193 protein-coding genes, 4 tRNA genes and 3 pseudogenes (2 of these 200 cut by a window edge) are annotated in these 230686 nt (G+C 67.6%); 112 read left to right on the top strand and 88 right to left on the bottom strand.

Annotation, left to right across the window (positions count from 1 at the left end):
* A protein-coding gene (pepN, locus tag CAM01S_RS02040) for an aminopeptidase N (RefSeq protein ID WP_066515506.1) crosses the window boundary here: on the bottom strand, positions 1 to 119 show its start. The gene continues 2464 nt to the left of window position 1, outside the view; only the first 119 of its 2583 coding nucleotides appear in the window; it begins with the start codon at positions 117 to 119; the stop codon falls past the left edge of the window.
* A 109-nt stretch (positions 120 to 228) separates the two neighbouring features.
* Between pepN and CAM01S_RS02045 the strand changes: the two genes are divergently transcribed.
* Genes CAM01S_RS02045 through CAM01S_RS02060 form a run of 4 tightly spaced genes read left to right on the top strand, consistent with a single transcriptional unit; the run spans position 229 to position 3259 of the window.
* Complete coding sequence (locus CAM01S_RS02045) at positions 229 to 867, top strand: mycothiol-dependent nitroreductase Rv2466c family protein (RefSeq protein WP_066515516.1); 639 nt, start codon at positions 229 to 231, stop codon at positions 865 to 867.
* Positions 868 to 893: 26 nt separating this feature from the next.
* Positions 894 to 1382 (top strand): ribose-5-phosphate isomerase, encoded by a 489-nt coding sequence (locus CAM01S_RS02050; RefSeq protein WP_066515519.1) that lies wholly within the window; start codon positions 894 to 896, stop codon positions 1380 to 1382.
* Positions 1383 to 1412: 30 nt separating this feature from the next.
* On the top strand, positions 1413 to 2390 hold the full coding sequence (locus tag CAM01S_RS02055) for an Fpg/Nei family DNA glycosylase (RefSeq protein ID WP_066515523.1): 978 nt from the start codon (positions 1413 to 1415) through the stop codon (positions 2388 to 2390).
* Entirely contained in the window at positions 2369 to 3259 is an 891-nt protein-coding gene (locus CAM01S_RS02060) for an EamA family transporter (protein WP_217999704.1), read from the top strand. The genes CAM01S_RS02055 and CAM01S_RS02060 overlap by 22 nt, the downstream gene beginning before the upstream one ends.
* 34 nt (positions 3260 to 3293) lie before the next feature.
* On the opposite strand, the gene CAM01S_RS14505 is transcribed toward CAM01S_RS02060, so the two are convergent.
* From CAM01S_RS14505 to CAM01S_RS02070, 3 genes are all read right to left on the bottom strand, one after another.
* A complete protein-coding gene (locus CAM01S_RS14505; protein WP_157071351.1) occupies positions 3294 to 3449 on the bottom strand; it encodes a hypothetical protein in 156 nt (51 codons plus the stop codon).
* 97 nt (positions 3450 to 3546) lie between these two features.
* Positions 3547 to 3909 carry a hypothetical protein gene (locus tag CAM01S_RS02065; RefSeq protein ID WP_066515529.1) on the bottom strand — a complete coding sequence of 121 codons (363 nt, stop codon included), beginning with the start codon at positions 3907 to 3909 and terminating at the stop codon, positions 3547 to 3549.
* A 193-nt stretch (positions 3910 to 4102) separates the two neighbouring features.
* Positions 4103 to 4173 (bottom strand) — tRNA-Gly (locus CAM01S_RS02070).
* 165 nt (positions 4174 to 4338) lie between these two features.
* Between CAM01S_RS02070 and CAM01S_RS02075 the strand changes: the two genes are divergently transcribed.
* The 5 genes from CAM01S_RS02075 (at position 4339) to clpX (ending at position 8709) form a co-directional block, all read left to right on the top strand.
* Positions 4339 to 4415, top strand: a tRNA-Pro gene (locus CAM01S_RS02075).
* Positions 4416 to 4449: 34 nt separating this feature from the next.
* Positions 4450 to 5793: a trigger factor gene (gene tig, locus CAM01S_RS02080; protein ID WP_066515531.1), complete on the top strand. Its 1344-nt coding sequence runs from the start codon at positions 4450 to 4452 to the stop codon at positions 5791 to 5793.
* Between the two features lie 178 nt (positions 5794 to 5971).
* Positions 5972 to 6562: an ATP-dependent Clp protease proteolytic subunit gene (locus tag CAM01S_RS02085; protein ID WP_066515533.1), complete on the top strand. Its 591-nt coding sequence runs from the start codon at positions 5972 to 5974 to the stop codon at positions 6560 to 6562.
* 27 nt (positions 6563 to 6589) lie between these two features.
* On the top strand, positions 6590 to 7252 hold the full coding sequence (locus tag CAM01S_RS02090) for an ATP-dependent Clp protease proteolytic subunit (RefSeq protein WP_066515542.1): 663 nt from the start codon (positions 6590 to 6592) through the stop codon (positions 7250 to 7252).
* A gap of 176 nt (positions 7253 to 7428) precedes the next feature.
* Positions 7429 to 8709 (top strand): ATP-dependent Clp protease ATP-binding subunit ClpX, encoded by a 1281-nt coding sequence (clpX, locus tag CAM01S_RS02095; RefSeq protein WP_066515551.1) that lies wholly within the window; start codon positions 7429 to 7431, stop codon positions 8707 to 8709.
* Positions 8710 to 8878: 169 nt separating this feature from the next.
* Here the strand turns inward: clpX and CAM01S_RS02100 are convergent, their stop codons facing one another.
* The 5 genes from CAM01S_RS02100 to valS all read right to left on the bottom strand — a co-directional run bounded on the left by CAM01S_RS02100 (position 8879) and on the right by valS (position 16657).
* Positions 8879 to 10915 carry a M3 family metallopeptidase gene (locus CAM01S_RS02100; RefSeq protein WP_066515557.1) on the bottom strand — a complete coding sequence of 679 codons (2037 nt, stop codon included), beginning with the start codon at positions 10913 to 10915 and terminating at the stop codon, positions 8879 to 8881.
* Between the two features lie 36 nt (positions 10916 to 10951).
* Positions 10952 to 11650, bottom strand: coding sequence for a lytic polysaccharide monooxygenase (locus tag CAM01S_RS02105; RefSeq protein ID WP_066515560.1), 699 nt, complete (start codon positions 11648 to 11650; stop codon positions 10952 to 10954).
* A gap of 30 nt (positions 11651 to 11680) precedes the next feature.
* Positions 11681 to 13726, bottom strand: coding sequence for a fibronectin type III domain-containing protein (locus tag CAM01S_RS02110; protein ID WP_083527647.1), 2046 nt, complete (start codon positions 13724 to 13726; stop codon positions 11681 to 11683).
* Between the two features lie 72 nt (positions 13727 to 13798).
* Positions 13799 to 14038 carry a hypothetical protein gene (locus CAM01S_RS02115; protein WP_066515571.1) on the bottom strand — a complete coding sequence of 80 codons (240 nt, stop codon included), beginning with the start codon at positions 14036 to 14038 and terminating at the stop codon, positions 13799 to 13801.
* 12 nt (positions 14039 to 14050) lie between these two features.
* Positions 14051 to 16657 carry a valine--tRNA ligase gene (valS, locus tag CAM01S_RS02120; RefSeq protein ID WP_066515578.1) on the bottom strand — a complete coding sequence of 869 codons (2607 nt, stop codon included), beginning with the start codon at positions 16655 to 16657 and terminating at the stop codon, positions 14051 to 14053.
* Between the two features lie 308 nt (positions 16658 to 16965).
* Here valS and CAM01S_RS02125 point away from each other — a divergent pair, with 308 nt between their 5' ends.
* Positions 16966 to 18558 carry an MFS transporter gene (locus tag CAM01S_RS02125; RefSeq protein ID WP_083527648.1) on the top strand — a complete coding sequence of 531 codons (1593 nt, stop codon included), beginning with the start codon at positions 16966 to 16968 and terminating at the stop codon, positions 18556 to 18558.
* Here the strand turns inward: CAM01S_RS02125 and CAM01S_RS02130 are convergent.
* The 4 genes from CAM01S_RS02130 to CAM01S_RS02145 are packed head-to-tail and all read right to left on the bottom strand — an operon-like array spanning position 18555 to position 23664.
* On the bottom strand, positions 18555 to 20213 hold the full coding sequence (locus CAM01S_RS02130; RefSeq protein ID WP_066515586.1) for an ABC transporter ATP-binding protein: 1659 nt from the start codon (positions 20211 to 20213) through the stop codon (positions 18555 to 18557). The genes CAM01S_RS02125 and CAM01S_RS02130 overlap by 4 nt on opposite strands.
* A complete protein-coding gene (locus CAM01S_RS02135) occupies positions 20210 to 21061 on the bottom strand; it encodes an ABC transporter permease (protein ID WP_245631504.1) in 852 nt (283 codons plus the stop codon). Before CAM01S_RS02135 ends, CAM01S_RS02130 begins: the two co-directional genes overlap by 4 nt.
* Positions 21058 to 21990: an ABC transporter permease gene (locus CAM01S_RS02140; RefSeq protein WP_066515592.1), complete on the bottom strand. Its 933-nt coding sequence runs from the start codon at positions 21988 to 21990 to the stop codon at positions 21058 to 21060. Before CAM01S_RS02140 ends, CAM01S_RS02135 begins: the two co-directional genes overlap by 4 nt.
* A gap of 3 nt (positions 21991 to 21993) precedes the next feature.
* Positions 21994 to 23664, bottom strand: a complete 1671-nt coding sequence (locus CAM01S_RS02145) for an ABC transporter substrate-binding protein (protein ID WP_066515596.1) — start codon at positions 23662 to 23664, stop codon at positions 21994 to 21996.
* Between the two features lie 31 nt (positions 23665 to 23695).
* Here CAM01S_RS02145 and CAM01S_RS02150 point away from each other — a divergent pair, with 31 nt between their 5' ends.
* Positions 23696 to 24313 carry a TetR/AcrR family transcriptional regulator gene (locus CAM01S_RS02150; RefSeq protein ID WP_066515598.1) on the top strand — a complete coding sequence of 206 codons (618 nt, stop codon included), beginning with the start codon at positions 23696 to 23698 and terminating at the stop codon, positions 24311 to 24313.
* Here CAM01S_RS02150 and CAM01S_RS02155 read toward each other — a convergent pair.
* Positions 24279 to 25283 carry a cation diffusion facilitator family transporter gene (locus CAM01S_RS02155; RefSeq protein ID WP_066515601.1) on the bottom strand — a complete coding sequence of 335 codons (1005 nt, stop codon included), beginning with the start codon at positions 25281 to 25283 and terminating at the stop codon, positions 24279 to 24281. The two genes, CAM01S_RS02150 and CAM01S_RS02155, sit on opposite strands and share 35 nt — an antisense overlap.
* Positions 25284 to 25554: 271 nt before the next feature.
* On the opposite strand from CAM01S_RS02155, the gene ileS reads away from it, so the two are divergent.
* The 4 genes from ileS to ndk are packed head-to-tail and all read left to right on the top strand — an operon-like array spanning position 25555 to position 31108.
* Positions 25555 to 28830 carry an isoleucine--tRNA ligase gene (ileS, locus tag CAM01S_RS02160; protein ID WP_066515604.1) on the top strand — a complete coding sequence of 1092 codons (3276 nt, stop codon included), beginning with the start codon at positions 25555 to 25557 and terminating at the stop codon, positions 28828 to 28830.
* Positions 28827 to 30242, top strand: a complete 1416-nt coding sequence (locus tag CAM01S_RS02165; RefSeq protein WP_066515608.1) for a bifunctional folylpolyglutamate synthase/dihydrofolate synthase — start codon at positions 28827 to 28829, stop codon at positions 30240 to 30242. Before ileS ends, CAM01S_RS02165 begins: the two co-directional genes overlap by 4 nt.
* Entirely contained in the window at positions 30239 to 30649 is a 411-nt protein-coding gene (locus tag CAM01S_RS02170; protein WP_066515613.1) for a DUF4233 domain-containing protein, read from the top strand. Before CAM01S_RS02165 ends, CAM01S_RS02170 begins: the two co-directional genes overlap by 4 nt.
* Before the next feature lie 42 nt (positions 30650 to 30691).
* Positions 30692 to 31108 carry a nucleoside-diphosphate kinase gene (gene ndk, locus CAM01S_RS02175; protein WP_066515616.1) on the top strand — a complete coding sequence of 139 codons (417 nt, stop codon included), beginning with the start codon at positions 30692 to 30694 and terminating at the stop codon, positions 31106 to 31108.
* Between the two features lie 156 nt (positions 31109 to 31264).
* Here ndk and CAM01S_RS02180 read toward each other — a convergent pair whose 3' ends face one another.
* On the bottom strand, positions 31265 to 32227 hold the full coding sequence (locus CAM01S_RS02180) for a DsbA family protein (protein ID WP_066515619.1): 963 nt from the start codon (positions 32225 to 32227) through the stop codon (positions 31265 to 31267).
* Positions 32228 to 32304: 77 nt separating this feature from the next.
* Entirely contained in the window at positions 32305 to 32916 is a 612-nt protein-coding gene (locus CAM01S_RS02185) for a vitamin K epoxide reductase family protein (protein ID WP_245631505.1), read from the bottom strand.
* Positions 32917 to 33247: 331 nt separating this feature from the next.
* Between CAM01S_RS02185 and CAM01S_RS02190 the strand changes: the two genes are divergently transcribed.
* The gene (locus CAM01S_RS02190; RefSeq protein WP_444542289.1) at positions 33248 to 35980 is read left to right on the top strand and encodes an Rne/Rng family ribonuclease; all 2733 of its coding nucleotides are present in this window, start codon (positions 33248 to 33250) and stop codon (positions 35978 to 35980) included.
* Positions 35981 to 36042: 62 nt separating this feature from the next.
* Entirely contained in the window at positions 36043 to 36858 is an 816-nt protein-coding gene (locus tag CAM01S_RS02195) for a hypothetical protein (RefSeq protein WP_157071352.1), read from the top strand.
* Here CAM01S_RS02195 and CAM01S_RS02200 read toward each other — a convergent pair.
* Positions 36855 to 37145, bottom strand: a complete 291-nt coding sequence (locus CAM01S_RS02200; RefSeq protein ID WP_066516726.1) for a DUF4031 domain-containing protein — start codon at positions 37143 to 37145, stop codon at positions 36855 to 36857. The two genes, CAM01S_RS02195 and CAM01S_RS02200, sit on opposite strands and share 4 nt — an antisense overlap.
* A 246-nt stretch (positions 37146 to 37391) precedes the next feature.
* Between CAM01S_RS02200 and rplU the strand changes: the two genes are divergently transcribed.
* The 16 genes from rplU (at position 37392) to CAM01S_RS02280 (ending at position 54041) form a co-directional block, all read left to right on the top strand.
* Entirely contained in the window at positions 37392 to 37700 is a 309-nt protein-coding gene (gene rplU / locus CAM01S_RS02205; protein WP_066515629.1) for a 50S ribosomal protein L21, read from the top strand.
* A 15-nt stretch (positions 37701 to 37715) separates the two neighbouring features.
* Positions 37716 to 37967, top strand: a complete 252-nt coding sequence (rpmA, locus tag CAM01S_RS02210; RefSeq protein WP_066515638.1) for a 50S ribosomal protein L27 — start codon at positions 37716 to 37718, stop codon at positions 37965 to 37967.
* A gap of 95 nt (positions 37968 to 38062) precedes the next feature.
* Complete coding sequence (gene obgE, locus CAM01S_RS02215; RefSeq protein WP_066515645.1) at positions 38063 to 39598, top strand: GTPase ObgE; 1536 nt, start codon at positions 38063 to 38065, stop codon at positions 39596 to 39598.
* 39 nt (positions 39599 to 39637) lie between these two features.
* On the top strand, positions 39638 to 40462 hold the full coding sequence (gene proB / locus CAM01S_RS02220; protein ID WP_066516727.1) for a glutamate 5-kinase: 825 nt from the start codon (positions 39638 to 39640) through the stop codon (positions 40460 to 40462).
* Positions 40463 to 40513: 51 nt separating this feature from the next.
* Positions 40514 to 41776, top strand: a complete 1263-nt coding sequence (locus CAM01S_RS02225) for a glutamate-5-semialdehyde dehydrogenase (RefSeq protein WP_066515646.1) — start codon at positions 40514 to 40516, stop codon at positions 41774 to 41776.
* Positions 41777 to 41885: 109 nt separating this feature from the next.
* Positions 41886 to 42083, top strand: a complete 198-nt coding sequence (locus tag CAM01S_RS02230) for a hypothetical protein (RefSeq protein ID WP_083527650.1) — start codon at positions 41886 to 41888, stop codon at positions 42081 to 42083.
* Positions 42084 to 42094: 11 nt separating this feature from the next.
* Positions 42095 to 42694, top strand: coding sequence for a nicotinate-nucleotide adenylyltransferase (nadD, locus tag CAM01S_RS02235; protein WP_066515652.1), 600 nt, complete (start codon positions 42095 to 42097; stop codon positions 42692 to 42694).
* A complete protein-coding gene (locus CAM01S_RS02240; RefSeq protein WP_066515655.1) occupies positions 42691 to 44226 on the top strand; it encodes a hypothetical protein in 1536 nt (511 codons plus the stop codon). Before nadD ends, CAM01S_RS02240 begins: the two co-directional genes overlap by 4 nt.
* Before the next feature lie 128 nt (positions 44227 to 44354).
* Positions 44355 to 44723, top strand: a complete 369-nt coding sequence (rsfS, locus tag CAM01S_RS02245; RefSeq protein ID WP_066515659.1) for a ribosome silencing factor — start codon at positions 44355 to 44357, stop codon at positions 44721 to 44723.
* A 123-nt stretch (positions 44724 to 44846) separates the two neighbouring features.
* A tRNA-Ala gene (locus tag CAM01S_RS02250) sits at positions 44847 to 44919 on the top strand.
* 173 nt (positions 44920 to 45092) lie between these two features.
* Entirely contained in the window at positions 45093 to 46034 is a 942-nt protein-coding gene (locus CAM01S_RS02255) for an aldose 1-epimerase family protein (RefSeq protein ID WP_066515661.1), read from the top strand.
* Positions 46035 to 46072: 38 nt separating this feature from the next.
* The gene (locus tag CAM01S_RS02260; RefSeq protein WP_157071353.1) at positions 46073 to 47752 is read left to right on the top strand and encodes an anthranilate synthase component I family protein; all 1680 of its coding nucleotides are present in this window, start codon (positions 46073 to 46075) and stop codon (positions 47750 to 47752) included.
* 87 nt (positions 47753 to 47839) lie between these two features.
* Positions 47840 to 48115, top strand: a complete 276-nt coding sequence (locus CAM01S_RS02265) for a hypothetical protein (RefSeq protein WP_157071354.1) — start codon at positions 47840 to 47842, stop codon at positions 48113 to 48115.
* Between the two features lie 75 nt (positions 48116 to 48190).
* Complete coding sequence (imuA', locus tag CAM01S_RS02270) at positions 48191 to 49018, top strand: DnaE2-dependent mutagenesis accessory factor ImuA' (RefSeq protein ID WP_157071355.1); 828 nt, start codon at positions 48191 to 48193, stop codon at positions 49016 to 49018.
* Positions 49015 to 50592 (top strand): DNA polymerase Y family protein, encoded by a 1578-nt coding sequence (locus CAM01S_RS02275; RefSeq protein WP_066515673.1) that lies wholly within the window; start codon positions 49015 to 49017, stop codon positions 50590 to 50592. Before imuA' ends, CAM01S_RS02275 begins: the two co-directional genes overlap by 4 nt.
* Positions 50592 to 54041 (top strand): error-prone DNA polymerase, encoded by a 3450-nt coding sequence (locus tag CAM01S_RS02280; protein WP_066516729.1) that lies wholly within the window; start codon positions 50592 to 50594, stop codon positions 54039 to 54041. The genes CAM01S_RS02275 and CAM01S_RS02280 overlap by 1 nt, the downstream gene beginning before the upstream one ends.
* A gap of 25 nt (positions 54042 to 54066) precedes the next feature.
* On the opposite strand, the gene CAM01S_RS02285 is transcribed toward CAM01S_RS02280, so the two are convergent.
* Positions 54067 to 55551, bottom strand: a complete 1485-nt coding sequence (locus CAM01S_RS02285) for a sensor histidine kinase (RefSeq protein WP_083527652.1) — start codon at positions 55549 to 55551, stop codon at positions 54067 to 54069.
* A 21-nt stretch (positions 55552 to 55572) separates the two neighbouring features.
* A complete protein-coding gene (locus CAM01S_RS02290; RefSeq protein ID WP_066515683.1) occupies positions 55573 to 56250 on the bottom strand; it encodes a response regulator transcription factor in 678 nt (225 codons plus the stop codon).
* Between the two features lie 275 nt (positions 56251 to 56525).
* On the opposite strand from CAM01S_RS02290, the gene CAM01S_RS02295 reads away from it, so the two are divergent.
* Positions 56526 to 57131 (top strand): hypothetical protein, encoded by a 606-nt coding sequence (locus CAM01S_RS02295; protein WP_066515686.1) that lies wholly within the window; start codon positions 56526 to 56528, stop codon positions 57129 to 57131.
* Here CAM01S_RS02295 and CAM01S_RS02300 read toward each other — a convergent pair.
* Positions 57075 to 58235, bottom strand: coding sequence for an FUSC family protein (locus tag CAM01S_RS02300; protein WP_066515689.1), 1161 nt, complete (start codon positions 58233 to 58235; stop codon positions 57075 to 57077). The two genes, CAM01S_RS02295 and CAM01S_RS02300, sit on opposite strands and share 57 nt — an antisense overlap.
* A 155-nt stretch (positions 58236 to 58390) precedes the next feature.
* Between CAM01S_RS02300 and CAM01S_RS02305 the strand changes: the two genes are divergently transcribed.
* The 3 genes from CAM01S_RS02305 to CAM01S_RS02315 all read left to right on the top strand — a co-directional run bounded on the left by CAM01S_RS02305 (position 58391) and on the right by CAM01S_RS02315 (position 63717).
* The gene (locus CAM01S_RS02305; protein ID WP_169795809.1) at positions 58391 to 59638 is read left to right on the top strand and encodes a phosphotransferase enzyme family protein; all 1248 of its coding nucleotides are present in this window, start codon (positions 58391 to 58393) and stop codon (positions 59636 to 59638) included.
* 393 nt (positions 59639 to 60031) lie between these two features.
* On the top strand, positions 60032 to 62167 hold the full coding sequence (locus CAM01S_RS02310) for a DEAD/DEAH box helicase (RefSeq protein WP_066515699.1): 2136 nt from the start codon (positions 60032 to 60034) through the stop codon (positions 62165 to 62167).
* 35 nt (positions 62168 to 62202) lie between these two features.
* Complete coding sequence (locus tag CAM01S_RS02315; RefSeq protein ID WP_066515700.1) at positions 62203 to 63717, top strand: CYTH domain-containing protein; 1515 nt, start codon at positions 62203 to 62205, stop codon at positions 63715 to 63717.
* Between the two features lie 72 nt (positions 63718 to 63789).
* Here CAM01S_RS02315 and CAM01S_RS02320 read toward each other — a convergent pair whose 3' ends face one another.
* A complete protein-coding gene (locus CAM01S_RS02320) occupies positions 63790 to 65925 on the bottom strand; it encodes a S9 family peptidase (protein ID WP_066515702.1) in 2136 nt (711 codons plus the stop codon).
* Between the two features lie 73 nt (positions 65926 to 65998).
* Between CAM01S_RS02320 and CAM01S_RS02325 the strand changes: the two genes are divergently transcribed.
* Entirely contained in the window at positions 65999 to 67204 is a 1206-nt protein-coding gene (locus CAM01S_RS02325) for an amidohydrolase (protein ID WP_066515704.1), read from the top strand.
* A 75-nt stretch (positions 67205 to 67279) separates the two neighbouring features.
* Here CAM01S_RS02325 and CAM01S_RS02330 read toward each other — a convergent pair whose 3' ends face one another.
* Both CAM01S_RS02330 and CAM01S_RS02335 read right to left on the bottom strand, forming a co-directional pair.
* Positions 67280 to 68170: an aminodeoxychorismate lyase gene (locus tag CAM01S_RS02330; RefSeq protein ID WP_066515707.1), complete on the bottom strand. Its 891-nt coding sequence runs from the start codon at positions 68168 to 68170 to the stop codon at positions 67280 to 67282.
* A gap of 39 nt (positions 68171 to 68209) precedes the next feature.
* Positions 68210 to 68560: a tryptophan synthase subunit alpha gene (locus CAM01S_RS02335; RefSeq protein WP_066515717.1), complete on the bottom strand. Its 351-nt coding sequence runs from the start codon at positions 68558 to 68560 to the stop codon at positions 68210 to 68212.
* Between the two features lie 64 nt (positions 68561 to 68624).
* Between CAM01S_RS02335 and CAM01S_RS02340 the strand changes: the two genes are divergently transcribed.
* A complete protein-coding gene (locus CAM01S_RS02340; RefSeq protein WP_217999705.1) occupies positions 68625 to 69143 on the top strand; it encodes an 8-oxo-dGTP diphosphatase in 519 nt (172 codons plus the stop codon).
* Positions 69144 to 69167: 24 nt separating this feature from the next.
* Here CAM01S_RS02340 and CAM01S_RS02345 read toward each other — a convergent pair whose 3' ends face one another.
* Entirely contained in the window at positions 69168 to 70850 is a 1683-nt protein-coding gene (locus CAM01S_RS02345; protein ID WP_066515724.1) for a cation:proton antiporter, read from the bottom strand.
* Between the two features lie 140 nt (positions 70851 to 70990).
* Between CAM01S_RS02345 and CAM01S_RS02350 the strand changes: the two genes are divergently transcribed.
* The 4 genes from CAM01S_RS02350 to CAM01S_RS02365 all read left to right on the top strand — a co-directional run bounded on the left by CAM01S_RS02350 (position 70991) and on the right by CAM01S_RS02365 (position 74178).
* Positions 70991 to 72247, top strand: coding sequence for an inorganic phosphate transporter (locus CAM01S_RS02350; protein ID WP_066515726.1), 1257 nt, complete (start codon positions 70991 to 70993; stop codon positions 72245 to 72247).
* Positions 72244 to 72537, top strand: coding sequence for a hypothetical protein (locus tag CAM01S_RS02355; protein ID WP_066515731.1), 294 nt, complete (start codon positions 72244 to 72246; stop codon positions 72535 to 72537). The genes CAM01S_RS02350 and CAM01S_RS02355 overlap by 4 nt, the downstream gene beginning before the upstream one ends.
* Before the next feature lie 71 nt (positions 72538 to 72608).
* Complete coding sequence (locus CAM01S_RS02360) at positions 72609 to 73721, top strand: adenosine deaminase (RefSeq protein ID WP_066515734.1); 1113 nt, start codon at positions 72609 to 72611, stop codon at positions 73719 to 73721.
* 7 nt (positions 73722 to 73728) lie between these two features.
* Complete coding sequence (locus CAM01S_RS02365; protein WP_066515737.1) at positions 73729 to 74178, top strand: PTS sugar transporter subunit IIA; 450 nt, start codon at positions 73729 to 73731, stop codon at positions 74176 to 74178.
* A 66-nt stretch (positions 74179 to 74244) separates the two neighbouring features.
* Here CAM01S_RS02365 and CAM01S_RS02370 read toward each other — a convergent pair whose 3' ends face one another.
* Positions 74245 to 74517, bottom strand: coding sequence for a PTS sugar transporter subunit IIB (locus tag CAM01S_RS02370; protein ID WP_066515739.1), 273 nt, complete (start codon positions 74515 to 74517; stop codon positions 74245 to 74247).
* 83 nt (positions 74518 to 74600) lie between these two features.
* Between CAM01S_RS02370 and CAM01S_RS02375 the strand changes: the two genes are divergently transcribed.
* Complete coding sequence (locus CAM01S_RS02375) at positions 74601 to 75443, top strand: purine-nucleoside phosphorylase (protein ID WP_066515741.1); 843 nt, start codon at positions 74601 to 74603, stop codon at positions 75441 to 75443.
* The gene (locus tag CAM01S_RS02380) at positions 75440 to 77143 is read left to right on the top strand and encodes a phospho-sugar mutase (protein ID WP_066515743.1); all 1704 of its coding nucleotides are present in this window, start codon (positions 75440 to 75442) and stop codon (positions 77141 to 77143) included. The genes CAM01S_RS02375 and CAM01S_RS02380 overlap by 4 nt, the downstream gene beginning before the upstream one ends.
* A 10-nt stretch (positions 77144 to 77153) precedes the next feature.
* On the opposite strand, the gene CAM01S_RS02385 is transcribed toward CAM01S_RS02380, so the two are convergent.
* A complete protein-coding gene (locus CAM01S_RS02385; RefSeq protein WP_066515745.1) occupies positions 77154 to 78920 on the bottom strand; it encodes an acetyl/propionyl/methylcrotonyl-CoA carboxylase subunit alpha in 1767 nt (588 codons plus the stop codon).
* Between the two features lie 79 nt (positions 78921 to 78999).
* Positions 79000 to 79755, bottom strand: a complete 756-nt coding sequence (locus CAM01S_RS02390) for a Maf family protein (RefSeq protein WP_066515752.1) — start codon at positions 79753 to 79755, stop codon at positions 79000 to 79002.
* 14 nt (positions 79756 to 79769) lie between these two features.
* Here CAM01S_RS02390 and CAM01S_RS02395 point away from each other — a divergent pair, with 14 nt between their 5' ends.
* The 4 genes from CAM01S_RS02395 to CAM01S_RS02410 all read left to right on the top strand — a co-directional run bounded on the left by CAM01S_RS02395 (position 79770) and on the right by CAM01S_RS02410 (position 84327).
* Positions 79770 to 81065 (top strand): class I SAM-dependent RNA methyltransferase, encoded by a 1296-nt coding sequence (locus CAM01S_RS02395; protein WP_066515754.1) that lies wholly within the window; start codon positions 79770 to 79772, stop codon positions 81063 to 81065.
* Positions 81066 to 81303: 238 nt separating this feature from the next.
* On the top strand, positions 81304 to 82008 hold the full coding sequence (locus CAM01S_RS02400) for a response regulator transcription factor (protein WP_066515757.1): 705 nt from the start codon (positions 81304 to 81306) through the stop codon (positions 82006 to 82008).
* On the top strand, positions 81998 to 83269 hold the full coding sequence (locus CAM01S_RS02405; protein WP_066515759.1) for a sensor histidine kinase: 1272 nt from the start codon (positions 81998 to 82000) through the stop codon (positions 83267 to 83269). The genes CAM01S_RS02400 and CAM01S_RS02405 overlap by 11 nt, the downstream gene beginning before the upstream one ends.
* Entirely contained in the window at positions 83266 to 84327 is a 1062-nt protein-coding gene (locus tag CAM01S_RS02410; protein WP_066515774.1) for a DUF8320 family protein, read from the top strand. The genes CAM01S_RS02405 and CAM01S_RS02410 overlap by 4 nt, the downstream gene beginning before the upstream one ends.
* Before the next feature lie 416 nt (positions 84328 to 84743).
* On the opposite strand, the gene CAM01S_RS02415 is transcribed toward CAM01S_RS02410, so the two are convergent.
* Both CAM01S_RS02415 and CAM01S_RS02420 read right to left on the bottom strand, forming a co-directional pair.
* Complete coding sequence (locus CAM01S_RS02415; protein ID WP_066515777.1) at positions 84744 to 84995, bottom strand: acyl-CoA carboxylase subunit epsilon; 252 nt, start codon at positions 84993 to 84995, stop codon at positions 84744 to 84746.
* Entirely contained in the window at positions 84992 to 86587 is a 1596-nt protein-coding gene (locus tag CAM01S_RS02420; RefSeq protein ID WP_066515781.1) for an acyl-CoA carboxylase subunit beta, read from the bottom strand. The genes CAM01S_RS02415 and CAM01S_RS02420 overlap by 4 nt, the downstream gene beginning before the upstream one ends.
* Before the next feature lie 74 nt (positions 86588 to 86661).
* On the opposite strand from CAM01S_RS02420, the gene CAM01S_RS02425 reads away from it, so the two are divergent.
* The 3 genes from CAM01S_RS02425 to CAM01S_RS02435 all read left to right on the top strand — a co-directional run bounded on the left by CAM01S_RS02425 (position 86662) and on the right by CAM01S_RS02435 (position 89459).
* A complete protein-coding gene (locus CAM01S_RS02425; protein WP_066515784.1) occupies positions 86662 to 87519 on the top strand; it encodes a biotin--[acetyl-CoA-carboxylase] ligase in 858 nt (285 codons plus the stop codon).
* Positions 87520 to 87523: 4 nt separating this feature from the next.
* A complete protein-coding gene (locus CAM01S_RS02430) occupies positions 87524 to 88057 on the top strand; it encodes a PH domain-containing protein (protein WP_169795811.1) in 534 nt (177 codons plus the stop codon).
* Positions 88058 to 88157: 100 nt separating this feature from the next.
* Complete coding sequence (locus tag CAM01S_RS02435) at positions 88158 to 89459, top strand: UDP-glucose dehydrogenase family protein (protein WP_066515793.1); 1302 nt, start codon at positions 88158 to 88160, stop codon at positions 89457 to 89459.
* Positions 89460 to 89472: 13 nt separating this feature from the next.
* Here the strand turns inward: CAM01S_RS02435 and CAM01S_RS02440 are convergent, their stop codons facing one another.
* Together CAM01S_RS02440 and CAM01S_RS02445 are read right to left on the bottom strand one after the other, a co-directional pair.
* Positions 89473 to 90141 carry a hypothetical protein gene (locus tag CAM01S_RS02440; protein ID WP_066515795.1) on the bottom strand — a complete coding sequence of 223 codons (669 nt, stop codon included), beginning with the start codon at positions 90139 to 90141 and terminating at the stop codon, positions 89473 to 89475.
* A gap of 127 nt (positions 90142 to 90268) precedes the next feature.
* Complete coding sequence (locus CAM01S_RS02445) at positions 90269 to 90754, bottom strand: GtrA family protein (protein WP_083527655.1); 486 nt, start codon at positions 90752 to 90754, stop codon at positions 90269 to 90271.
* Between the two features lie 147 nt (positions 90755 to 90901).
* Here CAM01S_RS02445 and CAM01S_RS02450 point away from each other — a divergent pair, with 147 nt between their 5' ends.
* Both CAM01S_RS02450 and purE read left to right on the top strand, forming a co-directional pair.
* The gene (locus CAM01S_RS02450) at positions 90902 to 92032 is read left to right on the top strand and encodes a 5-(carboxyamino)imidazole ribonucleotide synthase (RefSeq protein ID WP_066515799.1); all 1131 of its coding nucleotides are present in this window, start codon (positions 90902 to 90904) and stop codon (positions 92030 to 92032) included.
* A 21-nt stretch (positions 92033 to 92053) separates the two neighbouring features.
* A complete protein-coding gene (gene purE, locus CAM01S_RS02455; RefSeq protein WP_066515804.1) occupies positions 92054 to 92590 on the top strand; it encodes a 5-(carboxyamino)imidazole ribonucleotide mutase in 537 nt (178 codons plus the stop codon).
* Here purE and CAM01S_RS02460 read toward each other — a convergent pair.
* The 4 genes from CAM01S_RS02460 to rfbB all read right to left on the bottom strand — a co-directional run bounded on the left by CAM01S_RS02460 (position 92580) and on the right by rfbB (position 99709).
* The gene (locus CAM01S_RS02460) at positions 92580 to 96395 is read right to left on the bottom strand and encodes a GH25 family lysozyme (protein WP_066515807.1); all 3816 of its coding nucleotides are present in this window, start codon (positions 96393 to 96395) and stop codon (positions 92580 to 92582) included. The genes purE and CAM01S_RS02460 overlap by 11 nt on opposite strands.
* Positions 96396 to 96617: 222 nt before the next feature.
* Positions 96618 to 97763, bottom strand: a complete 1146-nt coding sequence (locus tag CAM01S_RS02465; RefSeq protein ID WP_066515811.1) for a glycosyltransferase family 4 protein — start codon at positions 97761 to 97763, stop codon at positions 96618 to 96620.
* 102 nt (positions 97764 to 97865) lie between these two features.
* Entirely contained in the window at positions 97866 to 98717 is an 852-nt protein-coding gene (gene rfbD / locus CAM01S_RS02470) for a dTDP-4-dehydrorhamnose reductase (protein WP_066515824.1), read from the bottom strand.
* 5 nt (positions 98718 to 98722) lie between these two features.
* A complete protein-coding gene (rfbB, locus tag CAM01S_RS02475; protein WP_066515826.1) occupies positions 98723 to 99709 on the bottom strand; it encodes a dTDP-glucose 4,6-dehydratase in 987 nt (328 codons plus the stop codon).
* Positions 99710 to 99856: 147 nt separating this feature from the next.
* Here rfbB and CAM01S_RS14785 point away from each other — a divergent pair, with 147 nt between their 5' ends.
* From CAM01S_RS14785 to CAM01S_RS02500, 5 genes are read left to right on the top strand one after another with little or no spacing between them, the layout of a single operon-like run.
* Entirely contained in the window at positions 99857 to 101002 is a 1146-nt protein-coding gene (locus tag CAM01S_RS14785) for a glycosyltransferase family protein (RefSeq protein WP_066515834.1), read from the top strand.
* Positions 101003 to 101031: 29 nt separating this feature from the next.
* Positions 101032 to 102729, top strand: coding sequence for a DUF2142 domain-containing protein (locus CAM01S_RS02485; RefSeq protein ID WP_066515837.1), 1698 nt, complete (start codon positions 101032 to 101034; stop codon positions 102727 to 102729).
* Between the two features lie 9 nt (positions 102730 to 102738).
* Positions 102739 to 103353 carry a dTDP-4-dehydrorhamnose 3,5-epimerase family protein gene (locus CAM01S_RS02490; RefSeq protein ID WP_066515840.1) on the top strand — a complete coding sequence of 205 codons (615 nt, stop codon included), beginning with the start codon at positions 102739 to 102741 and terminating at the stop codon, positions 103351 to 103353.
* On the top strand, positions 103350 to 104213 hold the full coding sequence (gene rfbA / locus CAM01S_RS02495) for a glucose-1-phosphate thymidylyltransferase RfbA (protein WP_066515844.1): 864 nt from the start codon (positions 103350 to 103352) through the stop codon (positions 104211 to 104213). The genes CAM01S_RS02490 and rfbA overlap by 4 nt, the downstream gene beginning before the upstream one ends.
* A 2-nt stretch (positions 104214 to 104215) precedes the next feature.
* Complete coding sequence (locus CAM01S_RS02500) at positions 104216 to 106111, top strand: glycosyltransferase family protein (RefSeq protein WP_066515849.1); 1896 nt, start codon at positions 104216 to 104218, stop codon at positions 106109 to 106111.
* A 30-nt stretch (positions 106112 to 106141) separates the two neighbouring features.
* Here the strand turns inward: CAM01S_RS02500 and CAM01S_RS02505 are convergent, their stop codons facing one another.
* From CAM01S_RS02505 to CAM01S_RS02530, 6 genes are all read right to left on the bottom strand, one after another.
* The gene (locus CAM01S_RS02505) at positions 106142 to 107275 is read right to left on the bottom strand and encodes a glycosyltransferase family 2 protein (protein ID WP_066515851.1); all 1134 of its coding nucleotides are present in this window, start codon (positions 107273 to 107275) and stop codon (positions 106142 to 106144) included.
* 52 nt (positions 107276 to 107327) lie between these two features.
* Positions 107328 to 108191: a glycosyltransferase family 2 protein gene (locus CAM01S_RS02510; RefSeq protein WP_066515852.1), complete on the bottom strand. Its 864-nt coding sequence runs from the start codon at positions 108189 to 108191 to the stop codon at positions 107328 to 107330.
* Positions 108188 to 109315: a glycosyltransferase family 4 protein gene (locus tag CAM01S_RS02515; protein WP_217999706.1), complete on the bottom strand. Its 1128-nt coding sequence runs from the start codon at positions 109313 to 109315 to the stop codon at positions 108188 to 108190. Before CAM01S_RS02515 ends, CAM01S_RS02510 begins: the two co-directional genes overlap by 4 nt.
* Positions 109316 to 110563 (bottom strand): ABC transporter ATP-binding protein, encoded by a 1248-nt coding sequence (locus tag CAM01S_RS02520; protein ID WP_083527658.1) that lies wholly within the window; start codon positions 110561 to 110563, stop codon positions 109316 to 109318.
* A 2-nt stretch (positions 110564 to 110565) separates the two neighbouring features.
* Positions 110566 to 111459 (bottom strand): ABC transporter permease, encoded by an 894-nt coding sequence (locus tag CAM01S_RS02525; RefSeq protein ID WP_066515854.1) that lies wholly within the window; start codon positions 111457 to 111459, stop codon positions 110566 to 110568.
* Between the two features lie 97 nt (positions 111460 to 111556).
* Positions 111557 to 114100, bottom strand: coding sequence for a glycosyltransferase (locus CAM01S_RS02530; protein WP_245631506.1), 2544 nt, complete (start codon positions 114098 to 114100; stop codon positions 111557 to 111559).
* A gap of 126 nt (positions 114101 to 114226) precedes the next feature.
* Here CAM01S_RS02530 and CAM01S_RS02535 point away from each other — a divergent pair, with 126 nt between their 5' ends.
* Positions 114227 to 115378: a glycosyltransferase gene (locus tag CAM01S_RS02535; protein ID WP_066515864.1), complete on the top strand. Its 1152-nt coding sequence runs from the start codon at positions 114227 to 114229 to the stop codon at positions 115376 to 115378.
* A gap of 45 nt (positions 115379 to 115423) precedes the next feature.
* Here CAM01S_RS02535 and CAM01S_RS02540 read toward each other — a convergent pair whose 3' ends face one another.
* Positions 115424 to 116410 carry a glycoside hydrolase family 25 domain-containing protein gene (locus tag CAM01S_RS02540; RefSeq protein ID WP_066515868.1) on the bottom strand — a complete coding sequence of 329 codons (987 nt, stop codon included), beginning with the start codon at positions 116408 to 116410 and terminating at the stop codon, positions 115424 to 115426.
* A 165-nt stretch (positions 116411 to 116575) separates the two neighbouring features.
* Between CAM01S_RS02540 and CAM01S_RS02545 the strand changes: the two genes are divergently transcribed.
* Complete coding sequence (locus CAM01S_RS02545; RefSeq protein ID WP_066515873.1) at positions 116576 to 117925, top strand: hypothetical protein; 1350 nt, start codon at positions 116576 to 116578, stop codon at positions 117923 to 117925.
* 27 nt (positions 117926 to 117952) lie between these two features.
* Complete coding sequence (locus CAM01S_RS02550) at positions 117953 to 118720, top strand: polyprenol monophosphomannose synthase (protein ID WP_169795812.1); 768 nt, start codon at positions 117953 to 117955, stop codon at positions 118718 to 118720.
* Positions 118721 to 118790: 70 nt separating this feature from the next.
* Here the strand turns inward: CAM01S_RS02550 and CAM01S_RS02555 are convergent, their stop codons facing one another.
* Complete coding sequence (locus CAM01S_RS02555) at positions 118791 to 120095, bottom strand: exopolysaccharide production protein (protein ID WP_157071357.1); 1305 nt, start codon at positions 120093 to 120095, stop codon at positions 118791 to 118793.
* A 45-nt stretch (positions 120096 to 120140) separates the two neighbouring features.
* Positions 120141 to 121556: an O-antigen ligase family protein gene (locus tag CAM01S_RS02560; protein WP_157071358.1), complete on the bottom strand. Its 1416-nt coding sequence runs from the start codon at positions 121554 to 121556 to the stop codon at positions 120141 to 120143.
* Between the two features lie 62 nt (positions 121557 to 121618).
* On the opposite strand from CAM01S_RS02560, the gene manA reads away from it, so the two are divergent.
* The 5 genes from manA (at position 121619) to CAM01S_RS02585 (ending at position 128699) form a co-directional block, all read left to right on the top strand.
* On the top strand, positions 121619 to 122854 hold the full coding sequence (gene manA, locus CAM01S_RS02565) for a mannose-6-phosphate isomerase, class I (protein WP_083527659.1): 1236 nt from the start codon (positions 121619 to 121621) through the stop codon (positions 122852 to 122854).
* 30 nt (positions 122855 to 122884) lie between these two features.
* Positions 122885 to 123844, top strand: coding sequence for a UDP-glucose 4-epimerase GalE (gene galE, locus CAM01S_RS02570; protein ID WP_066515894.1), 960 nt, complete (start codon positions 122885 to 122887; stop codon positions 123842 to 123844).
* Between the two features lie 120 nt (positions 123845 to 123964).
* On the top strand, positions 123965 to 124324 hold the full coding sequence (locus CAM01S_RS02575) for a WhiB family transcriptional regulator (protein WP_083527660.1): 360 nt from the start codon (positions 123965 to 123967) through the stop codon (positions 124322 to 124324).
* A gap of 89 nt (positions 124325 to 124413) precedes the next feature.
* Complete coding sequence (locus tag CAM01S_RS02580) at positions 124414 to 127263, top strand: glycosyltransferase family 2 protein (protein ID WP_066515898.1); 2850 nt, start codon at positions 124414 to 124416, stop codon at positions 127261 to 127263.
* A complete protein-coding gene (locus CAM01S_RS02585) occupies positions 127260 to 128699 on the top strand; it encodes a DUF5719 family protein (RefSeq protein ID WP_066515901.1) in 1440 nt (479 codons plus the stop codon). Before CAM01S_RS02580 ends, CAM01S_RS02585 begins: the two co-directional genes overlap by 4 nt.
* 123 nt (positions 128700 to 128822) lie before the next feature.
* Here the strand turns inward: CAM01S_RS02585 and CAM01S_RS02590 are convergent, their stop codons facing one another.
* Positions 128823 to 129263 carry a metallopeptidase family protein gene (locus CAM01S_RS02590; protein WP_066515904.1) on the bottom strand — a complete coding sequence of 147 codons (441 nt, stop codon included), beginning with the start codon at positions 129261 to 129263 and terminating at the stop codon, positions 128823 to 128825.
* A 260-nt stretch (positions 129264 to 129523) separates the two neighbouring features.
* Between CAM01S_RS02590 and CAM01S_RS02595 the strand changes: the two genes are divergently transcribed.
* The 8 genes from CAM01S_RS02595 to secA all read left to right on the top strand — a co-directional run bounded on the left by CAM01S_RS02595 (position 129524) and on the right by secA (position 140776).
* Entirely contained in the window at positions 129524 to 129739 is a 216-nt protein-coding gene (locus CAM01S_RS02595; protein WP_066516740.1) for a DUF3499 family protein, read from the top strand.
* A 574-nt stretch (positions 129740 to 130313) separates the two neighbouring features.
* Positions 130314 to 131789 carry an adenosylhomocysteinase gene (gene ahcY, locus CAM01S_RS02600; RefSeq protein ID WP_066515911.1) on the top strand — a complete coding sequence of 492 codons (1476 nt, stop codon included), beginning with the start codon at positions 130314 to 130316 and terminating at the stop codon, positions 131787 to 131789.
* Between the two features lie 138 nt (positions 131790 to 131927).
* Positions 131928 to 132605 carry an MtrAB system response regulator MtrA gene (gene mtrA / locus CAM01S_RS02605; protein WP_066515919.1) on the top strand — a complete coding sequence of 226 codons (678 nt, stop codon included), beginning with the start codon at positions 131928 to 131930 and terminating at the stop codon, positions 132603 to 132605.
* Between the two features lie 2 nt (positions 132606 to 132607).
* Positions 132608 to 134299, top strand: a complete 1692-nt coding sequence (gene mtrB, locus CAM01S_RS02610; RefSeq protein ID WP_083527661.1) for an MtrAB system histidine kinase MtrB — start codon at positions 132608 to 132610, stop codon at positions 134297 to 134299.
* Positions 134296 to 135984, top strand: coding sequence for an LpqB family beta-propeller domain-containing protein (locus CAM01S_RS02615; RefSeq protein ID WP_083527662.1), 1689 nt, complete (start codon positions 134296 to 134298; stop codon positions 135982 to 135984). The genes mtrB and CAM01S_RS02615 overlap by 4 nt, the downstream gene beginning before the upstream one ends.
* Positions 135985 to 136096: 112 nt before the next feature.
* On the top strand, positions 136097 to 136810 hold the full coding sequence (locus CAM01S_RS02620; protein ID WP_169795813.1) for a phosphoribosyltransferase family protein: 714 nt from the start codon (positions 136097 to 136099) through the stop codon (positions 136808 to 136810).
* Between the two features lie 166 nt (positions 136811 to 136976).
* Positions 136977 to 137702: a ribosome hibernation-promoting factor, HPF/YfiA family gene (gene hpf / locus CAM01S_RS02625; protein ID WP_066516749.1), complete on the top strand. Its 726-nt coding sequence runs from the start codon at positions 136977 to 136979 to the stop codon at positions 137700 to 137702.
* 281 nt (positions 137703 to 137983) lie between these two features.
* Complete coding sequence (secA, locus tag CAM01S_RS02630) at positions 137984 to 140776, top strand: preprotein translocase subunit SecA (RefSeq protein ID WP_066515929.1); 2793 nt, start codon at positions 137984 to 137986, stop codon at positions 140774 to 140776.
* A 229-nt stretch (positions 140777 to 141005) separates the two neighbouring features.
* Here the strand turns inward: secA and CAM01S_RS02635 are convergent, their stop codons facing one another.
* The gene (locus tag CAM01S_RS02635) at positions 141006 to 141365 is read right to left on the bottom strand and encodes an Rv3235 family protein (protein ID WP_066515936.1); all 360 of its coding nucleotides are present in this window, start codon (positions 141363 to 141365) and stop codon (positions 141006 to 141008) included.
* A gap of 207 nt (positions 141366 to 141572) precedes the next feature.
* On the opposite strand from CAM01S_RS02635, the gene CAM01S_RS02640 reads away from it, so the two are divergent.
* Positions 141573 to 143069 (top strand): sensor histidine kinase, encoded by a 1497-nt coding sequence (locus CAM01S_RS02640; RefSeq protein ID WP_066515938.1) that lies wholly within the window; start codon positions 141573 to 141575, stop codon positions 143067 to 143069.
* Positions 143070 to 143209: 140 nt separating this feature from the next.
* On the opposite strand, the gene CAM01S_RS02645 is transcribed toward CAM01S_RS02640, so the two are convergent.
* The gene (locus CAM01S_RS02645) at positions 143210 to 143458 is read right to left on the bottom strand and encodes a WhiB family transcriptional regulator (protein ID WP_066515941.1); all 249 of its coding nucleotides are present in this window, start codon (positions 143456 to 143458) and stop codon (positions 143210 to 143212) included.
* Between the two features lie 292 nt (positions 143459 to 143750).
* On the opposite strand from CAM01S_RS02645, the gene CAM01S_RS02650 reads away from it, so the two are divergent.
* Positions 143751 to 144203: a hypothetical protein gene (locus CAM01S_RS02650; RefSeq protein ID WP_066515943.1), complete on the top strand. Its 453-nt coding sequence runs from the start codon at positions 143751 to 143753 to the stop codon at positions 144201 to 144203.
* A 6-nt stretch (positions 144204 to 144209) separates the two neighbouring features.
* Here CAM01S_RS02650 and bcp read toward each other — a convergent pair whose 3' ends face one another.
* A complete protein-coding gene (gene bcp / locus CAM01S_RS02655) occupies positions 144210 to 144680 on the bottom strand; it encodes a thioredoxin-dependent thiol peroxidase (RefSeq protein ID WP_066515945.1) in 471 nt (156 codons plus the stop codon).
* A gap of 124 nt (positions 144681 to 144804) precedes the next feature.
* On the opposite strand from bcp, the gene CAM01S_RS02660 reads away from it, so the two are divergent.
* Positions 144805 to 144877 (top strand) — tRNA-Lys (locus tag CAM01S_RS02660).
* A gap of 245 nt (positions 144878 to 145122) precedes the next feature.
* On the opposite strand, the gene CAM01S_RS02665 is transcribed toward CAM01S_RS02660, so the two are convergent.
* Entirely contained in the window at positions 145123 to 146946 is a 1824-nt protein-coding gene (locus tag CAM01S_RS02665) for a hypothetical protein (RefSeq protein WP_066515952.1), read from the bottom strand.
* Positions 146947 to 147451: 505 nt separating this feature from the next.
* Between CAM01S_RS02665 and CAM01S_RS02670 the strand changes: the two genes are divergently transcribed.
* Positions 147452 to 148021 (top strand): helicase associated domain-containing protein, encoded by a 570-nt coding sequence (locus tag CAM01S_RS02670; protein WP_066515954.1) that lies wholly within the window; start codon positions 147452 to 147454, stop codon positions 148019 to 148021.
* Here the strand turns inward: CAM01S_RS02670 and CAM01S_RS02675 are convergent.
* Positions 148018 to 148974 (bottom strand): hypothetical protein, encoded by a 957-nt coding sequence (locus CAM01S_RS02675; protein ID WP_157071359.1) that lies wholly within the window; start codon positions 148972 to 148974, stop codon positions 148018 to 148020. The genes CAM01S_RS02670 and CAM01S_RS02675 overlap by 4 nt on opposite strands.
* Before the next feature lie 362 nt (positions 148975 to 149336).
* Between CAM01S_RS02675 and CAM01S_RS02680 the strand changes: the two genes are divergently transcribed.
* From CAM01S_RS02680 to CAM01S_RS02700, 5 genes are all read left to right on the top strand, one after another.
* A complete protein-coding gene (locus tag CAM01S_RS02680; protein WP_066515965.1) occupies positions 149337 to 149579 on the top strand; it encodes a Mu transposase domain-containing protein in 243 nt (80 codons plus the stop codon).
* Positions 149580 to 149766: 187 nt separating this feature from the next.
* The gene (locus tag CAM01S_RS02685; protein WP_066515967.1) at positions 149767 to 150789 is read left to right on the top strand and encodes an IS481 family transposase; all 1023 of its coding nucleotides are present in this window, start codon (positions 149767 to 149769) and stop codon (positions 150787 to 150789) included.
* A 73-nt stretch (positions 150790 to 150862) separates the two neighbouring features.
* Positions 150863 to 151891 (top strand): nucleoid-associated protein, encoded by a 1029-nt coding sequence (locus tag CAM01S_RS02690; protein WP_066515969.1) that lies wholly within the window; start codon positions 150863 to 150865, stop codon positions 151889 to 151891.
* The gene (locus CAM01S_RS02695) at positions 151888 to 152829 is read left to right on the top strand and encodes a GTP pyrophosphokinase (RefSeq protein WP_066515971.1); all 942 of its coding nucleotides are present in this window, start codon (positions 151888 to 151890) and stop codon (positions 152827 to 152829) included. The genes CAM01S_RS02690 and CAM01S_RS02695 overlap by 4 nt, the downstream gene beginning before the upstream one ends.
* A complete protein-coding gene (locus CAM01S_RS02700; protein WP_157071360.1) occupies positions 152822 to 153469 on the top strand; it encodes a hypothetical protein in 648 nt (215 codons plus the stop codon). The genes CAM01S_RS02695 and CAM01S_RS02700 overlap by 8 nt, the downstream gene beginning before the upstream one ends.
* A 45-nt stretch (positions 153470 to 153514) precedes the next feature.
* On the opposite strand, the gene CAM01S_RS14510 is transcribed toward CAM01S_RS02700, so the two are convergent.
* On the bottom strand, positions 153515 to 153679 hold the full coding sequence (locus CAM01S_RS14510) for a hypothetical protein (RefSeq protein WP_157071361.1): 165 nt from the start codon (positions 153677 to 153679) through the stop codon (positions 153515 to 153517).
* Between the two features lie 177 nt (positions 153680 to 153856).
* Between CAM01S_RS14510 and CAM01S_RS14515 the strand changes: the two genes are divergently transcribed.
* Together CAM01S_RS14515 and CAM01S_RS02715 are read left to right on the top strand one after the other, a co-directional pair.
* Positions 153857 to 154027 (top strand): hypothetical protein, encoded by a 171-nt coding sequence (locus CAM01S_RS14515; protein ID WP_157071362.1) that lies wholly within the window; start codon positions 153857 to 153859, stop codon positions 154025 to 154027.
* A gap of 676 nt (positions 154028 to 154703) precedes the next feature.
* Entirely contained in the window at positions 154704 to 156053 is a 1350-nt protein-coding gene (locus CAM01S_RS02715; protein WP_066515993.1) for a RelA/SpoT-related domain-containing protein, read from the top strand.
* Between the two features lie 83 nt (positions 156054 to 156136).
* Here CAM01S_RS02715 and CAM01S_RS02720 read toward each other — a convergent pair whose 3' ends face one another.
* Positions 156137 to 159706 (bottom strand): SIR2 family protein, encoded by a 3570-nt coding sequence (locus tag CAM01S_RS02720; protein ID WP_066515996.1) that lies wholly within the window; start codon positions 159704 to 159706, stop codon positions 156137 to 156139.
* Between the two features lie 278 nt (positions 159707 to 159984).
* Between CAM01S_RS02720 and CAM01S_RS14930 the strand changes: the two genes are divergently transcribed.
* The 3 genes and pseudogenes from CAM01S_RS14930 to CAM01S_RS02735 form a co-directional block, all read left to right on the top strand.
* The gene (locus tag CAM01S_RS14930) at positions 159985 to 160293 is read left to right on the top strand and encodes an IS3 family transposase (protein WP_066516750.1); all 309 of its coding nucleotides are present in this window, start codon (positions 159985 to 159987) and stop codon (positions 160291 to 160293) included.
* Complete coding sequence (locus CAM01S_RS14790; RefSeq protein ID WP_169795814.1) at positions 160290 to 161021, top strand: DDE-type integrase/transposase/recombinase; 732 nt, start codon at positions 160290 to 160292, stop codon at positions 161019 to 161021. The genes CAM01S_RS14930 and CAM01S_RS14790 overlap by 4 nt, the downstream gene beginning before the upstream one ends.
* Positions 160936 to 161841 (top strand): annotated as a pseudogene (locus CAM01S_RS02735) (transposase); the annotation flags it as partial. The gene CAM01S_RS14790 and the pseudogene CAM01S_RS02735, both read left to right, overlap by 86 nt.
* On the opposite strand, the gene CAM01S_RS02740 reads toward CAM01S_RS02735, so the two are convergent.
* Complete coding sequence (locus CAM01S_RS02740) at positions 161823 to 163037, bottom strand: IS110 family RNA-guided transposase (protein WP_066515997.1); 1215 nt, start codon at positions 163035 to 163037, stop codon at positions 161823 to 161825. The pseudogene CAM01S_RS02735 and the gene CAM01S_RS02740 sit on opposite strands and share 19 nt — an antisense overlap.
* A 237-nt stretch (positions 163038 to 163274) precedes the next feature.
* Here CAM01S_RS02740 and CAM01S_RS02745 point away from each other — a divergent pair.
* From CAM01S_RS02745 to CAM01S_RS02760, 4 genes and pseudogenes are all read left to right on the top strand, one after another.
* Positions 163275 to 163802, top strand: a pseudogene (locus CAM01S_RS02745) (IS30 family transposase); the annotation flags it as partial.
* A 109-nt stretch (positions 163803 to 163911) separates the two neighbouring features.
* Positions 163912 to 164040, top strand: a pseudogene (locus tag CAM01S_RS15025) (IS3 family transposase); the annotation flags it as partial.
* Positions 164007 to 165104: an IS3 family transposase gene (locus CAM01S_RS02755; RefSeq protein ID WP_245631524.1), complete on the top strand. Its 1098-nt coding sequence runs from the start codon at positions 164007 to 164009 to the stop codon at positions 165102 to 165104. The pseudogene CAM01S_RS15025 and the gene CAM01S_RS02755, both read left to right, overlap by 34 nt.
* 388 nt (positions 165105 to 165492) lie before the next feature.
* Positions 165493 to 165822 carry a hypothetical protein gene (locus CAM01S_RS02760; RefSeq protein ID WP_066516006.1) on the top strand — a complete coding sequence of 110 codons (330 nt, stop codon included), beginning with the start codon at positions 165493 to 165495 and terminating at the stop codon, positions 165820 to 165822.
* On the opposite strand, the gene CAM01S_RS14530 is transcribed toward CAM01S_RS02760, so the two are convergent.
* The 11 genes from CAM01S_RS14530 to CAM01S_RS02815 form a co-directional block, all read right to left on the bottom strand.
* Entirely contained in the window at positions 165819 to 166292 is a 474-nt protein-coding gene (locus CAM01S_RS14530) for a hypothetical protein (protein WP_157071363.1), read from the bottom strand. The genes CAM01S_RS02760 and CAM01S_RS14530 overlap by 4 nt on opposite strands.
* Positions 166293 to 166487: 195 nt before the next feature.
* Positions 166488 to 166910: a transposase family protein gene (locus CAM01S_RS15245; RefSeq protein ID WP_157071364.1), complete on the bottom strand. Its 423-nt coding sequence runs from the start codon at positions 166908 to 166910 to the stop codon at positions 166488 to 166490.
* Positions 166911 to 166957: 47 nt separating this feature from the next.
* A complete protein-coding gene (locus tag CAM01S_RS02765; protein ID WP_157071365.1) occupies positions 166958 to 167677 on the bottom strand; it encodes a hypothetical protein in 720 nt (239 codons plus the stop codon).
* A gap of 182 nt (positions 167678 to 167859) precedes the next feature.
* On the bottom strand, positions 167860 to 168264 hold the full coding sequence (locus CAM01S_RS02770; RefSeq protein ID WP_066516017.1) for a PIN-like domain-containing protein: 405 nt from the start codon (positions 168262 to 168264) through the stop codon (positions 167860 to 167862).
* 6 nt (positions 168265 to 168270) lie between these two features.
* Positions 168271 to 169143, bottom strand: a complete 873-nt coding sequence (locus tag CAM01S_RS02775) for a DUF433 domain-containing protein (protein WP_083527665.1) — start codon at positions 169141 to 169143, stop codon at positions 168271 to 168273.
* 359 nt (positions 169144 to 169502) lie between these two features.
* Positions 169503 to 170432, bottom strand: a complete 930-nt coding sequence (locus tag CAM01S_RS02780; RefSeq protein WP_066516022.1) for a site-specific integrase — start codon at positions 170430 to 170432, stop codon at positions 169503 to 169505.
* Between the two features lie 1553 nt (positions 170433 to 171985).
* The gene (locus CAM01S_RS02790) at positions 171986 to 173122 is read right to left on the bottom strand and encodes a Wadjet anti-phage system protein JetD domain-containing protein (protein ID WP_066516026.1); all 1137 of its coding nucleotides are present in this window, start codon (positions 173120 to 173122) and stop codon (positions 171986 to 171988) included.
* Positions 173119 to 176472: an ATP-binding protein gene (locus CAM01S_RS02795; RefSeq protein ID WP_083527666.1), complete on the bottom strand. Its 3354-nt coding sequence runs from the start codon at positions 176470 to 176472 to the stop codon at positions 173119 to 173121. The genes CAM01S_RS02790 and CAM01S_RS02795 overlap by 4 nt, the downstream gene beginning before the upstream one ends.
* Positions 176469 to 177017: a DUF4194 domain-containing protein gene (locus CAM01S_RS02800; protein WP_245631507.1), complete on the bottom strand. Its 549-nt coding sequence runs from the start codon at positions 177015 to 177017 to the stop codon at positions 176469 to 176471. The genes CAM01S_RS02795 and CAM01S_RS02800 overlap by 4 nt, the downstream gene beginning before the upstream one ends.
* A 107-nt stretch (positions 177018 to 177124) precedes the next feature.
* Entirely contained in the window at positions 177125 to 178576 is a 1452-nt protein-coding gene (locus CAM01S_RS02805) for a DUF3375 domain-containing protein (protein ID WP_066516040.1), read from the bottom strand.
* Positions 178577 to 179346: 770 nt separating this feature from the next.
* Positions 179347 to 180219 carry a hypothetical protein gene (locus tag CAM01S_RS02815; protein WP_157071368.1) on the bottom strand — a complete coding sequence of 291 codons (873 nt, stop codon included), beginning with the start codon at positions 180217 to 180219 and terminating at the stop codon, positions 179347 to 179349.
* A gap of 459 nt (positions 180220 to 180678) precedes the next feature.
* Between CAM01S_RS02815 and CAM01S_RS02820 the strand changes: the two genes are divergently transcribed.
* Entirely contained in the window at positions 180679 to 181596 is a 918-nt protein-coding gene (locus tag CAM01S_RS02820) for a hypothetical protein (RefSeq protein WP_157071369.1), read from the top strand.
* A 403-nt stretch (positions 181597 to 181999) separates the two neighbouring features.
* Here the strand turns inward: CAM01S_RS02820 and CAM01S_RS02825 are convergent, their stop codons facing one another.
* The 6 genes from CAM01S_RS02825 to CAM01S_RS02850 form a co-directional block, all read right to left on the bottom strand.
* Positions 182000 to 183022: a hypothetical protein gene (locus CAM01S_RS02825; RefSeq protein ID WP_066516052.1), complete on the bottom strand. Its 1023-nt coding sequence runs from the start codon at positions 183020 to 183022 to the stop codon at positions 182000 to 182002.
* On the bottom strand, positions 182941 to 184077 hold the full coding sequence (locus CAM01S_RS02830; protein WP_066516055.1) for a hypothetical protein: 1137 nt from the start codon (positions 184075 to 184077) through the stop codon (positions 182941 to 182943). The genes CAM01S_RS02825 and CAM01S_RS02830 overlap by 82 nt, the downstream gene beginning before the upstream one ends.
* A 2-nt stretch (positions 184078 to 184079) precedes the next feature.
* A complete protein-coding gene (locus tag CAM01S_RS02835; protein WP_157071370.1) occupies positions 184080 to 184613 on the bottom strand; it encodes a hypothetical protein in 534 nt (177 codons plus the stop codon).
* Positions 184610 to 185431, bottom strand: a complete 822-nt coding sequence (locus CAM01S_RS02840; RefSeq protein WP_066516059.1) for a hypothetical protein — start codon at positions 185429 to 185431, stop codon at positions 184610 to 184612. The genes CAM01S_RS02835 and CAM01S_RS02840 overlap by 4 nt, the downstream gene beginning before the upstream one ends.
* A gap of 229 nt (positions 185432 to 185660) precedes the next feature.
* The gene (locus tag CAM01S_RS02845; RefSeq protein WP_066516060.1) at positions 185661 to 186074 is read right to left on the bottom strand and encodes a hypothetical protein; all 414 of its coding nucleotides are present in this window, start codon (positions 186072 to 186074) and stop codon (positions 185661 to 185663) included.
* Between the two features lie 602 nt (positions 186075 to 186676).
* Positions 186677 to 188326, bottom strand: coding sequence for a sialidase family protein (locus CAM01S_RS02850; protein ID WP_066516062.1), 1650 nt, complete (start codon positions 188324 to 188326; stop codon positions 186677 to 186679).
* Between the two features lie 228 nt (positions 188327 to 188554).
* Here CAM01S_RS02850 and CAM01S_RS02855 point away from each other — a divergent pair, with 228 nt between their 5' ends.
* Positions 188555 to 190717: a glycoside hydrolase family 2 protein gene (locus tag CAM01S_RS02855; RefSeq protein WP_066516064.1), complete on the top strand. Its 2163-nt coding sequence runs from the start codon at positions 188555 to 188557 to the stop codon at positions 190715 to 190717.
* A gap of 49 nt (positions 190718 to 190766) precedes the next feature.
* On the opposite strand, the gene CAM01S_RS02860 is transcribed toward CAM01S_RS02855, so the two are convergent.
* From CAM01S_RS02860 to CAM01S_RS02875, 4 genes are read right to left on the bottom strand one after another with little or no spacing between them, the layout of a single operon-like run.
* Positions 190767 to 191795, bottom strand: a complete 1029-nt coding sequence (locus CAM01S_RS02860) for a LacI family DNA-binding transcriptional regulator (RefSeq protein WP_066516065.1) — start codon at positions 191793 to 191795, stop codon at positions 190767 to 190769.
* A 58-nt stretch (positions 191796 to 191853) separates the two neighbouring features.
* Complete coding sequence (locus CAM01S_RS02865) at positions 191854 to 192744, bottom strand: carbohydrate ABC transporter permease (protein WP_066516067.1); 891 nt, start codon at positions 192742 to 192744, stop codon at positions 191854 to 191856.
* The gene (locus CAM01S_RS02870; RefSeq protein WP_217999707.1) at positions 192741 to 193775 is read right to left on the bottom strand and encodes a carbohydrate ABC transporter permease; all 1035 of its coding nucleotides are present in this window, start codon (positions 193773 to 193775) and stop codon (positions 192741 to 192743) included. The genes CAM01S_RS02865 and CAM01S_RS02870 overlap by 4 nt, the downstream gene beginning before the upstream one ends.
* On the bottom strand, positions 193772 to 195184 hold the full coding sequence (locus tag CAM01S_RS02875) for an ABC transporter substrate-binding protein (protein WP_066516077.1): 1413 nt from the start codon (positions 195182 to 195184) through the stop codon (positions 193772 to 193774). The genes CAM01S_RS02870 and CAM01S_RS02875 overlap by 4 nt, the downstream gene beginning before the upstream one ends.
* A 966-nt stretch (positions 195185 to 196150) precedes the next feature.
* Between CAM01S_RS02875 and CAM01S_RS02880 the strand changes: the two genes are divergently transcribed.
* Entirely contained in the window at positions 196151 to 196714 is a 564-nt protein-coding gene (locus tag CAM01S_RS02880; protein ID WP_066516083.1) for a hypothetical protein, read from the top strand.
* A gap of 471 nt (positions 196715 to 197185) precedes the next feature.
* Here the strand turns inward: CAM01S_RS02880 and CAM01S_RS02885 are convergent, their stop codons facing one another.
* From CAM01S_RS02885 to CAM01S_RS02915, 7 genes are all read right to left on the bottom strand, one after another.
* On the bottom strand, positions 197186 to 198316 hold the full coding sequence (locus tag CAM01S_RS02885) for a Gfo/Idh/MocA family oxidoreductase (RefSeq protein ID WP_066516087.1): 1131 nt from the start codon (positions 198314 to 198316) through the stop codon (positions 197186 to 197188).
* Positions 198313 to 200307 carry a beta-galactosidase gene (locus CAM01S_RS02890; protein ID WP_066516090.1) on the bottom strand — a complete coding sequence of 665 codons (1995 nt, stop codon included), beginning with the start codon at positions 200305 to 200307 and terminating at the stop codon, positions 198313 to 198315. Before CAM01S_RS02890 ends, CAM01S_RS02885 begins: the two co-directional genes overlap by 4 nt.
* Positions 200307 to 201242 carry a carbohydrate ABC transporter permease gene (locus CAM01S_RS02895; RefSeq protein ID WP_066516093.1) on the bottom strand — a complete coding sequence of 312 codons (936 nt, stop codon included), beginning with the start codon at positions 201240 to 201242 and terminating at the stop codon, positions 200307 to 200309. Before CAM01S_RS02895 ends, CAM01S_RS02890 begins: the two co-directional genes overlap by 1 nt.
* Entirely contained in the window at positions 201239 to 202150 is a 912-nt protein-coding gene (locus CAM01S_RS02900) for a carbohydrate ABC transporter permease (protein WP_066516098.1), read from the bottom strand. The genes CAM01S_RS02895 and CAM01S_RS02900 overlap by 4 nt, the downstream gene beginning before the upstream one ends.
* A gap of 55 nt (positions 202151 to 202205) precedes the next feature.
* Positions 202206 to 203570: an ABC transporter substrate-binding protein gene (locus CAM01S_RS02905; RefSeq protein ID WP_245631508.1), complete on the bottom strand. Its 1365-nt coding sequence runs from the start codon at positions 203568 to 203570 to the stop codon at positions 202206 to 202208.
* 40 nt (positions 203571 to 203610) lie between these two features.
* Positions 203611 to 205722, bottom strand: coding sequence for a beta-galactosidase (locus tag CAM01S_RS02910; RefSeq protein ID WP_245631509.1), 2112 nt, complete (start codon positions 205720 to 205722; stop codon positions 203611 to 203613).
* 180 nt (positions 205723 to 205902) lie between these two features.
* Positions 205903 to 206901 carry a LacI family DNA-binding transcriptional regulator gene (locus CAM01S_RS02915; protein ID WP_066516108.1) on the bottom strand — a complete coding sequence of 333 codons (999 nt, stop codon included), beginning with the start codon at positions 206899 to 206901 and terminating at the stop codon, positions 205903 to 205905.
* A gap of 591 nt (positions 206902 to 207492) precedes the next feature.
* Here CAM01S_RS02915 and CAM01S_RS14550 point away from each other — a divergent pair.
* The 3 genes from CAM01S_RS14550 to CAM01S_RS02925 all read left to right on the top strand — a co-directional run bounded on the left by CAM01S_RS14550 (position 207493) and on the right by CAM01S_RS02925 (position 210051).
* Positions 207493 to 207639: a hypothetical protein gene (locus CAM01S_RS14550; protein ID WP_157071372.1), complete on the top strand. Its 147-nt coding sequence runs from the start codon at positions 207493 to 207495 to the stop codon at positions 207637 to 207639.
* A gap of 229 nt (positions 207640 to 207868) precedes the next feature.
* Complete coding sequence (locus CAM01S_RS02920) at positions 207869 to 208300, top strand: hypothetical protein (RefSeq protein WP_066516117.1); 432 nt, start codon at positions 207869 to 207871, stop codon at positions 208298 to 208300.
* 785 nt (positions 208301 to 209085) lie between these two features.
* The gene (locus CAM01S_RS02925) at positions 209086 to 210051 is read left to right on the top strand and encodes a tyrosine-type recombinase/integrase (protein WP_157071373.1); all 966 of its coding nucleotides are present in this window, start codon (positions 209086 to 209088) and stop codon (positions 210049 to 210051) included.
* A 54-nt stretch (positions 210052 to 210105) separates the two neighbouring features.
* Here the strand turns inward: CAM01S_RS02925 and CAM01S_RS02930 are convergent, their stop codons facing one another.
* Positions 210106 to 210606 carry a hypothetical protein gene (locus CAM01S_RS02930; protein ID WP_157071374.1) on the bottom strand — a complete coding sequence of 167 codons (501 nt, stop codon included), beginning with the start codon at positions 210604 to 210606 and terminating at the stop codon, positions 210106 to 210108.
* A gap of 1137 nt (positions 210607 to 211743) precedes the next feature.
* On the opposite strand from CAM01S_RS02930, the gene CAM01S_RS02945 reads away from it, so the two are divergent.
* Positions 211744 to 212859, top strand: a complete 1116-nt coding sequence (locus CAM01S_RS02945; RefSeq protein WP_157071375.1) for a hypothetical protein — start codon at positions 211744 to 211746, stop codon at positions 212857 to 212859.
* 222 nt (positions 212860 to 213081) lie between these two features.
* Positions 213082 to 214149, top strand: coding sequence for an acyltransferase family protein (locus tag CAM01S_RS02950; RefSeq protein ID WP_066516143.1), 1068 nt, complete (start codon positions 213082 to 213084; stop codon positions 214147 to 214149).
* A 232-nt stretch (positions 214150 to 214381) separates the two neighbouring features.
* Here CAM01S_RS02950 and CAM01S_RS02960 read toward each other — a convergent pair whose 3' ends face one another.
* Complete coding sequence (locus CAM01S_RS02960; RefSeq protein WP_157071376.1) at positions 214382 to 215986, bottom strand: hypothetical protein; 1605 nt, start codon at positions 215984 to 215986, stop codon at positions 214382 to 214384.
* A gap of 596 nt (positions 215987 to 216582) precedes the next feature.
* Here CAM01S_RS02960 and CAM01S_RS02970 point away from each other — a divergent pair.
* The 10 genes from CAM01S_RS02970 (at position 216583) to CAM01S_RS03015 (ending at position 225439) form a co-directional block, all read left to right on the top strand.
* The gene (locus CAM01S_RS02970; RefSeq protein ID WP_245631510.1) at positions 216583 to 217242 is read left to right on the top strand and encodes a prepilin peptidase; all 660 of its coding nucleotides are present in this window, start codon (positions 216583 to 216585) and stop codon (positions 217240 to 217242) included.
* A gap of 279 nt (positions 217243 to 217521) precedes the next feature.
* Positions 217522 to 217701, top strand: a complete 180-nt coding sequence (locus CAM01S_RS02975) for a Flp family type IVb pilin (protein WP_245631511.1) — start codon at positions 217522 to 217524, stop codon at positions 217699 to 217701.
* Between the two features lie 15 nt (positions 217702 to 217716).
* Positions 217717 to 218208: a TadE/TadG family type IV pilus assembly protein gene (locus CAM01S_RS02980; RefSeq protein WP_245631512.1), complete on the top strand. Its 492-nt coding sequence runs from the start codon at positions 217717 to 217719 to the stop codon at positions 218206 to 218208.
* 50 nt (positions 218209 to 218258) lie between these two features.
* Complete coding sequence (locus tag CAM01S_RS02985) at positions 218259 to 219182, top strand: pilus assembly protein TadG-related protein (protein WP_066516160.1); 924 nt, start codon at positions 218259 to 218261, stop codon at positions 219180 to 219182.
* Between the two features lie 55 nt (positions 219183 to 219237).
* Positions 219238 to 219993 carry a Flp pilus assembly protein CpaB gene (gene cpaB / locus CAM01S_RS02990; RefSeq protein WP_066516162.1) on the top strand — a complete coding sequence of 252 codons (756 nt, stop codon included), beginning with the start codon at positions 219238 to 219240 and terminating at the stop codon, positions 219991 to 219993.
* Entirely contained in the window at positions 219990 to 221198 is a 1209-nt protein-coding gene (locus CAM01S_RS02995; protein ID WP_066516165.1) for a CpaE/TadZ family protein, read from the top strand. Before cpaB ends, CAM01S_RS02995 begins: the two co-directional genes overlap by 4 nt.
* On the top strand, positions 221195 to 222589 hold the full coding sequence (locus CAM01S_RS03000) for a TadA family conjugal transfer-associated ATPase (protein WP_066516173.1): 1395 nt from the start codon (positions 221195 to 221197) through the stop codon (positions 222587 to 222589). The genes CAM01S_RS02995 and CAM01S_RS03000 overlap by 4 nt, the downstream gene beginning before the upstream one ends.
* Positions 222590 to 222593: 4 nt before the next feature.
* Entirely contained in the window at positions 222594 to 223523 is a 930-nt protein-coding gene (locus CAM01S_RS03005) for a type II secretion system F family protein (protein ID WP_066516179.1), read from the top strand.
* 21 nt (positions 223524 to 223544) lie between these two features.
* Positions 223545 to 224420 (top strand): type II secretion system F family protein, encoded by an 876-nt coding sequence (locus CAM01S_RS03010; RefSeq protein ID WP_373277680.1) that lies wholly within the window; start codon positions 223545 to 223547, stop codon positions 224418 to 224420.
* Entirely contained in the window at positions 224417 to 225439 is a 1023-nt protein-coding gene (locus tag CAM01S_RS03015) for a hypothetical protein (protein ID WP_066516187.1), read from the top strand. The genes CAM01S_RS03010 and CAM01S_RS03015 overlap by 4 nt, the downstream gene beginning before the upstream one ends.
* 677 nt (positions 225440 to 226116) lie before the next feature.
* Here CAM01S_RS03015 and CAM01S_RS15250 read toward each other — a convergent pair.
* The 4 genes from CAM01S_RS15250 to CAM01S_RS03040 form a co-directional block, all read right to left on the bottom strand.
* Positions 226117 to 226686, bottom strand: coding sequence for a GntR family transcriptional regulator (locus CAM01S_RS15250; RefSeq protein WP_083527671.1), 570 nt, complete (start codon positions 226684 to 226686; stop codon positions 226117 to 226119).
* Positions 226687 to 227606: 920 nt separating this feature from the next.
* On the bottom strand, positions 227607 to 228065 hold the full coding sequence (locus tag CAM01S_RS03030; protein ID WP_066516195.1) for a GNAT family N-acetyltransferase: 459 nt from the start codon (positions 228063 to 228065) through the stop codon (positions 227607 to 227609).
* 93 nt (positions 228066 to 228158) lie between these two features.
* On the bottom strand, positions 228159 to 228707 hold the full coding sequence (locus tag CAM01S_RS03035) for a hypothetical protein (protein ID WP_066516198.1): 549 nt from the start codon (positions 228705 to 228707) through the stop codon (positions 228159 to 228161).
* A 103-nt stretch (positions 228708 to 228810) separates the two neighbouring features.
* Positions 228811 to 229776 carry a DUF2332 domain-containing protein gene (locus tag CAM01S_RS03040; protein WP_066516202.1) on the bottom strand — a complete coding sequence of 322 codons (966 nt, stop codon included), beginning with the start codon at positions 229774 to 229776 and terminating at the stop codon, positions 228811 to 228813.
* A 117-nt stretch (positions 229777 to 229893) separates the two neighbouring features.
* Between CAM01S_RS03040 and CAM01S_RS03045 the strand changes: the two genes are divergently transcribed.
* Positions 229894 to 230391 (top strand): GNAT family N-acetyltransferase, encoded by a 498-nt coding sequence (locus tag CAM01S_RS03045; protein WP_157071377.1) that lies wholly within the window; start codon positions 229894 to 229896, stop codon positions 230389 to 230391.
* A gap of 96 nt (positions 230392 to 230487) precedes the next feature.
* On the opposite strand, the gene CAM01S_RS03050 is transcribed toward CAM01S_RS03045, so the two are convergent.
* Positions 230488 to 230686, bottom strand: the end of a protein-coding gene (locus tag CAM01S_RS03050; RefSeq protein WP_066516208.1) for a phosphotransferase family protein. Its footprint extends 653 nt past the window's final position; the window shows 199 of its 852 coding nt (coding positions 654-852); the start codon falls outside the window, past its right edge — the gene reads right to left on this strand; its stop codon occupies positions 230488 to 230490.

Genomic DNA, 230686 nt, shown 5'->3' on the forward strand with positions numbered 1-230686 from the left:
GTGGTGCTGCCGAAGGTGTCACCCCCGCGCGTGAGGTCGAGGCGGACGTCGTAGGAGTGCACGTCGACGACGGCTGCGCGCTCCTGGGCTTCGATTCGGGTGAGGTTCTCTCCGGGCACGGATCGCTCCTGTGGTCGCTGCGGACGCGGGCGATCCTGCCCGCGCTGACGAGGGTCGGCCGGTGTACGGCACCCGTCCACACTAGCGAGCGGGCGTACGCTCCAGACCATGACGGACACTGCTGTGGAAGCGCGAAAGACAACAACTCATGTGGACTTCTGGTTCGACCCGACCTGCCCCTGGGCGTGGATGACGAGCCGATGGGTCGGTGAGGTCAGCGCACACCGGAATCTCGATGTCAGGTGGCACGTGATGAGTCTGTTCGTCCTCAATGAGGATCAGGACATCCCGGACAAATACCGTGAGCGGCTCGCCGCGAACCAGGTATACGCGCGGCTCGTCACCGCGGCGATGCTCGCGCACGGGCAGGACATCGTGAAGCCGCTCTACGACGCACTCGGAGAACACATCCATCACCGTCAGGAGCACGACGCCGATGCGGTGGTCGCATCCGTGCTCGCCGAGCTCGACCTCGATCCCGCGCTCGAGTCTGCGGCATGGACGGCGGAGACGGACGCGGCGATGCGCGCAAGCCACAAGGACGGCATCGACCGCGTTGGCGAGGATGTCGGGACGCCGGTCATCGCCGTCGAGGGAACCGCGTTCTTCGGCCCCGTCATCTCGCCGGCGCCGAAGGGGCAGGAAGCGCTCGACCTATGGGACGGCGTGGTTGCGGCAGCGCGGTACCCGGGTTTCTTCGAGCTGAAGCGCTCGCGGACGGTCGGCCCGATCTTCGACACGGTCTGACGGAGGCGCCGAATAGGATCGTCGACATGCGCATCCACCTCGGAACGGACCACGCTGGCCTCGAATTCAGCACGACGCTCGCGGCCCATCTGACCGAGGAAGGGCACGAGGTGATCGACCACGGCCCGACCGAGTACGACCCGCTCGACGACTACCCCTCGTTCTGCATCAATGCTGCAAAGGGTGTGGTGCGGGATCAGCGCGCCGGTGTGCAGGCGCTCGGCGTGGTGTTCGGTGGATCCGGCAATGGCGAACAGATCGCCGCGAACAAGGTCGAGGGCGTTCGAGCGGCGCTCGTCTGGAATGCATCGACCGCGCTGCTGGCCCGTCAGCACAATGACGCGAACGTGATTTCGATCGGCGCGCGCCAACACACGGTGGACGAGGCGATCGCCTTCATCGACCTCTTCATCGCCGAGCCCTTCTCCGAGGAAGAGCGGCATGCGCGACGAATCGCGCAGCTGGCGGAGTTCGAGACGACCGGTCGTATCGCCGGCAAGCAGATCGACGACTGACCGTGGGACGCGACAGCAGGAAGCCGCATCATGCCTGAGGGGCATTCCGTCCATCGCATCGCGCGCCAGTTCGCGCTGCACTTCGTGGGGGAGCGCTGCGCCGTGTCGAGTCCGCAGGGCCGGTTCGCCGCGGGTGCGGCACGGCTCGACGGTCGCGTCATGATCGCGTCGCGCGCCGTGGGCAAGCAGCTCTTCCTCGAGTTCGATGGCGACCTCATTCTGCGGGTGCATCTTGGCTTATACGGCGCCTGGGACTTCGCCGGCGACATTTCCACGGACGCCACGATGCGGAGCGCAAACGGCCGGATCGGGCAGACGAATCAGCGCGGCACGGACGTCACGGACGCGGCCGGCGAGGACTCGCTCGCGAGCATCGGTGCGCCGCGGCGCGCGCGCTACCGCATGGCGGAGTCGGAGAAAGTCGAGAACCCGATCGAGTCGTTCCCGCCCGAGCCGGTCGGTCAGGTGCGCGTCCGCATTCTCACCGAGACCGCCGTCGCGGACCTCCGCGGTCCGACCGCATGCGTCGTGGAGACGCCGGACGGCGTCCAGCGAGCCATCGACAAGCTCGGCCCCGATCCCATCAACGATGACGGTCCGGAGGCTGAATCCCGCTTCGTCTCGAATGTCCGCCGCCGCAACGTGGCGATCGGGCAGCTCCTCATGGACCAGGCGGTGGTGAGCGGCATCGGCAACGTCTATCGTGCCGAGCTGCTGTTCCGGGCACGGATCAATCCGCACACTCCGGGCCGCGATCTCACCGAGGACCAGGTCCGGAGCCTGTGGCACGACTGGTCGAAGCTGCTCCATGACGGGGTCCAGATCGGCCAGATGATGACCATGGATGGCCTCGCGCCGGACGAATACGCGGCCGCTCTCCGGAGCCGCGACGATCGGCACTGGGTCTACCACCGCGCGGGACTCCCGTGCCGCGTGTGCGGCACGAACATCGCGGTCGAGGACATGGCTGGCCGGAAGCTGTACTGGTGCCCAACGGATCAGGCGTAGCTGCACCGCCACGCGGGAGCGGCGATCTCGCCGCGCGTGTGCCCGCTCCGATCCTCGCATTCGCCGCGATCGTGTCGGTGCAGATCGGCGCTGCGATCGCGCGGACGCATTTCGGCGTGATCAGCCCGACCGGCGCGGCGACGCTCCGTCTTGTGATCGGCGCGCCGATCCTGTTCGCGGTCGTTCGCCCGCGCCTCCGGTCGTGGGGTCGCGCACAGTGGGGCGCCGCGCTCGCGCTCGGGATCGCGCTCGGCGGCATGAATGTCTGCATCTACATCGCGTTCGCGACTGTGCCGATCGGCACGGCCGTCACGATCGAATTCCTCGGGCCGCTCGTGCTCGCGCTCGCGCATACGCGCCGCTGGCGTGATGTCGGTTGGGCGGTGCTCGCGCTCGTCGGCGTGGTGCTGCTCGGCGTTGGCACGGCAGGCCGAGGCACCCTCATCGGGGTGGTGTTCGCGCTGCTCGCCGCAATCTGCTGGGCGGGGTACATCGTGTTAAACCGGCACGTCGGTCAGCGGATCCCGGGGGTGGACGGGCTGGCGCTCTCGATGCTCGTCGCTCTCGTCGTGGCGATCCCGGCCGGAGGCGCGTCGGCGCTCGCGGCAGTCGTCCACCGGCCGCCGCTCCTCCTGGTGTTCGTCGCTGTGGCGGTGCTGTCGAGCGTGCTGCCGTATGCACTGGAGATGCTCGCGCTTCGGCGGATGCCGACGCGTGCGTTCGGCGTGTTCCAAAGCCTCGGGCCCGCAGTCGCGGCGTTCGCCGGGTTCGCGATCGTGGGTCAGACGATCAGCGTGGCCGATGTGGTCGCGATGACATGCGTCATCACCGCAAGTCTGGGGACCACGTTGGTCGCCGACGTACGGTGATGACGCCTGAGATGGATGAGGAAGTGCGGTCGAATCAGAGTTCGACGGTGAAGAAGTCCGCGTAGGTCGGCTCGTTCCGTTCGGTCGACAACAGGGACGGATCATTGACGCGGCGCTCGACGTACGCGGCAATGATTTCAGGGGGAGTGAGTCTGTTCTGACTCCAGAGTGAGAATTCTGTGGATTGCACGGCGCCTCCCTTCACAGGGGTATTGGGCCTGACGAGCAAACTGCTCGCTGACTGCAACGATCCTCGCGCCGGGGCCGTGAGTCAATGCCGCGCGCGCTCACTGTCCGACAGCCGCGCTTTCTGTGCTAATCGGGCCCGGCATCCGGTCGATCTTGTGGCTGAGCCGGCGGTCGTGGTCACGGAGCGCGCGGTGTTTGACCGCGGAGCGCCAGACCCACGCTTCGGAGTGCTGCCCGAACTGCGCCCATTCGACGAGCACCGCGTCGACCGTCCAGCTGCGTGCGAACCCCTTCACCCGGACGTGGAAGGTGGGGAACTGCACCCAGGCCCAGACGGGCAGCGGTGTGACGGCGTGGCAGATGTTGTCGCCACGTGCTTCCTCCGAGAGGGAGAACGGCACGGCGCGCGGTTGCTCCGGATGTTCCGGCGGTGTCCACCGGTTCTCCCGTCGCTGACCCATGGGAGTATTCGAACGGATGTTCGAATGGTGCGCAAGTGGAACGTGCGCGCGCTGTCGATCGCAGCGATCCCCGCGGACGTAACGCTGGCCGGACCGGAATAGCCAACCACCCACGACGTCGAGCTGGCACGGACAGCAAGATCCAACCATCCACGACGTCGAGCTGGCAGGGACAGCGAGACCATAAATACAGAGGGGATGACGGGAATCGAACCCGCGTAGCCAGTTTGGAAGACTGGGGCTCTACCATTGAGCTACATCCCCGAAGGGCCGTGAGGCGCTCCCATCGTAGCGGACGCGCGGGCACAGGTCGGACCACGACTTCGTGACCGGACGGGGAGTGTCGGGTTGTGGCCGCTAGACTCAACGGGGCTTTCCCGCCGTCGGTCTGATTCCGGCACGCGAGGGGGCCTCCCTGGCCCGCGAGACCGGGGCGTAGCTCAGCTTGGTAGAGCGCCCGCTTTGGGAGCGGGAGGTCGCAGGTTCAAATCCTGTCGCCCCGACCAGGAACATCCATCGTCAACCTCAGGAGATCATCCCTTGGCCACCAGCACCGTCGACAAGCTGAGCCCGACCCGCGTCAAGCTCACCGTGCACGTGACGCCGGACGAGCTCAAGCCGAGCATCGACCACGCGTACAAGCACATCGCCGACCAGATCAACATCCCGGGCTTCCGCAAGGGCAAGGTTCCGCCGGCGATCGTCGACCAGCGAGTCGGCCGGCCGGAGGTCTTGAACCACGCGGTCAGCGACGCGATCGACACGTTCTACCGCCTCGCGGTCGAGGAGAACGAGGTCCGCGTCCTCGGTCGCGCGGAAGCCGATGTCACGGAGCTTCCGAACATCAAGGACTTCTCGGGCGACCTGGTCCTGACGTTCGAGGTCGACGTGCGCCCCGAGTTCGAGCTGCCCGCCTATGAGGGGCTCGAGCTGACGGTCGACGCGGTCGAGGTGAGCGATGAGGAGATCGAAGAGGAACTCCAGAACCTGCGCACCCGGTTCGGCACGCTGGTCACCGTTGACCGTCCGGCGAAGACCGGTGATTTCGCGCAGCTCGACCTCGTCGCGACGATCGGCGAGGAGGAGGTCGACTCTGCGACGGGTGTGTCGTACGAGATCGGCTCCGGCGACCTGATCGACGGGATCGACGAGGCGCTCGATTCCCTCACTGCTGGCGAGTCCACCACGTTCGAGTCGACGCTCGTCGGCGGTGACCACGAGGGCGAGACCGCGCAGATCGCGGTGACCCTCACGGCCGTGAAGGAGCGCGAGCTCCCCGAGGCCGATGACGAGTTCGCGCAGATCGCGAGCCAGTTCGACACCATCGATGAGCTCCGCGCGGACCTGAAGGACCAGATCGCGAAGTCGAAGACGTTCGGCCAGGGCGCGGCAGCCCGCGACCAGCTCGTCGAAAAGCTGATGGACGCGGTTGAGATCCCGATCTCGCAGCAGCTCATCGACGACGAGGTCGAGCGTCACCTTGAGGCTGAGAACCGGAAAGACGACGACGAGCATCGCGCCGAGGTCTCCGAGTCGACGGCCAAGGCGTTCAAGTCGCAGCTGCTGCTCGACGCGATCGCCGAGAAGGAGCAGATCCAGGTCACCCAGGAGGAGCTCACCCAGTACCTGATCCAGGCTGCTGCGCAGTACGGCATGGAGCCGGGCGAGTTCATCAAGGTGATCGACCAGAACGGGCAGATCCCCGGCATGGTCGGCGAAGTCGCGCGCTCGAAGGCAGTCGCGACGGTTCTCGCGAAGACGACCGTGAAGGATTCGAGCGGTGCCGACGTGGACCTGTCCGCGTTCACCGCGGGTGTCGCGCAGACCGCCGGCGAGACCGACTCGTCCGACGACGAGGCCGAGTCGACGGCAGCGTCCGAGTAGGCGCAAGCATCTTCCAAACGGGAGGCGCGGTGTCAGATGGCACCGCGCCTCCCGTTCGTCGTATCCCTACCAATCGGTGCGATGCGAGCGGGCGTATTGCCGTCAGCGAACTCGGGCGAACGCCTGCGTTGCACCCGATAAGTTCGACATCAAGCGACAACTGAACGGGAGCTATTCCATGGCCGAAGCGACACTGAGCCCCAGTGTTTTTGACCGACTCCTCCGGGACCGCATCATCTGGCTCGGCTCTGAGGTCCGGGACGACAACGCGAACGAGATCGCAGCGAAACTGCTGCTCCTCGCGGCCGAGGACCCGAAGCGGGACATTTACCTGTACATCAACTCGCCGGGTGGCTCGATCACCGCCGGCATGGCCATCTACGACACGATGCAGTTCGTACCGAACGACATCGTCACGGTCGGTATCGGCATGGCCGCTTCGATGGGGCAGCTGCTCCTGACAGCGGGCACGAAGGGCAAGCGGTACATCACACCGAACGCGCGTGTCCTGCTGCACCAGCCGCACGGCGGATTCGGCGGTACCTCGTCCGATATCCAGACGCAGGCGCAGCTCATTCTGTCGATGAAGCAGCGTCTCGCGGAGATCACGGCGGCAGCCACGGGGAAAACCGTCGAGCAGGTCAACGCCGACGGCGACCGTGACCGTTGGTTCACCGCGCAGGAGGCGCTCGACTACGGGTTCGTCGACCACATTCGCGAGTCCGCGCTCGACGTGTCGGGCGGCGGCGGCACCTCCGAGGACTCCTGACCCACCGAGACCACAAGGAAAGCAATCATGAACGTACCCATGCTCGGTGGCGCACAGAACGTGCCGGCACCGTCGTCCCGTTACATCCTGCCGTCGTTCGAAGAGCGCACGGCCTACGGCTACAAGCGCCAAGACCCATATGCGAAGCTGTTCGAGGACCGCATCGTGTTCCTCGGCGTCCAGGTCGATGACGCGTCAGCCGACGACATCATGGCGCAGCTGCTCGTGCTCGAGTCGATGGACCCGGACCGCGACATCGTCATGTACATCAACTCGCCCGGTGGATCGTTCACCGCGATGACCGCGATCTACGACACGATGCAGTACATCCGCCCGCAGATCCAGACGGTCTGCCTCGGGCAGGCTGCGTCGGCTGCGTCGGTTCTGCTCGCTGCGGGCACACCCGGTAAGCGTCTCGCCCTCCCGAACGCCCGCGTTCTCATCCACCAGCCCGCGACCGGCGGTGCAGGCCAGGGCCAGGCCTCGGACATCGAGATCCAGGCGGCCGAGGTGCTCCGGATGCGCACCTGGCTCGAGGAGACGCTGTCGAAGCACTCGAACCGCACGCCCGAGCAGGTCAACCACGACATCGAGCGCGACAACATCCTGTCCGCAGATGAGGCCGTGGCGTACGGGCTCATCGACCAGGTGCTGACGAGCCGGAAGAGCCTCCCGGCGCTGGTCAAGTAAGACGCTCGGGCCGAGTCCCGGAGAACGCCCCGACGAAATCCTGTCGGGGCGTTCTCGTTTGCTCGCCACTGGCGAACAGGCCGAAGGAAACCCGTCGCGGTGCGCCGTGACTGTCCGCGGTTGCGGTTAGGCTCGGACGCACGGCGACACCGGGGCGCTGCAGGAAGGGGCCGAGCATGGCACGCATCGGAGAGAGCGGCGATCTCCTCAAGTGCTCGTTCTGTGGCAAGAGCCAGAAGCAGGTTCAGCAGCTGATCGCTGGGCCCGGCGTCTATATCTGCGACGAGTGTGTCGAGCTCTGCAATGAGATCATCGAGGAACGGCTCGCCGAGGCCGGCGATGACGCTGCGGGTGGCGAGATCGATCTGCCGAAGCCGCGCGAGATCTTCGATTTCCTGCAGGAGTACGTGATCGGCCAGGATCCCGCGAAGCGGGCGCTCGCGGTCGCTGTCTACAACCATTACAAGCGCATCCGCGCACAGGGCCAGATCACCGCTGCCGAGGATCGCGCCGACGAGGTCGAGATCGCGAAGTCGAACATTCTGCTCATCGGACCGACTGGGTGCGGCAAGACCTACCTCGCGCAGACCCTCGCAAAGCGACTCAACGTTCCCTTCGCTGTGGCTGACGCGACCGCGCTGACCGAGGCCGGATATGTCGGTGAGGACGTCGAGAACATCCTGCTGAAGCTCATTCAGGCGGCCGACTACGACGTGAAGCGCGCCGAGACGGGGATCATCTACATCGACGAGGTCGACAAGATCGCGCGGAAAGCCGAGAACCCATCGATCACGCGCGACGTGTCCGGCGAGGGCGTCCAGCAGGCGCTGCTGAAGATCCTGGAGGGCACGGTCGCGTCGGTGCCGCCGCAGGGCGGCCGCAAGCACCCGCACCAGGAGTTCATCCAGATCGACACGACGAACGTGCTCTTCATCGTTGCTGGCGCCTTCGCTGGCCTCGATGACATCATCTCCTCGCGAATCGGGAAGCGCGGAATCGGCTTCGGCGCCCCACTGCACAGTCCCCTCGATCAGACGGACGTGTACAGCGAGGTCCTGCCGGAGGACCTGCACAAGTTCGGGCTCATTCCCGAGTTCATCGGTCGCCTGCCGGTTGTCACGACGGTCGCACCGCTCGACCAATCGGCGCTGATGGCGATCCTCACGGAGCCGAAGAACGCGCTCGTGCGGCAGTACCAGCGGATGTTCGAGATCGATGGTGTCGAACTTGAGTTCGAGCAGGGTGCGCTGGAGGCGATCGCCGATCTCGCGGTCCTCCGTCAGACCGGTGCTCGAGGCTTGCGCGCAATCATGGAAGAGGTCCTCGGGCCCGTCATGTTCGATGTCCCGTCGGATGATCAGGTCGCGCGCGTCGTCATCACCCGGGAATCCGTCATCGAGAACGCTGCGCCGACGATCGTTCCGCGGCAGCGGAAGCGCGTCGAGAAGTCCGCCTGATCACGCGTGCGGGTACCTATTCGCTCGCGCAGGTAAACGTCTCGGGCGAGTAGGCGGCTATTGACTCGCGGCCAATCGCGCGTGCAGCAGCCGCGGCGTAGGCCCCACTTTCGGGTGCACTGCCGCTCACGGTCGGGTGCACTGCCGCTCGCGGTGCGCGAGCGCCCGATCAGTCGGTCGCGTCGAGAAGCCCGCGCCGCCGGAGCAGCGGCTCGACCTCCGCATCTCGGCCGCGGAATGCGCGGTACGCCTCGATCGGGTCGGCGGCGCCGCCGACGCCGAGCACCATTGAGCCGAAGCGACGGCCGTTGTCGCGCTGCAGTCCGCCGTGCTCACGGAACCACTCCACGGTGTCCGCGTCGAGCACCTCGCTCCAGATGTAGCCGTAGTATCCGGCGTCGTAGCCGCCGGCGAACGTGTGGGCGAAGTAGGTCGATGAGTATCGGGTGGGAACAGCCTCCACAGCGATCCCGGCACGCTCGAGCGCGGCGGTCTCGAATGCTTCGACGTCCTCGATCGCGGTTGCCTCTTCCGACGTGAGCCGATGCCACGCTTGGTCGAGGAGCGCGGCAGCAAGGTATTCCGTGGTTGCGAAGCCCTCGTTGAAGCCCTGCGCACTGCCGAGGCTGAGCACGAGTTCCGGGGGGAGCGCCGCTCCGGTGTCGACGTGGCGCGCGTAGTTCGCGAGGACTTCCGGCCAAGTCACCCACATTTCGTTCACCTGGCTCGGGAACTCGACGAAGTCCCGCTCGACATTCGTGCCGGAGAACCGCGGGTAGGTGGTGCGTGCGAGCAGCCCGTGGAGTGCATGCCCGAACTCGTGGAACAGCGTCTCGACCTCATCCTGCGTGAGGAGTGTCGGCGCGCCAGCGGCAGGTTTCGGGACGTTGAGGTTGTTGATGACGACTGGCAGTGTCCCTGCCAGCGCGGACTGCTCCACTACGGGGTTCATCCATGCACCGCCGCGCTTGCCGTCCCGCGTGTACAGGTCGAGGAGGTACAGGCCGCCTGGTGCGCCGTCGTCAGCGGTCACTTCGAACACGCGAACTTCGGAGTTGTAGCCCTGGAGGTCCGGCCGCTCCGTGAACGAGAGGCCGTAGAGCGCGTTCGCGGCGAAGAAGACACCGTCGCGGAGGACGCGCTCCGCCTCATAGTAGGGGCGGAGGGCAGCTGAATCCGCGGCGAACTGCTCCGACCGAAGGATCTCGGTCGCGTACGCCCAGTCCCACGCCTCGACCGAGTCGCCGAGGACCCGGCTGCGCTCGGCGTGCTCCGCTCGGGCATTCCGTGCAGCCGCGGGCACCAGTCTGCTGAGCAGTGCGTCGATGTTCTCCGGCGTCTTCGCGGTCTCATCGGCTGCGACTGCTGCGGCGTGGTTCGGGAAGCCGAGGAGCCGCGCTCGCTCCGCCCGGAGCCGAATGATCTGCAGCACGATGTCGCGGTTGTCCCACTGGTTGCCGCGACGCCCCCGCGACTGGGAGGCCCGCATGATCCGCTCACGCACGGTGCGATTGGTCAGGTTCGCGAGCCACGGGTGTCCGGTGAAGAGCGGGAGCGTGATGAGCCACCCCGGAAGACCCCGATCCGCGGCGGCCGCGCGGGCTGCGGAGCGCGCGCCGTCGTCGAGCCCGTCGAGCTCGTCCGGATCGGTGATGTGCACCGCGAGGTCGTTCGTGTCGTCGAGGAGGTTCCGCTCGAACGTCGTGCTGAGCCGGGAGAGCTGCTGGTTGAGTTCGGTCAGGCGAGCCTTGCCCGCTTCGTCCAGACCGGCGCCGGCGAGGGTCATCTCCGTGTGGACGCGTTCGACGAGTCGGCGGTCCTCGCCGGCCAGTCCGAGCGTGTCACGCGCATCGAACACTGTTTGGACGCGCTGGAACAGCGCACTGTTCAGCGTGATCGCGTCGCGGTGCTCCGCGAGGCGCGGCGACATCTCGGCATCGAGGTCGTGCAGGTCGTCGGTGGCGTCCGCCGCGACGACTGTCGAGAATGTCAGCTGAACGCGGCCGAGGAGCTCACCGGAGCGCTCAAGAGCGACGAGCGTGTTCTCGAACGTCGGGGCATCCGGGTTCGTCGCGATCGCGTCGACTTCCGCTCGGTGCGCCTCCATCCCCTGCGTGAATCCAGCGCGGTAGTCGTCGACGGTGATGTCGGCGAACGGCGGGAGCTGGTAGGGGAGCGTACTTGGGGCATCGAACGGCGTCGTCACGAGTTCAACCCTACGTGAGGGATTCGCCCGTCGGCTTCAGCCGAACGTCACGTCGGAGCAGGAGAAGAAGGCCTCCGTCGACTGGACGGAGCCGTCACGCTTGACGTTGCCCTGCCAGATCGCGTAGATGATGTGTGCGCCGGTCTTGCCGCTGGGCAGGACCGCGGGGAGGTCTGCGATGAATCCGTCGGCGGTCTCCGTGATGTCGGGGGAGTCGGCAACGAGGAAGGGTGTTGCTTCGAGGGCATCCCACGTGAGCGGCTTCGATTTGTCCCAGTCGTCTCGCGTGACGAAGAATGAGAAGGTGTAAGGCTGGTGCCGCACGGTCGGCTTGTACCGAAGAACGGTCGTCGCCCCTGCTTCCAGGTGCGTGTTCGGCCAGTCGGGGTGCACTTCGTTCAGTGCCTCGAAGCCGGGTCGGCCGGCGGAGCACAGCTGTCCGTCGGGTATCGACGCGCGGTACTGGGGCGTCGATTCGCCGCGATAGGTGTCGGCAACCACGATGCTCTGCCAGTCGCTGATCGGCGCGCCGCCGGTCGCGACGACGCTGCGGCAGGCTTCACTGTGCGGGGCCCAGCCTTCGAGCGCGCAGCCGAGTGACCGGCTGAGCGGGCGCTCTGTGGCTCCATGCGCAGATGCGTCGGCGGCGGGCGGGAGCACAGCGAGCAGTGCGAGTGTCGTCGCTGCGACGGTCAGTGTTCGTGCGCGTCGTCGGCCTGATCGAGTACGGGGCATCGGTGTGGGCTCTCTTCGTCGTCAGGAGGATCAGTCGACCGTGATCGGATCGGTGCGTGGCGACCACGTCCCGTCGGCGCGCTGCGCTCGGATAGCAACGCGATGACCGCTGGCGCTCCCTGCGACCGGGAGGAAGCGCTGTTGGGGATCGGCGGGGCGCTGCGAGTAGTCGCCCGCGTTGACCACGAGGAGCGTCTGCACGAGCCGGTCGTCGAGGAAGATCTCGTATCGGCCCGTTGCCCCGGGGTCCGGTGTCCAGGACAGTGCGATTCGTTCGTAGTGATGATCGCCGTCACGGTAGGTGTCCGCAGCAGCGGTGAACGCGCGGGGTGTGCCGTCCGCGGGCGCCCCTGGGTCACCCGGGTCCCCGGGGTCCTTGGCCAGTGTCTCGAACGAGACGGTTGTTCGCGGAGCATCGCCGAGTCCGGAGCCATGGCCGTGCTCGTCGACGGCGATCACCTCCGCAACGTAGGCGGTCGACGGTCGTAGTGCGCGAAGGACGGCAAGCGGCTCGGTCGTGGTGAGCGTCTCCGCGCCGGTTCCCACCGGATCCGACGCTGTCCGCAGCACAACCCCGTATCGAACTGCCGGGGTGGCGCCGGTGGTGACGGGCCATGTCAGGACCGTCTGCGTGGCCGTCGTGTCATGCGCGCTCAGACTGGCCGGTGGGAGCGGTGCGGGATGATCACCGAGTGTCGTGAAATAGGTCGCTGCGGCACCGACAGACAGGTTGCCGGCGCGATCGACAGCGCGGACGATGATCCCATAGGCGGAGAACTGCTCGAGGTGTTCGATCGTCAGCTCCGTGGATGGTACGACGATCACGCTGGGGGTCGATGGACGACCTGTTCCACGGGTGTCGGGTTCGACCGTGACGAGATAAGCCTCGATGCCGGATGCATCGGTCGATGCGTTCCATGCTGCATCCGCAGAGGTCGCGGACCGTTCGAGGATCCGCAGGTTTGCCGGCGCACTCGGTGGCGTTCGATCAGCCGCCGGAGTGCGCGTGGTGACCGGTGTCACGCCGGACCAGGCAGAGACGTTGCCGGCGGCGTCGATCGCGCGGACATCCGCGATGTACTCGACGCTGGATCGGAGGCCCCGGATCAGCGCCGTCGTGTTCGTGCTCGACGCCATCGCCACGACGTCGTCGGACGCACGCTCACGCAGTCGCACCTCGTATCGGGCAACCCCGACGTTGTCGGCGGACCGACGCCATCCGACCGTGATGCTGTCAACGCCGACCAGTTGCGGTTGAAGGCCACTCGGCGTCGATGGCGACTCAGTGTCTGCTGCACCCGGGAGCGTGAGCTCGACCGATCTCGACCAGTCGGAGCGGTTCCCGGCCGCGTCGTACGCGCGCACGCGATACGTGTACTGCTGACCTGGCTCGTGACCGTGCAGGTCGACCATTGTCGGGAGCTCGCCGCCGGACGGCTCGTGGTCGAGCAGGTGCTCGCCGTTCCGCTCGATCGAATATCCGCGGACACCGACGTTGTCTGATGACGGCTCCCACATGAGGTGCACGGCGTCCGCACCGGCCGAGGGGTTGGCCTGCGCGGTGAGGGCGCGTGGCGGAGTGGGCGCTTCGGTGTCGTCGCCCGGACCGGGCTCGATCGGACCGCTGCATCCGGCGACCGGAGTGTCGTCGATCGAGCACCCGGCTATTCCCACGATGTCCGCGCCAGTTCCAGCGACGCCGAAACTGATGACGTCCTGCTGCCCGGGCGAGAGCGCCCGCTTCGGTCGGAGCACCACGTGGGACCCGCTCACCGTGGCGTCGGTGCTCCACTCCGCGTTGTTCTGAAAGCCACCGCTCGTCGTGTCGAACTCCAGCCGCCAGGAGGCCGCCGCGTTCGTCGAGTTCGTCACGGTGAACTGCCCGCTGCCGTACCACGCTGTCGGCGCGTACATGGCGGCCGTCGCGGTGACTCCGCCGCGAGGGGCGCCGAGCGCGGCGATCGGCGCGGCTACAGCACAGCCAGTGAGGATGGCGAGGCCGCCGAGTGCCACGGCCGCAACTCGCTGGCCACGCCGTCCTGCGTGTGCCCGACCGGCAGACGTGCGATCTCCCATGCTGACCCTCCCGTTTGCAGCAGCAAAGCAGGATCAGCGTACAGCACATACAAATGCTAGTATTTCAGGAGTTCATTCCTGATGCGGATTCACCACCGTCGCGCGTCCGTCGGATGCGAGGCGTATCGTCGTCCCGTCGTCGAGCTCGACAATCGGACGCCGCTCAAGCCAGGTCAGCGTCCAGCGCCACAGAGCGGTGTCCACGCTCTCGCCCGCAAGCTCATCCTCGACCTCGCGGATCGCGACGAGGACGGACTCTGGCAGGTTCCCCGGCGGTTGCCCGCCGACGTTCCATCGCGTTCCCAACTGCATTCGCGCCTCCGCTCAGGCTGGCAGCTCAGCCAGCTCGATCTCCGTCACCGCAAGCTCCTCGCCGTCCCGGAAGGCGAGATTCTCGATCCGACCGACCGCTGCAAGATCGACGGCCGCCCGCTCGAGCAGCGCGCGAGTCTCGGCCGGAGCGAGCACCACAGCCCGGCGGACCGGTGTCTTCTGAGACGCCTTTGCCGCCGTCTTCCCGCCGCGAATTCCGACGAGCGCCTGTCCGACCGCTTCGAGCAGCCCCGATGGCGTCGCGTCGACCGGCAGGTCGGCTCCAGTCGGCCAGGAGGCGCGGTGCACGCTGGTCTCGTGCGTCCACCGCCAGACGGCTTCGGTTGCGAACGGGAGGAACGGCGCCAGGAGGCGCAGGAGCACGTCGATCGCGGCGCGGAGCGCGAGCACGGCGCTGGTCTGGCTCTCGAGCGTCGATTCGATCGCCGTGCCGTACGCACGCTCCTTGACGAGCTCGAGGTAGTCGTCGCAGAACGTCCAGAAGAACCGCTCGGTGACCTCCAGCGCGCGTGCGTGGTCGTACTGGACGAATGCCTCGGTGGCTTGGCGGACGACGACGCCGAGCGCTGCAAGCATGTCGATGTCGAGCGCCTCGGTGACCCCGGTCTGCGTGGGCTCGGCTGCGCCTGCCGGCAATGCAAAGCCGTAGACGAACTTCGCGGCGTTGAGCACCTTGATCGCGAGTCGACGACCCACCTTGATCTGCTTCGGATTCTGCGGGTCGAACGCGGCGTCCGTCCCGAGCTTTGACGAGGCGGCCCAGTATCGAACGGCGTCAGCGCCGTGCTGCTCGAGGATCGAGAGCGGGGTGACGACGTTCCCCTTCGACTTCGACATCTTCTTCCGGTCGGGATCCACGATGAACCCGGAGATGGAGGCGTTCCGCCATGGCACCTCGTCATGCTCGAGCTGGGAGCGGAGGACCGTCGTGAACAGCCAGGTGCGGATGATGTCCTGTCCCTGCGGGCGCACGTCATACGGAGACACCATCGCGAAGAGGTCTGGGTCGGTCTCCCACTTGCCGGCGAGCTGCGGCGTGAGCGAGGACGTGGCCCACGTGTCCATCACGTCGACCTCGCCCTGGAACCCGCCGGGCACGCCGCGCTGGTCCTCGGAGTAGCCGGGAGCTGCGTCGGATGACGGGTCGACCGGGAGGCTGTCCTCCGACGGCACGATCGGCGCGTCATACACGGGGTTGCCGTCTGCGTCCAACGGGTACCAGACCGGAAGCGGCACGCCGAAGAATCGCTGCCGGGAGACGAGCCAGTCGCCGGAGAGTCCGGCGACCCAGTTCTCGTACCGCACCCGCATGAAATCGGGGTGGAACGCGATCTCGGCGCCGCGGTCGAGCAGCCGCGCTTTCAGCTCCGCGTCGCGGGCTCCGTTCTTGATGTACCACTGGCGTGTTGAGACGATCTCGAGCGGCTTGTCGCCCTTCTCGAAGAACTTGACGGGATGCGTGATCTGCTTGATGTCGCCGACGAGTTCGCCGGACTCGGTGAGCGCGTCGACGACGACCTTCTTCGCCGAGAAGACGGTCTTTCCGGCCATCTCGGCGTACACGGCCCGGCCGCGCTCCGAGGTGATCGCTTCGGGTGCGTCGCTGACGATCCGGCCGTCGAATCCGATGATCGACCGGTTGGGCAGCTGCAGCTCGCGCCACCACACGACGTCGGTGGTGTCTCCGAACGTGCAGATCATCGCGATGCCGGCGCCCTTGTCCTGCTGTGCCAGGTGATGCGCGAGCACGGGCACTTCGACATCGAAGAGCGGCGAGCGCACGGTCGTGCCGAAGAGGTGCTGATAACGCTCATCGTCGGGGTGCGCGACGAGCGCGACGCACGCCGGCAAGAGCTCCGGGCGCGTCGTCTGGATCACGACGTCGCCCGAGCCATCGGTTCGATGGAAGGCGAGGCCGTGATAGGCGCCCGGCTGGTCTTTGTCTTCGAGCTCGGCCTGGGCAACGGCCGTGCGGAACGTGACGTCCCACAGCGTCGGTGCGTCCGCCTGGTATGCCTCGCCGCGGGCGAGGTTTCGCAGGAACGCGCGCTGTGCCGCGGCACGGGAGGTGTCATCGATGGTGCGATACGACTGGGTCCAGTCCACGGAGAGTCCGAGCGTGCGGAAGACGTGTTCGAACTCTTTCTCGTCCTCGACGGTCAGCCGTTCGCATAGCTCGATGAAGTTGCGCCGTGAGATCGGCACCTGGTCCGCAGCTTTGGTGCTCTTGTTGTCTCCACCTTCGAACGGCGGGGTGAAGTCGGGGTCGTAGGGAAGCGACGGGTCGCATCGGACGCCGAAGAAGTTCTGCACGCGGCGCTCGGTCGGGAGGCCATTGTCGTCCCACCCCATCGGGTAGAAGACGTGCTTGCCGCGCATCCGTTCGAACCGGGCCTTGAGGTCGGTGTGGGTGTACGAGAACACGTGGCCGATGTGCAGCGAGCCGGAGGCGGTCGGCGGCGGTGTGTCGACCGAGAACACGGAGGCGCGCGTTGCCTCCGAGCGATTGAACCGGTAGGTGCCCTCGGACTCCCACATCGGCGCCAAGATCTCCTCGAGCCCGTCGACGGTCGGTTTGTCGGGAATGGACGCGGTCATGGGCTGGCCTCTCGCTCGATATGGGCGGCACCGTGTCGATGGGTACCTGATGTCGCGCGCGCTGCGCGTGCAGTCAGGATAGCGCTGAACGCGGCAGGGCAGGGCAGGGCCGGGCCGGGCAGGGCAGGGCGGGCCCGCCAGGGCGGGCTCGGCCAGGGCGTATCGCCATCCAATATTTCTGGTCGCGCGCTCAGCTGGTAGGCTGTCGGGGTTTGTTCGGCGGGCCTCCAGGTCAGTCCGCACAGCGCAATGGCCGCGTCCCCCGGGCACCGAGGCATCCACCTCGGTATCGACCCAACCGGAGGACCATGAGCTCGACGAACCCGAATCGCCATTCCGATCGCACCGTGCGGCCGCCCCGCCGGCCGCCGCTCGCGCCCGCACGCCGAACGCTCACCGAGCGCGATGTCACGGTCGTCGAGGAGCCGCTGCTGAAGCGTGCGGTTGCGGCTGCGGCCCTCGGAAACGCGATGGAGTGGTTCGACTTCGGAGTGTTCGCGTACCTCGCGACGACGCTCGGTCAGGTGTTCTTCCCCTCATCCGATCACACGGCGTCGACGCTCTCCGCGCTCGCCACGTTCACCGCGGCCTTCATCGTTCGGCCGATTGGCGGAGCGTTCTTCGGGCCGCTCGGCGACCGCATCGGTCGGCAGCGGGTGCTCGCCATCACGATGATCCTGATGGCGCTCGGCACGTTCGCGATCGGTCTTCTGCCCGGGTATCGCCAGATCGGGCTGTGGGCCGCACTGCTCCTGCTCTTGGCGCGTCTTGTGCAGGGGTTCTCGACTGGTGGTGAGTACGGCGGGGCTGCCACGTTCATCGCTGAGTACGCACCGGATAAGCGCCGGGGCTTCCTCGGTTCGTTCCTCGAGTTCGGGACGCTCGCCGGATACGTCCTCGGTGCCTCGATCGTCACCGGGCTGCAATTCGGGCTGTCGCACGACGCAATGCTGCAGTGGGGCTGGCGGATCCCATTTCTCATCGCCGGCCCACTCGGTGTTGTCGGCCTGTACCTCAGGCTGAAGCTCGAAGAGACACCGGCGTTTCAGAAGCAGCAGGAAGCAGCGGCCGAGCGTGAGCGGGCGAAGACGCCTCTGCTCCGACTCTTCGCCGAGCACTGGGGCGCGCTCCTCGTCTGCATCGGTCTCGTCCTCGTGTTCAACGTCACCGACTACATGCTGCTCTCGTACGCGCCGACCTATCTCACGGCGCTCGGCGGCTCGGCGACGACGGGCCTCCTGCTCATCGTCGTGGTCATGCTGATCATGATGGCGGTGATCACCGTCGGGGGCAGGCTGTCGGACCGGTTCGGTCGCCGCCCCGTGTTGTTCGCGGGGTGTGTCGCGTTCTTCGTGCTCTCGTGGCCCGCGTTCCGGATGATGCAGTCCGATTCCGGGGTCCTCGTGTTCCTCGGGCTGCTCCTGCTCGGGCTTTCCCTCATCACCTTCACGTCGACGATGCCGTCGACGCTGCCAGCGCTCTTTCCGACCATCATTCGGTACGGAGCGCTCTCGGTCGCATTCAACGTCTCGGTATCGCTGTTCGGAGGCACGACGCCGCTGTTCACGGAGGCCTTGGTCGCCGCGGCCCACAACGCCAATCTCGCTTGGGCCAGTGACATACCGGCGTTCTACCTGATGGCCGCTGCCCTCATCGGATTCGTCGCCGTGCTGTTCACCAAAGAGACCGCATCGTCCCCCCTGATGGGCTCGGGCCCGACCGTGAGTTCCGAAGACGAGGTCGAGGCCATCTTGGCGGAATGGAAGGACCCTGACTCCGACCTTGCACGGTCCGAATGGGGCCAGGGCTTCGCCACGAGCGAACTGGAGGTCGTCGCGCTCGGCACTGACCTCGCGGACTCCTCCGAGTCCGCCGCTCCCCGCGGCTCCCGGCAGCCCTAGCCGCCGCGCACAGGCGCGCCGTCCGCGAGGAGTCGGGCATCGCGCACCAGCCCCGCGGTGACCGGGTGGGCTGGGTGCGTGAGCACCTCGGACGTGGGTCCGCGCTCAACCACGCGACCACCATCGATGACGAGCACATCGTCGGCCATACGTCGCACGACCGCCAGATCGTGCGAGACGAACACCATCGCGACGCCGGTCGTCGCGCGGAGCTGTTCGAGGAGGTCCAGCACAGCATCCTGAACGCGGGCGTCGAGCGCGGTGACCGGCTCGTCGAGGATGAGGAGGAGCGGCTCGGTCGCCAGTGCGCGAGCGATCGCGAGTCGTTGCCGTTGACCGCCCGAAAGCGTTCGGGGGGAGCGCGGGCGCATCGCCGGATCGAGGCCCACGCGGCGCAGCGCCGCGTCGACCGCGGCATCCGACGGCGGCAGGTCGGACTCCGAGCGCCGGGCGCCGGCCGCGGGTGAGCCGCGGCGGCCACGCCAGGTTCGCGCTGCAGGGTCGCTGTCGACAGCGCGCGCCCGTCGTGCTCGCCCTCCGCTCAGTGCGTCGACGATCACCCGTTCGACCGACCATCGTGGATCGAACGTGGCAGCTGGATCTTGGACGACTGCTGCGATGCGCGAGCGTCGACCTCGCCGATCCCGCTCCGGCAGCGGCAGCCACGGCTGTCCGGCCAGTTCGACGGTGCCCCTGGTCGGTTCGGTGAGTCCGAGCAGCACCCGTGTGAGCGTCGTCTTGCCGGAGCCAGACGCGCCGACCACCCCGAGGACGTGCCCTGGGCGGACCTCGAACGATACGTCGGCGAGCACAGGCCTGCCGCCGAGCTCGACCTGCAGCGATGCTGCGCGGAGCACGCATTCCGCGGCATCCGCTCGTGCCGCTGCCTGAACCGCTGCCGGGGGAGCGAGCGCGGCGGGCACGTTGACGATCCGGGTCGAGCGCGTCGCGCCGGTCGGGGGGACGAGCCTCCCGGCGCGGATCTCGAGGACACGATCCGCCCAGCCGTCGACGAGCGCGTCGTCGTGCGTGATCACGAGCAGTCCTGCGCCGCGCGACTGTGCGTCGCGAAGCTGCCGCATGACCCGGAGCGCGACCGAGGCGTCGAGGGCGGTCGTCGGCTCGTCGGCGATGATCAGTGCCGGGTCCGTGACGATCGCGGCCGCGATGAGGGCGCGCTGGCGCATTCCGCCCGAGAGCGCGCCGGGGAGTGCGCCGTTCGTCGCGAGCTCGGCATCGAGCCCGACGCTGCGCAGCGCCTCGCGCACCCGGGTGCGCCGATCGGCCGCGGAGCGCTCGGTGTGGAGCCGAAGTGCGTCCTCGATCTCGCGCCCGACGGGGCGCAGCGGGTCCAAGGCGCCCAGCGCCTCCTGACCGACGTAGCCGACGAGTCGGCCCCGCACGCGCCGCCACGCGCGCTCATCGGCGTTCCTGACGTCGGTGCCGGCGATCTGCAAGCTGTCGGCCTCGACGCGAACCGTGGGGTCCGACAGACCGAGGATCGCTCGTGCGGTCACGGTCTTGCCCGATCCGGATGGGCCGACGAGCGCGACGCATTCGCCGGCAGCGACCGTGAGGTCGATCCCCTCGACGAGTGCCTGATCGCCGACCGTCGCCCGCAACCCCGACACGATGAGCGGCGCTGTCGCACTCACGACGGTGTTCCCAGACGGCGGAGTGCGCGGCCGAGCACTGTCGCGGCCACAGCGAGAACGACGATGGCGCACCCCGGAAACGTCGACATCCACGGTGCCGTGAGGAGGTACGTGCGTCCGTCGGCGAGCATCGCACCCCATTCCGGTGCCGGTGGCGGCGTGCCCACGCCGAGGTAGCTGAGCGCGCTCGCCCACACCACCGCCTGCCCGACGCCGAGGGTTGCGACGGCGACCACCGGCCAGAGCGCGGCCGGGAGGACGTGCCGCATGACGATGGTCCGCCGACGTCGGCCCTGGAGGACCGCCGCCTCGACGACCTGTGAACGGTCCGCGCGCCGCACGAGGCCGCGAACGATGCGGGCGTATCCGGGCGTCGTGGCCAGGCCGACCGCGATCGTCGCGGGCACCGCGCCGGGGCCGGTCACGGCGATCACGACGAGCGCGACGAGGAGGATCGGCAGGGCGAACCCGACCTCCATGGTTCGGCCGATGACGGCGTCGAGCAGGCGGCCGGCGCGTCGATCGCTGGCGAGCCCTGCAGCGAGCCCGAGCGCGCACCCGATTCCGCCGCCGATGACGGTGGCGACCGCGCCGACGACGAGTGACGGCCGTGTTCCCGCGACCACGCGCGCGAGGACGTCGCGACCGGACTCGTCCGTCCCGAACGGATGCGCCGGACTGGGCGGGAGCAGGGAAGCCGCAGGGTGGACTGCCAGCGGATGCGCGCCTCCGAACGCGCCAGGAACGACCGCAGCCGCGATCGCGACCGCGAGCACCGCGCCCGCGACGAGCCCGGTCGGCCCGAGGAGTCGGACGAGCGGGAGGCCCGTCATGCGTCGGCCGCTCACGTCGCGCTCCGTAGCCGCGGATCGACCGCCCGTTCGACGAGGTCGGCAGCGGCGAGGACGACGACGTACGCCAGCGCGGAGACGAGCGCGATCCCCGTGACCAGCGGCATGTCGCGCTGTTCCACCGCGGTGACGAGCGCTCGGCCGATCCCGGGGAGCGCGAAGACCGCTTCGACCACGACGGCGCCGGATACCAGGGATCCGAACGCCCACGCGCTGAGGGCGATGCCGGGCAGTGCGCCGTGTCGAAGTGTGTGGCGGGCGAACAGGCCGAACCGCGATTCACCGCGGGCTCGGGCAGCGACCGCGAACGCGGTGGACTCGGCATCGATGATGCCGTCGCGAATGGTCTGCGCGAGGTACCCGGCGACCGGTACGGCGACCGTGATCACCGGGAGGACCCAGCCGGCCGCGGTTCCGTCGCTGACGGCCGGAAGCCACCCGAGACCGGTGGCGAACAGCACGATGAGGACGCTGCCGAGCCAGAAGTGCGGGGCGACGCTCGCCGTGATCTCGATGCCGCCGCTGATCGCGCGCGCGACGCGGCCGCGCTGGGTCGACCACCACGCTGCGATGAGCGCGAGCACCCACGCCGCCGCCAGGCCGGCGACCGCAAGCGTCAGGGTGACGGGAAGCTCCACGGCGAGGAGGCTCGCCACGCTGGTGTGGAAGGTGTAGCTGTCCCCGAGCTGGCCCGTTGCGAGGCGACCGAGAAACACCGCGTATTGCACGATGAGCGGCCGATTCAGTCCGTACTCGACGCGAACGTGCTCGACCGCGGCAGCAGAGGCCTGCGATCCGGGGCCGCCGAGGATCGCCTGGGCTGGGTCACCGGGGATGAGTCGGATCGCGATGAACACGATCGTGGCAACCGCCCACAGGACGAGGACTGCGCCGCCCGCACGTCGAACGAGCCACCGCAGGGTCATCGGTCAGCGCGAGATCCAGGCGGACCCGAACTCGGGAGTGGACACCGACGTCGTGCTGATCCCGTGCACGCTCGACCGGACGAGGAACTCGTTCCGCTGGTCGTATAAAGGCAGCACGGTGTGGCTGCTGAGGATGAGCTGTTGCGCCTGCTTGTAGAGGGCCGCGCGCGCCGTCGGATCGGCGGTCGCATCTGCTCGCTGGAGGAGGCTGTCGAGCGCCGGCTCGTCGAGCTGCGCGAGGTTGGCGAAGTAGCCGGAGGGCGCTGGCTTGATGCTCGCGCTGTCGTACAGGATCCGGAGCACGTCCGGGCCGACCTTCGTGTACGGGGCGCTGACGACGTCGTACTTGTTCGCTGCGAGCGCCGCGTACCAGCTGGACAGGTCGAGGTCCTCGATGTGCACTTGGAAGCCAACCTGCTGCTCCGATGCCTGGATCTGCTGGAAGAGACTCTGCTCCGCCGGGATCGACTGATTGGTCGACACCGGGAAGGTGACCGAGAGTGGCTGCCCGTTCTTCATCCGGACGCCGGTCCCGGAGCGCTTCCATCCGGCCGCGTCGAGCAGGGCATTGGCCGTGGCCGGGTCGTACCCGAAGAGCGACTTGTCGGCATACGCATCGGGCTCCACGCTGGAGAGCACCGAGTATGAGCGGTGCACCGTGCCGAGATAGAGCGACGCGATGCCGGGATTGATGTCGGCCGCGGCGATGAACGCCTTGCGGACGGCCGGGTCCGTGAAGACGCCGTGCCCGGAGTTGAGCTCCAGACGGTCCGATGCGCCGGGGCGTGGCGCATTGAGGACCGTGATCGGCCCGTTTGCACGCGCGGCGTGCACCTGGTCGGGTTGCGGGTTGTCGATGACGTCGACCTGGCCGGACTGCAGTGCCGCGTACCGCGACGTCGAGTCCGGGATGAACCGCCAGACGATCGACGCCAGGTGCGGGCGCGCGTCCCCGGAGCCGAGCGGGGTGTAGTGCGCGTTGCGTTCGAGCGTGATCCGGTCGCCGTGCTTCCAGCTGGTCACGATGAACGGCCCGGTGCCGACGGGCGCGGCGCAGTTCGCCGCCTGTGTCCGTGCGAGCGCCTTGGGTGACTCGATCCCGACCCAGGGCTGCGAGAGCGATTCGAGGAGCGCGCTGTCCGGTCGGCTGAGCGTGAAGGTGACCGTGTGTGCGTCTGTCGCAGTCGCCGTGGCGATTGCTCCCAGTGCGAGATACCCGGTACTGGAGGCTGTGGTCGGGTCCTGGACGTGCTGCACGTTCCGAACGACCGCTGCGGCGTCGAACGGGGTGCCGTCGCTGAACTGCACGCCGGTGCGGAGGTGGAATGTCCACGTGAGCCCGTCGGCGCTCGTCGACCAGGAGGTGGCGAGAGCCGGGTGCGCGACGCGATCGTTGCCCATGCTGACGAGCTCTTGGATGTACTGCGAGGCGAGGAGCGCTTGCGGGTAATTGCCGCCGACGTGCGGGTCGAGGCAGGTCGGCTCGGCGTCGCCGGAAGCGTAGGTGAGCGTGCCGCCGTTCGTCGGTGTCGCGGATGCTGCGCCGCTGCCGGTACCTCCAGGAGACGAGCAGCCGGCGAGTGCAAGCGCACTTGCAACGAGTCCGATGCCGATGGCGGCGAATCGAGCTCGGCGACGGGCGGGGCGGCGTTGTTGAACTCGGTCCAGAATCATGGCTGTGCGAGTCTACCGGCAAGATAGAGGCATGGATGACGGGGAGGACCAGCGTCAGGGCGCGCGCCGCGGGGGTCGGCCGCGTGCCGCGTCGGCCCAGGTGCTCGCCGACGCGGCCGCCGAACTCTTCCTCGAACAGGGGTACGGCCGGACGACCGTCGACCAGATCGCCGCCCGTGCCGGCGTGAGCCGCGCGACCTTCTTCAACTACTTCGCCGCGAAGTCCGACGTGATGTGGCTCGACCTCGACGCCGCCGTGCACGACATCCCGTCGCTCCTCGCGGACAGCACCGAGCCGTCTCCGGTGCGCGCCGTCGAGGCGGCGCTCCTCGCAGCAGCCCGCGAGCACGACCCCGGCCGCGTGCCGTGGGCGATCGGGCAGGCCGATGTCATGCACGTCGGGGAAGCGCTCGTCGAGAGCGTTGCGGCGCGGATCATGGCGCAGCACGACACGATCGCCCGATTCGTCGCCGAGCGCACGGGCGAGTGGCCGGGCGCACTCTGGCCGCAGACCGTCGCCGGGGCGATGCTCGGCGCGGCGGCGGCCGCGTTCGGAGTGTGGGTGCGCGACGGCGTTCGGCGCGGGCCGCTCGTCGAGTACGTCGGTGCGGCGCTTACGCCGGTTGCTGCCGGGCTTGACGCTCGCTGACCGCGCCGCGGGGCTCGAGGCTTTCGTCGTCTGGGAGCGACAGCGTGAGGATCGCCTCTTCCACGTACGGGTTCTCCTCGATGCGCCGCTCGGCGGTGCGGAGCAGGACGGCGACGTCCGCTTCGGGGCGGTTGCCCGCGAGGTCGACCGCCGCGACGAGGAAGACCTTGCTCGGTCCGATGAACTCGAGATGCAGGTAGGTGACGCGCTCGATCGTGTCGTGTCCGAGCAGCTCGCCGAGAACGGCGTCCCGCACCTGTGGCGATGTCGTCTCGCCGAGCAGGAACCGGCGGTTCCGGTCGATGAGCACGACCGCGACGACGCCGAGGAGCACACCGACAGCGATCGACCCGACGGCGTCGTAAACCGCTGAGCCCGTGAGCTGGTGGAGAAGGACGCCAAGGAACGCGATCGCGAGGCCGACGAGCGCTGCCGAGTCCTCAGCGAACACCGCACGCATCGTCGGATTCGACGACTGGAGCACGTGTCGCAGCAGCGGCACCTTGCGTGCGCTGGCCGCACCGTGCGCCTGCCGGTAGGCCTGCAGGAAGCTCGTGCCCTCGAGTGCCGCTGAGACGCCGAGGACGATGTAGTTGAGCAGGACGTCCGACGAGGCCTCACTCGCTCCGAGCTCGTGGATGCCGTTGTAGATCGAGACCACCGCCCCGGCGGTGAAGAGCCCGAACGCGGCGAACATCGACCAGATGTAGGTCTCGCGCCCGTATCCGAGCGGGTGCGCGGCGTCGCGCGGCTTGGCGCCCCGGCGCTCCGCGACGAGGAGGAGCACCTCGTTGCCGCTGTCCGCCCAGGAGTGGGCGGACTCGGCGATCATGGAAGCGGACCCGGACAGCAGGGCTGCGACAGTCTTCGCGATCGCGATGAGCAGGTTCGCCGAGAACGCGATCACGACCGTCAGGAGGGACTCGGACTGCGGTTCGCGCTGCTGGGGTCCGCGCTCGGGCTCGGGCATGCCGTCCAGTCTGCTCCCCACGCTAGGATCGGTGTCACGAGCATCGATCCGGCCATCACCGGGGAGCTTCCGGAAGAACGCGGCACCGCCAGCGGGGTCGTCAGTAGAACCGGACGGGTTCGGGTCCGTCACCATCCCGACGACGAGCGGCTGCTCGCGAACCCCGGACGTGCCTCCGGGCCGTGAGCAGCAAACGAGGTGGTACCGCGGAATCTCCGGATTTCGTCCTCGTGGACCTGAACCGACGAATTCGATCCACGCGAGGCTCTCGATGCGCTACCCCTTGAACTCCGACGCCGACGGCGTCGTTCCGTCGCCGCGCTTTCCCGAGGTCGAGGAGCGGATCCTCGCGTTCTGGAAGGGCGACGACACCTTCCGTGCCTCGGTGGAGCAGCGGAACGGCTGCGACGAGTGGGTCTTCTACGACGGGCCGCCCTTCGCGAACGGGCTGCCGCACTACGGGCATCTGCTGACGGGCTACGCGAAGGACGTCTTCCCGCGGTACCAGACGATGCGCGGCAAGCAGGTGCATCGCCGGTTCGGCTGGGACACGCACGGTCTGCCCGCCGAGCTTGAAGCGATGCGCCAGCTCGGGATCACCGAGAAGCGCGAGATCGACGCGATGGGCGTTGCCACGTTCAATGCGGCAGCCAAGCGGTCCGTCCTCCAGTACACGCAGGAGTGGGAGGACTACGTCACCCGGCAGGCGCGCTGGGTCGACTTCGAGAACGACTACAAAACCCTCGACGTCACATACATGGAGAGCGTGATCTGGGCGTTCAAGCAGCTGTGGGACAAGGGCCTCGCGTACGAGGGGTTCCGCGTCCTGCCGTACTGCTGGAACGACCAGACGCCGCTGTCGAACCATGAGCTGCGGATGGACGACGACGTCTACAAGCAGCGGCAGGACCAGTCGGTCACCGTCGCGTTCCCGCTGCGTGGCGACCGCGCCGCGGCGCTCGGGCTGAGCGGGGTCCGTGCGCTCGCCTGGACGACGACGCCGTGGACCCTGCCGACGAACGCGGCGCTCGCCGTCGGGCCCGCGATCGACTACGTCGTGGTGCCCACGGGGCCCGCTGGCGCGGCGGACGGAACGGAGGCCGGGGCCGGGTCGTTCCTGCTCGCTGCGGCCACGCTCGCCGCGCACGCGAAGGACCTCGGGTACGCGACGCCGGAGGACGCTGCCGCTGCAGTGCGCAGGACGATCGTGGGCGCGGACCTGCGGGATGTCGAATACGAGCGACTCTGGGACTTCTACGCCGGCTTCGACGGGATGGAGCACGCCTGGCGCGTGCTCGTCGCGGACTACGTCGAGACCGGAGAGGGCACCGGCATCGTGCATCAGGCTCCCGCGTACGGTGCCGACGACCAGGAGGTCTGTGCGGCGGCAGGCATCCCGACGATCCTGTCGCTCGACGACGGCGGAGTCTTCCTGCCGCAGGTCGACATCGTCGCGGGGCAGCTTTGGTCCGACGCGAACAAGCCACTCACGCAGGCGGTGCGCGCGATGGGCCGACTGCTCCGTGTCGCTTCCTACGACCACAGCTATCCGCACTGCTGGCGGTGCCGGAAGCCGCTTATCTACAAGGCGGTGTCGAGCTGGTTCATCCGGGTCACGGCCATCCGCGACCGCATGGGGGAACTCAACCAGCAGATCACCTGGGTGCCGGAGAACGTCAAGGACGGCCAGTTCGGCAAGTGGGTCGGCAACGCGATCGACTGGTCGATCTCGCGGAACCGCTACTTCGGGTCGCCGATCCCGGTGTGGAAGTCGGACGACCCCGCCTACCCGAGGGTGGACGTGTACGGATCGCTCGCGGAGCTCGAGCGCGACTTCGGCGCGCTCCCGCGGAACGACGACGGCGAGCCGGACCTGCACCGCCCGTTCATCGACGAGCTGACTCGCCCGAATCCGGACGATCCGAGCGGTCGTTCGACGATGCGGCGCATCACGGACGTCTTCGACGTCTGGTTCGACTCGGGATCGATGCCGTACGCACAGGTGCATTACCCGTTCGAGAACGCCGAGTGGTTCGAGTCGCACAATCCGGCCGACTTCATCGTCGAGTACATCGGCCAGACGCGCGGCTGGTTCTACGTCATGCACGTGCTTGCCACCGCGCTGTTCGACCGGCCGGCGTTCAAGAACGTGATCAGTCACGGGATCGTCCTCGGGTCCGACGGTCAGAAGATGTCGAAGAGCCTGCGCAACTACCCGGACGTGTCCGAGGTGTTCGACCGTGACGGCGCGGACGCGATGCGCTGGTTCCTCATGTCCTCGTCGGTGATCCGGGGTGGCAACCTCGTCGTGACCGAGGAGGGCATCCGCGAGGCGGTTCGCCAGTTCCTGCTGCCCCTCTGGTCCACGTACTACTTCTTCACGCTGTACGCCAACGCATCCGCACCGGAGGCCGGGGGTGCGTCCGAGACGTCCGGATACGTCGCCGAGTGGCGCACCGACTCGACCGACGTGCTCGACCGGTATCTACTCGCGAAGACCCACGACCTGGTGTCGGACGTGCAGGAGCATCTCGATGCGCTCGACACGCCGCTCGCAGCCCAGGCGGTGCGCGACTTCGGTGACGTCCTGACGAACTGGTATGTGCGCCGCTCACGCGACCGGTTCTGGGTGGGCGCGAACGCTTCGGCCGCCGCGAAGGACGCGTTCGACACGCTGTACACGGTGCTCGAGACCCTGTGCCGCGTTGCTGCACCGCTCGCACCGCTCGTCACGGAGGAGATCTGGAAGGGGCTCACGGGGGGCCGCAGCGTGCATCTCACGGACTGGCCGTCCGCCGCATCGTTCCCCGCCGACCCCGCACTCGTGGCGGCCATGGATCGCGTTCGCGACGTCGCGTCGAAGGGCCTGGCGCTCCGGAAGGCGACCGGCAACCGCGTGCGCCTGCCGCTCGCGACGCTCACGGTCGTCGTGCCGGACACGGCGTCGATCGAGCCCTTCGCGGGCATCCTCCGCGACGAGCTCAATGTGAAAGCGGTCGTCCTCGACGCACTCGCGGAGGAATCGCTCAGCGCGTACGGCATCGAGCGCAAGCTCACGGTGAACGCCCGCGCGGCCGGTCCGCGGATCGGCAAACTCGTGCAGCAGGTCATCCCCGCCGCGAAGCGCGGCGACTGGGCTGCCACGGCGGACGGCGTCCGCGTCGGCGGTGTCGATCTCGTCGCGGGAGAGTTCACGCTCGATCTGACGGTTGCCGATCCGGACAGCGCCGTTGCCTTCCTCGACGACGGGGGCTTCGTCGTCCTCGACACCGTCGTCACGGACGAACTCGCCGCGGAGGGCTTGGCGCGCGACGTGATCCGCGCCGTGCAGCAGGCGCGTCGCGACGCCGAGCTCGACGTCAGCGACCGGATCGCGGTCTCGCTCGGAGCCGATGAGGTCGCCGCTGCGGCCATCCGTGCCCACGAGACGCTCATCGCGGAGGAGACGCTCGCGCGTAGCCTTGTCGTCGGTGCGCTCGCCGCCGACACGGGCGCCGTTCGCGTCGGGGACGGCGCAGCCGTGACTGTGGAGGTGACCCGCCTGTGACGACCGAAGACCCCGAGGTGCAGCGCGTCGAGCAGGCGCTGTACGCGCGGATCGGCGAGCAGGCGCCCGAGCATCGGCTCGGCGCGACGCGGCGCGCCGTCGAGCTCCTCGGGGACCCGCATCTCTCGTATCCGGTCATCCATATCACCGGCACGAACGGCAAGACCTCTACCGCACGGATGATCGAGAGCATCGTCCGGGCGCACGGTCTTCGCACCGGCCTCATGACGAGCCCGCACCTGGTCTCCATTCGCGAACGAATCGTCATCGACGGCGAGCCCATTTCGGCGGAGCGATTTGTCGCGAACTGGGACGACATCACCCCCTATCTCGACATGACGGACCGGGAGCTCGTCGAGCGCGGCGAACTGCCGCTGACCTTCTTCGAGGCACTGACGGTTCTGGCGCTCGCGGCGTTCGCGGACGCTCCGGTCGACGTCGCCGTCGTCGAGGTCGGCATGGGCGGCGAGTGGGACTCCACGAACGTCGTGCAGGGGCAGGTCGCCGTGATCACGCCCGTCGCCATGGATCACGCGAAGCAGCTCGGTTCGACGATCGCGGAGATCGCCCGCACCAAGTCGGGGATCATCAAGCCGTCAGCGTCGGTGGTCAGCGCCGTGCAGGTTCCGGAGGCGCTGGCCGAGTTGGTACGGGCCGTGGAGCTCACCGAGTCCACGCTCGCGCTGGAGGTCGACGCGGCCGCTTCGGCGGGTGCTGACCTGCCCCCGGCCTTCGAGGACGGTCGAGCGGGCCGCCGGTTCGGTGTCCTCGCGGACACCCCTGCGGTGGGCGGCCAGCTCATCAGCGTGCAGGGCATCGCCGGGCGCTACGACGATGTCTTCGTGCCGCTGTTCGGTGCGCATCAGGCGCACAACGCGGCGGTCGCGATCGCTGCGGTCGAATCGTTCCTCGGCCGCGGCACGCAGCCCCTCGATCCGGAGGTGCTCGAGGAGGGGCTCGCGGCGGCGACGAGTCCCGGCCGTCTCCAGCCGATCGCGCGGAACCCCACCCTCGTCGTCGACGCCGCCCACAACCCGCACGGCGCGACGTCCCTCGCGGCCGCGCTGCCGATCGCATTCCCGTCGGGACATGTTGTCGGACTCATGGGCATCCTCCGGGAGAAGGACGCGCGCGGCGTCATTCGCGCACTCCGCGATGTGATCGACACCTTCGTCGTCACTGAGCCGCCCGGGCCGCGCGCGCTGAGCGCGGACGAGTTCGCGGCGATCGTCGTCGACGAGGTGGGCCAGGATCGTGTCGTGGTCGAGCCGACGCTCGCGTCCGCCGTGCAGACGGCCCGTGAGCTTGCCGATGACGCGGACGCCGACGACGCGATGGTGGTCGTCGCCGGGTCGATCGTGCTGGTCGGTGCGGTCATGGAACTCGTCGCCGATGAGGACTCGGACGCATGAGCGCACGGTCGATCAGAGCGCGGCGGCCGCGCAGCCGGCGTGAGGCTGGGGCGCGGGAGAGTCTCCTCGCGATCGTCCTCATTCTCGAGGCCGTGATGTTCTTCTTTCCGATGATGGTCGTCTTCGGGAAGCACGAATTATCTCCCGGACTGGCGTTCGGGGGAGGGATCGGAGCGATCGTCGTCCTCGCGATCGCCTCGCGGCTGGTCAGATTCCCGGCCGGTGTATGGTTCGGATGGCTGCTCCAGGCGGCGATCCTCGTGACGGGCCTTATCGAGCCGTTCATGTATGTCGTCGGCGCGGTGTTCCTCGCGCTGTGGATCTACTGCTTCGTCAAGGGCGGCCAACTCGACCGGATGAACGCCAGACGACGCGCCGCAGCGGAGGCCGAGCCTCCGTCCGCCTGATAAGTCACCGCCCACTGTCCCCACGAACCTAGGAGATCAGTCGTGTCCGAATTCGAAGAGACCCTCGTCCTCATCAAGCCAGATGGTGTTGCGCGTCAGTTGACGGGTGAGATCCTCCGCCGTATCGAGGCGAAGGGCTACGAGATCGTCGATCTCCAGATGCTGACCGCGTCGCGCGACACCCTCGACGCGCACTACGAAGAGCACCAGGGGAAGCCGTTCTTCGAGCCGCTCGTCGAGTTCATGCAGTCCGGTCCCATCGTGGCCGTGCGCGTTGCGGGCAATGGCGTGATCGCCGGGTTCCGGTCGCTCGCCGGCGCCACCGACCCGACGCACGCCGCGCCGGGGACGATCCGCGGCGACCTCGGCCGCGACTGGGGGCTGCCCGTGCAGCAGAACCTGGTGCACGGGTCGGACTCGCCGGAGTCGGCCGCCCGCGAGCTGGCGCTCTGGTTCTGAGCCGCGACCTCGCCCTCGAGTTCTGAGCGCTGCGCGCGTCCCGCGTCGCATGCCGCCCCCGCTGTGCGTCGGGGGCGCGCTCTGCTCCTGACCGACGACGTAGCCCCCCGGCGGATCACCGTCCACCGGGGGGCTACGTCGTGCCGTGCCCCCGCGTCAGGACGAGGGCGTGGCGCTTGGTGTTGCGCTCGCGCTGCTGCTCGCGCTCGGGCTTGCGGTGCTCGATGCGCTCGGGCTCGGCGTGCCCTTGGGGGCGGCGCCGACCGTCGCTTCGACGAAGGCGGCGAAGGCCGACGGGTCCGTCAACGACTGCGCTGCTGTCGTGCCGTACTGCTTCCCGTTCACGAGCACCGTCGGCGTGCCGGTGACCTTCGGCAGGTTCGAGTTCGGAATCGGGTCGTTCAGCACGCGAGTGGTCTCGGCCGCGACCCAACTTCGGAATCTGCCGCTCGTGATGCACTTCGGGATGTTGCTGTCCGTCGCGCCGGCCTTCTGAACCAGACTCACGATCTGTGCGTCCGTGAGACCTTTGGTGCCTTCCTGCGGCTGGTTCTTATAGAACGCCTGGTTCACCGCGAGGAACGCGTCGGGCTGGTAGTTGGCGACGCAGGCGGCGGCGTTGGTGGCTCGCGAGGAGTACTTGGTTCCGAGCGAGGACGCATCCAGGAGATTGAACGGATGCAACTCGAGCGTTGCGGAGCCCGACTTCACCCACTGCTTGATCTGCGTCATGTTCGCCGTCTCGAACTGGTTGCAGTACGGGCACATGTAGTCCTCGTAGATCGTGATGTGTGCGATTCCGTCCGAGTTGTTCTGCGACGTCGCAGTCGGCTTGCCGTTTGCCGGAACCGCCGGGGTGCGGACCGCGGTGATCGTCGATCCGTTGCCGTGCAGCAGGATCCCATCGCTTGCCATGTTCTTCGGGCCGGGGCCGGCCGGGCCGGACGCGTTGACGACGATCAGGGTGATCACGGTGACGATCGCAAGCGCCACGACGATGATGCTGCTGGTCAGGAACACCCGGTTCCTGCGTCGACGTGCCTTCTCTCGCTCCCGCGCGATCCGTGCACGTTCCCGTGCTGCGTCGCGTCGCGCCTTCTTGGACTGGTTGTCGCTCATCGCTGACAACCGTAATGGGTATCAATGGGGACGCTGGCTGATTTGCTGAGCGTCCTCTGCGGGATCACCCTGTGTGTTCAGAAAAGCGTCGGCAGCAGGTTCGGGAAGTGCACGACGATGACGAGCGCGATGATGAGGTAGTTCGCCAGGACGAACGCCCACCCGTACGGCCACAGCGTCTCGCCCAGGCGCCGCGCGCCCGCCCCGAACGGCAGGTGGCCGCGCCGAAGGTTCCAGAGGGTGAGGATCCAGAACATCGGGATCGTCATCGACCAGACGAGCATGCACCACGGGCAGAGCGCGCCGATCGCCCAGACGGTCTGCGTGAACAGCCAGGTGATGAACACCCAAGCCAGGAACACACCGGCGTTGAACGCGGCCCAGAACCCGCGGGCGCGGAGGATCCCGCCGGACAGCAGCATCACACCGACCGCAATCGGGGCCACGAATCCCATGACGCCGATCACGGGGTTCGGGAATCCGAACAGGTGGCCCTGCCAGCTCGCCATCACGTCGGAGCAGCTGATGAACGGGTTCACGTCGCAGTGCAGCACGGCATGCGGGTGTGCGGCCTTCGTGAACTCGTCGAGCACGAGCGAGAAGGCGCCGTAGAGCCCGACGAAGCCGGTGACGACCAGGAACACAGCCATGCCCCAGGGGCGGCGGCCGTCGAGAGTGCGTTCGGTCACGCGCCAATCATGACATGTCGGTTCGAACGGCATCCTGAGCAGGCGTGCGATAATCGAGCCGTACGGGCCGACCATTCGGTTCGCACTGAAAGCTTTCCGGGCAGAGCCCGGGTGAATATGCGTCGTGAGAGGGCGCGGACTTGCGGGGGCGTGGACGCTACCCGCCCAGAGTATTTCCCGTCGCAGCTCGTGCAGGGTGCGAGCGGCTCGACGGGGTCAAGGAGTGCACCAGTCCATGGTGGAGCAGAACAACAACAACGCCGGAAACGAAGAAACCCCTCGCCGACGAGGCCGCCTGTTCGGCGGACGTCGGGCGAGGAGCGGGGGGCCGGTGAGCGCCGCCTCCGAATCGGTCGACGCGACGCAGTCGACCCCGAGCACGACGCCTGCCGTCGGCGCAGAGCAGAGCGCGGGCGGGAGCGCCGCCGTACCGATCGGGTCGCCGGAAGCGCCGACCGCCACCGAGTCAGCGGCGCCCGCGGCGGCCCACGCATCGGCGGGCGAGGCCGTGACCGCGGCGTCGCAGGCGGACGAGGCCACGAGCAAGCCGGCAGCGGGCGCCTCGACCGATCCCGCTGCGGACGCCGTGACCGATCCGGCAGCGGACGCCGATGGCGCCGTTGCCGAGAGCACGCCGTCGGCGCCGTACGTGCCCGTCGCTACGAGCACCACCAGCCTCATCTTCCACGCGCCGGTCTTGCCGGCGCTGCCTCCGCGACCCGAGCGGTACGACACACCGGACTTCAGCGACGACGAGCAGCCGACCGGGCGGCGCCGCACGCGCAGGCGCAGCGGATCGCCCAGCCAGCAGGAGCAGGCTCCGGCGCCGCGCACGCGCCCGGAACCTGAGCGCATCAACGAGCCGCAGCGGGTGAAGGGCTCGACGCGGCTCGAGGCGAAGAAGCAGCGACGCCGCGACGGTCGAGACGCCGGTCGACGCCGCCAGGTGATCACCGAGGACGAGTTCCTCGCCCGCCGCGAAAGCGTTGATCGGGCAATGATCGTGCGATCGAGCCCCTCCCGGATCGAGATCGGCGTGCTCGAGGACAACGTTCTCGCCGAGCACTACATCACCAAGTCGCACAACGTCTCGCTCATCGGGAACGTCTACCTCGGCAAGGTGCAGAACGTGCTGCCAAGCATGGAGGCGGCGTTCGTCGACATCGGGCGCGGTCGCAACGCGGTGCTGTACTCGGGCGAGGTCGACTGGGACGCCGCGGACACCGGCAACCAACCGCGCCGGATCGAGCTCGCGCTGAAGCCCGGCGACAAGGTGCTCGTGCAGGTCACGAAGGATCCCGTCGGACACAAGGGCGCACGCCTGACGAGTCAGATCTCGCTGCCCGGTCGCTACCTCGTCTACGTGCCGAACGGCTCGATGAATGGGATCTCCCGGAAGCTTCCGGACACGGAGCGCGCCCGCCTGAAGAAGATCCTCAAAGAGATCCTCCCCGAACACGCCGGCGTCATCGTCCGGACCGCGGCGGAGGGCGCCACCGAGGAACAGCTGCAGCGCGACGTCAGCCGACTCACAAGCCAGTGGGAGGCGATCCAGAAGAAGGTGCAGAGCGGGCAGGCACCGGTACTGCTCCATTCGGAGCCCGATCTCCTGATCAAGATCGTCCGCGACGTCTTCAACGAGGACTTCTCGAAGCTGGTCATCGACGGGGAGGCCGCGCGCGCCACCATCGACGAGTATCTGTCCGCCGTCGCCCCGGATCTCAAGGACCGCGTGGCGATCTACGACGGGCCGGATTCCTTCGAGGAGTTCCGGATCAACGAGCAGGTCGAGAAGGCGCTCGATCGAAAGGTCTGGCTGCCGTCCGGGGGGTCGCTCGTCATCGACCGCACCGAGGCGATGACGGTGATCGACGTCAACACCGGGAAGTTCGTCGGCTCCGGCGGCAACCTCGAGGAGACCGTCACCAAGAACAACCTCGAGGCCGCTGAGGAGATCGTCCGGCAGCTTCGGCTCCGCGACATCGGGGGCATCATCGTCGTCGACTTCATCGACATGGTGCTCGAGACCAACCGGGATCTCGTGCTCCGCCGTCTGGTTGAGTGCCTGAGCCGCGACCGCACCAAGCACCAGGTCGCCGAGGTCACCTCGCTCGGTCTCGTGCAGATGACTCGCAAGAAGATCGGCGTCGGTCTGCAGGAGTCGATCAACGAACTCGCCGGCAAGGGTGTCGAGCAGCAGGATGCCGCCCAGCGGTCCGGTCGGAGTCGAAAGCCGCGCGGCGGCAACGGGAACGGCGGCTCTGCGAACGGTGGGGGAGCCTCCCACGCGCACCAGATCACCGACGACGTGAAGAACGCTCTCTCGCGCATTGCCGCGTCGACTGTGGTGCACCACGCCGATGCCCCGACCTCTGCCACGAGCGTGGAGCCGGGAGACGTCGACGACGTCGCCCCGCTTGCGACCCCGCCGGCAAGCGCTGACCTTGAGGCCGCCGACAACGCCGACGAGCCCACCGCAGACCGGAACGGAGCCTCGAGCGGCCGGTCCGGACGGCGGAGGAGCCGGCGCGCCTCGCGTACGACGGTGGCGCTGCCGACCGCTTCGCCCGACACGACGCCCGCGCAGACGAGCGATGTCGATGCGGGCGCACCCCGGCTGCAAACGCCTGATGACCCGAACGGGAGCGCCGCGAGCGGCGACCCGGCGCAGCCCGTGGCAGGCTTCCGGGCCGAGGCGGGCGACCGCGGACCATCCGCCGTGCAGTCAGGCGCCAGCGAGGCCGAGCACGCGCCGCACGAGGAGCGCGGAACCGCGTCGGCGAGCGCCGGTTCTCGACGGGTCTCGACGAGCGCGCCCGTGGCTGCCGAAGGACCGGTCGCGATCCTCGATCTCCCGATCGCCGCGACGAAGCGTGTGGCACCCCGCGTCAGCAGCGAGGCTGCCGAGTCGCTGCTCGACTCCGTGCTGCAGGCGCTCCCGGAGCCGAAGCAACCGGGGCAGGGGCGGAACCGCTCGCGCCGCGTCAGCTCGGGCACCGTCGTGACCCCGACGAGCCGCGATGGCGCGGGCGAGGATGGTCTCATCGTCGACGGCACCGAATAGGCGCCGCGACTCGCTAGCGTTGTGGTCGCGACGCTGTCGCGCGGAGAGTCCAGGAGGCTATCGTGTCGAACCCGATGTATGGAGCGGGGCGCGGTCTCGGACCGCAACGCCCTCCGAGCAGCGGCCACGAGGGACCCGGTCCCAGGGTGCTGCACGGGAGTCGCCCGACCGCGCTGACGTTGCTGAGTGCCGGCATCGCGGTGGTGTCCCTCATCGCCGTGATGTTCCTGTCGTCGCTCATGTACCTGCTCGGCGTCATGAGCTACCAGCCGGCGGGGCAGGCTGACTCCACCGGCGACGTCCCGCTCCGGGACTTCGTCGACGGCTGGTTGACGACGCCGTTCATGTTCTACGTCGGCGCGTTTGCGGTGTTCGTGTTCCTCGCGCCGATCGTGGCGCGGCTGTCGGTGCGGACGCTCGTGCTTCGGGCGGTGCTGGCCGGAGCGGGCGGGACGATCCTGCTCGCGGTGCTGGGCGTGTTCACCGGGTTCACCAACGATGTGCGCAACAGCGACGCGAGCTACATCTGGACCGACGTCGTGACGACGCCGCTGTGGCTCGGGACCGAGTGCACCGCGATCCTCGTCGCGGGCGCCGTCTTCGCGTGGTTGCTGCTCGGGAGGCTCGCATCCGGTCGCCCTGGCGGGTGGCCGTCCGACGCCTCCCGCGTCCCACAGCCCGCCTGGATGCCGCAGTCGCGGGCGCAGCAGCCGCCGGCGACCAACGCATGGCATCAGGGCGCCCCGGTTCCGGCCCAGTGGGAGCGCAGCCCGCGCCCCTGGCAGGACGGGAGCGCCGCGGAGTGGGAGCAGCCACAGCCTGGCGGCGAGCCGTGGCAGCCGGCCGAGCAGCGGCCGGACGAACGCTCGACGCACTAAGGCGCCGAGACACCCTTCGGGCGGCGCTTGTCGCGCTGTGGCACACGGAGGCCGCTCCGGATCAATCGCAGCACGAGATCCCGACCCGGGACCGGTGTCGCGCCGAGGGCGACGAGGTCGTCATACCGGGATACGGGCACGTCGTAGTGGTCATGGTCGAACGCGCGCCGGCTGAGGCCGGCCCTGTCCGCGAAGGCGTGCAACTCCGCGTAGGAGTGGTCGCTCACGAGGTGGGACCAGACCGTGTCGTGCGCCGGCCACGTCGGAGGGTCGATGAGCACGGTCACGCTCCGATCGTACGATGGGAAGCGGTCGACGCTCGATGCGCGCGGCTCCGCGCGCTCGACGTCGATGAAGGCGGAGGTCACGGATGTCGCTGCGTTTGACCGGACCTATGCGCATCGACTATTCTCGACCCCTGGTGTCTGCGGGCGTTTGTGCCCGCTCGCCGCAGCTCCCGGGGCAACCGTGGCGGCCGGCGAATCGAGATGCCCGAGCTTTCACCTCATTTCAGAGCATGTAAGGAACACCACGTGGTTTACGCAGTAGTGCGCGCCGGCGGCCGACAGGAGAAGGTCGAGGTCGGCTCGATCCTCACCATCGACCGCATCAAGGCGGACGACAAGGGCACCATCACGCTCGCCCCGGTGCTCCTCGTGGACGGCGACAAGGTGACCTCCGCCGCCAGCGATCTCGCCGGCGTGACCGTGACCGCCGAGGTGCTCGGTGACCTCCGCGGCCCGAAGATCGTCATCCAGAAGTTCAAGAACAAGACCGGCTACCGCAAGCGCCAGGGCCACCGCTCGGAGCTCACGCGGGTCAAGGTCACGAAGATCGCGTAAGGCAGGAGTCGACAGATGGCACACAAGAAGGGTGCGAGTTCCACTCGCAACGGTCGTGACTCGAACGCGCAGCGCCTCGGCGTCAAGCGCTTCGGCGGCGAGGTCGTGAACGCCGGCGAGATCATCGTTCGTCAGCGCGGCACGCACTTCCACCCCGGCGCCAACGTCGGCCGTGGTGGCGACGACACCCTGTTCGCGCTCGCCGCGGGCTCGGTCGAGTTCGGCACGAAGGGCGGCCGTCGCGTCGTCAACATCGTGAACGCCTGATCCACTCGGACAGCGACCAACAGCATCACATTCCGAAGGAGGGGCAGGCTTCGTGCCTGCCCCTCCTTCGCATTGCAAGGAAGAGGCACCCGCACATGGCGACCTTCGTCGACCACGTCACCCTGCATCTCACCGCGGGGAACGGTGGCAACGGCTGCGTCTCCGTGCGGCGGGAGAAGTTCAAGCCGCTCGCCGGACCGGACGGCGGCAACGGCGGGGACGGCGGCGACATCGTGCTCGTCGCGGACCCGCAGGTCACAACGCTGCTCGGGTATCACCGGTCGCCGCACCGTTCGAGCAAGAACGGCCAGCCCGGCATGGGCGATATGCGCAGCGGCATCAGCGGTGAGACCCTCGAGCTGCCCGTGCCGGTCGGCACCGTCGTCTACGGCGACGACGACAGCGTCCTTGCGGACATGACAGAGCCGGGCATGCGCGTCGTCGTCGCGCAGGGCGGCCAGGGCGGTCTGGGCAACGCGGCACTCGCAACGACGAAGCGCAAGGCTCCCGGCTTCGCGCTGCTCGGCACGCCGGGCTGGACCGGAGATGTCCGACTCGAGCTGAAGACGATGGCGGACGTTGCCTTCGTGGGGTTCCCGTCCGCCGGGAAGTCGTCCCTCATCGCCGCGATCTCCGCTGCGAAGCCGAAGATCGCGGATTACCCGTTCACGACGCTCACGCCGAATCTCGGTGTCGTCGAGTCCGGCAGCGTCCGGTTCACCGTGGCCGACGTGCCTGGTCTGATCGAAGGAGCATCTGCCGGTAAAGGGCTCGGCCTGGAGTTCCTCCGGCACGTCGAACGCTGCTCCGCACTGCTGCACGTGATCGACTGTGCGACCCTCGAGCCGGGCCGGGATCCGATCAGCGACCTCGACGTCATCCTCGGTGAGCTCGGAACCTACCCGGTGCCCGACGGTCAGCTCCCACTGCTGGAACGCCCGCAGCTCGTCGCGCTGAACAAGGTCGATGTGCCCGATGCCGCGGAGCTCGCGGCGTTCGTCACTCCGGAACTCGAAGCCCGCGGGTACCGCGTGTTCCCCATCTCGACCGCGTCGCACCAGGGGCTGCGCGAGCTGACCTTCGCGCTCGCGGACATCGTCGCGGACGCCCGTACCGTCGCGGCTGCCGAGCCGGCAGCGCCGCGCATCGTGCTCCGGCCGAAGGCGGTCGACGCCGCGCCGTTCACGGTTCGCGCCGAAGGCGGCGACGAGCACCGTTTCTACCGGATTCGCGGATCCAAGCCGGAGCGGTGGGTGCAGCAGACCGATTTCACGAACGACGAAGCCGTCGGCTATCTCGCGGACCGGCTCGCGCGCCTCGGCGTCGAAGACGAGCTGTTCCGTGCGGGTGCTGTCGCGGGTTCCACGGTCGTCATCGGCGGCGACGGGGGCATGGTGTTCGACTGGGAGCCGACCCTGACCTCCACGGCCGAGCTGATCACGAGCGCGCGGGGGACTGACTCCCGCCTCGACACCAACCGCCGCGCAACGCGCGCGGAGCGTCGTGCCGACTACTTCGAGCGGATGGACGCGAAGGCGGAGGCGCGCGCGGAGCTCGAGCGTGAACGCCTCGCGGGACTGTGGGCGGATGAGGACGACGCTGCTCCCGCCGACGAATCGAAGGAGCAGTAGCACGTGGATGCGCCCGTTCCCTCGTCGCAACTCGGCGCGGTGTCGTCCCGATCGGACCTTCCCCGCGCCCGACGCCTCGTTGTGAAGGTCGGGTCATCGTCCGTCAGCGGTGCGAACGTCGGCCAGATCGAACCCCTCACCGACGCGCTGGCCGCGGCGTGGGCGCGTGGCACCGAGGTCGTGCTCGTCTCGTCCGGCGCGATCGCGACCGGGTTCCCGGTGCTCGGACTCGCGGACCGACCGGACGATCTCGCCACCCAGCAGGCCGCGGCCGCCGCGGGCCAGAATCTCCTGATGTTCCGGTACCAGCAGAGCCTGGACCGGCACGGGATCGTGGCGGCCCAGATCCTGCTGACGGCGTCGGACATGCAGCGACCGGGCCACCGGGAGAACGCCCAGCGCGCCATCGACCGACTGCTTGAGCTCCGGGTGCTCCCGATCGTCAACGAGAACGACACCGTCGCCACGCATGAGATCCGATTCGGCGACAACGATCGGCTTGCAGCGCTCGTGGCGCGCCTCATCAGGGCCGATGCGCTCGTGCTGCTGTCCGACGTGGATGCCCTGTACACCCGCCCTCCGCACGAGCCGGGTGCGACGCGAATCGATGCCGTTCCGTTCGGCGACGCGATGGAGGGCATCACATTCGGCTCGATCGGCGCAGCCGGAGTCGGTACCGGCGGCGCAGCGACGAAGGTCGCCGCGGCGCGCGTCGCCGCTGAGGGAGGCACGTCGGTTCTCGTGACCGCCACCGGTCTCGTCGCCGACGCGCTCGCGGGTGCGGAGGTGGGCACCTGGTTTCGTGCGGCGGAAGGCGCGGCTGCCCCGAGCCTCCAGAGCGAGCGCGCAGAAGCGACGCCGTAACCGGCGGACTTCGGCGCCAGGGTTCGGACTGTCCCGACCTACAATCGGTCCATGTCGCTGACCGTCGTGCCCACGCTCGCCGACCGCCTGGTCGCCGCTCGCACCGCGTCGCTGCCGCTCGCCACCGCGACCACCCGCACGAAGGATGCGGCGTTGCGCGCGATCGCCGCCGCGCTGGTCGCCGAGACCGATGCGATCCTCGCCGCGAACGGGGCAGACCTCGAGCGGGGCGAACGTGACGCGCTGTCTGCGGGCCTCCTGGACCGGCTGCGTCTCGACCGCGCGCGTGTCGAAGCGCTCGCTGCGGCGGTCGAGCATGTGACGCAGCTCGCGGACCCGGTGGGGGAGACCGTCCGCGGATCGGTGCTGCCGAACGGACTGCACCTCACGCAGGTCCGCGTGCCGTTCGGCGTCGTCGGCGCCATTTATGAGGCGCGGCCGAACGTCACGGTCGATATCGCTGCGCTGGCGCTGAAGAGCGGAAACGCGGTGGTGCTGCGCGGCGGATCTGCCGCATCCGAGACCAACGCGGTGCTCGTCGACGTCCTCCAGACCGCGATCGAGTCGGTCGGGCTGCCCGGGGCCGCTGTGCAGACCATCGACGAGTTCGGACGTGACGGGGCGACGGAGCTCATGCGGGCCCGCGGTCTCGTCGATGTGCTGATCCCGCGGGGGAGCGCAGCGCTCATCCAGGCGGTGGTCACCGAGGCGCAGGTGCCCGTGATCGAGACCGGCGCCGGCGTCGTCCACGTCTTCCTCGATGCTTCGGCCCGACTGGAGTGGGCGCTCGACATCGTCCTCAACAGCAAGGTCCAGCGGCCGAGCGTGTGCAACGCTCTCGAGACGCTGCTCGTGCACGAATCGGCGGCGGCGCGGCTCCTCCCGCCGATTGCCGACCGACTTCGGGAGGCCGGGGCCACTATCCGAGGGGACGCCGCCACCCGCGCGCTCGTCCCGGACGCGGTCCCGGTGACCGAGGAGGACTACGCCACCGAGTCGATGGCGCTCGATCTGTCGATCCGGGTCGTGCCGGACATCGACACGGCGATCGCGCACATCGCACAATGGTCCACGCATCACACCGAGTCGATCGTGACGGACGACCTCGCCGCAGCCGAGCGATTCGTCGCCGAGGTCGACTCCGCTGTCGTCGCGGTCAACGCGTCGACGCGGTTCACGGACGGCGGCGAGTTCGGCTTCGGCGCGGAAGTCGGTATCTCGACGCAGAAGCTGCATGCGCGGGGGCCGATGGGCCTCCCGGAACTCACGAGCACGAAGTGGATCGTGCGCGGACAGGGGCATGTCCGCAGCTGATCCGCTCTCCGACCCGCCGAGCGGAGCCCGCTGTGGACTCGGCTCGCCCCGCGACGCCAGGTGACTACACTTGGGGGCTGTCCCACCCGAACCGATCGGAGTCCGCTCGATGCTCATCCTCGCCGAGACGCAAGTGCCGCTCGCCATCCCCGGGATCCTCTTCCCGATCATCGCCGGTGTGGTGTTCACGCTGCTCGGGTTCGTGACCTGGAGCTTCCGTGATGTCGCGTACCGACACAGCCAGCGCTTCGAAGCGACCCGGACGAACGAGACCGGCGTCGACGAGTTCGGGCACGTCAAGCACTGACGACCGGCCCGATGCTTGAAAGCACGGGACGACCGCGCATCGGGGTGATGGGCGGAACATTCGACCCGATCCATCACGGTCACCTGGTCGCGGCGAGCGAGGTCGCGACGTCATTCGGTCTCGACGAGGTGATCTTCGTCCCCACCGGTCAGCCCTACATGAAGTCGAGCGTGTCCGACGCCGAGCACCGGTACCTGATGACCGTCATCGCAACGGCCGCGAACCCGTCCTTCACGGTGAGCCGCGTCGACATCGATCGACCCGGTCCGACGTACACGATCGACACGCTTCGCGATCTCCGTGCGGCTCGCCCCGACGCCCAGTTCGTGTTCATCTCCGGAGCCGACGCGGTGGCGCAGATCCTCGACTGGAAGGACCACGGCGAGCTCTGGGATCTCGCGCACTTCGTCGCTGTGACTCGACCGGGACATTCCCTGTCCGTTACCGGATTGCCGGAGCGGGACGTAAGCTTGCTCGAGGTCCCTGCGCTGGCGATCTCGTCGACAGACTGCCGCGATCGGGTGCGTCGCGGATTCCCTGTCTGGTATCTGGTCCCCGATGGCGTGGTCCAGTACATCTCCAAGCATCACCTGTACCGGAGCGTTGCATGAGTTCTGACGCGCAGCCGCCATTGACGCGGCGCCAGCTGCGAGAGCGCGAGCGCGCGTCCGGAGGTCACCCCGGAACGCCCGACGAACTGCTGGCAGCACCGCCGAGTCCGGCCGCGGACGAGCCGTCCGATTTCGGTCTCCCGCGTCGCCGACCCGGCTCGCACGCGGCGGCCGTCGCGCCGCGCGATGTGGCGCCACCCGCGCAATCCGGGTCAGCTCCGCTGGCGCCGCCGAACCCCGACGTGACGAGCCCCGAGTCGCCTGCACGCCCGGCGGTCTCTCCGTCGGATGCCCTCCCCGCGTCTGCGACCGAGATCGTTCCCGGCACGGGCATGACCCGGCGTGAGTTGCGAGCGCTCCGCCAGGCGCAGGAGCAGTCGATGCAGCCCGTCCCGCTTCGCGCGCCGCAATCCTCAGAAGACGACCGCACCGTCGCGGACGTTCTCGGATCGGTCGCTGCGCTCGACGACACCCAGCCCGGTCGGCTGTCGTTTGCAGGCGCGGCGCAGGCGCAGCGCGCCTCCGGCGAGGCCGCTGGCCCGCAGCGCGCCTCCGCCGCAGCGCCGGACGTGCCGATCACGCCCGAGCTGCTGGAAGCGATCGTTCCGCTCGACGAGGAGCCCGCGCCCGACTCCGGCGCGATCCACCAGGCCGTTGCCGCTGACAGTGCGCCCGAGGCGGTCGAGACCCTGGAGCAGGCCGCCGCCGAGGCCGAGGAACCACGTCGGCACCGATCGACGTGGGCCCCACCCGCCGGCGACGAAGTGTCGTCGGGCGTCGACGCAGGAGATGCGGCGGATGCATCCGCGGACGAAGGCCTTGCGTCGGACTCGCCGGTTGTGTCGGATTCACCCGGTCCGTCAGTTGAGCCCGTCGTGAACCGTGACCTCGGCGGATTTACCGGCGCCCCTGCAGCGGGCGGTGCGCCCCGGGTCGGTTTGGCGACAGAGCCGAATGCCGGAACGCGCGCGCACGCGGAACAAGCGTTCTCGGATCCGGCCCCTTCGCGCCCGGCGACCGCACGCCCGACCCCCTCGCGCCCGGCGACGGGTTCGTCCTTCGGGGTGCGGTCTGGACACTGGAGTCTTCAGAGCGAGCAGGGCGATGCCGAGATCCACGACACCGACACCGGTGTTCGCCGCGTCGCAGAAATGCAGACCAGCGCGCTCATCCTCCCGAACACGCCGCTCAGCGACGTCACCGGGGCGCTCAATGCAACCGGTGAAGTGATCATCACCGGCTCCATCGATCTTCCGAAGTCGCTGTCGTCGACCGGGTCGCACCGCCCGATCGACGGAGCGGAAGTCGACCGGCTGCTCGAACAGCAGGACGAGATCCCGACGCCCGACGCCAGCCCGGTCCGGGCGAGCAGGGCGGTATCGAGCCACACATCGACACGCGCGGTTGTTCTCGCTGCAGCGAAGCCGAAGGAGTCGCGCGGGCCCATCATCCTCGCCGTGAGCGCTGCGACCGCCGCGGTGGCCGCGGTGGCAGCGATCGTCGTCGCCGGGTTCGCGCTCCACTTCTTCTGAGTTCCGCTCCGCGTTGCCCCTATCGTTCAAGCACGGGTTCCGGCGCTCGGGCTGTCGAACCCGGGTTCGGGCGCTTATCATTGCCTCCCACCCGGTCGAACAGAACCGGGCAGACCGAAAGGAACCGCGTGGCCGCTTCCGCTCGCGCACTCGAACTCGTCCATCTCGCAGCGACCGCTGCGGATGACAAGCAGGCAGACGACATCGTCGCGCTGGATGTCTCCGGACCGCTCCCGCTGACGGATGCGTTCCTCCTCGCGAGCGGTCGCAACGAGCGCAACGTCCTCGCTATCGCGGACGGCATCGAGGAGCGACTCCTTGAGGCTGGCGCGAAGCCATTGCGCCGGGAAGGCCGCACCGAAGGGCGCTGGGTTCTGCTCGATTTCGGTGACCTCGTCGTCCACGTGTTCCACGATGAGGACCGCCAGTACTACTCGCTTGAGCGACTCTGGTCCGACTGCCCGGCTATTCCCCTCCAGGTCGCAGTCGAGCAGTAATCACCGGCGTGACGCGCAGCGTCGAGCGGTCCCGCTCGTCTCAGGAGGCGACGCGAATGGTGTATGTTTGACGGGTGCTTCCGACGGGAGCATCCAACTCGCCGGTCTTCCGATCGGCGGTTCGGGTCTGTGGCGCAGCTGGTAGCGCACCTGCATGGCATGCAGGGGGTCAGGGGTTCGAGTCCCCTCAGATCCACACTGTTTGGACATCTGGTTCGGACGAGTCGCGAGACGTGCAGCCCTTGGCCTTCGGCCGGGGGCTTCTGCCGTTGTGGTCGAAGAAGACCTGCGTTGGTCCAGGAGGGCCTGTCTCATCGGGGTATCGGTGTCGGTGACCTCGCGAGGATTCGGTATCGATACCCTGGCTTCATGACTGATCGCGCCCGCGCTCCTCGCTCCGGAACGCAGCTCTCCATTGCCGCCGCGGGGTACACGGCCGCAATCGCCACTGTGGGCGCAACACTGCGCGCGCTCGAGCACGACGGACGAGCGCTCATCACGACGTTCGATGCCGACGAGGTGCGCCCGGTCTTCCGGGGTGCCGTCCTGGCTCCGTGGCCGAATCGGGTGGTCGATGGCCGCTACCGCTTCGACGGTGCGGAGTACGAGCTTGCACTCACGGAGCCGACGCGCGGGCACGCGCTGCATGGTCTCGTTGCGTGGCAGGACTTCGATGTCGACGTCGCCGATCCGGACCATGTGCGGCTGAGCACCACCATCGCGGCCCGCGACAGCTATCCGTTCCAAGTGCTCGTCACGGTCGATTACCGCGTCGATGCGGACGGCTTCCACACGACCATCACCGGGACGAACCTCGGTTCCGATGCGGCTCCGTGGGGCACCGGCCCGCACCCGTACGTCGTGGCGGGCGAGGGCAGCGTCGACGACTGGACGGTGCACATCCCCGCAGATCTCGTCCTCGACGTCACACCCGATCGGCTCATTCCGATCGATCTCGTCGATCCGTCGGTCGTCGCCCATGGCGAGCTCGACCTGCGCGAGCCGGCGCGCATCGGCCCCCGGTTCATCGACCACGCGTACAGCGGGCTGCGCCGAGATGACGAGGGAGACGCGACGATCACCGTTCGTGCCGACGACGGCCACGGGGTCGCCGTGCGATTCGGGCCGACATGCGAGTGGGTCCAGGTCCACACCGCCGACCACGTCAACCCCGATTACCATCGGCGCGGCCTCGCGGTCGAGCCGATGACGTGCGCACCGGACGCGTTCAACACCGGCAGCGACCGGGGTCTCGTCGTCCTGCAGCCGGGCGACGCGCACGACGCGTCCTGGACGATCGCAGCGATCTGACCGAAGCCACGGCCGACGGCCCACCGGTGGTGTTCCCCATGAACCACGCATCGCTGCGGTCGCGATGTCTCCGCGACGCGGCACCCGCTTCGGCAGAAACCGGGCTCGACGGTGTCGATCCGGCGGCGATCGTGGCGGCTGTACCGACCGAACTGGACGTCATCTGGCTGGACTCCGGCGCTGAGGACCACCAGGACCCTGCGGTGCGGAGCCGCGCACGATGGTCGATCGTGGGGTTCGCTGACGGGCCGTTCGGTGCGGCGTTGGTCCATGCGGACCGCAGAGCGGTCGTGACGGTCCAGCCGGCAGCCGAGCGGTGGTTCGGGTCGATCGGACGATCGAGCAGTGGCATCTTCGACTCCCTCGCCGCGGTTGTCGCGGCGGCGCCGCGCATCGCCGACGGCGGAGTCGATGCACAGCCGGCGATCCCGGATTGCCCGTTCGCATTGGGATGGGTCGGCTACCTCGGCTACGAGTGCGGGCGTGAGGGCGACGGGCCGGACCGTTCGGCGTCGACACCGGATCTCAGCCTCCGGTTCATTGACCGTGCGATCATCGTCGACCACCTGCGGGGGAGTGTGTGGGGGCTGACGCTCGCCGTCGATGCGGAGCCGGAGGCGACGCGTGCGAACGAGCGCTGGCTTGCGTCGCTTCCCGACCCACTCGACATTGCGCGCGTGTCGGTATCGGAGGAGGGGCGGCGCGGGGCGGTCTTGGACGGAGGACGGCACGGGGCGGTCCGTCTCGAACGTTCCGCGGCGACGGCGACGCCGATGGCGATCGGATCGGTTCGCCGCACGGAGTACGAGCGGGCGGTCGAGGTCTGCCGATCCGAGATCCGCTCCGGCTCAGCGTTCCAGGTGTGCCTGACCACGTCGTTCCATCTGGAGTCCGGGCAGGAGGCGAGCAGCGCCTCCGGTGCGAATTCGGATCCGAATCCGGATCCGAATCCGAATCCGAATGCGGATGCGGACGCGGATGCTGATCCCATCGACGCGGCGCTTGCCGACTACCTGCGGATGCGAGACGGGGCGCCGGTGCCGTTCGGTGCGTATGTCCGGCTCGGATCCGTGCGCCTCGCGAGCCGATCGCCGGAACGCTTCCTCCGAGTGGATCCGGACGGCTCGGTCATGGCTGAGCCCATCAAAGGCACGAGTGCGCGCAGCGATGATCCGCGCACCGACGCCGCTCGGCGTGCTGCGCTGGCGATGAACGCCAAGGAACGCGCCGAGAACGTGATGATCGTGGACCTGGTGCGCAATGACGTCCAGCGGTCCGCGCTGCCGGGCAGTGTCACCGTCGAGCGGTTGTGCGCGGTGGAAACCTACCCGACCGTGCATCAGCTGGTATCGACGGTCGTCGGGACGCGACTGCCGAACCTCACGTCTATCGACGTCGTTCGGAACGCGTTCCCGCCCGGGTCGATGACCGGAGCGCCGAAGCCGAGCGCCATGGCGATCATCGACCGCCTAGAGGGTGCGCCGCGGGGTCCGTACGCCGGCGCTCTCGGGTACTTCTCGCTCTCCGGCCACGTGGATCTCGCGGTTGCGATTCGCACGCTGGTCACCGTCGTGGATGCGCAGGGCGTGGTGGTCACACGGTCCCTCGGTGCTGGGGGTGCGATCACGTGGCCGTCCGACGCGGCAGCGGAGGCGGAGGAGGTCGTCGGCAAAACGGCATCCGTGCTTGGCCCGCTGGGGTATGCCGTCTCGTGGTGAGCGGTCGCGCCGCAGGTCGGTGTGGCAGCGCCGCGCGTCCTGACGTACACTCCAGGTTCGAACACACATTCGAATCTGGAGGCCGTGGTGCAGACGATCGAGCGAGTGCGGATCACGCGTTCCCCAGCGGGTATCCCCACTGCGATGCTGCTGCATGGTGAGCGGTTCCGAGTCACGGATCGCCCTACTCGCTGGTCGGGGCGTGGTGACTCGTGGGATTTCGGCCCGGTAGAACCCCGAGAATCCGGGGATCTGGCCCTGTGGCGGTTCCAAGCGACGCCAGTGTCGGGTGTCGGTGCGAGCATCGTCGTCGATGTGATCGACACACCGCATGGGTGGATGCTCCTCGGGCTCGTTCATTGAGCGGCCCGGAGGCACGGGCTCGCTCGGTCCCGAATGCACTGCTGAATGTCAGTGCCGGTTGACATGATCGAACACATGTTCGAATATGAGGGCATGGTCACTGCTCCAGCATCACGCCGCATGGAGGGCCGCCGGGGCACGTCCGATGTGCAGCGGAGCGGTGATTCGAGCGGGCCCCAGCACGACGCAGTCGGTGAGGCCCGTGCCGCGCTGGAACGCATCACGGCGCTCCGCGCCCGCATGGCGGACATGGAGGACACCCGGGTCGACACCGGCGCGTTGCCGACCATGGCGGCGGTGCAGCCGCTCCTGCCCGGCGGGGCGATCCGATCGGGGGCCGTGTACTCGGTGCAGGATTCGTTGCTCCTCGTCTCCGCGATGATGCAGGCCGTCTCCGCAGCGGGATCGTGGTGCGCGGTGGTCGGTGAGCCGTCGTTCGGCATCGAGTCGGCGCACGCCGTCGGCATCGATCTCGAGCGTCTTGTCCTCGTGCCCGATCCGGGCGAGCGGTGGCTTGCCGTGGTGTCCGCGCTGGCCGATGTCGCCACGATCGTGGTCGCCCGCCCGCAGGGGCGTATCACCCCGGGTGATGCCAACCGCATCGCCGCTCGGCTTCGACAGCGCGGTGCCGCGTTGATCGCGCTGGGCGCATGGCCGGGCTCCGAGGTGACGCTCCGTGTCACGGAACGCAACTGGGATGGCATCGGTCATGGGTTCGGTTTCATCGGGGCCTGCCGAGCCACCGTCACGGCGAGTGGCCGTGCCGGTTCGATGCGCCCGATCCGACACGAGCTCATGCTGCCCGCGGCGGATGGCAGCATTCAGCAGGCCGCCCCTGCACGACAGCACGATCGTCCCCACCATGACACTCCGTCCGTCGTATCGATCGCTGTCGCATCATGAACGCCGATCCCACGCGAACCATCGTTCTCTGGTGTCCGGACTGGCCTGTTCTGGCTGCTACACGGGCATCCGGCGCTGATCCGGAGCGCCCATTCGCGCTCACCGCGTCCGGCCTGGTGCATGCCTGCTCGCGCGCAGCCCGGGCGGACGGCGTACGCCGCGGTCTGCGCATCCGCGAGGCACAGGCACGCTGCCCGGAACTCGTCGTCGAACCATACGATCCCGCTGTCGACCATCGACAGTTCGAACCGGTGATCCGCGCGGTCGAAGCCGCGGTGCCCGGGGTGCAGCTCATCCGACCGGGCACTATCGCGGTCCGTTCCCGGGGGCCGGCCCGGTATTACGGCAGCGAACGGGCAGCGGCACTGACCCTCATCGGCATCGCGGACGATCATGGTGCACCAGCTGTCCGAGCAGGAGTCGCCGACACCCCGTTCGCGGCGGAGCTTGCCGCTCGCGCACGCAGCGCAGCCGCGGAGCCCGCCCCCGTCCGGATCGTTCCCGCAGGGGAGTCGGCAGCGTTCCTCGCACCGATGCCGCTGAGTGTTCTGGGCGATGCCGATCTCGCAACCGTGCTCGATCGCCTCGGTATCACCTCGCTGGGCGCATTCGCCGAACTGACCGATGAGCAGGTGCGCGACCGATTCGGGCCGACCGGTGTGTTCCTGCATCGACTCGCCGGCGGTCGAGATCCGCGGAGCGTGACCGCACGTGCCGTGCCACCTGATCTGACGGTACGCGCTGTGTTCGAACCCCCGCTCGACCGTGCCGATCAAATCGCGTTCTCATTTCGGCAGCACGCCGACACATTCATGGACCGGCTGCATGCCGCACGGCTCGTCGCCACCGCTATTCGTGTCAGCGTTGTCGACGATGCCGGGCATCTCCTTGAGCGCACCTGGGCGCACCCGCGGGTGTTCGATGCCGTCGACATCATCGATCGGATTCGCTGGCAGCTCGACGGGGGCGGCGACCCGACCGGCCTTCACGCACCGGTCGTCGCTGTCGCGCTCGACGCGGACGCCGTCGACGATGTCGACAACCACGAACGCGGCCTGTGGGGTGGCGGACCGGATGAGCGCGTCCACCATGCTCTTGCACGCGTCCAAGGACTCGTCGGTCATGACGGGGTCATCACCACCCGAATCGGTGGCGGGCGAATGCTCGCCGAGCGGATCATCCGGGTGCCATGGGGTGACACCCCGGTCGGCGGTGAGCGTGCGGTCGCCGTCGCGCGGGCCCGACCATGGCCCGGAAAGCTGCCTGGTCCGCCGCCATCCACCGTGCTCGATCGACCGCAGCCCGTGGATGTGGTCGATGCGCGCCAGCGCGCGATCACCGTGGACGAGCGCGGCATGCTGAGCGACACCCCGGCACGATTCCGTGCCGACGCCGATCGCGGCGGCCGGTTCCAAGAGATCACCGCCTGGGCCGGACCGTGGCCACTGGTCGTCCGATGGTGGGAGTCAGGGGGGCGCCGGCTCCACCGTCTGCAACTCGTCGATGCCGACACACGAGCGTGGTACCTCATGCTCGCCGACGGGCGATGGTGGGCCGAGGCGGTGGCGGGCTGATGGGATACAGCAACCCGCCCATCTCATGGTCTGAGTTCGAACGCGCGCTCTCCGACCGTCGCGCCCCCGGTACCGCAACTCCTGGCGATGGCGGCGACAGTCCTGCTTGGTCCCGAAAGCGGGCGCCGTACGCGGCGCAGCCCCCCGGCCGTCTCGATGTTCACGAGGACGCCCCGCACGTGCCCTACGCGGAGCTGCACGCGCACTCCACCTTCAGCTTCCTCGACGGTGCCAGTCAGCCGGAGCACCTGTTCGAAGAAGCCGCTCGACTCGGACTGCACGGACTCGCGCTCACCGACCACGACGGCCTCTACGGTGCCGCCCGCATGGCAGAAGTCGCGGAGTCCTACCCCACGATGACCACCGTGTACGGCGCTGAACTCTCCCTGGGGTTGCGCGCGCCGCAGAACGGTGAACCAGATCCAGAGGGTCAGCATCTGCTGATCCTCGCCCGCGGCCAAGACGGGTACCACCGGCTTGCCGGCGCTGTCACCAGTGCCCACCTTGCGGGCGGAGCCGAGAAGGGGCGCCCCGTCTACGACCTCGATGACCTCGCTGCTCGAGCCGACGGCCACTGGCAGATCCTCACCGGCTGCCGCAAGGGAACCGTTCGCAGCGCGCTCGCTGCGGGCGGTCCCGATGCCGCTGCCACCGCCCTCCAGGAGTTGATCGATCGGTTTGGCACCGACCGTGTCACCGTCGAGCTGTTCGACCACGGCGATCCGATGGCGAGTGCGGCGAACGACGCACTCGCGGAGCTCGCCGACCGGCATCGGCTCGGCACCGTCGCCACGGGGGTGGTCCACTACGCCACCCCGGACCGATTCCCCATCGCGACCGCGCTCGCCGCGGTCCGGGCACGCCGGGGCCTCGATGAGCTCGACGGCTGGCTTCCCGCGGCGAACACGGCGCACCTTCGCTCCGGCGCGGAGATGGCTCGACGATTCGACCGATATCCCGGTGCCGTTGCGCGCTCCGTCGCACTCGCCGACGAACTCGGGTTCCGCCTCCGCAGCGTCGCACCTGGCCTGCCCGACCTCGACGTCCCTGCACCGCATACGCCGATGTCGTGGCTGCGAGAACTCGTCTGGGTCGGGGCCCGGCGCTTCTACCCAGGATCAGCCGACGGCGTCGACCCGTCGAAGCGTGCGCGCATCGAGCGCGAACTCGCCGTGATCGAGGAGAAGAACTTCCCCGGGTACTTCCTCATCGTCCGCGACATGGTACAGTACGCCCGCAGCCGGGGCATCCTCTGCCAAGGCCGTGGCTCGGCGGCGAACTCGGCCGTCTGCTACCTGCTCGAGATCACCGCTGTCGACTCGATCCGCTACGGACTTCCGTTCGAGCGCTTCCTGTCGAGCATGCGCGACGAAGAACCCGACATCGATGTCGACTTCGACGCAGACCGACGCGAAGAGGTGATTCAGTACGTCTACGCCAAGTACGGCCGGTTCAACGCCGCACAGGTCGCCAACGTCATCACCTACCGGCCGAAGGGCGCCGTCCGCGACATGGCGAAGGCCCTCGGACACAGCCCAGGGCAACAGGACGCCTGGTCCAAGCAGGTCGAACGATGGGGGTCGGTCATCGAAAGCGATGACCACGACATCCCCGATGCCGTCGTCGCGCTCGCCCGCAATGTCCTCGGTTTCCCGCGACATCTCGGTATCCACTCGGGCGGCATGGTGCTCACCGACCGGCCCGTCGGCGAGGTCGTCCCCATCGAGCACGCCCGAATGGACGGGCGAACCGTGCTGCAGTGGGACAAGGACGACTGCGCCTACATGGGGCTCGTCAAGTTCGACATGCTCGGCCTCGGCATGCTCGCCGCGCTGCAGTACACGTTCGATCTCGCAGCGGAGCACTGCGGTGAACGCTGGGACATGCACTCCATGCCGAAAGAAGAGCAGGGCGTGTACGACCAGCTCTGCCGTGCCGACACCATCGGCGTGTTCCAGGTCGAGTCCCGCGCACAGATGGGCACGCTCCCTCGGCTGCTGCCCCGACGCTTCTACGACCTCGTGATCGAAGTCGCGCTCGTACGCCCCGGTCCCATCCAGGGCGGCGCCGTCCACCCGTACATCCGTCGTCGGACCGGCGAAGAGCCCATCACCTACCTGCACCCGTCACTCGAACCGGTCCTCGAACGCACCCTCGGCGTGCCGCTGTTCCAAGAGCAGCTCATGCAGATGGCGATGACCGTCGGAGGCTGCTCCGGCGAAGACGCCGACCAGCTCCGGCGCGCCATGGGATCGAAGCGTGGACTGGTGAAAATCGAGGCGCTCCGCGACAAGCTCTACCTTGGCATGGCGTCGAACGGCATCACCGGCGATGACGCCGACGCGATCTACGCGAAGATCCAAGCCTTCGCGAACTTCGGCTTCGCGGAGAGCCACTCCATCAGCTTCGCCCTCATCGTCTACGCCAGCGCGTGGATGCGCCTCCACTACCCGGGCGCATTCCTCGCCGCGCTCTTGCGCGCCCAACCCATGGGGTTCTATTCGCCGCAGTCGCTCATCGCCGACGCCCGCCGGCACGGCGTCACCGTGCTTCGACCGGACATTCTCGCCTCCGGCGTCGACGCGACGCTCGAACCGCTCGAACCGCTCGAGCCGCTCGACCCTGGGAACACCGCGCCTGCCGCCCGCGGACGCGACCAGTGCCTCCAGACCGAACAGCCGCCGGTCCTGCCATTCGATCGCGACGCCCCGTTCAGCACTGACGACCATCGCCGAGACGGCGCATTCGCCGTCCGACTCGGACTCGCCGCCGTCACCTCCCTCGGACGACGAAGCGCCGAACGCATCGTCGCCGAGCGCACCGCGAACGGTCCCTTCATCGACCTCGCCGACCTCGGCCGCCGTGTCGGACTCACCCGGGCGCAGATCGAAGCGCTCGCCGCGGCCGACGCGTTCGCCTCCATGGGCGTCGACCGCCGTGGCGGCATGTGGTCCGCCGCAGCCGCCGCAGCCGAGCGACCAGACCAGATCGCCGGCACCCAGGTGGTCGTGCAACCGCCGCTGTTCGGGCAGATGCGCAGCGACGACATCCTCATCGCCGACATGTGGTCCACCGGGGTCACGACCGATGACCACCCCATCCGCCACGTCCGCGCGGCACTCCAGGCCCGGCACGTCCTGCGGGTCGGTGACCTCCACACCGCCGAATCCGGGAGGCGCGTCGAAGTCGGCGGGATCGTCACCCACCGCCAACGCCCCGCCACCGCATCCGGCATCACGTTCATGAACATCGAGGACGAGACCGGGCTGCTCAACGTCATCTGCAGCGTCGGCGTCTGGACTCGATTTCGGCGAGTCGCCCGGGAAGCGCCCGCGCTCATCGTCCGCGGCATCCTCGAGCGGTCACCCGACGGCGTGCTGAACCTCGTCGCCGATCATCTGGAGCGGCTGCCGCTCGCCGTACGCACCCGATCCCGCGATTTCCATTGAGCGCAGGATCGAATCAGCGGATGGGTCAGCGCCCATCCACCTCGGGCACCGTCACCGTCACCTCGAGACCACCCGTGGGCAGATTCCGCAGCGAGGCCGACCCGCCCGCTCGCTCGGCGACAGCACGCACGATCGCCAGACCCAGACCGCTCCCGCCGAGCACAGCGCCACGATCCGCAGACGACCGCGAACGCCGCGCCTCGTCCGGGCGGGTGAACCGGTCGAAGGCAACCGGAACGAACGACTCCGGAACCCCAGGTCCGTCGTCCGTGACCCGAAGAACGCCCCGGCCCGGCTCGCTTCGCCACGTCACCAGCACCGAACCGCCGGACCCCAACGCGGTGACCGCGTTCCCCGCGATGTTCGTCACCAACTGCGACATGCCCCCCGCGTCCAGACGGTAGTGCGGCTCGACGGTGCCCCCGCCGATCCCGGGACCCGACCCGCCGACCGCGACCGGCGCCTCCAGATCGAAATCGACCGTCACGTCTTTCGTGCCCGCGATGAGCCGCACCCGGTCGACGGCGGCCATCACCTCATCGCCGAGCGTCGACCAGTTCGTCGGGCGCATCGGCTCGACGAGCTCCACATCCTCACCGGACTCCTCCATGCGCGACAGCGTCAGCAGATCGTTCGCAAGCCGCGACAGACGCGCGACGCTCTGCTTCGCGCGGTCGATGTGATCCGCCAGCGCGATCGCGTCGCCCTTGTCCAGCGCGGCGAGATCCAGCTGCGTCGTCAGAATCGCCAACGGCGTTCGGAGCTCGTGGCTGGCATCCGACACCATCTGCCGCTCACGCTCGGTAGCCTGTCGGCTCCGCGCCAAGAACGCATTCAGCGTTCGGGCCAGCGAGGACAGCTCATCCTGCGCGGGGCCGACCGGCAGCACGGCGCGGTGCGAGGCGCCGCTCAACCGTTCCGCCTCCCGCCGCATCGCCGTCACCGGACGGAGCGCCGCGGTCGCCAAGAGCCACGTCGCCAGACCGAACGCGACAAGGATCACGAGGCCGGTCACCGTCAACGTGTCCGTGAGATCGTTGACGACGATCTGTTCGGACTGCGCGTTCCGAGCGGCGATCACCGTCCACCGGCCGGCACCGTTCACCGGATGCTCCACCACCACCCGGTACTGCGAGCCGTCGACGGCGATGAACGATGCGGACGCCTGCGCCGTCGTCAACCGCGCGAGCTCGTCCTCCACCGCGTTCGGCATCGTCGACAGTTCGATGCTCCCGTTCGGCGAGACGACCGCGACCAGCTGCGCTTCTCCCGGCGGATGCAGTGTCGGCGTCGTCTCGGACTCGACGACCGAGACATAGGGGCTGACATCAGCCTCCAGCAGTGTCTTCGTCGCGTTCGCCACCACGATCACGACCTGGAGGCGCATCACGACGACCAGCAGCGCGATCACGACCGCGGCGATCGCCGTGCTCCCGATCGTCAGCCGCGACCGGAGCGACAGCATCCGCAACGGACGCAGCGCGTTCATCAGACGGGCGACGCGAAGCATCGGTGCACGACCGTCAGGCCGCTAGCGGCTGACGGTATCGAGACGATAGCCGCGACCGCGAACCGTGCTGATCGACACCGAGGCGGCGTGCGCGGTCAGTTTCTTCCGCAGATACGAGATGTACTGCTCCACGACGTTCGGGTCCACGTGCTGCGACCCGTCCCACACCTCTTCCAGGATGCGCGGGCGGTCGACAACGCTCCCCGCCGACCTCGCGAGCAGGCGCAGCAGCGCGAACTCCGTGGGGCTCATCGCAACGCGCTGACCGCCGATCGCGACGCGGCGCGCCTCCGAATCGATTGCAACGTCCGCGACCTCGATGACACGCGGCGCCCCTGCGGCCTCACGGCGGCCGAGCGCGCGGAGTCGAGCGGTGAGCTCGGCGAACGCGAAGGGCTTCGTCAGGTAGTCGTCCGCACCGGAATCGAGCCCGTACACGCGATCATCCACCGCGTCGCGTGCGGTGACGAGCAGGATCCGCATCGGATCGTCGCGCTCGCGAATGCGCCGGGACAGCTCGAATCCCGACATTCCCGGCATCATCACATCGACGACGGCCAAATCGAATGCTTGATCCGACAACGCGATCAGAGCCTCCACGCCGTTCTCGACCGCCGTGACGCGGTACCCCTCGGCAGCAAGCCCACGCTCCAAGAGCGCACGCATCTCATCGTCGTCTTCGACCACCAACAAGCGCATCGACTGACCTCCTCAGACCATCGTGGCACGCAGCCCGCTAGCCGACGGCGACCCGCGGCCGTTTCGCATGAACCTCATCACAGCCGAGAGGTTCTGCGGTCTCGCGGACGGCCACCACAGCGCGGATGTCACCAAGCGCTCTCACGGGCCTGGCGCTCCGGACGAGCGCGGCCTGCGCATGGTGGACCGTGGATCATGGCCTTTCCCGATGCGGCCGTTATGCTGCGCACGACCCGATGCACCCGACGCGTCGTGGACACCCCAGGGGGAACGAAATGACCGACGTCGGCAACGGCACCGACCCCGCTCTCCGACGACTGCGGCGCGAGTTCATCGCCGCGCGCGAAGGCGTCTTCGCCGTCGCAGCGCTGCCGTCCGCCCAGCGGGCGCGCGTGCTCGTGGCCTATCGCACCGAACTGCCCGACCTCGCGGCGCGTAGTGCGGTCGACCACGGCGTCGGGCCGGTGCTCCACACACTGCAGGCATTTCTCGCCGACGGCCCCGACGCTCCGAGCGCCGGCATCGGGGCGGCCTGGGTGACCGCCTTCTGGAACGAGATCGTGTCCGACGCGCGCATCGCTGCTCAGGCCGCGACCGGCACGGTCGACGAGCCCACCACGGTCGACGCGACCGACACGGTCGACGCGACCGACGAGCCCGACGCGACCGACGAGCCCGACGCGACCGACGAGCCCGACGCGACCGACGCTGTTGACGAGACCGAAGCCGTCGATGAGCCCGACGCGGCCGAGACGGTCGGAGGAGCGGAGCGCCGTAGCAGCCCCGTCCCCACCGACATCGCCGGGGTTCGTTCGAGCGCCGTGTCAGTCGACGTCGCCGAGCAGCTCCTCCCGGACTCGGCGGATGTCCTCCAACAGTGAGCCGATGACCACCCAGTAGTGCTCGTTCGGACGGACGACCTCGACCGGGCTGGTGAGCGCCGACTCCGCGGCGACCGGATCGACGTCCGGTGTGCCGCGAAGCGCGTCCGGTGGTGCGACCGTCGGCCGCGCAAGAGCATCGGCTGCATCGGAAGACCGTGTCAGCGCCTGGTGCCACGGAAGCGGGGCGGCCGGACGCGCCTCCGAGAGCGTCGCGGCGTCTGCACGCGCGACGAGACGGCGCACGTCCGCGGCGATCCGGGCGATCTCCGTGGTGATCCGATGCATCGCCGGATCGTCGAAGAGCGCCGGGGACGCGTTGTCGCGCACGGCTCGCGTCATACCGATCACACGCGTCACGAGCACCGCGAGATGCCGGGCAAGCGCCTCATCCCGGTCGAGCAGCGTGCGGGCGCGGCCGCCGCGAGGATTCATGGTGAGCGACTCCCGCGCAGCGCCCGTCGCGGCATCTGCGGACCGCTGCAGACCGCGCAACGCGCGTGCCGCCTCCAGATCGCGTTCCCACCCGGTCCGGTCCTGCGCCTCGGTGACGCCGATCGCGATCCGCTCGAACGCCGCCGCGGTGTCCCGGCCAAGCCGGCTCACCGCGAGATGCGCCGGGCCGAGCAGAACCGGAGGCACGATGAGCGCGTTCACGATGAGTGCGACCGCCGCTCCGATCAACGTCTCGAGGATGCGGTTCCCCGCGTACCCCGGCGTGACGACGCCGGTCGTGAGGACGAGCATCCCGCTGATGCCGACCTGCGTCGCCGAGGTCGGTGTCAGACGAAGCGTCCACGCGAGCGCGATTGCGGCGACGATCACCAACAACACCACCCAGACGGAGTCGCCCAGGGCGAGGTGCGCAAGCGTGGCGAGGAGCACCCCGAGCACCACCCCGGCACTCCGCTCGAGCCCCTTCACGAAGGACTGATTGACGCTCGGCTGGACGACCAGCAGCGCGGCGATCGCCGCGAACGTCGGGAACCCCGCAGGCACAAGCACGCGCGACAGCAGCACCGCGGCGACGACGGCGACCGCGGTCTTCACCATCTGCAGCAGCGGCGACCGCGAGGACTGCCGAAGCCGCGCCACCGGATTCACAACCCCAGAGCGTACCGATTCGAGCGCGCTCCGCTCGGGGTCTGCTGACGCCTGTGCACGGCACAAGCACAGGCGAGGCGAGCCGGACGGGACCCGGCGGCGACGCGTCGCCGCGAATCCGCGCGCCAGCCGTCCGGACACGGTTGACTGTGGACGTGTGGCCGAGCTACGAATCCGTGCTCCCAGCCGCGTTCGCCGGAACGGGAACGACGGTTGTGGCGTCGCGCGCGCACTCGGTCGAACCCTCGGGGAACGGGTACCTCTACGGCTACGAGGTCGACACGGTCGACGCTGCCGGCAAACGCGCCACCGTGCTGACGTACGTGGACACGGGCGGTACCCACGACGAGAACAGTGCGCTCGTCGTCGACCCGGCCACTGACCAGCCGGTCTCCGTCTGGGCCTACCCGAATGACCCGGGCCTCCCGGTGCTGCCGCTCGTCACCTACCGCAACGCCGCCGTGGAACTGCTCGCGTCCCTCGGAGTCACGGTCACGGCACCGACGCTCTCGGTCGCCGCGTACCGTCCCGGGAAGCGCGCGGTGATCCGACTCGACGCCGCGGAGGGCACGTATTTCCTCAAGCTCGTCCGGCCGCACCGCGTCGCGCCGATCGCCGAGACGCACGAACGATTCCTGGAGGCTGGCCTCCCGGTTCCGCCGGTCGTCGCGCGCCGCGGGGACGGACTCCTCGTTCTCGATCGCGTCCGAGGGGTCCCGGCCGGGAGCGCGATCCTCGATATCGCCGACGATCCGCGGTTCGTCGCCTCGCTCGCCGCGCTGATGGGTCGCATCGCCACGGTCTCGCTGACGCAGCCCGCTCGCGCTGACGCCATGGACCACGCCGACTGGCACCGGAAGACGTTGGCGCAGGCGCTCCCGGACGACGCAGCGGAGATCGAACGGCTGTACGACGCGATCGGACGCCGATCGATCGGGTGGCCCGCGAGCGACCGGGCAGTGGTCCACGGGGATCTGCACCTCGAGCAGATCTTCGTCGACCCCATCGAGCCGTGGCGGATCACGGGGCTGCTGGACGTCGACACGGCCGGATGGGGCTACCCGGTGCGCGATGCCGGCGCGGTCGTGGCGCATCTCGTCGTCACCGCGCTCTGGCATCGCTCCCGCAGCGATGACGCGCGCGGGGCTGCGGCGGAACGACTCGCGGACGCGATCGCCCGCGATTGGGTCGCCAGACACCCGGACGACGCGGAGCGGGTCGGGGCAGCCATCGGCGCGCAACTGCTCGCGCACGCCGGCGGGCAAGCGACGACCGGCTCGTCGATCGGTGTGGCGACGGCTCGCGCGCTGCTCGATGCGACCCGCGCGGCCGTTGTCGAGTCCGCGCTGGAGATGCCTCCGGCAGGAACGATGCGGCCGCGCTCCGTCCCCCGCTCCGGCTGACTCCGGGGCGCGCAGTTCCGTCATGCGCGTCGGATCGCCCAGGCGCCGCGCCTGCAGTACGATGGTGCTATCGCATCGAGCGGGCCGACTGGCCGCATGCACATCGATGCGAGCCAGGAACCACGCGGGGCGGCTGTTCCCCGTGGCCACCACGACGGCGACGATCGCACAGCATCTGCTGTTCGGCCGACCGCATCACCGCGCTCCGTAGCGCGAATGCGTCGGACGTCTCGCCGCTCGGATGGCGCATCGGCGCGGTCTCCGCCGAGCCGAAAGCAGCGAGCACAGCGGCAGTCCTGCGAGCTGCCGATCAGCACATGCGCCGGCAGACGCCGGAACGCTTCCGCCGCACTGGCGGTGTCCCGCAGCAGTCGCGGGACAGAAGGAGGAACGGTGGCTCGAACTGGTAGCCGACGTGCGGCAGGCGGCACGCGCACTGCGCCACGGCGGACGCGTCCGCTCGACAACGACGGTGTGATCCCCGTGCTCGCTCGCGCGGTCCGCGAGGTCGAGGCCGCCGCGCAACGCGGACCGCTCCGCACGACGAACCGATCGAAGTTCCAGGCCGTCGCGCTCCTCATGCGCGAGGAGCGCGCCCGCGTGAAAGCGAGCACGGACCTCACCGACAGTCAGCGCGCCGAGCAGTTGAAACGCCTTGACGGCGTTGCGACGATCCTCGCCAAGACCGCTGCGCGGGACACCTCCGTGATCCAGCTCCTCGCCGAAGAGGCCCCCGTGGCAGAGGCGACGCGGACGGCGAAGCGCGACATGATGCTGGCCGGTGGCATCGAGTTGCCGCCGGAGGAGCTGGTCATCGCAGCTGCGCCGACGCCGGTCGAGGACAGCCAGGAGCGTGCGGTGGTCCCTGCGTCGATCGTCGCGCGGCAACTCGCGAACCCGTTCATGGCGCCGGACTTCGCGCTCGCTGCGCGCCCCGTCGCCCACCCGCGCCGGCTCGCCAACTGGGAGCTCTTCGGCCCCCTGTTCAAATCGTTCGAATACGGGGCGGGCGGCCAGTCCGCCTCCATGGCGCTGCCGGAGCCGACGACGCTCACGACGCCGGCCGGCGCTGCGCTCATGAAGCACCAGGCGGAGCTGATCGCGTCAGCCGCAGCAGGACACCGGACGTTCCTGCTCGCTGACGAGCCCGGACTCGGGAAGACCGCGCAGTCGCTCCTCGCCGCCGACGCTGCCGGGGCATTCCCACTGCTCGTGGTCGTGCCGAACGTCGTCAAGACGAACTGGGCTCGGGAAGCAGCGCGCTGGGTCCCGAACCGCACGGCAACCGTGATCCACGGCGATGGCGACGATCTCGACGGCTTCGCGGACATCATCATCGTGAACTACGAGATCCTCGATCGGCACGTCGGCTGGCTCTCGACGCTCGGATTCCGGGGCATGGTCGTCGACGAAGCGCATTTCATCAAGAACAAGGACTCGCAGCGGTCGCGGTTCGTGCTGCAGATCGCCGAGCGTATCCGTTCGCGCACTGCTGAGCCGCTCCTGATGGCGCTCACCGGAACGCCGCTGATCAACTCCGTCGAGGATTTCCGCACGATCTGGCAGTACCTCGGCTGGATCGATGACAAGAAGCCCCGTGCTGAGCTGATGAACCGGCTTGAGGACATCGGGCTGACGCCGGCGGATCCCGGGTTCTTCCCGGAGGCCCGACGCGCGGTCATCGACATGGGGATCGTCCGTCGTCGAAAGGTCGACGTCGCCGCGGACATCCCGGCCCGCAGGATCGCGGACATTCCCGTCGAGCTCGACGACGAGGCCGGTCGCTCGATCCGGGATGCCGAGCGCGAGCTCACCGCGAAGCTCGTGCGCCGCTATTACCAGGCGCTCGAGAACCGGACCGGTCAGGCGCCCGTGGTCGGTATCGACCACCGTCTCGTGCGGCAGGTCGCGCGCTGGGAGCTCGAGGACCAGGACGCCTCGCCGACAGGCGAGAACGTGTTCTCCATGGTCCGACGCATCGGCCGTGCGAAGGCGCAGCTCGCCGCGGACTATGCGGCGCAGCTCGCATCGAACGTCGGCAAAGTGGTGTTCTTCGCCAAGCACCTCGACGTCATGGACCAGGCCGAAGAGGTTTTCGCGCGGCGCGGGTTGCGCACGGCCACCGTCCGGGGCGACCAGACGCCGACCCAGCGCACATCGCAGATCGACGCGTTCGTCAACGACCCGGACGTTGCGGTGATCGTGTGCTCGCTCATGGCGGCGGGCGTCGGGTTGAACCTGCAGGTGTCGTCCAACGTCGTGCTCGCCGAACTCTCCTGGACGTCGGCCGAGCAGACGCAGGCGATCGACCGCGTGCACCGCATCGGCCAGGAGGAGCCGGTCACCGCGTGGCGGATCATCGCCGCGCAGACGATCGACACGAAGATCGCCGACCTGATCGACAGCAAGGCGTCGCTTGCGGCTCGGGCGCTTGACGGATCGGACGAGGAGATCGCCGACTCGGGCGACATCCAACTCGACGCGATGGCGGCGATGCTCACGGAGGCGCTCGAGCACGGAGCCCGGTGATCGGAGCAGCTGTCTCGGGCTGGTAGACAGGAGGCGTGACGGCGAGCCATCTCGAGATCGAGCGCACCTATGACCTGCCCGAGGGTGTCGCACCACCGTCGCTGGACGGCGTCGCGACGATCGTCGGCAGCGAACGGCTCGATCCGTTCGAGCTCGACGCGACCTACTGGGACACCGCGAACTATGACCTCGTGGCGGCACGCGTCACCGTTCGCCGACGGACGGGAGGCCCGGATGCCGGATGGCACATCAAGCGCGCCGCCTCCGACACGCATCGCGAAGAGCAGCATTTCCCGCTGACCGACGACCCGGACTCGGTCCCTGCGGCGCTCCTGGACGCGCTGTTCATCGAGCGGCGCGGTCGAGCACTCACTCCCATCGTGCGCATCCAGACGCAGCGCACCGTCACCCGGCTGCTTGACAGCGCGGGCACGCAGATCGCTGAGATCGCCGACGATGCGGTCACTGCATCAAGACTCGACGCAGACGCACACGGACCGCGCCACTGGCGCGAGGTCGAGGTCGAGCTCACCGGGGTCGACGCGGACGACGCTTCGGCCGTGATCGGAGCGCTCGACGAGCGATTCGCTGCGATCGGCGCCGGTCCGGCGGCCGTCTCCTCCAAGCTCGCCCGCGGGTTGGCGGGCGCGAGCGTGCCGCGCCTGACGCGTGGTGAGAAGCCGGAGAAAGGAACGGCCGCACGCGTGCTTCGGAAGCGGTTGAAGCGCCTCCGTGCCGAGCTGGTCGACCAGGCGAGCCTGTTGGCGCAGCACACGGATGGGTCGGCCGCAGACATCGGACGGACCGCAGCCGCCGCCGTCCGCGTCGACGCGCTCCTCAGCGTCTACCGGCCCGCGTTCGGGGTGGACCCCACCACGGAGGCCGCAGTCGCCGCCGCCGCGCACCTCGCCGAGCGCGCGGCGCGGGCCGAGCGGAGCGAACGCCTCATGCGCGATCTGCACGTCGCCGCGGTCCCGGCGGTCGACGCGCTCGTTCCCGCGCGAGCTCGTGCGCGGGTACAGGACCGGTGTTCGGCGCTTCGCGATCGGTCCATCGCGGACCTCGCGGCGTTCGTGGCCTCGCAGGAGTTCGTCACGCTGCTCGAGGTGCTCGACGAGGTCGTCGAGCGACCGGCACCCACCGACTGGTCGCTTCGCACTCCGAAGACCGTTGCGCAGGACGTGACCGCCGATTGGAAGCGGCGGGCCCAGGAGGCGGTGCAGAATGCCTTCGGGTCCGGTGACGGCCGGGACGCGCTCACCACGACCGAGGCCGCGTGGCATGGGACGACGCGGTTGCGGCTCGGAATGGAGGCGCTCGGCGACGACGCATACCCGCACGCCCTGCTCCGCCGCGTCACCGCCGCATCGGACGTGCTCACCGTGCGCGCCCAGGCACTCTTCGCGCTCACGGAACTCCAACAGCTGGCGGCCGGTGAGGCGCGCGTGGATCCCGCGGAGGCGTTCGGACTCGGTGCGCTCGCAGCGGAGCGCGCACGGGCAGCCGACGACGCGCACGAACTGGCCATGCGCGCGCTCGGCAACGGGTGAGCCTCCGGTATCAGCGGTGACTGCTGCACCGGATGCGACCGCAGTTGCGATCCCGGGAGCGTCTCGACCTGGTCAGTCGCGCCGGACGAGTCCCAGCACATCGAGAATCCACGCGAGCTCGAACGCGCGCTCGTGCCAGCCGTCGTATCGACCGCTCACACCGCCGTGTCCGGCAGCCATCTCCGTTTTGAGGAGGACCGGAGCACCGACCTCACGGAGCCGTGCCGTCCACTTCGCCGGCTCGACGTAGAGCACTCGAGTGTCGTTGATGCTGGTGACGGCGAGGATTCGCGGATAGGCGACGTCGTCACGGACATTCTCGTAGGGGGAGTACTCGCTCATGTACCGGTAGACGTCCGGATCGTGCAGCGGGTCGCCCCACTCATCCCACTCGATGACCGTGAGCGGAAGGTCGGGGTTGAGGATGCTTGTCAGCGCATCCACGAAGGGCACCGCGGCGAGGATGCCGGCGAAACGGTCCGGGGCGATATTGGCGACCGCCCCCATCAGCAGACCACCCGCGCTGCCCCCCTCAGCGACGAGGCGCTCGGCGCTGGTTCGGCCTGATCCGATGAGATGGTCGGCGACCGCGACGAAATCAGTGAAGGTGTTCTTCTTGGTGAGGGTCTTGCCGTTCTCGTACCAATGTCGACCGAGCTCGCCGCCACCGCGAACGTGTGCCACCGCGAACACCACACCGCGGTCGAGCAGTGAGAGGCGGGGGACGCTGAAGCCCGGGTCGATCGAGTGCTCGTACGAACCGTAGCCGTAGAGGTGCAGCGGAGCAGGAGCCGCAGCCGCCGTATCGCGTCGGTACACGAGCGAGATCGGAATCCGTGTACCGTCCGGCGCGACGGCCCAGTCGCGTTCCTGCGCGTAGTCCTCGGAGCGGTACCCGCCGAGAACCGGCTGCCGCTTGAGCACGCTGAGGTCACCGGACGCGAGGTCGAGGTCGAGCACGGTCGACGGTGTCACGAACGACGTGAAGCCGAGCCGCAGCGTCGGCTGATGCCACTCCGGATTGCCGCCGAGGCCGGCGGAGTAGAGCTCTTCATCGAACGGGATCTCGTGCGCATCCCCGTAGGCGTCTCCGGTGATCGGGATGACCGCGACGCGGGGGAGCGCCTCCGACCGGTACTCGAGCGCCAGATGACCCGCGAACGCATCCACCGACTCGATGCGGCGTTCGGCGTCGTGGCGAACAACGAGCCGACGATCCGTGGTGGAGGTCGGGTCGTCCGCGGGCACGTCGATGAGCTCGAAATTCTCGGCGCCGTCATTGTGCAGGATGAGCAGCCGGTCGCTCCCGCCGACGATGGCGTGTTCGACGTCGTATTCAACGCCCTCACGGCGAGGCCAGACGACCTGGAACTCCCCAGTGGGGTCGGAGGCGTCGAGCAGGTGCACTTCCGATGTGATCTTGGACCCGAGCTCGATGACGAGGTACTGCGAGGATCGCGTCACGCCGACGCCCACCCAGTACCGCTCGTCGGGTTCGTCGAACACGACCACGTCGTCGGAGATCGGGGTGCCCACGCGGTGACGCCAGATCCGATCAGGGCGCCAGGACTCGTCGACGGTCGGATAGAAGACGAATCGACCGGACGGGTCGAACGTCGCGCCCGCCCCGGTGTTCGGGATGACGTCGGACAAGTCGGCGCCGGTGCGGAGGTCTCGGACGTGCAGCACGTACCGTTCGTCGCCCTCGACATCGATGCCGTAGAGCAGCCGGTGGCCGTCGTCGCTGACATCGAAGCTGCCGATCGCGAAGAAGTCGTGCCCGGCGGCGGCGGCGTTGCTGTCGAGGATGATCTGCTCGCCCTCGAGCGTGGCGCCGTCGTCGACGCTCGGGGGCGTCCAGTCGGCCGCGTCGGCGATCGGAGCCCGGCAATGCACGCCGTACTGGCTGCCTTCCGCCGTCCGCGTGTAGTACCACCAGTCGCCCATCCGGACGGGAACGCTGAGGTCGGTCTCCTGGACCCGTGACTTGATCTCGTTGAAGATCTCCTCGCGGAGCGGGGCGAGGTGGGCCGTCTGGTGCTCGGTGTACCGGTTCTCCGCGTCCAGGTAGGCGATGGTCTCGGGTGACTCCTTGTCACGGAGCCATTCGTAGTCGTCGACGAACTCGATGCCGTGATGTTCCCGACGAGCCGGATGTTTCGGCGCGATCGGAGGGGTGTCCTGCTGCTGGGCGTGCTCGTCGGTCACGCGGTCCAGCCTATTGCGGTCCGCTGACCGCACCGCAGCCCGCCGACGTGCGCAGCGAGGCTAGCGTGGCGTCATGACCAATTCGTTCGCCATCACCGGAGCCCATGTCGTCCCCATCAGTGCCGAGGAGGTTGACTCCGGCACGGTCGTCGTTCAGGACGGCCGGATCGTCGCGGTGGGAGCCGAGGTCTCCATTCCCGACGGCATGCCCGTGATCGATGCGCAGGGAGCGTGGGTCCTGCCCGGCTTCATCGAGGCGCACGGTCACGTCGGCATCCACGAGGAGGCCAACGGCGAAGCCGGCAACGACACGAACGAGATGACCGGCCCGAACATGGCCGCCGTGCGTGCGATCGATGCCATCGACATCGATGACGAGGGATTCCGCGACGCACTCTCGGGCGGTGTCACCGCGATCGTGGTGAAGCCCGGCTCGGGCAACCCGATCGGTGGTCAGACCGTCGCGATCAAGACGTGGGGTGGCCGAACGATCGACGAGCAGCTCATCTCGGATTCGGTGAGCGTGAAGAGCGCGCTCGGCGAGAACCCGAAACGCGTCTACGGCGGCAAGGGGCAGACGCCCTCCACGCGCCTGGGTGTCGCGAAGATCATCCGCGAAGCCTTCGTCGACGCACAGAACTATCGGGCCGCGCGCGACGCAGCGGCGAAGAAGGGCGAGCCGTTCGCGCGCGACCTCACGAAGGAGACACTCGTCCGCGTCCTCGATGGTGAACTGGCTTGGGATCAGCACACCCATCGACACGACGACATCGCGACGGCGATCCGGCTGTCCGAGGAGTTCGGCTACCGGCTCGTGATCAACCACGGCACGGAAGGGCACAAGCTCGCCGACCTGCTTGCGGAGAAGGACATTCCGGTGATCTTCGGCCCGATGTTCACGAGCCGCTCCAAGGTCGAGCTGCGCGATCGCGGGATTCCGAACCTCGCGGCGATCGCCGCGGCCGGTGTCCGGGTCGCGATCACGACGGACGCTCCCGTCGTGCCGATCAACATGCTCGTGACGCAGGCGAGCATGGCGGTGCGCGACGGCCTGCCGCGCGCGACCGCCCTCGAGGCGCTCACGGTCAACCCTGCGTCGTTCCTCGGGTTCGGCGAGCGCGTCGGCAAGCTCGCACCGGGATACGACGCGGACATCGTGCTCTGGTCGGGCGACCCGCTCGACACGGCCTCCCGTGCGCTGCGCGTCTGGATCGATGGTGCGGAGGTCTACACCTGGGACGCCGAGACGCACCGCGGCATCACGGTCCCGCGGTTCTGACTCGCCGCCCAGCGGACGCTGAACCGGAGGGGCACCCGGTGCGGGCGTTGTCCGCACCGGGGGCCCGCCGGGTCGCTACTCGGTCCGGTCGTGAAGGAATGCGTTGATCGCGTCCGACAGATCGCGGTCGATCGCGTGCGGTGCGCCGTCGAGCGTGCGGATCGGCGCGGCGCCCCGCACGCTCGAGGCCAGCCAGAGCGCGTCGGCGCTCCGGATGTCCGCGACGGTCAGCAGTTCGAACGCGGTGTCGATCCCGCGCTCCGCAGCGAATCGGAAGATGTCTGCCTGGGTCGTGCCCGGGAGGATCCCGATGTCGGTGCGCGGCGTCACGAGCCGCCCATCGATCGCGGCGATCACGTTCGCCCGGGGGGCTTCGAGGACGTAGCCATCGGTCGAGACGAAGATCGCGTCGTCCGCGCCACGCCGCTCCGCCTCACGAACGGCAGCCATGTTCAGGGCGTACGACAGCGTCTTCGCGCCTTGCAGGAGCCACGGAGACGTCCGCGCGACATCGTGACGGTAGCCGCGGTCCAGGGTGACGACGGCGATTCCCGCGGTCCGCGCCTCCGTCGAGTCGCCCGATGGAGCCGCGTAGACCCATCCGGTCGGGCGGCCGGAGCCCTCGACGCCGCGACTCAGAGTCGTCTTGGCGAACGCTTCTTCAACGGGGTCGAGTTCGGCGACGGCGGCCTCTATCGCTCGGCGCCAGGCGTCGATGTCCGGTGCGGGGAGGTCGAGCATCTGGGCGGAGCGCGCGAATCGAGCGAGATGCGCTTCGAGCGCCTGGGGGCGCCCGTCGGTCACGGTGATCGTCTCGAAGATGCCGTCGCCACGGGTGATCCCCAGGTCGGTCACGGCGATGTGCGCCTCAACCGGGCCGGCGAACTCGAACGCATCGGCGGCAGGATCGTGCGCTGGGGCGTCGAGTGACGGACGATTCAGGATGGCGAGCACGGTTTCGGTCATGCGCCCATCCTGGCCCAGGTCGGCGTCGTCGGCAGCGACTCAACGACCCCTGGGGATGGCGCCGAGCAGTTTCCACACGGCGGCGGAGAGCTCGGGGTGGAGCAGCGCGATGCGGCGGAGACGGTGGTATTCCTCGCCGAGCTCCGTGCCCTGCCCGGAGGCGGGGTGCATTGCCCACCGAGACGCGCGCTGCGACAGCGCGCCGTCCATCTCGAGCGACTCTTCGCGCAGGATCAGCACGACCTGCTCGTCGACGGTGGGGAGCATCGGCATGAACTCCCACGGGTCGTCGCCCATCCGTGACCGGTGCTCGACGAGCATGGCGATCTCTTCGGCAGCCTCGGCGCGCAGCACCTCGAGGCTGCGTCCGGGCATTCGGGACTCAGCCATGATGCCCCCGCAGCACGCCTGCCATTTTTCAAGCGTACGCCAGCCGTTGGGCGAGACTTGTCGTATGCAGACTCCCGATGGGGCGGTTGCCGGCGTGGCTGGGCGGCATCCCGACGTCGTCGTCGTGTACCTCCTGCGCCACGGCGAGGGCGGCGACGAGGTCCTGCTCGGGGAGAAGCGCCGCGGGCTCGGCACCGGCAACATCGTCGCGCCGGGCGGCAAGCGCGAGCCGGGCGAGTCGGCAGCGGCCGCCGCCTGCCGGGAGGTCCGCGAGGAAGTCGGCGTCGCCGTGCGACCCGCGGATCTCGAGCACCGCGGCACGCTCGACTACCGGTTTCCGCACCGGCCGGAGTGGACGCAGCGGTCCGACGTGTTCGTCGCGCGCCGGTGGACCGGGCCCGTCTCGCCGTCGGCCGAGCTCGACGCCGACTGGGTTCCGGTGAACGAGATCCCGTACGAACGGATGTGGTCGGATGCTCGGCACTGGCTCCCCGACGTCCTTCGCGGTGGCTTCGTGCAAGCGCGATTCGACTTCGGGGCCGACAATCGGAGTGTGGCCTGGACGAGTTCGAGCGCGGGCTGACCGCCGGCGCATCTCCCGCCCATCTCAGAGACGGGACCGCGCCGACATCGACGAGTCCATCGCCAGCTCTTCCGCATCGAGATTGAGCAGCACGCGGCGCATCACCTCTTCGTCGAGGGACCCCTGCTCGCGCTCGGCGAGCACGATCTCACGCCGACGGGCGAGCAGCGCACGTCGAATGTCCTGCACCCCCTGCAGCAGCGGCGGCGCCTGTCCGACCTCCTCCGACTCGGTCGCCAGGTCCGTCTCGAGGGTCGCGCGCTGCAGATCGAGTCGGCGGCGGAGGCGCGACAGCAGCGGGTCGACAGCCTCCGTCCCGTAGACGGAGACCCACTCGTCACGTCGCGCGTCGATGAGGGCGATCGCCGCTTCGGTGGTCTTCTCGGACAGCGCGAGCTCGCTCCGCAGATCGCGGGCGCGTTCATCCGGATCCTGCACCCGGAGGGTCCTGATAAGCCACGGCAGGGTGAGCCCCTGCAGCAGCAGCGTGCCGACCGTCACGACAAAGGCGATGAGGAAGATGGTGTCCTGCGCCGGGATCGCGACCGGCGATGCGACAACGGAGACCGCTGCCGCGAGCGTGACCACGCCGCGCATGCCCGTCCACGAGATCACGAGGTTCTCCCGCCAGCTGAGGTCCGGCTCGGTTCTGCCGCGCATCCATCGAAGCCAGCGACGACGGCGCGTGAGCCGGACGACGAGCGGGCGCAGCCAGCGGCGGTTCACGCGCCTCCGGATCGCGGACTCGAAGATGAACGCGGGCCGGACGAGAATGACGACGCCGAGGACGACGAAGGCGACGCCGACGCTCTGGCCGAGGCTTCGATGGCTCGCCGCGGCATCGCCGACCACGGCCTGGAGCTGGAGTCCGATGAGCGCGAAGACGAATCCTTCGAGGAGGACATCGATGCTCGTCCACAGTGGCCGCTCGATGAGACGCGTCCCGTAGCCGTCCTTCGGCGCGTGATAGCCGAGGTACAGCCCGGCGGTGACGACGGCGATCACGCCGGAGCCCGAGAGATGCTCCGCCACGATGTACGCGGTGAACGGCACGAGCAGTGACATCACGGACTCGACGACCGGATCGTCGACCCGGCTGCGGAGCCAATGCACCAGCACGCCGAAGATGCCGCCCACGACGAGGCCGACGCCGATCGCGAGGGCGAAGATGCCCAGGTCCTGCCAGGGTGTGAGCGCGGTGCCGGCGATGATGAGCGTCGCGACGCGCACGAGCGTCAACGACGCAGCATCGTTGATGAGGCTCTCGCCGGACAGGACGCTCATGACGCGACGCGGGAGGCCGAGCTTTCGCCCGATCGCGGCGGCGGACACGGCATCCGGGGGCGCCACGATAGCGCCGACGAGGACCGCGGCCGGCAGCGTCATATCCGGGATCAGCAGATACGCGACGAATCCGACGACGACGGCCGTGACGACGACGAGCACGATCCCGAGTCTGCGGATCTGCGGCATCGACTGGCGAAAGCTCTGCCATGACACGTCCAAGGCCGCGGAATACAGGAGCGGCGGCAGGACGATCGTCAGGATGACTTCCGAGTCGATCGAGATGTGCGGAAGGCCCGGAATGAACGACACCGCCAGAGCGACGCCGGTGACGAGCAGTGGCGCCGGCAGCGCTCGCGCCCGGGCTACCGCGGTGACGGCGAGCGAGCCGATCAGGATCGCGAGGAGTTCGACGATGTCCACGGGGCAATTGTCCCAAGCGCTTCCTCGCGGGAGCAGCCCCGAGCGCGGGGCGTTGGATCGGCCGAACGTGAACGTGCGGGAAACGAATGGTTGCGAGGCCGTGTTGCGCACCTGGAGAGCGGCTGAGAGACTTCCCCCCGGTGAATCTCACGCTCATAGTCGTCCTGGTCATCGCCCTGGCCTTGTTCTTCGATTTCACGAACGGCTTCCACGACACGGCGAACGCGATGGCAACCCCCATCGCCACGGGTGCGATGCGACCCACCGTCGCTGTCTCCGTCGCGGCGGTGCTGAATCTCGTCGGTGCCTTTCTCAGTACTGCCGTCGCGACGTCGATCTCGCACGGGCTGATCCGCGAGGGCGCGGGCGGGGTCGCGATCACGCCGGGCATGATCTTCGCCGGGCTCATCGGCGCAGTCGTCTGGAACATGATCACGTGGCTCCGGGGATTGCCGTCGTCGTCGAGCCACGCGCTCTTCGGCGGCCTGATCGGTGCGGCGATCGCCGGCGCCGGGTTCGGATCGGTGAACTACGGAGCGCTGCTCACCGTCGTCATCGTGCCCGCGATGGTGTCACCCGTCATCGCGGCGCTCGTCGCGCTGCTGTGCACGCGAATCGCCTACCGGATCACCCGCCGCCCGACGTTCCCGAACGAGCGGGGCGGCTTCCGGATCGGTCAGATCTTCACGTCGTCGATGGTGTCGCTCGCGCACGGCACCAACGACGCTCAGAAGACCATGGGCGTGATCACGCTGACGCTGATCGCCGCCGGCGCCCAGTCCGCGACCCAGGGCGTGCAGCTGTGGGTCATTATTGCGTGCGCGACGGCCATCGCGCTCGGCACCTACACCGGCGGGTGGCGCATCATCCGCACGCTGGGCTCCGGGATCATCGAGATCCGCGCGACGCAGGGCTTCTCCGCGGAAGCCTCGACCGCTGCCACGATCCTCGTGTCGAGTCACCTCGGCTTCGCGCTGTCGACGACGCAGGTGACCTCTGGCGCGATCATCGGGGCAGGGCTCGGCCGACGTGGCTCCGCGATCCAGTGGTCGACGGCGGGGAAGATCGTCGTCGCCTGGTTCATCACGCTCCCGGCGGCAGCGCTCGTCGGCGCCGTGGCGGCGCTCATCGGGCACCTCGGGGACCTCGGGCTCATCATCGACGCCGTCATCGGCGCGGTCGTCATCGGTGGCCTCTACCTCTGGTCGCGCCGTCGGCCGATCGAGCAGGCCGCCACGATCGAGGTGGACGTGGCGGCGAACACCGTTCTGACGCGACGCGAACGCCGGGATCTGCAGCGTCGCAAGCGCGCCGAGCTCGTTGCTGCCCGACGCGTCGAGCTCAGCCGGGAGAAGACACTCCGACGGATGGCGGCTCGTCGTGGAGGACGGCGATGACCGCGGCCGCGTGGGGATCGATCCTGCTGGTCGCGGTCGTGTCCATCGTCGTGGCATGCAGCGTGGTCGCGATCTACGCCTCCGGTCTCCGGCTCTGGAGCACGGCCGACACCATGGCCGGCCGATACAGCGTGGCCGCTGATGGATCGGTCGCACCCGCGGACACGTCGTCGCCCCGGCATGGAACGACGACGGGCGTCAGGCTCGTGCGCCTCGCTGCAATCGGGTGCTTCACGCTCAGCGGTGTCGTCGTCCTCTGGGGGATCTTCCTGCTCATTCCGCACGCCTGACGTGCTCCGCCCTTCGCATCGCGCTCAGCAGGTCGACAGGACCTGGACGCTCCACCCGATACGCTGAGCCCATGACCTCCGATGCGCAGCGGTACACCCTTCCGGACGGCGGACCGAGCATCGTGGACCTGCCGAAGATCTCGCTGCACGATCATCTTGACGGCGGTCTTCGGCCCGCGACCGTGATCGAGCTCGCGGATGCCGGCGGCGTCGCGGTTCCCGCCGACGAGCCGGAGGCGCTGCGTTCGTGGTTCGCAGAGCAGGCGGACTCCGGCTCCCTCGTCGAGTACCTGAAGACGTTCGACCTGACCACTGCGGTCATGCAAACGGCGCCGGCGCTGGAACGCGTGGCGCGGGAATTCGTCGAGGACCTGCTGGCTGACGGGGTCATCTACGGCGAGGTCCGTTGGGCTCCCGAGCAGCACCTCGCGGGCGGGCTCTCGCTCGATGATGCCGTCGAAGCCGTGCAACGCGGCATCGACGAGGCCGTCGATCGCGCGAATGGCGCCATCCTGGTCGGGCAGCTGGTGACCGCCATGCGGCACGCGGATCGCGGCCGTGAGATCGCCGAACTCGCTGTGCGGCATCGTGATCGCGGCGTCGTCGGGTTCGACATCGCCGGTGCCGAGGACGGATTCCTGCCTTCACGGCATCGAGCCGCCTTCGATTATCTGGCGAGCGAGTACATGCCCGTCACCGTGCACGCGGGGGAGGCCGCGGGCCTCGAGTCGATCCGTTCCGCGCTGCTCGATGGCCGGGCCCTGCGACTTGGACACGGCGTCCGCATCTTTGAAGACATTGCGTTGGAATCTGCCGCGGACGGCTCCGCCCGCGCAACGCTTGGGCCGCTCGCGACCTGGGTGCGCGACCGGGAGATCCCGCTCGAGCTCTCGCCGTCGTCGAACCTGCAGACGGGCGCGATCGCGGCGTGGGGTGACGACATCGCCGATCATCCGTTCGACGTGCTCTACCAGCTCGGCTTCCGGGTGACCGTGAACACCGACAACCGTTTGATGAGCGGAACGACCTTGTCACGCGAGCTTGCCCTTCTCGCGCAGACCTTCGGGTACGAACTCACCGATCTCGCCGAGTTCCAGATGAACGCCGCGCTCGGTGCCTTCCTGCCGCTCGACGAGCGTGAATCGCTCATCGAGACGATCGCAGCCGCGTACGCGGAGGAGTAATCGGTCGATGCCGCTGCCACCGCTGCCCGACACCGCCGTCGTGCTCCACGCCGCGGCGGTCGATTGGCGCGACGCCGTCTCGCGAACCGGGGAGGCGCTCGTCGCCTCCGGGCTGACCCTCCCGGAGTACACGGACGCGATGATCGACATGGTCCTGGAGCACGGGCCGTACATCGTGGTGTCGCCCGGCCTCGCACTCGCGCACGCGCGCCCCGGTCCCGCCGTGCTCCGCAACGGAATCGCGGTCGTCACGCTCGCGACGCCGATTCCATTCGGTCATGCGCACAACGATCCGGTTCAGGTGGTCCTCGGCCTGGCTGTGAATGCAGTCGGGGTGCACCTCGAGGCGGTGGGCGCGCTTGCGAACGTGTTCAACGATCCGTCCGTCACCATTCGGCTCGCGGCGGCACGGTCGGCGGGCGAGGTTCGGACGATCCTCGGCGTCACTGCGGAGTGAGCGGGCTCACCGCGGAGTGAGCGGGCTCACCGCGGAATGACTGGGCTCACCGCGGAGTGAGCGGGCTCAGCCGAGCGCCCGCTCCACGGCGGCGGTGATCTCCTGCTGGTCGAAGTGATTGCGGATCACGATGACTTCCGCGTAGGTGGAGCCGATCGCGTCGACGAACTCCGCGCTCGTCAGGATGACGTTGGCGTCCTCGGCAGCCTGGTGCACCGAGGCGACGTCTGCAGCGACGACCTCTGCTTCGAGCCCCAAGCTGGTGAGCGCGCGTTCCGCATTCACCTTGAGGATCCCGCTCGCGCCGATCCCGGCGCCGCAGATCGTGACGATCTTCACACGGTGATCCTATGACGGGCGCGGTATCCCCAGGCGAGATGCGGTCCCAGAAGCGCAGGACGGCTGGCGCTATCGTGAACGCCATGGCACCACCTCGCGCGACATCGTCGGACCGACTCGAGGATCCGGCGACCGACCCAGTGGCCGTCGCAGCGGACGCCGCGGCGATCATCGCCGATCGAACTGGCATCGCTGAGTATCCGATCGCTGTCACCCTCGGGAGCGGGTGGGGTCGCACCGCTGAGCAGCTCGGTGACACCGTCGCCGAGATCCCCGCGAGCGAGCTGCCCGGGTTCTCGGCGTCCGGCGTTCCGGGTCATGTCGGGTCCGTGCGCTCGGTGCGCCTCGCGGACGGCCGCGCCGTGCTCGTGCTCGGTGCGCGGACGCACCTCTACGAGAACCGCGGAGTCCGCGCCGTGGTGCACGGCGTTCGCGTCGCCGCCGCGCTCGGTGCGCGAACGATGGTTCTCACGAACGGCGCAGGTGGCATCGATCCCGAATGGGCACCCGGCACGCCCGTGCTCATCCGGGACCACATCAACCTCACCGGGACCTCTCCACTTGAAGGACCGCAGTTCGTCGACCTGACGGACCTCTACTCGGCGCGGCTGCGAGCGATCGCACGCTCCGTCCAACCCGGCCTCGACGAAGGTGTGTACGTCCAGTTCCGCGGGCCGCAGTACGAGACCTGGGCGGAGGTCGCGATGGCGCGGACCATCGGGGGCACCATCGTGGGCATGTCGACGGCACTCGAGGCAATCGCCGCACGAGCGGCCGGGCTCGATGTGCTCGGCTTCTCACTCATCACGAACCATGCCGCCGGCGTGCAATCGGAGCCGCTTGCCCACGACGACGTCCTGCAGGCGGGGCGCGCCGCCGAACCGGTCCTCGCAGCGCTCCTCGCAAAGGTGATCACAGCACTATGAACGTCGCTCCGGAGGCGCTGCTGGCGTCCGCGCAAACGTGGCTCGACCAGGATCCAGACTCCGACACCCGGGCAGAGCTGCGGCGCATGATGGACGCCGCCCAGGCAGGCGACGACGGGGCGGTCGCCGCGCTCGCCGAACGGTTCGATGGTCGACTCACCTTCGGGACGGCAGGACTCCGGGCAGAGCTCGGGGCGGGGCCGCGGCGAATGAACCGCGTTGTGGTGACGCAGGCCGCGGCCGGCATCGCGCACTACCTCCGCGCCTCGGGCCGGCTGGAGCGCGTCGTGATCGGCTACGACGGCCGAGTCAACTCGGACGTCTTCGCGCGCGACTCCGCAGAGATCTTCGCCGGCGCGGGAATCGATGTCACGCTCCTCCCGGAGCCGCTGCCCACACCCGTCCTCGCGTTTGCGGTGCGTCACCTCGGTGCGGGAGCCGGAGTGATGGTGACGGCGAGCCACAACCCGCCCCGGGACAACGGCTACAAGGTGTACCTCGGCGAGTCCGACGACGGTTCGCAGATCGTCCCGCCGGTCGACGGCGCGATCGCCGCCGCGATCGACGAGGTGGCACGGACGGACATCAGGCGGTTGCCGCGCAGCGCCGACTACCGGGTCGCCGACGACGCGGTCCTCGCCGCGTATGTGACGGCAACCGCCGCGACCGTGCCGACACCGTCACTCACGATCGATGCGCAACCTCGAGTGGTCTACACGGCGATGCACGGCGTCGGGTGGGGCACGCTCCGGCGGGTGTTCGCTGCCGCCGGCTTCGCGGAGCCGACGACCGTCTCGGCGCAGATCGAGCCGGACGGCTCATTCCCGACCGTCCCCTTCCCGAATCCGGAGGAACCGGGGGCGATGGACCTGGTGCTCGGCGCAGCGGCAATGCATCGCGCCGACATCGCGATCGCGAACGATCCGGACGCCGATCGCCTGTCCGTGGCCGTCCCAGGACGCGACGGACGCTGGCGCGTGCTGTCCGGGAACGAGGTCGGGTGGCTCCTCGGGTGGCGCGCCGCGGAGCGTGCGGCGTCGGAGGGCCTTGGGTCCGTGCTTGCCGATGCAGACGTGGCGCCGACCCTCGCGGCGAGCATCGTCAGCGCTCCGGCGCTCCGCACCGTTGCCGCGCACTACGGGCTGCGGTATCGCGACACGCTCACCGGGTTCAAGTGGGTGTCCCGCGTTCCCGGGCTGGTCTACGGGTACGAGGAAGCGCTCGGATATCTCGTCGATCCGACTGTCGTGCGCGATAAGGACGGCATCTCCGCGGCGCTCGCAGTCGTCGCGCTCGCGACAGACCTCCGTGCCAGCGGGAGCACGATGCTGGACCGCCTCGACGCCTTCGCCGAGACGTTCGGTGCGTTCGCCTCCGAGCAAGTGGCCGTGCGGGTCGACGACATTCAGCGGATCCAGGAGGCGATGCGCTCGCTCAGAGCATCGCCGCCGTCATCGGTCGCAGACCGGGCCGTCGAACAGGTCACCGACTATCTGCACGGCACCGCGGATCTGCCCGCCTCGGACATCGTGCGATGGGACCTGTCCGGGGAGGCGAGGATCATCGTGCGTCCGAGCGGCACCGAACCGAAGCTCAAGGTCTACATCGACGCACGCGCGAGCGATCTCACGACGGCTCGATCGGTCGTGGAATCGCTCGCAGCGGGCGTTCGAACGCTCCTCCCGCTCGACCCGCGCTGAAGCCGAACGCTCAGGCGATCTCGAGCAGCACGTGCCCAGACGAGATGGTCTGGCCGACCGGAGCGTTGAGCGCCGTGACCACGCCGTCCCGGTGCGCTTGAACCGGCTGCTCCATCTTCATCGCTTCGAGCACGACGAGCAGATCGCCCGCGACGACCTGCTGTCCCTCGCTCACCGCGAGCTTGACAACCGTCGCCTGCATCGGCGACGTGACACTCGAGCCGCTCGCAGCTCGGGTCCCGCCCCGGACCGCGCTGGAACGGCGCTTCGGAGGAGCCGTCGCGGCACGCCGAGGACCGGCCACGCCGACGAGCGACGGCATCGTCACTTCGACGCGCTTGCCCTCCACCTCGACGACGACGCTGGACCGCTCCGCGGGCGCGGGGAGCGCCTCCGGCTCGCCCGACCACGCCGGGATCTGGTTGTCGAAGTCGGTCTCGATCCACTGCGTGTAGATGGCGAACGGGGTGGTGTCGTCCGTCGCGAACGCCGGGTCAGCGACGACCGCACGGTGGAACGGAAGGACCGTCGGGAGGCCCGCCACATCGAATTCCGCAAGCGCACGTCGCGACCGTGCGAGCGCGTCGGCCCGCGACGAACCCGTCACGACGAGTTTCGCCAGCAGCGAGTCGAACGCGCCCGAGATCACATCACCCGAGACGACGCCCGAGTCGACGCGCACTCCGGGACCGGCCGGTGGTGCGAAGACGTGCACCGGCCCGGGGGCCGGGAAGAAGTTGCGGCCCGGGTCCTCGCCATTGATGCGGAACTCGAACGAGTGGCCTCGGGGTTCAGGGTCGGGGTAGTCCAGCAGACCGCCCTCGGCGATCCGGAACTGCTCGAGCACGAGATCGATGCCGGTCACCTCTTCGGACACGCAGTGCTCCACCTGGAGGCGCGTGTTCACCTCGAGGAAGGAGACCGTGCCGTCCGCGCCGATGAGGAACTCGCACGTTCCTGCGCCGAGGTAGCCGACCTCGCGAAGAATGGCCTTCGACGCGCTGTACAGGGAGTCGCGTTGGGCGTCGGTCAGGTACGGCGCTGGCGCTTCTTCGACGAGCTTCTGATGCCGGCGCTGCAACGAGCAGTCGCGGGTAGACACGACGACAACCGTGCCCTCGGCGTCGGCCAGGCACTGCGTCTCGACGTGCCGCGGCTTGTCCAGGTACTTCTCGACGAAGCACTCGCCACGACCGAACGCGGCGATGGCTTCGCGGGTCGCGGAGTCGAAGAGCTCCGGGATCTCCTCGCGCGTCCGCGCGACCTTGAGCCCGCGACCGCCGCCGCCGAACGCGGCCTTGATGGCGACCGGGAGCCCGACCTCGTCGGCGAATGCGATGACCTCATCGACTCCGGCGACCGGCTCCAGGGTTCCCGGCGCGAGCGGCGCACCGACCTTCTCGGCGACGTGTCGAGCGGACACCTTGTCGCCGAGTCGTTCGATCGACTCGGGCGACGGGCCGATCCACGTCAGCCCCGCGTCGATCACGGCACGGGCGAAGTCGGCGTTCTCGGCGAGAAAGCCGTATCCCGGGTGCACGGCGTCCGCCCCGGAGCGACGCGCCACCGAGATGATCTTGTCGATCACGAGGTAGGTGTCGGCGCTTGTGGTCCCGTTCAGCGCGTAAGCCTCGTCGGCGAGACGGACATGCAGCGCGTCCCGGTCCTGATCCGCGTACACCGCGACCGAGCGCTTTCCAGCGTCCCGAGCCGCCCGAATGATGCGGACGGCGATCTCGCCGCGATTGGCAATGAGCACCTTGCTGAAGCGAGCCATGGAAGACCACAGTATTCGCGCCTCCAGCCCGCGAATTGAGTGGCATCGACAAGAAAGGTGCCGGGAGGTGGGCGGATACCTACAGCGTCGACCAGAGGTCGTGCCACGTCACGTCGAAGCCGACGCGGAGCATGCGTCGGAGCATCGGCAGGGACAGCCCGACGACGGCTGACGGTGCGCCGTCGATCCGGCTGATGTATGCGGCGGCGCGCCCGTCGATGGTGAACGCGCCGGCGACCTCCAGCGGCTCGTCCGTCGCCACGTACGCGTCGATCTCGTCCGGGTCCATGTCCTCGGCAAAGGTGAGACGAGCGCTGTCGACCGCAACAACGTGGTCGCCGCGCACCTCGAGCCCATCGGCGCCGAGCAGCGGCCCGCACCGGAGCTCGCGCCCGGAACTGGACGGCGCCGCCGGTGGCACCCGGACCTCGGCACCGTTCGGCGCGACCCGGTCGCGGCGCCGATCGACCACGCAGTGACCTGACCACAGCACGCCCGAACCCGCAGCGAGCATCTCCCGCCACCGGGCTCGCGCGACAGCCGGGTCGTGCGGCTTTCCATACAGTCGTCCCGCGACCTCGAACGCTGAATCGCCGCCGAAGACAAGGCCGTCCACCGGGTGCCCGGCGACGCTCCGATCGGCGACTGCATGCGCCTTCGCCAACGCGAGCAGCGACACGAGCTCGGGACCGCTGAGCGCACGCCCCAGGGTCGCCTCCGCGTCCGCCGCGGCAGCGTCCTCGTCGACACCGGGCGCGACGAGCACCGGCTCGATGCCCGACTGCGCAAGGAGCGATCGACGTGCCGGCGAGGTGCTCGCGAGGTACAGGCGCATGCGACCATCGTTCCATGGGAGAACGAACCGGGACTGACGTCGAGCTCGAGGTCGGGGACATCGCGCATGGTGGGATCGCGGTGGCGCGGCTCGACGGTCGCGTGGTCTTCGTCGAAGACGCCATCCCGGGCGAGCGTGTGCGGGCACGCATCACCGACGACCGGAAGCGGTCGTTCTGGCGCGCGTCCGCGGTCGAGGCGATCGAGCCCAGTCCGCACCGGGTCGAACACGTCTGGTCGGCAGCGTCCATCGATCGCGACCCCGCGGACCGGGCGGGCGGTGCCGAATTCGGCCACATCGCCCTTGCGCATCAGCGGGCGCTGAAGGCACAGGTGCTCGTCGACGCGTTCGCTCGCTTCGCGCACATGGAGGTCGAGTCGCTTCCGCGCACCGATGGGCCGCTCGTGCAGGCGGCGCCGGGGGACGAGGACCGCGGGGGCCTCGCCTGGCGGACCCGGGTGCGCCTCCACGTCGACGAAACAGGCACGGCAGGGCCGTTCGCGAGCCGGAGCCACCGGGTGATCCCCGTCGCCGATCTGCCGCTCGCGACCGCCGATGTCCAAGCCGTCGCGCCGCTGCGTCCCTACGCGCTTCCCGGCGTCGCCGTCGTCGATGTCGTGGCACCGGCGCACGCCGACAACGACGAACCGGGAGGCCCGTCCACCGATTCCGGCGCACGGCTCGTGATCGACGACCAGGCGCCCACGGTGATCACGGAGCAGGTGGGGGACCGGACGTTCCACGTCGATGACACGGGCTTCTGGCAGGTGCACCGGGCGGCGCCATCGGTGCTCACGGGAGCGATCGGGCGCCTCGTCGACCGCGATCGGCTCGATGAGGACGGGCACCACCTCGATCTCTACGGCGGTGTGGGCCTGCTGGCTGCGGCGCTGGCGGAGGTGGTGGGGCCGCGTGCGCGGGTGTCAACGATCGAGTCCGCGCCCCGCGCCACCGAGCATGCGCAGGAGAATCTCGCGGAGTGGGTGGGCGCGCGAGCGGAGACGGCCCGGGTGGATCGTTGGCTCCGTCGGACGCTCGCTGGAGCGAGCCGGACCGAGCGTGAGCGCCTGACCGCCGGCACGGTCGTGCTCGACCCGCCACGGTCCGGAGCGGGTCGGGAGGTCGTCGAGAGCCTCGTCGAACTCGCGCCGGCGCAAATCGTCTACGTCGCGTGCGATCCCGTCGCGCTCGCGCGGGATGTCGGCCTCTTCGCCGAGCACGGCTACCGGCTCGACGCGCTCGAGGCACACGACCTGTTCCCGCACACGCACCATCTGGAGGCCGTGGCTCGGCTGGTCCCGGCCGCCTGAGCCGCGCTCCACCCGAGTCGGCCAGCCGCTACAACTCGGACGACCGCCGCGCGGGACGATGGTGCCGAGTGTCCTCCGAAGTGCAGAGGCGCGATCGTCGGCGACGCCGGCGCCGCGCGGGACGCTGTTGCCGCATGTCCTCCGAACTGCGGACGCGCGATCGTCGGCGACGTCGGCGCTGCTCGGTACGATGGTGAGGCGGCCGCAGCGCGTCCGCGCGTGAGCAGGAGAGGGCACCGTGGCAGCAGAGCCGAGCGGCAGCACGGACGTGACCGATCCGGACCATCGGCCGGTCCGCGTGGCGATCGTCGATGATCACGAGTCCGTGCGGCTCGGGATTCAGGCGGCGTGTCAGAACGAGGGGTTCCAGGTCGTGCTCACCGCCGCGAGCGTTCCCGACTACCTCGCGCAGCTCGCCGGACGAGAGGTCGACGTCGTCGTGCTCGACCTGTCCCTCGGCGACGGCAGCACCGTGACGGAGAACGTGAAGCGCGTGCAGGGAACCGGCGCAGCCGTCCTCGTGCATAGCATCGCGGACCGGGTCGCCAGCGTCCGGGAGGCGCTCGCCGCTGGTGCGGCGGGAGTGATTCCGAAGTCTTCCGCCACCAAGACGGTCATGGCGGCCGTCGCCACGGTCGCGCGGGGCGACGTCTTGAACAATCTCGAATGGGCCTCGGCGATCGACGCAGACCGCGACTTCGCGAAGGCGCAGCTTGGGCGTCGGGAACGCGAGATTCTGCACCTCTACGCGTCGGGCCTCCCGTTGAAGCTCGCTGCGCAGCAGCTCGGGATCGGCTACTCGACAGCGCGCGAGTATCTCGATCGCATCCGCGTGAAGTATGTCGAGGTCGGCCGCCCAGCACCGACGAAGGTCGACTTGCTCCGACGCGCGGTGGAAGACGGCATCCTTCCGGGCCTCGACACCGATGGTGATGGCCGCTGACCACCTGCCCTTCGGGCAGGATCCGGCGCGCGGCGTTCGCGCGCCGATCACACAGGCGACGATGGACCGCGCGTTCGCGATCCTGCTCGCCGTCGCGGCCATCGGCTTCAGCGCGACGACGGTGCCGCTCGTCCTCGCGCAACTCCACGCGCTCGACCCGATCGCGGGCCCCGTCAGCGCGACGATCGTCGGCGCGTCGATCATCTTCATCGCGGTCGGCGCAGTGTTCCAGCGGGTGGCGCGCATCGCGCAGGTGGTGCACGCCGTCGTGTTTCTCGCCTGCTTGATCGCGTGGCCGCTGATCGCTCCGCACGGGCTCCCCGCAGGGCAGGTGCCCTGGCCGTGGTGGCTCTGCAACGTCGCCACGATCGCGGCAGCCATGGGACTGTCGCAGTGGGGCGCAGCCGCCTATACGGTGCTCATTCCCCTCGTCTACGCGATCATCCGGGTGCTGCCGTCCGGCGGCGGCGTTGCGGGGGTGCGAGCGTCGCTCGACGCCGTCTACATCATGATCCTCGGTGGTGCCGCGCTGGTGCTCATCGTTGTGCTCAGGCGCGCAGCCTCCTCGGTCGACCGTGCGCAGGCGACAGCCGTCGCGCGGTACGCGCGCGCGATACGCGAGCACGCGACGGAGCTCGAACGCGTCCAGGTCGATGCGATCGTGCATGACAGCGTGTTGACGACGCTGCTCAGCGCGGCTCGGGCGGATACGCCCGAGGCTCAGGGGCTTGCGGCGTCCATGGCGCAGAAGGCGATCGAGCATCTCGACGCTGCGACGCGAGACGCTGACGATGATGCGCCGGTGACGGTCGAGTCGATCCGCTGTCGCATTGCTGCCGATATCGACGACCTCGCGGCGCCCTTCGCCCTCCGCGTCTCGGCGCCGGGCGCGCTGACAGTCCCGGCCCCGGTGGCCGACGCCCTCGTGTCGGCGACGGTCCAAGCCGCGGTCAACAGCGTTCAGCACGCCGGCCCGACGGCCGTCCGTCGCACCATCGCCGTTGAGCCCTGGCATGCGGACGGCATCCTCGTCGAGGTCGCCGACGACGGGATCGGGTTCGATGTGGAACAGGTGCCCGCCGCGCGTCTGGGCGTGCGACGTTCGATCGTCGAGCGGGTCGCCATGGTCGGAGGGTCGGTTCGCGTCCTGAGCGCGCCGGGCGCGGGGACCCGGGTGGTGCTGCGCTGGTCGACAGACCTTGCGGAGTCCGCCGATGCTTCCGGCACCGACACGCTGCCAACCGAGGCCGGCGTCGTATGAGGGTCTCCGTCCCGGCGAACATCGCCACCGCGCTCGCGGCGGTCTTCTCGCTCTACCACCTCGTCCTGGCGACCACGTCGCTCTCGCAGGTGCACCAAGTGGTCCCGGTCATCGCGTGCATGCTGCTCTACGCCGGCGCGACTGCCGTCGCGCTCCTCACCCCGGGGCATGTGCTCCGCGTATGGGCGGCATGCGCAGCGCTCGCGACCGCGTTCGCGATCCCGCTGGTCATTGCGCCGCAACTGCCGAAGCACATCGGCACCAACAGTTACGTCACGTGGTACATCGCGGCCATCGGTACGCTCATGGTGATCCTCGCGGTCCGACAGCGCACCGCGTTCGCGTGGGTCGGGGTGGCGTTTCTTGCGGCGCACACCGTGCTCTGGGCGGGCCCCGGCGCGCTCGGCACACTCGGTGTCATCGGGAGCGTGGCGTGGGTGGCGATCGCGACCGCGTTCGCCTATGCGGTGAACCGTGCGACGCGCATCACCCGCGACTTCGTCGCCGCGGAGCAGGAGACCGCCGACTGGCAGGCCGCGCAGGACGCGCATGTCTTCGAACGGCAGTTCCGCCTCGAGCAGACCACGCGGATGGCATTGCCAATGTTGCAGCAGATCATCGTCGAGCGGGGCGCGCTGTCCGACGACGAGCGGGCGGAGTGCCTCCGGCTCGAGCAGGCGATCCGTGACGAGATTCGCGGCAGAAGCCTGCTCTCGGACGACGTCCGGCGCCAGGTTCGCGTGCTGCGACGTGCGGGCGCGACCGTCCAACTCCACGACGACGGCGGCCTCGAAGACGTCGAACCCGACGATCTCGCACGCATTCATTCGCGCCTCGCGGCAGCCCTACAGGAGGCCGAGGGCTCGGACACGGTGATCGTGCGAACCGTGCAGGGCGGTGCGGAGGCGGCGGTCACCGTCGTGGGACTCCGTCTCGACACGGAGGCGAGCGAGTCCGCCGCGCTCGGCATCGAGGACGACGATGACGACGATGCCGGTGAGTCCGTCGTCGTCTGGCTGGAGATTCCGCGGCGGGAACAGCCGGCAGTCCAGGCCTGAACCGCCAGACCTGCACGCTGCTCCGCATCCGGAGGCCAGCAGTCCGATCGTGTTCCGCAGGCAGAAATGGAATCGGGGCCGGCTGCTTGGCAGCCGGCCCCGTCACAACCCCGAGTCAGGGCGACAACCCGAATATCGCCCTGACTCGTATCCGGATGGGAGCGTCGTACCCTAGTCAGCCACCATCCGGCGATGAACCTCAGAGTTGAGAAACACCGAACACAGATAATGATGCCGATTCGTCGAGTGCGCCGCAGTCGTCATTTAGGGGGACAAACTATCTTCGGTCCACTATTCGTTGTCCCACGTCCGAGGGGAGACCGTTCCGTCGCTCCGCGCAGAATCGGGAGATCGACGCCTGCGGACGAACTCAGTGATCCCTGAGGTGTCCTCGCAAGGGGGGACACCGGGGTACATCAGGCCGATCGGAACGAGTGCACCCAGGCGTGCGGACCGACCGGGAGCGGCCGTCGCAGCCCACGAGCCGACGCGTTCCACGCGGCGCGTGCGTCGCCATCGTCCACAGTGTGGCGTTCCGATTCCCACGCGAGCTGCGCGGCCTGGAGCACGGCGATGACCGCGGCGAGTTCATCCGGCGTCGGTGAGCCGGCCACGACGCGGAGGCCAGCATCGTGAGATTCGAGCTCGGGCAGCGGTGGAGTGCTCACAGCGGAATGTTCCCGTGCTTCTTCGGCGGCAGCGCCGCCCGCTTCCCGCGGAGGGCCCGCAGTGCCTTGATCACCGCGACGCGCGTCGCGTGCGGCTGAATGATGCCGTCGAGCTCGCCGCGCTCCGCGGCAAGGTACGGTGACGCCACGTTGTAGAGGTACTCGTTGGCGAGACGGCTGCGGACCGCCTGCACATCCTCACCGGCCTCCTCCGCACGGCGAATCTCGGAGCGGTACAGGATGTTGACCGCTCCCTGGCCACCCATCACGGCGATCTCGGCCGTCGGCCACGCCAGGTTGATGTCCGCGCCGAGCTGCTTCGACCCCATCACGATGTACGCGCCGCCATACGCCTTGCGCGTGATCACGGTGACGAGCGGCACCGTCGCCTCGGCGTAGGCGTACAGGAGCTTCGCCCCGCGGCGGATCACACCCGTCCACTCCTGGTCAGTGCCGGGCAGATAGCCGGGCACATCGACCAGCGTCAGAATCGGGATGCCGAACGCGTCGCAGAAGCGAACGAAGCGCGCCGCCTTCTCGCCGGCGTCGATATTGAGCGTTCCGGCCATCGACTTCGGCTGGTTCGCGATGATGCCGACGCTGCGGCCCTCGACGCGGCCGAAGCCGACGATGATGTTCGGCGCGAACAGTGGCTGCACCTCGAGGAAGTCCGCTTCGTCGACGAGGTGCTCGATGATCGTCATCACGTCGTACGGCTGATTCGTCGAGTCCGGGATGACCGTATCGAGGTCGCGGTCGGCGTCGGTGGTCTCGAGCTCGGGGGCGACGTCGTAGGCGGTCGTGTCCGAGAGGTTGTTGTCCGGCAGGAAGCCGACGAGTGACCGCGCGTAGTCGAGCGCATCGTTCTCGTCATCCGCCAGATAGTGCGACACACCGGACACCGCGTTGTGGGTCTGGGCGCCGCCGAGTTCCTCGAACCCGACGTCCTCGCCGGTCACCGTCTTGATGACGTCCGGGCCGGTCACGAACATGTGACTGGTCTTGTCGACCATGATCACGAAATCGGTGAGGGCCGGGGAGTAGACGGCTCCGCCCGCCGCCGGGCCCATGATGATCGAGATCTGCGGGATGACACCGGAGGCCGCGGTATTGAGACGGAAGATCTCGCCGTACTTGCCCAGGGCGACCACGCCCTCCTGGATCCGCGCGCCACCCGAGTCGAGAATGCCGATGATCGGCACCCCCGTCTTCAGCGCGTGCTGCATGATCTTCACGATCTTCTCGCCGGCGACCTCGCCGAGCGAGCCGCCGAACACCGTGAAGTCCTGCGCGTACACCGCGACCTGGCGCCCATGGATCGTGCCCACGCCGATGACGACCGCGTCCCCGTAGGGACGTTTGGCATCCATGCCGAATGCATGGGTGCGGTGGCGGACGAACTCGTCGAATTCCACGAACGAGTTCGGGTCGAGGAGGGCGTCGATGCGCTCCCGTGCCGTCATCTTGCCCTTGGCGTGCTGCTTCTCGATCGCCGCTTCGCCGGCGGCGGTGACCGCCTCGTGATAGCGGTTGCGCAGATCGGCGAGCCGACCGGCGGTGGTTGCGAGATCAGGGGTGTCCGCGGAAGTCACCCGCTCACCCTACCGGCGCGCTCCGCGGCGATCCGTTGGAGAGTTCCTCCTGTGCGCGCCGTACATTTGCGTACATGTCCTCCGAACCCGGAACCGCGGTCGATCGTCCGTCGCACGACGGCTTCGTACGCTGCGCAGCTGCCGGAATCGAGCTCCGCGTCGTCGACCGAACCGGATCGACGAACGCTGACCTGCTGGCCGTCGCGACCGAGACCGATCACCTCGCCGTTCTCGCGACGCTGGACCAGCGGGCGGGCCGGGGACGGCTCGACCGAACGTGGGTGGCGCCTCCCGGGCAGACGCTCGCGGTGAGCGTGCTCGTGCGCCAGTCGATGGCCACCGCGTCCGGTTGGCTGCCGCTCATCGCCGGCGCGGCGATGCGGGACGCCATCGTCGCCGTCGTGCATCCGACTCGTGCGGTCCAGCTGAAATGGCCGAACGACGTGCTGATCGAGGGTCGCAAGGTGAGCGGCATCCTCTGTCAGGTCGCTGCCGACGGCTCCGTCGTTGTCGGCGCTGGCGTGAACCTCACCATCCCGCGCGACGCGCTTCCCACCGATGCCTCGACCTCCCTCTCACTCGAGGGGGCTGCTCCGCGGGCCAGCGCCGGAAGCGCGGCGGGTGACGGCGACGGTGAATCCGCGCAGGAACTCGCCGACCGCGTTCTCGTGCGCTTTCACGGAGCGTTGGCCGCGATGGTCGCAGCGCTCGCCGATGGGCCGGGCGCAGCGGACGCGGTCAGGACGCGCGTTCGCGATGCCTGCGGAACCCTCGGTCAGACGGTCCGCGTCGAGCTTCCCGACGGGAGCGATCTCGTTGGACAGGCCGTCGGAATCGACGACGGCGGACGGCTCGTGGTGACGGACGCGTCGTCCGCGAGCGGGTTCACAGCCGTCTCAGCGGGAGACGTCACGCACCTCCGGTATGCATGACATCGTGACGGACGATCAACTGCCGCCGCCGGGGGAGCGGGTGATCGCCCGGCTCCGTCCGCATGCTCGCCGACTCGTCCGTCCGTCGCTGTTCGTCATCGTCGTGGTCGGAGCGGGCGGCGCCGGATTCGGGGTCTTCCAAGCCCAGCTCGCGTGGCTGAACGTGGTCATCGCCGCGCTTGTCGCCTTCTTCGTCGTCGTGGGTGGACTCATGCCGCTCCTCCGATGGCTTGGTCAGCGGTACGTCGTGACAACCCGCCGGCTCGTCGTGGTGCACGGTCTCGGGACCCGCACGCGTCAGGAGCTCCTGCATGCGCGGGGGTACGACGTGACGGTGCGCCGGCGCGGTCTGCAGGGCATCTTCCGGACCGGCGACGTCCTCGTGTTCCCCGGCGAGGATCCACCGATCGTCATGCGGGACGTGCCCTCCGCGGACCTCGTCGTGGCGGTCCTCCACGATCTCGTAGAGGCGCATGCCGCGCGCCGCGGGCCGTCCGGTCCGAGCTGGGAGCAGATCCTCCGCGGGCCGAACCGGTAGCGCCGACGCTCGTCGGCACGATGCCGTGAGCCCCGTTCGCAGGTCGGGCTGGCTCGAACCATTGCCCCGATCCGATCGTTCCGTTCGTTAGGTTGGTCGGGTGCGTATCTCCGTGATCGGGTGCGGGTACCTCGGTGCCGTGCACGCCGCGTCCATGGCCGAACTCGGACACGATGTGATCGGCGTCGATGTCGACCCCGGGAAGATCGACGCCTTGCAGTCAGGGCGGCCTCCCTTCTTCGAGCCGGATCTGGAGCGGGTGCTCCGAGCCGGGCTCGCCAGCGGCCGCCTCGCGTTCAGCACCGACATCGCCGCTGTCGAGGGTGCCGCCGTGCATTTCGTCGCGGTCGGCACACCGCAGGGGCCGACGGGAGCCGCCGACCTGCAGTACGTCGATGCGGCGGTGCAGTCCCTCGTGCCGCACCTGCACGACGGCGCGCTCGTCGTCGGGAAGAGCACCGTGCCGGTCGGCACAGCGGCTCGGCTCGCACCGCAGATCGACGAGCGTGGGGCGACGCTCGCCTGGAACCCCGAGTTCCTTCGGGAGGGGTTCGCGGTGCAGGACACCGTCGCACCCGATCGCCTCGTCTACGGGGTTCCCCATGGGCCTGCCGGTGCAGCGGCCGCCGACCTCCTCGACGCGGTGTACGCGTCGGCCCTCGCGGCGGGCACCCCGAGACTCATCGTCGACTACGCCACAGCGGAACTCGTCAAAGTCAGCGCGAACGCGTTCCTCGCGACGAAGATCTCCTTCATCAACGCGATGGCGGAGATCGCCGAGGTGACGGGAGCGGACGTCACCAAGCTCGCCGACGCGATCGGACTCGACGCGCGGATCGGCCGCCGCTTTCTGAATGCCGGTCTCGGCTTCGGTGGAGGATGCCTCCCGAAGGACATCCGGGCGTTCCAGGCGCGCGCGACGGAGCTCGGGCTCGAGCACACGCTGGACTTCCTCGCGGATGTCGATGCGGTGAATCTGCGGCGCCGCGCGCGCGTCGTCGACCTGGCTACCGAGCTGCTCGGGGGTTCCGTTGCGGGACGGCGCATCGCGGTGCTGGGCCTCGCGTTCAAACCGAACTCGGACGACGTGCGGGATTCACCCGCGCTGGAGATCGCGCGCCGCCTCGCCGACGCCGGCGCGCTGGTCAGCGCATACGATCCGGAGGCTGTGGTCACCTCACGTCGGCTAGCCCCCGATCTCGATTACGCCTCGTCGACTGTCTCGGCGATCGACGGCGCGGAGCTGCTGCTCGTGCTCACCGAGTGGCAGGAGTTCCGGGACCTCGACCCGGTCGCGGTCGGCAGTGCGATGGCCGGACGCGCTGTGATCGACGGTCGGAACTGTCTCGACCGCGCTGCCTGGCAGGATGCGGGATTCGACTACCGCGGAATGGGCCGCTGACCGGCCGGACGCATCACACCTTCGTCGCCGCGCCGGTGACACCGTCGACGGAGACCACACGGCCGTTCGTCAGGGTGACGTGCCAGCGCGGCTTCGACCCACTGCCGCCGAGCACCAGACTGCCCGCAGGCGCCCCGCCTTTCGTGGCCGCCGTCGTGGCCGCCTGCACGACGTCGATCTTGAGCGCTGCGACGAGCCCAGCGATCCGTGCGCGCTCGGACGCCGAACCCGACTTCGCGAACGGGCCGATGGTGACCCGCTCCGTGGTCTGCGCGACGACCGCCTGCGACTCAGCACCGCTCGACGTCGCAGCGACCACCGTCCAGTTCCCTGAGGAGTCGGTCATCTGGATGACGGTGCCGCCGGAACCGGCGACAACCCGATCGCCGATGCCCTGGTAGTCGGGGGTGGTCGCCGGCAGCGCCGCGGTCGGGGCCGTGCCGGCCGGAGCCGTGCCGGTCGGGGTCACAGCGGGCACCGCAGATGGCGTCGCGGCCGGCGCGCTCGTGCCGGCGTCGGACGGCGAACCCTGCGCGGCCGCGGCATCCACTGTGCTACGCGTCGAGGCTGCAGCGCGGGGCGCTGGCGATGGCGATGGCGATCCAGTGCAGCCGCTCACGGCAACGACGACGGCGACGCCGACGATCGCAGTGAACATCGGGCGGAAGAGGGAGGCGGACATGCGCCGATCCTCCCAAGCGGGGCGATGCACGCCCACTGCTGTGCGGGATGCCGTCGGAAGACTTGCGGGGTTGTCGCGATGTCGCGCGACCTCGCACCTGGCGCCGCTCCGCGGAATCGCGTGCGGCTCAGGCGACCGGTGCGCTCTCCGTGGCGCGCGCCTCGGCAACCGCCGCTGCCTCATTCGCGACGCGCTCGGGGTGGTACACCCAGACCTTGTACAGCCAGAAGCGGAACGCCGTGCCGAGCGCGAGACCGACGACGTTGCTCGAGATGTTGTCGGCGAGTGCGCTCGTGAACCCGAGCACGTAGTGCGAGATCCAGAGGCAGCCGAGCGTGATCAGCAGACCGCCGAGCGACACGATGACGAACTCGATGCCCTCGCGGGTGGCAACCGATCGGCGCTGGTGGCGGAAGGTCCAATACCGATTGCCGACCCAGTTGACCGCGATGGCACAGATCGTCGAGATGATCTTCGCGAGGATCGGGCCGGCGTGCACCTCCGACGGGGCGAGCACCGTCGCGCGGAGGAGGTTGAAGACGCCGATGTCGACGAGAAAGCCGATTCCGCCCACGACGCCGAAGCTCGCGAACTGCGCGATAAGACGTCGCACCCTGTCTCCTGAAGTCCGTAAAGTGAGATGCGTCTGGAACGAATTCCTCGGCACACCATCCTCGTCCGTCCAGCGTAGAACGAACTTCGGGATTGTACGGGAAGCGTTTGGCGGCCGTGTCCGAATTGCTGGAAGGAACTCTCAGAAATGGCGTTGCGAGTCGGAGTGATCGGTGGCGGCCAGTTGGCGCGGATGATGGTCCCGCCCGCAATCGAGCTCGGACTCGATATTCGCGTCCTCGCGGAAGATGAGGGCATGAGCGCGGGGATTGCGGCCAGCGCTGTCGGGGACTACCACGACACGCCCACAGTCCTCGGGTTCGCGCGTGACGTCGACGTCATCACCTTCGACCACGAGCACGTCCCGCAGGAGGTCCTCGGAGCGCTTGTGGACGCGGGGGTCGCTGTCCACCCCGGCCCTGCCGCGCTCGCCGTCGCGCAGGACAAGCTCGTCATGCGGGCGCGATTGTCCGAGCTCAGCCTGCCGGTTCCCGATTGGGCAGCGGTCGCGGACGCCGGAGCGCTCCAGGCGTTCCTCGACGACCACGGCGGGCGTGCGATCGTCAAAACCCCGCGCGGCGGGTACGACGGCAAAGGTGTCCGGGTGGTCCGACACCCGGACGACGTCGCTGACTGGTTGACGGATCTCCAGACGAACGGATTCGGCGCGCTGCTCGCCGAAGAGCTCGTCGCCTTCACGCGGGAACTCGCGCAGTCGGTCGCGCGCCGGCCATCCGGCGAGATCGTCGCCTGGCCCGTCGTCGAGACCGTGCAACGCGACGGCGTCTGCGCCGAGGTGATCGCGCCCGCGCCAGACTCGGCAGGCCGTATCGCCGACGCGGCCGAGGAGATCGCCGTTCGCATCGCAACCGAACTCGGCGTGACCGGCGTCCTCGCGGTCGAACTGTTCCAGACCGAGGACGATCGTCTCCTGATCAACGAACTCGCCATGCGGCCGCACAACACCGGCCACTGGTCAATCGACGCCGCAACGACCAGCCAGTTCGAGCAGCATCTCCGCGCGGTGCTCGACCTGCCGCTCGGCGCGACGGGGATGCTCGCGCCCTCCGCGGTGATGATCAATGTGCTCGGTGGCCCGGCTGATGGGGACATTGCCGCGCGCTACCCGGGTGCCCTGCACGCGTTCCCGGAGGCGAAGTTTCATTTCTACGGAAAGGCGCCCCGCCCGGGAAGGAAAGTCGGCCATGTCACCGTCGCCGGCGACGATGTGGACGACGTCACGTACCGTGCACGGGCGGCCGCAGCGCGCTTCGACTGACGGCGCACGTACGATCGACCCATGACCGATCCGCAGTCCGCACCGCTCGTCTCGATCATCATGGGGTCCGACTCGGACTGGCCAACCATGGAGCCGGCGGGAGCCATCCTCGACCGCCTTCGGATTCCGTACGAGACCGATGTGGTCTCTGCGCATCGGACGCCGGACAAGATGGTGCGCTTCGGTCGCGCGGCGGCCGATCGCGGGATCCGCGTCATCATCGCGGGGGCGGGAGGCGCGGCGCACCTGCCGGGGATGGTCGCCTCGCTCACCACGCTCCCGGTCATCGGCGTGCCGGTGCAGCTGGCCCGCCTCGACGGGCTCGACTCGCTGCTGTCAATCGTGCAGATGCCGGCGGGCATCCCGGTGGCGACGATGGCGATCAATGGTGCGGCGAACGCCGGGCTGCTCGCCGCCCGGATCATCGGAACGAGCGACGAAGCGGTCTCGGCGCGGCTGGCGGAGTACGCCGCAAGCCTGGAGACCGTGGTCGAGGAGAAGGCCGCTGCCCTGCGTCGGGCGCGGCAGGATTCGCCCGACGCCGGGATCAGCCGCTGACCGTCACCGACTTGCAGCCGAGGTTCGTTCCGGGGCCACCGCTGGTGTCGTTCGCGGTCACGCACACGGTGTGCGAACCCGGTGCTGCCGACAGCGCCGTGCTGAAGCCGTGCCAGGAACCGTAGCCCGGGTTGGCGAGCCCTGCGTCGATGCGGGTCGTGTTCGCCGGAGCCACCTGCGGGCTGCCCCCATCGACCGTCGCGGTAATCGTGATCGAGTCGATCGTGTTCGGGTCGATGGCCCAGCCTGCGACGGTGATCGCGCTGTTCGACCCGCTGACCGTGTCGAAGCTGCCGATGGGCGCCAGGTTCGCGACGGAGGCGGTCTTGCAGCCGAGCGGGCTGAGCGCCTGGGTGGTGGAGTCGACCGCCGACAGACAGATCTGGTGCGTGCCAGGTGCCGTGGTGATGGTCGCTGAGAAGCCGTGCGACGATCCGTACCCCGGGTAGGCGGCAGCGATGTCGTCCCTCCGCGTCGATGCCGTCGCGTTCTGGGTCGTCGATCCGTCCACGGTGAGGCGGATCTGGATCGAGCCGGTGGTGTTCGGGTCGAGGGCCCATCCGCCAGCCGTGATCCCAGTGCTCGTTGCGGTCAGCACGTCGAGGGACCCCACCGGTGCTGCGTTCGCGATCGTGACGTTCTTACAGCCGATTTGCGATGCACTGAGCGTCGTGGTGTCCACGCCGTATGCGCAGACCGTGTACGAGCCCGGCGTCTCCGGGTACGTTCCCGCGAATCCGTGCGCTGCCCCGAACCCGGGGAACGACCGCGCGATGTCGGTGCGCGTTCCATTCGCGAGGAGCGTGCTCGTCGATGCGTTGATCGAGACTTCGAGCGTGATCGACGACGCCGTGTTCGGATCGAGCGCCCAGCCGCCCACCGAGATGCTCGTCGGTGTGGTGCTGACCACGTCGAGGCTCCCGATCGGCGTTCCGTTGACGACGTTCACCGTCTTGCACCCGAGCGCGGTGTTGCTGCCGGCGCCGGTGTTGTTCACGGTCACGCACACCGTGTGCGCACCGGGGGAGAGCGCGACCATGTCATCGAATCCGTGCAGTGCGCCGTACGCGGGGAAGGTGCGCGCGATGTCCGATCGCGCCACGTTGGCCGTGATGGTGCGGGGCGAGCCGTCGATGGTCGCGGTCACCGCAACCGAGGCGGTCGTGTCCGGATCGATCGCCCAGCCGCCGATGTCGACCCCGGTACTGGTCGCCGTGAGCACATCGAACGAGCCAAGCGGATTCGTCCCGAGGACATCTGCGGTCTTGCAGCCGAGCGTTGTCGTCGCGCCAGACGACGTGTCACGGGCGGTGACGCAGACGCTGTGCGAGCCGGCACCAGCAGCGATCGTGGCTGTGAAGCCGTGCGCCGACCCGTACCCGGGGAAGGCTCTGCCCACGTCCTGGCGTGAACTGTCCGCGGTGACAGTATGCGATGCACCGTCGACGACGACATCGACGCTGATCGGTGCGGTTGCATTCGGGTCGAGCGCCCAGCCGCCGACGCTGATCGTGCTCGACCCGCCGTTCGCGACATCGAGGCTGCCGATCGGCGCCTGGTTTTGAATCGACGCGGGCTTGCATCCGAGGTTCGTGTCGGAACCACTGCCTGAGCTGAGTGCGACGATGCACACCGTGTGGTTCCCGACAGGCAGGCTGTCCGTGACGTCGAACCCGTGCGCCGATCCATAGCCGGGGAACGATCGACCGATGTCCGATCGATTCGCGTTCGCCGTGACGGTGCTCGATGCGCCGTCGATGGTGATCCGAACCGAGATCGACGCCGTGGTGTCGCCGTCGAGTGCCCAACCGCCGAGGTGCACGCCGAGTCCGTTGGTGTCGGCGACGTCGAACGACCCGATCGGTGATCCGCTGAGGACGGAGACCGACTTGCAGCCGAACGAGGCGTTCTGCCCCGCGTTCGCGTTCATCGCTGTGATGCAGATGGTGTGCGTGCCGGGAGCCGCGGAGACGGTCGCGGCGAATCCATGGTTGGGCCCGAACCCCGGGAAGGCGCGTCCGACGTCGGTACGGACCGTCGAGGCCACCGGCGTGCTGGCGACTGCGCCGTCGACCGTGATCTGGACGGGCGTCGCCGATGTCGCATCAGGATCGATCGCCCATCCGCCCACGGACACCCCGTTCGGCACGCCGACGGCTGCGTCGAATGAGCCGAATGGCGAGGCGTCCGGAACGGTGACGGTTCGACAGCCGAGGGAAAGCGCATGGGCGCCGGCCACGGTGAACGCCGTGGCGCACACGGTATGCGCGCCGGCCGATGCGGGGATCGTCGTCGTAAAGCCGTGCGCCGCGCCGAGCGCGGGGTACGCGGCCGCGATGTCGCCGCGGGTGGCGTTCGCGAGGACGCGGGTGGCTGTGCCATCGACGGTGACCTCGACCTCGGTGGATGCCGACGTGGACGGATCCGCTGCCCAGCCGCCGGCGGTCACTGACCCATAGGTGCTCTGCACGAAGTCGAGGCTGCCGATCGGCGGTGCAGCGCTGTTCGCGGCGAACGCCTGCAACGCGCTCACCGACCCGTTGAACACATCCTGATCGCCGGGGAACGCGCCCGCATCCGCCCATTGCCAGAGATTCCACGTCACCCAGCTGGCTCCGAGGGTCCCCGGGCTGGAGAAGTTCGTCGACGGCCAATACGCCGGCATGTACGGATCGTGGCTCAGTGCCGCGCTGTTGCCGGTGCACTGATTCCACCACGAGATGTTGGTGTACAAGGCCGGGTAGCGACCCGTGCGGGCGAAGATCTCGTTCGAGAAGTCGGTGATCCACGAGACCATCTGAGACGAGCTCAGTCCGTAGCACGTGCCTCCGGTATTGGCGTACGGGTTGTTCTCGATGTCGAGGAGCGGTGGCAGGGTGCGCCCATCCGCGGACCAGCCGCCGCCATGCGCGACGAGATAGTCCGCCGTCGCGGCTCCGCTCGCACTGTTGGGCGTTGCGAAGACGTACGCGCCGCGGACGAATCCGGCCGCGGTCGCGCTTGCCCACTGCGCAGCGAACTGCGAACTCGCGTACCCGGTGCCCTCGGTCGCTTTGATGTAGACGAACCGTGCGCCGTTCGCGGCGTTGGCTGACCAGTTGATGCCGCTATTCGGTTGCCATGCGCTGATGTCGAACCCGGCAGCGAGGCTGCTCGACGGTGACGAAGCGAGCTGGACGGACGCTGCAAGGTGGGTTGAGCCTCCCGAGGAAGCGGGACTGAAGGAGGTGGTCGCCGCGGTCGATCCAACCGCGGCACCCGACGGTGCAGTCGTCGCACTCGATCCGGCCGCGGGTGCCGGGATGACCGGCTTCGTCGGAATGGCTCCCTCTGCCGCGGAGACGGTGCCCATCACATGGTCGTGGGTCGCGTTCTGGACGGCGAGGGATGGGTTTGGCGCGCTGCCATCCACGCTTGCGGACTGGGATGGGGCGGGGACCGGCGCCGACGGTGCGGTGGGAATGGCGAGGGGGCTGGCGGATGCCGACGGAACGGGCGTGACCGGCACAGCGGGTGACGGTGCACCCGGAGCGGACGCGGCGGATCCGGATCCCGCGGGGCCAGCGGAGGGCGCGGGTGTTGAGGTCGCTGCGGCAGCTCGCCGAACGACGAGCGGTGTGAGTGTCGCCTGGGGTGCGCCGGCCTTCCGCGCGGTGTCGACCCGAGCGCTCCGCGCGCCCGGCTGCTGGGCGACTCCGGAGCCGTCCGGCACCGCGCTGGCGGCAACGCCGCTGAACAGCGCCACCGTGAGCGCAGCGCACATACCGATCGTCGTGCGCACCGATGTTCTGTTCGAACGAGCCATGAGATTCCTGCCTGATCCGGGACCCTGCCGTCCCGATCGAGGGTACGGAGATGGCAGGAGACCGCCACGCCCAGTGCGGGGGCTGGAAAATGCGGTCACTTTCGAGTACATCTTTCACACAGGCCACTCCAGTTCGCAAGAACCCGCCGCAGAATTCACGTTCCGTGCAATGTCGGCACCGCTCGTGGTCGTCGCCTGGTCCGGCACGGGCGACCGCGCAGATCAGAGGTCGGCGTGCAGCTGCCAGGTCTCGAGCGCCGAGTCTTCCCAGCTGAACATGCGTGCGCGGTCGGGCCCGGCGATAGCGAGTCGACGCTGCAGTTCGGGATCATGCACGACCTGGAACAGTGCCTGTGCCAGTCGTTCCGCGTACGAATCGCGTGGCGAGAGCGCGACGCTGACGCCTGCGTCGGCGGCGACCTCTTGCAGGGCGGGGGCGTCCGAGTGGATGACCGGTGTGCCGAGGTGCATCGCCTCGATGATCGGGAGGCCGAATCCCTCGGCGAGACTCGGCAGGACGAACACGGTGGCGCGGTCGTACGCGACAGCGAGGTCGGCGTCGGTGACGCGGCCGAGCGTCTTCACACGGCCGGGAGCGAGACCCGCCTCCTCGGCGAGCGCAAGAACGTCGACATCGCCCCAGCCGTCCGGTCCGACGATGACCAATGGGAGATCGGTCGGGGCGTCGGGGTGAGCGAGTCCCTCGATGAGGAACCGGAGGCCCTTCCGTGGTTCGAGCGTGCCGACAGCGAGGACGTATGCGGGCGGAAGTCCAAGCCGCTCGGCTCGAAGGTCGGCGTCGCTCGGCACCGAGAGACGACCGGTCGGGGCGCCCCCGATGACGCGGAGGCGGTCGTCGAACCGGTGGATCTCGTTGAGGTCCGCCGCGACCGCGTGCGTCGGGACGACGACCGCGTCGGCGTACCGGTACGCACGCTTCACCATTGCCTTGTGGAAGTGGACGCCGTGCGGCGTCATCGTCTCCGGGTGTGTCCACGGAACGATGTCATGCACGGTGGCGACCGTCTGCTGACCGGCCTCTCCCGACCGCCCATGCTTCACCAGCGGTGCGAGCACGCTCGGCGCGTGCACGAGGCCGCTTCGCACAGAGCGGGACACGATGCCACCCTGCCACGCGATCGACAGCTCACGGCGCGGAAGGTGCAGGCGCTCGATGTTCGCGAGGCCCGGGAGGAGCGTCCTCAGTCGCTCGATCTCGTCCGGTCCCACCGCGGAGACGATCGCCTCGACGGAGCACCCGGTGGGCGCTGTCGCGATGAGCTCACGGGTGAGTTCCTCGGCATACCGGCCGATGCCTCCGGCGATCGGAGCGAGCACCTGATCGACAACCACACGGAGGACGGTCATGTTTGCGATGCTCCTGTCGGACGGTGGTGTGTGATCGTACCAATCGCGCTGCGGCTCCAGCCGATGATGTCGATGCCATGCTCCAGCCGGAGATGGGGCGTGTCAGCGTCCGAGGGCGCCCGACTCGACGGCGGCGTGCAATGCCGCACGCCAGTGCCGCATCGGTGCGAGTCCGACCGCGGACCATGCCGCGTGTCCGAGCACGCTGTAGGCCGGACGGGGCGCGGGGCGCACGAACGCACTGCTGTCGGTCGGAAGCACGCGGGCCGGGTCGAGGCCCGACTCAGCGAAGATCGCCTGGGTGAACTCGAACCACGAGGCCTCACCAGCGTTCGTCGCGTGGTAGATGCCAGCGGGCACGTCATGGTCGACCATGGCAACCAGTTGCCTGGCCAGGTCGACGGTCCACGTCGGCTGACCCACCTGGTCGGTGACGACCTGCACGGTTTCGTGCGTCCGTGCGAGCCGGAGCATCGTTGCCGCGAAGTTCGGGCCGTGCTCGCCGTAGATCCACGCCGTTCGCACTACGGACGCGGTGTCGGGTGCGAGCGCGCGAATCGCAGCCTCGCCCTTCGCCTTCGATCGCCCGTACGCATTCAAGGGGTCCGTCGGCGCGTCTTCCGCGTAGGGAGCGGTGCCATTGCCGTCGAACACGTAGTCCGTCGACAGCGTGATGAGCCGGGCGCCGACTTCCGCGGTCGCCGTTGCGAGGATGCGGGGCCCCGCGGCGTTCACGGCGTCCGCAGCCGCCTCGTCGGTTTCGGCGTCATCGACCTTCGTGTAGGCGGCAGCATTGATGACGACGTCATGGCCGACCACGGCGGCGCGCACCGCGTCAAGATCCGTGATGTCCAGCTGCGAGCGGGTCAGCGCGGTGTGCGGACGATCCTGCAGGACGGCCTGGAGATCCTGACCGAGCATGCCGCCCGCACCGGTGATGAGAAAGCGGGTCATGGTGTTCAGACGAGCGCCGCGCGTTCCTTGAGCGGCTCCCACCAGGAACGGTTGTCCCGATACCACTGCACGACGTCGGCAAGCCCCTGCTCGAACGGAACCTGCGGCTCGTAGCCGAGTTCCGCTTGGATCTTCGAGATATCGACCGAGTACCGCAGGTCGTGGCCCAGGCGGTCGGCGACTCGGTCGACGAACGACCAGTCGCGCCCGGTGGCGTCGAGGAGCAGCTGGGTGAGCTCGAGATTGGTGAGCTCGGTTCCGCCGCCGATGTTGTAGATCTCGCCGGCGCGTCCGCGCGTCAGAACCATGGCGATCCCGCGCGTGTGATCGTCGACGTGCAGCCAGTCCCGGACGTTGTTCCCCTCGCCGTACAGCGGAACGTGCTTGCCGTCGATCAGGTTCGTGACGAACAGCGGAATGACCTTCTCGGGGAAGTGGTACGGGCCATAGTTGTTCGAGCACCGGGTGATCGAGACGTTCAGTCCATGCGTGCGGTGGTAGCTGCGGGCGAGCAGATCGCTCGACGCCTTCGACGCGGAGTAGGGGGAGTTCGGCTCCAAGGGGCGCTCTTCGGTCCAGGACCCCTCGGCGATCGATCCGTACACCTCGTCGGTCGACACGTGCACGAATCGCTGCGTGCCGTGGCGGAGTGCCGCGTCGAGCAGCCGCTGCGTGCCGAGCACATTCGTCTCGACGAAGATCGCGGAGTCGCGCACCGAGCGGTCGACGTGCGACTCGGCCGCGAAGTGGACGATCGCGTCGACGCTGGGAACGATCGCGTCGAGGGCGTCCGCGTCGCGGATGTCGCCGCGCACGAAGGAGTAGCGCGGCGAGTCCGCGACCGATGCAAGGTTCGCCTCGTTGCCGGAGTAGGTGAGGGCGTCATACACGACGACCTCGGCGCCCTCCAACCCCGGGTAGGCGTCCTGCAGCGTTCGGCGGACGAAATTCGAGCCGATGAATCCGGCGCCGCCGGTCACGAGGATCTTCACGAAAGCGATTCCTAACGGTCGATGAGGCGGTGCGCTCCGAAGCGAGGAGCGTGAGGCCGCCCAGGAGTCTATCGGCGGCACCGCACTCGCGCTGGCCGCCCTGCTGTGCAGCCTCCGAACCTGCCGTGAATCCGGCATGATCGCTGCATGCGGATGCGCGCCGCGGGCCTGTTGCGGAGCATCGTCGCGCGCGCTCGGCGTGCACTGCGCCCGGCGCGAGAACCGTCGCCCCAGCCCCCGCCGCTCCCGCCGCTCGTCGGCTACGTCGTGCACGGGGTCGACGGCGTGCACCCCGCCACGGCGCACATCCGCGTCACGCGACGGATCAACCGGTCCGTCCTCTCCGGGCGGATCCGGGCGCGGCGCCTCGATCCCAGAAGACTCCTTTCCGGGGCGGATGACGCACGCTACGACATCGTCCTCGTGCAGCGCGACGCAGTCGACGCCGCGCTCGAACCCGCCTTTGTGGCCGCGGTCCGCGCCGCAGGCGCGGGCCTAGTGGTCGACATCGACGACGACTTCTTCACCGAGTCGGCGCGGCGTCGGTTGCGTGCGACCGAGTTCGCCCCTGACCGTCTGGAGGCGGTCGCCGACCTGGTTCGCGCTGCCGACGCGGTGCTCGTGTCCAGTCCACGGCTCGCAGCGATCGTGCAGCAGCGGACGTCGGCGCTCGTCGCGTTCGTGCCGAACGAACTGGACCCCGAGTTCTGGGTCGACGATCCGGTGACGATGCTGCCGACGCCGGATGACGACGTCGTCCGGGTCCTCTACGCGGGTTCCACGACCCACGGCGACGACCTCGCGCTCCTCCGCGACGTGTTCGCGGAGCTTGCAACCGACGACGGGAGGCCCGTTCACCTCGAGCTCGTCGGGGTCACGCCCGCCTCGGGGCCGGACGCATGGTGGGATCGCCTCGCCATCCCCGACGGGTGGACGCACTACCCCGAGTTCACTCGCTGGATGCGCGGAAACGCCGACCGGTGGTCGGCCGCAGTCGCGCCGCTCGCCGACGACGAGTTCAACCGGTCGAAGAGCGACCTCAAGATCCTCGATTACGGGCTGCTCGGGCTTCCGGTCGTCGCGAGCGACGCCGAGGCATATCGGCACATGCGTGGCGAGGGCGTGCAGCTCGTGCCGAACACGACGCCGTCATGGCGTGCCGCGATCCTCGCCGCGATCACGGATCCTCGTGCCGGCGACGCGCTCCGGTCCCGAGTGCTCGCGGGGCGCATGATCGGGGCCGATGCCACCTGGGAGCGCGTGCTTCTGAACACGAGGCGGCGCCACCGGTAGCGCATTCGAGTGACGTTAGTGTTGCTCGGGTGACGACGACCTCATCCGCCGCTCCCGTCCGCGCTGATGCTCGCGCACCTCGGACCGGTCTTCGAATCGGATGGCTGACACCCTGGCGTGCGCTGTTCCTCGGCTGGCTCTGCGCGTTTCTGATCGGTGCAGCGTGGGCAGTGGGCAGCCCCATGTCGTCGTCTCCCGACGAGCCGGACCATATCGTCAAGGCCGAGGCGACGGTGCACGGCGAGCTCACCGGGGGGTCGCCGTCCAAGTACCCGGGGAAGACCTACGTCGAGGTTCCCGCAGACGTCTCGGTTCCCGGCGGCGATATCAGCTGCTTCGCATTCCACGCCAACGTCTCGGCCGCCTGCGTCCCCGCGCAACACGTCAGTTCGAGCAGGGCGCTCGTGCCCAAGCTAACGGGCGTCGGCGCCTATAACCCGCTCTATTACGCGATCGTCGGCGTGCCGTCACTGTTCCTCGCCGGTAACAAGGCGTGGTTCGCGATGCGGCTCGTGAGCGCGCTGCTCAACAGCTTCTTCATCGGGATTCTGTTCTTCGCCGCCGTGCAGCTCCGTCGCGCGCCGGCCTTCCTCGCGTGGACCGCTATCGCGCTGACCCCCGAAGCGATGTACCTCAGCGGCATGGTCAACCCGAACAGCACGGAGATCGTCGGCTGTGCGGCGCTCGCCGCGCTGGCATGGCTCGTCGTCTCTGATCCGACGCGCCACCGACTTGCGGAGCGCATGACACTCATCGCGATCGCCGGCGTGCTCGTGGGAAACACGCGAGCGCTCTCACCGCTGTACGTGTTCCTCATCCTGCTGGCAGTCGTCATCTCGTTCCCCTTCCGGGGCTCCGCAGACCTGCTTCGGCGTCGGTCCGTCCTCGTCGGCCTGGCCGTGGGCGTCGCGGGAATGATCGTCGCCGCGCTCTGGACGCTCTTCATCAGCGCGCCCGCTGGGTTCATCCCGACGAGCACGCCGCACGATGGCTTCGGAAAGGCGTTCATCACCACCCTGACCAACACCACGGACTTCGGCCGGATGATGGTCGGTCGCACAGGCTGGCTCGACACGTCCCTGCCGGGCGCGGTGTACATCGGATGGGCTGCGATCACCGGGTTCGTCGTCATGGCGGTCGTGATAGCGGGGTTCAAGCGCCGATCCTTCGGTGCGTTCCTGCTCATGGTCGCGGTGGTGCTCGTCCCGCCGATCGTGCAGGCGCCCTCGGTGAAGACCTTCGGCTACATCTGGCAAGGCCGCTACACGCTGCCCGTCTACGTCGCGATGATCTTGATCGCTGGGATCGCCGCGGAGCGCTATGTGCTTCGCCGTCTCGATGCGCCTCGGATCGTCGCGATCGTCACCGCTGCGACCGGCGTGGGCCAACTCACCGCGTGGGTCGTGACCTACCGGCGGTATGCGACGGGGATCACCGCTCCGTGGCGCGACCTGCTGCACGCAACGCCATGGGCGCCTCCCGGCGGTCCGATCCCGGTCACGGTGATCTTCCTCCTCGGAACCGTCGGAACGTGCGTGCTCTCGTTCTTCGTCAGCCGGTCCGTCGTGGCCGCCGGGGGGACAGGGTTCGAGCTGTCGGAGGCGGCGATCGACGAGGAGACGGGTGAGGGCACCGATGGTGCCGCAGGTGCCGTTCCAGACGACGCATCGCGCGACCTCGCGCGCGAACCCGCCGGGCCCGCGTGGGCTCCCGAGCCCGGACGCTAGGCTGTCCCGGTGCAGATCCGCGAATTGAACGTCCCCGGTGCGTGGGAGTTCACGCCCGTCCAACACGGCGATGCACGGGGCGTGTTCCTCGAGTCGTACCGCGCCGACGTCCTTGCCGAGACGGTCGGCCACGCGCTCGACCTTCGGCAGGTCAACATGTCGGTCTCCGCGCGCGGCGTCGCCCGCGGGATCCACTACGCCCTCATCCCGCCGAGCCAGGCAAAATACGTCACCGCGGTTCGCGGGTCGTTCATCGACTTCATCATCGACATCCGCGTCGGCTCGCCCACGTTCGGCCAATGGGACTCGGTCCGCATCGACGACGTCGATCGGCGCGCCGTCTACCTGTCCGAGGGGCTCGGCCACGCGATCGTGGCGCTCGAAGACGCGTCGACCGTCAGCTATCTCGTCAGCGCGCACTACGACCCGGAGCGCGAGAAGGGGATCAGCATCCTCGACCCTGCGGTGGGTCTGCAGTTTCCGGACAGCATCGCCGACCCCATCCTCAGCGAGAAGGACACGAGCGCGCCGACCCTCGAGCAGGCAGCGGACGCCGGTCTCCTGCCGAGCTACGACGAGTGCGTCGCCTACACGGAGTCCCTCAGGACCGGTGGTGCCCGATGAAGGGCATCATCCTGGCCGGAGGCTCCGGCACGCGCCTGTGGCCGATCACCAAGGGCATCTCCAAGCAGCTCATGCCCATCTACGACAAGCCGATGGTCTACTACCCGCTGTCGACCCTGATGCTCGCGGGAATCCGCGATGTGCTCGTGATCACCACGCCGGAGTACAACGAGCAGTTCCGCGCGCTCCTCGGCGACGGCGAACACCTCGGCATGCAGATCGAGTACGCCGTGCAGCCGTCGCCCGACGGGCTCGCGCAGGCGTTCATCATCGGCGAGGAGTTCATCGGTGACGACCGCGTCGCGCTCGTGCTCGGTGACAACATCTTCCACGGAGCGGGACTCGGCACCAACCTGCGCCGCAACACCGAAACCGACGGCGCCACGATCTTCGCCTACCATGTCGCCGACCCACGGGCCTATGGCGTGGTCGCCTTCGACGACGACTTCAAGGCCGTGTCGATCGAAGAGAAGCCCGCAGCACCGAAATCGAACTATGCGGTGCCAGGGCTGTACTTCTACGACAACCGGGTTGTCGAGATCGCCAAGACCATCAGCCCGAGCGCTCGGGGCGAACTCGAGATCTCGACGGTCAACGAACGCTACCTGCATGACGGCACACTCAACGTGCAGGTTCTGGATCGCGGGACCGCGTGGCTCGACACGGGCACCTTCGAGTCGATGATGCAGGCGTCTGAATACGTCAAGGTGATCGAGGATCGCCAAGGTCACAAGATCGGCTGCATCGAGGAGATCGCCTGGCGCAACGGCTGGATCGACGCCGACCGTCTCGCACTGCTCGCCGCGCCGCTCGCGAAGAGCGGCTACGGACTCTATCTGCAACGGTTGCTGCAGGAGTAGCCATGTGGGGCCGTCGGCGGCGCGCAGCGGGCACGATCCCGACGCCGCCGCCTGCGCGCCTCCCGATTGCGACGGGGATCGACCCGTCCGGACCGCCTGACTCGCCCACACAGCGCCTGTCTGTCCTGATCACCGCACCCGTCGCCGACTACCTGGCGCATCGGCATGAGGTGCTGCTCGAGCGAGCCTGGTCCGCCGGCGCGGATGTGGTCCTCGTCGTCGTCTACGACATTCACGCGGCCCCGTCGAGCACCTACGACACGGTCGACGGCAGCGACTCGGTTCGGGTCGCCAGCGCCAGAGTGTGGGCCACGTGGGGCGGGGCGCTCGCCGCAGGGCTTCCGAAGCTCACGGGGCGCATCAGCGCGGTTCTCGACACGATGATCGATATTGAGGCTCGCGCCCTCCGGGAACTCGTCGCGTCGGTCGGCGACGACGTCGCCGTTGCGCAACCCCGGGTCCTCGGGTCCGATGACGTGGTGCGGAGTGCCGGGGCCGCACTGCCGATTCCCGGCGCTCCGACAGCGTCGCTGCTTCGCGGGCATCCGCGTGACGACGGGCTCCGCGTCGGGCTCCACGAGGCCTTTGCAGCAGACGAGCCGTGCTTAGCCTTCCTGACGCAATCGGCAGCGCGCCCGATCGACACCGTCGACACGCGGAGCGCAGTCGCCCGCTGGAGCTACGACTCGGCACGGGCCGTCGGCAAGCGCGTGGTCGTGCTGCCGTTCGATCGGGTGTACCGGGCGAACGAGCTCCGTGAGCGCCGATACGACCAGCGAGCGGCGGCGTCGCTCGGTGTCTGGCGCTCGGCACCGGATGTCGCGACGGGCGCGGCGCTCGGCCGACTCGGACTCGAGGTCGCCGACGTTCGCGCAGAGCCAGCTGGCCAACCGGTCGCGCTGCGGGAACCGGTGCTTCGCGCCGGGTGGCGTCCGGATATCGCGGCAATCCGGGAACGGAAGCAACGCCTCCGGTGGTCTGTCAAGATCGCGGCGCATCCCGGGCCGCGGGGCGATGACTGGGGAGACCTCTTCTTTGCGCGTGACCTCGCGGACGCGCTGCGGTCCTTCGGTCAGGACGTCATCATCGATCATCGTGAGTCGCATCAGCGACCGCTCTCCGAGCATCTCGACGACGTCAGCCTTGTGCTCCGCGGGCTCGACGACACGCCGCTCGTGTACGGCGCGATCAACATCATCTGGGTGATCTCGCATCCTGGTCTGGTCGACGATGCCGAGCTGGCGCGGTTCGACCTGCGGTACGCGGCCGGACCGGCGTGGGCTGCTGGCGTGAGCGCGCGCACCGCGCTGCACGTCGAGCCGCTTCTCCAGGCGACCAACCCCGACCGCTTCACGCCGGACGGCCCGCGCGACCCGTCTGCCGCGGAGATCGTCTTCGTCGGGAAGACCCGCGGCGTCATGCGCCCGATCGTCAGTGACGCGATTGCGGCAGGGCTGCCGGTGACCGTGTGGGGTGCGGGGTGGCGCGGGATGCTCCCGACGGGGGTCGTTGCCGGCGAGTTCGTCGACAACGACCGACTCCCGGACCTCTACCGTGCTGCGAGGATCGTCCTGAACGACCATTGGCCGGACATGGCTGCAGGCGGCTTCATCTCGAATCGGATCTTCGACGCCACCGCGGCCGGCGCTATCGTGCTCACCGATCCGGTCGCCGGGCTCACGGAGGTGTTCCGCGGGGCGGCCCTCGCCGTGCGCGATGTCGACGAACTGCGCCGCGCTGCGCTCGCTGATAGAGGATCGGCCGCAGAGCGGCGGGAGCGTGCGTTGGCCATCGGGCAGGAGCACTCGTTCGTACGGCGGGCGCGTGTCCTGCTCGATGATGTGCTCGCCGTCCGTGCGATGCGGCGAGCGGGGTCGCCGCAGCGCGACGACGGCTGAACCGTCAGCTGGTGCCGAGCGCTGGTCGGCTCACCTGCCGCGCGCAGCTCGCCGCGCGATCCCGCCGAGCCGATCGGCCATCCGCACGATGCGACGCTGCTGCTGCGCGTGCAATTCGCGCTCCAGATCGTTCACGCGCGCGAGCAGTTCATCGGCGCGCGCACGCTCGTGGTCGGCAGTGCCCCGCCACAGGGCGGCGTCGGCGCGTGCAACGGCGGCATCGGCGACGAGCGCGTCCCGCCGGATGAGGGCTTGTCCGAACCGAACCAGCGTCGCGAGCTCGCCGCTCGGCACGAGCGACTCGGGTGAGGTTGACGGCGTCGACTCGACGGCTCGGAAGAACGCGGCGAGCGAGTCATCCCGCCGGAACGGACCCTGCTTCGCGTCGCTGTCAGTGACGAATCGAAGCGCGAAGTACGCACGAAGCACCCCTTCGTGAAGCCGCCGGTAGTCGCGCATACCGTGGTGGTTCGGGCTCGGGGTCAGGTCTGGGTTCGCCTCGTACGCGCGTCCGGCGATCTCGACGCGGTGCTCGTACTGCTGCCAGGACCGCCACGGCAGATGCAAGACCTCGAGTTCGAGCTCCTCTGGGACTGGGGATCCCGCTGCAACGCTCGCCTGGTGGTTCCCCTGGGCGACGGTCACGTCGGGGTCGCCGACGTGAATGGTGTTCGGCGACGGCTGGGCGAGCAGTCCGACTGCGGCGAGTTGTTCGGGCGATCGCTCGTCGCGCCAGTGGAGGCGTTCGATCCCGGTTCCGGTGCGCGCCATGCGGCCCACCATGTTCACGACCGGAACGGTGAAGGCCCCGACCGACTGCTCGAGCTGAGCGAACACGTCGCGGAGCGTCAGCGACCGTTGCTTCGGCATCAGGAACTCATCGGCGTCCGCGTTGATCACCCAGTCGGCGTGGTGGTGTACGGCTGCGTCCCGGGCCATCTGCGTGACGACCTGACCCTGCTGCTTGCGGTGCACCGGATCGTGCCGGAGATCGACGATCACATCGTCGCGCGTGGCGAATGCGGTCAGCAGGTCGGTGGTGCCGTCCGTCGATCCGTTGTCCGTGATGATGAAGATGTCGACGCCCTGGGCGACGTGATAGTCGAGCCACGCAGGGAGGATGTCGGCTTCGTCGCGGACCATGAGCGTGGCGGCGAGAGTCATATAAGCGCCTTCGGTGTTGTGGTGCTGGTTCGTGCTGCGGACCGGCAGCCCGTCAATGCATTCTGGCCCGAAGTGCGAGTCCAATGCGCAATACGGCTCGCAACGGCATCAACCAAGGCCCCGGATATTTGCGAGCGAGGAATCGGTACGCGCTCGCGTGATGGGCCCGTCGCATCCGCGAGGAGTGCGCCTGCGTGCTGTGCGCGCCGGTGTGCATGACCGCCGCGGCGGGCTCGAAGACGTTGCGCAGCCCGCTCGAACCGATCCGCCACCCGAGGTCGACATCCTCGAAATACATGAAGAATCGCTCGTCGAAACCGCCGAGACCGTCGAAGACGTCCCGTCGGATCAGGAGGCACGCCCCCGACAGCCAGCCGGCGTCACGCCGCTGCGAGTGGTCGCCATCGCGGTGGTAGCGACGGCTCCACGGATTGTCCGGCCAGATGTTCGCGAAGAGGGCGTGCCCGATACCGGTGCGGAGCGACGGCACGGCGCGTGCGGACGGGTACACGCTGCCGTCGGGCTCGAGGATGAGCGGACCGACCGCGCCGATGTCGCGTGCTGATTCGCCGGTTCGGAGCAGCGCGTCGAGCGAGCCCGGTTTGAGCACCACATCGGGGTTCGAGACGAGCACCCACCGCACGGACGTCGGGAGCGTCCGGACGGCGTGATTCACTGCGGCGCCGTACCCGCGATTCTCGCCGAGCTCGACGAACACGGCGCCCGCCGCCTCGGTGATGCCGCGAAGGGTGGGGGCGTCGGAGGAATCGTTATCGACGACGATCACGGGACCGGGAGCGGCGCCGGCTGCCTCCGTCGAGGCGAGGAATCCGGGCAGGACGTCGCCAGAGTTGTAGCTGACCGTGACGATCGCCGTCGTCGGGCCGTCCGGGAATGGTTCTCGCGCCGCGCTCACGAGTAGACCGCCAGGTGGGCTTCCGCGCAGCGGCGCCACGTGAACTCGGCGGCGCGCGCGTGCGCGGCTGAGCGACGGCGCGCAGTGGAGCCTGCGTCCTCGTCAAGGAGTGCGCGCATGGCCTCGGCCAGCGCGTCCGCGGACGGCTCGGCGTAGGAGACGGCATCGCCGCCGACCTCAGGGATCGCGAGGCGCCGTGTCGTGAGAACGTTGCCGCCGGTCGCCATTGCTTCGAGGACCGGAAGCCCGAAGCCTTCTGCGATGCTCGGGTAGACGACGATCGTCGCGCCGCCGAGGAACGCGGCCAGATCCTCGATCGGCAGGTATCCGACCGCGCGCACCGGGCGCCCTGGGACGTTCCCGGCCTGCTCGAGCAGGTTGCGTGCCTCCTGGTCCCAGCCCATCCCGCCTGCGACGATCAGGGGCGGCGTTGCCGAGTCGGCCTCGCCGCACGCGCGGTGCGCTGCGATGAGTGCGGGCACCTGTTTCCGCGGTTCGATGGTCCCGAGGAACGCGATCCAGCCGGCATCCGCGGTGAGTCCGAGCCGTTCGGCGAACGCAGCGCGCTCGTCCGGGGATGGCCGGTGGAACGTCTCGAGGTCGACCCCGAGATGCGCGACCACCGTCGGCACGGCGGTCGGGTTCGCTGTGCGATCGAGTTCCGCTGCGGTCGCGGCGCTCGGGGTGACGAGCGCACGTGCCGCTCGCCGCGCGAAGCGTGTCCAGAACCGGAAGAACATCACTTTGAGCCGTGAGTGCGCAGCAGGATCGCTGAAGAACGTGGCGTCATGCAGGGTGACGACGGTGCGGTCGGCGATCGCTATCGGGAACGTGTAGTGGGGACTGTGCAGCGTCGTCGCGCCGAGGCGGGCGACCAGACGAGGGAGGACGAGCTGCTCCCAGACGAAGCGGACGGGTCGCCGCCGCACTGCTTCCGGCGCCGCGAGGTAGCGGTGAGCGGGCGCCTGTGCTCGAAGCCAGGCGACATCGTCGGGCTTCGCAACGACGTCGACGAGGAAGCCGGCATCCTCGAGGCCGCGGAGCAGACCGGAGATGTAGCGCGCGACACCGCCACGTGTGGGCGGGATGCTGGTCGCGTCCAGGAGCACCGACAACCGCTGCACTCAGCCGTCGATCTCGTGCAAGGCGCCTGCGACCCGTGCGACACCGGTCTGTGTGTCGTCGTCCGCGACGACGAATCGAGCGGCTTCGCGTTGAATCGCGATGTGCTCGCCGGTCGCCTTCGCGAGGAAGACGTGAACGAAGTACGGGCCCCCGCCGAACTGCACGTTCGGCAGGGTGTACTCGATCGTGGCCCGGCCGTGCAGTGGGCTGTGCGTGATCCCGAGCTGACGGCTGTCGGTGCCGTACACGAGGTGTCCGAACTGGTTCTCGACCTTGATGCCTGAATGCCAGTGCTCGAGTGGTGTGGTGTGAGAGTAGGTGATCCGGACGGTGATGTCGTCGCCCGGCCGCACCTCGCCCGTGGGAATGCCGCCGTTGACGCGCAGCGTGACGTCTTCGACCTTCCCGGGTGTCGCGGTCTCCTCGGGGTGGGCGGCCTCGGCCTCTGCGACGCGGCGACCCTCGAGGATCTCGCGGAAATTCTTCACGGCCAGGCGAGCGGAACCCTGGTACTTGATGACGCCTTCGTGCAGCACGACCGCGGTGTCGCAGAGTTCCTGGACCTGTCCGAGCGAGTGCGACACCAGGATGATCGTGCGACCCTGCTGTTGGAACTCGCGGATCTTGTCGATGCACTTCTTCTGGAACTGCTCGTCACCGACGGCGAGGACCTCGTCGACGAGCAGAACATCGGGGTCGGTGTTGATCGCGACCGCGAATGCCAGCCGTACGTACATACCGGACGAGTAGAACTTCACCTGGGTGTCGATGAACTCACCGATCCCGGAGAACTGCATGATCGCGTCGAACTTCGACTCGGCCTCCTCGCGGGAGAGGCCTTGGATCGCAGCGTTGAGGTAGATGTTCTCGCGACCGGTGAGGTCCGGGTGCATGCCCGCACCGAGTTCGATGAGCGCGGCGAGTCGTCCACGGTGTTCGATCGACCCGGAGGTCGGCTCGAGGATGCCTCCGATCATCTTCAGCAGCGTCGACTTTCCGGATCCGTTCGGTCCGAGGAGTCCGATGGTGCTGCCTGCCTCGATCTCGAGGCTGACGTCGCGAAGCGCCCAGAAGTCTTCGCTGTGACGGCGACCGGCGCGGCCGAGGGTGACGATCCGCTCCTTCAGCGAGTTGTCCTTGCGAATCGTGAACCGCTTCGACACGTTGCGCACCGACACGACGGTGGGCGCGTCGGTGAAGGTCACTCGATCGGGAGTGCCCGCGGCGATCTCGCTCTCGATCGTCATGCTCAGATCTCCTGAGCGAAGTTGCCCTGCAGGCGCGTGAACACGCGGTGGCATACGAACATGGCGACGAGGCCGACGGCCGCGGCGATCACCATCCGGAGCAGAAGATGCGGCGGGTACTCGCTGTCCGGTCCGGCCACCCAGAAGGCACGGTGGATTCCGAGCACGGCGAGGGTGATCGGATTCGCCGTGTACAGCTGGAGGAGCCATGACGCGCCCCGCGTCGCAACGGTCTGCCAGGAGTAGACGATCGGGGAGGCCCACATGAGCAGGAGGACCAGCACCTCAACGAGGTACTGCATGTCCCGCAGGTACACATTCACGGCCGAGAGGAGCAGTGCGAGCGCGGTCGCCCAGATCAGGATCACGACGACCGACGGGAAGAAGTACAGCAGGTCGAGTCGCCAGGGGAACTGTCCGACCAGGATGGTCGCGACGAACAGGACCACGAGCTGGACGGCGAAGTTGAAGAGCGCTCCGCCGACCGTTGCGAGGGGGTAGATCTCGCGGGGGAGATACACCTTCTTGATGAGGCCCCCGTTGCCGACGATTGACGACGTGCCGCCGGCAAGGATCTCGCTGAACAGACCGTAGAGCGTGAGGCCCGAGAAGACGTAGACCGCGAACGCGGGGATTCCGCGCGACGCACCGAGGATCTGCCCGAGCACGAGGTAGTAGATCGCGAGTTGGACAAGGGGCCGAATGAGCGTCCAGAGGAAGCCGAGCGCGCTGTCCTTGTACTTCGACTTGAGGTCTCGGCGGATCAGCAGGTCGAGGAGCTGCCGCTGAGCCACGATCTCCTTTACCGCGCCGACGATTGCGCTCGACGGGCGCCCAGCCGGGACCATGGGTTCGGCGCGAAGGCGCTCGAACCGCTCGGAGACGATGTTGCTCATGATTACCTCACTCTGAAGGGGCGCAGTCGTACCGCCGGGCGACCTCCGGGCGAACAGGAAACTATACCTCCGGCACGCCACAGGATCCGCGGGCCGCTCAGCGGCCGTACTTGCTCTCGCGCATGGTGCGGAGGCGGTTCGACACCTTCGTGCGGAGCCCGCTCACGCCGCTCTCCCGCAGATAGTGTGTCGCGAGCATGACGTCTCGGCGGATGCCATGCCGACTGTTTGCGATCTGGTGGAATCGCAGCTCTCGGTCGTGACGAGCGCTGATCGGAGATTGGCGCCGTGGTACGAGTCCGGTGACCGCGGTGTGGGCAGCCTCATCGGCGCGGTCGGCGGCGACAGCGGGGTCCTTGCAGAACTCGACGAGCGGCGCGAGCGCTTTCTCCCACGTGAACTGCTCACGGACGCGGCTCACGGCTGCCCGGGCAGCAGCGATGGCCCGATCGTTGTAGAGCATTCGCTCAAGCGCCGCGGCGAGCTTGTCGACATCCCGCTCGGGGACGGCGACTCCCATGCCCTCTGCTGCGACGAGGTCGCCGAAGCTGTCGCCATTGGTGGTCACGATCGGCAGGTTCGCCCACATGTAGTCGAGGATCCGCGTGCGGAACGAGAACGTCGTCTCGATGTGCGCGTAGTGCGTTGAGACGCCGGCGTCCGCCTCCATGAGGTAGTTCTGCCGATCGTCGAGCGCGACCCACTGCTCATTGAAGAAGATGTGCTTGCCGGTGAGGCCGAGCTCGGCGCTCAGCCGACGCGTCTCGGCGACGATCGCCATCTCGGGAACGTCAGGATTCGGATGCGCGACACCCATGAAGAACAGGCGGATGTTGTCGTGCTTCTTCGCGACCTTCGCAACGGCGCGCACGAGGGTCGGCGTATCGAACCAGTTGTAGATGCCGCCACCCCAGATCACGACCTTGTCGTCATCGCCGATGCCGGGCACGACGCCGCGGATCGCCTTCCGTTCGTGCTTCGGCGGCGTCGAGTCCATGCCGAACGGAGCGATCGCGATGAGCTTGTTGAGGTTGTCATCGGCGAGGTAGTTGTCCGGGTTGACCCGCCCGACCGCGGCGAGCTGTCCGATCCAGAACAGCCGCTGACGCTCGGAGGCGCAGAGGAAGAAGTCGCCCCGCTCAAGCTGGGCATTGATGACGTTCGTCGTCGACTCGACCTGGTTCCGCCAGCCGACGTCGCCGTTGTCGCGCGCCTGCTCGAGCTGCTCGAGATGCATCGGGTCGTACAGATCGACCACCATGATCTTGTTCGACCGCTGCAGCGTCGTGAAGTGGTGCAGCGCGTAGCCCTGGAAGAAGATGACGTCGGCCCATTCCTCGTGGGCTTTCATCGCGCGCTCGTGCTGCAGCGGGACTCGCGCGACCTCGAATCGGTCGGACTTGCGGGCCGCGACGTTCCAGGTGAGCAGGCGAACGTCGTTGTGCTCGCTCAGCGCCTCCGCGATCTTCCACGCGCGCATCCCGGGGCCGGCCATCTTGTCGCCGAGTGCGTCTCCGGTGATGACGATGACGCGGGTTCGCTGCAGGGGCCGCTCGACGTCGAACGCGCGCTCGATCGCCTGGAAGCCCTCGAGGAAATACCCGTTCTCGAAGAGCGGCATGGCGGCGTCGCCGAAGAGCCGGAAGACGTCCTTGTCGGTCTTCACCCGTCGCGCCTGGATGCGGGCGCGCTCCTCCTGCAGGCGGGGGAGATCGGCGACGAACTGGTCGAGTGCGAAGAGACCCGCGACCGTGTCCTTCGACACCGCGGTCGTCGGCTCGAACTCGTCGGCCGAGCCGGTGAACTTCCGAAGGTCGAACTGGGTGGAGTCGAGACCGCTCTTGGCGACGGCACGCCGTCCGAGGAGTGCGAGCGCGGCCGGGAGGAACGTGCCGAGATTCTCGTCCGACAGGTTCTTGTACAGGAGGTGCAGGGCGTTGCGCTCGAGCAGGTACATCTCGCGGTATTCGCCGAACGACCGCATCGACCCGTGATGCTTGTGGTACACGACCGACGTCGGTGCGAAGCGCACGGTGAACCCGAGGAGGTTGAGACGCCACCCGAGGTCGACGTCGTCGTAGAACATGAACAGGCCCTCGTCGAACCCACCGACCTCGAGGAACACATGCCGCCGCACGAACAGCGCCGAACCCGTGCCGAACAACAGGTCGCGTGGTGTGTCGTAGCGGCCATCGTCGATCTCGGTGACGTGCTCCTTGTAGCCCATCCCGAACCAGGTGAGCCCGGAGCCGACGAAGTCGATGGCCTTGCCGTCCCAGTCGAGGACCTTGCTGGCGACCGCTGCGACGCGGGGGCTGGGCGCGAAGCCGGCGATGCCCTCTCGAATCCACGCGGGGTCGGGCTTGGCATCGTTGTTCAGGAACGCGACGAATTCGCCCGTCGCCTCACGTGCGCCGAGGTTCGATCCGCCGGTGAATCCGAGGTTCTCCGCCGACACGACGATCCGCACGTTCGCCTGGTTGCCGAGCTCGGCTCGGAGGCGCGCCTCGCTACCGTCGCCCGATCCGTTCTCGACGACGATGATCTCGAGCTGCTCGGCCGGCCAATCCACCTCGTTGACGCGGGCGACGCACTCGAGCGTGTCATCCGTCCCGCGGAAGTTGATGATGACGATGGACACGCGGGGTGCGGTTGCGGGCACTGGCTCTCCAGACTTGTGCGGTCGGGCCACGAAGGCCGGAAGGCGACACCACTATAACGATTGCCGATCGGCCATCGGCTGGTCGCACGCTGCGAGGATGGAAGCATGGACGCTTCCGTGATCGTCATCGACTGGCACCAGCCGGTGCTCACGCGGCGTGCGCTCGACGCGATCCTCGGGCAGCGCACCGAGTGGCGGTTCGAGGTCGTCCTCGTGGTGAACGACGCCGACGACGAAACCGTGAGCGCCTACCGCGTGGACTATCCGGCTATTCGTCTTGTGACGAGTCGAGCGAACACCGGATTCGCGGGCGGCGTCACCCTCGGGCTTGCGGCGGCGGACGGCGCGATCGCGGTGCTCGTCAACAACGATGCGGTTCCCGACCACGGCTTCCTCGAACGTGGCCGCATCATGCTGGAGGCCTCCGGACCGCGGGTCGCCGCGCTCGCCGCGACCGCGGTGCTCGAGGGCTCGTTCCGTCGCGTCCCGAGCGGGGGGACCGCCGACGCGCACGATCTGGTTGCGCCCGGCGGGGTCCGATGGCGGCGGGCCACAGCGCTGGCTGCCGCCGACGGAGGTGAGGCGAACCTCCAGGCAGACAGCGACCCAGCGGCGCTTCGGGCCGACGGAGGCGAGGCGAGCCTCCGGGGACCGAGCGTCGGCGAGTCGCTCATCAACGGAACCGGCGTCGTGCTTGATCGAACCGGGAACGGTCGCGACCGCGACTGGCTCGCACCTGTCGAAGGACCCCGCGAGACGACGCCGCTGTTTGGATTCTCGGGGGGCGCGGCGTTCCTGCGACGAGCGGCGCTCGAGGAGGTCGGCGGATTCGATCCCTGGCTGTTCATGTACTACGAGGATGTGGACGTGTCGTGGCGGCTCCGTCTCGCGGGCTACGACATTCGTTCGGTGCCGGACGCCGTCATCGTGCACCGGCACGCAGCGAGTTCCGCGAGCAGCGGCACGCTCGTGCGCTACCAGAGCATGCGCAACCGGCTCGCCGTCGTCCTGCGGAACGGCTCCGCAGGGCTCATTGTGCGCGTCCTCGCGCGAACCGTCGCGCGAGCCGCGATCGATCTCGCCAGGCCCGAATCGGCGCAGCTCGAACGGACGGCATGGCTTCGACTGCTGCGGGAGGCCCCGGGGCTCGTCCGCCACGCACGCAGCCGGCGCCAGGGCGATGGCGTCAACCGGGCTCAGCGACGCGTTGTGGAGGCGCTGCTCACCTCGTCCTCGGCGCGCATCGAGCAGCCCTAGACACCGTCTCCCTGAGCGTGCGCGTCGCGCACACGGCGCGGCGCCTCATCGGCAGAGGACGTCGATATCCGAGCCGGTGGCGACGGTGCCGCGGACGAACTGCACCATCCGGAGCGGGCCGTGCGTGAATGAGGGGGTGCTGCACGCGGTGCGGGCGGCCGTCGCCGTGGCCGGGCCGATCGCGAGCCACTCCGGAAGCCCGTTCAGCGGACTCGTCGACGGAACCGCGCCGGCGATGCTGGACCACTGGAGGCCCGTCGAATAGATCCCGATGTGGTTCGCCCCAGCCGCGTGCAGTCCGGCGACCATGCCCTCGAGCGCTGCGCGGTTGGCGGATTGGCCTGCCGAGGTCGACGGCTGCCAGCTCGCACCGGTCTCGACGTCGAGCCACCATCGGAACCCGGCGGGATGGGGGACGAGCGTTGTGTCGTGAGCAGCAAGGCCATAGCCGTACACGTACGCGCAGGCGGTGCTGTCTCCGCCGGTGCACGTGCCGTATGGGGTGCGGATCGGTCGGGAGCCGACGACGTCGGATGTCGGCCACTGCGCCGCGACGCTTGCGCCTGGCTCGGCGGTGAGCACGTAGAGCTGAATCCGATCGGTGCCGGCGCGCCCGCTCGAGCCGAGCGCCCAGTCGATATCGGTCGTGCGGAACGGGTTGGCGCCTCCCGCGTTGGGCCAGTTCACGCCCACGATGCCGAATGCCTGGTGTGCGGGGAACGGGCCGGAGCGCTGCGGGTACGAAACGTCCGCGCCCGTCGGGGTTGGCGTCGGGGCGGTGGAGGCGGGCGGTGCGGGGGGCGTGGTCGGCGGAGCGGATGCGCTCGGCGTGGCAGGCGCTGTCGGTGCGGCGCTTGCGCCCGCTGTCGGGGCGGCAGAGGCGCCCGTTGACGGCGAGGGAGAGGCGCCCGCTGTCGGCGAGGCAGAGGCGTCCGCGGCTGCGGCGTCCGCGGGTGCAGCGGCACCGAGGGTCGCGATGAGCGCGCCGACAAGCGCTGCCCGTGCGAGCGGGCGCTGTGGTGACAACGGCATGGTCAGGACTCCGAACCGGATGTTGGCGGAGCTCGACGGCGCGGTGACCGGAGCGTCGGACGTGCGATGCCGTCATGCGGCGCCGCGAGGCCACCTTACGGCTGCGCTGCTCCGGATGGTCGGCTCACTGCTGCAACGCGCACGCATGTGTGCGACGATCGCTCAATGCCGTCAGATGCCGTGGCAAGCGTCAGCGCGCCGCGCCACCAGCGTCGCGGCGGTCGCGGCACCCTGGGGCAGCTCGTCCCGATCGGGGTCATCGCCCTGCCGTCGGCGCTCGCGTGGTCGAGGCTTCCCGCCATCGCCCGCGGGACGCTCTGGGGTGAAGACGGCAAGTTCTTCCTCGCGGACAATCTGCAGCACGGCTCGCTCGGCAGCCTGTTCATCCCCTATCAGGGCTACCTGCACCTCGTGCCGAGGCTCATCGTCGATGTCGCCGTGCACATCACCCCGATCGGGGACTTCGCTCGCACGATCACGGCGATCACAGTGCTCGTCGTGGGTGGCGTCGGCGCGCTTGTGTACGTCCTCTCGCGAGACGTCATCGACGCGCCCGCCATGCGACTCGCGCTCGCCGTCGTGCCCGCGCTCGCCCCACTCAGCCCGGTCGAGATCCTCGGCAACGCCGCCAACCTCCATTCGTTCCTGCTCTACCTGACGCCGTGGCTGTTCCTCGCGCGGCCCCGAACGTGGTGGACCGCTGCCGCGCTCGGCGGTGTCGCCGTTCTCGTCGGACTGACCGAGATCCAGACGATCCTCTTCGTGCCGCTGCTCGCGCTACGCCGTCCATCGCTCCGGAGTCTTCCGGTGACGGCGGCGGCGCTCGTCGCCGCGTGCTGCCAGGTCGTCACGTCGCTGCTGTACCCGCGCACGCCACCGGCAGGCGCAACCGACAGCGTGCGCGACGTCGCCGTCGGCTACGTGTTGGAGCCCTTCGCGCAGTCGTTCGTCGGCAACTCCGCCTCGGTCGGCGCGGCCGTCGCACGATGGGGTGCTCTCGTCGTGGTGGTGCCGTTCCTTGGTGCGCTCGGGTATCTCGCCGTCGCACTCTGGCGGGGGAGCGCCCGCCATCGGCTCCTGATCGGCGCACTGCTCTGGGGCTCTGCGATCACCTGGTCCGCGTCAGTCCTCGTGAATCACATCGTCGAGTTCCGGTTCGCCGAATACACGGCTGCGCAACTGCGCGCACTCGGCACGAGCCGATATGCCGCGGTCGGTTCGCTGTTCCTGCTGGCCGCCCTCGTGGTGGCGACCGACGTCTACCTCGGCGCAGCCGAGCGGCCCCTCCGTCTCATCGGATGGGCCGCTGCCGTCGGCGTGGTCGTCGTCTTCGTCGTCAACGTCGTCCCATCGACGACCACCCGCGATCAGGGGCCGCTCTGGTCGCCGCAGATCCAGAACGCACGCGTTGCCTGCGCCGCGCACAACGCGCCTCCCGGAATACTCATACAGGAAGCGCCGCATCCGCCTTGGAGCGTCGTCATCCCATGCGCCATGATCGAGCGGGTCGGCTGACCCGCGACGCCCTCGTCGCCTTGCAGCGTGAACAGAAAGAAGACCGTGCCCCTCGAATCGACCCCGCTCGTCATCGTCCCGACCTACAACGAGGCCGAGAACATCGACGGCATCGCACGCCGCATCCTCGATACCGTTCCGGAGGCGCACCTCCTCGTCGTCGACGACGCGAGTCCTGACGGCACAGGCGACCTCGTCGAGGCGATGGCGGCATCGAACGACCGGGTGCACCTCCTGCGCCGCGCCGGCAAGCTCGGCCTCGGCAGCGCCTACGTGACCGGGTTCCGGTGGGGTCTCGAGCGCGGGTACGGATACCTCATCGAGATGGACGCCGACGGATCGCACCCGGCAGATCGGCTGCCCGCGATGATCCAGGCCGTGGCGACCGCAGCCCCGTCTGAACACGTGATGCTCGCGATCGGATCGCGCTGGGTGCGCGGCGGCAAGGTCGTCGACTGGCCGAAGCGACGCGAGTTCCTGAGCCGTGGCGCGAACACGTACGCGCGGATCATGCTCGGGCTCTCCGTGCACGACATCACCGCCGGGTTCCGGGTCTACCGGGCGGACGCGATCGCCCGCATGGACCTCGACTCGATCGACTCGAAGGGGTACTGCTTCCAAATCGACATGACCCTTCGCGTCGACGCCCTCGGGGGGCGCATCGTCGAGGTTCCGATCACGTTCCGGGACCGGATCTACGGGGTGTCCAAGATGTCCCAGTCGATCATCGTCGAGGCGATGCTCAAGGTCACGCAGTGGGGGATCGAGCGTCGCCTGCACCTGAAGCGACGCTGACCGACGGTCCCGCTCCGCCGAGCGCGTGCGACCGCAGTCGGCCGACGAGCCGGCTGGCCGGGCTGCGCACTCAGGGGCGGGGCAGGTGCCGACGCCAGGAGCGCCGCCGCGCGGCGACGACGAGCACGGTGACGAAGATCATCAGGCCCGCGCCGTGGAGCAGGTAGCTCTCCGCGGCGCTCGTCACCCCGAGGAGCACGAGCACCGCGGCCGGCCAGACATAGGCGACTCCGGGATACGTCGTCGCGGTGACCCACGCGCGGGCGAACGCGAGACCGGCGGCGATCGCCAGGATGAGCGCGCCCGCGATCCCGATCTGCATCCAGGCGTCGACGAACGCATTGAGCCCAGAGGTGAACGGGTGCCCGGCGGGGTCGATCAGCGTGTCGAACGGGTAGATCTGCTCGTGCGGCCACGTGCCGACCCAGCCCCAGCCCTGGATCGGGTACACCGTGGTGAGCACGCGCAGCTGCGCCCAGAGTGACAGCCGCGTCGCAGTGCCGTCGGCGGCGCCGATCTCCGCGAGGATGCGATGCCTCGCAGCGATCCCGACCACGATCACGACCAGGAGGACCGCGCCGAGGACCGCGTTCACGATCGGCCGCGTCGCGGGTTGCGCATGCCGGAGCGCCGCGAGGGCGAGCGCCGTGATCGCCAGCGCGATCATCGCGATGCCCGTGATCGGCGACTGCACGAGCATCAGGGCGATCAGCGCCAGCGCGGTGGACGTACAGGCCCGCCAGATCGTCACCGATCTCGTCAGGTACTCGACGACGAACGTCACCAGCGCCATGCCGGCCACGAACCCCATGAAGTTCCGCGTACCGCCGATGCCCTGGATCGGGCCTCCGACACCGATGTTGCCCTGGATTCCGAGCGCCGGGAACGAGGTGTTCAAGAGCAGGCCGACCAGGACCTCCAGACCGAGCGCGACGACGATGAGGACGCGGAAGGCGTCGCCGCTGGCGCGGATGATCTGGACGAGGTCGCGTCCGAGCGCGAGATACAGGCCGAGCGCCACGAAGCAGACCGTTGCGGCGAACCCCCGCAACGCGACCCACGAGTATTGGCTCCAGAGCACGCTCAGCGCGATGTAGCCGACGAAGGACAGCAGCGACAGCGGCAGCACACCATGCCATTCGATGCGGTACCGCTGCCCGAGCAGGCTCAGCCCCGCGAGCACGACGAGCGTGGCAAGGATCGCCCAGGTGCCGGCCGCACCGAGCAGCACGCGCACCGTGGGCTGACCGAACGCGAACAGCACGATGGCGGTCGCGAGCGCCTGGCTGAATCGGCCGCCTGCCGAGAACCCGATCCATGCGGACAGGTACCGACGTGCGAGGACGCGTCTCGTCGCCCCGCCGCTGTTCGTCACCGTTCGATTCTGGCGCACGCGCCGGTCAGGAGGCTCCTCCCGCACTCAGCGAAGACCGCTCCGCCCCGCGGTCGCCCCCGGGATCAGCGGGACCGTCGTTCGGAAGGCGCGCCGGGTCCCCGGCGTACGGGGTCCGTCGCCGAGCGACGGCGGCTCCTCGCCGACGAGCACGATGCGCGATTTGACGGCGATCACCGCGAACAGAATCCAGTTGCCCTCGTACAGGAGCCGAGACTCGGTGAGCGACTGCACGACGAGCGCCGTGGCGATGAGCAGTCCGAACAGCGAGACCGCCGAGAACGGAATCGTTTCGCGCTCCGCCGTGTAGCTGAAGCGGGTTGCGCTCGCCCACCCGCGCCCGAGCGTCGTGACGACGTACACGATGAACAGCGCCATCCCGATGACCCCGACCTGCATCCAAAGGTCGAGGTAGGCGTCGTGTGCCTGGAGGTAGGTGACGCCCTTTCGGACGACGAGGTGGTCGAGCGGCGCAACGTTCGGCCACCAGTATCCGATCCATCCCCATCCGATGACCGGATGCTGCTTCGCGAGGTCCCACACGTGCTGCCAGATTCCGGCGCGACCAGTGAGGGTCGAGCTCTTGCCGAGCAGGTGCAGGATCGGCGTTCGTCCCACCCAGGCGACCGCCGCGAGGGCGAGCGCCACGATGAGCGCGCCGAGATACGCGCGCGTGCGGCGTTCGGTCGGAATGCGGCGGATCAGCACAGCGGCGGCGAGAACGAGCGCGGTGACCACGGTCGCGACGAGCACCGTGGCGGACCGGGTCAGGGCGAGTGTCAGCGTCGCGAGCACGAGCCAGCCGATCGCCCGGTTCCGGCGGAGACGGCCGTCGGCCCACTGCACGCCGACGGCGATCGCGGCGAGCAGCGCGACCATGGCCAGCAGGTTGGAGTTGCCGGGAAGCCCCTGGATCTGACCACCCGTGAAGAGATCGGCCCGGGAGAAGTAGAACGCCTGCGGGACCTTCCGGTGGCCGTAGTCGGACCACACCGGAGCGACCGGATGCCGGACGACCGCGGCGACGACGAGTTCGAGCAGCAGTGACAGGAGCACGACCCAGCGGAGCGCCAGGCTCAGCGCGTCGAGGATTCGGCGCCACGAGAGCGTCGACGCGATCGTGAAGGCCATCAGCGCGCACAACACCTGCGCGGCGATGCTGGCGGCGGTCGCGGCACGCCAGTGCGACCACGCGAACGAGATCAGGCACCAGCCGAGGAAGATCCACAGGGCCCGAGGCGTTCGCGTGACCGGCGGTCGTGCGCGCACCAGGATCGCGATGCCCCAGAGGCCCGCAAGGCTGCAGACGACCGCCCAGCCCGTCCAACCCAGCAGGTTCGGGAAACCGTCACCCGCGAACACGATGAACAGCACGGTCGACGCGAACCAGAAGGCCTCGCCCTCCGAAACGCGGCCGCGTGCCACGGGCCAGGTGTTCGTCACGGAGCAAGGGTAGCCGGACGCCGCGGCCATCCGGGCGGAGCAGGGCCAGTAGGGTCGGACGCATGTTCCTCGGCATCACGAATACGCCGCGCGACTACGCGTGGGGATCGACGACAGCCATCCCGGAGATTCTCGGGCGCACGATCACCGGGCGTCCGCAGGCGGAGCTGTGGCTGGGCGCACACCCCGGGTCGCCGAGCGTCGTCGTCAACCCGGCCGTGGTCGACGGTGCCGACACACTCGCCGACTGGATCCGTGCCGAACCGGAGACCGCACTCGGGCCGCGCGGCAATCGGCCGACGGGCCTTCCGTTCCTGCTCAAGCTCCTCGCCGCGGCCTCGCCGCTGTCGCTCCAGGCGCACCCGACTCCCGAGCAGGCGAAGGACGGGTTCATCCGCGAGAACGATGCGGGCATCCCGCTCCACGCGAGCGACCGGAACTATAAGGATCCGTTCCCGAAGCCGGAGCTCATCGTCGCGATCAGCGAGCGATTCGACGCGCTGAGCGGGTTCCGGCCGATCGATGAAGCGCTGGCCGACATCGCGACGATCGACGCCGGATCAGGCGCCCTCACGCCGCTCCGCGGGCACGCGGAAGCCGGGCTGGAGGCCGTCGTCCGATGGTTGGAGACCGCCGACGAGCAAGCGCGCTCGCAGATCGCCGAGGTCGTCGAGCGTGCCCGGTCCGTCACCGACCCCACGCCGAACATCCGGACGGTGGTCGACCTTGCCGCGCGGTTCACAGACGACCCCGGGATCGTCGTCTCCCTGTTCATGCATCGCGTTCGGATGGCGGACGGCGAGGCGATGTACCTGCCCGCAGGGAACATCCACGCCTACCTCGAGGGTGTCGGCATCGAGCTGATGGCGCCATCGGACAACGTGCTCCGCGGAGGCCTCACGCCGAAGCACGTCGACGTTCCCGAGCTGCTCCGCGTGCTCGACTTCACGGCGCACCCGGTGCCGATGCTCGAGCCCGAGTCGCTGGCGCCCGGGATCGACCGGTTCGCCCCGGACGGCGTTGGGTTCGCACTCATTCGTGTTCGTGGCTCGGGGCGGTCCGCGGGGCTCGGCAGCGGTGGTCTGGTCGAGCTCACCGGTCCGTCGATCGCGATCTGCACGGCCGGCACGGCGACCCTCGTTGGGGCTCGCTCCGCGACGATGCTCCGCCAAGGGGAGTCGTGCTTCATCACCCCGGACGAAGGAGCGGTCACGGTCGAGGCCGATGCGATCGCGGGGGTCGTGGCAACCGTGTTCATCGCGACCGGGGCGACGGATGAGGCGGTGACCGTCCGCTGAGCGCGGATCGCACCCGATAGCGTTATCCGTATGAGTTGGTTGGTCACCGGCGCTGCCGGCTACATCGGGTCCCATGTCGTCCGCGCGCTTCGTGCGGCCGGACTCGAGACGGTGTCGTTCGATGACCTATCGAGCGGATTTCGCTCGTTCGTGCCCGATGGAGAGCCGTTCGTCGAGGGCACCGTGCTCGACCACGATCTCCTCGTGCGCACGATGCGCGAGCACCACGTCGACGGCGTCATGCACATCGCCGGCTTCAAGTACGCGGGCGTCTCCGTGCAGCGTCCCCTGCACACCTACGAGCAGAACGTCACGGGCATGGTGACGCTGCTCCGCGCGATGGCAGACGCCGACGTCCGCAACATCGTGTTCTCGTCGAGCGCCGCCGTGTTCGGCACGCCAGACGTCGACCTCGTCGTCGAGGAGACCCCGAAGGCGCCGGAGTCGCCCTACGGCGAGTCGAAGCTCATCGGCGAGTGGCTCCTCCGCGATATGGAGGCCGCGGCCGGCTTCCGCACGACGAGCCTCCGGTATTTCAACGTGGTCGGCTCCGGCGAACCGAGCTTGTACGACGCGAGTCCGCACAACCTGTTTCCGCTCGTCTTCGACGCGCTGCTCGCCGGCCGGACGCCGCGGATCAACGGCGATGACTACCCGACCCCGGACGGCACATGCGTGCGCGATTACATCCACGTCGCCGACCTTGCTGCGGCGCATGCCGTGGCGGCGCAGCGGCTGGCTGCGGGGGACACCATCGAACGGGCCTACAACCTGGGCAGCGGCGACGGCGTCAGCGTGCGGGAGATCATGGACGCGATGGCGCGCTGCACCGGGATCGCGTTCGAGCCGGAGATTGCTCCGCGCCGCCCGGGAGACCCCGCACGCATCGTCGCGACGGGAACCCTCGCCGCACGCGATCTTGGCTGGGCGATGCGGCACACTCTCGACGAGATGGTGACGAGCGCCTGGGAGGCGCGTCGCGCTGCGTGACGATCGCGACACGCCCAAACGGGGGACAAGACGCGGTTTCGTTCTCCGGTCCTTTTATGATTCGCGACTTGACCTGGGACGAATAACACCTGTGTAATTAGAGCAGCGGCGAACGCCGCGATGAAGCCACCAGCAGACGTTCGAGGGGTGATCAGGGTGAACGGTTCCGCGCAGGTGTCGGGAGTTCCCAACGACTGGCATGTCGACCCGGTTCGACTCGGTGTCCCGGGCGTCCGCCGGGCGGTCGATCCGGACGACGACAACACGCTCGCCTGGCAGGCGGACTCGCTCTGCGCGCAGACCGACCCGGAGGCGTTCTTCCCGGAGAAGGGCGGCTCCACCCGGGAGGCGAAGCGCATCTGCGGCTCGTGCGAGGTGCGGTCCGAGTGCCTCGAATACGCGCTCGAGAACGACGAGCGATTCGGCATCTGGGGTGGCCTCAGCGAGCGGGAACGTCGGAAGCTGCGGCGGCGCGCATAGCCGGCACGCGCCTCCCGTTCGACGGGAGGCAGGGCGCGCCGCACCGGCTCCGCTGATCGCGTGTCGACTCCGCTTAGAGTGACCGCGTCATGCAGCCCCGAGTCACCGCGATCCTCGTCTGCGCCAACGGCGCCGACTTCATCGACCGAACGCTGGACGCGCTCGCCGGTCAGACTCGTCCGCCCGAAAACCTCGCCGTCGTCGACGTGGGCTCGACGGACGGCTCCACCGACGGGCTCGAATTCGGAGGCTCGGCGACCGTCGTCCGCATACCCCGCGGTCGCTCCTTCGGGGACGCGATCACCCAGGGGGAGCGTGCCTCCAGTGACGTTGCACTCGGTGACGCCGATGCGGGCGTCGACGAGTGGCTGTGGCTGATCGGGCACGACAACGCACCAGCCCCCGGCGCGCTCGAGGCGCTGCTCCGCGCCGTGGAGATCGCGCCGTCCGTCGCCGTGGCCGGGCCGAAGCTGATGGCCATCGACGATCCGTTCCGGATCGCCGAGTTCGGCGAGAGCATGACGCGGCTCGGGCGCTCGGTCGCGCTCGTGCACGACGAACTCGACCAGGGGCAGCACGACAGCCACACGGATGTGCTCGCCGTCGGTGCGGCCGGCATGCTCGTGCGACGGTCGGTGTGGATCGCGCTCGGCGGCTTCGATCCGGCGCTCCCGAGTGTCGACGCGGCCCTGGACTTCTGCGTTCGCGTTCGGCTCGCCGGCCACCGGGTCACCGTGGTGCCCTCCGCGCGGGTCGCGACCGCAGGCGCCATCGAGGACTTCGGGCGCGCCTCCAGACTGAGCGACGGGCGTCGTGCGCGCATTCATCGGCAAGCCCAGTTGCACCGCCGCATGACCTATGCCCCTGCGGCGGCGCTCTGGATCCACTGGCTGTCGCTGGTGCCGCTCGCGATCGCCCGAGCGCTCGGGCACCTCGTCGGAAAGCACCCCTCGGCGGTCGGCAGCGAGCTCGGCGCGGCGTTCGCGGTCGCATTCTCTGCGCGGCCCCGACGCTCGCGCGCGGCGCTCGCGAAGACCCGCCGTGTCTCATGGACCGCGATCGAGCCGCTCCGCGTGCAATGGCGGAGCGTGCGAGAACGCCGCATCACCTCACGTGACGTCGAGATCGCGCAGGTCGAGGACGCGGCGGTCGCTCGGGCCTCGTTCTTCGGCGACGGCGGCATGTGGGTCGTCCTCGGGGCCGCGCTCGTCAGCGCGGTGGCACTCTTCGGGCTCTTCGGGTCGCCTGCGCTGACCGGAGGCGGCCTCCTCCCGCTGTCCGACGATGTCGGTCAGCTCTGGCGGAACGTCGGATACGGCTGGCATGCGGTCGGGACCGGCTTCACCGGTCCGTCGGACCCGTTCACGGCGGTGCTCGCCGTCCTCGGGTCGATCACGTTCTGGTCGCCGTCGACGGCGATCGTGCTGGTGATGCTGCTCGCCCTCCCGCTCGCTGCCACGAGCGCCTGGTTCGCGATCCGCCAGGTCACGACGCGACGCTGGGTCCCGGCGGTCGGTGCCGCGATCTACGCCATCGCGCCGACCCTCGTCGCGTCGGTCATGACCGGGCATCTCGGAGCGGTGCTCGTCCATGTCGCACTGCCGTGGTTTCTGCTGCTGCTGCGAACCGCCCACCGCTCGTGGGCATCGTCGGCGGGTGCAGCGCTGCTCTTCGCGCTGATCGTCGCCGCCTCGCCGTCCCTGGTGCCGGTCATGCTGATCATCTGGCTCGCAGCGGTCGCGTTCGGCGCCCGGCACTGGGTGCGCAGGATCGCGATCCCGGTGCCCGCGGCGGTGCTCTTTCTGCCGCTGGTCCTCGCGCAGATCGCTCGCGGCACGCCCCTTGCGATCGCCGCCGATCCTGGCGTCCCCGTCGCCGACGCGCGGCCGAACGCGCTGCAGCTCGCGATGGGCGCGCCGATCGGCGGCGCGAACGGCTGGGCCGCCGTCGTGGGCGGATCGCCCGTGATCACATCGGTGGTCACGCTCGCTGCCGGACTCGTTCTGCTTCCGATCCTGCTCACCGCGCTCGGCGCGCTCCTCGGACACCGCTGGATCGTGGCGTGCGGCTCCATCGTGCTCGCGCTCCTCGGCTACGCGACGGCGGTCGCTGCGACCCATGTCGGTGTCGCCAGCGTCGGCTCCGCATCGACCACGCTCTGGCCCGGTGGGGGACTCAGCGTCATGGCGATCGGCGTGGTGCTCGCGGCGGCGATCGGGCTCGACACCCTGCCCAGGCTCGCGCCGGGCCTTGCAATCCTCGCCTCGGTGCTGAGCTTCGCCGCGGTCGCGCCCGCGCTGGCCGGCATGTACCTCGGCACGGCTGCGCTGACACCGACCACCGGTCGTGTCATCAGCGCATACGTCAACGCGCAAGCGCAGACAGACCCCGGCATCGGGACGCTCGTGCTCCTCCCGCAACCGGACGGGTCGCTCGCTGCGACGCTCGAGCGCGGTGCCGGTCCGGCGCTCGACGACCAAGCGACCTGGACGTCGACCGCTCCGACGCTCAGCGCCTCGGCGCATCGGATCAGCGTCCTCGCGGCGAACCTCGCGAGCCGGAGCGGTTTCGATCCGCGATCCGACCTCCGGCAGCTCGGCGTGCGGTTCGTGCTGCTCCAGAACGGCGTGCAACAGCCGGGGAGCGAGACCGTTCAGGCTCGGGCCGCCGCATCGATCGGACAGAACGCGCTGTTCACGAGCGTCGGCACCACCGCGACGGGCGTGCTCTACAGCTACGGTGGCGCAATCGATCATCGGGCCGGTGCCACCGCGGCGTCACGATCGCTGCACGCACTGACCCTGCTGGTGTTCGCGGTCGTGTTCGGGGCGACGGCGCTCCTCGCGATCCCGACCGCACCGCGGCGCCGGCATCCGGTCGGCGAGCGGCTCGAGGTCGAGGAACCCGCGACCACCTTCGACGAGGAGCGGGACGAATGAGCACCACATCGCGACGTCCGGTGTCGGAACGCGTACGACGCCGGCGCCGCTGGGTCGGCCGCACGAGCGCGCTCGTCGTCGTCACCCTCATCGCTGCCGGGACCGTCTTCGCGGCGCGCGACCTGGCCGCGCCGACGGCAATCGGTCATCCGATCGGCGAGACCGTCGTTCCGGTGCCGGCGGATGCGGAGCGCGTGTGTGCCGGCTCGGTGCTGCAGCTCTCGAATGCGAGCGGTCAGAACGCCACGACGGCGACCGCACTCGGCACGGAGACGGTGAGCGCCGCCGGCTCCGACGGCACCGTCCATCGCGGAACGATCGACGCCGGGCCCAACGGCGGGAGCGGTGCCACGACCATTACCGCTCCCGCCGGTACGACCACGCCCTCAGTCGCCGGAAGCGGCATCCAGGACATCGAGCAGTCGGATCTCGCCGGACTCGCCGCTGCAGCGTGCACCGATCCGGTGTCGTCGGCGTGGCTCGTCGGCGGCTCCACCGTGACCGGTCGGACGAGCATCATCACGCTGTCGAACCCGACGGCTGTGAACGCGACCGTCGACCTGTCGATCTACGACGCCTCCGGGCCGGTGTCGGCACCGGGAACGAACGGCATCGTGGTGGCTCCGCACACGCAGAGCGTGGTGCCGCTGTCAGGATTCGTGAGTGGCGCCTCCGCGACCGTGGTCCATGTGACGACGACCGGCGGTCAGATCGTCGCGATGATGCAGGAGTCCGTGATTCGGACGCTCACCCCCGGTGGCGTCGACATCATTCAGGGCAGTGCCGCGCCGGACACGACGCAGGTGATCCCGGGCGTTGTCGTGCGGAGCGCGCAGGCCGCTCAGAGCGGCTCGGACACCGCGGACGCCGCTCCGATCGTCCGTGTCTACGTGCCGGGAGCCGTGCAGGCGAACCTGACGCTCTCGATCCAGAGCGGGGGCGGGGGCGGCACGACTGTGAACGCCACGGCGGAGCCGGGCATCGTGACCGACATCCCGTTGTCGGACTTCCCAGATGGAACCTATTCGGTCTCGATCAGCGCTGACCGTCCGGTCGTCGCCGCAGCGCGCACGAGCACGGCGACCTCGGGAGGCCGCACCGATCTGGGATGGTTCGCCTCCGCTCCGGCGCTCACGGCGTCCGTGCTGACCGATGTCGTGAACGGCCCGGGCGCCACTCTGACGCTCGTCAATCCCACACGCCACGACGCGACGGTCCGACTCACATCGGACCAGGGGTCGCAGTCGGTGCTCGTCACAGCGGGAGCAACGGTCGATACCGCAGTTCCCCTTTCAACCGCGATGCGGATCACTGGCGCGATCGGCCTTCGCGCGAGCGTGTCCTACCAGGGCGGGAGCGGCATCGCGGGGTTCCCGATCGTCCCGGCGCTGCAAGCGTCGTCGCCGCTGACGGTCTTCCCGCAGGCCGCCGGCTGAGCGCCCGTTTCCGCGGACCACCGAGTTTCCGCTGCCCAGCTCGGTTCCGCTCATCAGCTCGGTTCCGCTGATCAGCTCGTTTCCGCTGATCAGCTCGTTTCCGCTGCGCAGCGGGACGTCGCGTCAGAAGTGCCGATACCGGTCGGGCGCGAGGTCCCACGGATCTTTCCCGATGAGTTCCGCGACGGCGCGGAGCACCGACGTCTCGACGATGATCCGACGGTCGAGGTCGTCCTTCTCCGGGAGGCGCGTGACGCGTTCCACGGGAATCCGGTAGATGGTCACGCGCGGCGGCTGATGCTCCACGAGCCACCGGGGCATGACGGTCGGCTGCTCGGCGGTGGACGGCATGTCGGCGACCTGGAAGACGACGTTCGCGAGCTCGTCGGGCCATCGCTCCACGAGATAGTGCGCCGTGTCTGCGACGATCCGGTCGAAGAGTTCCGCGCGGGTGATGACCGGCGGGAGGTCGGGTCCAGTCACCGATGACCGCCCGCCTCGCCCATGCCGCGATCGCCCCCGTCCGCGAGCCACGGGCGTGACGAGGAGACGACGTCTGGCCATTCCGGAATCCTACGCGGAACCGCTCGTGCCGTCGCTCGCGCGTCGGTCGTGTGCTTGCTCGTGCCGTGGTCATGTGGTCGTTCACGGGTCGCTCGTGTCGGCGCTCGCGCGTCGGTCGTGTGCTTGCTCGTGCGTCGCTCGTGCTGTCGCTCGCGCCGTCAGTCGGGTGGTCGCTCGTGCCGAAGTCGCACTGTGCCGAGCCGCCGACGGCACTGCTCCAGTCGGGGCGCTCCGGCGCGGGTCCGATAGGTTTGCCCGCGATGGATGTTCGGATCTGCAGCAAGGTCGCGTGCGGCGCGAGCGCTGCGGCGACGCTCACCTACGACTACGCGGACTCGATGGTGGTCGTGGGTCCGCTCTCGCTCCGCGTGGAGCCGCACGGCTACGACCTGTGTGCCCGGCATGCCGCGGTTCTTCGCGTGCCGAAGGGCTGGCAGATCGTCCGACGGACGCCGATTGCACGTGACGAACGCTGACCTCCGTTCCGTCTGACGCGGAGCAACGGCCGTCGACATGCCGTGCGCGGGGCGCGGTAGAGCAGGACGTTGCGCTCAACACGCGCGCAACGGCAGGAAGTTGATCTCCGGCGAGAACTGAGCGGCGCGCGAGAGCCCCAACCCCGGAGAGGGCGATGCGGTGCGCCGTCGGCGCTCGATCTATTGACGGCCGAGTGGTGCGCCGATGGCGCGCCTCCTTTTTGCCGTTCGGCGGTGCGCCATTGGGCGCGCCGCGGTTCACGGGGTGCCGACACTCCGTGCGCGGGGCGCGGTAGAGCAGGACGTTGCGCTCAACACGCGCGCAACCGCAAGAACTTGACCTCCTGCGAAAACTGAGCGGCGCGTCCCGCGCTCGCCCCCGACGCTGAGCCGCGCCTCCCGCGCTCGCCCCCGTTGCTGAGCGGCGCGTCCCGCGCTCGCCCTCGACGCTGAGCCGCGCGTCTCGCGCTCGCCCCCGGTGTTGATCGGCGATTCCCGCGCAGCCACTCCACCGCGCGGCGCCGCGCACGGGGAGGGTCGTCCCACGTCGGTGGGGGATGCGAGACTGGTGCTCATGGCCCTGACTCAGACCGTTCCCGCCTTCCGCGTCGCCGACGTCGCGCTCGCCGACGCCGGCCGGCATCAGATCCGCCTCGCCGAGCAAGAGATGCCCGGGCTCATGGCGCTCCGGGAAGAGTTCGGGCCGACGCAACCCTTGGCGGGCGCGCGCATCGCCGGCTCGCTCCACATGACGGTCCAGACCGCCGTGCTCATCGAGACGCTCGTGGCGCTGGGCGCGAAGGTTCGCTGGGCGAGCTGCAACATCTTCTCCACCCAGGACGAGGCCGCTGCCGCGGTCGCCGTCGGACCGACCGGCACGCCGGACGCTCCAGCCGGTGTCCCGGTCTTTGCCTGGAAGGGCGAGACACTCGACGAGTACTGGTGGTGCACCTCCCGCATCTTCGACTGGTCGGCTGAGGCCGCTGCCGCCGGGGCGGACTGGGCCGGTCCGAACTTGATCCTGGACGACGGCGGCGATGCCACGTTGCTCGTCCACACCGGAGCCGACGCCGAGGCCGCGGGGTCCGTTCCCGAACCGACGGCCGATGCCACCGATGAGTGGCGGATCGTGCTCTCGACGATCACCGCCTCGCTCGAGCAGAGCCCCGACCGATGGACCCGCATCGCAGCCGATCTCCGCGGCGTGAGCGAAGAGACCACGACCGGCGTCCACCGTCTGTACGAGCTCGCGCGCAGCGGATCCCTGCGCTTCCCGGCGATCAACGTCAACGACTCCGTCACGAAGTCGAAGTTCGACAACAAGTACGGGATCCGGCACTCCCTCCCGGACGGACTCAACCGCGCCACTGATGTTCTCATCGGCGGCAAGGTCGCCTTCGTGGTGGGCTACGGCGACGTCGGCAAGGGGGCCGCGGAAGCGTTGCGGGGTCAGGGCGCCCGAGTCATCGTGAGCGAGGTCGACCCCATCTGCGCGCTTCAGGCCGCGATGGACGGCTACCAGGTCGCACGGCTGGCGGACGTCGCCGCCGAGGTCGACATCGTCGTCACCTGCACCGGCAACGTGAACGTGGTCGGCGTGGACGACATGCTCGCCCTGAAGCATCTCGCGATCGTCGCGAACGTCGGTCACTTCGACAATGAGATCGACATGGCCGGGCTCGCCGCTCTGGCCGGGGTCGAGAAGATCGAGATCAAGCCGCAGGTGCACGAGTGGCGTCTCCCGACCGGCCGCAGCATCCTCGTCCTGAGCGAAGGCCGGCTGATGAATCTCGGCAACGCGACCGGCCACCCGTCCTTCGTCATGAGCAACTCGTTCACGAACCAGGTGCTCGCCCAGATCGAGCTCTTCACGAAGCCCGACTCGTACCCGATCGGCGTGTACGTCCTGCCGAAGCACCTCGACGAGAAGGTCGCGCGTCTGCACCTCGACGCGCTCGGCGTGCACCTCACGACCCTGCGTCCGGAGCAGGCCGCCTACATCGGCGTCAGCCCGGACGGTCCGTTCAAGCCCGATCACTACCGCTACTGAACCCACCGCCAGTCGTCCGCGGCGCGCTCCTCGGCGCCGCGGACCGATCCGGCTATCGTGGTCGAGCGGGTGACCAGGTGTGACTCGCAGCACGTTCCCGCCGACAGGCGAACCGGCACGACGAAAGCCAGCAACGATATGACTCCGCGCATCCTCGTGGTCGATGACGACCAGGCGCTCGCTGAAATGATCGGCATCGTTCTCCGGAGCGAAGGCTTCGAGCCGGAATTCAGCGCGGACGGGTCGCACGCGCTCGACGCCTTCGCGAGCTTCCACCCGGATCTGGTGCTGCTCGACGTCATGCTCCCGGGGCTCGACGGCATCGAAGTCTGCCGTCGCATCCGCGCCGACTCGGGGACCCCGATCATCATGCTGACCGCGCGCGGCGACACCACCGATGTCGTCTCGGGGTTGGAGAGCGGCGCCGACGACTACGTGGTGAAGCCGTTCAACCCGAAGGAGCTCATCGCCCGCATCCGGACCCGGCTCCGCCCGGCCGCGACGGACTCCTCCGTGCTCACGGTTGGCGACCTCACGGTCGATGTCCCCGGACACGAGGTCCGGCGTGGCGACCAGACGATCGCCCTGACGCCGCTCGAGTTCGACCTGTTGCGCGCGCTCGCCGAGAAGCCAAGCCAGGTCTTCACCCGGGAGATGCTGCTCGAGCAAGTCTGGGGCTACCACTACAAGGCCGACACGCGCCTCGTCAACGTTCACGTGCAGCGCCTCCGCGCAAAGGTCGAGCACGACCCGGACAACCCGCGCATCGTGACCACGGTGCGCGGTGTCGGATACCGGGCTGGGGCGCAGGCCTGACCATGCCGCTGCCGCCCGTCGGCGCCGCCCGACCGTCATCGTCGATGACGGTGCGCGAGGTGTGGATGCGTGCGTCGCGGACAACTCGACGCGTTCTGCGGTCGATCGCATTCCTGTGGCGGCGCTCGCTCATGTTCCGCGCCGTCGCGATCACGGTGATCACCTCGGGCCTTGCGGTGTCGGTCATCGGGGTCGCGGTGATGGCGAGCATCTCGAGCAATGTGTACGGGCAGCGTCGCGATCAGATCCAATCGGAGTCCGAACGCGCGACCGTCGTCGCGCAGAACATCTTCGACGCCGCGACCGCTGCCGAGGACAACAATCAAGCCCAGCTCGAAACGCTCCAGAACGAGGCGCAGCAGGCCATCCTCTCGACGACGACGAGTCCGGGCGGCACCATGCTCGCGATCCTCCGGACACCCGGGCAGTCGACTGCTCAAACGCTGCAGAACATCGCCACGCCGAACTTTCCCGACGCGGTCATCACGCCCGCGATGCGCAGCGCTGTCGCGAAGAACAGCGGCCATCTCAGCCTCCAGCCCGTCGCGCTCGATGACAGCGGCAAACGTGAGCCGGGGCTCGCAGTCGGGTCGACCCTCCAGATACCGAGCGCTGGCCAGTACGAGCTGTATCTCGTGTACGACTTGAGCGACGCCCAGAAGACGCTCGATTTCGTCTCGCAGACGCTGACCGTCGGGGGAGTCGCCCTCATCGTGCTCATCGCGCTCGTGACCTCGCTCGTCGTGCGACTCGTGGTCGTTCCCGTCCGCGCCGCAGCCGAGACGAGCCGGAAGATCGCTGCCGGCCGACTCGAGGAGCGCATCCCCGTCCGCGGAGAGGACGATCTCGCCATCCTCGCAACGAACTTCAACGACATGGCCGACGTCATGGGTCGGCAGATCACCCAGCTCGCCGAGCTGTCGCGCCTGCAGCAGCGATTCGTGTCCGACGTGTCCCACGAGCTCCGGACGCCCTTGACCACGATCAGACTCGCCGGCGACGTCATCTACGACGCGCGCCACGCATTCGAGCCCTCGATCGCGCGCTCCGCGGAACTCCTGCACGCGCAGATCGAACGCTTCGAACTGCTGCTCGCAGACCTGCTCGAGATCTCGCGATATGACGCACGCGCCGTCGCGCTCGAAACGGAGGCTGTGGTCCCCGCCGCGCTCGCCGCGGACCTCGTGGACGAATACCGGCCCCTCGCCCAGCGTGCCGGCAGCCTGCTTGAACTTGCAACGCCTGGTGGTCACGTGGAGATGCAGCTCGACGGCCGACGGATTCGCCGGATCCTCCGCAACCTCGTCGGCAACGCGATCGAGCATGGAGAGGGGCGACCGGTGCAGGTCGTCGTCGACAGCGACCCGGACACCGTGGCGATCGCCGTGCGCGATCACGGCGTCGGCATGCCGCCCGAGGACGTCGAGCGCGTCTTCGATCGTTTCTGGCGCGCCGATCCGAGCCGGAAGCGAACGATCGGCGGCACGGGTCTCGGCCTGGCGATCAGTCTCGAGGACGCGCACCTGCACAAAGGCACCATCGGAGTGTGGTCCCGAAAAGGCGAGGGGTCGGTGTTCGTGCTGACCCTGCCGCGACACGGCGGTGTGCCCGAGACGGTTTCCGCCATTCCGCTGCCCGCGCCGGGCGAGCCGCTCGAGGGCCCGAACCTCGCGATTCTCGGGGGGCGACGATGAAGGGGGTGCGCCTCCGGCGCATGCTCGCGGCCGTGGTGGCGCTGCTCATGGTGGTCGTCGTCACCGGCTGCGCCGCCATTCCGACGGGCGGGGGCGTTCGCGTCGGCGGCAAGATTCAGGAGCAGGCGCCGCCGGGGGTCGACTATCGACCGAACGGGCCGACGGAGAACGCCGACCAAGCCACGATCCTCCGGGAGTTCATCGATGCCGCCACGGGCGACCAGGACAACTATGCGATCGCCCGGGAGTTTCTGAGCAAGCGGTTCGCGCAGCGGTGGAACCCGCGGCAGAGCGTGATGATCCGATCCGGGACGGGCACGATCGGGCGGATCGACGACAGCCACTACACCTACACGATGACGGCAAGCGCGACGGTCGATGCCAACGGGGAATACACGCCGTCCGTGCGACCCGCGTTCACGACGCTGTCGTTCCAGTTCGTGAAAGAGGGCGGGCAGTGGCGCATCAGCTACGCGCCGGACGGCATCGTGCTCTCGCCGGTGAGCTTCGCGAGTGTGTTCCAGGCGCACCCGCTGTACTTCTACGATCCGACGCACAAGTACCTGGTGCCGGATGAGCGGTGGTTCCTCGCCCGGTCGAGTACGAGCACGCGCATCGTGAGTGCGCTCCTCGACGGACCGAGCCCCTGGCTGAAGGGGGCGGTGGTGTCCGCGTTCCCCGAGGGCACGCAGCTGTCACTCAATGCGGTCACGACCGCGAACGGGACCGCCCAGGTCGACCTCACGAGTGACGCACTGAAGGCGACTGCAACCGAGAAGGCCTGGATGCGCGAGCAGCTCGCGCAGAGTCTGTCGTCGGTGGCGTCGATCTCCTCGGTCGACATCACGGTGGAAGGCACCTCTCTCGCGATCCCGCCGGCGAGCGGCGCCGCGCCACTCCGAGATCCGGACGTCGATCCGCGGCCCGTCGTCGCGGCCCGGCAGACCGTCGGATTCGCCACGCCGGGCACCGCGCAGTTGGCGACCGTGCCGAACATCGGAGCGAAGATCGCAGCCCTCGATCCGACCGCGATCGAGCTGACGCAGAACGACGGCTCGGCGGCCGTCCTCACGGCGGCCGGGGCGTACTTCGTCCGTGCGAGTACCTCGCTGCCCCTCAGGGTGGACGCGCGCCCGAATCTCATCGCGCCGTCGATCGACGAGGACGGGTACCTCTGGTCGGGGGAGTCGACGGATCCGACGTCGATCATCGCGTTCGATGCGAACGGCGGCCAGCATCCGATCGCGTCCTCGTTGCCGTCCGGGACGCTTGTCGCGTTCGCGGTGTCGCGGGACTCGAGTCGGGCGCTCGCACTCTTGAACACGTCGAATGGCGCTGCGCTCTATGTGATGGGCATCGTTCGAAACACAGCGCGACAGCCGACCGCGCTCACGACGCCCATCCGCGTCCAGGTGGCCTCCGGCACCCCGCTCGACGCGGCGTGGCAGAGCGATCTCAGCATTGCCTCCATCGGGCAGACGCAGGCGGGCGTCTCCGTCGTGTCGGCGACGATCGGTGGCGACTCCTCGACGCTACCGAAGCCGGCGGGTACGGCGACGACGGTGACTGGCGGCAGCTCCGACTCGATCCTGCTCCGGATGTCCGATGGTTCGGTGCTCGCGCAGAGCGGCGGCGGTTGGGACAGCACCGGCATCACCGCCGACGTACTGGCGACGCAGCGGTAGCTGCCAGGGCATTCGCGTCTTCCGCTCCTCCACCGCGGGGGAGGCCCGCCCCGCCTCCACAAGCGGCCCCCCGTCGTCCCCGCCCCGCCCTGGTCGGGAGCATGCTCCCGGCATGACGATGAGGATCTTGGACCGACGCAGCCCGCAGCGAGCGGCGCTGCGCAACGCAGTGCTCGACGCGCTCGCGCTGATCCTGCCGGTCGACTGTGTCGGATGCGGCGCGCCGGACCGAGCGCTGTGCGACGGCTGCCGTCGACGGCTCAGCCAGGCGCCCGGTCACGTCCGGCTCGTGGCCGGCGTTCGCTGCGACGCCCCCTTCGAATACGTCGGCCTGCCGCGGAGCATCATGCTCGCGATCAAGATCCGGAGCCAGACCGAGCTCCTGCCGCTCCTCGCCGCGCCGACCGCACAGCGCATCGAGCGTGCGCTCGCGGAGCATCCGGACGCGCGGATCGTCCGCGTGCCGGGCACTCGTGCCGGGTTCCTGCGCCGTGGCTTCGACCCGGTCGAGCTGCTGGTCCGGCGTGTGCGCTCGCCGGGGCGTTCGCCGGGGCGGTCGCGACTCGCTCGATCCGCACCGTTGCTCCGTCGGCGGCGCGGATCGGGTACTTCGCGTGGCCAGAAGTCACGATCGGCGGTCGAACGCGTCGAGGCGACGGTCGGCACGCTCCGGGCAGACCATATTCGCGGTATCGCCGGGTCGCGGGTGATTCTTGTGGACGACGTGATCACCACCGGGGTGACGCTCGCTGAGGCCGTCCGCGCGGTTCGAGCGGCGGGCGGCACCATCGTGCGATGTGTGGCGATGGCGAGCGTGGTGGAGTGATCGGGGACGCCTGCGAACCAGGCACGCTGCAGGGCGAACGCGTGTCGCACGACCGGCTCGCTCGAGAAATCTCACCCCCTTCGCGTGATTACGGGCTACGCTCGCCCGCAAGGCGTCAGGAGATCGCCGGATGGAGGCGACGCGCCGAGTCTGGATGGGAGCCGCCATGGACGTGACGATCACGGGCAGGAACGTCGGTATCACCGATCGATTCCGGAGCTACGTCGAGGAGAAATCCGCGAAGATCGACGCGCTCGCCGATCGGGCGCTCGCATTCGAAATCCGCGTCAGTCGACACCATGAGAAATCCGGTGGTAACCCGGGTGACGACCGTGTAGAACTGACGCTCGTCGGACCAGGACCGCTTGTCCGGGCGGAGTCGACCGCGTCCGACAAGTACGCCGCCTTCGACCTCGCGTTTGCCCGCATCATGGAGCGGCTGCGGCGCGCGAAGGACCGCAAGAAGGTTCACCGCGGTCGGCACCGTCCGACATCGGTCGCCGAGGCGGCCGGGCGGTCCTTCGCCGATATGGGCGTCGTTCCGGCAGACGGCGGTCTCATCGAGACGGTCGCGACCGGTGCGATCCCCGTCGTGCCAGCGGCCGAGGAGCAGGACGATGATGTCTACTGCCCGGTCGTCATCCGACGCAAGGTGTTCTCCGCGAACCCGATGACCGTCGATGACGCGCTCTACTTCATGGAGCTCGTCGGGCACGATTTCTACCTGTTCACCGACTCCGAGACCGGTCGCCCCAGCGTCGTGTATCGGCGCAAGGGTTGGGACTACGGGGTCATCGCGATCGACGAACCGGGAGCCGACGCCTCCGGGGTCGCTTCGGAGCAGGACGAGTCGAGCATCGCTCGGCCTGACGCTCTGCGGGTCTCGGCCTGAGGTTCAGAGCGTCACGGCCTGAGGTACAGCGCGTCACGGCCTGACGCTCTGCGGGCCTCGACCTGGCCCTCGGTGCTGGGATGTCCGGTCCGACCGTTCGATCGGTCGGACATCCCAGCACGACGCCACCCCCGGGATCGCTCGCAATCGCCCACCAGGCCGGATTCGCTCTCAGGCGGACCGCTTCTGCGGTTGCTAGCATTGCTCGTCGATCAGCGCGGGCGGGAATCCGACCGGATCGAAACGACGCCTCGCGCTCGACGACCGCATAAGGAGTACGCGTGACCAACGTGCTGGAGAGAGTCCTCCGCATCGGTGAGGGTCGCACCCTTCGCCGTCTGAAGGCCTATGCCGACGCGATCAACGAGCTCGAAGACGACTTCGCCAGCCTCACGGACGACGATCTCCTCAACGAGACCGCCGAACTCCGCGAGCGGTATGCGAGCGGCGAGTCGCTCGACGACCTGCTCCCCGAGGCCTTCTCGGCAGTTCGAGAAGCATCGAAGCGCACGCTCGGCATGCGCCACTTCGACGTCCAGCTCATGGGTGGCGCGGCGCTGCATCTCGGCAACATCGCCGAGATGAAGACCGGTGAGGGCAAGACCCTCGTCGCCACGACGGCGGCGTATCTCAACGCCATTCCGTCTCGCGGCGTGCACGTCATCACGGTCAACGACTTCCTCGCCTCGTACCAGTCCGAGCTGATGGGGCGTGTGTTCCGAGCGCTCGGCATGACCACCGGCTGCATTCTCGCCGGGCAGACCCCGGCCGAGCGCCGCGAGCAGTACGCGGCAGACATCACGTACGGTACGAACAACGAGTTCGGGTTCGACTACCTGCGCGACAACATGGCGCTGCACACCTCCGAGATGGTGCAGCGCGGCCACTTCTTCGCCATCGTCGACGAGGTCGACTCGATCCTCATCGACGAGGCCCGCACGCCACTCATCATCTCCGGCCCGTCCTCGGGGGAGGCGAACCGGTGGTTCATGGAATTCGCGGCCATTGCCTCCCGGCTGATCCCCGGTGAGGACTACGAGGTCGACGAGAAGAAGCGCACTGTCGGTGTGCTGGAGCCCGGGATCGCGAAGGTCGAGGACTATCTCGGCATCGACAACCTGTACGAGTCGGCGAATACCCCGCTGATCTCGTTCCTCAACAACGCCATCAAGGCGGTCTCGCTGTTCAAGCGCGATAAGGACTACGTCGTCATGAACGGCGAAGTGCTCATCGTCGACGAGCACACCGGCCGCATCCTGATGGGCCGCCGCTACAACGAGGGCATCCACCAGGCGATCGAGGCGAAAGAGGGCGTCGAGGTCAAGGCCGAGAACCAGACGCTCGCCACGATCACGCTGCAGAACTACTTCCGGCTGTACCAAAAGCTCTCCGGCATGACCGGTACCGCTGAGACCGAAGCCGCCGAGTTCATGTCGACCTACAAGCTCGGTGTCGTCGCAATTCCGACGAACAAGCCGATGCAGCGCATCGACCAGACCGACCTCGTGTACAAGAACGAGCAGGCGAAGTTCGAGCAGGTCGCGAACGATATCGAGCAGCGCCACGAGAAGGGCCAGCCCGTCCTCGTCGGTACCACCTCCGTTGAGAAGTCCGAGTACCTGTCGAAGCTGCTCGCGAAACGCGGCGTCAAGCACGAGGTCCTCAACGCCAAGAACCACGCCCGAGAGGCAGCGATCGTAGCGCAAGCGGGCCGCCTTGGCGCTGTGACCGTTGCCACGAACATGGCGGGCCGTGGAACGGACATCATGCTGGGCGGAAACGCCGAGTTCCTCGCCGTCCAGGAGATGCACGCGAAGGGGCTCTCGCCGTCCGAGACACCGGACGAGTACGAGGCCGAGTGGGACGCCGTCTTCGATCGCATGAAGGCCGAAGTCGAGCTCGAAGCGGAGAAGGTTCGCGACGCCGGCGGCCTGTACGTCCTCGGCACCGAGCGGCACGAGTCGCGGCGTATCGACAATCAGCTCCGCGGTCGTTCGGGCCGTCAGGGCGACCCGGGCGAAAGCCGGTTCTACCTGTCGCTCACCGACGACCTCATGCGACTGTTCAACTCCGGTGCCGCAGAGAGCCTCATGGGGCGGTCGAACATTCCGGACGACCTCGCCATCGAGAACAAGCTCGTCGGTCGCGCGATCCGTTCCGCGCAGGCCCAGGTCGAGGCGCGCAACGCCGAGATCCGCAAGAACGTTCTCAAATACGATGACGTCCTCAGCCGGCAGCGTGAGGCGATTTACAGCGACCGTCGGCACATCCTCGAGGGCGACGACCTGCAGGACCGCGCGCAGCAGTTCCTGGAGAGCGTCGTCGACGCGATCATCGACACTCACACGTCCGACGGCTCGCCCGACGACTGGGATCTGGACGCGATGTGGACCGAACTGCGGACGCTGTACCCGATCTCGATCACCATCGACGAGGTCATCACCGAAGCCGGCTCGCGTGGCAAGGCGTCGCGTGAGTTCCTCGGCCGCGAGATCCTCTCCGACGCACGTCTGGCGTACGAACGTCGCGAGGAGATGCTCGGCGACGAAGCCATGCGCGAGCTCGAGCGTCGCGTCGTGCTCTCCGTCATCGATCGGCGTTGGCGCGATCACCTCTACGAGATGGACTACCTGAAGGACGGCATCGGGCTGCGGGCGATGGCCCAGCGCGATCCGCTCGTCGAGTATCAGCGCGAAGGATTTGCGCTGTTCCAGAGCATGATGGGGCAGATTCGCGAAGAGTCGATCGGGTACCTCTTCAACCTCGAGGTGCAGGTTCAGACCGACGGCGAGAACGCGATCATCCAGGCCAAGGGCCTCGGCGAGGACGAACCGGGGGTCTCGGGCCTCGAGTACTCGGCTCCCTCGATCGACGGTGAGGTCGAGGTTCGGGACCAGCGCGGACGCCTCGAGCAGGCAGCGACCGCGCTCGCCCAACGGCAGCAGGCCGAGCAAGAGGAGGCGCAGGTGCCGAGCGCACCGGAACGCGGCGCAGCCTTCGGAGCCGCAGCCACAGCCTCCGGACAAGAGGCGATCGCGACGAACCGAGCGGCACGCCGCGCAGCAAAACGCTGAGGCGCAGTCTCACCGAGTCACGGCCCGTTTCCGCGCCCCGCGGACGGGCCGTGATGCTGTTTCGGCAAGACGCGGGCACGCGCCCGTCCCAGCGGAGTAGTCGGGGCGGGGAACGCCGAGCACTCCGGGCGATGCAGGGGGCGATTCGGGTCGGGTGTTTCGGGCGATGCAGCAGGCGGTTCGGGCGCTCCGGGCGATTCGGGCGTACTCCGCCGACGCTCGGCCAGGGTCAGAGGACGTGAATGGCGCTGGCGCGCCAGCGCTGGTCGCGCCCGAGTTCCATCCGAACCGCGACCGCGCGCACGCGGGGTCGCTGGTGGACGACCACTGAGACCTCGACAACCCCGGCGGCAGGCCGGCACGAGCGGACGGTGCCGACGCTGAGCATCGGCCTTGACGCGGTGCGTCGACGGACGGAGCGACCGCGCGCGGCGATGACGATGCGCCGTTCGAGATGTCGCTGCACATCGTCAGTGATCCACCGAGCGATCGTCTCGAGGTCGCGAGCGCCGCAGATGATCTCGATCGCGCAGAGCGCGAGATCGCGCGCGGTCGCGGCGGGATCGGGAGGCGCCTCCGAGCGCGGCATCGGGCGCTGTGGAGACCCCTGACCCGGTGTGGGAGCCGGCTCAGGGAGCGCGCTGGTGTGAGGCAAGATGATTCTCCGGTCCTGGTGACGGGCGCCACCGATCGCCGGTCGATGCTAGTAAAGTATGAAATGCAGGATGTTGTTTCGCACACAACCCTGTGGATGACCGGCGTCCGGGCGCCTCACGCCCCGACCTAGACTTGACAGGTGCCGACCCTCAGTGAACTTGTCATCGCCCAAGGTCGCTCCTGCGACGCAGATGTCGAATGGCTGCATCTGCTGGTGGGGGATTGGCAGTTGCTCGCCGACCTGTCGTTCGCGGACATCGTGCTGTGGGTGCCGTCGGCGGACGGTTCGTTCGTTGCCGTCGCGCACGCGCGTCCGTCGTCAGCGGCGACCCTGTTCTATCGGGACATCATCGGTCAGCATGCCCGTGAAGAGTGGCTCGACCAGATCACCCGGTGCTTCAACGACAGTGCCATCGTCGACTCGGCGGAGCCCGACTGGTACGAGGACACACCCACGCGGGTTCGCGCGATCCCAGTGCTGCGGCGGCTCACCGCGTCCAGCACCAAGACGACCGACGGCCCGATCGCAGTAGTCACCCGCCACTCCAACGTCGACGAGCTCCGGACCCCGAGTCGCCAGGAGTTGACCTTCAACACCTCCGCGAATGACCTCTTCGGCATGATCGCCGTCGGCGACTTCCCTGACCTCGGAGCGCCAGCGGGCCCGCGTCGAGGAGCGCCGCGCGCATCGGACGGGCTGCTACGGCTCGACGTCGACGGGGTCGTGACGTTCGCGAGTCCCAACGGGCTGAGCGCATTCAATCGGATGGGCTTCGACGGGGAGCTCGAGCGGCGGTCGCTGGCGGAGGTGACGACGGACCTCCTGGGCGCCCAGCTCGAGGTGGACGAATCGCTGCCGCTCGTGGTGACCGGGCGTGCGCCATGGCGGGCGGATATCGATGCGCGGGGCGTGACGGTGACCCTCCGATCGATCCCGCTCCGCGACCACGGGCAGCGGATCGGCGCGATCGTGCTCTGCCGCGATGTCACCGAGATGCGGCATCAGGAGCGCGAACTCATCACGAAAGACGCCACCATCCGAGAGATTCACCACCGCGTGAAGAACAACCTGCAGACGGTGGCATCGTTGCTGCGGATCCAGGCGCGACGGACCCATTCCGATGAGGCTCGGGACGCCCTCCAGCAGGCGATGCGGCGTGTCGCGGCGATCGCCGTCGTGCACGACACCCTCTCGACCGGACTCAGTCAGAACGTCGACTTCGATGACGTGTTCGACAGCGTTCTGAAGCTCGTGACCGAGGTCGCGGCAAGCCACAACACGACCGTGCACCCGAAGAAGACGGGCGAGTTCGGGGTGCTCCCCTCGGAGGCGGCGACGCCGCTGGCGCTCGGACTCACGGAGCTCGTGACGAACGCCGTCGAGCACGGACTCGACGGCCGCGACGGCGAGGTCGAGATTGTCGCGCACCGGTTCGATGACCACCTTGAGGTGGAGGTCCGCGACAACGGCCGCGGTCTGCCCGAGGGACAGGTCGGCTCCGGACTCGGAACGCAGATCGTGCGCACCCTCATCCAAGGCGAGCTCGGCGGCACCATCGACTGGCACACGCTCGTCGGCAGCGGCACCGAGGTGACGATCTTCATCCCGTTCCGCTGGCTCACGGCCGCGGCCTGAGGGTTGCGGGTCTGCGGTGCGCTCGCTGATCCTGACAGCGGCAACGAGGAAGCGCCCGCCAATCCGTGTGGATGCGGCGGGCGCTTCGTGGTTCGGGTGTATTCGACGCGCTCGTTGCGAGCGCTCGTCCGTGCGGCTCCCTAGGAGGCGCGGCGCGCGCGGGCTGCGCGCCGCTTGAGTGCGCGGCGCTCGTCTTCGCTGAGGCCGCCCCAGACACCGGAGTCCTGGGAGGTCTCGAGTGCGTACTGGAGGCAGGTCTCGGTCACGGTGCAGCGGGCGCACACCGACTTCGCCTTCTCGATCTGGTCCACTGCGGGACCAGTGTTGCCGACCGGGAAGAAGAGCTCCGGGTCCGCGGTGAGGCAGGCTGCCTTGTCACGCCAATCCATGGCTGATGCTCCTTATGAGTGATTCATTCGGTCGCGGCCGCAGTGGGGGACGTGGGCTTCTCGTGCAGCGTACATGGGCGAACCAAAGCTCGCCGTGAACTCGAGCGCTGCACATCGCAGCGCGTCGAACCTCGGGGTGGAGGAATCACTCGAGAGAGTCACATCCCGCCTCGGGACTCGGGGGAGAGACCGACTGCGGGGGACACTCACCTCTTCGTGGCGTCCGAACGACCGTCAAACATCGTTCCATACTGGTATCCCCAAATCAAGGGTTTCAGACTGGAGGAACGCTGTGTCGAACACCCCCAACCCGGCATACGAATCGCCTGATCGGAGCGCGATTCGCACGCCGGCCGCGCTGGGGCTCCTGGTGATCCTCGTGCTCGAGCTCCTCGCGCTCGTCGCGGTCACGCTCGTCCTGATCGTCGATGTGTTCGCCGGAGGCGCATCGAGCGAATCGGGGGGCATCGCGCTTGCGATCCTCGCATTGATCACCACGCTCTGGGTGGCGTTCATGTGCATCGGACTCGTGCGGGCCCGACCCTGGGTGCGCAGCGGCATCGTGGTGTGGGAGTTCATCCTCGTCGCGATCGGCATCGGCGCGTTCCAAGGCGTCTTCCGGGTCCCGTCGATCGGGTGGGCGCTGCTCATCCCCGCTGTGATTGCGCTCGTCCTCGTGTTCTTGCCACCGGTGACGCGCCTCCTGGCTCGCGATCCGGAGCGCGACCGCGAGCCGGAGGAGTGAGCGGACTCAGTCGAGCCCGAGCTTCTTCCGGAGGCTGGCGACGTGTCCGGTCGCTTTGACGTTGTACAGGGGGAGCGACACGACGCCATCGGCGTCGACCACGATCGTCGAGCGGATCGTGCCGGTGACGACCTTGCCGTAGTTGTTCTTCTCGCCGTATGCGCCGTAGGCCTTGTGCACGGCGAGATCGGGGTCGCTGAGCAGCGGGAACGTGAGCGACTGCTCCTCCTTGAAGCGCTGGAGCGCAGGCAGTTCGTCCTTCGAGACGCCGAGCACCTCGTAGCCCGCGGCCTGGAGGCTCGACATGCTGTCCCGAAAATCGCATGCCTCCGTCGTGCAGCCGGGGGTCGACGCGGCGGGGTAGAAGTAGACGATCACGTTGCGGCCGCGAAGGTCGTGCAGGCTGTGCTCGGTGCCGTTCTCATCGGGCAGGGTGAAGTCCGGGGCGGTGTCGCCGGCGGCAAGACGATCGGTCATCTGCGGAGCTCCTTCAGCGGTGAGATCTGTCGCGGTACCGCCCGTCCGGGCGGCCGCTCATCCCATGCTATTGTTGTCTCCCGTTGCGGCTCGGGTCCGAATCTTCGACTGTGCGGCGACGTACGCGCCTCTAGCTCAATCGGCAGAGCAACTGACTCTTAATCAGTGGGTTCTGGGTTCAAGTCCCAGGGGGCGCACTTCGGGGTGGTCGGAGTATTGCGGAATTTCGGTTGGTAAATTCCCGACATAGGCCACCTGACACCGATCAGGGTCGCCCGAGCGGCGCACGTTGGCTCTGGGACGGCACGTCGCCGCTGTCGCGGAGGGGGTGGGGAACGCAAAAATGCCCCCGGCCCGGAATCGAGCAGGGGGCATCGGCGGCGGAGCAGCGTGGCTCCGTCGGAGGTGGGGTTGTGTTCTGTTGTGCGGAGGCGGGTCGCGGTTAGACGACCAGTCTGAGTTCTTCGAGTTCGGCGAGTCTGTTGAACGGGTTCCGGAGGTCGTGTTCGTCGACGGTGAGACGATCAAGGCCGGGTTCGAACAGGGCAGCGCTGGTCGCGTTTTTGCGGTTGAGGGTTCGCATCGCGAGCCGGAGCTTGAGCCAGTCGAGGATTCGGGAGAGGTTCGCGGTCGCTGCGGCCATCGCGCCAGCGAGCTCGATGATCCAGGGTCCGCGCATGCGTCGCTTCATCGGCACGGCGAGGGCGGCGCGGTCTGCGTCTTTGAGGCAGGAGTTGCCGTTTTCGATGTTGTTCCGCTTGCCGAACCATGCTTTCCACGCCGCGGATTTGTACTCGAGGTCCTGGCCGTACTTGATGTGGTTTTGGTGTGTCTTGCCGTGTTCATCGTTGAGCACGCCGGGAATCTTCACGGTCTTCGGGAGGGCGACGGACACCATCGCTCCGACGCGTTCGTCATACACTTCCGGGTCGTTGAACTCGGGGTAGGTGTATTGGCGGGCGCAGGTGAGGTCGTAGCCGCTGCGCGGCTTGAGGCGGTACTTCTTTTTCTCTTCGCGTTGGGCGCGGAGGAGCGCGTGCGCTTCAGCGATCTTCTGTTTCTTCTCCTCGGCCGGGAGGTTCTCAACCGCTTCGCGGAAGTCGCGGTAGGTCTTCTCGGCTTCGATGAGGGCGGTGGGCATGAAGCCGAGATACCAGTTGCCGGTGACCATGATGAGGTCGTGGACCCCGTTGGGGCTTTTGTAGAACGCCTGCTGGGTGAGTTCGAAGTCCTCGTTCTTGTAGTCCATGACGACCTTGACGCCCGCTTGGGCGAGGGGCCGCTGAAGGTCCTCGGGTTTCGCGCCGGGGAAGTAGGCGCGGTCGGCGATCAGGGTGCTGATCGTGTGACCACGGTGCTTCGCTGATTCCCAGAGGAACCGTCCGTGACCGGCAAGACCGCCCGGGAGGTGTCCGCTGGTGGAGAGGAACAGGCGCGGGTACGCGACTTCGGTTTCGTTCGGGTCGGCGGTCATGACCAGGAATTCCAGCTCCCAGCCGAATGCGGACAGTCCTCTCGGGTTGTCGTCAGGACCGTGGCTGCCCTGGCGGCCGTACCAACCGCAGTCGTAGTTCGTGGATACCTTGTCGCCGGGTTTGATGTTCTTCGCGGATTTCTGCTTTCCCGACACCTCGATGAAGGTCGCATCCATCGCCGCTGCGCCGCGGAATCGTCGCTTTACTTCGCGGGGTAGGAACGCGATCGATCCCTCGATGATGAGGTTGGTCAGTTCGAGCATCCGCTGGTGGCGTTTGGCCATTTCCGCCTTGTCGCGGCGGCCAACGGCGGCGGCGCGTTCTGCTTCCGTGATCCGTCGGCGGCGTTTCCCGGGATGACGGTCGGTGAGTGCCCGCAGTCGGAAGATGGCCTCCCAGATGCGGTGATACATCGTGTCCTGGTGCGGGGTGAACTCGGTGATGCCGAGCGCGAGCCGCTGCGCCGTGGTCAGCGCCATCGCGACCTCGGCCATGTGTTTGATGCTGACGCTGTGCCGGGCGCGCATGGTGACGAACGCGAGCATGAGAACGCTGGTCTCGCTCAGCTGCGCTTTCCGTCCGCGGGTGGAGTGCTGGTCTTCTTGCTTCCACGCCTCGATGCGGTCCTGAACCGCGGCTCGGCTGAATAGGAGCACGGTTTCGTGCACGGCGAGCTCGTTCGGGACGACCTGGCCGAGGCGGATGTGCTTGGACATCGACATGCCCCAGCTGTCCGACATCCACTGTTCGGCTTTCTCGAAGTCGTGATACTTCGGCTTCGCCTCGGTCATCGGACGACCTCCACCACGAGCCGCGCGGACGGGCCGAGGACGATGCCCGGTGGGGTGGCGAGCGGAGAGTTCAGGGTGTGCTGTGTGCGCATGCCTGCTCTATGCCGCGAGGGTTTGGGGTGCTGAGATCGGAAGCAGTACGACCCCGCGCGGAGCGCGTCGGAGTCGTTCGACTCACCTGCCTCAGACCCCAACTGGTGGGTTCGCGCCGAGGGTCCAGCGACGGTGTGGGCGGCTTCGCCGGAGCCGGGCCGGTGCGACACCGGCGGGAGCGCGCGGTGCGGGTTCGGCTCAGTCATCGGGGTGGGCGCTATCAGGTGGCTGTTTCGCTGCAGACCGGCATCGAACAGGAATGGCGCGGCAGGAAGCAACGGTAACGATCCGCGGCGTCGGAGTGGTCCTGTTTCTGGCCCCAACTCCTCGCATGTGCGGCACGGCACGGATTCTTGCCGGCGTCCGCCCATAGGGATCCCGAGACCGAGATGCGGTCTCGGGAAGGATCCCCATGCCCGGCCGCGTTCCCACGCTCACCGACCTGCACGCCACCTACAGCGCCCTCGCCGCCCAGCCGATTGGCACCCTGACCGCTGAACAGCGGCGGAGCGTCTCGTTCTACCTCGCCGACATCGGCGCCGACGAGGCCCCGGAACCGCTCGTCGCGCAGTGGGTGAGTGCACTGCACCGCCTCGACCGGTTCATGCGGGAGACCCGTCGGTTGCCGCGTGCGGATTCCGTCCGTCCCCGGCCCCGCACCCGGGAGCAGCACCTCGTGGACTGGCTGGCCTACCAACGCCGGCCCCAGGTCCGTCGAGCGCTCTGCGACTATCAGCTCCGGCGGCTGGAAACGCTCCCCGGATTCCGGTGGGCGCCGCAGGACGACACCTGGCATGCAACCTTCGACGCGCATCAGCGGTTCTGGGAGCGGCATGGCCACGCCCCCTCGAGACGGTCGACGGATGCCCGGGAAGCGGCGCTGGGACGATGGGTCGCCCATCAGCGGGCGAATCACCGAAGCGGCATCCTCCTCCCCGAACGAGAACAGCTCCTCCGGGCGGCCAGCTACCGCGTCCTCTAAGAGACAGGCAGAGCTGGGCCTGCTCCCTCCCGCAGGAGCCGGCGGAGATGCCGCCGATGCTCAGGCGTGTCAAGCGTTGGGACGTGGACCAGCATCGAAAGGAGATGACTCGCCTTCGACAGACCAGCCGCGCGCATCAGCGCGGCCGGGTCTGTCTGCGCGGCTAAGTGTGTGACGAGCCACGTTGCTCGCAACCGGGTCGGCATCGGAGTTGGTTCGCTGCCTCGGTCGCTCTGCCGGATGAACCCGGTCACGATGTTCGACGTTGCTGGGTCCCGGGTCGGCGATCCGAACGCCCAAACATCTGCCGCGAGATCCTCGACCGCATTCAGGAGGAGATACTCCCACCCTTTGAGCAGCGGCACCTGTCGTGGCCTGGAGCCCGGCACGGAGACCACGACGCCGTGCTCGTCGACGTGCAGGTCACGGCGACGCAGATGCTGCACTTCATACGGGTCAAGTCCCGCGCCCGCGGTGAGGGCGAGGAGGATGCTGGCGTCGCGGCGCTTCTTCCGCGTCGACTGACCCAGCGCCCACGACCGCAACAACTCCAACTCCAGTTCCGTGTGCGGGACGCTGACCGGCTGATCGTTCAAAGCATCGAACGACACTGCAGCCTGCCGGGGGAGGACCACCTCGGAGATCCGCAGCAGTACCGAGCGGTAGTCCCGCCGCGTCTTGTCCGCGAGATCGCTGCCGGCGATGAACCGGCGAATCATCACCGGGTGAAACACCACCGCAGCATCCGCCGGATACCCGTTCACCGTGACCATCCAGTCCACGAACGCCGTGACCGGCACTAGCAGCCGCGCGGCGAGGTATCGGCACGCGGGCGCTATCAGCGCGACCGCGTCCTCCGCTAACGGCCGCGCCACAGCCCACCGCTCGCCAGGGAGACCCTTCGGCCGGTACTTTGCGAACGCGACCTGCACATCCGGACGCAACCGTGACACCAATGAGCGAACATCCTCGGTGCCCTCCGGAGTGCCGAGCATCGCCAGGTCGGCGTCGAGCGGCAGCGGCTCCCAACACCGCGTGTGCGTGCAACCCTCAACACGCCCCGGACGAGAAAAATCCCGCCCGTACGGAAGTCCCATCGGCTTGCCTCCACCATCATCCGACGTTGTTGCTACCACCACGCATGCCGGCTGAACCTCAACGGCCCGTTCCTCCGCATCTCGGAACAGCTGCCGGGATTCAATGCCCTTACGAATCTCCACACAACGGTCTATGCCGCGAACGAGACGGACGCTGGAGACCCTCGCTAAGGAGCCAGTTGTTTCTTGGCCGCAGTGCTGGGCGGCGGCGTCGAGCCGTGATCGTCACTGAGCAGCGCATCGCGACCCGGCAGGCGCTGATCGACTGGCGCGGGAACCGATACTCCGTCCCACCGGAGCTCGCCGCGGCGAGAGTCGTCGTTCAACAGCGGCTCGGCGGAGACGTGATCGACATCGCCACCGTCTCCGGCGGGTTCGTCGCCCGGCATCGGGTCGGCGAACCCGGCCTCGGGGTCACGATCCGCGACGCCGGGCACGTCACCGCGCTCGAAGCGATCTGAGGAATGTCAGCGGGTTCGGGGGGACTGCAGCAGACCCGAACGGTGTGTGCGCGGGATGAGCGGAGGCTTCTGCGCTAGTTGTTGTGGGTCATGACGTTGTTGACGCTGGCGGGGTGTGAAGAAGCGGGCCCGTTGCCGGTTGGATTGGGAGTGCTACCCACCCATCCCGACCGCAAGGACCCGCTTCGTGACCCACCGTAACGCTCCGCTGTCCGTCGAGGGCCGCCGACGCCTGATTGACCGCTGCCGCACCCGCCCCATCAGCCATGTCGCCCAGGAGATGGGCATCAGCCGGGCGTGCGCGTCGAAGTGGGTGAACCGGTGGCGAGCCCACGGCGACCTCGGCCTGGAGGATCGTTCCAGCGCACCGGGATCCTCGCCGGCCGCGACACCGCCAGCGCTCGTGGACCGGATCGAGCAGCTGCGCCGTGACGGCAAGCAATCCGCGCGCCGCATCGTGCTCGAGCTCGCCGCGGACGAGATCACGATCTCGGTGCGGACGCTCACGCGCGTGTTGGACCGGCTCGGGTTGAACCGCCGTCGTCACATCGATCCCGACGGCGACTCGAACCGTGCTCCGCGGAAGATCGTGGCCCGGTATCCGGGGCACATGGTGCATCTGGACGTGAAGAAGGTCGGCCGGATCCCCGACGGCGGCGGCTGGCGGGTCCACGGCCGCGGATCCGACCAGCACCGCGCATCCGGCAGAGCACGCACGAAGGACCGTTCCATCCGCTCCCCGCGTCCGGGCTATGTGTTCTTGCACTCCGCCGTCGACGGCCACTCCAGGCTGGCCTATACGGAGCACCTGCCCGACGAGAAAGCGTCGACCACGATCGGGTTCTTCCACCGAGCACGAGCGTTCTTCACGGCGCACGGCATCGTCCGGCTGACCCGGGTCGTGACCGACAACGGCTCGAACTTCCGTGCCGACGCGTTCCACGCCGTGATCCTCGCGCACGCGGCCCGGCATCAGCGGACCAGGCCATACACGCCCCGCCACAACGGCAAGGTCGAGCGCTACAACCGGATCCTCGCCGAGGAGTTCCTCTACGCCCGAACTTTCACCTCGGAACAGCAGCGAGCCGACGCTCTGCAGGTCTGGAACGTGCATTACAACTACCATCGGCCACACACCGCCACCGGCAACCAGCCGCCCGCGAGCAAACTCCGCACCGGCGTCACCAACGTCATGGCCTCATACAGCTAGTCGGCACCTATGCCCAAAAACGGTGCGCCCCCGATATAACTGTGAATAGCACCCGGAGTAGATGGGAAGTGCTATGGCGAGCTTCGACCCGGGCCGAGTGGAGATCGCCCACTGGGTGATCAATGAGATTCCCAAGAGCTTCAAGAGGCAAGAGGGAACACCGCCGACCCTGAGCGAGGCGCTGTCGCCCTATGACGTCGACGTCGCTCGATTCTTCGAGCGCAAGATCAGCGAAAGCTTTGGGCGCTCCAAGCACGAGATACAAGCGATTCCGGGCCGCGCAACGCCCGAGTCGGTCTTGGCTCGGCTTCGCTACGAACGGGGCATCATCGAGCTCTCCGTCGACCTCGGTGGTCGACTGCACGACTCTCAATCGGGCGCGATGTCGGGGGGACTGCTGGTAGTGACAGAGGGCACTCACGCCGGAAATCCCATCCTGGCGGTGCTCAAGCTGGAAAAGGAAGAAGGCGCTCGGGCGGCAACCGCTCAGGTGGAAGGCAAGAGCACCTACAGCGTCGAGTACATGCGCGATCTGTTTCTCACCGGTCGCACTCGAGTCTTCAAAGTTGCGGTCTTCGCTCTTGATGACGATGCGTCCTCCCTCGTCGGATGGGTCTGCGATCCTCAGTCGAAAGGCACGGACGTCGCCGACTTCTTCCTAGAGACGTTCCTCGAGTGCGAACTGACGAACGACCCGAAGGTCGCGACGCGTCAGTTCCACGCTGAGGCCGAGAAGTTCATCAACGATCATGTCGACGACCCGGAGAAGAAGTCCCGCTACGAAACCGCGGTCATCGCTGAACTCAACCGCCACGATGCCGAGGTGCGCCTGCGGCCGTTTGCGGAAGGCAACCTCGACGTCGAGGACCGCGGCGCGTTCGTTCAAGCGATGCGCGATGCGGGCGTCGCACCGTCATTCGTCAAGGACATCGACCTCATCCGCTCGCGAATCAGACGGATGCAATACGAGTTCGAAGCGGGCGTGAAAGTCAGCTATCCCGCCGACACCCCGGAGGGCGTCGTGACCGTAACTGGCAGGGACGACGGGCGAACGGAACTGCTAGTCGTCGACGAGCTCAAGAATCTGCACAGCCGCGCATGAGCGTGATCGCTGACGCACGCGCACGCTTCGTCGCGGAGCGGCCCGCGTTCGTCACCTTGGCCGAGCGGGTCGCAGATGCCATCAAGAAGAGAACGCGAAGCGAAGGCATCGCTTGCTCCGTGAGCGGGCGAGCGAAGGAAGTCTCTAGCTTCGTCGGCAAAGCCCTGCGCAAGAACTACAGCGACCCATGGACCGAGATCACTGACAAGGTTGGCGTCCGGGTGACGCTGGATGATCCGAGCGATCTCGGGCGCGTCGTCGAACTGATCAACAGCGACTACGAAGTCGTGGAGTACCAAGACAAGACCCACACGCTCTGGGAGGCTGACAAGATCGGCTACGGCGGCGTTCACCTCCAGGTCGTTATCCGCGACGGCGCCGATGTCGTAGGTGAGTGCGAAATTCAAGTTAGGAGCGCCGCGCAGAACCTTTGGTCGGAAATGTCCCACCGGTTGCTCTACAAGCCCGGGGTGGAGCCCGACGACGACACCAAGCGCGCGCTCACCCGTCTGGCAGCGCTCATGGAGATCTTTGACGAGGAGGTGTCACGGCGCGTGAAACAGATGACAGCAGCGCCCGGTTATCGAATTGAGGAACTCATCAACCTCGCCGAGAGCGAGTTCTACAGGTTCTCCGACAACACCTACGACCGACCGCTCAGCCGATATGTGATTTCCGAGATCGGCCCCACCCTTCCGAGTGAGCAGGCGCATCAGTACGCGGCTCAGTTGCACGCGTTCGTCGCTGACCACCAGGACAAGCTGACCGACATCTTCCGCCGCTACGCAGACGTGAGCACGGTCGTCTTAATCCACCAACCCGAGTCGATGATCATCTTCGAACGCATTGCGAGCGATCCCTTCACCTTGCGAGAAGTGTGGGGACGCCAACTGCCCTCAGATGAGCTTGACCAGCTCCAAGCGATCTGGGGTGACTGAGGATCATGCGGAGGTCGGCAGTCGAAAGATGAACGCCGACCGCACCTTCGGCGACCGCATCGGGGCGGCACTCCGATCTGCGCCGGCGCTTACGCTTCCGCCCGACCTGGTCGAGTCATGTATCGACTCAGGGCAGGCCTCCGCCCAGCTTGCGGAGTCGCAGTTCCGCTCGGCATTCCAACGCTCGCTAGAAGCGATCCCGCGGCGGACGAGGGCGGGCGGCCTGAATGGCGTAACCGGCCACATCTCAGAGTCGGTCGCGGAGTTAATTCTGGTCGAGGCTGGATGGAGTCCGGTCGAACACTTCGTTGGCCCGTTCTCCGGAGGCCATGGGATCGATTTGGCGCTGCTCTCCCCAAGCCTCGAGCATCTCGTCGTCGTCGAGGTGAAGGGCACACTGCAGCCCAGCCGGTGGCCCAGACTCACTCGCGGCGAGATCGACCAGATGTCCCTCGAGTGGCTCTCGGCGCCCGGTAATGCCGGGATGCGAAGCTTGGGCCTCGACGGGACCGCCGTAAGCGGTGTGGTGCTCCTGTTTCAATTCGCTCGCAGGCAGTGGAAAGGCGTTCTGACCGCCGACTTCGAGGCGGTTCTGCCCCTCTCAAACCTCCGAGAACTAGCTGACTTCCCAGCTCTCTAGCTCGCGCGCGATCTGGAGCGCGGTCAGTCTGCGCCCGCGCGAAAATCAAACACCCGGCGCGCCCCCAGCACGCACGATGAGGTTCCACTCCTCGATCCGAGCAATGAGCATGTTGCTCAGCTCGCGGGCGGTCGTCGAGTGCAAAAAGTGCCGCACGCCATGGATCGTGACCTCAATGCACTCGTCTTTGTCGTCGCCGGTCAACGCCACCGCGACGTGGCCATTGGGCGAGTTCTGGGGTACTGGCGGCTCGTGCGTCTCCCGAACGAGCGTCCGAGCTGGCTTCTGCCCCTCTATGACTCATCGCTTATCTCCGATCTCTTTGCCGACCATCACGATGATGCCGCGTCGGATAGCCCGCGGCCACAACGGCGTCATAGTGGCATCGTGAGCCAATTTGAAGAACATCTCGCGAGGATCCAGGACATCGCCGCTCGCGCACGAGAGTTCCGAGCCAACGACGCCTCCAATCCGAAGACCTTCTCCAAGACGGTCGTTGAAGACCTTGGCGCGCTTGCAGAGGCCGTTGCGGATCTCATCGCGCGAGCTGAGATCTGAACGCCCGTAAGCGACCGCGGCCCGCGCTCACCGGCCCGAGTCCGGCCGGCGTCTAGGCGTCTATTCGCCTCAGCGGGTAGCGACCGCCCGTGTTTGCTGCCGCGTAGAGGCAGAAGCCCACCGAAACGAACTCGGGGACTGTGCAGCCAAGCAGCTGTTCATCCCAGGCTTCGCTCATGACTCAGGCGAGTAGCGCTCCGGGAACGGGGTATCCGCATATAGCGCAATTGCTCGGGCCCATTCCTTCAGACTCAATCGCTGGTACGGCCATTTCTGGTAGAGGAACCGCCCGACCAACTGAAGCGCGAAGTCAGGGTCGCCGGGCGTGCCGGTCAAGAAGCTCGTCTTCACGATGTCGTCAAAGCGCGTCGCCACACCATGCAAATCGAGATCGTCGAGCAGTCCCGTTCTGAGGCGGCAGTGACCGCGCTGGGCGCGAGTGAGGATCGGACGATGGGCTCAATTCACTGATCAGGAGAAAAATTGCGTGCAAGAAATGTAGGCGGGATTGCAGCGAATGCCACATGGAATCTCTGACCCTGCTAATCGGCCATCGGTTCGGGGTGGACCGATCCGTTGTCGCTGTCGACCTGCAGAGCCGTCCTTCCTGGACATCGGAGCCGAGCCTGCTGAGTCGAACCCTAGACTTCGCCATAGGGGATGAAAGTGAGCAGGCGTGGGTGTCATCGACGACTTCGTAAGCGAGTACGAGCGCCAATTCGACTTCTGGGATGCGTCGGCGCGCATGGCCCGCGGCCTGTTAGAGGCCGCGCTCGCGAGCTCGGGCCTGCGCGCCATAGTTACCAGTCGTGCCAAGTCCGTTGATCGTCTGGCCGACAAGCTGCACGCCCGCAATCGCGAGAAGCCGTACACGTCTGTTGCTCAGATCCGAGAAGACATCGCTGACCTCGCTGGAGTTCGGGTGGCGCTGTACTTCCCCGGGCAGATGGACGAGGCGGAACGAGTCATCCGAGCAACGCTTGATGTGCGGCATGACAAGCGCTTCCCACCCGATGCGGCTTCAGCCGGCCCGAGGGTGGGTACACCTCAGACTGTCACGGCCATAGGTGAGCAGCCACCCGCGCCCGGTGCGTTGGTTCATCTGCAGCGATTCTCCGGCTATGGCGCCCGGCATTTCCGTGCCCTCATTCCCGACTCGCGTCTAAGCGCAGGACAAGATCGATACGCGTCAGCTCTCGTTGAGGTCCAGGTGGCTTCAGTGCTTATGCATGCGTGGTCCGAGGTCGAGCATGACCTGGTATATAAGCCGCTGGAGGGCGAGCTGTCATCGTCGGAGTACGCACTTCTCGACCAGCTCAACGGACTCGTCCTCGCTGGTGAGATCGCACTTGAGCAGCTTCAGAAGGCTGGGGACGCGAGAGTCACGATCGCGGCGACGCCGTTCCGCAACCATTACGAACTAGCTGAGTTCCTCCGCTCTCGGCTATCAGCTCGAGATGTGGATCTCACGGACGCGACCCTAGGCCAAGTTGACGTGCTCTTCGACTACCTCGCTGAACAACACTCCGCAACCGCGTCCTCTGTCGAGCCCTATCTTGATCTGCTCGAGCGGGATTTCGAGCACCGACCAGTCGGCGCTCAACTTGCGGATCTGATGCTGTCCGGGAACGAGTCGCACTACAACGCGTATCTACGAGCTGTGTCAACTTCGCGTCATCCGTCGAGTCGTCGACGCACGACTGTCGCAAGTTTGAAGGATGACGCGCCACAGACACTGGCACTCGGCGAGTTCGTCACGGAGTGGGTGCTACTGGAGGTGTTGCTGAAAGACGTCGCGCAATCAGACGACCCAAGGCTGCCGCCGTTGCCAGTGCTGTTTCGGCAGCTTGTGACGCGAGAACTGATCACGCCCGAGCAGCACGCAGAGTTGACCATCATGCGCGAATTGCGCAACCGAGTCGTTCACGGGAAGGGGGTGGACGTCCCTCCAGAGCAGTTGAGGGAAGCGGCAGCGTGGTTGCGCGACCTGAGGCTAGCGATCGAGCGTAATGCTGACGGAGACTAATCGACCGCCAGGCGTTGCCGACGGCACCCTACACTCGCGCCCAGCCGATCGCGTCGAGGAGGTCGAGGTTCCGCTGCTCGAGGTCATTCGGCAGCATCGAGAAATCTCCTCTCCGTTGCCGCTTCGACAAGTGGCCGGCTAACGGAATCGCCGACCGCTCCTCGGATGGCCTCGACCAGTTGCCGCACGCGGTACCTCACCATGTGGTCCGAGCCGGTCGTACTCCGGATCCGCTCGGCGAAGAAAGCAACGAGCTCAGGGCCATGGGCGGCGAGGACGCCCTCCGGGAACTCCTTGTTGAAGGACCATTCGCCGAGGCCGATGCTGTGCCCGCCGAGAAGCGTCGCTGCGGCTGGGACGAACTCGCCGACGACAGGAACGACGTCCGCCCAACGTGCAAGTTCCTCGGCCGACGCGACCCGCGGCTGGCCGCCGAGGCGGCGTTCCAAGTGCTTGCCGAGCCACCGACGCCATACCTCGGCCCCGTCGACGCCGTCTTCACGGAGGAATCGGGCGACCGCTTCAGCGAAGCCGGCGGCATGCGAACCACCTGACGCGAGCACTGTCTGATCAAGCAGGCGCCTCCGATCGGTACTCGTGATGCCTGCGTATGACACCACAGAGGTGATGAACCCCAGGAAGATGTGATGCAGCGTCTTGTCTGGCAACTCATCGAGACGGCTGAGCTCGGCGACCAAGCTGTCGAACAGGCCGGCTGCGAGGATCCGGTCATTCCACCGGGGATGGTGCAGGAAGGGGTTCCATCCAAAGGCGTGTCGCTGCGGATCGTTGAAGAGCGGAAGCAGGTGCGCCGTCGCGAAGTCTGCGTCTGCGGCGAAGTAGAAGAACAACTCTCCGGCAAGTGCGGGCTGAGTGGCGTCCAGTGCATCGTTGTTGCCGTTCAGCAGCGCGATGAGCGCTTCCGACTCCTCGTCGCTGAGTCCAGCCCACTCCTCGCGCGAGTGTCGCCAGCGACGGTCGACCTCACTGTTCCAGTACTGGGCCAGGAACCCCGGCCACGAGTTCAGGTAAAGTGGCGCGAACGATAGGGGGGTCGAGTCTTCTCGGTGCGTGAATCCTGAGCCCTGCTCACGCCAGAGTTCTTGCGCCAGTTCACGCATAGATGCGAGTACCGGCGATTCATCTTCGTCGATCTGCTGTCGAATCTGATCGAGCAGGAAACGCCCGATGGCGCGGGCGGAATCCCTGTCCGACAGCAGCGCATTCAGGCGCTGGACGGCTCCGAGTCCCGAATCTCCGAGGGCGGCCTTTCCCCAGCCTTCAGCGATCGCACGCCATAGGTCGACCTGCTTCTCGTCAAGGTCGTCACGACCGAAGACGGCGTCCCAGAGCTGCACGCCAAGGTCCGGGCGTCGCTCAGCGGCCTGCTGCACGAGCCCGAGCGCATCTCGCCACTCGGGCTGATCGAAGTGGCGTTCGGAGTAGTCATGGGAGAGCAGGTCACCGAGTGCAGCGCTCACGTTCTGAACGAGCGCCTGGATGAGCTCCTCGAGGTCCATTGGCGGCGTCCCACCCCAGGTTCCGCTTGTCATCCAGGCGTCGAAGTCGGGATGCTCTCGCACCCCGAAGCCGGGGTTTTCAGCTTGGATTGCGTCGAACGCGGTTTGGGCCTCAGCCCAGTCAGGGCCGGCCTGCGTTAGCCATGCGAGCAAGTTGTACTTCGCGTATGCAAAGTGGCGGTCGCGATCGGGAATCTCTTCGGGGTAGTCGGGTCCAGCGGCGGCGGCGTCCAAGACCCGTTGCTTGAGGGGCGGCGTCGCAGTACCGATCGCGGCGGCGAGTACCTGATAGGTCTCATGCTTCAGATCGTCTGCATAGAGCCCAGTGCGATCGAGGAGCCATGAGAGCTTGTCGTCCGCACTCCGTTCCGGATCGTCGGCCACCAGATGCAGGGCCAGGCGCTGCATGAGTGCTCGGTTGAGGTTCCACCATCGATTTGGCAGGTCCGGCCAGACGGACAGCGCTTTGATCCCGTATTCGCGGAGGCCGTCGATGACTGCGTCGAGCGGCTCGCGCAGTTCGTCCTGGGCGTGTGGCTCGATCGCAGATCGGTGGTGCGCGAGGGGGTCCCAGCCTCGCTCGCCGTGATAGGCGTCGAGCAGGTCGTAAGCGGCGACAACGGCCTCTTCGAGGACACCACCGAGAGAGCGATCCCCAGGGTTGGATGCCTGAACGACGAGCAAGACATGCTGGGTCAGCGCGTAGTCCTTCGAGTTCCAGGTGACCTTCGCATCGGGATGGACCGTGCGCTCCTTGGACTCCTCGACGAACCAGCGCCGCTCCAGCTTGAGGAACGGGCGCAGCGCCGTCCGCAGCACCGCCATGCTGGGTGCCGCCGCATCGGGAAGGAACGGCATGAGAAAGTCGGTTCCGAGCGGGGCCGACTGTCCATAGATCGACGTGGCGAGGAGTGCTTGCCACCGTTCTCCGGCAGACGCATCCTGCTTGCTCAGCTCGGTGGCGACCCAGGTGGCGGTCCGATAGAGCGAAGGCGTCATCGACTGCCCGAGTCGCTGCATGGCCTGGAGGGCCGCGCCGTTCAGCGTCGTCGACTCGATGAAGGTCCTTGCGAACCAGTTGCCTAGGATCGCGGTGGCGTCCGGCACATCGGGGGGTGAGAACAGGGCTCTGAACTCAGGGAGGTCCTCCAGCCATGTGAGCCACTCGAGTTTGGCTTCGTCGGGAAGGGAGCCAGTCGCAATTGCGAAGTCCCGGGCGCCGTCGGTGGTCCGGAGACGCGCATGGAGGTAGTCGCGGTCGGGCAGTGGCAGTGCGGTTCCACCGCCGATGATCGCCTGCACGCGCGACTGGTGATCGGTCTGCCCCATCTTGGCTCGATCCGCCCAGGCGGTGAGCGCCGCCACGAGCGCCTGATGATCGCGACCGACGACCGGGTAGGTGATCGGCTGGATCCCCAGGTAGCCCCACTTGCTGTTCGACGGGTCGCTCGTGAACGCGAACCGTTTAGAGACCGCGCCCTTGCCGCTCGACGGCAGCCCGAGCGCGAGGTATCGCATGATCACGTCGTCGTGGCTGTAGCCGATGAACACCACGGTGAATCGATTGAACATCGGGAGGAGGAACCGTGCGGCCCACGCGTCGGTGATGTACGCGTGGCCGAAGTCACGGTCCGTGAGGATCATCTCCTCCTTCGGGCGCCGTACTGAACCATGCAGGTGGACGAGCCCAGCGAAGTCACCCCCAAGTGGCAACGCCGGGGCGTACCAGGTGTCCGGGACCATGATCGACCCGCCGCCGGCAGCAGAAGCAAGGTGATCGTCGTAGTTGGTGGTCACCACGCGGAATGCACCTCGGATTCCCGCGAGCTCCACGATCGCACTGTGGAGCGGATTGAATCTCGACTTCGGATTGGAAATCAGGGTATGTGCGTGGGCATGCGCGTCAAATCCCTGCGGCAGCGACTCCAGCTGCCCAATGAAGAAATCCAGCCCACCACGTTTCGAGAAGGGGTGCGACGCCAATCGAGCAAGCTTCTTCGCGAGGCTGTCAAAAAGGGGAAGGTTCGAAGGCTTGCCCAGCGAAGCCCCCGCACCGACGAAGAATACGAGCTCGCCGCGCTCATGCGCATCGAGGATCTCGTCGGGCAGCTCGACGTCGCCGGTAATCCACATCAGGCCCCGACCTCGGTATCGCCGTTCAACACGTCCACCGGCGCGCCTCGAGGACGCCGTGGAAGACCTCGAAACAACTCACCGGGGCAGGCATGGCCCATGCGCCATGCAGTAGTCCGGACGAACGCCACGTCGTCTCCTCGTGCCCTCTAGCTGAGCGCTCCGGTGTCGCTCACTGGCAACAAGTCTCCCGCAGCCAGCAACGATGGGGTCTGCTGCACGGATAGGTGACATCTGATCTGGCTTGCCCGGTGGGGTTGGCCTGGAAGGATGCCATCGTGCCCAAGCCTTACCCGCAGGAGTTCCGCGACGACGTTGTCCGTGTCGCTCGGAATCGTGAGCCGGGAGTGACGATCGAGCAAATCGCCGCCGACTTCGGTGTCCACCCGATGACGTTGACGAAGTGGATGCGCCGCGCCGCCGTCGAAGACGGGGAACGTCCCGGAACCACGCGTGCCGAGTCCGACGAGGTCCGCGAGCTCCGGCGGCGGAACCGGCTCCTCGAGCAGGAAGTCGAGGTGCTCCGACGCGCCGCGGCGTATCTGTCTCAGGCGAACCTGCCGGGAAAAGGCTTTACCCGCTCGTGAGCGAGCTCGCCGCGGACGGGATCCCCGTCGCGGTGACGTGCCGGGTGTTGCAGCTTGCTCGTCAGCCCTACTACCGGTGGTTGGCGGACCCGATCCCGCGAAGCGAGGTGGTGCGGGCGTATCGGGCGAACGCGTTGTTCGATGCGCATCGGGATGATCCCGAGTTCGGGTACCGGCTCCTCGTCGACGAGGCCCGGGATGTTGGCGAACCGATGGCGGACCGGACCGCGTGGACGATCGCGTCGGACAACGGCTGGTGGAGCGTGTTCGGGAAGAAGCGTGGCAGAACCGGGAAGAAGCCCGGCCCCGCGGTCCACGACGACCTCTGCACCATGACCGACGACCACGGCCGGACCCGGCACGTGTTCACAGCCGAGGCGCCGAACCGGCTGTGGTTGACCGACATCACCGAGCACACCACCGGTGAGGGCAAGATCTACCTCTGCGCGGTCAAGGACGCCTGCTCCGGACGCATCGTGGGGTACTCAATCGACTCCCGAATGAAGTCGCAGCTGGCCGTGACTGCGTTGGAGAACGCGGTCCGGATGCGCGGCGACGTGTCCGGGTGCATCCTGCATTCCGATAGAGGATCGCAGGGCGAATTCAATTGGTCGTCGCAACACCTCGATCTGGAGGTGTTTTGTGGTCCGTCGACAGCACGCAGCGGACCGGGCGGTTCGTCCGAAGCTCCGGTCGCCGGGGCATCCGAAGTTCCAGCGGGCGATTGAGGCAGCGTTTTGGGCGCAGATCGCGAAGGGGCTACTCGCCGAGGAAGCGGCGCTGGTTATTGGCGTGGCGCCGGCGGTCGCGGCGCGGTGGTTCCGCCACGCTGGCGGGATGGCGCCCTTCGACATCACCCAGCAGCCGTCGGGCCGCTACCTCTCGTTCGCTGAGCGCGAGGAGATCGCACTGCTGAACGTGCAGGGCAAGGGCGTGCGCGAGATCGCCCGCACCGTTGGTCGTGACGCTGGGACGATCTCCCGGGAGCTGCGACGCAACGCGGCCACGCGGGGCGGCAGGCCGGAGTATCGGGCGTCGGTGGCGCAATGGAAAGCGGACATGGTCGCGAAGCGGCCGAAGACCGCGAAGCTGGTCGCGAATCCGCGGTTGCGCGCGTATGTCGAGGATCGTCTTGCGGGGAAGATCACCCGTCCCGACGGGACGGTCGTCACCGGGCCCGAGCCGCCACGTTTCACCGGCCGCGGCAAGCCGCACCGGAAAGACCGGGGCTGGTCATGGGCATGGAGTCCGGAGCAGATCTCCCACCGGTTGCCGCTGGACTTCCCGGATGATGAGTCCATGCGCATCAGCCACGAGGCGATCTACCAATCGCTCTACATCGAGGGCCGAGGCGCACTCAAACGCGAGCTGGTGTGGTGCCTGCGGACCGGGCGGCCGCTGCGGGCGCCACGGGAACGGTCGCGGCGCAAGACCTGGGCGCATGTCACTCCCGAGACGCTCATCAGCGAACGGCCCGCGGAAGCCGAAGACCGGGCTGTTCCCGGTCATTGGGAATCTCAATGCTGTTGTCAAGCCGTGAGAGCGGCCTGAAGCGGTGGTGCGGCGAGTGGTTCTCGGTAACTGGTTAGGTCTCGCAGCATGGCCCAGATGACGTTGATGCGGCGCCTTGCGAGGGCGAGCAGGGCTTGCTTGTGGGATTTGCCCTCGGCGCGTTTCCGGTCGTAGAAGGTGCGTGAGGCCGGGCTGTTCTTCAAGCTCGAGAGCGCCGCGAGGTAGCAGGTGCGCAGCAGGCGCCGGTTGAAGCGCCGGGGCCGGTGGAGATTGCCGCTAATGCGGCCGGAGTCGCGTGGCGCGGGTGCGAGGCCCGCCACGCTGGCCAGCCGATCCGGGCTCTGGAATGCGTCCAGGCTTCCGCCGATGTTCGCGATGAAGGTAGCGGCCAGGATGGGTCCGAAGCCGGGCATGCTCTCCAGCAGTTCGGCGTACTCGTGCCAGCGCGAAGTCTCCAGGATCTGCTGGTCGAGCTCGGAGAGCTTGGCGTCGATCACGGTGATCTCTTCGGCCATGATCGCGACCAGCGCGGAGGCGGTGGTCTCAGTAGGCATCGTGGTGTGCTGTGCCTGCGCAGCCGCAAGGGCTTTGGCTGCGACCGCGGCGGCCCCGCGCACTCCGCGCTTCTTCAGCCATGCGGCCAAGCGCGGCTGGCCGATGCGCCGCAGCTGGGGAGCGGTCTGGTATCCGGAGAGGAGCATCAGGGCGCCTTTGCTCTTGGAATAGTCGAAGGCGCGCTCCAAAGCGGGAAAGTACTCCAGCATGGTTGCCCGCAGCCGGTTGATCGCTCGCACCCGGTCGTAGATCAGGTCTGTGCGGCGCGAGGTGAGGAGGCGCAGATCGATGCTGATCTGCTCGGCGCTCATGACCGGCTGCAGATCAGTGCGCATCCGCGCCTGGTCGGCGATGATGCGCGCGTCCTTCGCGTCCGTCTTCCCATCACCGCGATAGGTCGCGGCCGCGTGGTGCACGATCCGCCCGGGAATGTATAGGACCTGCAGTCCGTGAGCGTGCAGCAGCGCGAGGAGAAGCGCAGAGCCGCCCGCATTCAAGTCCGTCGCCCATGTGACCTCGCCACCGGCAGCGAGCTCATCGATCTCACTGATCAGCTCGAGCAGCGGCTCCTCGTCATTGGGTAGCCGCCGGGAGAGCAGCGTAGCCCCGGTCTCGTCGATCACGACGCAGTGGTGCTCGCGTTTTCCTGCGTCAACTCCCGCCCAGATAGCCGGCATGTGTCAATCCTTCCAATCAGCAGACAAATTCGCAGCCCGACCGACAACCGCCCCGGCACGTCCTTACGCAGCGATCACATCGCGAGTCTCAATCAGCAGTCGGGTCATCGAACGGGCAGCGGGCGGCCATTCCCAGTAAGCCGTCCATGCGGCAAGGAGACTTGGGCCATACCCGCCGCCCGAGGGCGATCGGAACACTACGACAGCCCCGCAAACCACCCTCACCAACAACGTAAGGAAGGCGACTTGATCATCGGGCTGGAGCGTTCCGCGGTGGGCACCGTCGTCGAACGCACGACCAGGTTCACGCTGCTGGTCCACCTGCCGCGGGAGGAGGGATACCGGCACAAAGCGACGCCGAAGAACGGGCCAGCATTGGCCGGTTACGGCGCGATCACGATGAAGAACGCGCTGGCGAACAGCATGGCGGCGCTGCCCGCGCAGCTGACTCGTTCGCTGACATGGGACCGCGGCAAGGAAATGTCCGCGCACGCTAAGTTCCGCGTCGAGACCGGCATCCCCGTGTTCTTCGCTGACCCACAGTCGCCCTGGCAGCGCGGCACGAACGAGAACACCAACGGGCTCCTGCGGCAGTACTTCCCGAAAGGCACGGATCTGTCGCGCTGGTCCGCGGAGGACATCGACGCCGTCGCGCACGCGCTCAACACCCGACCACGCAAAACGCTCGGCTGGAGAACCCCGGCTGAAGCACTCAACGAGCAGCTACTGTTGCTCCAACAACCCGGTGTTGCAACGACCAGTTGAACCTGGTCAGTTCCGCGCCATGATTCGGCCTGGGTTCCGTTCCGATTGAAGAGTCAGGATGGAACTGATGACGACGTACAGCCCGGAGATGCGTGAGCGAGCCCTGCGGATGCTCGCTGAGGCCGCGCCGGATCACCCGAACCGATGGACCGCGATCCGCCACGTCGCCGGCCTGCTGGGGATGAGTCCGGAGACGCTGCGGCTCTGGCAACGCAAGGCCGAGGTCGACGCCGGCACGATCCCGGGCGTGACCACGGAGGCGGCGGAGGAGATCAAGCGCCTCAAGCGCGAGGTCGCCGAGTTGCGGCGGGCCAACGAGATCTTGAAGTCCGCGTCCGTGTTTTTCGCCAAGGAACTCGACCGTCCCACGACGAGATGATTCGCTACATCGAGCAGCACAAGGATCGTTTCGGGGTCGAGGCCATCTGCCGGGTCCTGCGCCCGGCAGTCAGTGGGTTCATCACTTCCCGCGGATACCGCGCCGCCAAGGTCAGACCGGCATCCGCTCGACAGCTGCGCGACGAGCTCCTCGTCCCTGAAGTCGTCCGGTTGCATGCCGAGAACTACGGGGTTTACGGGCGCCGGAAGATGCACGCGCTGCTGAAGCGGCAGGGCTGGGACATTGGTCGCGATCAGACCGAACGGCTGATGCGCATCGCCGGGGTCTGCGGCGTCAGGCGGGCCAAGTCGGTCTTCACGACCAAGCCCGACCCAGCTGCGGCGAAGCCGCTCGACCTGGTGAACCGCGACTTCACCGCACCCGGTCCCCGGCAGCTCTGGGTCGCTGACGTGACCTACGTCGCCACGTGGTCCGGCGTCGCCTACGTCGCGTTCGTCACGGACGTGTTCTCACGGCGGATCGTCGGCTGGAACGTTGCCGCGACGCTGAAGGCCGACATCCTGCCGCTTCGGGCCCTGGACATGGCCGCGTGGGCCGCCGGGGGACGCCTCGAGGGGCTGATCCATCACGCCGATCACGGATCGAACTACCTGTCGATCGTCTACACCGACCGCATCGGCGAACTGGGCGCTACGCCCTCCACCGGGACGGTCGGCGACAGCTACGACAACGCCATGGCTGAGGCGGTGAACGGGCTCTACAAGACCGAGCTCATCCGCCGCCGCGGGCCCTGGCGGACCGTCGAGCAGGTCGAGCTCGCGACGCTCGAATACGTCTGGTGGTGGAACAACCAGCGCCTCCACTCCGAGCTCGACTACCGCACCCCGATCGAGGTCGAGCAGGCGTTCTATGCTGCCCTCGAATCAGCCCAACCAGCACCCGCTGGCCAAAGGGAACGATAGGAACCGAACCCAGGCCGAATCAATGGATAATTGGGGGCTTATTTTGGTATCGAATCGCTCAAGACGACGCCGCGTCGTCGGCGTGGCCGGCAGTGTGGCCGCTGCACTCGTTCTTTCGCTGATGGGAGGCACGGCAGCATTCGCAACGACCAGCGCACCTGCCCCGGCAGTCCCGGCGTCTCCGTCAACCCACGCATCATCAACACAAAGCGCTGCCACATCGCCGGGCTACCAAGCCAACCTTAAAGCGGTACAGGCAAAGATCGACGCTGCCGGAGGTGGGGGCATCCTTGGCTCCGTGTCGGTCCCGTACGAGGTTTCGTCCAGCGCAACACCGAACGCCGCGCAACCGGATGCCGGCGGGTACCCCAGCGGGTGTGGATTGACGGTGACGGTCTATTACACCCACCGGACGACCTCAAAGAGCAGCGTCTACAACGAGTCAACCTCGAGCTGCCCAGGTGCGACAGGGACCACACTCACCCTCGAAATCGTGAAGGAAGACACGATCTTTGGCACACTCAGCACAGTTGCATCGAAGACAGCCAGCGGGGGAAACCCGTTCAGCGGGGAAGCCGAGTACCTGTGCCCGACCGGGAACACCAGCGGATTCCAGGCGGTAACGTATTCGAGCATCACCTACGGTGGGCAGGTGCTTTACGCGGAAGCGTATGACGGCGCGCCGGGCGGCGGCTACTACCGGTACTCGTGCGGCTAAAGATAAGGATCAGATGCGGTTCGTTCCGGTATCTCCGGGTCGAACCGCCTCGCCATTTCTGCGAGAGCCTCCTCGATGCTTGCGGATGTCTTCCCTTCGGCGCGTCGGTGGATGAATTCAAGAACGTCCCAAAACTCTGTCACTGAGTGCCTCAGCCGCACATAGTCCGCCGCATCTCGTACCCACACCCAAAAACCGGACCGAGAGCAGAGAGTGTCACCCACGTAGATCGCAAGCTCGTAGAGCGGCTGCGGTTCCAGGGGTATTTGCCCCTCGGAAAGACCACGATCAAGCGCGCGGATACTCTGATCGCTGCCGTCCAGCTCGATCCCAAAGTGTCGGACGGTGTGGGCGAGGTGTCCATAGGTACCGATCGGGCCAGGAAGTGCCCGTTCGCGGGTATTGAGGGCGGACCCGTAAGGAGAGAAGCCCCGAGCTAGAGATGTCGGCGTGATGTATTTCTCCACCATGAGTCCAATAGTAGGCGACGCCAAACCCGCAGGGCTGGCGGTCTCAGTATCGGCCGTTGGCCGCCGCTATCTTAGGGCCCGTGCGCCAACTTGCGATGAAGAATTGCCGCCATTCATCGCTGTGACCCACACCCGTATGACTGTCCCGCAAAATTGCCCGGTGAGGGTGCCTTGAACGCTACGGTCGTCGGATGCTCATTGGATACGCCCGCGTTTCGACGGCTGGCCAGGACCTCGCCGCCCAGCGTGACGGTCTCCATGCGTCGTGACCGGACAGGCCGGCTCGAGGCAACGGAACACGCGCTTCGACCAGTGCAGGACGACCGGCAGGCCCAGGATCGGCGCATCGCTGATCCTCACCTGCCGACGGGCATGGAGCCGGGCCACTACCCCGCAGCCCGGGCAGCCGCGCGGTCCCGGATCGGTCTCGATGCCGAGCAGGTAACCGGCCTTCGAGTCGACGGCGACCGAGATCAGATGGAGTCCGTCAGCGTTCAAGAGGACGTCAGCGAGCGCGCAGTAGCAGGCGCCGCGACCGCAAATACGATGGGCCACGTCGGGGTCTTCTTGCTTGAGGATGCTTGGTCGCTCCCCATCCTGGAGACCCCGACCCGTCACTCCCGGGAACGCCCCACCCGGCCTTACTCACCCAGCCCCGACCACGCTCAACTCCGAAGAGCCCGCGGCCAGCTGCGGAAGGTGAAGGGGCGGGGGAAATCCGCGCACGGATTCGCCGAAAGCTCGCGCGCAGAGACGAGCGGGGTGATGCGGATGCGCTCACGGGTCGCATCCTTTAGGCGTTCCAACGGCATCTTGGCGATGACCTTCTGCGTCTCGGCCTTCCGCAGAGCGACACCGGCATCGACAGCCTTCTGTCGGTAGCGCGACTCCTTATCGAGCGCGTCCTGGATCGTGTTGGCCGCCGCAGCAAGGTTGGCGACAGCTGTGCCCGGCACGAGCTGGCCGGCCCCCAGCGACGAGAGCCGCGGAGCGAATCCCACGCTCGGGACGAGCGCGTGAGCGACATCGACGGGCTGCGCCGAACGCGCACGATCATCGAAGCGGGTCAGCGTCGTGGCCACACCCGACGCCGCACCCCAATGCTGGTAGTCGAGCAGGTAGCGGCCTGCGCGTTCGCCCGCATCACGCGACTGACCACCGCTGAACAGCTTGCGGAGTCCGAAGTTCGACTTCGCATCGTTCAGTGCTTTCGGCACCTCGTTCGTGAGCTGACCGAGCCAGGTCGCTTCATCCGCCTGGATCTTCGGCAGCACGACGGAGCGGGCCAGGATGCCGAGCTGCCCACCATCGGCATCCCGCAGCGGCAACACCGCCCAGCGGCTCCCACTTCGGATCGCCACATCGACCATGCGTGCGCGAAGCACGCCGAACGCGGCATCAGCGTCAGCAGCGACCCGAGCGCGATGCGCGACGATGGCCGCGGCATGTTTCGACCATGCGGTGCCTCTTCGATCGCTGGACGCAGTTGCTGCGCCTCGTCGCGGCTCAGGGGCATGTGCGCTGTCGTTCCTCTCGGGCAGGCCTACGCTACCGGCACCTGCGGACGTCATCCGAAAAGCTTCAGCGTTTCGAGCCCGCGTTCGCTGATGCTGACGACGTAGGGGCCGCGCTGCGTGGAAGCTCGCCGAAAGATCGCGCGCTCGTGATCGAGGAAGCGTTGCGCTTTCTGTTTGCCGGTGAGCTGGTTCTTACCGAGCGCGAACATCCGAGCTTCTGCGGCGATGACCGCCCGAGCCTCAACGGGTCTCTTCGCGATCGCCTTGTCGCCGGTGAGCAGCACTTCGCCTTCGGTGGTCGCGTCGCGGATCCAATCGATGTCGGCGAGCCCTTGAGCGGTGACGGCACCGTAGCGTTCCCGCATGCTGACGACCTGCCAGCCGGCGGCGCGAAGGGCCTCAGGAACCTCATGGTCCCCGAGGCTGCGGTCGGAGAAGAACCGCAGGTCCGCCACGGGTGCCTACGCAGCCGCCAGCACGAGGTTCTCGACGGTCGGAGCCGGAATGTCATAGTCGGCCGCGACCTCTTCGATCGTCTCGCCTGCGGCGATCCGATCGAGAACATCTTCGACCCGCACGCCGTACTCGGTGAGCGTGGGCTGGCCGAAATTGATCTCGGGGTCGATCGTGTATTCAGCGCCGGACGCCCTGGGGATCCGAACTTGCCCGATGAACCCGTTGCGGTAGTCGACCTGTTTGAGATGCCCGCGAACGATCTCGCCGAAGGCGGCCTGCCCGTTCCGCACGACGACGAGCCTGTTGTCATCGAAGGAAGCATCCTTCTGGCGGAGGTCCCAGAGGATTTCTGCGCCGTCCGTGGCAAGCCTGTCGCTGGCGAGAGCGTGCTCAAGGCCGATCTGGGTGCGGAGCTGTTCGAGCGCGGGCCGAATCCGGGCGACGGGCACCCCTGCCTTCGTAAAGGCGCGAACTATCCAAGCCTCTGCGAGGCCAATGAACGGCACGGTGTACCCACGGCCTGGGCGTTCGACGGTGATGAATCCGGGTTTGCGATTGCCTGAGGTCGTCTCGTAACCGCTCGCCCAGTGGTTGAAGGTCGACTGGGGCAGGCCGAGCATCCCGGCAGCTTCGCTCTGCGTGTAGAGCGGGGTCAGCAGCAACTCGTCCACGATGCCCTCCTCGTTCGGCTTCAAGGCTAACAATGCGAAGGCCTGAAGCCCGGTTGAAACCCGGTCGGTCGCGTCGATCAGATTAGCGGTGGCGGCCGACATCGAGAGGCGTGGGAGCGATGGCCCGGGTCCTCGAATATGGGCCAGTAGGCGGGTGACCACTTTGGTGACCAGATTGCCCTCGAAAGTGACCAGATTGGCCGTCATCAGCCGGTACTCATCGGTACGCTGAACCCCATGAGAACCGCGGAAATACGCGGATTCTCAGCGATTCTCAGTCGCAGCGGCGGCGAGCCCGGAGCCCTCAGTTGTTCTTGGTTCAAGTCCAGCCGGATCTCGCAGTGGAGCTGTCAGCTACCGGCTTTCCGTCGGCCGGGTGCGCAGTCGAGATCCTCCGATGCACGACACTGCCAGTGGATGGAAGCGCTGAGATCGGCGGGCTCGATGTAGACGTTCCCGGACAGAGGCGGGGGTCGGACCGGATGCGCTGGTACATGACTGCTGATTGGTTCGGGCAACCCCAGGTCGGTTGCATGGTGACTGCGGTCGAGTTGCGGCACGTCGAGTCAGGACGGCTGTAAGCCGGGCGGGGTGCGTCGTTCGTCGGCGTGGCGGAGTTCCTGGCGAAGTTTTCGTTGGGATGGCGGGCGGACGTGGATCAGGAGTTGGTGGAGGTGGTCGAATTTTGTCAGGCCTGCCGCCTGCATGAGCGCGCGGATGTTCGTGCCGGCGGTGAGGTGGGTGATGAGCCAGGTGTTGCGCATGCGGGGAGCGTTGGGGTCGGGTTCTGCGCCGCGGTCGGTAGTGCGGAGGAAGTTGTTCAGCGTGTTCGGGCCGTGTTTGCTGCGGCTGGCGGCGCCGAACACCCACTGGTCCGGGGCGAGATCCTGAATCCGGTGCAGGAGGAGGTGCTCCCAGGATGACAGGAGCGGCACGTCTCGGACCGTGCCCTCGGTGACGTGGACCATGACGCCGCCCTCGTCGGAGCGGATATCGCGGCGTCGCACGCGAAGTACTTCGCCGGATTTCAGTCCCGCTCCGGCGCAGAGCGCCAGGACAACGCTGGCGCTTCGGCGGCGTGAGGCGGTGGCCTGCCCGTGCGCCCAGCTGCGGAGCAGATCGAGCTCGAGCGCGCTGTAAGGGGCGGTGGTGGCTTGCGGTGTTGCTGGGGTGAAGGGGATGTTGGTGTTGGGCGCGAGGAGTTCTGACATGCGCAGCAGGAGCGAGCGGTAGGTGCGGCGGGTGCCGTCAGTCCAGGTGACGTCGGTGCGTGTGAGGTAGCGGCGGACGAGGGTGGGGTGGAAGACGAGGTCAATGCGTGGCGGGTAGCCGTTGACGTTGACGACCCAGTCCACGAATGGTGCCGCGCAGACGGTGAGGTCGTAAGACGAGTACGCGCACGCTCCCGCGGTCGTCTCGACGGCGGACTCGACGAGGTCCTTAATGACTGCCCAGCGGTCGTCGGCGACGTTTGGCCGGTATCTCGTCGCCGCCATCAGATGCGTCCCGGACGGGCGCGCGGGGATCGTCCGGGCGACGGCGAAGCCGACCGAGCCGCACGACTGCGGGCGGGCGCGACGATTATTCGGCTGCGGTGCTCTGGGGATCGGGGGATCGAGGGAGGCAAGGTTCGGACCAGGAGAAGCCCCTTCGCTTGATGTCCTGGAGGGTTCGAGCGGGGAACGGACACGCAGCGGTGGCGAATGGCGATGCGTGTGGCTCGGCCCCGATGCTTCGGCATTTTCGTACTGCTTTCTTCCTGGCCGCAGGCGATCTTGCATCCTTTGACGCCGATGCCTCGACTCTCGACCACACGATCGCGAACGGCTCCTCCCGCGTTCGTTAGACCGGTTGCGCGGCCGATTCGACGCTAACAAGCTCATGCGCGCCCGTGGTCCTGTTCCTGGCCTCAAGTTCAGGGCTTCCGGGCCATACATTCGGGATGGAGCGCGGGAGGAGTCCCTTCGGGATGAAGCGCGGGAGGAGTCCCTTCGGGATGGAGCGCGAGAAGAGTCCCTTATCGAAGGGGTGCGAGAAGAGCCTTTCGTGCGAGTCCCCGCATCTCCTTGGTAAGGTGCGAGAGGCGCCCCTTCTGCATGAGCGCAAGAAGAGTCGCTCTTGCATGGAGCGCGCGAAGAGTCCCTTTCCCGGCCGGCGCAGCGGCTCAAGGGTGATGAAACTGACGGAGGCCAGCCCCGGTCGGTGGCGCCGGAGGAAGTTATTCAGGGCTTTAGGACCGTCATTGGCGGGCATGGCGACGAGCGCTGGGTGCGCGACCTTCTGAATCCGGTGCAGGCGGCGGCATTCCCAGGATGTGAGGGAGCGCGCGAGTGGAGTCGCGGACGGTGCCGTTGCTGACGCGAACCAGAACGTCGCCGCGGGGGGATGGTGCTGCGTATCGCGTCCGCTTAGTTCCACCAAGTACGCGGATGCGAACGCCATCGGCACCGACCTCGCCGCCGAGAGCATCGCGAGGTCGTTCGCGATATTGCGACCGTTGACGGGTCTGACGGTGTCGTGTTCGACACCAGCACCATCACGGTGCAGGAGATTCGTGAGCAGACCGAGTACCCGGGCTTGCGGGTCAGAGTGTGAGCCGGCATCGGCCCGTGGGCGGGAACTGCAGCCTGGGATGTGTCGATCGGTGACCCGATCATTCCGGCGCCCTATCGACTGCGCATTGAACGAGTCCCTGGCGACCCGATCCACCTGATCGGCTACGCACCGGAAACCCACGATCGCCGAGAAGGGCGTCACGGTCCTCGAGCGGGGGCTGGCGAGCACGCGGTGCCGTGACGCGTCGACATCGTCCAACTCGTCCGGCAACGCGTTGACCAGGACGAGCTTCTGCGCTCCGCCCAGGCCGTCGCCCGATATCAAGGTGTCCGGCTCGAGCCGGTAGCTCCCCGCTTGGTGGGCTACGGGAAGATCGGACAGGTCAAGTGGGCTGAATCGCGGCGCAAGGAGAAGCTCCAGGCGGTGCGAGGAGAACGTCGATGACCAGGTCTCGCTCGTCGCATCGTTGCTCGACCCGGTATTCACGCGCGGATCAGATGCCGAGGCGCGGGATCGCGTAGTCCCAGGGGATTCGCTCTTGTTCGAGCCGCACATTGCCCTCTGCTCCGAGCCTTCGCAGCGTTGCCTGCTCGGCGGGGGTCAAGAGTGGCAGAACGCCCGTGTCCGGGTCGCTGTCCGTTCCCCACAGATCGCGGTGCTCAAGGAGAGTCTCGGTATCCATGAGAGCTGCGGTTGCGTCCACTCCGTGGGCGCGGAGTTGGTGCAAGATCGAGAAGCCGTGCGAGTCGAGATCGCCCCAGTAGATGACTTCTTGCGCCCACGGTAGGCGCGCGACCAGGTCTACTCGCCGACCACCGCCGTCGAGCACCACGGCGCCGCGGGAGTCGGGCAGTGCGAGCATCGTCGTCAGGTTCTCAAGCACGAAGATTCGCGCCGTGCGCAGTGGTAGTGCGGCGAGCTGCTCGACCGGTGCTGTGACGTCGCGCAATGGGCCAGGTTGCAGGGCGGGGTCGAGATAGCGCATGCGGATCAAAGGAGACGGCTCGCGAAGGCCGAGGCCGATGTTGCCCGTCATCGCGGCGTGCAGCGATTCAACGAGACGGCGGCGCACCTCGATCCATTTGGTGTGGATGCCGCGGATGGGCAGCTCCCGCAGCCGGAGTCCCGATGACGGGTTCTCACCCAGCCAGGCGAGAACCTGCACGAGTCGTTCGAAGTCGGTCGCGTCGAGCGCCGCGATGACACGAGCCTGGGCCTGCAGCACGGCAATGAGCTCGGTGCTGGGATGCGTTCCGGATCCGATGCGGAGCTGGTCGAGACGCGCTCGTAGAACGGTCCACTCGTCCTCGGCTCCGGCGACCCTGGCGATGGCGTCGGCGCCGTGCACCTCGGCACGCTCCGGAACCGCCTGCGAGCCGACTCGAGGCCAGTGGCGGGTCGTCCATGACAGCGCGATATCGCCGGATGCCTCGGCCTTTCGCCACGTCGCGACCCAGATTTGCGCGTGATCGAGGTCCGAGAGCGCGGCGCGCTCTGTCGGCGGGTGTAGCGGCGCGTCGAGGATGATGTCGCGCTGCCCCGTTGCCGCCCAGCCGCGGCTGTCGCGTTCGAAGAGCCGTCGTGCCCGTCGGCGCAACTCCTCGACGTCGACGGGTGATGCTCCACTCACGCGCGCGTCTCCGCTTCCGCCGCATGCGGCCTCGGGCTCGCGTCGGCGACGTCGAAGACGACGTTCGCAAGGCGCGAGGCCCGGCGATCCGGGTTCGAGATGGAGGTGATCGCGCCGACGTACGGCTCGAGCGTCTGCAGCAGCTTCTGCGGCGTGGCGAGGATCATGTGGAATCCGAACGCGCGGAAGACCTCCATCGCATTGCGCGTGTAGCGGCTGTCCGCCTTGTCGAAGGCCTCGTCGAGAACGATCGACCCATATTTCGGCACATCGTCCTCTTCTTCTGTGAGCTGGTAGCGCAGAGCCGCCGCTAGGCAGAAGATCACGAGCTTCTGCCGCTGCCCGCCAGAGAGCCCTTCCGCCGAGTCGTATACCCGCAAGACCCGGCGGGCGGAGTTCTTCTCACGCGCGAGGAAGCTCACGTGCAGTCGCGTGTCCAGCACGCGCGTGCGCCAGTCCAGGTCTACCCGGTCCTTCGACCCGAGCCGGCCGATCACCCGCTGCAGCACTTCAAAGCGCTGCTCGGCACCCCTCTCTGATTCGTCGGCCCAGTTGCCCTCGACAATGCGGCGCAGCTCGGCGAGGAACTCCTCGACCTCCACCGAGCGTCGTGTCTTCACATCGATCTCGAGGAAGGTGTCCGCACCTTCGAACGGTGAGCGGCCGAGCGATGCGTTCACCGGCAGGATGCGCTCACGGATCAGCCCGGGCGCGTCGCGCAGGTCCCCCAGGAGATGCGCGACGACATCACGCGAGCGCTCGCGCAGCAGGCGCCGGAATTCGCCGACCTTGTCCGGGAGTCCGCGCTCGAGAATCCCCTTGAGCAGCTCGCGATATCCGTTTCGATCGGCGATCTCGATCGTCAGTTCGCTCGCTACGGCGGGCCACCTCGAGCGGAACTCTGCTGCGCGGCCGGCGAATGCTGCCTCGGCATCGCGCACGCGTCTGCCCGCGGCATCCTTCTCATGCGAGAGCTTGCTCAGGACGACCCGGGCGACGGCGTCGACGGTCTCAAGCGAGAGAGAGCGCCGCTCAGCGCGGAACCGGGCTCCCAAATCCTCTGCCAGCTCTGCAGAGACCGGCTCGACCCTGGCCGCCTCGAGCTCATCGATGCTGGCCTGCACCAGCTCGACGGCCTTGCCGGCGATGGCCTCGTCGCCCTGTGCGCGCTTGACCTCGCTCTCCGCCACTCTGCACTGCTCGGCGGCGAGCTCCTGCGCCTGCTGGGCTTCGCGCAGGGTCGCGGACCCCGAGGTAAGCTTGTGCAGCTCGCCGCGACGTGCCTCAGTCACGCGCTCAGCGGATGCGACATCGACCTGATCCCAGGTGAGGTGCGCTACTCGCAGGAATACGGTTCGCCGCGTGATCAATGCGTCCCGCTCGACGCTCGCGCGAGCGACGACTTCTGCCGTTGTCAGCTGAGCCGCTTCGGCCTGCCGTCGCAGGACGAGCAGCGCTTCAAGGCGGGCGTCGATATCGCCGCCGAGAACCCACCGCGTGGCATCCGTCACCGCTGAACGGTCGTCTTTCTCATAGCGTCGGGCTGCGCGCTTGACTAGCCCCGTGACCGTGACGCCACGGTCGATGTCGTCGAACTCATCGGGGTTCGCCACGCACGCGTAGTCGTATTCGGTCGCGATGCGCCGGCGCACGTATGCCGCCGCCCACCCGTCGGCGACGGCGACGCGGTGCACGAGAGAGCGCGGGTCTCGAGGCCGCCGAGGCTCCTCGACCGAGACTGGCACCGCTTCCATCACCAGGCGGACGCCGAGATGCCGGGAATCGGCGGCGCGTCGGACTGCGGCGAGATGCGCATCGGGCACGAGCAGGGTCGGCGCGAACGGCGTGAGCACCCTCTCGATCGCCCCCCGCCACTCGGCGTGGTCGGGAATCACAGAGACCAGCTCGGCGGCGAAGGGCAGGGTTGTCTCGGGAACGGACAGCGACTGGGCGAGATATCTTCGGGCGCTGAGCAGCCGAGGGTCGAGGTTGCTGCGGTGGTCTCGCAGGGCCTTCAGCTGCGCGTCGAGCTGCTCGAGAGTGCGCCGCGCTTCACTCGCGGCATCTTGGATCTTATAGTCGAGGGCCGCAATCGGGTGTGCCCCCTCGGCTATGGCGCTCGCCACCAGCTCGGCGAACTGTGCGGCGTCGCTCGGAGCCGGGGCACCGATGCTGTCGAGATCGCGAGTGAGCTCCGCCAGCCGAGTGGCGACCGCGTTCTGATCGGCCTCCGCGGTGTCGACCTGCGCCTGCAGCAACTCGACGCGCGCGCCGCCTTCATCGCGTACCCGAGCGCGGGCCGTCTCGAGCGCGTCGGACGCTAGCTGCTGTGTGCGCTCTGCTTCGCGCAACGCGGCGGCGGCGCGAGCCAGCGTAGCGCGAGCCGGGGCAAGCGCCTCGCGGGCGAGGTTCAGCTTGAATGTTGCGGTGTAGGGCTCGACGGCGTCGCGCAGCCGGGTGGCGTCTGCCTCGATGGCGGATGCCGCGTCGAATGCCGTGATCGAGGCATCGACCCGACCCAGCGCGTCTGCCTGGCGCCGCAGATCAACGACGTGCGCATGCGCGCGGTCAAGCTCGGTGAACTGCTCCACCGCATTATCAGAGCGCGCGAAGGTGCCGGGCAGATCGAGCATGAAGCCGCGGAACAGGGCGTCGAGTGTGCCGAGGTTCTTCGCGGACTGGGTCTTGTGCAGCAATTGCAGGGTCGTATCGCCGCGGAAGCCGAACTGGCGGGTGACGCGCTCGTGGAAGCGGCCGTGTTTGCCGCTCGTCGTGATGAGCGCGCTCGGCAATGCCGTCGTCATCCGACGCGCGTCGATGCCGTTCTCGACATGCGGCTTGAGGGAAAGCAACTCCAGCTCGCCGCGCAGGAACAGGCGCGCGTCTTTGAGCGCGGAGCTGTCGGTGCGCGTGCCCGGGGCGTGGAAGACCCGCGCGAGCGTGACCGGCTCGTCCGCGAGATTCTCGTAGCGCAGCAGGATTCCACTCCAGGTCGCGCGCGGGCGCAGGTACGTCGTCGTGGCCCGGTCCGCGCGCTCGTCGGCCTCTTTGGTCCAGGCTCCGCGCACATAGCTCATGAGCGTGCGGTCACCCTGCCGCGAGGCGCCGTCCTGCGCGGCCGCGTTCAGCTTCAGCCAGCGGTCGGGCGTGAGCACGGCCGCGATCGCGTCGAGCAGCGAGGATTTCCCAGAACCGGACGCGCCGGTGAACAGATGGCCAAGACGTGCCACGTCCACCGCGACAGCGCCCGAGAACGTTCCCCAGTTGACGAGCTCGATGCGGGCGAGCCGCCACTGGCCGACGTGGCTCGAATCGGACTGGATCTCGTCGTTGGAGAACAGCATCGTCATTCGTCTGCCCCCTGAATCTCGCGCGCGTCGCTCGGCTCTCCCGCGCCTTCGCGTGCGATGCGCTGGTACTCAGCGGTGATGGCGCGCACCTGATCGGCGTCGACCAAGAGCCGCAGCACGGGGGAGATTTCGGCGCGATCTTCGCCGACGGGGTGCAGCACGCGCAGCTTGTTCTGCATCTTGTGCCACGACGAGCTGACCCGGCTCGTGAAGTCCTTCTCGTCCCGATCGGCGGTGCGGAACACGGCGAGCTGCTCGAAGACCTCGGCTTGCCCGACGATGACGCGCCCGCCCCCTTCCTCACTGAGCAGGGTTTGGCGCAGCACCAGCAGCATCGCGGTATCGAGGAACGTCAGCGGCTCGGAGCGGACCGCGCGGGGCGCGCCTTCCGCAGGAGCGTTGCGCACGAACGCGAATTCGTTGTCGGGGTCGAGGACGAGTTCGAGGAAGAGGTCGGCCAGGCGGGAACGGATGACGTCCTGATCGCTCAGCAACACGGACCACAGCTGGGCCTCGCGGGCCCCGGAAAGATACGGGCCGCGCACCAGGCGCAGCAGTACCCGACGCGCCCGATCGGGCAGCGCGCCGGTGTCGGTCGGCCAGAGGCTCGTGTTCGTCGTCTCCTCGGCTGAGCCGTCCAGTGGAGTCTCGGTCATACAACCGCTCCGGTGAATCGATGAGCGGCGACCACGGCGGTGCGATCGACCTCGTCGACTCCGCGCCAGCGGAGCACTTCAGGCTCGTCGTCGATGGTGCCCTGGTCCGCGGCTAGTGCGAGAAGGCCGACGACGCTGCCCACACCCTGGGTCGCGGGGTGTCGGTCGAGCACATCTGCCACGGTGCAGCTTCGAAGTTCGGAGAGTACGTCGTTGACGTTGCGGGTAAGCTCGTCGAAGTCGATTTCGGTTTCGCGAGCAAGGGCGCGCAGTTCCTTGATGTTCGCGGTCTCGGTCTCCTGTATCGGCACCTCAGCGGTCGCCGCGAACTCGGCAGGATCGTGCAACTCGAGCGCTCCCGCGCTTGACATCGAGACCGCTGAGAGATCGAGCGCGACGCCGACGGGATGCCACGGTCGGGTGTGCGCGGCCGCCACGACACCGGCGTGCTGCGCCTCGCGCAGCAGCGTCCGCAGGACCCGGTCGCGCTGATAATCCTGCGATTGCACATAGCGGCGCAGTGCTCGGGCGAACAGGGTGATGACGTCGTGGATTTCGGCGCTGCGGCCCTTCAGCGTCGTGAGGAACGAACGCAACGCACGTCGTTCGTCGGGAGAGAGCGTGTGTGCGAACCTTCGGTCGAGAATCCGGCGGATGTCTGCCTCGAAGGCCGCGCCGAGCGCGGGGTCGAGTACGAGCTGCGAGAACGCCGCGAAGCTGCGGCCCGCATCGGAGTCGGAGATGTGGTCGATCCCGCGAAATACCTCATCGACCACCGCGGCTTGTGAGGCATCCGACTCGACGATCTTCGCCCGCAACGAGGCGTTGAGCGCCTCAAATTCGGCACGTACGCGTGCGAAGTCGTCTGGTACATCGGCGGCCTGGGCGAGCAGGTCGCGCACCTGCTCGAGCGCTCGATCCCCGTCAAGTGCGGCCTCCTCGCCAGAACGCAACTTGGAGATGCGCTGTTTGACCCGCTCGATCTCTTCTTCGAGAAGAGCGATGCGGGTACTCACATCGGGGTCGGTGTCGATTGCCAGGCGGCGCAACTGCGCAGCGAGGCTCGCGAGCCGCGACTCGGTGACGCTCGAGCGAGGGGCCGCGCGGGCCTGCAGGAATCGGATCGCCGCGATCGCGTCTGGCGAGAGCTCGAGTGTCTCGCCGCGCGCCTCGGACGATGGGCGCCGCACCAGGAAGCCGGCGGAGCGCCATTCGCTGCAATAGCCCTTTGCGCTGAGCGGCAGGACGAAACCTTGCACACGCAGGCGCTCAAGGTCGGCATCGAGGCGCTCGTAGAGCTCTTCGGCGCCGATACGGCGCTCATCACCGCCCAAATGCACGCCCAGGAGGCCAGCGATCAGCGGGGCGTTGTCGGCGCGCAGAAGGCGCCACGCAGCGTCTCGCTCAGCGACGTGCGCGAGTTGGAGTGCTTGGGCGACGGCGGGCACGCCATCATTCTGGTGCAGGCCGGCGACATTGCTCTCGGGATGTCGTCCCTCACGTGCGCGATGCCCTGTACTGGGGCCAGCGCGGGCGTGCTCGGTTCAACGGTCACCAGTATTGGGGCGGCTCAGGGCAGGCCTCCAGGGGGACGCGAAGTGGGGACCGCAACCGGTGCAAGGAGTGAAACGTGTGCAACCGCTGACGTCGTTGGTCGCCCCGAGTCGCCTGCTGCAAGGATGAATCGCCTGGCCTTCGTTCTTATCGGGTTGTTTGTCCGGCGCGGGCAGTGGAGGCGGGAGTTGTTCCACCCCACACGTACTCGAGCGTGGCGAGCTCGACTTGTCGACGGTCCGCCAGGGGCCGCGTTGACGGATCAGCTCGGCAACGGCCGCGGACGCGGCCGTCAACGATGGATACTCGGACCGGTGCTCACGCACCAGCCGCACGGCCCGCTCCCGGAGCGCGGGATCGATCTTCTTGGGCATGACTGACATCCTTCAAATCAAAAGGATGCGGCATCAAACCTGGAGCGCTTCATGGCGCGCGAGAAGAGTCCCTTCGGGATGGAGCGCGAGAAGAGTCCCCTGAGGATGGAGCGCGAGAAGAGTCCCCTCGGGATCAGGTGCGGGAAGAATCCGTTATCGAACGGGGGTGAGAAGAGCCTTCCGCGCGAGTCCCCGCTCTCCTTGACCAAGCGCGAGAAGCGTCTCTTCCGTGCGGAGCGCGAGAAGAGTCCCTTCCCGTCGAAGCGGATGGGGCTGCGTATCGCCTCCGCTCACTCCCACCAGTGGTCGTCGGGGACGGTCTGTCCGATGCTGTGGCGGAGGATCGCTTGTCGAAGTTCGGCCCACGGGACGGGTTCGCCGGCGAGGCGTCGCAGTGTTGGCAGGCCGATGCTCTTTCCAACGGCTGCGTCGTCGAGTGCGCTTCTGCCGAGGACGAAGAAGTCCCACTGGCTAATGTCGAGCGGGTCGTATTGGTCGTGGCGTGTAGCGGTTTGCACGGCGAACACGTAGACGTGTGCGTTCAGCTGCCTGCCGGCAGGGTCGTGTCCGTGTCGCGGGTGGTAACGGGTGCCGCGGAGGCCGCTGAACTCGATGCGCGAGAGCGCGCGCTGTTCCCACGCCTGCAAGTACGCGGACGATTTCACTTCGACTCGGATCCGCTCATCGACGAGGAGGTCGTATGCGTCCCATTCGATTCGGGCAGCGTCGCCGAGTCCGACCGCTTGGGCGACGAGGAACTCCGCGAGATACCCGCGAGCGTTGTTCATCCGCAGGTCCGAGAGCGCAAACCGCCAGAAGTCCGCGACGGTCGCGTCCAGTCCGCGGAACCGTGCTGTCCCGTCCACCGCTCCTCGCGGCGGCGGCTGGATCCATTCCTCCACGGCCCGGCCAGGCTCGGCGGCGGAACTCGGATTCGCGTCGCCCGCGCTCCCGAAGACAGCACCCTCATCCGCGCGAACGGGCAGCGCGGGCGTCTGCACGGAGCGGCCGCTCCCGATCCACGGGCCGTCGTGGGCCACGCAGGCTTGGCAGCGATCAGTTGCGACCAGCAAGGGGTTTCCGCCTCCAGTCGCGGGGAGGCGTTCTCCGTTTCCGAGTCGTTCCCAAGCGTCCGGGATATCGAGGTCCGCCCATCTGCTCATGTCCGGGTCGTCGCCTTTGTGATGACAGCCATCGAAGTGCGCCATCCCCCGGGGCGAGACTCGCAGCATCGCGGACGCCACCAACGCACGGTGCGCTTCCTTCGCGGCTCGTTCCTCCGGACCACGTCCGTGCGGGCAGAACAGGTCGTCCATGTCATCGAGGTCGCACCACATCATGCGCTCATCATTCACGAAAGGGGCGACACGAGCGGTCAACACGTTCCCGAACCCTTCCCCGGCTACGGGCCCATGTTCACCGCGGGCTATGGTCCATTCGCGTACGCCGACTACACGGCAGCCGCAGTCGATTCCTACTCGCCGCGTTACCTCTCGACGGACGGCTTCGCACTCGGAGCCTGGCCGTTGGAACTCGGTCCGGCTTGTGCGAAGCCTTGGCTGCATGCTCAGAAAGTTCTTTCCGCAGTCATCGTTGACGGTGGGTCGTGGTCGAATCCCCCCATGATCGAGCAGGTTGGCGACGGTACGCAGATGCGAGTGTGGAGCGATCCGGAGGAATTGGCGGCGCTGATTGTCTTGACCGCGACGGGTGGGACGGTGTGTGGATGGGATCGGAACCAGGAAGGGGGAAAGCCTGGGCGTGCTGACTTTGCGCTGATGGACGCCGCGGGCGAGCGCTGCGGGCTGCTGGAAGTGACCTCAGTTGCAGACGGCGGTTCTGAAGCGTCGATGAAGGAGCTGCGGAGGCGCACGGGTGCGTTCGGTGGTGATCTGCGCGATCGTCGCTCCGTGCCGGGTTCGGACTTCGAATGGGTGATGCATGTGCGATCCGGAGCGCGGCTGAAACCGCTGTGGGGTGCGCTGGACGGTCTTCTTGGGGAGCTCGAGCAGGAGATCCGTCAGCACGATCGCTTCCCTGTTCACGTTCTCGCTGCCGACTCGACGGAGCCATCCATGCTCGACGCTGTCACTCGGGATCCGCTCCGGGGGAAGCTGTTCAACCTCGGGCTGAGCGCCCTGTCCGCATATCCGCCCGCTGATGACGCGGATCGTGGACGACTCACGGTTGTCATGTCCTCGGTGTTCCCCGCAGCCACGCCGGGCGATATCACTGCAGCGGTGAACGTTGAGTTGATGAAGCGGGATAACCGTTCGAAACTTGCTGCCGCATCCGGTGGCCGCGCTGAACTGTTCGTCTGGCTCGACCGGGGTCCACTGCTCCACGCCGCATGGGACGCGGCGGCCCGCGACCCGCGGAACGCGGATCTCCCCGCTCCTACCCTTCCTGCGGAGGTCACGGGGGTGTGGGTTGCGCCGATGCCCCGGCCGAATGCGACACCGTCATCCGTGCTGTCCACGTGGTGGTACTCCACCGGCGACGCCCTCCGATACCAGCACTGGTCGTCGTTGTCGCGCTGACGGGGTTCATGCGCGGATGTGGCTGTTTGGGGAGGGGTCGTGGCTGCGGTCGCGCGGAGGGATCCTGTTTCGGCGTTGCGGTTGGTCTCTCGGACGATGGTGATCCACGGGTTCCGGGGTGTGCGGTCTCGGACGAGGTGTTCCGCGTCGGCGATGCTGTCGATGTGGACCCATTGGAAGTCGGTGTGGTCGTCGCGGTAGATCAGGATCTCCTCCGCTGCTGCCGGTTCCCGGGAGGGCAGCAGAAGGGTGCCCGGATGCTCCTCCGGCATTGGCCGGGTGGGCGGAGCGAGTTCGAGCAACGGCATCTTAGTCGTCCTCCCGGAGTGTGCTGAGCGAGGTCCATGCGGCCAGCCGCGCGAAGCGCGGATGGCAACGGGGGTGTGCGGGGTGTGGATGCGGTTCACGGCTGCGTGCGGAGCAGCCGGATGACATCGGCGAGGGGTCTCCCGGTGGTGATCCACTCGACCGGCGACACCGGGTGCCGCAGCTCCATGGGTCCGGACGGTTCGTCGGCGAGTGCCAGGTTGGGGGTGGTCATGAAGTTGGTGCTGCCGGCGGTGTCGGCCCAAGAGGCTGGCATCGCGGCGAGGAGCACGGGCAGCCCGGGCAGCAGCTCCCACCGCGGGCCGGTGGCGTCCCCGCTGTCGGCTTCCTCGTCGCTGTCCTCTGCGGAGTGGGGGTGGAGTTGCCAGGTGGGGATGCGGGTCCGGGCGCCGACGTCGAGTGCGAGCAGCTCCCGCTGCGTGATGAGCGCTTCGACGTCGTCGAGCGTGCGGTGCAGCCGGCTCGCTGTCTCGGCGACGTCGATGGAGGTGTCGAGGAGGTACGCGTCGTGCCGGTGATAGCTGTCGTGCTGCCAGGTGTCGGCGATGGTGTGTTGGGTGGCGAACGGCCAGAACGGCGCCTCCTCGCTCAGGCGGTGTTGGGCCTGCCGGGTGGCGGTGAGGAATGCGGGGCGGTCGAGTTCGCCGCGGACGTAGCGCCAGCAGTCCCGCTGCCAGATGGGGTCTTCAAGCAGGAGCGGTTCGGTGGGGGTGGTGAGGACGTGGCGGATGACGTGTTCGCGGCGGGCGACGTCGTCGGCGGGTTGCAGGATGGTGCGGATCAGCCGGTCTGCTTCCACCACCACCGGATCCGCCCGGTCGACAGCGGGCGTGCCGTCGGCGTAGGTCAGGACGTAGCCGGGTGGGAGCGGGGACGCGGCGATGCGGATCAGGACGGAACCGGACCGGTCCGCATACGCCACACCACCAGCGGAGGCGTCGGCGTCGAGGTAGAGCATGCCGAGGTATTCGTCCTCGGGGCTGTCGAGGGTGAGGTGCAGGCTCCGCAGCCGCACCATCAACCCCCACCCCCATCCCGGCTCGTCGTGTTCCGCCCGTGGGCGCGCCAGCCCGGCGTCCGCGTCGGTGCCGCGTTCCATCCGGAATCTGATTCTGCTGCGAACCTCGTCTGCGCGGTGGCACCGTCCGAGCGCGCTGGGTGGGGGTCGTGGCCGTGGAGGAGCCGCGTTCGGAGCTGCTCCTGCAGATTGGTGTGGGTGGTGGTGCGGATGGTGTCGGCGAGGGCGAGCACCGGGTCGACCAGCCCCTCCCACCCGAGACTGGCTGCGGCGGTGCGGTGGATGGTCGGGTCCGCTGGCCACACCAGCTCCACCGTCGCACGCGTCGCAGGCGCGGGGCGGAACCCGTACGACTGGAGGTCGACGGGAGCGTGTGCGTAGGCGACGAGCTCCCGCGGCTCCGAAATCCCCGCATCCTGGGCGCCGTCGTGGGCGTCGGCGGTGGGGTAGCGGTGGGCGGCGGCGGGACCGGAGACGAGGACCGCGTTGGTGGTGAGCAGCGCCATCAGTTGCGCGGTCGTCGAGCCGGGATGCTCCCAGAAGCTGCTCAACCCGCCGGCCGCGCCGTAGTCACGGGTCGCGAATGTCAGCAGTGCCGCTCGGTCGGTGACGCGGAGGCGTTCGCCGGTGATGGTGACGAGGCCGTGGTCGGCGAGGAGCTGCGCCGCCTCGAGGGTGCGCGGGTCGGGAGTGTCCGCGCCGAAGGTCGGCAGCGGCATCTCGGCGACGGCCGGGTGGCGGTGGTGGAAGAAGGTGCGGGCGAGTTCGAACGCGTGCCACTCCACGACCGTCCGCTCCGCCGACGGAGCTGCGCTCGGGTTGGGGTGGTAGCTGGTCAGCACGGCGTGTTGGTCCTCGAGGGCGAACAGCACCCCCGGCATGTCGGGGCGGGCGAGCTGCGGCAGCAGCGTTCCCGTGTCCGTGAGCACGAGCAGGGTCTCGCCGGGCGGTGCGGTGAGGGTGGCGTCGGCGAGCTGGGCATGCAGGTCCTGCTGCGGGTGGAGGTGGTGGATGCGGTAGCGGTGTCCGGTGGGGTCGCCGAGCAGGGTGGGGCCGAGGAGGACGCGGCGCTGCAGCTGCGCTTCCAGCAGCGGCAGCAGCCACGTCACATCCGTTCCCGCCGGGTCCCCGAACATGCTCACTCCGAGCTCTCGGGCACTCCAGGCTCCCCGCTGACACTGTCGACGTCGGCGTCTGGGTCGTGGTCGGGGAGGGGGTGGAGGCGGTGGATGGATTGGATGCGGGTCGGGAATCGACCCGTGTGCGTGTAGGTCGGGTCGGAGTGGAGGCGGTCGGGTTTGACGTAGGCGATTTCCCCGTCACGGCCGACCTGGAGCCGGACGAGGAGGCACAGCAACTCGTCCCCGTCCCCATACAGGGAGGCTGCCCACGTGGATGCGGTTGGGGTGAACGGCGGTGGGTTGCGGGTCATGGCGACCAGGTCCGGGGTGATCCGGAACCGGTACACGCTCCCGCTGCCGCTGACCGCTTCGTAGATCCCCGGCGGGCTGTCCTCCCGCAACACCTGCACCGGCACCCCCATCGGCGCTTCCGACGGCGCAGGCGAGGGTTCGGGACTGTTCTCGCGCCGGCCAGGCTGCCCGTTCGGTCCGGATGGTTCGCTTGGCTCGCTCCCGCCGTTCGGCTCGTTCGGGTCGGTGTTGTCGCTCATGGGGTGGGTTCGCTGTCGGGGATGGGGTTGCCGTTGTGGGTGATGGTCCAGGTCAAGTCGAGCCCGGATGCGCGGAGGATGTCGGTGATGGTGTCCTGCCGGGGGACGGCGAGGCTGCCGATCTCGGCGAAGAGCCGCAGCAGCGTTCCCGCCCGAGTGCGCGCATCCAATGCCAGCGCCGCCGCGTCGTCCGCGGGGAGTGTGGCGTCCGGCTCCGGATCATTCGGATGCAGGGGGACTGCTTCCAGTTGGGCGTCGGTGCTGTTCCATCGGACCTCGACGCGTTGCACGTGGTCGGTGGTGGTGTTGCGGTACCAGAGGTCCCCGAACGGTGCACCCTCCGCCATGCTCAAATCCGCCCCCGACAACACCCACCCGGATGCGTCGTTGCGGTGATCCCACGCCGGCACGAGCATGAACGGACGGTCGATCTGGAACCCGGACAGCGGGATCTCGTTCTTCCCGTGCGCGACGTACATCCGCCTCGGCTCCTCCGCGACATGCACCGCATCGCCGGACGGTCCGGCCCCAGATGCCGACGACGGAGCATCTACTCCGTCCTCCCGCACCGCGGTCACCCCTGTTCCCTCGGCGACGGCGTCTGCGATGGTCAGCGCGCGGGTAGCTTCCCGCTGCACGGCCCGCACAGCGTCCTGCAACGACGAACCGCCGTGCATTGCGTCGGTGAATGCGGCCATGAGCAGCTGCTGCGCGGCTGCGAACTGCTCCGCACGGTCATCGTCATTTCTCGCGTCCATGTCCGGCTTCAGGGTGGTGGGTCGGTCGTCGCCGTCGGCGGGGGTGGTGTTGGTGGTCATGGGTGCTCCTTCGCTTCACCACCGATATGCGCGGACCGCACCCGGAATCCGTGCACCGCAGCACGTCGCCGATGTCGAACAGCGATGCGCGGGTGAACCGTCGATACCGGGTGAACTCGACCGATCGCGTCCCGCTGCGGAAGGTGAAGGGTCGGGGGAATTTGGCGAGCTCGATTGCCGAGATATCGGCTGCGGAGGCAAACGCTCGCGACTACGGCTGGTGTGGTGGTCATTGCCGGTCCAGGTTCTGCAGAATGCTGATGACCGGGTCCGGCGCCCCACCGCACGCCAGCCACCGGGTCGGTGTCACCCCCTGACCGCCGACCGGGAGCAGGACGTGCGGGCTGGTCATGAACGTGTTCACCACCGCTGCCGGTGCCCGCCCCGGCAGCGCCGGGATGACATGCTCCAGCCAGGGTAGAAACCAATACCGGGCGCCGGGCACCCCGACCGGGCGGCGCACGAACTGCCACCACGGCACCCCCAGCAGGCGCGGCGCCCAGAGGTCCCGGTCCACGATCCGGTTCCGCACATCCAGCACCGTGATGTCGAACATCCGCGGCGCCGTCGCAAGCAACACGCCCTCGCCGCTGACACGCTCCGGCGTGAACCCGAGCACATCCACACCGTCGTCTCCGCTCATCGCGGGCAGGATCTGACGACAAGCGCCCGTCTCGGCCGTCGGCAGCGGGGCATGCGGAGGTGCCGGTGGTCGGTTGGGGTCGGAGGTCACGGGGGAACCGTATGCAGCTCAGAGGGGTCGCGTCACGGGATGCGGGCTGGTTGAGGCCAACAACAGGAACCGGCTCGCCCACCCGTGCTGCAGTCGATAAACCGTGCCGGCGAACGCCGAGGGTCCGGGAAACCCTGAATTCGTGTCCCTCTCGTCGATCGCGGGATGAGTTGCATCGGTGGAGAGTGCCGCGGTCCGGTGGCCTCCTGCGCGATAGTGAGCGGCGCCGACCGGTTCACTCGGTTAGAGCTGTCCCGACCCCGGCGCGACACGGGGTGTGAGGGGAAGGTGTGTTTCGCCCCAGCGTGGCGGACTGTGGTGTCGACGGATTCCCGCATGCGTCTACGCCTGCGCGTGGAGCACGCTGAACGGCGTCAAGCACGTCGCGTATGGTGCTACCGATTTCGTATGGTGCTACCGATTTCACTGACGGAGAATGCGAGACGGCATCGTGGGGAACAGTGCCACGTAGGGGGCGTCGAGTCAGGGTCGGCCGCCCCCCTACTACCCGTTTAGGGCACGTTCCATTGTTGCGTGAAGAGGCCGTTGCAGTCGTAGATCTGCAGCTGCGTTCCGTCCGCGGTCTGTGCCTGAGGATCATCAAGGCAGCGCCCGGACTGGGGGTTATATAGCGACCCGTCGCTGCGCGGGATCCATTGCTGACCACCGGCGTTATCGCAGTCCCAGAGCTGAACCTTGGTGTAGTTCGCCGTTCCGTTCCCGACGATGTCGAGGCACTTGTCGTAGGCGCGGATGGTGCCATCGGTCTCGAGCGACCACTGCTGTCCGCTGGCGATGCCGCAGGTGTAGAGCTGGACCGCATTGCCATCGGTTGACGTGTTCGTGTTGACATCGACGCATTTGCCGGTGCTCCCGGGACCTGTGATTGGCCCCTGCGCCTTCGGGAGGGTCGCGGTTCCGAAGTTCGTCTCGCACTTCCCGGTCGATAGGTGGACGCCGGCGAGCATCAGGAAGCTTGAGCTTGAAGGGTCGGCGAGCAGTGGCGAACTGTAGCCAGCGCATGAGGTCTCCCCGGTGTCGTAGCCGCCGGTGGGGGAGGTTGTGACTGGTGTTGTGATCTCATCCCAGGCGCCCGAGCCGAGGTTTCGGTTCACGAACAGGACGTGCCCTGTCTCGGGTTGAACGGTGAGTGATCCGTCCGTGCCCGCCACGACGCGTTGGCCGGAAGCGATCAGCGTGCCGTTCGCTCCTCCCGCAGGCGACCAGGTGAGGTACGGCGTGTGGAGCAGGAATCGGTTATCGCTTGTTTGAATGCGTGTGCCGAGGCTTCCAGGGTTCCAGGACTCCGCATTTGTGGTCGTCTTGATGTACACGTCACATGCCTGGTCGGGGTCGTAGCCGGATTTGCAGTCTTCGAACGTCATCGCGTAGGAACCGTTTGGAAGATTGACCACGGTCGCCATGCCCGGTCGTTCGACACCGTTCTGAATCGCAACGTCGTACGTCTCACTGCCCCACGTTGCGCCGCCGTCGGTTGATGAAACGTGCGCTAGCACTTGGTTGTAGCCGTTGGTCGAGGGGCGCTCGTCGGAGAAGTAACAGACCAGATCGCCGTTGCCGGCCACATCGAACTCCGGCTCCCAGATGCCGTGTCCCTCGCTGTTCGTCATCCCGGTCTCTGCGGTGCAGGAGCTGCGGTATGACCACGAGGCGCCCTGGTTCGTGGATACGAACACTTCGATTGCCTGCTGCGTGTAGTCACCGCGGTTCCACGCGGTGCCGGCGGCGAGGATGGTGCCGGCCGGCAGGTTCCCTTCCGCTTGGGGCAGTTCGTAGAGCGTGGGTCCATCGAGATCCCATCCATGCACGGTGTCAGTGACGGTGCTGATGGGCGATGACGTCCAGGTGACGCCGTTGTCCGTGGAGCGGTAAATCGGGAAATTGGCTTTCGGTACGCTCGATCCTGAGTGATCGAAGGTCGCCAAAAGCGTCCCGTTTGCGCTGCCGTTGTGTTCGAGCCGGATGACTCGCGGATAGCTCGCATCCTCGGTCGACCCAGCAGCAGTGCTTGGTTGGTAGAGCGTGCCGCCCGACGTCGTCGCTGCCGAGGCTGGGATCGGAGTAGCGGCGAGGAAGCCGAGGGATGTCAGCAGAGCGGAGGCCGCGAGAGCGCCCGCTTTGACTCTTCTGGACAATTGCATGGACAGTCTCCTGAGTCGCGTCGTTGCGAAGGTGTGCGAGGCGTGTCGGGTCACCGATGAACATTTTGCATCGTTGCATAACGTGGAGCGTTCGGAGCGTAGCGCCCTGCGACTCGGCTTCGCAACCCTTATTGGGCGTGAGTGCAGTCGAGAGTGCATCGTGATTGCAACGATGCAAAATTGGTGATAGCGTCCGTCCACCGCCTGCCCCCACTGAAGGACCGCTCGATGACGACGACCCTGCCCGCTCGTGCCACTGGAGGCGTTCAGACGCCTCTTTCAGATGTTCCGCGCCCCGAGTACCCGCGCCCGCATTTTGATCGGAGCCACTCCTGGCAAAGCCTCAACGGTGTGTGGGATTTCCAGCGGGGCAGCGCCCCTGCAGCGCAGCGCATCTCTGAGTCGATCCTGGTGCCGTTCGCCTGGGAAACACCGCGGTCCGGGATCGGGGCGCACTGGCTGGAAGATGCACGATATCGACGCACGTTCACGGTCCCTGAGGAGTGGACAGGCCAGCGAATCGTCTTGCATTTCGGTGCGGTACACCATGCCGCGACCGTGTCTGTCAATGGCATCGTGGTCGGTACTCATGTCGGCGGATATGTTCCCTTTGAGTTCGACATCACGGACGCGTTAGGTGCGCCCACAGCACCGGCCGACTCGCCAGAAGCGCATGCCGAGCCGGAGGCGAGAGCGTTGCATATCGGTGAGCACGAGCTCGTTGTCGGGGTGTCGGCACCGAACGACAAGCGCTGGATCGCTCACGGCAAACAACGCAGTACGCCGCGCGACGACTACGACAGCTGCGCGTTCACGCCATCGAGCGGGATCTGGCAGCCGGTCTGGCTCGAGGCTCGCCCCGCAACGTATCTCGACGACCTCGCGCTTCAGGCCACCGAGAACCTCGACGGACTGGTCATCGCCGGACGAGTTGCCGGTCCCGGCCGCGATTCCGCACGCATCCTGGTTTCCGTTCTGGAAGACCACGTGCACGGAAGGTCGGGCGTTGTCACCACGATTGAAGCAACCAGCGAGGAACTCGAAGGCGGCATCACCGCCGCGCTCGCTGCCCCCCGCCTCTGGTCGCCCACGGACCCCCATCTGTACCGGGTCGTTGTCGATGTGGTGTACGCGGGGAGCGCGGATCACGTGGAGAGCGAGACCGGGCTTCGATCCATCCGCACCCGCGACGGGAAGGTCTACCTGAACGGGCAGCGAATTTCGATCCGCGGCGTCCTGGATCAGGGGTACTGGCCGGAGACGGGCATTACCGCTCCCGATGACCGTTCGTTTGTCCGCGACCTCGAGATCGCCCGGGATGCGGGCTTCAACTTGGTTCGCAAGCATCTGAAGCTCGAGGACCCACGTTTCCACCACCATGCCGACCGGATGGGGATGCTCGTATGGGCCGAGCCTGCGTCGACGGGACGATTCTCCGCCGACTCCGCCGCCGCATTCGAGGCGCAGATCGCGCCTATGGTCCACCGCGACGGGAATCATCCGAGCATCGTCATCTGGGGTCTGTATAACGAGGAGTGGGGACTCGACTGGGCGCTCCCGGAAGATCCCGCAAAACAGGAGGCGGTGATCCGCGCCCGCCAGATGCTGCGGAGTCTCGACCCGAGCCGGCCTGCCGTCGATAACTCCGGTTGGACGCACATCGATAGCGATCTGATCGACTGGCATGTCTATGACGAGCACCCGGCTGGGTGGGCCCGCAAAGTCGCGGAACTGGTGCGGGACGATGACCCGTCCTTTCCGGTCGCGATCGCGGTCGACGTCATCGTCGACAAGCGGCTGATGGTGGACGGGCCGGTTCCCCGGCAGGTCCCCTTCATCAATAGCGAGTTCGGTGGCGGGTGGACTTCGATCGACCGTGGCTGGAATCTGCATTGGCAGACCCAGGAACTGCGTCGGCACGACTCGGTCGCGGGGTGGGTGTGGACCGAGTTGAACGACATCGAGCATGAGAGCGCGGGGTTCGTCGCCGCGGATCGGACCATGAAGGATCACGGCGGCCGGCCCCCGCGCTATGCAAACGGTGAGACCGCCACCGTGTTCGACATCAGTCCGGAGGCTCCGGGCCGCGACGTTGTGACAGCGACGGGCTCGGTCGAATTCGGGGTGCACGTCTCGCACCACGGTGTCTCGCCGGTGACCGTGACCGTCGAGGCGGCGTGGGGCAGCGTGTTCTCGGAGGAGCCGGACGTGACAGACGGTGCGCCAGTCATCGTGGACACGGTCGATGTCGAACCGTTCATCCTCAGCGCGCCGGTAACCGTCGCGACAACCCTTCCCCGCCGGGTGCCGTCCGCTCGCTTGCACGTATTCCTCCGACTCGCCGACGGGACCGTGCTCGGGCGCGGAGCCGTGGACATTGTCCGCGGCTAACCGCCGGGGTGAAGCGCTTGTGGGACCAGCGCCGGCAGACGCTTCGGGCCTATCGGGTCGCGCCGGCTGTGCTCTCCCGCACGACAAGCTCGTACCCGACGAAGAACTCCTCCGGCGGTTGATCGGCGTGATCGCCGAACCGTGCCATCACACGCTCCACCGCGGTCTGTGCAATGGCTACGCGGTTTGGTGCGATCGTTGTCAGCGACGGCGTTTGATACCGCGATGCCTCAATGTCATCGAAACCGACAACGGCGAGATCCTCCGGAATCCGAAGGCCCGCCTCTAACGCGACCCGCATCGCACCGATCGCGACGAGATCGTTGAAGCAGAAGACAGCATCGGGCGCCCCGTTGGGGTGCTGGAGCAGGTCCCGCATGGCGTCGGCGCCGTCGCCGAAATGGAATCGAGCGCGCGGAATGATGAGCGACTCGTCGACGGGGATGCCGCGGTCCTCATGTGCGAGGCGATATCCGGTTGTGCGCAGCTGCGCGGTCTCGCCGGTCTCATACGGCTGGTCACCGATCGCCGCGATCCGGCGCCGGCCGAGATCAAAGAGGTGCGATGTTGCAGCGCGAGCGGCGGCGACGTTGTCGATGGCGACGTGATCGTATTCGCTTCCGGCGACGCGCTCACCGAGCAGCACGAGCGGCTGTGCCGGATCGTGCGGGGGCAGGTCGGCGGCAGAGAGCGCCAGCGGGCTCAGGATGATGCCGTCGAAGAGTGCCGCTGTGCCTTCACGCTGAATGAGTTCGCGTTCACGATCGGGCTCCCCGTCGGTCTGGTCGACTACCACCGTGTATCCGTACGCGCGCGCGGTGGTTACGACGGCGCGCGCGAGCTCGGCGAAGTAGGGGACGTCGAGTTCGGGGACGATCAGCGCGATCAAACCGCTTCGGCCGCTTTTTAAGTTCCGAGCGACGAGGTTGGGGCGGTAGCCGAGCGCTGCCACGGCTTCTTCGACTCGCTGCCGCTTCGACTCCGAGACCCGCGCATACCCGTTGACGACGTTCGAGACGGTACGAATCGAGACGCCGGCACGTTCGGCAACGTCCCGCAGACGCGCTGGACCACTCACTCGGGCTCCCTTTCCGCCGTCCCCTCAGTATGCCGCGCTTCCTGTCCTCGGCGTCCGGTCACCCGGTCGTGCTGCCTTGCAGCAGACCGCCGCGGAAATACCGTTCGAGTAACAGGAACAGCACGATCAGCGGCAGCACTGTGATGAGGCCACCGGTGATGAGGACCGGAACGAGATCGGCGCGCGAGCCAGTCTCCGCAGCGTGCGAGAGCGATGAGAGTCCGACGGTCAACGGATAGAGGCTGTTTTTGCTGAAGATGATGAGCGGCAGGAAATAGTTGTTCCACACGGCGACGATCGTGATCAGCAGCACGGTCATCAGCCCGGGAAATGCCAACGGGATCGCGATCCGAGTGAAGATCCGGATCTCGCTCGCCCCATCGAGGCGGGCAGCCTCGATGAGATCTTTGGGCACTGATGCATCCATGTACGTGCGCATGAGGTAGATGCCCACTGGCGAGACCATGCTCGGCAGGATCATGCCCCAAACCGAGTTGACCAGTCCCACTTTCGAATAGACGAGGAACAGCGGCAGGGCGATCGATGTCAGCGGAACGAGGAGCGTCGACATGACGAGGAAGAACATCGCGTTCGCGCCACGAAACCGGTACCGCGAAAAGCCGTAGCCTGCCAGCGCCGAGAGAATCGTCGCGCCCACCGCGCCCGCGACCGCGTAGAAGAGTGTGTTGCCGAGCCAGTCGATGAAGATGCCCGCGCCGCTGATGTTCTGCCCGAGTGCAGCGATGTTGTCCCAGAGCCGGAACGGCCCCGCGAACCAGAACCCGAAGCTCGTATAGATCTCCGCCTGCGACTTCGTCGCGCTGATCAGCAGCCAGACCAATGGCGCCAGGATGAACACGGCGAACAGGCCGGTGAGGGCTGTCAGAACCGGAGTTGCCGCGCGGGGGAGACCGTAGAGGTGTGCGGGGACGCGGTCATTGTCGGTCATCGGAACTCTCCATTCCTGCGGCGCACCGCGAAGCCGGCGACCGAGATGCCCCCGATGATGATTGCGAGCACGACGGCGGCCGCAGCGCCGAGCTCGTATTGACCGCTGCCGACAGCGGTGTTGTAGACGAACAGCGACGGGGTGAATCCGAACGACACCGCCTGCGGCTGGAACGCCGCGAGGATCGACGGCTCGGTGAACAACTGCAGCGCTCCGACTGCGTTGAGGAAGACGAGCATGACAACCGATGGCATGACCATCGGCAGTTTGATGCGCAGGATGATCGTCCACAGGGAGGCTCCTTCGACGATCGCGGCCTCGGTCACCTCCCGCGGGATGGAGCGGAGTGAGGTGTACAGGATCGTCATGTTGTAGCCGGTCCATTCCCACACCACGATTAGGATGATCGTCGGCAGGATCAGCGACCCGGAGAAGAAGTTGACGTTGTGGAGGCCGATCGCATTGAGCAGGTTGGCGTACGGCCCGAAATGCGGGAGCAGGAGGAATGACCACATCACCGAGGCCACGACTCCCGGCACCGCGAACGGCATGAAGAAGACGGTGCGGAAGAACTTGCTGCCCCGGATGACGCCCGCATCAAAGAGTGCCGCGAATGCGAACGCCAGGGCCAGCGTGACCGGCACCTGAATCACGCCGAAGACGAGCACGCGGACGACGCCGGACCAGAATGGCGCCGAGTGGAAGATGGTCACGTAGTTGGCGAGGCCTGCGAAACTACGACCGCCGATGAGCTTGGTGGCGAACAGGCTTGACCAGACGGCGTAGATCGTGGGTACGAGCATGAACAGCGCGAGCATCAGCATGTGCGGGGCGATGAAGACCGCGCCGGCCCATTCGCGGACACCGCGGCGGCCGCCACGCGTTCCAGCGCCCCGTGGGGCCCGGGTGGGGAACCCGGAGCCCTCGCGCCTGGCCCGACGAGCAGCCGAAGCAGGTGCCCCGTCAGGGGTGGGCGTGCTGTGCACATCCCGCCCCTGACGGTCGATCACGTGTTGGCTCACGGGCTTCACGACCCCGTGACCGTGAAGCCCTGTGACTTCGCGTAGTCGGTCATCTGCGACTGGAACTTCGTGAACGCCTGCTGGAGGGTTTCGGTTCCCTTGGTGACGCCGGCGAACGTGTCGGTCCACTGCGTCAGCGCCGCGGTCATGATCGGCGGCCACTCCGGCGCCTTGATGTTCTTCGCCGCCTGCGCGAACACGACGTTGGACGTCGAGCTGCCCGAGATCTTCAGCGTGCGCTGCTGGAACGCCGAGTTGTTCAAGAGCGGCAGGTAGCCGGGGAATGCACCTGCGACGTCGCCGCTGAGGATCTTCCAGGAGTCTGCGGAACCGCCGAACCACTTGACGAATTCGGCCGCCTGCTTGGCGTGGGCCGTTCCCTTGACGACCGCGAGCGTGGAGCCTCCCCAGTTCCCGGATGCTGAGCTTCCGGCGGTGAGCTGTGGCAGCGGCGCAGCGCGCCAGTCACCGAGCGTGTTCTTGATGCTCAGTTGCATGCCGACCGGTCCCCACGCCGGGCTGATCCGCGCCGCGTTGACGCCGCTGTCGAGGTTGGACCACTGGGCCGGGGAGAAGTCGGCGGCGGTGGTGACTTCTTTCGCCGAAATCAGGTCCTGCCAGTACTTCGCGAACGCCATCTCGTTCGAGCCCGTGAAGTTGATGCCAAGCTTCGATCCGCCGGTATATGTGAACGGGAAGGCGCCGTATTGCTGCATGAGCGCGAGCATCGCCTGCGCGTTCTCCGGGTCGAGATTGGTCATCGCGTCCGCCGGGTTCTTGGTGTGCAGCGTCGCGGCTTCGGTCGCGAACTGGTCCCACGTGGTTGGGACCGAGAGGCCGTTCTGCGAGAACTCGTTCTGGTTGTAGTAGAGCGCAAGCGGGCCGAGGTCGACCGGCATGGCGTACACGTGCGAGCCCTGGGACACCTGGGCCCAGGCTGCGGGCGCTTCGTTCGCTTTCGCCGAGTCGATTCCGTAGGACGAGAGGTCGACGAGGCTGTGCGTGATCTCGAACGAGGGGAGTTCGAAGTATTCGATGGTGGCGATATCCGGAGCCCCGTTGCCGGCCTTGATCGCGTCGCTGAGTTTCGTGTATTCGTCGCCAGCGGCGCCCGCGTTCTCGAGTGCGACGCAGACATCTTTGTGTGTCTTGTTGAACTCGTTCACCGCGAGGTCGTATCCGGCCGGCCAGCCCCAGAAGGTGAGTCGAGTGGCATTCGGCGAGCATGACGCAGTGGTCGTGGAGGACGGGCTCGGCGATGAACTCTGAGCTACTGCAGAAGCGCCGCCGCTACCAGAGCCACCGCTGGAACATGCGGCGAGGCCGAGCACGGACACGGCGGCCAGCGCGATCGCGGCCACGCTTCGGCCCCGCGCACGCGCGTTCGGGCGACGCGGCGCCAATCCTCGAAGGACCATGAGTCTTCCTATCGTCGTTGATGAAAAGGGAGCCGCTCAGAGCGACGCCGTAACCATACGACAGTTTTGCATCGTTGCAAAGCATTTCGGCGCAATACGCGCTCAACGTGCGGACCGAACCGGTGTGGCGCGGCGAACCTCCGCGGACTTTCGCCGATCACCGGAGTTCCTGGTGGCTGAGCCGGAGGGCTCGCGCATGCGGAGCCGCCGCGTATCCTGCCCGGGATCCGCTGTCATGCGGAGCTTGTGGCGTGCGTGCGTGCGTCGTCCGCCGGCGCGGCCCGGTGCGCGCGTCGACGCGGGGGTCGGTCGGTGCGTGAGGTCGCAGTGGGACAGCGTGACCGAACTGATGTCGACGACCTTGACCGCTGCAGGTCACTCGACGGGAAGGCGGAATTCCTGTCCGCGTCCGAACTCTTGGGATGACGCCGTTCGCGTCGGTCCGTACGAGCAGCGGGACGCTGCGACGCCCCACCATCCGAAGGCCCGCGACACTTCCAAAGGCCTGAGGGGAGGCCGGTTGCAGTGATGTGCGTCCTGCGGGAGGTCCCGCCGCAGGGCACGGCGGCGCACGGCAAACCCTCTTCTATGCCGACCAGGTCATGGGGCTCGTCGGCGGTGCCGCCGATGCGTGATCACGGCCCCGGTGATTTCCCGCGGAGTGGGTGCCGAACTCTGGCTGATGTCGGATGCGTACAGCTGGTCCGATCTTCCGCGCATAGGTGGAGGAGACCCCGTCATCCGGGCGGGGCACACCACAGACAGGAGCGACCGTGCAACCCAGCAACGCGCCGGTGAGTTCCGGCGTTCGGCGGCGCAGGCCCCGCACGGCTGACGCGCGAGCGCGCGGTCCGCCCGCCGGCCCCGGCTCCAACCACGACCTGCTGCGGGCCGCGGCCTACCGGGCAGTGGGCGCGATTCAGCGCAGCATCCATCATTCACTGTTAGAGAGAGGCAACTACCGCCATGACCACTTCAACCGTTCGAATCCTCCCGCCGGCCGGCACCCACGGCGTCGACACCGACGCTGTCACCGGGTGGGAATCCGTCCCCACGAGGAAGCTCGCCGACCGCATCCGGGACCTTCCTGTCGGGTCGGTGATTGTTTGTGAGGAGCCGTCGCTGCTGCTGCTTCGCGTCGACCATGACGGCGATGTCGGCTGGGTCGCGGCGACGCATCCGAGCCGGCGCGTTCCGGAGAGCATCGTCTGCGCTGCTGTGGACGCGGCGGCCGGGTTGCCCGCGTTCGCGGCTGTGCACGGTGAGGGCTACGTCGACGGGTTCGACCTGCCCGACACCGGAACGGACGGTGTGTACTGGTGGGCGCGGACCCTCCCGCAGACGTGGCAGCGGCAGGGCATCACCATGCTCCTCGGTGAGGTTGAGTTCTCCGGCACGCTGGCCGTTCACAGCCGCCGCGGGACCGTCGCCGCGATGCATCGCAGCCCCGCCGGCTGGCTCTGTGCAACCGCAACCGACATGGTCGGCAGGGACGACGAAATCTTGCGGCTGGTGCAGACGGGACAGTAGGGAGCGACGACCATCCGCAGGGGGGCGGTGACCAGACGAGGTAGCGCCCGATGGATCGCGTCCACGCCGTCGCGGTGCTGCTCAGCGCGGACGATTACGACTCGCTCGTCGAGACCGTGGACATCCTGAGCGACCCGGACGAGGTTCGCGCGCTCAGGACCGCGATCGCTGAGCTCGAGGCTGGTGCGGTGTCCTCCGTGGATGAGGTGCGGGCGGCGATGATCGGGCGCGGGCGGCTCGCTACGGCTCCTGCTTCTGGGACCGACGCCGCTGCGGGAGACAGCGCGTCGCCAGTCGATGAGCCCAGGTCAGCAGCCCCGCTGCGAGGTCGTCTTCACCAGGTCCGCGCGGCGCGCCCTCACCGCGGCGCTTCCCGATGTCGTCGCTGCGGCGGCGTTTGCGTGCATCGTGCGGAATGGGATGTTGAGGAGTTGCGGGGTGCGTCCGACGCCAGCACCGTCGGTCGTGCTGCTATTGCAGCACGCTGTGTGTCGTGGACCAGGGCTGTGGTGTCGACGCAACGGGAGTCCCTGTGTGTGCTGCCTCGGTGACCAGGTGTGCGAGGTAGGAGTCGTGGCAGGCGTCTCCGAGGGGTGAGAAGGCGATGCCCTCTCGGGCGAAGGAGCGCATGCGGTCGCAGACGGTGGCGATGGCTATTTCATCATCAGACAAGCGTGCGCCTCGGAATGGGGAGCGGTAGACGACGTCGCGGCCGAGTGTGATCCGGTCAAGCGAGGCGCCTTCGAGGTCACCGTCGATCCCGGTGTGACGGCGCTCTAGGTGGAGCAAGACAGGCGCCTCGGGTGCGGTCATCAGAGAGACGCGGTCGTCGGAGATTTCGCCCCGTTCGCCGCGTACGAGCACGTGCCGGGTGCGGATCGGGGAGAAGTATTGTTCGTCTTCGAAGTCGTAGAGGCCGAGCTTGTCGTCCGGGAATCGAAGTTGGGCGAGGGTGCGGGTGCTGGTGAGGGATGCCATGTCTGACGCCCATCCGGTGGAGGACAGCGTCCGGGCGACCCTGTCGGAAACCTGTTGGGCTGTGATGAGCGTGTCATCGAAGCCGACGCGGAGGAACGAGCGAATCAGACGGATCGCGTGATATTCGTGGGCTGCGGATACGGCGGCGGAGGTGACGGCACCGAAGGCGTGGGCGTGGGCGACGGCGAGGCGGGCTGCGTGATGGGGCTGGTACGGGTATTGCTCGGCGACCTGTATTGGCGCGTTGGGTCCGAGACTCTGATAGAGCGATCGGAGTGTGGGCAGATCCGGTGCGGGCGGGGTTTCAAGGAGCACTGCGACATCGCGGGCGGCGAGCTTCCCGGCAAGGCTCGGAGCCGCGTCGCGGGGTACCGCGATCAGGACGAAGTCGTAGTGCTCCCGCAGGAAGACGTGGAGCGAGGTGTCTGTCGGAATTCCCCACCGTGCGCGCGCGGTCTCCGCTGATACGTCCGAGTGCGCCAGCAGCCGTCGAACCCGGAACGGCGAGGCCGGGTCCGAGGCGACGCGCAGGAAGAAGCCTGCTCGCCACCCCGTCCCGATGATGCCGACCGACGCGGGCGACTGATCACGCGGCGGCTGGCCCGTTGCTTCCGGGTTGGTCATTCGTGGTGGAGTGCTGGCGCGGTAGCGTCTAACGTGTCCAGCGCGTTGCGCGAGTCGGAGGACGTGATCGACGCGGATCGTGCGGGGATGCGTTCGCCGTTGAGTTCTGCCTCAGTGGTCCCGAAGTTCAGGGCGAATCGGTATGGTCCGCGGTCGATAACTTCGAGACCGTCAGGGAGACGGTCCCCGGCGATGCCTGCGTCGTCCAGGACTGCTGCGATGACGGTGCCGAGGTTCTCTGGAGCTGTACCCACGTACCACGCCGTGCCGGTGCCGACCGGGTTGCGGGTGATCGCGGGAAGTCCGTCGAGCATGCCGCCGCTGAACGTCGCGTGAACCTCAACGGTTCCGTCGACGACGCGGATGACCTCACCCCATTCATCGGCAGGGCCCGCTGCGAGCCCGTCGATCTCGAGGCGCGGAATGGGTCCGCCCGAGAGTGAGGGTTCCGCGACGGGGGCGAATTCCTCGACGCGGATGCCGAGCACCTGCCGGAGCGTCGGACCGCCGAGGTAGCCGTCCAACCAGACGTGCAGGTGTTCGTTGAGGACCCCGGTTTGGTAGGCGGCGACCAACGTGCCGCCGGCGCGCGCGTATTCGGCGAGGTTCCCTGCGGCCTGCTCGGTCAGGACGACGGTCGCGGGCGCGATCACCGCTCGGTAGTGGGTGAGGTCGCTGTCGGGCCGGACCAGGTCAGCGACGACACCGCGGGCGCGGAGTTCCTGGTGCCAGCGCAGCAGGATCCGAACGTAGGAGAGCTGCGCGGGGGTGGCTGGTTGTTCCAGCGCCCACCAGCTGTCCCAGTCGGCGATGATCCCGACCGGTGCGTCCTGGGTCGCTCCGACGATGTCTGCGAGGGATGCCAATTCCTCGCCGAGTGCGACGGTTTGTTCGAAGATGCGCGTGTGTTCGCCGCCGTGGGGGAGCATGGCGGAGTGAAACTTCTCTGCCCCCGCCCGGGATTGCCGCCATTGGAATTGCATGATCCCGTCGGCGCCGTGGGCGACGGCTTGCAGTGACAGCAGTCGATGCATGCCGGGAGGGATCGGAGCGTTCCGGGTGCGCCAATTCACCGCGCTCGTTGCTTGCTCCATGAGAATCCATGGTTTCCCGCCAGCGAGTGAACGCATCAAGTCCCGGGTCATGGCGGCGAGAGCGGGTGCGGCCGGATCGGCGGGGTCGACGTAGTGGTCATCGGAGACGAAGTCCACGTCCCGCGACCACGCCCAGTAGTCGGCGTGCTTGAAGAACCCCATGAAGTTGGTGGTGATGGGTGTGTTCGGGGTGAGCTCGCGGAGGATCGCGGCTTCTGCTCGGTAGACGGCGAGCCACGCGTCGGAGGAGAAGCGGTCGTAATCAAGCAACTGGGTTGGGTTTTGGAATGTCGGAGCTGCCCGGGGCGGCATCACTTCGTCGAAGCTGCCGTACTGCTGTGACCAGAACGCGGTGCCCCAGACCTGGTTGAGGTTCTCGATCGTTGTGTAGCGGCTGCGGAGCCAGACGCGAAACGCGAGCGCGGACTCGTCTGAGTAATCGTGGTGGATGTGGCAGGCGAGCTCGTTGTTCACGTGCCAGGCCTCAAGCGCTGGATGGTCGCGGTAGCGTTCCGCGAGCGTGCGGACCAGGCGATCCGCGTACCGGCGGTAGGTGCTTGAGGACGGGGAATATTGCTGGCGACTGCCCACCGAGAGGCGGACCCCATCGGCGGTGACGGGCAGCACATCCGGGTGCGCCAATGTCAGCCACGGGGGCGGCGAGGCCGTCGCTGTCGCGAGGTCGACGCGGATGCCGCCTGCGTGTAAGCGGTCCAAGATGTCGTCCAACCACGCGAACTCGAAGTGTCCGTCGGCGGGTTCGAGTTTCGCCCAGGAGAACACGCCGACCGTTGCCACGGTCACACCGGCGCGACGCATCAATCGGACGTCGTCGTCCCATACGTCGCGCGGCCATTGTTCGGGGTTGTAATCCCCGCCATACCAAAGCCGATCCATCAACCCTTGACACCTCCTGTGGCGAGCCCCGACTGCCAGTACCGCTGCAGAAAGAGGAATGCGACGATCAGCGGTATGACCGAGACGAATGCGCCGGTGAGGACGGTGGAGAACAGCACCTGCGCTCCGCCGCCGGCCGAGGCGGTTGCCTGCCATTGCGCCAAGCCGACCGTCACCGGGTACAGCGACTGGGTGTTCAGCATGATCAGCGGCAGGAAGTAGTTGTTCCAGGTCGCGACGAGCTGGAACAGCAGGACCGTGACGATTCCGGGGGCGAGCAGGCGAAGCGCGATCGTCCGGAAGATCAGGAACTCGCTCGCGCCGTCGATGCGCGCTGCCTCGAGGAGACTGTCGTCGACGGCGTCGGCGGCGTAGACGCGCATGAGGTAGACGCCGAAGGGGCTGACAAGCGACGGGAGGATCACCGCCCAGACGGAGTCGGTGAGGTTCGCAGCGGCGAACAGCAGATAGGTCGGGATGGCGAGGGCGGTCAGCGGCACCATGATCGAGCCGAGGATGAGCCCGAACACGAATCCCTGGCCGCGGAATCGGTATTTCGCCAGCGCGAATCCGCACGCCGTGGCGAGCGCGGCGGCGCCGACAGCGCTCACCACTGCGTAGAACACGGTGTTGAGCAGCCACCGCGCGAATACGCCGCCTTGGAAGGTGAACAGTTGCCCGATGTTTTGGAAGAACTGGAATGAGTGACCGAACGCGAGTCCGAAGGTGGTGAACAGGTCGCTGTTGGTTTTGGTTGCGGAGATCAGCAACCACAGCAGCGGCACGAGGAAGTAGATCAGTGTGATCCACACGATGATCGTCAGCACTGTGCTGCGAGGGCGTTTTCCGACGCCGTGGCGGGAGCGTTTGCGCACGCTGGAGGGGTGGGACCGGACCGCGTTGACGCTTTCCGTTGCCAGGGGTGCTGCGGTCATGCCAGTCGTTCCTTCCGGTTGGTCAGCGTCTGTACCACGAACGAGATGATCATGATGAAGATCCCGAGGAGGAACGCGATTGCCGCTGCGTAGTTGATTTCCTGATTCCGGAACGCAACGTTGTACGCATACAGGTTCGGGGTGAAGTCGGTCCCGACCGAGTTCGGGGCGATGTTGAACAGCAGGCTGGGCTCGTTGAACAGTTGGAACGAGCCGATGATCGAGAAGATCACCGTGAGCAGGATGGCCTGACGGATCGCCGGCAGCTTGATGTTCCAGGCGACACGGATCTGACCTGCGCCGTCGATTTCGGCTGCTTCGTAGATGTCATTTGGAATCGACCGAAGCGCTGCGTAGAGGATGATCATGTTGTAGCCGATGAATTCCCAGCAGACGATGTTCATCGTCGAGCCGAGCACGTTCTTGGCGGAGAGCAGGTTGGGTGCCTGGAGTCCGAGCGTGTGGAACACCTGCGTGATGAGGCCGAAGTCGGTGCCGTAGAGGTAGCCCCACATGAGCGTCGCGACGACGCTGGGAACGGCGTAGGGCACGAAGATCAGCAGCCTGGCGACCTTGCCGGCGCGCACTCGTCCGCTGTCGAGCGCGAGCGCGAAGAAGATCGATGCCGCCAACATGATTGGCACCTGAACGAACAGGAACAGCGCGACACGGCCGAGGCCGCCCCAGAAACTGGGGTCCTGCAGGGCGCGCACGTAGTTCGTCAGACCGGCAAAGACTTGGCCGCCGACGAGTTGCGAGGTGAAGGTGCTGAGGTAGGCGCTGTATGCGAGCGGGATGAGGAACATCGCCGCGAACACGATGAGGAACGGAACGACGAGGATCCACGCCGCTCTTGTCTGCGCGCTCCGGATGTGGCTGCGACGGGCGCGGCCGGTGACTGTGGTCATGATGCCTCCGAACGAAGGGCCGGCCCGACCGGCGATGGTCGGGCCGGCAGTTCGATTACTTGACGGTGAATCCCTGCTGCTTTGCGTAGGTCACGACCTGCTGCTGCCAGGTCGCCAGCGCGGCCTTCAAGTCGCTGTGATCGGCGATCGCTTTGCCGAGCGTGTTCGCGTAGCTGGAGTTCACGTAGTCCATGAACGGCAGCCACTGGAACTTCTTGTCCACCGTCTTGGAGACGCCTGCGAAGAACTGATTCACCTTCTGGCCCCCGTAGAACGCGGAACTTTGGTTGGTGAATTGGGGGCTTGTGAGCGTCTTGTTCGTGGTCGGGAACAGGAACTGCTGGTTCGCCAGATCGAGCGTTGACTGCGCATCGTTGTTGATGAACTTGGCGAGCTCGTAGGAAGCGATCGGGTTCTTGGTCGTCGCCATGACCGCGTCGGAGGATCCGCCCCAGTTGCCGGAGACGTTCGCGCCGGCGGTCCACTGGGGGATGTCTCCGGCGCGCCAGTCACCGCTGGTGCTTTTCACGGTTCCCTGCAGGAACACCGGGCCCCACGCGGCGACCAGCCAGCTGGCGTATTTGCCCTGGGCGAGGCCCTGATAGTACGCGTCGGTGAAATCGGGGTCGGTTGCCACCAGGTTTTTGTTGATCAGGTCCTGCCAGTACGACACGACCTTCTGGTCCGTGGCGGAGTTGAGATTGATTCCGACCGTCTTGCTTCCGTCGTATGAGAAGGGCTTCGCCCCCGCCTGCCAGAAGAACCCGATCGTTTGGAACATGTCGTTCCCGGGCAGGTCGGTGATGTACGAGCCGGTTTTCGACTTGATCGTCGCCGCGTCTGCCGCGAAGTCGCTCCACGTCTTTGGTGCGCCGCTGATGCCGGCCTTTGTGTAGATGTCGTTCCGGTAGAGGTTGCCAAGTGGGCCGGAGTCTTGCGGGATCGCCCAGACGTTGGATCCGGACTGCACCTGGTTCCATACCCAGCCGACGTAGTCGCTCTTCAGTGATGCGGCGCCGTAGGGGGTGAGGTTGAGAAGGCTCTTCGTTTGGGTGAAGGACGGGATGTAGTCGTATTCGATCTGCGACACGTCGGGGACACCCTTGCCAGCCTGCAGCGCGGCCCGGAGCTTCGGGTAGTGGGTTGAGCCGCCGGTGGTGTTGACGACCTTGACTTTGATCTTCGGGTACTTCTTCTCGAACAGGTTGACCTCGGTCTGAATGTTGGGCACCCAGGTCCAGAACGTCAGTGTGGTGGGCGTGTTCATCGCCTTATCGATCTCCGCCTGGGTGACGGTTTTCGTGGTGCCGGACGAGCCTGACGAGCCGGAGGACCCGGATCCTGAACAGCCGGTGAGCGCGAGACTGGCCGCGACCATCATTGCTCCCAGCGTCATTGCTGCTTTGCGTGCGCTTTTCATGGTGACTTTCGTTGTCGGTTGGATTTGGTGCGGGGGTGGACTACTCGACGGAGTCGTCCGTGGCCTCGAGCACGAGCGCCGCTCGTCGCTCGAGGGGCAGGCGGTCGCCGGCGGCGTACGAGGTGCCGCCGACGAGGTCTCGGACGCCGAATGGCGCTGTCACCTCGGTGGGTGAGGCCGACCAGTTCGACACGAAGATGACGCGCCGTCCGTCGGAGACGCCGGAGGCGATGGTCACGGTTTCGTTCGCACCCCACGCCTCGGTGGCGCGGTCGGGCACGAGCCAGGCGCCGAGGCTGCGAGCGAGCGCGGGATTGGGAACGGTGCCGACGTAGGTGACGCGGCCGGTACCGAATGCATGCGAGGTGATGGCGGCATCCGCGCCGAGTTCGGTCGGAGTGAAGGTGGCGAGAATTTCGGCGTCGTCCACCTCGAGGACATCGACCCAGGCTTCTCCCGAAGCGCCGGATTCGAGCGGGAACCGCGCTGGGTCGGCGCTGTGCACCGAAAGCGGCTCGTCGAGGTTGCTGTACTCGTCGTAGTGCACGCCGGCCGCTTCTGCGAGCATGGCCGGCGCGACGGCGAGACGTGCCCGAGCCAGTTCATCGCCGTAGCCGGTCCTGATCCCGACGACGAGGTGTCCGCCGGCGTCGGCGTATGCACGCATGTGCTCCAGCACGGCATCATCCGCGACGTACACGGCGGGGGCGACGAGGACCGGGAACCGGCGCACGAGTTCATCGACCGGGGTGGCCAGGAACTGGGGCAGGTGCTGCACTCGGACCTGGGCTCCAGCCTCGGAGATGCCGCGGTAGAACGCGTCGAAGATCTCCAGGTACGAGTTCGGGTTCGGGCCCCCGCCTGGCAGCGCCAGGGGTGGGTAGAACTCGAACGACCACTTCGTGTCGGTCGAATAGAGCATCAGCACGTCGGCGTCGGGCTCGTAGTGGTCCAGAGCCGATCCGATCGCCTGGAGCGCGGCGCCGAGTTCGGAGACCTCCCGATAGATCCGGCCCGGCCGCTGGCTGTGCGGCAGCACCCCGCCCCAGTAGGTCTCCGCGCCGAAGTGCAGCGTGTGCCAGTGCCAGTACTCGACCATCCGGCCGCCGCGCGAGAGCAACGCGAACGCGGCCTGCTTGAGCTGGCCAGGAAACGGCGGTTCGTTCTGCCAGGGACCGCCGATCGACTGCGCGTTGGTCTCCGTCACCAGATACTGCGTCTGCGCCGACGAATAAGCGCGATCGCCCCACTGCAGCAGCGCCCAGACGCCGGTGTGCCACCACGGTTGGTCGCGGGCTACCTCAACACGTGCGTCCAATCCGTGCTGCATCTTGTAGTACGGATTTCCAGCGACAACGTCAAGGGACGCGACCAGTTGATCGTCGGCGAGCTGCGGGCGCGAATAGGAGATACATGTCGTGATGAACTGGTCGCTTCGCGCGTATTCGCGGACGACATCCGCCTGCCACGCGATGAGTTCGGTGGCAAGGGTTGACTGGAATCGCCGCCACTCGAGTTGGTACTGCGGCATCGCATTGCCGTCCGGCCGCCACAGATCCGACCAGTCCGACAGCCGGTGCGACCAGTACACCAGGCCCCACTCGCGGTTCAGCGCCTCGACTGAGCCGTAGCGGTCGCGCAACCATTCAACGAACCGCTGGAATGTGTGCTCGTTGTGCGGCAGCAGCAGCCCCGGCTCGTTATCGACCTGGTAGCCGATGACCGCTGGGTGATCCGCGTACCGCTGCACAACCTTGCGAGCGACTCGCTCGGCGTAATAGCGGTAGGCGGCCTGGCTCTGGTCCATCTCCTGCCGAGCCCCCCAACCCTTCCGGATGCCCGTCGCGGTCTCGGCGGCGATTTCCGGGTGCATGCGCTGCAGCCACGGCGGAATCGCATAGGTCGGTGTGCCGAGGATGACGCCGATGCCCCGGGCAGCGGCGCCGTCTAGGACGGGTTCGAGCCAGTCGAGCTCGAAGACGCCTTCCCGTGGCTCCCATGTCGACCAGACGGACTCACCAACGCGGATGACCGTGAAACCGGCATCGCGCATGAGGTCCAGATCGCGGTCGAGGGTTCCCTCCGGCTGATATTCCGCGTAGTACGCAGCGCCGAACAGGACCCCGCTGAACTGGGGAGAACTCGTCATCATTGACCAATCACTCTGTGGATGTTCTCGATAACATCCGGCCGTGGAGAAGGACGCTACAAGAGTGAGCGCTCATCCTGCAAGGCCCTCAGAGGAAAAATATTGCCCCGACCACGGAGTCTGTGTGATCGACAACATTTCTGCCGGGGCGCGACGGCGTAGGGCGTGCCGCTTCGGAGCGGTTCAGCGCGCGGCCTGTGTCGATGCTCGCGTGATGAGACGGGGCGGCCCGACCTCCGTGGGGTCGCCCGGGAACTGTTCCGGCAGCGCCTTGGCGAGGAGCGATTCGACCATCGCTCGTCCTTCACCTTCAAAATCCAGTGCGATCGTTGTCAGCGCGGGCAGCAAGAATCGTGTTTCTTCCATGTCGTCGTTTCCGATGACACTGAGGTCCGTGGGCACTGTGATCCCCGATGATTGCGCGGCTGAGATGAGGCCGATGGCCATGCTGTCGTTCCCAGTGGCAATCGCAGTCACTTCGCGCTCATCGGCTGACAAGCTTTCCCAAGCGGCATAGCCGGACCCGGCTGACCAGTCGCCAGCCCTGGTCCAGCGCACCGTTCCGCCCCGCTCACGGATGCGGGCGAGGAAGCCAGCGAGTCGTCCAGATGCGCCGATCCAGTCCACCGGGCCGCTGACGTAGCCGACGTTCCGATGGCCGAGGTCCATCAGATGATCCGCGGCGAGCTGGCCTGCGAACTCGTTGAACGAGGGTCCGCCAGCGGGGAAGGCGACCTTGGAGTCCATGACGAACGGGACGGTCGGGGCGAGAAGCTGTATCCGTTCAAGGACGAGTTCGGTCTGCGCGGCGGCGAGGACGCCGAGCACTTGATGCTCGGCGACTACGGCAAGTGCGGTGTCGATCGAGTCCAGGTCCAGGTCGTGCGTGACGACGATGTCGAGGAGGAACCCGTGCTCCTGCGCGGCTCGGGTCGCTCCCGTGATGACGCGCGCCGGACCGGTCTGGTCGATACGGTGCGCTAACACTCCGAGTCGGTTGATGCGTCGGGTCCGCAGTTGGCGGGCTGCGGAGTTTCGCCGGTACCCTAGCTCCGCGATCGCTGACTCGACGCGCTCGCGAGTCGCCGGGCGAATACCTTCGAAGCCGCTGACGTAGCGGCTAACGGTCTGGTGTGACACGCCCGCGCGCCGCGCAACGTCGTAGATCGTGGCGGGCTTCATGCATTAGTTCTATCGGATATCCCCACTCACCCTGACCCCAGGACCGGATGCAGGGGTGGGGCCTACCCATTCGCCGTTCATGCAAACCGCATCCGACCTTGTACGGAAGCCTTGGCCGGAGGTGCTGGGCTTGTGCGGAGCCGATTGCGCTGCCTCGGGCGGGGGAGCGTCGGTACCGGGCGTCCTCAATTTGCAGCGGTCGTCGCATGTTGCTGTGGCTCGTAGGGTGCTCCAATCCGCACCCGCGTGCGCGGAGCTTGCCGTGAGCCCGCCACCGGCGCCGTCCGGGCGAGGATGCCGTTGTGACGGTTTCCGTCGACGATCACCTGCCTTGGTGCTCGCATCGGTGCCTCGGGAGCTCCGGTATGCCGGCAAGGCCTCCTCCGGCGCGCTGACCTGAGCCCGCACGTCGAGTGGCCATCGCGCAACATGCATTCCCGACGTCTCTGCGGCAGGACGCCGGTGTGAGGCCATGAGGTGCGCTGCGCGTGTGCGCTTCAGCGTCTCTCACGGTGTGCACATAGAGGACGTAGGTGCCCGGCACATCCGCCGGGCCATCGCTTACCCGTTCTCTCCCACGAAAGGATTCCGATGAGTCCCTCCACTCTCTCCCGCCCCGTCGCCGTTGAAGGGCGGTCCGATCCGCGCGGCTGGCTCCGCGACCCGGACCGCCGCACCAGCCGCGTCGCCGCCCTGCTGATCCCGGCCACAGCAACCCCCGAAAATGCCGCGGCATAGACCTTGTGCGGGCAGATTCCGCGCGTGCGGTCCGGACGGATGGGGCAGAGCGATCGCCGATGGCGGACCCCCCATGGGCATCGGACGGTGACAGCACGCTGCGACGGTTTCCGACGGGTCGCGGTGATCACAAACCGGAACCCGGCCCCACCATCCGCCCCGGCCGTGCGCAGAAGCGCGTCACGGCAGGGAACAACCACATCAACGCTCAACGAGAAGGAGCATCATCATGACCACTACCAACACCATCACCTCTCAGCACGGCTTCGCCGATGTTCCGCTTGTGGATCGGCGGGGACGCGAAGCAGACATCGCTCGCGTCGAGCGAATCCACGGCATCGTTTGGAACGGTGTCCGCGGCGGTGACCGGAGCAGCGTCGCCGCGATGAGCACACCGGCGGCGGTCACCGTGCTTGAGCAGGCGGGGATCCATTTTGACCACACCCGCGTGTTCACCGACGCGTCCGGCGCGACGGTCGCCGTGATCACCGCCCCGTATGAGCCGGCGACAGCGGAGTTCATCGCGTTGTGCGAAACGACCGCGCGAACCCTCGGCCTCGACGCGCGCGTGAACCACCCCGACGACATCGTCTACGCCCCCGTCGGCGCGAACCCAACGACCATCATGTTCTGGGACCCACACCGCTTGACCGTGCGCTAATCCGCCTTCGGAGACCCTCGGTTCCTCAGGGTGGGAGCGGTCCTAGTGGTCGCACCACCTCGAGGTATGCCAGGCGCGTAGCGCGGCGATCGGGGAGCGATCGTCGGCGCGCAGGCAAGGGGGACTGGCTCGGTGAGGTTCCGATGGTCCGGGTTAGCCGGTCGGGACGGCCTTGACCGATGGGCCCACGCTGAACGCTTGTCCAGCGGAGGGGGCGACGGCTTCGCGATGTTCCCGCATCTCCTAGCCGCGTCCGCCCGGGAACGTCGCAGCTGGATCGTCGTGCGGCTCGATGCGTTGTTGGGGGAGAGCACCGTTGACGGAATGCCTTCTGCGCGGATGGTGAGCGGTGCCGGCGAGGCCGCTCGATCAGCGGTTGGCCTCCACGCCCGACCGCGGGACGCGAGGATGAGCAGGCCATGGATGTCGCCGACCGCCGCGAATCCCGGTGTCGGCGGATTGCAGTACGGGTCCGAGCCACCGGAGCGAGCGCGTTATCGACATCCCGGTCCGCCTGGACAAGCGCGACCCCGTCGGGCACGCCATCACCTCGGGCCATGCAGGTCACCTCGTGACCACGAGCCACCGCGGTGGCTGCGATCTGATGCCCGTGCCATGCAGTGCCACCCGAAACCAGCGGCTTCACCCCTGCAGGTTCCCAGCGGCGCGATCCGGCAGCATTCGTTCCCAGCAAAGCGACCATCAACCTGCGCACCGTTCACCGTCCGAAAGTGACGCGGCATAGAGCCCTTCGACACGTTAGCGACCACGTCGAGGAGCCCCGAATGACCACCATCGCCCCACGCATCCGTCCCACCATCCAGACGATCGCCTGTGTCCGGCAGCCTGTTGGGACGGGTCTGACGCGACCTCGACTTTCAGCAAGTGGTGCGCGACTCGGTGCCGTGCTGGCGCGCCGAGACGGCGCTGCTGGATTAAGCGGACAGTCGACGGTGTGCGACCTTGCGCAGCTGTGGCAGGAGCGCATTGCTGATGATCGGCGGAAGTCGCCGCAGACGCGAAAGCAGTACGCAGACACGCTCCGGAATCTCGTGTTCCCGACGTTCGGTGCGCTGCGCCTGGCAGAGGTCTCCACGGGTCTGGTCGAGGAAGAGCTGGAGCGACTGGAACTGCTCGCCCCGTCAGCGGCGCGTCGCGCGCGGAGCGTGCTTGTGCAACTATTCGACCTCGCGGCGCGGAACGGTCTGATCCACGTCAACCCGGTCCGCGGCACGACACCGATCCCGACGTCTCCGGCAGCGCGGCCCACTTTGTCTGCCGGCGACGTTGCCCGTATCTGCGAGGCATTGCGGGTTCGTGGGGAGGACCGTGCGGACTGGCGTCAGGAGTCGACCACGGCAGTGATCGTGGACCTGATCAGTGTCATCCAGGCGACCAGTGCGCTGATCAACGAAGCGCTCGCGCTGCGTGCGAGCGATGTTCGCACGGACGGCGATGACGTGATCGTTACGGTCGCCGGTACGGTCGTTGCGAACCTGACCGGGCCGCTCCAGATCAACACGGCCGCCGGGAAGGGGCAATGCCGGGAGGTTCGGGTTGGCGCTGCGGACGCGGCGGTTCTTCTCGAGCGTGTCGCGCGTGCATATGGGAAGAACGGGTTGCTGTTCCCGTCGAACAAGGGCACGATCCGTCACCACAGCAACCTGAACCGGGTCCTCCGCGACATCGTCCGCCCGCTCGGGCTCGGCTGGGTCACCTTCAGGTCGTTCCGCACGTCGGCGGCAGGGTGAGGAGCCGTCTCCGGCTGGAGGGGCGCAGTGCGGCGGCTTGCTGAGCGGCGGTGTTCAGACGAGGTTTGGGCCGTGCGCCGTTCGACGGGTGAGGATGAGCGGGTCCGGCAGGGAGGGCGCGGCGACGGTGATGACTTCAGCGCCGAGGTCGGCGAATCCGGTGACGCTCTCGGGGAGGGTATGGCGGCGGAGGGTGAACTCCTCGCCACCGACCTGTGCTCGGGCGAGCGGCCATCGGTTGGGATCGTGCAGAGTCGCCGAAGCGGCGCGAGCGCGCGCCTCGATCTCGGTGACTGCAGCGCGAGCGGCTGCGCGGTCGTCGTCTGATGCGATCGGCGGCACCGCGGCGAGCAGGAGCGCGACCACGGCGCTGGTCGCGAGGGTATCCGGATCGGTGGCGATAGCGTGCACGGCTCCGTGCCCAGAGAACTGGTCACCGGTTCGGACGATGGTGCTGATGGTGAGCGTGGCGTTGCCGTCAGAACCCGGAAAGGTCGCGGAACTGCTCGCAGAGGGTGCCGTGGCGGACCAGGCTGTGACGCGGGGCTGTGACATCCCCAGAGGAACCAGCACCGTTATGCGATGCGATGCGATGCGATGCGATCCGGTGCGCTGCGTTGCATCAGTGTTTGCTGCAGGGACCCAGCGCGCAAGAGCCCCGCGTGGCGCGCGAGGCCACCGCCCTGATGCTCGTCGCGGAGCCGGGGCGGCTTGAGCTTCCATGGAGCGTTCTTGCTCCGTTGAACTCGCTCCGACGGCTGGGTGCGCTTCCAAACTTCGGCGCGACGCCCCGAGCAGTTCTCGGGTTGCTTCGCGTCGCCGCGGACGGCGTCGTGTCTCGTGCGGTGGAGAGGTTGGTGCCCGGAGTGGAAGGCTTTGGCGGGTGAATGTGGAGGTAGTCGAACGCGAAAGCGCGCGGGACGTGTGACGGATCTTGCAGGCGCTTCCGGACTGGTTCGCGGACAGCGACGCGATCGACAACTACGTGGCGGCGGCTGAGAACGTCGACTATGGGAGCGTGCTTGCCGTCGCTGAGGATGCGGTGGTCGGTGTGGCTCTGCCCCGTCGGCACTTCCCGGAGGCCGCCGAACTGCACCCGCGCAGTGGAGATCGGTGGAGATCAGTTGTGGGCTGCGAATCGCAAACGCATGCCCCAGCTGGTCACCTGCGCCGCAGCCGATAGGCCGCGTGGCGGCGGGTCTGAGAAGCATGTTGGTCGATCGGGATTGTCACAAACGGGATGATTGACAATCAAAAGTGAAGATCCGCGCCACGCGTCTCATTGCCGCTAGAGGTGCCTCGATAGCATGATCGCGCTCGGCGGCTGGGTCGGTGCGATACGAGTTGGGGCCGAGAGTGCGTGACCTTGCGGATTGTGCGGCCAGGGCAACGCCTATCGTCACGCACCTCCTGCGGGCCGTTCGGCGAGAGAAGTTCTGGCTGCTCGCTTGGGCATGCTTCATACCGTTGGCGGTGTTCCGTGCAGAGGCGCTGGCGGAGTCGGACACCTTTTGGGAAACGCGCACGGGACTGCTGATCCTCCGCCACGGCAGCATTCCGACGACGGACCCGTTTTCGTGGACAGCCCACGGGAAAGGGTGGATCTTAAATTCTTGGGGTTTCGACCTCGCTCTCGGTTCGGCGCACAGGCTCGCGGGCCTTGCTGGTGTTGCTGTATTCGCCGCGCTGCTGATGATGGCTGTTGTCGGCCTTGCGTTGGCTCTTGCCCGCAGCCTCGGAGCATCTCCAGCGGTCGCGGGCGCGCTGCTCCTGACAGCAACACCGCTGCTGCTCGGGTGGATGTCTGCTCGACCCCAACTCATTGATTACGCATGCACCTTGGCGCTTGCGCTCGTGCTGCGTCGAAATCTGGAGCAAGAACCGCGGCGACGACGCGACGCCATCGGGGTCGGACTGCTAACGGCTGTGTGGATGAACCTGCACTCCGGTGCAGTCCTGGGGGTCGGTGTCGTCGTGCTCGCGGGCACTTTGGCGCTCCTGCTCCGTCGCCCCGGCAGTGGAGGTCTGCGTTGGTCTCTGGAAGCCGCCGTATTCGCCGCGCTCGGTGTCGTGCTCAACCCGTACTTCGTGGCGGTCATCCCTCAATCACTTCGAGTGCAAGGCGCCTCTAGGAGCGAAGGGATCCCGGAGTGGCAGCCGATCCATATCACCGACCTCGCCCAAGACGTCGTGCTGCTGATCGGGTTCGCTGCACTTGTTCTTGCATTCCGACGGCGAGACGCAGCGATGATCGCCGCACTCGCCGTGTCCTTCGGTGGCGCCCTGGACGCAACACGTCTCTTGCCTATCCTGCTTCTTGTTTCCGTACCCGTTCTTGCCGCCGCGGCCTCACGGCCAGCGCTTCTGCGCTACCTCAAAACACGTCGCATCGTGTTCGCGCCTGCCGCATCCACTGTCGTTCTCGCTGTCGCTTTCGTCGCAATCCACAACGTCGGCTCGTTCGGAGCTCCCAGCCCTGCCCTCTACCCTGACTCGCGAATGGTGTCGGCAATACCGCGGGGATGCCACGTCTTCAATTCGTATCTGTACGGCGGGCTGCTCGAACTCCAGCGTCCCGACCTCCGCGTCTCTCTCGACTCCCGCAACGACCTGTTCGGTCCACGACTCATCGCGCAGCAGGAGAAGATCCTCGACGGAAAGACGCACGTCGCAGCGAGCCTGGATGGCGCGGACTGCGTTCTCATCCCCGCGCGGAGTCCCCTCGTGAAAGAACTCCAGACCAGTCCCGACTGGCGTGAAGCACGTCAATCCCATCTCGCCGCCCTCTTCATCCGCGCGAAACGGTAGGACTGCAAACCGCTTCTAGATTCGCGCTGCTGGTTCACTCGGACCGGTCGGCCTCGCCCCGAGAGCCGGGGGCGAGGCCGCTCGGCGGGCACTTCCTCGTGCAGCAGATCGAGGGTAGAAGCGGAACAGAATCGCCACGGGGCACCCCGTCTGGGGGCTGGAATGCTCACATCCGGATCCGTAGCGTCGGAAAGGTAGCGCACGCGAACGGGAGAATCTGAAGTGAATCGGTTCCATTCGCTGACGAGCCTTCGGTTCTTCGCCGCTGCGAGCGTCGCCCTCATGCACGCGTTCGGGCAGAACGAGCAGATTCCGGTATTGAACCTGGGTTACCTCGGTGTGAGCTTCTTCTTCGCGCTGTCCGGCTTCGTCCTGACCTGGGCAGACGCCGCAGGAAGCGGAGCCGCGCAGTTCTTCCGCAACCGTTTCGCGAAGCTCTTCCCGTTGAACGCGGCAACACTCGTCGTCGCGACTGTCGTACCGTTCGCGGTGCCCGGCGGGATGATCGCGCGACGGATCACGTTCATCGCGAGCCTGACGATGACACAGGCCTGGTTGCCGGGAACCGCCTCCTCGTTCAACCCCGTGACCTGGTCGTTGTCCGCTGAGGCCTTCTTTTACCTGCTCTTCCCATTGCTGATCAGGGTGCTTCGATCATTTCGCGTTGGTGATCTCCTCGGGACAGTCGTCTTCCTCGCTGTGTTGCAGCCAGCCCTCGGGACAGTGGTTCAGAGCACGCTCGATCCCGCCACCGCGCATTTCCTGACCTACGACTTCCCGCCTTATCGCCTTCCCGAGTTCGTCATCGGGATCGCGGCGGCCATGCTGATGCAGCGCGGCTACCAGCCGACCTTGCGGGTGCGCAGCGTCAGCGCAACGCTTGCCGTCAGCGCTGTCGCCGCCGCGCTGGCAATCGATCTCTTCGGTGCTCGCGCCGTGTGGTGGCTGGGCGACGCGCTTGCCCTGCCATTCATCGTCTGTCTCATCTGGAGCGTCGCAGAGCGGGAGAGGCGCGGCGACAGCACGATACTCATCCACCCGCGCCTCGTCGCGCTGGGAGACCGATCGTTCGCGTTGTACATGGTCCATTACCTCGTGCTGGGAGCTGCTGCGGTCGCAGTGGGTGTCACCCCGCAGACCCTTCCGTGGTGGCTCGCGCTGCCGTGCCTTGTGGCCGCATTCGGTCTCGCGGGCCTGACATACCGGTACCTGGAAAAGCCGTGCGAGCGGGCCCTCCGCGACCTCCTGAGCCGGCGACGGAGCGCTACCGCGGCAGCGACACACGGCTGACCATGCGCACTCGACCATGCCGCTGATCTCCGAGGGTCATCCGACCGGCACAGGAACGACTTCCTGCAGGATGCCGCGAATCGCTTGCGGTCGCTGACACGAGCGACGCGAAACATCGCACGCGTTCATCGGGCTGAGCGGGAACGACGGAACCGCGCTCGCGGCGGCGTTCCGGACCGGCGCCGACGGCGGGAGCCGGATGCGATTGCTCGGGACGCTCAGCATCGAGTGCTCATGGCTGACCGGGGCCGCCGACTTGGCCAATCCGCAGAACGTTCGATCCGTAATCGAGGATTGTGTAGCGGCCGCACCGTCGTTCCGAGTGCGGCAAATGGCGCGCGGAGTCGGGAACGCGAGGAGCGCCGTGTGTCGTGTCGGCGAGGATGAACGAGACACGCCGGCGAGAGAAGTCAGCCCGATTTGTGAGCCATGCGTATCCGTTGAATTGGGTGTTGACCTGAATCAGCTGACGAGGATCGCTGAGATAAGCCTTTGGGCCTCGGATCGTCCAGTAGCGGCCCGCACCCGTTTGCCCGGAGGCGGTGATCCAGTTATCCACGCACCTGATCGCCGAATCGACTCGTCCCGCTGCCGGCACAAGCGTGGTCGCGACGAGCGCGGCTATGACGACTCCGACCAGCAGGGAAGCGATCGGGAAGACCAGACGCGGTGCGCGAGGTACTCGCATGGGTGCTGCAAGTCCGACAGCTGAGATCAGTGCGAGCACGGGCGTGAAATACAGCGGCTGGAGATATCGGGAGCCCACGGCCCCGACGGCGAGAAGTCCGACAACGGTGAGGAGAGGGGTAAGCCAGCCGAGTCCGGCAATGATTGCGGGACCGACGAGACCGCGCCGGACCGCGACGCGGAAGAGCAGCACGCTCGTGACGAACAACGCGACCATGCATCCGATGGACACCACGCCGAGCGGGTCCGCGAGTCGGTTCACGAGCAGCCGCAGGTAATACACGAACGTGACCAGCGGACGGGTCGGGTCGGCGTATGCAGCGCTACTCTTCCCGATCAAGCTCCCGAACGGCACTCGTGCGAGGAACCCGATTGCCGAGCCGCCGAGCAGAGCACCGGTGACAAGGACGACGGAGCGCCATCCGTCGCGGAGCTGGCGTCGCACGAGCGCGAGGACGAGGAGCAGCGGCGCGGCAACCCAGGCGATGTACAGCGGGTTGGTCAGGACCGATCCGGCCGAAATGACGACGAGGATGATCAGCGACCCCCACGGGCGGAACGCGCGCCCGTTGCCGCCGTGATCGCGTTTCGATGCCGACGGGTCGGCGGCTGGGTTTGTTCGCCGCGGCTTCCGAGGGGAGACTGCAGAGATCGCCGCCGCCGCAACGAGCGGAAGCGCCAGGAGGGTGGCGAGATAAAACGTGTCCGTCAACAACAATGACGGCAACTCCAGCGAATCCCAACGACGTGTCGTATCGAACTGGATCAAGACGACAACTGCGGTGACGACGAGCAGGGCGGCGACGATCTTTCGGCGCTGCGACTGGCCACGGAGCCCGAACGCAGCAAGCAGCCGAACCGACCCGTAAACCAGGAAAAGATTCACGACAGCGTTCACGAGAAACGCCGCCTTCACGCCCGGGACGAGGGTTGCCACTATCCAGTAAACAGCCATTTCGGGAATGAAAAGAACTGCCGAAAGCGACCAATGCTGCGGCTCGCCGGCGAGTACCGAGTTCCGAACAATTGCGGGCAGGACGGATTCGGTATCGTAAAATATCATCCACGAGCGGTCGGTGAGAACGATATGTGCCGTCGCAACGATCGCGAGGAATATCGCAACGAGTGCACCGAATACCTCGAGTTGCATCCGCCGGCATGATCTGGCACCTGCGGCGGGATGTTGCTCCGTTCGTGATCGCCCGATGTGCTCGAGTTCATTCAGGGTGGTTGCACCGTTCGGGGTTGAGGCATTCCGAGGGGTCGACGTGTCCGAGAAACGCAGGAGATCTCCTCTCGTGCAGCCTGATCCGATAGCCGAACGGTGAGTCTCGGCCATGCAGTACTGATCTAGTCTGCAAAATCGGTTCCGATCGTCATAGACCCCCGAATGCGGGAACCGAGATCGGTGACGGATCTCTTAGGGTCAACCCTAGAGGCCATCTGGCTCAGAGAGGTGTCGCTTATGGTATCCCGGTCCGCCATGCTCATCGATCTCGACGGGAGTGCTCGTGTCGTTACCGTCCCGGTGGGTCGGTTCGGCGATGCGCCCGCACTCTTGATCGACCCGGCTACCCAAGACGGCTCCGTCGCCGCCGGCGGCTGGCTTATCGCCCTCGAATCGGCACCGGATAGCCCGATCTACCGCCGTACGCGCCAGCCGCTTCCCGCGGACCTTCGTCGGCAGGAACCAAGGGTGGAAGGTCGCGCCAGTGCCGGCGCGCCCTTTCCTGCCAGCGTGCGCGCGTGACGGAAGTCTTCCCGGCCACCGTGCTCGCAGCGGCCGCTGCCTCGCTCGTGACATATGCCGCTCATCGACGCATCCCCATCCGCATCAAACGCGAGGACTTGCGGGTGAGCCCACGATGGGTTAGTGCTCTGGCCGCAGTGGTCGCGGGTGGACTCGTCGGAGGCGTCCTAGCAGGCTTCGGAGTTCATTGGGTTGCGCTTCCGTACGCCTTCTTCGCAGTGATGGGCGTCCTGCTTGCGGACGTCGACCTCCGCTCTCGGCTCCTTCCCAACCCCCTCCTTGCGGTGACCGGCATCGGTGGCATCGTGCTCCTCAGCATCGCCTCCCTGACTGCTCATCAGTGGCGCGCGCTTCTTGCCGCCAGCATCGGCGGGGCTGTGCTCTTCGTCGTGTTCCTACTGCTCGCCGCGATTTCCCCAACCGGAATCGGTATGGGCGATGTCAAGCTCGCGGCGGTCGTTGGGCTGGCGCTCGGCTACCGCTCGCCAGCAGTCGTCCTGCTCGGCGTGCTCATCGCATTCGTTCTCGCTGGCTGCGCTGCGGCCGCACTGCTCATCGCGCGAAGGGCCAGCCTCCGGACGATGGTTCCGTTCGGACCGTTCATGATCGCGGGCGCAGTCCTCGCGCTCCTCCCCGCACTGAACGCCTTCGCATAGGTCAATCTCGCCCAATAATCAAGCGCGTCATCGCAATCCGGATCGTCGGATTTTATTTGTCCTCCAAATGCCGGACAAGCGCGGAATTATGACCCCCTAAGGTGGGGTATGAAAACACGATTTCCCCCCCAAAGGCGGGTATGTACCCCCCGTCGGTGCTGTTTAGCCTTGAGCTATCGCACCGTTCACGTTGTACCCGACGGCGGCGAATCGGTGTGGAACTCACCACTACACACCAGACTGGATCGGACACCAGAAATGCTCTCAATCGTTGTTGCAATGCAGACGTTCTTCCTGACGACGAAGGACCGTCTTTCCCGCGAGAATGGCGCCACCGCCGTCGAGTACGGACTGCTCGTTGGTCTCATCGCGGTCGTTATCGTCGTCGCGTTGCTGTTGCTTGGCCCGAAGCTTGCGAACCTCTTCACGAACGTTTCGAACACCATCCCAGAGGGCTGATCGACGCGAGATGGTGTGCTCCCGTTCCAGTCGGGAGCGCACCATTTGCGCCTCACGGCCGTTCACGGTTTTTTATCGAACCATAAACTGGATGATGGGGTTGCAATGCGCGTGCAGGAAGAGGACGGTGCGGCCGCGGTCGAATTCGCTCTGGTCTTGCCGATTCTCATTGTGCTGCTCCTCGGGATCATCGAATTCGGATTAGCGTTCAGTGCGCAACTGCAAGTGACGAACGCAGCCCGCGAGGCGGCGCGCGTCATGGCAATCCAGAACTCCACCAGCGCTGCGAACAGTGCTGCCCTGGCGGCCGCCCCGTCGTTGAACCCAGCAATGACAGCCAGTGAGGTTGCCTACAGCATCACGACCGCGTCCGGCGCCTCCTCGTCGAGTTGCTCGGCGGGGGGCACCGTCGCCGTGACTATCTCGTACCCGTATCAATTCCTCAGCGGGATGTTCGGTGCCGGCTACACACAGGTCGGGAAGGCGGCAATGCTATGCGGCGGCTGACGCGACAAAGGGATGTCCCGAATCTTCGGGACGAGCAGGGCGCCGTTGCAGTGATCGTCGCGCTGATCATGGTGGCGCTGCTCATGGCCGCGGCATTCACCATCGACGTCGGGGCCATGCTGTTTGAGCGCGGTCAGCTCCAAAACGGTGCCGATGCTGCCGCCCTCGCAGTCGCAGGGAACTGCGCGACGGGCACCTGCGGGAACACCACCGCGACGGCCCAGACGTTCGCCAACCAGAACGCCAACGATGGAGCAGCCAATGTTGCGTCGGTCTCCGAACCCACTGCGAACAGCGTCCGGGTGGTGCTGTCGACAAAAGACGGCAGCACGGGCAACGGGTTCCTGACACTGCCGCTGGGCTCGTTGCTTGGCGTAAACACCAAAACTGTCACCGCCGCGGCGACGGCCTCATGGGGAGTGCCAGCGAGCGGCCCTGATCACCTGGCCATGGCGTTCGCGCCCTGCGTGTTCCTGCCGAACGGTGGGATGCAGGTGATCGGGATCGCGGGAGGTGGCGTCAACAATTGCTCGTCAACCAGCCCCTCCGGGCAGCTGATCCCAGGCGGATTCAGCTGGCTCGCAGACCCGACCAACACGTGCACAGCCAACGTGAGCACAGCCTCCCCGGCGACCGGCGGCAGCACGGGTGTGAGTATCTCGTCGCCGTGCCAGGCGGTCCTTTCCACACTGGCGAACAAGACCATCCTCCTGCCCGTCTACAGCGACGTCACCGGTACGGGAAGCGGTGCGCAATACACGATCAGCGGCTTCGCCGCGTTCACGGTGCTCGGCTGGAACTTCGTCGGGTCCGGCGGATCGTCATACAACAACAGCACCTACCCGGGCTACACGTGCACCGGGAACTGCAAGGGGATCATCGGCCAGTTCGTGAAATTCGTGTCCCTCGACGACGCCTACACGACCGGTTCGGCAAGCAACCTCGGCGCGCAGGTCGTGTCCCTGTCGCAATGACCCCGACTGCAGCCGCCGTTCCTCATCACCGCACCACAACCTCCTCAAGAGACTCATGAAACTCCGCATCATCGCCGCCGCGGCCGCGCTTCTGCTTGCCATCCTCGGCGGCAGCCTCGTCGTCGCCTACGTCAACGGCGCGAACGCGCGCGCCCTCGCGGGCACCAAGACCACGCCGGTGATCGTCGTCACGCAGCCGATCGCGGCCGGCACGCCCGAGGGAGCGCTCGGCGCCGACCTCGCCGTCAAGCAGATCCCAGCCGACGCCATCGCGCAAGGGGCCCTCACCGCGCTTCCGACCGGGAACAAGGTGACCTCCACCGCGCTGGTTCCCGGCGAGCAGTTGCTCGCATCCCGGCTGGTTGACGCCGATTCCGCAGCGGCGGCCGGAGCCACGGCGCTGCCCAAGGGCCTCCAAGCCGTGACCGTCGGCATCATTCCCGAGCGGGCTGTCGGCGGGACAGTGAAGGCGGGCGAGACCGTTGGTGTGTTCTTCACCACCGGTGGTCAGACGCATCTCGATCTGCAGAAGGTGCTCGTCATGGCTGTCCAAGGCGCCCCGACGGCTACTCCCTCCAGCGTGCCGAGCGGTGCGCCGACGGCAGCTCCCACTGCGACCGCGGCCTCTCCGTCCGCTGACGCCACTCCTGTGTCGACTGCGCCAATGTTCATCACGCTCGCGTTGTCCGCCCATGACGCGGAAAAGGTCGTCTGGGCAGCACAGAACGGCACGATCTGGCTCTCCAACGAGCCGGCGACGGCAGACGAGACGGGCACGAGCATCGTCAACGCTGCATCGGCGATGCAATGACCGCCGTTTTGGTCGTGACGCGCGACGAGATGCTTGCGAGCCGGGTCCAGTCCATCGTCGAGGGCTGGGACCACGGTTCCGTCCTTCAGGTGGAGATCTCCGCGCTCAGCATGGGGCCGCAGCAGCTTCGCCTGCACGATCCCGTCCCGGCCGAGCCGATCGAGGTGCTCCTTCTTGACGGCAGCAACGACCTGGCAGCTGCGATTCGCTTCGCCGCCGCCGCCGAACTGCAACTCCAGCAGGTGAGCGTCGTGCTCGTCGCGCACTCCAACCCCGACGTGGTACTCGACGCGATGCGCGCCGGGGTGCGCGACGTCGTGCCACCGGACGCCGAACCCGGCCTGCTACAGGCCGCGCTCGAGCGCGCCAGCCGACGGGTCCGGACCCACCCCCCGCGCGAGAGCGATGTTTCCGGCGCGCCCCGGAGGCACGGGGCGGTCATCGCGGTGGCCTCACCGAAAGGAGGGGTCGGCAAGACGACGATCGCAACCAACCTGGCAATCGCACTCGGCCGAGTCGCTCCGATGAGCACGGTGCTGGTCGACCTCGACGCCCAATTCGGGGACGTTGGGCACGCCCTGCAGCTCGACGCGGCGACGTCGCTGAGCGACGCCGTGACGCCCGCCGCGAAACACGACGCCATCGTGCTCAAGACGTTCCTCACAGAGCATGCAGCTGGCATCTACGTCCTGACCGCACCGAAGTCCCCCGCCGCTGCGGACGCGATCTCCGCTGAGGATGTCGGGCATCTCATCGAGCAGCTTGCTCGCGAGTTCGCGTATGTGGTCATCGATACCGCCCCCGGTCTCGGCGAGCATGCGCTCGCTGCGCTTGAGCACGCGACGGAAGCGGTGCTCGTGTGTGCGCTCGACGTGCCGAGTATCCGAGGCCTTCGGAGCGAGTTGAGCGTCCTGGACGAACTCGACCTGCTCCGCCGTCGCCGCCGGATAGCCGTCAACATGGCCGACCGCTACGCAGGACTGTCGATCAAGGACGTGGAGGCGACGCTCGCCACTCCGGTCGACGTCGTCGTGCCGCGCGCTCGAGAAGTCGCGATATCGACGAACAAGGGGGTCCCGCTCCTTCAGGAAACGCAGCGCGGCGCGGCGGCGAAGGCACTCAATCGGCTCGCTGACCTTCTCCTCCCCGACGAACTGAGGAAGACCCGGAAAGCGAACCACCGCCGAGAGGAGCTCGTCCGATGAAACTCTCCGACCGTCTCGCTGCGCTCGGCGAGACACCCGTCCTCGACCGGCGTGAGCCGCGTCCTCCCGTCCTCCCGACTGCCGCAGCCCACGTCCACGACGAGGAGCCTGCCGACGGACTGTCGTCCCTCAAAGCACGGGTCGGCACGGCACTGTTCGACCGGATGGGTGCGCGGTTGAACGACCCGAACCTGGTCGAGGACGACTTGCTGTCATCGGCGCGCGAGGTTCTGGCGGAGATCGTTGACGCGGAGAGCGTGCCGCTGACCGACGATGAGCGGCAACGCCTCGTGCGAGAAATCAGTGACGACGTCCTCGGGTACGGGCCGTTGCAGCCGCTTCTCGACGACCCGTCGCTCACCGAGGTCATGGTCAATGGGCCCGACCAGATCTTTGTCGAGCGCGGGGGGCGCCTGACGCTGAGCGGAAGCCGGTTCCGGTCCGAGGAGCAACTGCGCCGGGTCATCGAGAAGATCGTGTCCCGGGTCGGACGCCGCATCGACGAATCGTCGCCCCTGGTCGATGCGCGCCTGGAGGACGGCTCCCGCGTCAACGCGGTAATCCCACCGCTTGCCGTGAACGGTTCGTCGTTGACGATCCGAAAGTTCGCCGCGGACCCGCTCACGGTGTCGGACCTCATAACGTTCGGTTCACTCTCACCGCAGATGGCCGAACTGCTGAACGCCTGCGTGAAAGCACACCTGAATATCATCGTGTCCGGCGGTACCGGCACCGGCAAAACGACGCTGCTGAACGTGCTGTCCTCGTTCATCCCAGACGGGGAACGGATCATCACGATCGAGGACGCCGTTGAGTTGCAGCTGCAGCAGGATCACGTTGTTCGCCTCGAAAGCCGACCCGCGAACATCGAGGGGCGCGGCGAAGTGACCATCCGCGACCTGCTGCGCAACTCCCTCCGGATGCGACCCGACCGCATCGTGGTCGGCGAGTGCCGTGGCGGCGAGGCGCTGGACATGCTCCAGGCCATGAACACGGGCCATGACGGGTCGCTCTCGACCGTGCACGCGAACTCACCCCGTGACGCGATCGCGCGTCTTGAGACGCTCGTGCTCATGGCCGGCATGGACCTACCGCTCCGCGCGATCCGCGAGCAGATCGCGTCCGCGGTTCACCTGATCGTGCAGCTGACGCGGATGCGCGATGGGAGCCGCCGCGTCACCCACATCACGGAAGTCCAGGGCATGGAAGGCGAGATCGTCACGCTCCAGGACGCGTTCGTCTTCGACTACTCGGCGGGCATCGACGCGTCGGGACGGTTCCTCGGCAAGCCGGTCTCCACCGGCGTGCGCCCCCGGTTCCTCGATCGGCTCATCGACCTCGGCATCGAGGTCTCGCCCGACGTGTTCGCCCTGCCGACGGACCGGCGGTAAGCGCATGGTGTTCGTCGGCGCCGCCCTCATGGCCCTCGCCCTCCTGGTGGTCCTGTTTCTTGTGTTTCCCACCCGAGCAGTCCGCATTCCGCTATCCCGGCGACGCCCCGTGCAAGCGGAGACGACCAGCGCGCTGGCAAGCGTGACAAGCGCGCTCTCCACGTGGCTCACCAGCCTCATTCGCCGCCGCGGGTGGGGCTCGGGATTCGCGAGCGCGCTAGAGCAAGCCGGCATCAAACGGTCCGCATCAGAATTCGTCATCCTCGTCGGATCCGTCGCGCTCGTCGGCATGCTGCTGGGCTACCTCGTCGGTGGCATCGGCCTCGGGATCGTGTCGCTGGTCATCGTGCCCATCGGCGCACGACTGAGGCTCACGTTCCGCGCGGGGCGGCGACGCAAGGCGTTTGCAAACCAGCTCGATGAGACCCTGCAGATCCTTGCTGGCGGTCTCCGGGCGGGCCACAGCCTCCTGCGCGCCATCGACGCGGTGTCCCGAGAGTCGGACGCACCCACCTCCGAGGAGTTCGCGCGCATCGTGAACGAAACTCGGTTGGGACGCGATCTCAACGACGCCCTCGAAGGATCCGCGCAGCGCATGCGCAGCGACGACTTCAACTGGGTTGCACAGGCGATCGCGATCCACCGCGAGGTCGGCGGCGACCTCTCCCGCGTTCTCGACGAGGTCGGGCACACGATCCGCGAACGCGGTCAGATTCGTCGCCAGGTGCAGGCGCTCAGCGCCGAAGGCAAGATGTCCGCCTACATCCTCCTGGCGCTGCCGTTCGTCGTCATTGGGATCCTGATGATGACAAGCCCCTCGTACATCCTGAAATTCGTGCAATCCCCGCTGGGATTCGTGCTCATGTTCGCCGCCGCCGTGATGATGACCATCGGCACCGTCTGGCTGCAAAAAGTCGTCAAGATCAAGTTCTGACGCGGACGGAGGAACGCGCTCGTGCTGCCACTGAACATCCTGCTCGCCGCCGCGCTCATCGGCGCCGCCGCGCCGCTGCTGATGTGGAGCATCGCCCCGTCTCCGTCGCGGAAGGACGTCCGCCGGAACCTCGAGCGCGGCATCGCCGCGGTTGTCGAGACCCAAGCGCCGTCCCCAACGCTGCAGCGCATAGGGCAGCGCTTCGTCCTGCCCGCCAACCTCGCGAAGATCAAGCGGCTCCACGCGCTCGCCGGGCGCCCGGCCGGATGGCCGCTGGAGCGAGTGCTCATCGCCAAGCCGCTGTTCAGCGTCGTCGCCGCGCTCCTCGGGATGATGCTCCTGAGCGCGCACCCGAATGGCGTGCTCTTCGCGCTGTCGATCATCGTCGTGGTCACCGCGTACTTCGTCCCCGATCTTCTGCTCTATAGCCGCGGTGTCGAACGGCAGGAGAAGATCGGCCTCGAGCTTCCGGACACCCTGGATCAAATGCTGATCGCCGTCGAAGCAGGACTGGGATTCGAGGCGGCGATGAGCCGCGCGGGTGAGAACGGCAAAGGGCCACTCGCGGAAGAACTCGTCCGCACACTCCAGGACATGCGGATTGGCCTTTCCCGACGGGAGGCGTACCAAGCGCTCGGCGAGCGAACCAACGTCCCCACACTGCGCGCGTTCATCCGCGCCGTCGTGCAAGCGGACAGCTACGGCATCTCGATCAGTGGCGTCCTCCGCACCCAAGCGAAGGAGATGCGCCTGAAGCGCCGACAGCGCGCCGAGGAAAAGGCGATGCAGATCCCCGTCAAGGTGCTCTTCCCACTGATGCTGTTCATCCTTCCGGTGCTGTTCATCGCGGTGCTCGGACCCACCGTCATCACGGTCATCCAGGAATTCAGCCATTGAGCGCGAACGCTGCGGTCGAATCGCGGGCGCGCGTGGACAACAACGACAGACCGAGCACGTCGCTTCGCGCATTCGCGACGCGAGCGCTGCCGGAACTCCTCGGCGCGGCATTCGCGGTCGCTGTGTCGCTGGTCGCCGTCTGGAGCCTCTCCACCGGGCCGCGCCAGGCGATTCTGTTCAACACCGGCGATTCGATGATCCTTTCGCTCATGCACGCGAGCGCGCTTGCCGGGGAGTCGCAGCGCTGGGTGTTCTCGTCGGTGCTCTTCATTCCGGAGCGCGCTGTCTACGGCGCCGTCGCAATGCTCGGCATGTCGGTCCGCTCGACGCTCATCGCGGTGGCGGTGCTGAACTTCGTGCTGCTCGCGGCCTGTCTCCGCGGGTGCTCCGCCCTGGTGCTCCGAGACCACAGCTGGCGGATGCAGCGGTTGAGCGCTTCCGTTGCGTTCGCTGTGCTCGCCGTGCTCACGCTGCTCGAGACGAATCCGAGCACGGCCGACAGCTTCGACCTGATGACGTTCATGGGAACGAGCACGTATTACAGCGGCACGGTGTTCGCTTTGATCGTCTCCGCGGGGCTGGCCGGAGTGGCCGTTCGGGGTGGCAGTTCGTGGCGCCCGCTCGTGGCGCTGGGGGCCGTTGCGACTCTGTCGACGATGTCGAATCCGCTGTTTGTGCTCTGGGCGACTGGTCCGTTGGTCTGCGTGCTCCTTATCACGGTGTTCCTCAGGGCGCTGCGACTCACCGCACTGCTGCGTATCGGCGGCTCTATTGCGGGAGGCTCGGCCCTGGGTTTCGCGCTCCGCGTCCCGCTGTCGGGCGCGATCGACCCCGTCACCGTGGTGGGGCAACTGTCCACGAGCGGCAATCTCGGCTACCTCGGGGGCGCTTTCCTCCGATGGCAGCTCTCGACGCCCGCTGAGGTCTGCGGGACATTCCTTCTCGTGTTCCTGCTGATCGTCAGCGTCGCACTGCTTGTCGAGCGCTCACCGCTGCGGATCCTGTGGCGATCGTCGTAGCCGGTTTTGCGGTATTTTCACCGCTGCTGGCGACCTTCGGGACGCTCGCTATGGGTGCGCCCTCGACCCGCTACATGCAGCCGCTGTTTTACGCACCGGTCGTCGGGCTGCTGATTCTCCCGCGACTGCTGCGCGCGCGGCGGGCGCGGCTCGGGCGCCTCCGGCTGCCGCTCGCGCTGCCGTCCGGTCTGCTCAGCGCGACGGTGCTGATCGCAGCCACGGTCGGTGTGGCCGGGTCGGGTGTGGCGCGCACCGCGCGGGCGACGGATCGGTCGATCGCGTGTGTCGACGCCTGGGTCGGGCAGTCGCACGAGTACGGCGCGGGGGAGTTCTGGACGGTCCGCGGCCCGAAGGCGTACTTGGCCCAGCCGGATCGGTTGATTCAGGTCGACACGCAACAGGGATGCGTTCCAGTGGCTGGTCAACCGGTCCGACTTCCGTGTGCGCACGGTCTCGTTCACGGTGAACAGCCCGGCGAGCCCGCCGTTCGTATTGCCTGCGAGGGAACGAACGCTGCCGCACAGCACGATCCGGTGCGGGCGGTACGTCATCGCGGACTACCACCGTGCCGTGCTGCGCCTCGGGCCCCTCCGCGATACGGAGGCCAGCTAGCGCCCTCGCCACTCGGCCCGCGGTTGCTTGATCGCCGGTACAACGAATTCGGCTCAGCGGCCGACTCACAGGCTTCGGATGCGCTCCCGAAGCCGCTCGATGCGCAATTGCATGTCGTGCTCGAGCTCGTCGAGCGACCGGAGCAGTTCGTCGCGCTTGACGTCGCGTTCAGCGTTGAGTCCCTGGTCCTCGTCGACGAGCCGTCGACCCACCTCGCGGACTGGATCGTTCAGCACCGAATTTCGGCCGGGCTTCTTGACCAAGAACGTTCCGACGCCCCGTTTCGATCGAACAAAGCCGAGTTCTCCGAGCAGTTGATAGGCGCGGTGCGGGATGTTGTGGTCGACACCGAACTCCTGCGCGAGCTCGCGGCCTAACGGCAGCCGGTCGCCTACCTGGAACTCGTCGCTTCTGATGCGTTCGAACACCCTCCGCGCGATCTCATAGGTGTCTGTCGACCCGTCACTTCTCACTGTTCGACCTCGCTCACGATCGGCAACCCGACGGTCGTGCGTCCTGCAGCGGGCGATTCGGACGGCGGGGACTTGACGACGCCCTGAACGTCCACTGTGGACCAGGCCGGCCCCACTCGGGCGCCGGAACGCCGCCCGACGGGTGCGGTGGTTCGCGTGCATGTCGGAAGCGCGAGGTTTGGGAATGTCATAACAAGTTCCGCGGGGTCAACACATGCGCACGGTCGCAGCTCGTATGCCTGGCTCGAACCCGAATCGAACCAGGCATACGAGAGAGGCTTCTGCTGGTTAGGCAGATAGTGGCCTCGAGATGCGGCCGGAGTGGTTGATTCCCCCGCATCAGCGATCCTATAGGAAAACGATGAAAGGGCCACCCTCGTGCAACTGTGACCCCCAAGAGGCTATCCACCGAGCGGATTGGACTGAACGATGCTCAGGTACATGCGGTCCCGCTGCCAGTGATCTGATCTGGTTTTCGTTCATATCGATCTCTTTCGCCAGGGCGTGCTGGTTGGTCTTCAGCGGGGTAGTACCCCTGCTCACTACGAACGGGGCGCTGTACTCGAGTTCGCGATGGTGGCGCTGGTTGTTCCACCACGGGACGTCCTCGAGAGTGGCGAACTCGACGTGCTCGACCGTGTGCCAGTGCCCGCGACCGCGGATGAGCTCGGTCTGGTGGAGCCCGTTCACCGCCTCGGCGAGAGCGTGTACTAACACTCGCCGAGGGCTTAGCGTGAGTTGCGCGCTCCGGACGATGTAGACGACTGCGAGGGATTTCGAGCCGTAATCGGCATGAGGGACCATGCCCTCGAGGTTCCCGCAGGCATGGCACTGGGGAAGCCCGTGGAACCGAATCCCAAGACCCGTGGAACGCCCAGCAGAGGCGGATGTGCGAGTCCGCGTCCCTGCGGCCATCGACGAATTGTCCGAACACCTCACTTCACTTCTTCTTCATCGCGGGGCGGCCGGGTTTGGTACCGCTGCCAGCCGCAACGTCGCGGGGTTCACGCCGGGCCGCTTCGCGATGTGCGTGCTCGCGTGCTCGCTCACTATCGGCGGTGTCGGTCCGGCTGACTCCAGCGTCAGACGGCGAGGGTGAAATACGCGCTGTTCGGATCCAGGGTGTAGTCGGCGAACGGTCCTCGGGAGACGAAACCGTGTCGGGCGTACAGGCGGCGTGCTGCAGAGAAGTAGTCCTGAGTGCCCGTCTCCAGGTTGAGCTCCGTAATGCCGCGCTGGCGGCACTCGTTGATGATGGTGGCGAGCAGAGCGCTGGCGACGCCGCGGGCGCGCGCCGCTGTTCGCGTTCGCATCGACTTGACCTCGCCCATATCCTCGTCGTGCTGCATGAGCGCACCCACACCGAGTAGCGCCCCGCCATCGTCGCGAGCAGCCCAAAAGGTGATCGCCGGGTCCGTCAACGCCTTCGGATCCAGCGCATGAACGCTCTCGGCGGGCGAGGCGCGGTACATGTCTCGCAGGTGCTCCTCCAGCAGCGCCAGCACGTCTGGAGAACGCGGATCCTCAACGGCGATGAGCATGGCCGACGGTACCGCGCCACGGGGGCTGGCGGGGCATCTTCCATGCGGTGCGATGATCGCCGAGCGAGGCCGCGGAGTGTGAAGTGGCGGTGTTCAGACGAGGTTTGGGCCGTCCGCCGTCCGACGGGTGAGGATGAGCGGGTCCGGCAGGAGTGGTGTCGCGACGGTGATGACTTCAGTGCCGAGGTCGGCGAATCCGGCGACGCCCTCGGGGAGGGTATGGCGGCGGAGGGTGAACTCCTCGCCATCGACCTGCACTCGGGCGGGCGGCCATCGGTTGGGATCGTGCAGGGTCGCCGAAGCGGCGCGAGCGCGCGCCTCGATCTCGGTGACTGCAGCGCGAGCGGCTGCGCGGACGTCGTCTGATGCGACCGGGGGCACCGCGGCGAGCAGGAGCGCGACCACGGCGCTGGCCGCGAGGGTCTCCGGATCGGTGGCGATAGCGTGCACGGCTCCCTGCGCGGAGAACTGCTCACCGGTTCGGACGATGGTGCTGATGGTGAGCGTGGCATTGCCGTCAGAACCCGGAAAGGTCGCGGAGACGCTCGCAGAGGGTTCCGTGGCTGACCACGCAGTGACGTGGGGCTGTGACATCCCCAGGGGTACCAGCACCGTTACGGGGTGCGAGCGGCGGTGCTCCATTGCATCAGTGTTCGCTGCGGAGACCGCGCGCGCAATCGATAGACCTGTACGACCAGAAAAGGCCCGCCGCGGGTGCGCTCCGGGACATTTGGCTGGCGTCGGATCAGGAGCTGCCGAGCGCGGAGAAGTACTGGCCGTGGGGGCCGACGATTGCGACGGGTGCCCCGTCGACTGCCAGGACGGTGCCGTTGTCGGTGACGCTTGGCAGCTGTTGGGTGATCTCCGGGAGCACCGACTTCCCTTCGTTGCTGATCCACACGGCGCGGCTGGCTCGCACCGTGCGAATGAATGATGCTCGAGCGTCTGGGGTGAGGTAAACGAGTACGCTGCTGTGGAACACGACCAATGTCGCGTCGGCGGGCGCGAGCGTGGCGACGTCCTCGAACACTTCGTTCAGGTCCCCGGCGACGAGGAGCGGCGGCTCCGCTGCGACGACCGATGCAGCGGCGCGCAAATCACGGCGCCGCTCGTCGTGTTCTGGCCAAATGAGTGTCTCCAACCACTCGAGCGACGCAGGCTCTCGGACGTCAAGCGGGTTCAGGTCGATGCCCGCCCGCCAGACGATCTCCGGGAGCCGTGTCGGCGCCGCACGTCCCCGTAAGACGGTTTCGAGGACGACCGAGCTGCCGCCGACCGGTTGAAGCTGGTGAGTTCCGCTGTCGGTGACGAACCGGTAGGCGTACCTGTCCGGGTACAGACACAGTCCCGCGGACGCTCCGACTTCGAGCAGCGCGATAGGGCCCGCGATATTTGCGAATTCCGGCAAGAGCACGGCGCAGCGACGCGCTTCGTTCGTCCGCGTCGCGTGTCCGAGTGCGACCTCGCGGATCGTGCCCCATCGGGCGATGAATTCCGCTCGCGCCTGCCGGTAGGGCAGGAGCGGAACACCGGCCACCCGAGCCGAGGCGAAAACGAGGTTCGGCTGCCGCTTGACCGCCGGCAACTCGTCGACCAGCTCCAGGAGATCCTCGTCGGCCGCGACACCAATCGCCCAGTCGAAGTACAAGTCCGACACGCCTCGTGCTTCAACATCAGCCCACACGCGGTACTTGTCGCCGGTCGTCGCCACAGCCGCGTCCTACGGAAGGCCTCATTCAGCTCGAACGCCGGTGTGGAGCGGACAGGGATCGGGCGCACGGTCTCCTGCTCGGAGGCCGGGCCGTTGATCGCGCGTTACGCTCGGCGCGTGATCATCCGGCGCGCGCTCCCCGACGACGTGCTCGGCATCAACGGCATGCATGCGGCGTGCGGTCGATCGTTGTGGGATTCGAGGGTGCTCGACGAGGATCCGGATCGGTGTGTTGTGGTCGCGGTCATCGACGGCGAAATCGTTGGTGCTGGCAAGACGCACCACCAACTGGAAGATGTCATTCCAGCCCGGGCCGGCTACTACCTCGGTGGAGTGAGCGTCCACCCAGACCACCGTCGTCGTGGAATCGGGCGCGCGCTGACCGCGGCGCGGATCGACTGGGTCTGGGAGCGGTCCGACACGGTGCTGTATTTCACGGACGACCACAACGTGGCATCGATGCGGATGCACGCGAGCTTCGGGTTCGAGGAAATTGCCCGGTCGTCGGCCATTTTGGACGCGAGAGCGGATGGTGGAGCGCTTGTCCTGTTCTGCGCACAGCGGCGCGACGCAAGGTCCACACGCGATGCCGATTCGCTGACCGGGCGCGCGTAGCGCCTTCGCTCGCGCCGCGTCAGACTGGGGATAGCCGGAGCATTCCAGGTAGCCGGTAAGCGCACCGGCTGAAGAGCGCGCCGGAGGCTGGGGGAGTTAGCCGATCAGGCGCGCTTCGGCTCGTTGGACTGCGCGTTGCAGTTCTTCAGCGGGTCGTTGGTTGACGATCGCGAAGCAGATGACCTGGATGGGGAATGTCGCTGCAATCACGCGAGCCCGTTCGAGCACCTGTGATGGCAGTCGGCGCTCGAGCTCTGTCCATCCGTGCCAGGTCGCGAGCGCGGCGACGTCCTCA

It is taken from the genome of Curtobacterium ammoniigenes NBRC 101786 (genome assembly GCF_001571045.1).
In the GTDB taxonomy this organism is placed as follows: Bacteria; Actinomycetota; Actinomycetes; order Actinomycetales; family Microbacteriaceae; genus Curtobacterium; species Curtobacterium ammoniigenes.

What these genes read in the sequence shown, in the direction of transcription:
- CAM01S_RS02045 (WP_066515516.1), top strand. Translation starts at nt 229, where the DNA reads ATGACGGACACTGCTGTGGAAGCGCGAAAGACAACAACTCATGTGGAC.
- CAM01S_RS02050 (WP_066515519.1), top strand. Translation starts at nt 894, where the DNA reads ATGCGCATCCACCTCGGAACGGACCACGCTGGCCTCGAATTCAGCACG.
- CAM01S_RS02055 (WP_066515523.1), top strand. Translation starts at nt 1,413, where the DNA reads ATGCCTGAGGGGCATTCCGTCCATCGCATCGCGCGCCAGTTCGCGCTG.
- CAM01S_RS02065 (WP_066515529.1), bottom strand. Translation starts at nt 3,909, where the DNA reads ATGGGTCAGCGACGGGAGAACCGGTGGACACCGCCGGAACATCCGGAG.
- CAM01S_RS02085 (WP_066515533.1), top strand. Translation starts at nt 5,972, where the DNA reads ATGGCCGAAGCGACACTGAGCCCCAGTGTTTTTGACCGACTCCTCCGG.
- CAM01S_RS02090 (WP_066515542.1), top strand. Translation starts at nt 6,590, where the DNA reads ATGAACGTACCCATGCTCGGTGGCGCACAGAACGTGCCGGCACCGTCG.
- clpX (WP_066515551.1), top strand. Translation starts at nt 7,429, where the DNA reads ATGGCACGCATCGGAGAGAGCGGCGATCTCCTCAAGTGCTCGTTCTGT.
- CAM01S_RS02105 (WP_066515560.1), bottom strand. Translation starts at nt 11,650, where the DNA reads ATGCCCCGTACTCGATCAGGCCGACGACGCGCACGAACACTGACCGTC.
- CAM01S_RS02110 (WP_083527647.1), bottom strand. Translation starts at nt 13,726, where the DNA reads ATGGGAGATCGCACGTCTGCCGGTCGGGCACACGCAGGACGGCGTGGC.
- CAM01S_RS02115 (WP_066515571.1), bottom strand. Translation starts at nt 14,038, where the DNA reads ATGCAGTTGGGAACGCGATGGAACGTCGGCGGGCAACCGCCGGGGAAC.
- valS (WP_066515578.1), bottom strand. Translation starts at nt 16,657, where the DNA reads ATGACCGCGTCCATTCCCGACAAACCGACCGTCGACGGGCTCGAGGAG.
- CAM01S_RS02125 (WP_083527648.1), top strand. Translation starts at nt 16,966, where the DNA reads ATGAGCTCGACGAACCCGAATCGCCATTCCGATCGCACCGTGCGGCCG.
- CAM01S_RS02140 (WP_066515592.1), bottom strand. Translation starts at nt 21,990, where the DNA reads ATGACCCTGCGGTGGCTCGTTCGACGTGCGGGCGGCGCAGTCCTCGTC.
- CAM01S_RS02145 (WP_066515596.1), bottom strand. Translation starts at nt 23,664, where the DNA reads ATGATTCTGGACCGAGTTCAACAACGCCGCCCCGCCCGTCGCCGAGCT.
- CAM01S_RS02150 (WP_066515598.1), top strand. Translation starts at nt 23,696, where the DNA reads ATGGATGACGGGGAGGACCAGCGTCAGGGCGCGCGCCGCGGGGGTCGG.
- CAM01S_RS02155 (WP_066515601.1), bottom strand. Translation starts at nt 25,283, where the DNA reads ATGCCCGAGCCCGAGCGCGGACCCCAGCAGCGCGAACCGCAGTCCGAG.
- ileS (WP_066515604.1), top strand. Translation starts at nt 25,555, where the DNA reads ATGCGCTACCCCTTGAACTCCGACGCCGACGGCGTCGTTCCGTCGCCG.
- CAM01S_RS02170 (WP_066515613.1), top strand. Translation starts at nt 30,239, where the DNA reads ATGAGCGCACGGTCGATCAGAGCGCGGCGGCCGCGCAGCCGGCGTGAG.
- CAM01S_RS02180 (WP_066515619.1), bottom strand. Translation starts at nt 32,227, where the DNA reads ATGAGCGACAACCAGTCCAAGAAGGCGCGACGCGACGCAGCACGGGAA.
- rpmA (WP_066515638.1), top strand. Translation starts at nt 37,716, where the DNA reads ATGGCACACAAGAAGGGTGCGAGTTCCACTCGCAACGGTCGTGACTCG.
- obgE (WP_066515645.1), top strand. Translation starts at nt 38,063, where the DNA reads ATGGCGACCTTCGTCGACCACGTCACCCTGCATCTCACCGCGGGGAAC.
- CAM01S_RS02225 (WP_066515646.1), top strand. Translation starts at nt 40,514, where the DNA reads ATGTCGCTGACCGTCGTGCCCACGCTCGCCGACCGCCTGGTCGCCGCT.
- CAM01S_RS02230 (WP_083527650.1), top strand. Translation starts at nt 41,886, where the DNA reads ATGCTCATCCTCGCCGAGACGCAAGTGCCGCTCGCCATCCCCGGGATC.
- nadD (WP_066515652.1), top strand. Translation starts at nt 42,095, where the DNA reads ATGCTTGAAAGCACGGGACGACCGCGCATCGGGGTGATGGGCGGAACA.
- CAM01S_RS02240 (WP_066515655.1), top strand. Translation starts at nt 42,691, where the DNA reads ATGAGTTCTGACGCGCAGCCGCCATTGACGCGGCGCCAGCTGCGAGAG.
- CAM01S_RS02255 (WP_066515661.1), top strand. Translation starts at nt 45,093, where the DNA reads ATGACTGATCGCGCCCGCGCTCCTCGCTCCGGAACGCAGCTCTCCATT.
- CAM01S_RS02260 (WP_157071353.1), top strand. Translation starts at nt 46,073, where the DNA reads ATGAACCACGCATCGCTGCGGTCGCGATGTCTCCGCGACGCGGCACCC.
- imuA' (WP_157071355.1), top strand. Translation starts at nt 48,191, where the DNA reads ATGTTCGAATATGAGGGCATGGTCACTGCTCCAGCATCACGCCGCATG.
- CAM01S_RS02275 (WP_066515673.1), top strand. Translation starts at nt 49,015, where the DNA reads ATGAACGCCGATCCCACGCGAACCATCGTTCTCTGGTGTCCGGACTGG.
- CAM01S_RS02280 (WP_066516729.1), top strand. Translation starts at nt 50,592, where the DNA reads ATGGGATACAGCAACCCGCCCATCTCATGGTCTGAGTTCGAACGCGCG.
- CAM01S_RS02285 (WP_083527652.1), bottom strand. Translation starts at nt 55,551, where the DNA reads ATGCTTCGCGTCGCCCGTCTGATGAACGCGCTGCGTCCGTTGCGGATG.
- CAM01S_RS02290 (WP_066515683.1), bottom strand. Translation starts at nt 56,250, where the DNA reads ATGCGCTTGTTGGTGGTCGAAGACGACGATGAGATGCGTGCGCTCTTG.
- CAM01S_RS02295 (WP_066515686.1), top strand. Translation starts at nt 56,526, where the DNA reads ATGACCGACGTCGGCAACGGCACCGACCCCGCTCTCCGACGACTGCGG.
- CAM01S_RS02325 (WP_066515704.1), top strand. Translation starts at nt 65,999, where the DNA reads ATGACCAATTCGTTCGCCATCACCGGAGCCCATGTCGTCCCCATCAGT.
- CAM01S_RS02330 (WP_066515707.1), bottom strand. Translation starts at nt 68,170, where the DNA reads ATGACCGAAACCGTGCTCGCCATCCTGAATCGTCCGTCACTCGACGCC.
- CAM01S_RS02335 (WP_066515717.1), bottom strand. Translation starts at nt 68,560, where the DNA reads ATGGCTGAGTCCCGAATGCCCGGACGCAGCCTCGAGGTGCTGCGCGCC.
- CAM01S_RS02340 (WP_217999705.1), top strand. Translation starts at nt 68,625, where the DNA reads ATGCAGACTCCCGATGGGGCGGTTGCCGGCGTGGCTGGGCGGCATCCC.
- CAM01S_RS02355 (WP_066515731.1), top strand. Translation starts at nt 72,244, where the DNA reads ATGACCGCGGCCGCGTGGGGATCGATCCTGCTGGTCGCGGTCGTGTCC.
- CAM01S_RS02360 (WP_066515734.1), top strand. Translation starts at nt 72,609, where the DNA reads ATGACCTCCGATGCGCAGCGGTACACCCTTCCGGACGGCGGACCGAGC.
- CAM01S_RS02365 (WP_066515737.1), top strand. Translation starts at nt 73,729, where the DNA reads ATGCCGCTGCCACCGCTGCCCGACACCGCCGTCGTGCTCCACGCCGCG.
- CAM01S_RS02375 (WP_066515741.1), top strand. Translation starts at nt 74,601, where the DNA reads ATGGCACCACCTCGCGCGACATCGTCGGACCGACTCGAGGATCCGGCG.
- CAM01S_RS02380 (WP_066515743.1), top strand. Translation starts at nt 75,440, where the DNA reads ATGAACGTCGCTCCGGAGGCGCTGCTGGCGTCCGCGCAAACGTGGCTC.
- CAM01S_RS02385 (WP_066515745.1), bottom strand. Translation starts at nt 78,920, where the DNA reads ATGGCTCGCTTCAGCAAGGTGCTCATTGCCAATCGCGGCGAGATCGCC.
- CAM01S_RS02390 (WP_066515752.1), bottom strand. Translation starts at nt 79,755, where the DNA reads ATGCGCCTGTACCTCGCGAGCACCTCGCCGGCACGTCGATCGCTCCTT.
- CAM01S_RS02395 (WP_066515754.1), top strand. Translation starts at nt 79,770, where the DNA reads ATGGGAGAACGAACCGGGACTGACGTCGAGCTCGAGGTCGGGGACATC.
- CAM01S_RS02405 (WP_066515759.1), top strand. Translation starts at nt 81,998, where the DNA reads ATGGCCGCTGACCACCTGCCCTTCGGGCAGGATCCGGCGCGCGGCGTT.
- CAM01S_RS02410 (WP_066515774.1), top strand. Translation starts at nt 83,266, where the DNA reads ATGAGGGTCTCCGTCCCGGCGAACATCGCCACCGCGCTCGCGGCGGTC.
- CAM01S_RS02425 (WP_066515784.1), top strand. Translation starts at nt 86,662, where the DNA reads ATGTCCTCCGAACCCGGAACCGCGGTCGATCGTCCGTCGCACGACGGC.
- CAM01S_RS02440 (WP_066515795.1), bottom strand. Translation starts at nt 90,141, where the DNA reads ATGTCCGCCTCCCTCTTCCGCCCGATGTTCACTGCGATCGTCGGCGTC.
- CAM01S_RS02450 (WP_066515799.1), top strand. Translation starts at nt 90,902, where the DNA reads ATGGCGTTGCGAGTCGGAGTGATCGGTGGCGGCCAGTTGGCGCGGATG.
- purE (WP_066515804.1), top strand. Translation starts at nt 92,054, where the DNA reads ATGACCGATCCGCAGTCCGCACCGCTCGTCTCGATCATCATGGGGTCC.
- CAM01S_RS02460 (WP_066515807.1), bottom strand. Translation starts at nt 96,395, where the DNA reads ATGGCTCGTTCGAACAGAACATCGGTGCGCACGACGATCGGTATGTGC.
- CAM01S_RS02465 (WP_066515811.1), bottom strand. Translation starts at nt 97,763, where the DNA reads ATGACCGTCCTCCGTGTGGTTGTCGATCAGGTGCTCGCTCCGATCGCC.
- rfbD (WP_066515824.1), bottom strand. Translation starts at nt 98,717, where the DNA reads ATGACCCGCTTTCTCATCACCGGTGCGGGCGGCATGCTCGGTCAGGAT.
- CAM01S_RS14785 (WP_066515834.1), top strand. Translation starts at nt 99,857, where the DNA reads ATGCGGATGCGCGCCGCGGGCCTGTTGCGGAGCATCGTCGCGCGCGCT.
- rfbA (WP_066515844.1), top strand. Translation starts at nt 103,350, where the DNA reads ATGAAGGGCATCATCCTGGCCGGAGGCTCCGGCACGCGCCTGTGGCCG.
- CAM01S_RS02500 (WP_066515849.1), top strand. Translation starts at nt 104,216, where the DNA reads ATGTGGGGCCGTCGGCGGCGCGCAGCGGGCACGATCCCGACGCCGCCG.
- CAM01S_RS02505 (WP_066515851.1), bottom strand. Translation starts at nt 107,275, where the DNA reads ATGACTCTCGCCGCCACGCTCATGGTCCGCGACGAAGCCGACATCCTC.
- CAM01S_RS02520 (WP_083527658.1), bottom strand. Translation starts at nt 110,563, where the DNA reads ATGACGATCGAGAGCGAGATCGCCGCGGGCACTCCCGATCGAGTGACC.
- CAM01S_RS02525 (WP_066515854.1), bottom strand. Translation starts at nt 111,459, where the DNA reads ATGAGCAACATCGTCTCCGAGCGGTTCGAGCGCCTTCGCGCCGAACCC.
- CAM01S_RS02535 (WP_066515864.1), top strand. Translation starts at nt 114,227, where the DNA reads ATGGACGCTTCCGTGATCGTCATCGACTGGCACCAGCCGGTGCTCACG.
- CAM01S_RS02540 (WP_066515868.1), bottom strand. Translation starts at nt 116,410, where the DNA reads ATGCCGTTGTCACCACAGCGCCCGCTCGCACGGGCAGCGCTTGTCGGC.
- CAM01S_RS02545 (WP_066515873.1), top strand. Translation starts at nt 116,576, where the DNA reads ATGCCGTCAGATGCCGTGGCAAGCGTCAGCGCGCCGCGCCACCAGCGT.
- manA (WP_083527659.1), top strand. Translation starts at nt 121,619, where the DNA reads ATGTTCCTCGGCATCACGAATACGCCGCGCGACTACGCGTGGGGATCG.
- galE (WP_066515894.1), top strand. Translation starts at nt 122,885, where the DNA reads ATGAGTTGGTTGGTCACCGGCGCTGCCGGCTACATCGGGTCCCATGTC.
- CAM01S_RS02575 (WP_083527660.1), top strand. Translation starts at nt 123,965, where the DNA reads ATGAAGCCACCAGCAGACGTTCGAGGGGTGATCAGGGTGAACGGTTCC.
- CAM01S_RS02580 (WP_066515898.1), top strand. Translation starts at nt 124,414, where the DNA reads ATGCAGCCCCGAGTCACCGCGATCCTCGTCTGCGCCAACGGCGCCGAC.
- CAM01S_RS02585 (WP_066515901.1), top strand. Translation starts at nt 127,260, where the DNA reads ATGAGCACCACATCGCGACGTCCGGTGTCGGAACGCGTACGACGCCGG.
- CAM01S_RS02590 (WP_066515904.1), bottom strand. Translation starts at nt 129,263, where the DNA reads ATGGCCAGACGTCGTCTCCTCGTCACGCCCGTGGCTCGCGGACGGGGG.
- CAM01S_RS02595 (WP_066516740.1), top strand. Translation starts at nt 129,524, where the DNA reads ATGGATGTTCGGATCTGCAGCAAGGTCGCGTGCGGCGCGAGCGCTGCG.
- ahcY (WP_066515911.1), top strand. Translation starts at nt 130,314, where the DNA reads ATGGCCCTGACTCAGACCGTTCCCGCCTTCCGCGTCGCCGACGTCGCG.
- mtrA (WP_066515919.1), top strand. Translation starts at nt 131,928, where the DNA reads ATGACTCCGCGCATCCTCGTGGTCGATGACGACCAGGCGCTCGCTGAA.
- mtrB (WP_083527661.1), top strand. Translation starts at nt 132,608, where the DNA reads ATGCCGCTGCCGCCCGTCGGCGCCGCCCGACCGTCATCGTCGATGACG.
- CAM01S_RS02615 (WP_083527662.1), top strand. Translation starts at nt 134,296, where the DNA reads ATGAAGGGGGTGCGCCTCCGGCGCATGCTCGCGGCCGTGGTGGCGCTG.
- CAM01S_RS02620 (WP_169795813.1), top strand. Translation starts at nt 136,097, where the DNA reads ATGACGATGAGGATCTTGGACCGACGCAGCCCGCAGCGAGCGGCGCTG.
- hpf (WP_066516749.1), top strand. Translation starts at nt 136,977, where the DNA reads ATGGACGTGACGATCACGGGCAGGAACGTCGGTATCACCGATCGATTC.
- CAM01S_RS02635 (WP_066515936.1), bottom strand. Translation starts at nt 141,365, where the DNA reads ATGCCGCGCTCGGAGGCGCCTCCCGATCCCGCCGCGACCGCGCGCGAT.
- CAM01S_RS02645 (WP_066515941.1), bottom strand. Translation starts at nt 143,458, where the DNA reads ATGGATTGGCGTGACAAGGCAGCCTGCCTCACCGCGGACCCGGAGCTC.
- bcp (WP_066515945.1), bottom strand. Translation starts at nt 144,680, where the DNA reads ATGACCGATCGTCTTGCCGCCGGCGACACCGCCCCGGACTTCACCCTG.
- CAM01S_RS02665 (WP_066515952.1), bottom strand. Translation starts at nt 146,946, where the DNA reads ATGACCGAGGCGAAGCCGAAGTATCACGACTTCGAGAAAGCCGAACAG.
- CAM01S_RS02670 (WP_066515954.1), top strand. Translation starts at nt 147,452, where the DNA reads ATGCCCGGCCGCGTTCCCACGCTCACCGACCTGCACGCCACCTACAGC.
- CAM01S_RS02690 (WP_066515969.1), top strand. Translation starts at nt 150,863, where the DNA reads ATGGCGAGCTTCGACCCGGGCCGAGTGGAGATCGCCCACTGGGTGATC.
- CAM01S_RS02695 (WP_066515971.1), top strand. Translation starts at nt 151,888, where the DNA reads ATGAGCGTGATCGCTGACGCACGCGCACGCTTCGTCGCGGAGCGGCCC.
- CAM01S_RS02720 (WP_066515996.1), bottom strand. Translation starts at nt 159,706, where the DNA reads ATGTGGATTACCGGCGACGTCGAGCTGCCCGACGAGATCCTCGATGCG.
- CAM01S_RS02740 (WP_066515997.1), bottom strand. Translation starts at nt 163,037, where the DNA reads ATGCCGGCTATCTGGGCGGGAGTTGACGCAGGAAAACGCGAGCACCAC.
- CAM01S_RS14530 (WP_157071363.1), bottom strand. Translation starts at nt 166,292, where the DNA reads ATGGTGGAGAAATACATCACGCCGACATCTCTAGCTCGGGGCTTCTCT.
- CAM01S_RS02775 (WP_083527665.1), bottom strand. Translation starts at nt 169,143, where the DNA reads ATGACGGCCAATCTGGTCACTTTCGAGGGCAATCTGGTCACCAAAGTG.
- CAM01S_RS02780 (WP_066516022.1), bottom strand. Translation starts at nt 170,432, where the DNA reads ATGGCGGCGACGAGATACCGGCCAAACGTCGCCGACGACCGCTGGGCA.
- CAM01S_RS02795 (WP_083527666.1), bottom strand. Translation starts at nt 176,472, where the DNA reads ATGACGATGCTGTTCTCCAACGACGAGATCCAGTCCGATTCGAGCCAC.
- CAM01S_RS02815 (WP_157071368.1), bottom strand. Translation starts at nt 180,219, where the DNA reads ATGAGCAGATGGGCGGACCTCGATATCCCGGACGCTTGGGAACGACTC.
- CAM01S_RS02820 (WP_157071369.1), top strand. Translation starts at nt 180,679, where the DNA reads ATGATCGAGCAGGTTGGCGACGGTACGCAGATGCGAGTGTGGAGCGAT.
- CAM01S_RS02825 (WP_066516052.1), bottom strand. Translation starts at nt 183,022, where the DNA reads ATGGAACGCGGCACCGACGCGGACGCCGGGCTGGCGCGCCCACGGGCG.
- CAM01S_RS02830 (WP_066516055.1), bottom strand. Translation starts at nt 184,077, where the DNA reads ATGTTCGGGGACCCGGCGGGAACGGATGTGACGTGGCTGCTGCCGCTG.
- CAM01S_RS02835 (WP_157071370.1), bottom strand. Translation starts at nt 184,613, where the DNA reads ATGAGCGACAACACCGACCCGAACGAGCCGAACGGCGGGAGCGAGCCA.
- CAM01S_RS02840 (WP_066516059.1), bottom strand. Translation starts at nt 185,431, where the DNA reads ATGACCACCAACACCACCCCCGCCGACGGCGACGACCGACCCACCACC.
- CAM01S_RS02845 (WP_066516060.1), bottom strand. Translation starts at nt 186,074, where the DNA reads ATGAGCGGAGACGACGGTGTGGATGTGCTCGGGTTCACGCCGGAGCGT.
- CAM01S_RS02850 (WP_066516062.1), bottom strand. Translation starts at nt 188,326, where the DNA reads ATGCAATTGTCCAGAAGAGTCAAAGCGGGCGCTCTCGCGGCCTCCGCT.
- CAM01S_RS02855 (WP_066516064.1), top strand. Translation starts at nt 188,555, where the DNA reads ATGACGACGACCCTGCCCGCTCGTGCCACTGGAGGCGTTCAGACGCCT.
- CAM01S_RS02865 (WP_066516067.1), bottom strand. Translation starts at nt 192,744, where the DNA reads ATGACCGACAATGACCGCGTCCCCGCACACCTCTACGGTCTCCCCCGC.
- CAM01S_RS02875 (WP_066516077.1), bottom strand. Translation starts at nt 195,184, where the DNA reads ATGGTCCTTCGAGGATTGGCGCCGCGTCGCCCGAACGCGCGTGCGCGG.
- CAM01S_RS02880 (WP_066516083.1), top strand. Translation starts at nt 196,151, where the DNA reads ATGACCACTTCAACCGTTCGAATCCTCCCGCCGGCCGGCACCCACGGC.
- CAM01S_RS02885 (WP_066516087.1), bottom strand. Translation starts at nt 198,316, where the DNA reads ATGACCAACCCGGAAGCAACGGGCCAGCCGCCGCGTGATCAGTCGCCC.
- CAM01S_RS02890 (WP_066516090.1), bottom strand. Translation starts at nt 200,307, where the DNA reads ATGGATCGGCTTTGGTATGGCGGGGATTACAACCCCGAACAATGGCCG.
- CAM01S_RS02895 (WP_066516093.1), bottom strand. Translation starts at nt 201,242, where the DNA reads ATGACCGCAGCACCCCTGGCAACGGAAAGCGTCAACGCGGTCCGGTCC.
- CAM01S_RS02900 (WP_066516098.1), bottom strand. Translation starts at nt 202,150, where the DNA reads ATGACCACAGTCACCGGCCGCGCCCGTCGCAGCCACATCCGGAGCGCG.
- CAM01S_RS02905 (WP_245631508.1), bottom strand. Translation starts at nt 203,570, where the DNA reads ATGAAAAGCGCACGCAAAGCAGCAATGACGCTGGGAGCAATGATGGTC.
- CAM01S_RS02910 (WP_245631509.1), bottom strand. Translation starts at nt 205,722, where the DNA reads ATGATGACGAGTTCTCCCCAGTTCAGCGGGGTCCTGTTCGGCGCTGCG.
- CAM01S_RS02915 (WP_066516108.1), bottom strand. Translation starts at nt 206,901, where the DNA reads ATGAAGCCCGCCACGATCTACGACGTTGCGCGGCGCGCGGGCGTGTCA.
- CAM01S_RS14550 (WP_157071372.1), top strand. Translation starts at nt 207,493, where the DNA reads ATGAGTCCCTCCACTCTCTCCCGCCCCGTCGCCGTTGAAGGGCGGTCC.
- CAM01S_RS02920 (WP_066516117.1), top strand. Translation starts at nt 207,869, where the DNA reads ATGACCACTACCAACACCATCACCTCTCAGCACGGCTTCGCCGATGTT.
- CAM01S_RS02925 (WP_157071373.1), top strand. Translation starts at nt 209,086, where the DNA reads ATGACCACCATCGCCCCACGCATCCGTCCCACCATCCAGACGATCGCC.
- CAM01S_RS02930 (WP_157071374.1), bottom strand. Translation starts at nt 210,606, where the DNA reads ATGTCACAGCCCCGCGTCACAGCCTGGTCCGCCACGGCACCCTCTGCG.
- CAM01S_RS02945 (WP_157071375.1), top strand. Translation starts at nt 211,744, where the DNA reads ATGATGGCTGTTGTCGGCCTTGCGTTGGCTCTTGCCCGCAGCCTCGGA.
- CAM01S_RS02960 (WP_157071376.1), bottom strand. Translation starts at nt 215,986, where the DNA reads ATGCAACTCGAGGTATTCGGTGCACTCGTTGCGATATTCCTCGCGATC.
- CAM01S_RS02975 (WP_245631511.1), top strand. Translation starts at nt 217,522, where the DNA reads ATGCAGACGTTCTTCCTGACGACGAAGGACCGTCTTTCCCGCGAGAAT.
- cpaB (WP_066516162.1), top strand. Translation starts at nt 219,238, where the DNA reads ATGAAACTCCGCATCATCGCCGCCGCGGCCGCGCTTCTGCTTGCCATC.
- CAM01S_RS02995 (WP_066516165.1), top strand. Translation starts at nt 219,990, where the DNA reads ATGACCGCCGTTTTGGTCGTGACGCGCGACGAGATGCTTGCGAGCCGG.
- CAM01S_RS03000 (WP_066516173.1), top strand. Translation starts at nt 221,195, where the DNA reads ATGAAACTCTCCGACCGTCTCGCTGCGCTCGGCGAGACACCCGTCCTC.
- CAM01S_RS03005 (WP_066516179.1), top strand. Translation starts at nt 222,594, where the DNA reads ATGGTGTTCGTCGGCGCCGCCCTCATGGCCCTCGCCCTCCTGGTGGTC.
- CAM01S_RS15250 (WP_083527671.1), bottom strand. Translation starts at nt 226,686, where the DNA reads ATGCACGCGAACCACCGCACCCGTCGGGCGGCGTTCCGGCGCCCGAGT.
- CAM01S_RS03030 (WP_066516195.1), bottom strand. Translation starts at nt 228,065, where the DNA reads ATGCTCATCGCCGTTGAGGATCCGCGTTCTCCAGACGTGCTGGCGCTG.
- CAM01S_RS03035 (WP_066516198.1), bottom strand. Translation starts at nt 228,707, where the DNA reads ATGGAGCACCGCCGCTCGCACCCCGTAACGGTGCTGGTACCCCTGGGG.